208 protein-coding genes, 6 tRNA genes, 2 pseudogenes and 1 riboswitch (2 of these 217 running past the window's edge) are annotated in these 228965 nt (G+C 69.8%); of the genes and pseudogenes, 119 read left to right on the forward strand and 97 right to left on the reverse strand.

Features of this window, described 5'->3' with window-relative positions; translation table 11 throughout:
• On the reverse strand, positions 1-236 hold the 5' end (the start) of the coding sequence (locus ACFYV1_RS15340) for an HD domain-containing protein (RefSeq protein WP_389395956.1). The gene continues 337 nt to the left of window position 1, outside the view; 236 of the gene's 573 nt are visible here — the first part of the coding sequence; it begins with the start codon at positions 234-236; its stop codon lies off the left edge, out of view.
• Positions 233-700, reverse strand: a complete 468-nt coding sequence (locus tag ACFYV1_RS15345) for a GntR family transcriptional regulator (protein ID WP_389395957.1) — start codon at positions 698-700, stop codon at positions 233-235. The genes ACFYV1_RS15340 and ACFYV1_RS15345 overlap by 4 nt, the downstream gene beginning before the upstream one ends.
• Positions 701-1277: 577 nt before the next feature.
• Here ACFYV1_RS15345 and ACFYV1_RS15350 point away from each other — a divergent pair.
• From ACFYV1_RS15350 to ACFYV1_RS15375, 6 genes are all read left to right on the forward strand, one after another.
• Entirely contained in the window at positions 1278-3509 is a 2232-nt protein-coding gene (locus tag ACFYV1_RS15350; protein WP_389395958.1) for an FhaA domain-containing protein, read from the forward strand.
• A gap of 377 nt (positions 3510-3886) precedes the next feature.
• A complete protein-coding gene (locus ACFYV1_RS15355; RefSeq protein WP_389395959.1) occupies positions 3887-4051 on the forward strand; it encodes a hypothetical protein in 165 nt (54 codons plus the stop codon).
• A gap of 28 nt (positions 4052-4079) precedes the next feature.
• Entirely contained in the window at positions 4080-4373 is a 294-nt protein-coding gene (locus tag ACFYV1_RS15360) for a Dabb family protein (protein ID WP_389395960.1), read from the forward strand.
• Between the two features lie 177 nt (positions 4374-4550).
• Positions 4551-5393, forward strand: a complete 843-nt coding sequence (locus ACFYV1_RS15365) for an RNA polymerase sigma factor SigF (RefSeq protein WP_389395961.1) — start codon at positions 4551-4553, stop codon at positions 5391-5393.
• Positions 5394-5627: 234 nt separating this feature from the next.
• Positions 5628-6491 (forward strand): RNA polymerase sigma factor SigF, encoded by an 864-nt coding sequence (locus ACFYV1_RS15370; protein WP_389395962.1) that lies wholly within the window; start codon positions 5628-5630, stop codon positions 6489-6491.
• Positions 6492-6542: 51 nt separating this feature from the next.
• Complete coding sequence (locus tag ACFYV1_RS15375; protein WP_389395963.1) at positions 6543-7322, forward strand: hypothetical protein; 780 nt, start codon at positions 6543-6545, stop codon at positions 7320-7322.
• A gap of 55 nt (positions 7323-7377) precedes the next feature.
• Here the strand turns inward: ACFYV1_RS15375 and ACFYV1_RS15380 are convergent, their stop codons facing one another.
• The gene (locus tag ACFYV1_RS15380; protein ID WP_389395964.1) at positions 7378-7605 is read right to left on the reverse strand and encodes a hypothetical protein; all 228 of its coding nucleotides are present in this window, start codon (positions 7603-7605) and stop codon (positions 7378-7380) included.
• 201 nt (positions 7606-7806) lie between these two features.
• Here ACFYV1_RS15380 and ACFYV1_RS15385 point away from each other — a divergent pair, with 201 nt between their 5' ends.
• From ACFYV1_RS15385 to ACFYV1_RS15400, 4 genes are all read left to right on the forward strand, one after another.
• Positions 7807-8271 (forward strand): MarR family winged helix-turn-helix transcriptional regulator, encoded by a 465-nt coding sequence (locus ACFYV1_RS15385; RefSeq protein WP_389395965.1) that lies wholly within the window; start codon positions 7807-7809, stop codon positions 8269-8271.
• A gap of 8 nt (positions 8272-8279) precedes the next feature.
• The gene (locus ACFYV1_RS15390) at positions 8280-10748 is read left to right on the forward strand and encodes an MFS transporter (RefSeq protein WP_389395966.1); all 2469 of its coding nucleotides are present in this window, start codon (positions 8280-8282) and stop codon (positions 10746-10748) included.
• Positions 10749-11054: 306 nt separating this feature from the next.
• The gene (locus ACFYV1_RS15395) at positions 11055-11867 is read left to right on the forward strand and encodes a YceI family protein (RefSeq protein WP_389396430.1); all 813 of its coding nucleotides are present in this window, start codon (positions 11055-11057) and stop codon (positions 11865-11867) included.
• 10 nt (positions 11868-11877) lie between these two features.
• The gene (locus ACFYV1_RS15400) at positions 11878-12345 is read left to right on the forward strand and encodes a PPOX class F420-dependent oxidoreductase (protein ID WP_389395967.1); all 468 of its coding nucleotides are present in this window, start codon (positions 11878-11880) and stop codon (positions 12343-12345) included.
• Between the two features lie 101 nt (positions 12346-12446).
• Here the strand turns inward: ACFYV1_RS15400 and ACFYV1_RS15405 are convergent, their stop codons facing one another.
• The 4 genes from ACFYV1_RS15405 to ACFYV1_RS15420 all read right to left on the reverse strand — a co-directional run bounded on the left by ACFYV1_RS15405 (position 12447) and on the right by ACFYV1_RS15420 (position 15792).
• A complete protein-coding gene (locus ACFYV1_RS15405) occupies positions 12447-13217 on the reverse strand; it encodes a TetR/AcrR family transcriptional regulator (protein WP_389395968.1) in 771 nt (256 codons plus the stop codon).
• A gap of 126 nt (positions 13218-13343) precedes the next feature.
• Positions 13344-14843: an MFS transporter gene (locus ACFYV1_RS15410; RefSeq protein WP_389395969.1), complete on the reverse strand. Its 1500-nt coding sequence runs from the start codon at positions 14841-14843 to the stop codon at positions 13344-13346.
• Between the two features lie 57 nt (positions 14844-14900).
• Positions 14901-15062 carry a hypothetical protein gene (locus ACFYV1_RS15415; RefSeq protein ID WP_389395970.1) on the reverse strand — a complete coding sequence of 54 codons (162 nt, stop codon included), beginning with the start codon at positions 15060-15062 and terminating at the stop codon, positions 14901-14903.
• The gene (locus tag ACFYV1_RS15420; RefSeq protein ID WP_389395971.1) at positions 15055-15792 is read right to left on the reverse strand and encodes a response regulator transcription factor; all 738 of its coding nucleotides are present in this window, start codon (positions 15790-15792) and stop codon (positions 15055-15057) included. The genes ACFYV1_RS15415 and ACFYV1_RS15420 overlap by 8 nt, the downstream gene beginning before the upstream one ends.
• 80 nt (positions 15793-15872) lie before the next feature.
• Between ACFYV1_RS15420 and ACFYV1_RS15425 the strand changes: the two genes are divergently transcribed.
• Entirely contained in the window at positions 15873-18629 is a 2757-nt protein-coding gene (locus ACFYV1_RS15425) for a LuxR C-terminal-related transcriptional regulator (RefSeq protein ID WP_389395972.1), read from the forward strand.
• Positions 18630-19045: 416 nt separating this feature from the next.
• Entirely contained in the window at positions 19046-20836 is a 1791-nt protein-coding gene (locus tag ACFYV1_RS15430) for a S8 family serine peptidase (protein ID WP_389395973.1), read from the forward strand.
• A gap of 76 nt (positions 20837-20912) precedes the next feature.
• Here the strand turns inward: ACFYV1_RS15430 and ACFYV1_RS15435 are convergent, their stop codons facing one another.
• The 3 genes from ACFYV1_RS15435 to ACFYV1_RS15445 form a co-directional block, all read right to left on the reverse strand.
• Complete coding sequence (locus ACFYV1_RS15435; RefSeq protein WP_389396431.1) at positions 20913-21794, reverse strand: amidohydrolase family protein; 882 nt, start codon at positions 21792-21794, stop codon at positions 20913-20915.
• A gap of 139 nt (positions 21795-21933) precedes the next feature.
• On the reverse strand, positions 21934-22269 hold the full coding sequence (locus tag ACFYV1_RS15440; protein ID WP_389395974.1) for an antibiotic biosynthesis monooxygenase family protein: 336 nt from the start codon (positions 22267-22269) through the stop codon (positions 21934-21936).
• Between the two features lie 100 nt (positions 22270-22369).
• The gene (locus ACFYV1_RS15445; protein WP_389396432.1) at positions 22370-23239 is read right to left on the reverse strand and encodes a DUF2797 domain-containing protein; all 870 of its coding nucleotides are present in this window, start codon (positions 23237-23239) and stop codon (positions 22370-22372) included.
• A gap of 174 nt (positions 23240-23413) precedes the next feature.
• Between ACFYV1_RS15445 and ACFYV1_RS15450 the strand changes: the two genes are divergently transcribed.
• Positions 23414-23785, forward strand: a complete 372-nt coding sequence (locus ACFYV1_RS15450) for a VOC family protein (protein WP_389395975.1) — start codon at positions 23414-23416, stop codon at positions 23783-23785.
• A 295-nt stretch (positions 23786-24080) separates the two neighbouring features.
• Here ACFYV1_RS15450 and ACFYV1_RS15455 read toward each other — a convergent pair whose 3' ends face one another.
• From ACFYV1_RS15455 to ACFYV1_RS15470, 4 genes are all read right to left on the reverse strand, one after another.
• Positions 24081-24500, reverse strand: coding sequence for a hypothetical protein (locus tag ACFYV1_RS15455; RefSeq protein ID WP_389395976.1), 420 nt, complete (start codon positions 24498-24500; stop codon positions 24081-24083).
• A gap of 500 nt (positions 24501-25000) precedes the next feature.
• Positions 25001-25264 (reverse strand): hypothetical protein, encoded by a 264-nt coding sequence (locus tag ACFYV1_RS15460; protein WP_389395977.1) that lies wholly within the window; start codon positions 25262-25264, stop codon positions 25001-25003.
• Positions 25265-25846: 582 nt separating this feature from the next.
• Positions 25847-25919: transfer RNA gene (locus tag ACFYV1_RS15465), tRNA-Arg, on the reverse strand.
• 184 nt (positions 25920-26103) lie between these two features.
• Positions 26104-26197: transfer RNA gene (locus ACFYV1_RS15470), tRNA-Ser, on the reverse strand.
• Positions 26198-26400: 203 nt separating this feature from the next.
• On the opposite strand from ACFYV1_RS15470, the gene ACFYV1_RS15475 reads away from it, so the two are divergent.
• Together ACFYV1_RS15475 and ACFYV1_RS15480 are read left to right on the forward strand one after the other, a co-directional pair.
• Positions 26401-26847 (forward strand): SSI family serine proteinase inhibitor, encoded by a 447-nt coding sequence (locus tag ACFYV1_RS15475; RefSeq protein WP_389395978.1) that lies wholly within the window; start codon positions 26401-26403, stop codon positions 26845-26847.
• Between the two features lie 169 nt (positions 26848-27016).
• Positions 27017-31168: a PAS domain-containing protein gene (locus ACFYV1_RS15480; protein WP_389395979.1), complete on the forward strand. Its 4152-nt coding sequence runs from the start codon at positions 27017-27019 to the stop codon at positions 31166-31168.
• Between the two features lie 60 nt (positions 31169-31228).
• Here the strand turns inward: ACFYV1_RS15480 and ACFYV1_RS15485 are convergent, their stop codons facing one another.
• The 6 genes from ACFYV1_RS15485 to ACFYV1_RS15510 form a co-directional block, all read right to left on the reverse strand.
• The gene (locus ACFYV1_RS15485; protein WP_389395980.1) at positions 31229-32875 is read right to left on the reverse strand and encodes a long-chain fatty acid--CoA ligase; all 1647 of its coding nucleotides are present in this window, start codon (positions 32873-32875) and stop codon (positions 31229-31231) included.
• A gap of 356 nt (positions 32876-33231) precedes the next feature.
• Positions 33232-33786, reverse strand: a complete 555-nt coding sequence (locus ACFYV1_RS15490) for a SigE family RNA polymerase sigma factor (RefSeq protein ID WP_389395981.1) — start codon at positions 33784-33786, stop codon at positions 33232-33234.
• Between the two features lie 123 nt (positions 33787-33909).
• A complete protein-coding gene (locus tag ACFYV1_RS15495) occupies positions 33910-35079 on the reverse strand; it encodes a lipid-transfer protein (RefSeq protein WP_389395982.1) in 1170 nt (389 codons plus the stop codon).
• The gene (locus ACFYV1_RS15500; protein ID WP_389395983.1) at positions 35076-35486 is read right to left on the reverse strand and encodes a MaoC family dehydratase; all 411 of its coding nucleotides are present in this window, start codon (positions 35484-35486) and stop codon (positions 35076-35078) included. The genes ACFYV1_RS15495 and ACFYV1_RS15500 overlap by 4 nt, the downstream gene beginning before the upstream one ends.
• The gene (locus ACFYV1_RS15505) at positions 35483-36394 is read right to left on the reverse strand and encodes a bifunctional MaoC family dehydratase N-terminal/OB-fold nucleic acid binding domain-containing protein (RefSeq protein ID WP_389395984.1); all 912 of its coding nucleotides are present in this window, start codon (positions 36392-36394) and stop codon (positions 35483-35485) included. Before ACFYV1_RS15505 ends, ACFYV1_RS15500 begins: the two co-directional genes overlap by 4 nt.
• 174 nt (positions 36395-36568) lie before the next feature.
• Positions 36569-36874 carry a hypothetical protein gene (locus ACFYV1_RS15510; RefSeq protein ID WP_389395985.1) on the reverse strand — a complete coding sequence of 102 codons (306 nt, stop codon included), beginning with the start codon at positions 36872-36874 and terminating at the stop codon, positions 36569-36571.
• 220 nt (positions 36875-37094) lie between these two features.
• Between ACFYV1_RS15510 and ACFYV1_RS15515 the strand changes: the two genes are divergently transcribed.
• Together ACFYV1_RS15515 and ACFYV1_RS15520 are read left to right on the forward strand one after the other, a co-directional pair.
• Positions 37095-37970, forward strand: a complete 876-nt coding sequence (locus ACFYV1_RS15515; protein ID WP_389395986.1) for a bifunctional DNA primase/polymerase — start codon at positions 37095-37097, stop codon at positions 37968-37970.
• Positions 37971-38309: 339 nt separating this feature from the next.
• Positions 38310-38498 carry a hypothetical protein gene (locus tag ACFYV1_RS15520; RefSeq protein ID WP_389395987.1) on the forward strand — a complete coding sequence of 63 codons (189 nt, stop codon included), beginning with the start codon at positions 38310-38312 and terminating at the stop codon, positions 38496-38498.
• Positions 38499-38617: 119 nt separating this feature from the next.
• Here ACFYV1_RS15520 and ACFYV1_RS15525 read toward each other — a convergent pair.
• Both ACFYV1_RS15525 and ACFYV1_RS15530 read right to left on the reverse strand, forming a co-directional pair.
• Positions 38618-38702, reverse strand: a tRNA-Ser gene (locus ACFYV1_RS15525).
• Between the two features lie 95 nt (positions 38703-38797).
• The gene (locus tag ACFYV1_RS15530) at positions 38798-40288 is read right to left on the reverse strand and encodes a S1C family serine protease (RefSeq protein WP_389395988.1); all 1491 of its coding nucleotides are present in this window, start codon (positions 40286-40288) and stop codon (positions 38798-38800) included.
• 242 nt (positions 40289-40530) lie between these two features.
• Here ACFYV1_RS15530 and ACFYV1_RS15535 point away from each other — a divergent pair, with 242 nt between their 5' ends.
• The 3 genes from ACFYV1_RS15535 (at position 40531) to ACFYV1_RS15545 (ending at position 43168) form a co-directional block, all read left to right on the forward strand.
• Entirely contained in the window at positions 40531-41331 is an 801-nt protein-coding gene (locus ACFYV1_RS15535) for a glycerophosphodiester phosphodiesterase (RefSeq protein ID WP_389395989.1), read from the forward strand.
• An 8-nt stretch (positions 41332-41339) separates the two neighbouring features.
• Positions 41340-41984 carry an ATP-binding protein gene (locus tag ACFYV1_RS15540; protein WP_389395990.1) on the forward strand — a complete coding sequence of 215 codons (645 nt, stop codon included), beginning with the start codon at positions 41340-41342 and terminating at the stop codon, positions 41982-41984.
• A gap of 191 nt (positions 41985-42175) precedes the next feature.
• A complete protein-coding gene (locus ACFYV1_RS15545) occupies positions 42176-43168 on the forward strand; it encodes a DUF5926 family protein (protein WP_389395991.1) in 993 nt (330 codons plus the stop codon).
• Positions 43169-43363: 195 nt separating this feature from the next.
• Here the strand turns inward: ACFYV1_RS15545 and ACFYV1_RS15550 are convergent, their stop codons facing one another.
• Together ACFYV1_RS15550 and ACFYV1_RS15555 are read right to left on the reverse strand one after the other, a co-directional pair.
• The gene (locus ACFYV1_RS15550; RefSeq protein WP_389395992.1) at positions 43364-43966 is read right to left on the reverse strand and encodes a hypothetical protein; all 603 of its coding nucleotides are present in this window, start codon (positions 43964-43966) and stop codon (positions 43364-43366) included.
• A 156-nt stretch (positions 43967-44122) separates the two neighbouring features.
• Entirely contained in the window at positions 44123-44911 is a 789-nt protein-coding gene (locus ACFYV1_RS15555) for a bifunctional DNA primase/polymerase (protein WP_389395993.1), read from the reverse strand.
• Between ACFYV1_RS15555 and ACFYV1_RS15560 the strand changes: the two genes are divergently transcribed.
• The 3 genes from ACFYV1_RS15560 (at position 44910) to ACFYV1_RS15570 (ending at position 48565) form a co-directional block, all read left to right on the forward strand.
• Positions 44910-45170, forward strand: coding sequence for a hypothetical protein (locus tag ACFYV1_RS15560; protein ID WP_389395994.1), 261 nt, complete (start codon positions 44910-44912; stop codon positions 45168-45170). The genes ACFYV1_RS15555 and ACFYV1_RS15560 overlap by 2 nt on opposite strands.
• A 248-nt stretch (positions 45171-45418) precedes the next feature.
• Positions 45419-46957 (forward strand): PP2C family protein-serine/threonine phosphatase, encoded by a 1539-nt coding sequence (locus tag ACFYV1_RS15565; RefSeq protein WP_389395995.1) that lies wholly within the window; start codon positions 45419-45421, stop codon positions 46955-46957.
• 120 nt (positions 46958-47077) lie between these two features.
• On the forward strand, positions 47078-48565 hold the full coding sequence (locus ACFYV1_RS15570; RefSeq protein WP_389395996.1) for an aminopeptidase P family protein: 1488 nt from the start codon (positions 47078-47080) through the stop codon (positions 48563-48565).
• Positions 48566-48594: 29 nt separating this feature from the next.
• On the opposite strand, the gene ACFYV1_RS15575 is transcribed toward ACFYV1_RS15570, so the two are convergent.
• Complete coding sequence (locus ACFYV1_RS15575) at positions 48595-49056, reverse strand: ATP-binding protein (protein WP_389395997.1); 462 nt, start codon at positions 49054-49056, stop codon at positions 48595-48597.
• 192 nt (positions 49057-49248) lie between these two features.
• Between ACFYV1_RS15575 and ACFYV1_RS15580 the strand changes: the two genes are divergently transcribed.
• The 9 genes from ACFYV1_RS15580 (at position 49249) to ACFYV1_RS15620 (ending at position 59024) form a co-directional block, all read left to right on the forward strand.
• Positions 49249-50031 carry a hypothetical protein gene (locus ACFYV1_RS15580; RefSeq protein WP_389395998.1) on the forward strand — a complete coding sequence of 261 codons (783 nt, stop codon included), beginning with the start codon at positions 49249-49251 and terminating at the stop codon, positions 50029-50031.
• Between the two features lie 94 nt (positions 50032-50125).
• Positions 50126-50863 (forward strand): YcnI family protein, encoded by a 738-nt coding sequence (locus tag ACFYV1_RS15585; protein WP_389395999.1) that lies wholly within the window; start codon positions 50126-50128, stop codon positions 50861-50863.
• Between the two features lie 36 nt (positions 50864-50899).
• The gene (locus ACFYV1_RS15590; protein WP_389396000.1) at positions 50900-51598 is read left to right on the forward strand and encodes an SCO family protein; all 699 of its coding nucleotides are present in this window, start codon (positions 50900-50902) and stop codon (positions 51596-51598) included.
• Positions 51595-52041 (forward strand): copper chaperone PCu(A)C, encoded by a 447-nt coding sequence (locus tag ACFYV1_RS15595; RefSeq protein ID WP_389396001.1) that lies wholly within the window; start codon positions 51595-51597, stop codon positions 52039-52041. The genes ACFYV1_RS15590 and ACFYV1_RS15595 overlap by 4 nt, the downstream gene beginning before the upstream one ends.
• Positions 52042-52058: 17 nt before the next feature.
• Positions 52059-54041 carry a copper resistance CopC/CopD family protein gene (locus tag ACFYV1_RS15600; protein ID WP_389396002.1) on the forward strand — a complete coding sequence of 661 codons (1983 nt, stop codon included), beginning with the start codon at positions 52059-52061 and terminating at the stop codon, positions 54039-54041.
• A 24-nt stretch (positions 54042-54065) separates the two neighbouring features.
• A complete protein-coding gene (gene efeB, locus ACFYV1_RS15605) occupies positions 54066-55340 on the forward strand; it encodes an iron uptake transporter deferrochelatase/peroxidase subunit (RefSeq protein WP_389396003.1) in 1275 nt (424 codons plus the stop codon).
• A gap of 32 nt (positions 55341-55372) precedes the next feature.
• On the forward strand, positions 55373-56308 hold the full coding sequence (pheA, locus tag ACFYV1_RS15610) for a prephenate dehydratase (RefSeq protein ID WP_389396004.1): 936 nt from the start codon (positions 55373-55375) through the stop codon (positions 56306-56308).
• 629 nt (positions 56309-56937) lie between these two features.
• Positions 56938-58215: a serine--tRNA ligase gene (serS, locus tag ACFYV1_RS15615; RefSeq protein WP_389396005.1), complete on the forward strand. Its 1278-nt coding sequence runs from the start codon at positions 56938-56940 to the stop codon at positions 58213-58215.
• Positions 58212-59024, forward strand: coding sequence for an HAD family hydrolase (locus tag ACFYV1_RS15620; RefSeq protein ID WP_389396006.1), 813 nt, complete (start codon positions 58212-58214; stop codon positions 59022-59024). Before serS ends, ACFYV1_RS15620 begins: the two co-directional genes overlap by 4 nt.
• Before the next feature lie 339 nt (positions 59025-59363).
• On the opposite strand, the gene ACFYV1_RS15625 is transcribed toward ACFYV1_RS15620, so the two are convergent.
• The 5 genes from ACFYV1_RS15625 to ACFYV1_RS15645 form a co-directional block, all read right to left on the reverse strand.
• Positions 59364-60053 (reverse strand): hypothetical protein, encoded by a 690-nt coding sequence (locus ACFYV1_RS15625; RefSeq protein ID WP_389396007.1) that lies wholly within the window; start codon positions 60051-60053, stop codon positions 59364-59366.
• A gap of 270 nt (positions 60054-60323) precedes the next feature.
• Entirely contained in the window at positions 60324-61043 is a 720-nt protein-coding gene (locus ACFYV1_RS15630; protein ID WP_389396008.1) for an ABC transporter permease, read from the reverse strand.
• A gap of 17 nt (positions 61044-61060) precedes the next feature.
• Positions 61061-61972 carry an ABC transporter ATP-binding protein gene (locus ACFYV1_RS15635; protein ID WP_389396009.1) on the reverse strand — a complete coding sequence of 304 codons (912 nt, stop codon included), beginning with the start codon at positions 61970-61972 and terminating at the stop codon, positions 61061-61063.
• Positions 61969-62877, reverse strand: coding sequence for an ABC transporter permease (locus ACFYV1_RS15640; RefSeq protein WP_389396010.1), 909 nt, complete (start codon positions 62875-62877; stop codon positions 61969-61971). The genes ACFYV1_RS15635 and ACFYV1_RS15640 overlap by 4 nt, the downstream gene beginning before the upstream one ends.
• Entirely contained in the window at positions 62874-63836 is a 963-nt protein-coding gene (locus ACFYV1_RS15645; RefSeq protein WP_389396433.1) for an ABC transporter ATP-binding protein, read from the reverse strand. The genes ACFYV1_RS15640 and ACFYV1_RS15645 overlap by 4 nt, the downstream gene beginning before the upstream one ends.
• A gap of 305 nt (positions 63837-64141) precedes the next feature.
• On the opposite strand from ACFYV1_RS15645, the gene ACFYV1_RS15650 reads away from it, so the two are divergent.
• The 4 genes from ACFYV1_RS15650 (at position 64142) to ACFYV1_RS15665 (ending at position 68907) form a co-directional block, all read left to right on the forward strand.
• Entirely contained in the window at positions 64142-65941 is a 1800-nt protein-coding gene (locus tag ACFYV1_RS15650) for an SDR family oxidoreductase (protein ID WP_389396434.1), read from the forward strand.
• Between the two features lie 34 nt (positions 65942-65975).
• The gene (locus tag ACFYV1_RS15655; protein WP_389396011.1) at positions 65976-66899 is read left to right on the forward strand and encodes a MerR family transcriptional regulator; all 924 of its coding nucleotides are present in this window, start codon (positions 65976-65978) and stop codon (positions 66897-66899) included.
• Between the two features lie 146 nt (positions 66900-67045).
• Positions 67046-67624 carry an RNA 2'-phosphotransferase gene (locus ACFYV1_RS15660; RefSeq protein WP_389396012.1) on the forward strand — a complete coding sequence of 193 codons (579 nt, stop codon included), beginning with the start codon at positions 67046-67048 and terminating at the stop codon, positions 67622-67624.
• 380 nt (positions 67625-68004) lie between these two features.
• The gene (locus ACFYV1_RS15665) at positions 68005-68907 is read left to right on the forward strand and encodes an LLM class flavin-dependent oxidoreductase (protein ID WP_389396013.1); all 903 of its coding nucleotides are present in this window, start codon (positions 68005-68007) and stop codon (positions 68905-68907) included.
• 62 nt (positions 68908-68969) lie between these two features.
• Here the strand turns inward: ACFYV1_RS15665 and ACFYV1_RS15670 are convergent, their stop codons facing one another.
• Positions 68970-69212, reverse strand: a complete 243-nt coding sequence (locus tag ACFYV1_RS15670; protein ID WP_389396435.1) for a nuclear transport factor 2 family protein — start codon at positions 69210-69212, stop codon at positions 68970-68972.
• A 167-nt stretch (positions 69213-69379) separates the two neighbouring features.
• Between ACFYV1_RS15670 and ACFYV1_RS15675 the strand changes: the two genes are divergently transcribed.
• Positions 69380-70249, forward strand: a complete 870-nt coding sequence (locus ACFYV1_RS15675; protein ID WP_389396014.1) for a Cof-type HAD-IIB family hydrolase — start codon at positions 69380-69382, stop codon at positions 70247-70249.
• A gap of 45 nt (positions 70250-70294) precedes the next feature.
• On the opposite strand, the gene ACFYV1_RS15680 is transcribed toward ACFYV1_RS15675, so the two are convergent.
• The 6 genes from ACFYV1_RS15680 to hisC all read right to left on the reverse strand — a co-directional run bounded on the left by ACFYV1_RS15680 (position 70295) and on the right by hisC (position 80957).
• Positions 70295-71341 carry a M23 family metallopeptidase gene (locus tag ACFYV1_RS15680; protein ID WP_389396015.1) on the reverse strand — a complete coding sequence of 349 codons (1047 nt, stop codon included), beginning with the start codon at positions 71339-71341 and terminating at the stop codon, positions 70295-70297.
• 382 nt (positions 71342-71723) lie between these two features.
• A complete protein-coding gene (locus ACFYV1_RS15685; protein ID WP_389396016.1) occupies positions 71724-73451 on the reverse strand; it encodes a GAF domain-containing protein in 1728 nt (575 codons plus the stop codon).
• 9 nt (positions 73452-73460) lie between these two features.
• Positions 73461-77033, reverse strand: coding sequence for a thiol reductant ABC exporter subunit CydD (gene cydD, locus ACFYV1_RS15690; RefSeq protein ID WP_389396017.1), 3573 nt, complete (start codon positions 77031-77033; stop codon positions 73461-73463).
• Positions 77034-77039: 6 nt separating this feature from the next.
• Positions 77040-78041: a cytochrome d ubiquinol oxidase subunit II gene (cydB, locus tag ACFYV1_RS15695; RefSeq protein ID WP_389396018.1), complete on the reverse strand. Its 1002-nt coding sequence runs from the start codon at positions 78039-78041 to the stop codon at positions 77040-77042.
• Positions 78042-78062: 21 nt separating this feature from the next.
• Positions 78063-79571, reverse strand: coding sequence for a cytochrome ubiquinol oxidase subunit I (locus tag ACFYV1_RS15700; RefSeq protein ID WP_389396019.1), 1509 nt, complete (start codon positions 79569-79571; stop codon positions 78063-78065).
• Positions 79572-79877: 306 nt separating this feature from the next.
• A complete protein-coding gene (hisC, locus tag ACFYV1_RS15705) occupies positions 79878-80957 on the reverse strand; it encodes a histidinol-phosphate transaminase (RefSeq protein WP_389396020.1) in 1080 nt (359 codons plus the stop codon).
• A 430-nt stretch (positions 80958-81387) separates the two neighbouring features.
• Between hisC and ACFYV1_RS15710 the strand changes: the two genes are divergently transcribed.
• From ACFYV1_RS15710 to ACFYV1_RS15720, 3 genes are all read left to right on the forward strand, one after another.
• Positions 81388-82500 (forward strand): LacI family DNA-binding transcriptional regulator, encoded by a 1113-nt coding sequence (locus ACFYV1_RS15710; protein WP_389396021.1) that lies wholly within the window; start codon positions 81388-81390, stop codon positions 82498-82500.
• A gap of 237 nt (positions 82501-82737) precedes the next feature.
• On the forward strand, positions 82738-83832 hold the full coding sequence (locus ACFYV1_RS15715; RefSeq protein ID WP_389396436.1) for a metallophosphoesterase: 1095 nt from the start codon (positions 82738-82740) through the stop codon (positions 83830-83832).
• Between the two features lie 155 nt (positions 83833-83987).
• Positions 83988-84806, forward strand: coding sequence for a hypothetical protein (locus tag ACFYV1_RS15720; protein ID WP_389396022.1), 819 nt, complete (start codon positions 83988-83990; stop codon positions 84804-84806).
• A 61-nt stretch (positions 84807-84867) separates the two neighbouring features.
• Here the strand turns inward: ACFYV1_RS15720 and thiC are convergent, their stop codons facing one another.
• Positions 84868-86667: a phosphomethylpyrimidine synthase ThiC gene (thiC, locus tag ACFYV1_RS15725; RefSeq protein WP_389396023.1), complete on the reverse strand. Its 1800-nt coding sequence runs from the start codon at positions 86665-86667 to the stop codon at positions 84868-84870.
• Positions 86660-86793: riboswitch (TPP riboswitch) on the reverse strand. Its footprint overlaps the gene before it by 8 nt.
• A 71-nt stretch (positions 86794-86864) precedes the next feature.
• On the opposite strand from thiC, the gene ACFYV1_RS15730 reads away from it, so the two are divergent.
• Entirely contained in the window at positions 86865-88196 is a 1332-nt protein-coding gene (locus tag ACFYV1_RS15730; protein ID WP_389396024.1) for a YibE/F family protein, read from the forward strand.
• A gap of 105 nt (positions 88197-88301) precedes the next feature.
• On the opposite strand, the gene ACFYV1_RS15735 is transcribed toward ACFYV1_RS15730, so the two are convergent.
• From ACFYV1_RS15735 to ACFYV1_RS15750, 4 genes are all read right to left on the reverse strand, one after another.
• On the reverse strand, positions 88302-88736 hold the full coding sequence (locus tag ACFYV1_RS15735) for an SsgA family sporulation/cell division regulator (protein WP_389396025.1): 435 nt from the start codon (positions 88734-88736) through the stop codon (positions 88302-88304).
• A 144-nt stretch (positions 88737-88880) separates the two neighbouring features.
• Complete coding sequence (locus ACFYV1_RS15740) at positions 88881-89651, reverse strand: IclR family transcriptional regulator (RefSeq protein ID WP_389396026.1); 771 nt, start codon at positions 89649-89651, stop codon at positions 88881-88883.
• 266 nt (positions 89652-89917) lie between these two features.
• A complete protein-coding gene (locus ACFYV1_RS15745; protein WP_389396437.1) occupies positions 89918-90124 on the reverse strand; it encodes a DUF5326 family protein in 207 nt (68 codons plus the stop codon).
• Between the two features lie 127 nt (positions 90125-90251).
• On the reverse strand, positions 90252-90569 hold the full coding sequence (locus tag ACFYV1_RS15750; RefSeq protein ID WP_389396027.1) for a cupin domain-containing protein: 318 nt from the start codon (positions 90567-90569) through the stop codon (positions 90252-90254).
• Positions 90570-90620: 51 nt separating this feature from the next.
• Here ACFYV1_RS15750 and ACFYV1_RS15755 point away from each other — a divergent pair, with 51 nt between their 5' ends.
• From ACFYV1_RS15755 to ACFYV1_RS15770, 4 genes are all read left to right on the forward strand, one after another.
• Positions 90621-90998 (forward strand): phage holin family protein, encoded by a 378-nt coding sequence (locus tag ACFYV1_RS15755; protein ID WP_389396028.1) that lies wholly within the window; start codon positions 90621-90623, stop codon positions 90996-90998.
• A 17-nt stretch (positions 90999-91015) separates the two neighbouring features.
• On the forward strand, positions 91016-92182 hold the full coding sequence (locus ACFYV1_RS15760) for a cystathionine gamma-lyase (protein WP_389396029.1): 1167 nt from the start codon (positions 91016-91018) through the stop codon (positions 92180-92182).
• Positions 92183-92378: 196 nt separating this feature from the next.
• Positions 92379-93269 carry a LysR family transcriptional regulator gene (locus ACFYV1_RS15765; RefSeq protein ID WP_389396030.1) on the forward strand — a complete coding sequence of 297 codons (891 nt, stop codon included), beginning with the start codon at positions 92379-92381 and terminating at the stop codon, positions 93267-93269.
• A gap of 62 nt (positions 93270-93331) precedes the next feature.
• Positions 93332-93811 carry an NUDIX domain-containing protein gene (locus tag ACFYV1_RS15770; RefSeq protein WP_389396031.1) on the forward strand — a complete coding sequence of 160 codons (480 nt, stop codon included), beginning with the start codon at positions 93332-93334 and terminating at the stop codon, positions 93809-93811.
• A 24-nt stretch (positions 93812-93835) separates the two neighbouring features.
• Here ACFYV1_RS15770 and ACFYV1_RS15775 read toward each other — a convergent pair whose 3' ends face one another.
• On the reverse strand, positions 93836-94477 hold the full coding sequence (locus ACFYV1_RS15775; protein WP_389396032.1) for an HAD family hydrolase: 642 nt from the start codon (positions 94475-94477) through the stop codon (positions 93836-93838).
• 77 nt (positions 94478-94554) lie between these two features.
• Here ACFYV1_RS15775 and ACFYV1_RS15780 point away from each other — a divergent pair, with 77 nt between their 5' ends.
• From ACFYV1_RS15780 to ACFYV1_RS15790, 3 genes are all read left to right on the forward strand, one after another.
• On the forward strand, positions 94555-95100 hold the full coding sequence (locus ACFYV1_RS15780) for a DUF2269 domain-containing protein (protein WP_389396033.1): 546 nt from the start codon (positions 94555-94557) through the stop codon (positions 95098-95100).
• 4 nt (positions 95101-95104) lie between these two features.
• Positions 95105-95959: a GNAT family N-acetyltransferase gene (locus tag ACFYV1_RS15785; protein WP_389396034.1), complete on the forward strand. Its 855-nt coding sequence runs from the start codon at positions 95105-95107 to the stop codon at positions 95957-95959.
• 119 nt (positions 95960-96078) lie between these two features.
• A complete protein-coding gene (locus ACFYV1_RS15790; RefSeq protein ID WP_389396035.1) occupies positions 96079-96567 on the forward strand; it encodes a MarR family winged helix-turn-helix transcriptional regulator in 489 nt (162 codons plus the stop codon).
• 72 nt (positions 96568-96639) lie between these two features.
• On the opposite strand, the gene ACFYV1_RS15795 is transcribed toward ACFYV1_RS15790, so the two are convergent.
• The gene (locus ACFYV1_RS15795) at positions 96640-98022 is read right to left on the reverse strand and encodes a serine hydrolase domain-containing protein (protein ID WP_389396036.1); all 1383 of its coding nucleotides are present in this window, start codon (positions 98020-98022) and stop codon (positions 96640-96642) included.
• Positions 98019-98474 carry a helix-turn-helix transcriptional regulator gene (locus ACFYV1_RS15800; protein WP_389396037.1) on the reverse strand — a complete coding sequence of 152 codons (456 nt, stop codon included), beginning with the start codon at positions 98472-98474 and terminating at the stop codon, positions 98019-98021. Before ACFYV1_RS15800 ends, ACFYV1_RS15795 begins: the two co-directional genes overlap by 4 nt.
• 20 nt (positions 98475-98494) lie before the next feature.
• On the opposite strand from ACFYV1_RS15800, the gene ACFYV1_RS15805 reads away from it, so the two are divergent.
• Positions 98495-98623 (forward strand): hypothetical protein, encoded by a 129-nt coding sequence (locus ACFYV1_RS15805; RefSeq protein WP_389396038.1) that lies wholly within the window; start codon positions 98495-98497, stop codon positions 98621-98623.
• Between the two features lie 164 nt (positions 98624-98787).
• Here the strand turns inward: ACFYV1_RS15805 and ACFYV1_RS15810 are convergent, their stop codons facing one another.
• A complete protein-coding gene (locus ACFYV1_RS15810) occupies positions 98788-99201 on the reverse strand; it encodes a VOC family protein (protein ID WP_389396039.1) in 414 nt (137 codons plus the stop codon).
• A gap of 213 nt (positions 99202-99414) precedes the next feature.
• Between ACFYV1_RS15810 and ACFYV1_RS15815 the strand changes: the two genes are divergently transcribed.
• Positions 99415-99993: a dihydrofolate reductase family protein gene (locus tag ACFYV1_RS15815; RefSeq protein ID WP_389396438.1), complete on the forward strand. Its 579-nt coding sequence runs from the start codon at positions 99415-99417 to the stop codon at positions 99991-99993.
• A gap of 7 nt (positions 99994-100000) precedes the next feature.
• Here ACFYV1_RS15815 and dnaB read toward each other — a convergent pair whose 3' ends face one another.
• Positions 100001-101461, reverse strand: coding sequence for a replicative DNA helicase (gene dnaB / locus ACFYV1_RS15820; RefSeq protein WP_389396439.1), 1461 nt, complete (start codon positions 101459-101461; stop codon positions 100001-100003).
• Between the two features lie 456 nt (positions 101462-101917).
• Between dnaB and ACFYV1_RS15825 the strand changes: the two genes are divergently transcribed.
• A complete protein-coding gene (locus ACFYV1_RS15825; RefSeq protein ID WP_389396040.1) occupies positions 101918-103255 on the forward strand; it encodes an MATE family efflux transporter in 1338 nt (445 codons plus the stop codon).
• Positions 103256-103351: 96 nt separating this feature from the next.
• Here the strand turns inward: ACFYV1_RS15825 and rplI are convergent, their stop codons facing one another.
• The 4 genes from rplI to rpsF all read right to left on the reverse strand — a co-directional run bounded on the left by rplI (position 103352) and on the right by rpsF (position 105047).
• Entirely contained in the window at positions 103352-103798 is a 447-nt protein-coding gene (gene rplI / locus ACFYV1_RS15830; RefSeq protein ID WP_159689879.1) for a 50S ribosomal protein L9, read from the reverse strand.
• 18 nt (positions 103799-103816) lie between these two features.
• Positions 103817-104053, reverse strand: coding sequence for a 30S ribosomal protein S18 (gene rpsR, locus ACFYV1_RS15835; protein WP_005315025.1), 237 nt, complete (start codon positions 104051-104053; stop codon positions 103817-103819).
• A 44-nt stretch (positions 104054-104097) separates the two neighbouring features.
• Positions 104098-104682: a single-stranded DNA-binding protein gene (locus ACFYV1_RS15840; protein WP_389396041.1), complete on the reverse strand. Its 585-nt coding sequence runs from the start codon at positions 104680-104682 to the stop codon at positions 104098-104100.
• A 74-nt stretch (positions 104683-104756) separates the two neighbouring features.
• On the reverse strand, positions 104757-105047 hold the full coding sequence (rpsF, locus tag ACFYV1_RS15845) for a 30S ribosomal protein S6 (RefSeq protein ID WP_093655579.1): 291 nt from the start codon (positions 105045-105047) through the stop codon (positions 104757-104759).
• A 271-nt stretch (positions 105048-105318) separates the two neighbouring features.
• Between rpsF and ACFYV1_RS15850 the strand changes: the two genes are divergently transcribed.
• The 3 genes from ACFYV1_RS15850 (at position 105319) to ACFYV1_RS15860 (ending at position 108007) form a co-directional block, all read left to right on the forward strand.
• Positions 105319-105633 carry a hypothetical protein gene (locus ACFYV1_RS15850; protein WP_389396042.1) on the forward strand — a complete coding sequence of 105 codons (315 nt, stop codon included), beginning with the start codon at positions 105319-105321 and terminating at the stop codon, positions 105631-105633.
• A gap of 147 nt (positions 105634-105780) precedes the next feature.
• Positions 105781-106899, forward strand: a complete 1119-nt coding sequence (locus ACFYV1_RS15855) for a lipid II:glycine glycyltransferase FemX (protein WP_389396043.1) — start codon at positions 105781-105783, stop codon at positions 106897-106899.
• Between the two features lie 76 nt (positions 106900-106975).
• Entirely contained in the window at positions 106976-108007 is a 1032-nt protein-coding gene (locus ACFYV1_RS15860; protein ID WP_389396044.1) for an alanine racemase, read from the forward strand.
• 93 nt (positions 108008-108100) lie between these two features.
• Here ACFYV1_RS15860 and ACFYV1_RS15865 read toward each other — a convergent pair whose 3' ends face one another.
• Both ACFYV1_RS15865 and ACFYV1_RS15870 read right to left on the reverse strand, forming a co-directional pair.
• On the reverse strand, positions 108101-109642 hold the full coding sequence (locus ACFYV1_RS15865; protein WP_389396045.1) for a glycosyltransferase family 87 protein: 1542 nt from the start codon (positions 109640-109642) through the stop codon (positions 108101-108103).
• Between the two features lie 115 nt (positions 109643-109757).
• The gene (locus ACFYV1_RS15870) at positions 109758-112400 is read right to left on the reverse strand and encodes a transglycosylase domain-containing protein (RefSeq protein ID WP_389396046.1); all 2643 of its coding nucleotides are present in this window, start codon (positions 112398-112400) and stop codon (positions 109758-109760) included.
• A gap of 359 nt (positions 112401-112759) precedes the next feature.
• Here ACFYV1_RS15870 and ACFYV1_RS15875 point away from each other — a divergent pair, with 359 nt between their 5' ends.
• The 4 genes from ACFYV1_RS15875 (at position 112760) to ACFYV1_RS15890 (ending at position 116661) form a co-directional block, all read left to right on the forward strand.
• Positions 112760-113476, forward strand: a complete 717-nt coding sequence (locus ACFYV1_RS15875; RefSeq protein ID WP_389396047.1) for a helix-turn-helix transcriptional regulator — start codon at positions 112760-112762, stop codon at positions 113474-113476.
• 60 nt (positions 113477-113536) lie between these two features.
• Complete coding sequence (locus ACFYV1_RS15880; protein WP_389396048.1) at positions 113537-114619, forward strand: inositol-3-phosphate synthase; 1083 nt, start codon at positions 113537-113539, stop codon at positions 114617-114619.
• Between the two features lie 174 nt (positions 114620-114793).
• On the forward strand, positions 114794-116062 hold the full coding sequence (locus ACFYV1_RS15885; protein WP_389396049.1) for an MFS transporter: 1269 nt from the start codon (positions 114794-114796) through the stop codon (positions 116060-116062).
• 47 nt (positions 116063-116109) lie between these two features.
• Positions 116110-116661: a hypothetical protein gene (locus tag ACFYV1_RS15890; RefSeq protein ID WP_389396050.1), complete on the forward strand. Its 552-nt coding sequence runs from the start codon at positions 116110-116112 to the stop codon at positions 116659-116661.
• Between the two features lie 100 nt (positions 116662-116761).
• On the opposite strand, the gene ACFYV1_RS15895 is transcribed toward ACFYV1_RS15890, so the two are convergent.
• The gene (locus ACFYV1_RS15895; RefSeq protein WP_389396051.1) at positions 116762-118228 is read right to left on the reverse strand and encodes a CCA tRNA nucleotidyltransferase; all 1467 of its coding nucleotides are present in this window, start codon (positions 118226-118228) and stop codon (positions 116762-116764) included.
• A 178-nt stretch (positions 118229-118406) separates the two neighbouring features.
• On the opposite strand from ACFYV1_RS15895, the gene ACFYV1_RS15900 reads away from it, so the two are divergent.
• The 7 genes from ACFYV1_RS15900 (at position 118407) to trxA (ACFYV1_RS15930) (ending at position 128154) form a co-directional block, all read left to right on the forward strand.
• On the forward strand, positions 118407-120731 hold the full coding sequence (locus tag ACFYV1_RS15900; protein WP_389396052.1) for a DUF6049 family protein: 2325 nt from the start codon (positions 118407-118409) through the stop codon (positions 120729-120731).
• A 45-nt stretch (positions 120732-120776) separates the two neighbouring features.
• A complete protein-coding gene (gene murJ, locus ACFYV1_RS15905) occupies positions 120777-122930 on the forward strand; it encodes a murein biosynthesis integral membrane protein MurJ (protein WP_389396053.1) in 2154 nt (717 codons plus the stop codon).
• 331 nt (positions 122931-123261) lie between these two features.
• On the forward strand, positions 123262-125016 hold the full coding sequence (locus ACFYV1_RS15910) for a protein kinase family protein (RefSeq protein ID WP_389396054.1): 1755 nt from the start codon (positions 123262-123264) through the stop codon (positions 125014-125016).
• A gap of 36 nt (positions 125017-125052) precedes the next feature.
• Positions 125053-125757, forward strand: coding sequence for an RNA polymerase sigma factor SigM (gene sigM, locus ACFYV1_RS15915; RefSeq protein WP_389396055.1), 705 nt, complete (start codon positions 125053-125055; stop codon positions 125755-125757).
• Positions 125758-126281: 524 nt separating this feature from the next.
• Positions 126282-126671 (forward strand): hypothetical protein, encoded by a 390-nt coding sequence (locus ACFYV1_RS15920; protein WP_389396056.1) that lies wholly within the window; start codon positions 126282-126284, stop codon positions 126669-126671.
• Positions 126672-126795: 124 nt separating this feature from the next.
• Entirely contained in the window at positions 126796-127770 is a 975-nt protein-coding gene (gene trxB / locus ACFYV1_RS15925) for a thioredoxin-disulfide reductase (protein WP_389396057.1), read from the forward strand.
• Positions 127771-127821: 51 nt separating this feature from the next.
• A complete protein-coding gene (gene trxA / locus ACFYV1_RS15930; protein WP_100108089.1) occupies positions 127822-128154 on the forward strand; it encodes a thioredoxin in 333 nt (110 codons plus the stop codon).
• Positions 128155-128230: 76 nt separating this feature from the next.
• On the opposite strand, the gene ACFYV1_RS15935 is transcribed toward trxA (ACFYV1_RS15930), so the two are convergent.
• The 9 genes from ACFYV1_RS15935 to rpmH form a co-directional block, all read right to left on the reverse strand.
• Positions 128231-128848 (reverse strand): GNAT family N-acetyltransferase, encoded by a 618-nt coding sequence (locus ACFYV1_RS15935; RefSeq protein WP_389396058.1) that lies wholly within the window; start codon positions 128846-128848, stop codon positions 128231-128233.
• Positions 128849-129153: 305 nt separating this feature from the next.
• The gene (locus tag ACFYV1_RS15940; protein ID WP_389396059.1) at positions 129154-130254 is read right to left on the reverse strand and encodes a ParB/RepB/Spo0J family partition protein; all 1101 of its coding nucleotides are present in this window, start codon (positions 130252-130254) and stop codon (positions 129154-129156) included.
• Positions 130251-131324, reverse strand: coding sequence for a ParA family protein (locus tag ACFYV1_RS15945; protein ID WP_389396440.1), 1074 nt, complete (start codon positions 131322-131324; stop codon positions 130251-130253). Before ACFYV1_RS15945 ends, ACFYV1_RS15940 begins: the two co-directional genes overlap by 4 nt.
• Positions 131325-131557: 233 nt before the next feature.
• Positions 131558-132274, reverse strand: a complete 717-nt coding sequence (gene rsmG / locus ACFYV1_RS15950) for a 16S rRNA (guanine(527)-N(7))-methyltransferase RsmG (RefSeq protein WP_389396060.1) — start codon at positions 132272-132274, stop codon at positions 131558-131560.
• Between the two features lie 112 nt (positions 132275-132386).
• Positions 132387-132899: a protein jag gene (locus ACFYV1_RS15955; RefSeq protein WP_389396061.1), complete on the reverse strand. Its 513-nt coding sequence runs from the start codon at positions 132897-132899 to the stop codon at positions 132387-132389.
• A gap of 15 nt (positions 132900-132914) precedes the next feature.
• A complete protein-coding gene (yidC, locus tag ACFYV1_RS15960) occupies positions 132915-134216 on the reverse strand; it encodes a membrane protein insertase YidC (RefSeq protein WP_389396062.1) in 1302 nt (433 codons plus the stop codon).
• A gap of 3 nt (positions 134217-134219) precedes the next feature.
• The gene (yidD, locus tag ACFYV1_RS15965; protein ID WP_389396063.1) at positions 134220-134582 is read right to left on the reverse strand and encodes a membrane protein insertion efficiency factor YidD; all 363 of its coding nucleotides are present in this window, start codon (positions 134580-134582) and stop codon (positions 134220-134222) included.
• Positions 134579-134950 carry a ribonuclease P protein component gene (gene rnpA, locus ACFYV1_RS15970; protein WP_389396064.1) on the reverse strand — a complete coding sequence of 124 codons (372 nt, stop codon included), beginning with the start codon at positions 134948-134950 and terminating at the stop codon, positions 134579-134581. The genes yidD and rnpA overlap by 4 nt, the downstream gene beginning before the upstream one ends.
• Positions 134951-134968: 18 nt before the next feature.
• Complete coding sequence (gene rpmH / locus ACFYV1_RS15975; RefSeq protein ID WP_389396065.1) at positions 134969-135106, reverse strand: 50S ribosomal protein L34; 138 nt, start codon at positions 135104-135106, stop codon at positions 134969-134971.
• A 360-nt stretch (positions 135107-135466) separates the two neighbouring features.
• On the opposite strand from rpmH, the gene dnaA reads away from it, so the two are divergent.
• The 11 genes from dnaA to ACFYV1_RS16030 all read left to right on the forward strand — a co-directional run bounded on the left by dnaA (position 135467) and on the right by ACFYV1_RS16030 (position 149750).
• Complete coding sequence (gene dnaA, locus ACFYV1_RS15980; RefSeq protein ID WP_389396066.1) at positions 135467-137224, forward strand: chromosomal replication initiator protein DnaA; 1758 nt, start codon at positions 135467-135469, stop codon at positions 137222-137224.
• Positions 137225-138039: 815 nt separating this feature from the next.
• The gene (gene dnaN, locus ACFYV1_RS15985; RefSeq protein ID WP_389396067.1) at positions 138040-139170 is read left to right on the forward strand and encodes a DNA polymerase III subunit beta; all 1131 of its coding nucleotides are present in this window, start codon (positions 138040-138042) and stop codon (positions 139168-139170) included.
• A gap of 101 nt (positions 139171-139271) precedes the next feature.
• The gene (gene gnd / locus ACFYV1_RS15990; protein WP_389396068.1) at positions 139272-140150 is read left to right on the forward strand and encodes a phosphogluconate dehydrogenase (NAD(+)-dependent, decarboxylating); all 879 of its coding nucleotides are present in this window, start codon (positions 139272-139274) and stop codon (positions 140148-140150) included.
• Between the two features lie 56 nt (positions 140151-140206).
• A complete protein-coding gene (recF, locus tag ACFYV1_RS15995; protein WP_389396069.1) occupies positions 140207-141334 on the forward strand; it encodes a DNA replication/repair protein RecF in 1128 nt (375 codons plus the stop codon).
• Positions 141331-141891, forward strand: coding sequence for a DUF721 domain-containing protein (locus tag ACFYV1_RS16000; RefSeq protein ID WP_389396070.1), 561 nt, complete (start codon positions 141331-141333; stop codon positions 141889-141891). The genes recF and ACFYV1_RS16000 overlap by 4 nt, the downstream gene beginning before the upstream one ends.
• 308 nt (positions 141892-142199) lie before the next feature.
• On the forward strand, positions 142200-144269 hold the full coding sequence (gyrB, locus tag ACFYV1_RS16005; protein ID WP_389396071.1) for a DNA topoisomerase (ATP-hydrolyzing) subunit B: 2070 nt from the start codon (positions 142200-142202) through the stop codon (positions 144267-144269).
• Between the two features lie 41 nt (positions 144270-144310).
• Positions 144311-146935, forward strand: coding sequence for a DNA gyrase subunit A (gene gyrA, locus ACFYV1_RS16010; protein ID WP_389396072.1), 2625 nt, complete (start codon positions 144311-144313; stop codon positions 146933-146935).
• A gap of 99 nt (positions 146936-147034) precedes the next feature.
• Positions 147035-147604 carry a DUF3566 domain-containing protein gene (locus tag ACFYV1_RS16015; protein ID WP_389396073.1) on the forward strand — a complete coding sequence of 190 codons (570 nt, stop codon included), beginning with the start codon at positions 147035-147037 and terminating at the stop codon, positions 147602-147604.
• 83 nt (positions 147605-147687) lie between these two features.
• Positions 147688-147761, forward strand: a tRNA-Ile gene (locus ACFYV1_RS16020).
• A 180-nt stretch (positions 147762-147941) separates the two neighbouring features.
• A complete protein-coding gene (locus ACFYV1_RS16025) occupies positions 147942-148076 on the forward strand; it encodes a DLW-39 family protein (RefSeq protein WP_003958712.1) in 135 nt (44 codons plus the stop codon).
• A 240-nt stretch (positions 148077-148316) separates the two neighbouring features.
• Positions 148317-149750, forward strand: a complete 1434-nt coding sequence (locus ACFYV1_RS16030) for a hypothetical protein (protein ID WP_389396074.1) — start codon at positions 148317-148319, stop codon at positions 149748-149750.
• Positions 149751-149779: 29 nt separating this feature from the next.
• On the opposite strand, the gene ACFYV1_RS16035 is transcribed toward ACFYV1_RS16030, so the two are convergent.
• Together ACFYV1_RS16035 and ACFYV1_RS16040 are read right to left on the reverse strand one after the other, a co-directional pair.
• Positions 149780-151114 (reverse strand): protein kinase, encoded by a 1335-nt coding sequence (locus ACFYV1_RS16035; RefSeq protein WP_389396075.1) that lies wholly within the window; start codon positions 151112-151114, stop codon positions 149780-149782.
• A 46-nt stretch (positions 151115-151160) separates the two neighbouring features.
• Positions 151161-151709, reverse strand: a complete 549-nt coding sequence (locus tag ACFYV1_RS16040) for a helix-turn-helix domain-containing protein (protein ID WP_389396076.1) — start codon at positions 151707-151709, stop codon at positions 151161-151163.
• Positions 151710-151899: 190 nt separating this feature from the next.
• Between ACFYV1_RS16040 and ACFYV1_RS16045 the strand changes: the two genes are divergently transcribed.
• A tRNA-Ala gene (locus ACFYV1_RS16045) sits at positions 151900-151972 on the forward strand.
• A gap of 444 nt (positions 151973-152416) precedes the next feature.
• Positions 152417-152803 (forward strand): annotated as a pseudogene (locus ACFYV1_RS16050) (DUF6344 domain-containing protein); the annotation flags it as partial.
• Between the two features lie 505 nt (positions 152804-153308).
• Here the strand turns inward: ACFYV1_RS16050 and ACFYV1_RS16055 are convergent.
• A complete protein-coding gene (locus ACFYV1_RS16055) occupies positions 153309-153989 on the reverse strand; it encodes a DUF5324 family protein (protein ID WP_389396077.1) in 681 nt (226 codons plus the stop codon).
• A 277-nt stretch (positions 153990-154266) separates the two neighbouring features.
• Here ACFYV1_RS16055 and ACFYV1_RS16060 point away from each other — a divergent pair, with 277 nt between their 5' ends.
• Positions 154267-154794: a peptidylprolyl isomerase gene (locus ACFYV1_RS16060; RefSeq protein WP_389396078.1), complete on the forward strand. Its 528-nt coding sequence runs from the start codon at positions 154267-154269 to the stop codon at positions 154792-154794.
• A gap of 103 nt (positions 154795-154897) precedes the next feature.
• Positions 154898-155797, forward strand: a complete 900-nt coding sequence (locus ACFYV1_RS16065) for a rhomboid family intramembrane serine protease (protein WP_389396079.1) — start codon at positions 154898-154900, stop codon at positions 155795-155797.
• Between the two features lie 275 nt (positions 155798-156072).
• On the opposite strand, the gene crgA is transcribed toward ACFYV1_RS16065, so the two are convergent.
• Positions 156073-156330 carry a cell division protein CrgA gene (gene crgA, locus ACFYV1_RS16070; protein ID WP_389396080.1) on the reverse strand — a complete coding sequence of 86 codons (258 nt, stop codon included), beginning with the start codon at positions 156328-156330 and terminating at the stop codon, positions 156073-156075.
• Between the two features lie 140 nt (positions 156331-156470).
• Between crgA and ACFYV1_RS16075 the strand changes: the two genes are divergently transcribed.
• The 6 genes from ACFYV1_RS16075 to ACFYV1_RS16100 are packed head-to-tail and all read left to right on the forward strand — an operon-like array spanning position 156471 to position 160806.
• Positions 156471-157238 carry a DUF881 domain-containing protein gene (locus ACFYV1_RS16075; RefSeq protein ID WP_389396081.1) on the forward strand — a complete coding sequence of 256 codons (768 nt, stop codon included), beginning with the start codon at positions 156471-156473 and terminating at the stop codon, positions 157236-157238.
• Positions 157239-157276: 38 nt separating this feature from the next.
• Positions 157277-157978, forward strand: a complete 702-nt coding sequence (locus ACFYV1_RS16080; protein ID WP_389396082.1) for a class E sortase — start codon at positions 157277-157279, stop codon at positions 157976-157978.
• A 56-nt stretch (positions 157979-158034) separates the two neighbouring features.
• On the forward strand, positions 158035-158211 hold the full coding sequence (locus ACFYV1_RS16085; RefSeq protein WP_389396083.1) for a hypothetical protein: 177 nt from the start codon (positions 158035-158037) through the stop codon (positions 158209-158211).
• Positions 158208-158846, forward strand: a complete 639-nt coding sequence (locus ACFYV1_RS16090) for an aminodeoxychorismate/anthranilate synthase component II (protein WP_389396084.1) — start codon at positions 158208-158210, stop codon at positions 158844-158846. The genes ACFYV1_RS16085 and ACFYV1_RS16090 overlap by 4 nt, the downstream gene beginning before the upstream one ends.
• A complete protein-coding gene (locus ACFYV1_RS16095; RefSeq protein WP_389396085.1) occupies positions 158843-160054 on the forward strand; it encodes a class E sortase in 1212 nt (403 codons plus the stop codon). The genes ACFYV1_RS16090 and ACFYV1_RS16095 overlap by 4 nt, the downstream gene beginning before the upstream one ends.
• 59 nt (positions 160055-160113) lie before the next feature.
• Positions 160114-160806 carry a class E sortase gene (locus ACFYV1_RS16100; RefSeq protein WP_389396086.1) on the forward strand — a complete coding sequence of 231 codons (693 nt, stop codon included), beginning with the start codon at positions 160114-160116 and terminating at the stop codon, positions 160804-160806.
• A gap of 81 nt (positions 160807-160887) precedes the next feature.
• Here the strand turns inward: ACFYV1_RS16100 and pknB are convergent, their stop codons facing one another.
• The 6 genes from pknB to ACFYV1_RS16130 all read right to left on the reverse strand — a co-directional run bounded on the left by pknB (position 160888) and on the right by ACFYV1_RS16130 (position 168989).
• Entirely contained in the window at positions 160888-162903 is a 2016-nt protein-coding gene (gene pknB / locus ACFYV1_RS16105; RefSeq protein WP_389396087.1) for a Stk1 family PASTA domain-containing Ser/Thr kinase, read from the reverse strand.
• A 169-nt stretch (positions 162904-163072) separates the two neighbouring features.
• A complete protein-coding gene (locus tag ACFYV1_RS16110) occupies positions 163073-164533 on the reverse strand; it encodes a peptidoglycan D,D-transpeptidase FtsI family protein (protein ID WP_389396088.1) in 1461 nt (486 codons plus the stop codon).
• Positions 164530-165957 carry an FtsW/RodA/SpoVE family cell cycle protein gene (locus ACFYV1_RS16115; RefSeq protein WP_389396089.1) on the reverse strand — a complete coding sequence of 476 codons (1428 nt, stop codon included), beginning with the start codon at positions 165955-165957 and terminating at the stop codon, positions 164530-164532. The genes ACFYV1_RS16110 and ACFYV1_RS16115 overlap by 4 nt, the downstream gene beginning before the upstream one ends.
• Positions 165958-165982: 25 nt before the next feature.
• The gene (locus ACFYV1_RS16120) at positions 165983-167482 is read right to left on the reverse strand and encodes a Stp1/IreP family PP2C-type Ser/Thr phosphatase (protein WP_389396090.1); all 1500 of its coding nucleotides are present in this window, start codon (positions 167480-167482) and stop codon (positions 165983-165985) included.
• Positions 167483-167626: 144 nt separating this feature from the next.
• The gene (locus tag ACFYV1_RS16125) at positions 167627-168139 is read right to left on the reverse strand and encodes an FHA domain-containing protein (RefSeq protein ID WP_389396091.1); all 513 of its coding nucleotides are present in this window, start codon (positions 168137-168139) and stop codon (positions 167627-167629) included.
• 10 nt (positions 168140-168149) lie between these two features.
• Positions 168150-168989: an FhaA domain-containing protein gene (locus ACFYV1_RS16130; RefSeq protein ID WP_389396092.1), complete on the reverse strand. Its 840-nt coding sequence runs from the start codon at positions 168987-168989 to the stop codon at positions 168150-168152.
• Between the two features lie 337 nt (positions 168990-169326).
• Here ACFYV1_RS16130 and ACFYV1_RS16135 point away from each other — a divergent pair.
• Positions 169327-169410, forward strand: a tRNA-Leu gene (locus tag ACFYV1_RS16135).
• An 82-nt stretch (positions 169411-169492) separates the two neighbouring features.
• Here ACFYV1_RS16135 and ACFYV1_RS16140 read toward each other — a convergent pair.
• Positions 169493-170767: an MFS transporter gene (locus tag ACFYV1_RS16140; RefSeq protein ID WP_389396093.1), complete on the reverse strand. Its 1275-nt coding sequence runs from the start codon at positions 170765-170767 to the stop codon at positions 169493-169495.
• A gap of 5 nt (positions 170768-170772) precedes the next feature.
• Positions 170773-172134, reverse strand: coding sequence for an NAD(P)-binding domain-containing protein (locus ACFYV1_RS16145; RefSeq protein WP_389396094.1), 1362 nt, complete (start codon positions 172132-172134; stop codon positions 170773-170775).
• 102 nt (positions 172135-172236) lie between these two features.
• Here ACFYV1_RS16145 and ACFYV1_RS16150 point away from each other — a divergent pair, with 102 nt between their 5' ends.
• Both ACFYV1_RS16150 and ACFYV1_RS16155 read left to right on the forward strand, forming a co-directional pair.
• On the forward strand, positions 172237-173292 hold the full coding sequence (locus ACFYV1_RS16150; protein WP_389396095.1) for a flavin-containing monooxygenase: 1056 nt from the start codon (positions 172237-172239) through the stop codon (positions 173290-173292).
• A gap of 24 nt (positions 173293-173316) precedes the next feature.
• A complete protein-coding gene (locus tag ACFYV1_RS16155) occupies positions 173317-173673 on the forward strand; it encodes an ArsR/SmtB family transcription factor (protein WP_389396096.1) in 357 nt (118 codons plus the stop codon).
• Positions 173674-173834: 161 nt separating this feature from the next.
• Here the strand turns inward: ACFYV1_RS16155 and ACFYV1_RS16160 are convergent, their stop codons facing one another.
• From ACFYV1_RS16160 to ACFYV1_RS16170, 3 genes are read right to left on the reverse strand one after another with little or no spacing between them, the layout of a single operon-like run.
• Complete coding sequence (locus ACFYV1_RS16160; RefSeq protein WP_389396097.1) at positions 173835-174896, reverse strand: ArsO family NAD(P)H-dependent flavin-containing monooxygenase; 1062 nt, start codon at positions 174894-174896, stop codon at positions 173835-173837.
• Complete coding sequence (gene arsB / locus ACFYV1_RS16165) at positions 174893-175978, reverse strand: ACR3 family arsenite efflux transporter (protein ID WP_389396098.1); 1086 nt, start codon at positions 175976-175978, stop codon at positions 174893-174895. The genes ACFYV1_RS16160 and arsB overlap by 4 nt, the downstream gene beginning before the upstream one ends.
• Positions 175975-176283 carry a helix-turn-helix transcriptional regulator gene (locus ACFYV1_RS16170; protein WP_264245630.1) on the reverse strand — a complete coding sequence of 103 codons (309 nt, stop codon included), beginning with the start codon at positions 176281-176283 and terminating at the stop codon, positions 175975-175977. Before ACFYV1_RS16170 ends, arsB begins: the two co-directional genes overlap by 4 nt.
• A gap of 90 nt (positions 176284-176373) precedes the next feature.
• On the opposite strand from ACFYV1_RS16170, the gene ACFYV1_RS16175 reads away from it, so the two are divergent.
• From ACFYV1_RS16175 to ACFYV1_RS16200, 6 genes are all read left to right on the forward strand, one after another.
• Positions 176374-176787, forward strand: a complete 414-nt coding sequence (locus ACFYV1_RS16175; protein ID WP_389396099.1) for an arsenate reductase ArsC — start codon at positions 176374-176376, stop codon at positions 176785-176787.
• Positions 176784-177743: a thioredoxin-disulfide reductase gene (gene trxB / locus ACFYV1_RS16180; protein WP_389396100.1), complete on the forward strand. Its 960-nt coding sequence runs from the start codon at positions 176784-176786 to the stop codon at positions 177741-177743. The genes ACFYV1_RS16175 and trxB (ACFYV1_RS16180) overlap by 4 nt, the downstream gene beginning before the upstream one ends.
• Before the next feature lie 12 nt (positions 177744-177755).
• On the forward strand, positions 177756-178082 hold the full coding sequence (gene trxA / locus ACFYV1_RS16185; RefSeq protein WP_389396101.1) for a thioredoxin: 327 nt from the start codon (positions 177756-177758) through the stop codon (positions 178080-178082).
• A gap of 519 nt (positions 178083-178601) precedes the next feature.
• Positions 178602-180134, forward strand: a complete 1533-nt coding sequence (locus ACFYV1_RS16190) for a DUF2252 domain-containing protein (RefSeq protein ID WP_389396102.1) — start codon at positions 178602-178604, stop codon at positions 180132-180134.
• Between the two features lie 33 nt (positions 180135-180167).
• Positions 180168-181025, forward strand: a complete 858-nt coding sequence (locus ACFYV1_RS16195; protein WP_389396103.1) for a J domain-containing protein — start codon at positions 180168-180170, stop codon at positions 181023-181025.
• Positions 181026-181112: 87 nt separating this feature from the next.
• Positions 181113-181457 carry a rhodanese-like domain-containing protein gene (locus ACFYV1_RS16200; RefSeq protein ID WP_389396104.1) on the forward strand — a complete coding sequence of 115 codons (345 nt, stop codon included), beginning with the start codon at positions 181113-181115 and terminating at the stop codon, positions 181455-181457.
• Positions 181458-181569: 112 nt separating this feature from the next.
• Here ACFYV1_RS16200 and ACFYV1_RS16205 read toward each other — a convergent pair whose 3' ends face one another.
• The 6 genes from ACFYV1_RS16205 to paaA all read right to left on the reverse strand — a co-directional run bounded on the left by ACFYV1_RS16205 (position 181570) and on the right by paaA (position 186351).
• Complete coding sequence (locus ACFYV1_RS16205; protein ID WP_389396105.1) at positions 181570-182712, reverse strand: acyl-CoA dehydrogenase family protein; 1143 nt, start codon at positions 182710-182712, stop codon at positions 181570-181572.
• An 87-nt stretch (positions 182713-182799) separates the two neighbouring features.
• Positions 182800-183855 (reverse strand): 2Fe-2S iron-sulfur cluster-binding protein, encoded by a 1056-nt coding sequence (locus ACFYV1_RS16210; protein ID WP_389396106.1) that lies wholly within the window; start codon positions 183853-183855, stop codon positions 182800-182802.
• Complete coding sequence (gene paaD / locus ACFYV1_RS16215) at positions 183856-184368, reverse strand: 1,2-phenylacetyl-CoA epoxidase subunit PaaD (RefSeq protein ID WP_389396107.1); 513 nt, start codon at positions 184366-184368, stop codon at positions 183856-183858.
• Complete coding sequence (gene paaC / locus ACFYV1_RS16220; RefSeq protein ID WP_389396108.1) at positions 184362-185099, reverse strand: 1,2-phenylacetyl-CoA epoxidase subunit PaaC; 738 nt, start codon at positions 185097-185099, stop codon at positions 184362-184364. The genes paaD and paaC overlap by 7 nt, the downstream gene beginning before the upstream one ends.
• Positions 185096-185386: a 1,2-phenylacetyl-CoA epoxidase subunit PaaB gene (paaB, locus tag ACFYV1_RS16225; RefSeq protein ID WP_389396109.1), complete on the reverse strand. Its 291-nt coding sequence runs from the start codon at positions 185384-185386 to the stop codon at positions 185096-185098. The genes paaC and paaB overlap by 4 nt, the downstream gene beginning before the upstream one ends.
• Positions 185383-186351, reverse strand: a complete 969-nt coding sequence (gene paaA / locus ACFYV1_RS16230) for a 1,2-phenylacetyl-CoA epoxidase subunit PaaA (protein WP_389396110.1) — start codon at positions 186349-186351, stop codon at positions 185383-185385. Before paaA ends, paaB begins: the two co-directional genes overlap by 4 nt.
• A gap of 114 nt (positions 186352-186465) precedes the next feature.
• Here paaA and ACFYV1_RS16235 point away from each other — a divergent pair, with 114 nt between their 5' ends.
• From ACFYV1_RS16235 to ACFYV1_RS16245, 3 genes are read left to right on the forward strand one after another with little or no spacing between them, the layout of a single operon-like run.
• Entirely contained in the window at positions 186466-187491 is a 1026-nt protein-coding gene (locus tag ACFYV1_RS16235; protein WP_389396111.1) for a DUF5819 family protein, read from the forward strand.
• Positions 187488-188672, forward strand: coding sequence for an HTTM domain-containing protein (locus ACFYV1_RS16240; protein WP_389396112.1), 1185 nt, complete (start codon positions 187488-187490; stop codon positions 188670-188672). The genes ACFYV1_RS16235 and ACFYV1_RS16240 overlap by 4 nt, the downstream gene beginning before the upstream one ends.
• A complete protein-coding gene (locus ACFYV1_RS16245; protein WP_389396113.1) occupies positions 188669-189328 on the forward strand; it encodes a TrmH family RNA methyltransferase in 660 nt (219 codons plus the stop codon). Before ACFYV1_RS16240 ends, ACFYV1_RS16245 begins: the two co-directional genes overlap by 4 nt.
• A gap of 140 nt (positions 189329-189468) precedes the next feature.
• On the opposite strand, the gene paaN is transcribed toward ACFYV1_RS16245, so the two are convergent.
• Positions 189469-191145 (reverse strand): phenylacetic acid degradation protein PaaN, encoded by a 1677-nt coding sequence (paaN, locus tag ACFYV1_RS16250; RefSeq protein ID WP_389396114.1) that lies wholly within the window; start codon positions 191143-191145, stop codon positions 189469-189471.
• Positions 191146-191267: 122 nt separating this feature from the next.
• Between paaN and ACFYV1_RS16255 the strand changes: the two genes are divergently transcribed.
• Together ACFYV1_RS16255 and ACFYV1_RS16260 are read left to right on the forward strand one after the other, a co-directional pair.
• Complete coding sequence (locus ACFYV1_RS16255; RefSeq protein WP_389396115.1) at positions 191268-192782, forward strand: 3-hydroxyacyl-CoA dehydrogenase; 1515 nt, start codon at positions 191268-191270, stop codon at positions 192780-192782.
• A complete protein-coding gene (locus ACFYV1_RS16260; RefSeq protein ID WP_389396116.1) occupies positions 192779-193372 on the forward strand; it encodes a TetR/AcrR family transcriptional regulator in 594 nt (197 codons plus the stop codon). The genes ACFYV1_RS16255 and ACFYV1_RS16260 overlap by 4 nt, the downstream gene beginning before the upstream one ends.
• Positions 193373-193462: 90 nt before the next feature.
• On the opposite strand, the gene ACFYV1_RS16265 is transcribed toward ACFYV1_RS16260, so the two are convergent.
• Positions 193463-193993 (reverse strand): Lrp/AsnC family transcriptional regulator, encoded by a 531-nt coding sequence (locus ACFYV1_RS16265; protein WP_389396117.1) that lies wholly within the window; start codon positions 193991-193993, stop codon positions 193463-193465.
• Positions 193994-194218: 225 nt separating this feature from the next.
• On the opposite strand from ACFYV1_RS16265, the gene pdhA (ACFYV1_RS16270) reads away from it, so the two are divergent.
• The 7 genes from pdhA (ACFYV1_RS16270) to ACFYV1_RS16300 all read left to right on the forward strand — a co-directional run bounded on the left by pdhA (ACFYV1_RS16270) (position 194219) and on the right by ACFYV1_RS16300 (position 202354).
• Entirely contained in the window at positions 194219-195361 is a 1143-nt protein-coding gene (gene pdhA / locus ACFYV1_RS16270) for a pyruvate dehydrogenase (acetyl-transferring) E1 component subunit alpha (protein ID WP_389396441.1), read from the forward strand.
• A complete protein-coding gene (locus tag ACFYV1_RS16275) occupies positions 195358-196362 on the forward strand; it encodes an alpha-ketoacid dehydrogenase subunit beta (protein ID WP_389396118.1) in 1005 nt (334 codons plus the stop codon). Before pdhA (ACFYV1_RS16270) ends, ACFYV1_RS16275 begins: the two co-directional genes overlap by 4 nt.
• The gene (locus ACFYV1_RS16280) at positions 196362-197792 is read left to right on the forward strand and encodes a dihydrolipoamide acetyltransferase family protein (protein WP_389396119.1); all 1431 of its coding nucleotides are present in this window, start codon (positions 196362-196364) and stop codon (positions 197790-197792) included. The genes ACFYV1_RS16275 and ACFYV1_RS16280 overlap by 1 nt, the downstream gene beginning before the upstream one ends.
• 75 nt (positions 197793-197867) lie before the next feature.
• Complete coding sequence (locus ACFYV1_RS16285; RefSeq protein WP_389396120.1) at positions 197868-198788, forward strand: NTP transferase domain-containing protein; 921 nt, start codon at positions 197868-197870, stop codon at positions 198786-198788.
• Positions 198785-200278: a molybdopterin molybdotransferase MoeA gene (locus ACFYV1_RS16290; protein WP_389396121.1), complete on the forward strand. Its 1494-nt coding sequence runs from the start codon at positions 198785-198787 to the stop codon at positions 200276-200278. The genes ACFYV1_RS16285 and ACFYV1_RS16290 overlap by 4 nt, the downstream gene beginning before the upstream one ends.
• Before the next feature lie 20 nt (positions 200279-200298).
• Positions 200299-201354 (forward strand): potassium channel family protein, encoded by a 1056-nt coding sequence (locus ACFYV1_RS16295; protein WP_389396442.1) that lies wholly within the window; start codon positions 200299-200301, stop codon positions 201352-201354.
• A 10-nt stretch (positions 201355-201364) separates the two neighbouring features.
• A complete protein-coding gene (locus ACFYV1_RS16300; protein ID WP_389396122.1) occupies positions 201365-202354 on the forward strand; it encodes an NAD(P)H-quinone oxidoreductase in 990 nt (329 codons plus the stop codon).
• A gap of 116 nt (positions 202355-202470) precedes the next feature.
• Here the strand turns inward: ACFYV1_RS16300 and ACFYV1_RS16305 are convergent, their stop codons facing one another.
• From ACFYV1_RS16305 to ACFYV1_RS16330, 6 genes are all read right to left on the reverse strand, one after another.
• On the reverse strand, positions 202471-203013 hold the full coding sequence (locus ACFYV1_RS16305) for a bacterial proteasome activator family protein (RefSeq protein ID WP_389396443.1): 543 nt from the start codon (positions 203011-203013) through the stop codon (positions 202471-202473).
• A gap of 131 nt (positions 203014-203144) precedes the next feature.
• Positions 203145-206006 carry an FtsX-like permease family protein gene (locus ACFYV1_RS16310; protein ID WP_389396123.1) on the reverse strand — a complete coding sequence of 954 codons (2862 nt, stop codon included), beginning with the start codon at positions 206004-206006 and terminating at the stop codon, positions 203145-203147.
• Positions 206003-206764, reverse strand: a complete 762-nt coding sequence (locus ACFYV1_RS16315) for an ABC transporter ATP-binding protein (RefSeq protein WP_389396124.1) — start codon at positions 206762-206764, stop codon at positions 206003-206005. Before ACFYV1_RS16315 ends, ACFYV1_RS16310 begins: the two co-directional genes overlap by 4 nt.
• A 366-nt stretch (positions 206765-207130) precedes the next feature.
• A complete protein-coding gene (locus ACFYV1_RS16320) occupies positions 207131-207814 on the reverse strand; it encodes a PadR family transcriptional regulator (RefSeq protein ID WP_389396125.1) in 684 nt (227 codons plus the stop codon).
• Positions 207815-207899: 85 nt separating this feature from the next.
• Positions 207900-208442: a hypothetical protein gene (locus ACFYV1_RS16325; RefSeq protein ID WP_389396126.1), complete on the reverse strand. Its 543-nt coding sequence runs from the start codon at positions 208440-208442 to the stop codon at positions 207900-207902.
• A 210-nt stretch (positions 208443-208652) separates the two neighbouring features.
• Positions 208653-210281: a protein kinase gene (locus ACFYV1_RS16330; protein WP_389396127.1), complete on the reverse strand. Its 1629-nt coding sequence runs from the start codon at positions 210279-210281 to the stop codon at positions 208653-208655.
• 368 nt (positions 210282-210649) lie between these two features.
• On the opposite strand from ACFYV1_RS16330, the gene ACFYV1_RS16335 reads away from it, so the two are divergent.
• On the forward strand, positions 210650-212200 hold the full coding sequence (locus ACFYV1_RS16335; RefSeq protein WP_389396128.1) for a protein kinase: 1551 nt from the start codon (positions 210650-210652) through the stop codon (positions 212198-212200).
• Positions 212201-212307: 107 nt separating this feature from the next.
• Here the strand turns inward: ACFYV1_RS16335 and ACFYV1_RS16340 are convergent, their stop codons facing one another.
• Both ACFYV1_RS16340 and ACFYV1_RS16345 read right to left on the reverse strand, forming a co-directional pair.
• Complete coding sequence (locus ACFYV1_RS16340; protein ID WP_389396129.1) at positions 212308-212724, reverse strand: pyridoxamine 5'-phosphate oxidase family protein; 417 nt, start codon at positions 212722-212724, stop codon at positions 212308-212310.
• A 124-nt stretch (positions 212725-212848) separates the two neighbouring features.
• Positions 212849-213514 carry a response regulator gene (locus ACFYV1_RS16345; RefSeq protein WP_389396130.1) on the reverse strand — a complete coding sequence of 222 codons (666 nt, stop codon included), beginning with the start codon at positions 213512-213514 and terminating at the stop codon, positions 212849-212851.
• 327 nt (positions 213515-213841) lie between these two features.
• Between ACFYV1_RS16345 and pdhA (ACFYV1_RS16350) the strand changes: the two genes are divergently transcribed.
• The 5 genes from pdhA (ACFYV1_RS16350) (at position 213842) to ACFYV1_RS16370 (ending at position 219589) form a co-directional block, all read left to right on the forward strand.
• Complete coding sequence (gene pdhA / locus ACFYV1_RS16350; protein ID WP_389396131.1) at positions 213842-214993, forward strand: pyruvate dehydrogenase (acetyl-transferring) E1 component subunit alpha; 1152 nt, start codon at positions 213842-213844, stop codon at positions 214991-214993.
• Between the two features lie 2 nt (positions 214994-214995).
• A complete protein-coding gene (locus ACFYV1_RS16355; protein ID WP_389396132.1) occupies positions 214996-215976 on the forward strand; it encodes an alpha-ketoacid dehydrogenase subunit beta in 981 nt (326 codons plus the stop codon).
• A gap of 14 nt (positions 215977-215990) precedes the next feature.
• A complete protein-coding gene (locus tag ACFYV1_RS16360) occupies positions 215991-217424 on the forward strand; it encodes a dihydrolipoamide acetyltransferase family protein (protein ID WP_389396133.1) in 1434 nt (477 codons plus the stop codon).
• A 189-nt stretch (positions 217425-217613) separates the two neighbouring features.
• The gene (locus tag ACFYV1_RS16365) at positions 217614-218285 is read left to right on the forward strand and encodes a GntR family transcriptional regulator (RefSeq protein ID WP_389396134.1); all 672 of its coding nucleotides are present in this window, start codon (positions 217614-217616) and stop codon (positions 218283-218285) included.
• Positions 218282-219589: a nitrate/nitrite transporter gene (locus ACFYV1_RS16370; protein ID WP_389396135.1), complete on the forward strand. Its 1308-nt coding sequence runs from the start codon at positions 218282-218284 to the stop codon at positions 219587-219589. The genes ACFYV1_RS16365 and ACFYV1_RS16370 overlap by 4 nt, the downstream gene beginning before the upstream one ends.
• Positions 219590-219998: 409 nt before the next feature.
• On the opposite strand, the gene ACFYV1_RS16375 is transcribed toward ACFYV1_RS16370, so the two are convergent.
• A complete protein-coding gene (locus tag ACFYV1_RS16375; protein WP_389396136.1) occupies positions 219999-220823 on the reverse strand; it encodes a maleylpyruvate isomerase family mycothiol-dependent enzyme in 825 nt (274 codons plus the stop codon).
• 167 nt (positions 220824-220990) lie between these two features.
• On the opposite strand from ACFYV1_RS16375, the gene ACFYV1_RS16380 reads away from it, so the two are divergent.
• Positions 220991-221797, forward strand: a complete 807-nt coding sequence (locus tag ACFYV1_RS16380; RefSeq protein ID WP_389396137.1) for a carbon-nitrogen family hydrolase — start codon at positions 220991-220993, stop codon at positions 221795-221797.
• A gap of 18 nt (positions 221798-221815) precedes the next feature.
• On the opposite strand, the gene ACFYV1_RS16385 is transcribed toward ACFYV1_RS16380, so the two are convergent.
• Positions 221816-222310, reverse strand: a complete 495-nt coding sequence (locus tag ACFYV1_RS16385) for an LURP-one-related/scramblase family protein (protein ID WP_389396139.1) — start codon at positions 222308-222310, stop codon at positions 221816-221818.
• Between the two features lie 294 nt (positions 222311-222604).
• On the opposite strand from ACFYV1_RS16385, the gene ACFYV1_RS16390 reads away from it, so the two are divergent.
• The 5 genes and pseudogenes from ACFYV1_RS16390 to ACFYV1_RS16410 all read left to right on the forward strand — a co-directional run bounded on the left by ACFYV1_RS16390 (position 222605) and on the right by ACFYV1_RS16410 (position 228582).
• Entirely contained in the window at positions 222605-223081 is a 477-nt protein-coding gene (locus ACFYV1_RS16390; protein ID WP_389396141.1) for a hypothetical protein, read from the forward strand.
• A gap of 68 nt (positions 223082-223149) precedes the next feature.
• The gene (locus ACFYV1_RS16395; RefSeq protein WP_389396142.1) at positions 223150-224814 is read left to right on the forward strand and encodes a hypothetical protein; all 1665 of its coding nucleotides are present in this window, start codon (positions 223150-223152) and stop codon (positions 224812-224814) included.
• A gap of 8 nt (positions 224815-224822) precedes the next feature.
• Positions 224823-225341, forward strand: a pseudogene (locus ACFYV1_RS16400) (ABC transporter ATP-binding protein); the annotation flags it as partial.
• Positions 225342-225523: 182 nt separating this feature from the next.
• On the forward strand, positions 225524-226744 hold the full coding sequence (locus ACFYV1_RS16405; RefSeq protein WP_389396143.1) for an ABC transporter permease: 1221 nt from the start codon (positions 225524-225526) through the stop codon (positions 226742-226744).
• 26 nt (positions 226745-226770) lie between these two features.
• The gene (locus ACFYV1_RS16410; RefSeq protein ID WP_389396144.1) at positions 226771-228582 is read left to right on the forward strand and encodes an NHL domain-containing thioredoxin family protein; all 1812 of its coding nucleotides are present in this window, start codon (positions 226771-226773) and stop codon (positions 228580-228582) included.
• A 117-nt stretch (positions 228583-228699) separates the two neighbouring features.
• On the opposite strand, the gene ACFYV1_RS16415 is transcribed toward ACFYV1_RS16410, so the two are convergent.
• Positions 228700-228965, reverse strand: the 3' portion of a protein-coding gene (locus tag ACFYV1_RS16415; protein WP_389396145.1) for a hypothetical protein. It continues 10 nt past the right edge of the window; the window shows 266 of its 276 coding nt (coding positions 11-276); its start codon lies off the right edge, out of view; it ends in the stop codon at positions 228700-228702.

Genomic DNA, 228965 nt, shown 5'->3' on the forward strand with positions numbered 1-228965 from the left:
AGGTACCGGGCCCCGTCCATGGGGTGAAAGCCGGTCTTGGCCAGGTCCGGCGCGTACCCGATGTCATGGAGGATCGCCGCAGCCTCCAAGAGATCAGCGTCCGCCCCGAGAATCCGGGCGATGGTCCGCGCTCGCTCTGCCACTCCGAGCGAGTGCCGCCATCGACGCGGCAGGGGGTCGGCTAGTAGCGACTCAGCAAGGGGGTACGCCCATTCGGTCAGTCCCGATGCGCTCATAGCTTGGGACCCTCCTCATTGTTCGGCACTGCCAGTACAGTGCGCTGCTTTCCTTGCCGCGACTCCGAGAGAAGCCCCGCGGCTTCGAGCTTGCTCAGCGCCTTGGCCACGGTCGGCCGCGAGACACCGAATCGGGTGGCGAGTGCCGAGGTGCTGGGGAATGGCTGCCCAATGGCGATGCCGTCCGCCACAATCACGTCGGCGAGCTGCTCGGCCAATGGCCGGCGCTCGATGCTCTGCCCCTTTTTGATCACGCGCCACCGGCCGCCGGGGACAGGCTCTGCCAATCCCTCTTCCTTGAGCACGTTGAAGGCCCGGAGCGCCACACCACGCGAGACCCCGAACCGCTTCATGAGCGTCGCCAGAGTCGGCAGCTCTGACATCTCAGGCTCTGCCTCGATCTCAGCCTTTACGGCATCCGCGATCTTCACAAAGGTCCCCCGAGGGCTGGTCTGCTGCGACACTCGCTCTCCCTCTCCCTCTCCGTCTGCCGGCGTCTTCGGTCAAGACTCCCACGGCCCTCCATGCAGGCGACAGCACGAGCAGGGGGCCGCGAGCGGCCCGTCCCCTCCGTCTCAGTTTCCGTCTCAGTTCACCTCCGTACGTCGGCGTTCATCGCCGTTCACGCGTCACGAGCGCCCCGGTCGGGGGAACCGTGGTGAACGGTGGCGAACGCCGGAAATCAGCCTCTGACCAGCAGGAACAGACCTCGAAAGCGAGTGTGGGGAAACTCACCGAGGGTTCAAATCCCTCCGCTACCGCTCGTAGAGGAAGGGGCGGTCCCGATCGGGACCGCCCCTTCCTCGTCTTCCGCCACGGTTTCCGTCCGGCCTCCTCCAGGTGGTCCGTCGACCGGCCGGGCGATGTCCGCCGCCGCCGTCACCGGCCCGGAGACCTGCGGCGGACGGCCGCTACGACCGATCCGGTGAAATGCCGCGACACACCACAGTCAATCACTCCGTGTGGCTATATACGTACTATCCGTAAATACGCTCACCCGTCCGCCTGCTTCGCTGCGGATGGGCACCCCGGAGGCTGTCAGTGGGAACGCTGAGCAAGCTCGAACAGCGCTTCGAGGCTCTGGTCAACGGCGCCTTCGCCAAAGTATTCAAGTCAGCGGTGCAGCCCCTGGAGTTCGCGGGGGCGCTCCGGCGCGAGTGCGACATCAACGCCAGGATCTGGAACCGGGACTGCACGATCGTGCCCAACGGCTTCGTCGTCGAGCTCAGTCCGTGCGATCACGAACTGAACAGCGCCTGCCTGGTCATGCTCGGCGAGGACCTGGTGCAGAAGGTGCGCGAGTACGCCGAGGAGCAGCACTACTCGTTCGTGGGTCCACTGAAGGTCCAGTTGCAGCGGGCCGAGAACCTGAGAGCCGGGCAGTACCGGGTGCGCAGCCGGCTCGAGGTCCCTCCCGAGATCCAGCAGGCCCTCGAAGCCGCCCAGCGCCACCGCGACACCCGCTCGGCACCGACCGGACGCGTCCGTGGTGGTGCCCGGGCGTCGCGGCGGAACCCGTATGGCGCGCGCCAGGAGAAGCAGGTCCTGACCGTGGATCAGTTCCTCTCCATCGGTCTGGCGTTCGACGACCAGGGCATGCTGGTCCGCGCCGAGCCGTGCGACGCTCCCGGCGCGCCCGTGCCGCTGCGCACCGTCGCCCCCGTGGCGGACCGCACGGGGACTGCCGCCCCCCGCCTGTCCGGGCGCGAGACGCGAGCCCTGCCCGCCGGATCCGGCATGCGCCCCGCCCTCGGCCCCGCCGGGGACCGACCGTTCACCACCCTCGTTCCGTCCGGCGGCTTCTCCCACTCGGGAGCCTCGGGTCATCGGTCCGGCAGGCGGACCGGACAACGGCTGACGGACGACCACCACCGTCACCACGACGACTCCGTGCCCGACGGACCCTCCAGGTCATCGAAAGGATTGAAAGACGTGACGAACGATCGTGACATCCGTGGCGGCGATGCCGCCCCCGAAGTGGACAGGGAGTACGCCGACGGACGCGGCCACGCACCGCCCGAGGGGCAGACGGAGAGCGGGCCTCGCGCCACCGCGACGCCGGAGCCCCCGGCCGGCGCACGAACGGCCCCTGAAACCGTGCGCCACGACCGCAGGACGGAGAACCCCGCCCCGATGCACGCGGGGAACGGCCCGGGCCCGGCGCCGTCGGCTCCGTACGCCGGGGCGGCGCAGATGTCACCGATCGCCGGGGGCCCGCCGATGCCCTCCCGTCTTCCGGTACCGCACACCCCGGCGGCCTGGCCCCCGCCGGACCGGATGGGCCACCACGGGGCCCTGGGGCACAGCTCGGCCGTCGAACTGTCCTCCGACCGTCTGCTGCGCAACCCGCAGGGCCGCCGCGGTCTCAGCCGGCTGCGCATCGGCGGCAAGGCCGCCGAACGCGAGCGTCAGCAGAAGCTCGCCATCCTCCGGACGCCGGTGATGGAGTGCTACAAGATCGCGGTCATCAGCCTCAAGGGCGGGGTCGGCAAGACGACCACCACGACCGCCCTGGGCGCGACTCTCGCCGCCCAGCGTCAGGACCGGGTCGTCGCGATCGACGCCAACCCCGACGCGGGCACGCTGAGCCGCCGCGTGCGCCGGGAGACCGGCGCGACCATCCGCGACCTGGTGGCAGAGATCCCGAACATCAACAACTACATGGCCGTGCGCCGCTTCACGTCGCAGTCCCCGAGCGGTCTCGAGATCCTCGCCAACGAGGTGGATCCCGCGCTGTCCACCGCGTTCAACGACGAGGACTACCGGCAGGTCGTTGGCTGCCTGGGACAGCACTATCCGATCATCCTGACCGATTCCGGCACCGGCCTGCTGCACAGCGCGATGCGCGGCGTCCTGGACGTCGCCGACCAGCTGATCGTCGTAGCCACGCCCAGCGTCGACGGCGCGACCAGCGCGAGCACCACACTGGACTGGCTCAACGCGCACCATTACGAGGACCTGGTCAACCGCAGCATCACCGTGGTCTCGGAGGCACGCCGGAAGAGCAAGGCCGTGAAGGTGAACGACCTCGTGGACCACTTCCGCGCGCGCTGCCGGGGCGTGGTCGTGGTTCCGTTCGACGAGCACCTCGCCGCGGGGGCGGAGGTCGACCTGGCACAGATGAAGGCACGCACCCGCAGCGCCTACTTCGACCTGGCCACGATGGTGGCCGCCGACTTCCCGCGCGCCCAGCCGGAGGCCGTCGGCTGGGCCGCCTACCCGCACTCCGGATACAACGCGGCCAGCTTGTTCTCCGCCCCCGCGTGGGGATGACCCGGCGCCGGATACGGGCGCGCGGCGAGCCGCCCACCGCGGACATGCCGAGCCGCCGCCCTGGACCTGTCGGTGGTGAACGGACGGCGATACGGAAAAGCCCCGGCCTCGAGGACGAGGCCGGGGCTTCTGCGTCCCCGGGGAGCCGGCCACCGGGGACACCACCACCCGGAGCGAGGGCGGGTTCCCGGGCCCCTCCGGCTCCTGCTCCGCCGATGGGCCCGCCCCCGCCCGCACCTCTGTCGGCGCCGCGGAAAGGTTCGCAAGGGACGGGATTCCCGGCCGCTGGTCCATGCTGATCCTGTCCGCACACCCTCGGCTAGACTCACGCGACGCTTGGCAGGGCAGCAAAGGGACAGCAGGGGAGACAGGGGCCGATGGCGCAAGCCAAGAAGATAGCCGTGTACATCGTCGTCGTCTTCATCCTGTGGACGATCATCGCGTCCCCCAAGCGGGCGGCCGATCTCGTGGGGGTAGGGTTCGAGGGCATTTCGAGCGCCGCGATGAGCGTCGGAGAGTTCATGACCGAGCTCGTCAACTAGGCCCTTCGGGCCGAGCAGGGAGGGCCCCTTGATCCGCCATCTTGTCCTTTTCAAGCTCAACGAGGGCGTCCGGCGCGACGAGCCGCGTGTCGTCGCCGGGGCGAAGGCGTTCCAGGAACTGGACGGGACCGTTCCCGAACTGGAGTTCTGGGAGTGCGCGTGGAACATCACGGACCGGCCCATCGCCTACGACTTCGCCATCAACTCGGCCGTCGCCGACAAGGACGCGCTGAAGCGCTACATCGAGCACCCCGCGCACCAGGCGGCCGCCGGGCAGTGGCGTGAGTTCGCCACCTGGGTGATCGCCGACTACGAGTTCTGACGGTCCGCGCCCGCTGCCCCCCACCCTTCAGGGCGGGGGGCTTTTCGGTTTTCCATCCCAACGCGACGTCAACACGGTGTCACCAGGTGCTTGCACACAGTGGGCATGTCTTGTGATGCTATGACCGCTTTTGACGGATGAGTTGACCGCAAATGACCGCAAAGGGGTGGCTTGACCGTGTCGGCCAGTACTGCGCCTCAGGTGCCACCTCAGAACGAGAGGCAGGACGACACCGCCCCCGCCGGGAAGCCCGCGCGGCGCGGCGCCGACACCCGGGCACTGACCCAGGTGCTGTTCGGCCGCCTCAAAGGGCTGGAGACCGGCACCATCGAGCACTCCCGGGTGCGGGCCGCGCTCATCGAGGCCAACCTCCCGCTGGTGCGGTACGCCGCCGCACGCTTCCGCAGTCGCAACGAGCCGATGGAGGACGTCGTCCAGGTCGGCACGATCGGTCTGATCAACGCCATCGACCGGTTCGATCCCGACCGCGGCGTACAGTTCCCGACCTTCGCGATGCCCACCGTGGTCGGCGAGATCAAGCGGTACTTCCGCGACAACGTGCGGACCGTGCACGTGCCGCGCCGCCTCCACGAGCTCTGGGTCCAGGTGAACGGCGCGACCGAGGACCTGACCACGGCCCACGGCCGGTCCCCCACGACGGCCGAGATCGCCCAGCGGCTGAAGATCGGCGAGGACGAGGTGCTCGCCTGCATCGAGGCGGGCCGCTCGTACCACGCGACCTCGCTCGAGGCCGCACAGGAGGGCGACGGCATGCCGGGACTGCTGGACCGGCTCGGTTACGAGGACCCGGCGCTGGCCGGCGTCGAACACCGGGACCTGGTGCGCCATCTCCTCGTACAGCTGCCCGAGCGCGAGCAGCGGATCCTGATGCTCCGTTACTACAGCAACCTGACACAGTCCCAGATCAGTCAGGAGCTCGGGGTCTCCCAGATGCATGTGTCGCGACTGCTGGCGAGAAGTTTCGCTCGACTCAGGTCCGCAAACAGGATCGAAGCGTAGCTCGAACGGGTAGACCACTCCCGAGCCACTGACGCAGGATCAAAAGCCTTACACTCCCTGTTTCCTGGGCATTTTTGCGCGATACTTGTCGACATGTCACTACAGCGCGTTGCCGACATGTGACATTCTGCTGGAACCGCGTTTGCCGCAGCCTCGCCGCCGGTATTCAGGTGGAGGCTGCGTTCCTCAGACGGTCGCGGCCACCGCGACCGTCCGCGACCTCAAGGGGGTGGCATGTCCGTAGAACAGGGCAGCTCGAAGGTGCTCACTCGCGCGCCGAGCGCACCCGCACCTGTCGAGTCCGAGTCCGGCAGCTCGGAAGCCATCGACACCCGCACTCTCTCCCGCTCCCTGTTCCTGCGGCTGCGCGCCCTGGACTGCGAGGGCGCGGCCGACGACAGCCCGGAGCGCACCTACGTGCGCGACACCCTCATCGAGCTCAACCTCCCCCTCGTGCGGTACGCCGCGGCGCGGTTCCGCAGCCGCAACGAACCGATGGAGGACATCGTCCAGGTCGGCACGATCGGTCTGATCAAGGCGATCGACCGCTTCGACTGCGAACGCGGCGTGGAGTTCCCGACGTTCGCGATGCCGACCGTCGTGGGGGAGATCAAGCGCTTCTTCCGCGACACCTCCTGGTCGGTGCGGGTTCCGCGCCGGCTCCAGGAGCTGCGCCTGGCCCTCACCAGGGCCAGCGACGAGCTTGCGCAGAAGCTCGACCGTTCCCCCACCGTCCCCGAACTGGCGGCGGTGCTCGGGGTGTCGGAGGAGGACGTGGTCGACGGCCTCGCCGTGGGCAACGCCTACACCGCCTCTTCGCTCGACTCGCCCTCGCCCGAGGACGACGGTGGCGAGGGTTCCCTCGCGGACCGGCTCGGCTACGAGGACTCGGCGCTGGAGGGCGTCGAGTACCGCGAGTCCCTCAAGCCCCTGCTCGCCAAACTCCCGCCCCGTGAGCGGCAGATCATCATGCTCCGGTTCTTCGCCAACATGACCCAGTCGCAGATCGGCGAGGAGGTCGGCATCTCCCAGATGCACGTCTCGCGTCTGCTGACCCGCACGCTCGCACAGCTGCGGGAAGGGCTGATCGCGGACTGAGGGTACGCGACGAGGGTTCCAACCTGACGGGCCGTCAGTCACACTGGCGCGATGCGACGACGGACCGGTCCAGGGATCGTGGTGTCAGCGCTCTGCCTCTGCGGGGCGCTGATCTCGTGCGGCGGCAGCGGCGAAGGCGACGTGGCACTCGGCGCCGCCGGATCCGGCCCCGACAGCGCGCCCACGGCCGCCGTACCCCCCAAGGGCAGGGTCTCGCTCACTCCACTGGACGGTTACGAGGACGGGCGCGCGGGCGAGGAGCCCGCCGACTCGGGCAGCGGGGCGCCTCACAGAGGCACGGAGGGCTCCGGCCGCACCCCCGGACCCGAGGACGGCAGCAGGCCGCCTCTCGGCGGTACGAGTGGCACCGGCGGCGGTACGAGCGGCACGAAGCCGCCCACGAACGGCGGGCCACAGGGAACTCCGGGCCCCGACGGAGCACCGGCCACACCCGGCGCGCCACAGCCGTCCCCCACCCCAACTCCGCCCGCGCCGACGCGCGGCCCGTCACCGGGGCCGACAGGCCCCGCGGTGCTCCGGCTCGCCGAGCCGGTCCGCGAGGCCCTGGAAAAGCGGTGGTGCGAGCGGGTGACCGTGGAGTTCCGCAACATCGGCGGCACAGCCGCCACCTCCGGCACGGTCACCTTCGCGACGCACGTCATCGGCGCGCTGGGCATCGACTGGGCCACCGTCGAGTCACGGCAGCCGCTGCCGGCCCCGATCGAGCCCGGGGCGGCGAGGAAACAGGCGTACACGGTCTGTGTCGACGCCTGGCGGGTGCCGCTGGGCATGCACATCGAGACCCAGGACGTCACCGCGACCTGGAGGTGACCGCTGGCGGACGGGGTCAGCCGAGCGCGAGCCAGGCGACCGCTGGCGGACGGGGTCAGCCGAGCGCGAGCCAGGCGACCGCGCCCAGCACGACCACCGCTGCGATCACGCCGAGGATCAGGCCGACGCGCGACGAGGAAGAGGAGGAGGCCGCGGGTGTCGCGGCAGCGCGGCCCTGCGGCGCGCCTTCGTCGACGAAGGCCCGGAACATCTGGGTGCTGCCCGCCGGGTCGTAGTTGCCCTCGGGGCCCTGGCCTTGGGGAGCATGGGGGTTGTGTGCCATGGCCCAGGACCCTAGCGAACGGCCGTGCCCGGCCCAACCCCGGGCGGGCCGCCGAAGGCCCTCGGAGAGCAGCTGACCGGCCCATGACTCCGCACATGCAAAGCCTTTTGGGTTCCTTTACCCATTCAGGGCCGTTTTCGTTTGCCTGCAGCAACCAACGGCTTCTATCGTTGCCCTAAGCAACAAATTCTGGGAGGGGCCTTGGCCGAGCGGAGTCAGTACGAGGAGCTGGCCCGGCAGATCAGCGCCGTAGCCGCCGTCAAGCGCAGTCTCGCGCGCGTGCTGCCCGCCGAGTGCCCCTCGGGCTCCGCCGCCGTTCTGGCTCTCGTCGACCGGCACGGGGAGATGCGGATGGGACGCCTCGCCGAGCTGCTCGCCGTCGACATGTCGGTGACCAGCCGGCATGTGGCCCATGCCGTGGAGCGTGGCTGGATCGAACGGTCGCCCGACCCGGACGACCGGCGCTCCCGCATCCTGCGGCTCACTCCTGCGGGCGGGGACCTGCTCGAAGATCTCGGCCGCCGGACCACGGACATGTTCGCCCACCACCTCGAGGACTGGTCCGACGACGAAGTCGGACAGCTGAACGCGATGCTGGCCCGCCTCCGAAATTCCATCGGGGACTGCCGGGCCCACGCCACCCGTACACCCGCACAAGACACGTAAGGAAGTTCATGGCTACGACCACACCAAGCGGTGTGCGGGGCGGCCACGCCAGGCACGGAGGCGGATCCGCCTCCGACAGTGGTGCGCCGATGACCCACCGGCAGATCATGGAGGCGTTGTCCGGGCTGCTGCTCGGCATGTTCGTCGCGATCCTGTCGTCGACGATCGTCTCCAACGCCCTGCCGGAAATCATCAGCGACCTCGGTGGCGGCCAGAGCGCCTACACCTGGGTCGTGACCGCTTCGCTGCTGGCGATGACGGCGACCACCCCGCTCTGGGGCAAACTCTCGGACCTCTTCTCCAAGAAGCTGCTGGTCCAGATATCGCTGCTCATCTACGTACTGGGTTCGGTGGTCGCCGGGCTCTCGCAGAACTCGGGCATGCTGATCGCCTGCCGGGTGATCCAGGGCATCGGCGTCGGCGGCCTGTCCGCCCTCGCGCAGATCGTGATGGCCGCGATGATCGCCCCGCGCGAGCGCGGCCGCTACAGCGGCTACCTCGGTGCCGTCTTCGCTGTCGCAACCGTCGGCGGCCCGCTGCTCGGCGGCGTCATCACCGACACCGACTGGCTGGGCTGGCGCTGGTGCTTCTACGTCGGCGTGCCGTTCGCGCTCGTCGCCCTGTTCGTGCTCCAGAAGACCCTCAAGCTGCCGGTGGTCAAGCGTGAGGTCAAGGTCGACTGGTCCGGCGCGTTCTTCATCAGCGCCGCCGTCTCGCTGCTGCTGGTCTGGGTGACCTTCGCCGGCGACAAGTACGACTGGATGTCGTGGCAGACCGGCGCCATGGTCGGCGGTTCCGTCGTCCTCGGCCTGCTCTTCCTCCTGGTGGAGTCGAAGGCGAGCGAACCGATCATCCCGCTGCGGCTGTTCCGCAACCGCACGATCACGCTGGCGTCGCTGGCGTCGCTCTTCGTCGGTGTCGCCATGTTCGCGGGCACCGTGTTCTTCAGCCAGTACTTCCAGCTGGCACGGGACGAGTCGCCGACCATGTCCGGTGTGCTGACCATCCCGATGATCGGCGGCCTGTTCGTCTCTTCGACCGTCTCCGGTCAGATCATCACCAAGACGGGCCGCTGGAAGGCCTGGCTGGTGGCCGGCGGCGCCCTGGTGACGGCCGGCCTCGGTCTGCTGGGCACCATCCGCTACGACACCGAGTACTGGCACATCGCCGTCTTCATGGCCGTCATGGGCCTCGGACTCGGCATGATGATGCAGAACCTGGTGCTCTGCACCCAGAACCAGGTCGCCCCCGCCGACCTCGGCGCGGCCAGTTCCGTCGTCACCTTCTTCCGGTCCCTCGGCGGCGCGATCGGCGTCTCGGCGCTCGGGGCGGTCATGGCCAACCGGGTCACCGGCTACGTCAAGGACGGACTCACCGAGCTCGGCCCGCAGGGCGCGGCGCTCGGACACGGCGGTACGGGCGGTGGCAGCATCCCCGACCTCGACACCCTGCCCGGCCCGATCCGCACGGTGATGGAGACGGCCTACGGCCACGGAGTCGCCGACATCTTCCTGTACTCGGCTCCTTTCGCGCTGGTCGCGCTGCTCGTGACGCTCTTCATCAAGGAGGTCGCGCTGAAGGGAAGTTCACCCGACGACAAGGCCGCCGCGGTGACCGACGCGCCCGAGGCCGTCGCCGCCGCCGGGGCCCCCGCCCCGGCACAGGCCGTCGACACCGAGCCGGTCACCACGGCCGCCCCGGCCGCCTCCGCCGGTGTCGCGGTGCACGGTGTGGTGCGCGGAGCCGAGGGCGCCGCGGTGCCCGGGGCAGCGGTCACGCTGATCTCGCCGGCCGGCCGGCAGCTCGGGCGCTCCGTCGCCCGGGGCGACGGCGGCTACACGCTGGACGCACCGGGCGCCGGGTCGTACGTGCTGATCGCCTCGGCCGACGGCTGCCAGCCGCAGGCCTCCACAGTGGTCGTGCAGGACGAGCCGCTCACGTACGACCTCCTGCTCGCCGGTACGAGCGGACTGACGGGAGTCGTGAGGGCCGCCGACGGGGGCGACCCGGTCGAGGGCGCGATGGTCGTCGTCGCGGACGTGCGCGGCGACGTACTGGCCACCGGGACGAGCACGGAGCAAGGTGTGTTCGCCTTCACCGAGCTCGTGCCCGGCGCGGTGACCGTCGCCGTCAACGCCGTCGGCTACCGGCCGCTCGCACTGCCAGTCGACATCGGCGGCCAGGGCGAGACGCGGATCGAGGCGGTGCTGCGGTCCGGTGCCGTGGTCCGGGGTGCCGTCCACGGTGGCGCCGACGGACGGCCGCTGGCCGACGCCCGGGTGACCCTCGTGGACGCCGCCGGGAACGTGGTGGCCACCGCGACCACCGGAGACGACGGGGCGTACGCCTTCGCCGACCTCGACGCCGGCGAGTACACGGTCATCGCGACCGGCTACCCGCCGGTGGCGGGCCGGTTGACCGTGGCCGGCCACGGCGTCGAAGGCCACGACATCGAACTCGCCCACCCGGGCGAGTAGCGGACCCCGGAGCCGGGCGGCTCGTTCTCGGCGGAGACGAGCCGCCCGCCCGGCGGAGACGGGCCCCGGTGACGGGGCGGCAGGCAGGGGACGGCCGGTCGCCCTGCCCCGGGGCCCGAACACTTGCTGCACCGGCACCTCTCGCACTCGCACTGCTCGCACTTCTTGCGCTTCTTGCGCTTCTTGCGCTTCTTGCGCTTCTGGCACTTCTTGCGCTTCTTGCGCTTCTTGCGCTTCTGGCACTTCTGGCGGCGACCACTTCCCGCGGCCCGTCACGGGCGGGGAAGGGAAACGGGATCGATGGACATGGGACTTCGCGCACAGGTACGGACCCGCGACGGCTGGGCGGTCCAGCACGCGGTCGTGACCGTGACGGACATGACCGGCACTCAGGTGCTGCGGGCACAGGCCGACTCCGACGGCGCCGTGAACGACCCGGCCGCCCTGCCCGCCGGGCCGTACACGGTGATCGTGACGGCGCTCGGCTACGCGCCGGTCGCCTCGACCGCGCTGGTCACGGCGAGCGGACGCGCCGACGTGGGCACGGTGGTCCTTGCCCGGCAGGGCGGGGTGGAGCTGCCGCCGCCGGGCGCCTGGTCGCTGGACCCGGCGCACTCGTCGGTGGGCGCCACCGCCCAGCACCTCGGCATCTCCAGCGTGCGCGGACGGTTCACGGAATTCGGCGGACGGATCGAGATCGCCGAGGACGTGGAACGCTCGCGGGTCGACGCGGTGATCTCGGCCGCCTCCATCGACACCGCCAACGGGCTGCGGGACAAGCACCTGAGGTCACCGGACTTCCTGGACACCGAGCGGTTCCCGGAGATCACGTACGCCTCGACCGCACTGATTCCGGCCGGCCCCGACCGCTGGACCGTACGCGGTGAGCTGTCGCTGCACGGTGTCGTGCGCGAGGCCGACCTGGATCTGCGCTACCTGGGCACCGGACACGACCCGTGGGGCGGGGTGCGGGCCGCGTTCCGTGCCACGACGGAACTGCACCGCGAGGACTTCGCGATGAACTACAACCAGGTGGTGCAGGCCGGCATCTCCGCCATCGGGACGACGCTGAAGGTGGAGCTGGAGATCCAGGCCGTGCAGGGCACAGAGCTGCCGTAGGGTGCCCGGCATGGCACGCCACATCGCCACCAACACCACGGTGGAACTCGCTCAGTTGCTCGACTTCGTACGGCCCCGGCACCGCGCGGTCCTGCTGACCCGCCGCGCCGACGGCTCGCCGCAGGGTTCGCCGCTGACCTGCGGGGTGGACGACGCCGGCCGGATCGTCGTCTCGACCTATCCGGAACGGGCGAAGACGCGCAACGCCAAGCGGGACGAGCGGGTCAGCGTGATCGTCCTGTCGGACGACTGGAACGGCCCGTGGGTTCAGGTCGACGGTACGGCGGAGGTGATCGACTCGCCTCAGTCGGTGGAGCCGCTCGTCGAGTACTTCCGCAACATCTCCGGCGAGCACCCCGACTGGGACGAGTACCGCGACGCGATGGTGAAGCAGGGCAAGTCGATCATCCGCATCACCCCGGAGCGATGGGGGCCGATCGCCACGGGCGGCTTCCCGGCACGCCTCGCGGAGGACTGAGAGCCCGTACGGACGAGGGCCCCGCCCCGTACGAACGAGGCCCCGTACGAACGAGGGCGCGTACGAACGAGGGCGCGTACGAACGAGGGCCCCGTACGGGCTCACGGCCCGGACCGCTCGACCATCGCCTCGATACCGGCGACGAGAAGATCGAGCGCGAACCCGAAGTCCCGCTCGCGCATCTCCTCCACCGTGTCGCCGCCGCGCGCCTCCATCAGCTCGTCGGCCCGCGCGAAACTCTCCCGGTACTCGGGCCGTTCACGGATCGAACCCATGGCCTGGTGGTAGTACTCGTCCTGGCTCAGTCCGGCAGTCGCACAGCGCTCCACGAAGTGACCCTCGATGGTGCCGAACCCGTAGACGAACTGGAAGACGGCGCTGAGCCCGCCCGTCTGTCCGTGGGGCGGCAGGCCGGTGTTCCTGACGATCTGCTGGGCCGCCTGTGCGAAGGCCATCGAGTGCGGTCCGATGTTCAGATACGTGCCGATCAGCGGCGACACCCACGGGTGCCGGACCAGCAGCGCCCGGTATCCGGCGGCCAGCGCGCGCAGCTGATCGCGCCAGTCGCCCGCCGTCTCCGTGCCGGGCAGTACGACCGTGCCGAAGACCGCGTCGAGCGCCAGTTCCAGCAGGTCGTCCTTGGTGTCCACGTACCAGTAGACCGACATCGCGGTGACGTTCAGCTCGGCGGCCAGTTTCCGCATGGAGAACTTGGCCGCCCCGTCCGCGTCGAGGAGCCGGACCGTGGCGTCGACGATCCTGGCGCGGTCCAGGCCGGCCGGCTGTGCCGCCCTGCGCCCCCGTTCCGTCTTGCCCTCCAGCCACACGCTGGTTCGCATGGGGCTCTTCGTGCGGTCGGCCGCACTCACCATCGCGCACCCTCCTCGGTTCTTCCGGCCGGGCGGACGGCGCCGGAACCCGACGGTCCGCCCGGTCCGCCCGGTCCCGATGCTATGCCGCGGTGTCGTGCCGCGGTGCCGCACCGCTGCCCGGAAGCCCTACCCCTGCGGAGCATCCGCCCGCTCCGCCCGCCGCAGCAGCAGCGCGGCCAGCAGGCCGCCCGCCAGCACCGCCGCAGCGCCGACCAGCTGGCTGGTCCCGAGTCCCGAGGCGAACGCCTCGGAGACGCGCGCCCTCTCCTCCGCGCTGCCGGCTGCCGCGAGGGCGGCGGGCAGCGACGCGGCACCGACCGCGGAGGGCACCAGCGCGGCGAAGCGGGAGCCCAGCACGGCGCCCAGGACAGCGACGCCCAGGCCGTTGCCGAACTCGGCAAGAGTGCCGTTGATGCCCGCGCCCACACCCGCCTTCTCCGGCGGGATGGCGCTCATGATCGCGTTGGCCATGGCGGGCATGGACAGGGCCACACCCGCACCCATCACGACGAGGCCGAGCAGCATCCCGCTGTAGCCGTCCGCGCCCAGGACCGCGATGGCGGCGAGACCACTGGAGACCAGGGTCATGCCGACCGCGATGACCACGGGCGTCCCGAGCCTGAGCAGCAACCGCGCGCCGACGCCCGTGAGGTTGAGCGCGACGACGGTGAGAGCCAGCGGGGCCGTGCGCAGACCGGCGTCCAACGCCCCGTACCCGAGCACGAACTGCAGGTGCTGGGTCAGCAGGAACAGCGAGCCGGTCATCCCGAACGCGACCAGGATGGCGCCGGCGACGGCACCGACGAAGCGCTGGTTGCGGAAGAAGTGCATGTCCAGCATCGGGTACGGGATCCGCAGCTCCCAGAACACGAACGCGCCGAGGACGAGCACGCCGAGGGACGCGGACGCCAGTACCTCGGTGGAGGTCCAGCCGTGCTCGGGACCGGAGATGATCGCGTACACGGTGGCCGTCATGCCGATCGTCGAGAGCACCGCGCCGAGCAGGTCGGGGCGTTCGCCGCGGGGGTCCTTGGACTCCGGGACGAGCACGACGACGGCGAAGAGGCCGATGACGGCGACCGGGATGTTGATCAGGAAGATCGCACCCCACCAGAAGTGGTCGAGCATCACACCGCCGAGCAGCGGTCCGGCCGCGAAGCCGAGCGAGCTGACCGTCGACCAGAGGGCGATCGCCTTCACCCGCTCGGTGTCGTCGAAGACCTGCACGACGACGGCGAGGGTCGTGGTCATCAGCAGTGCCCCGCCGACACCCATGCCGGCGCGCGCGGCGATCAACTGGCCGGAGGTCTGGGCGAGTCCGGCGGCGAGCGAGCCGATGCCGAACAGGACCAGCCCCGCGGCGAGCATCTTCTTGCGGCCGTAGCGGTCGGCCGCGTTGCCCGCGGTGAGCAGCAGGCCCGACTGGACGAGGGAGTAGGCGTTGATCATCCACTGGATGTCCGCCGTCGAGGCGTCGAGCTCCCTGGTGAGGGAGGGGATCGCGACGGACAGGACGGTGTTGTCGAGCAGCACGGTGAGCTGGGCGAGGCAGATGACGCCGAGGATCAGCCAGCGCTGCGGGTGGCCCGATCGGACCGTTTCCTGCTCGGCAGTCGTTGCCGTCATACAAGCTCCTTGTACGGTGTAAGGGGATGTTTCCCTTACACCGTACAAGGATCTCTCTTACGCTGTACAGCGCCATTTCCCCGCGGTCAGGTCGTAGCAGGTGGCGTCCCCCGTGCGACCGTCCCCGATCACCGCGCCCACGACGGCGATCAGCGCCACCGCCGGGGCCACCAGCCGCGTCCGCGGCGACCACGGCCGCCGGGTCGCCGTGTCACTCACCCGGCCTGATCAGATACCCCGCACCGCGTCGTGTGTGGATCATCGGCGGGCGCCCCGCGTCGATCTTCCTTCGCAGATACGAGATGTAGAGCTCGACGACATTGGCCTGGCCGCCGAAGTCGTAGCTCCACACCCGGTCGAGGATCTGCGCCTTGCTCAGCACCCGGCGCGGGTTGCGCATCAGATAACGCAGCAGTTCGAACTCGGTCGCCGTCAGGTGGATCGACTGCCCGCCCCGTGTCACCTCGTGGCTGTCCTCGTCGAGGGTCAGGTCACCGACGGCGAGCAGGGACTCGCTGCGCACCGCGGCCGTCCCGGACCGCCTGATCAGACCGCGCAGCCGTGCCACGACCTCCTCCAGCGAGAACGGCTTGGTGACGTAGTCGTCGCCCCCCGCCGTGAGGCCGGCGATCCGGTCCTCCACGGCGTCCCGCGCCGTGAGGAAGAGCACCGGCACATCGGGCGCCTCCCGCCGCAGCCGCCCCAGGACGGCGAGCCCGTCCATGTCGGGAAGCATCATGTCCAGCACCACGGCGTCCGGCCGGAACGCACGCACCGCGCGCACCGCCCCGGCACCGTCCCCGGCGCTGCGCACCTGCCAGCCCTCGTACCGGAGGGCCATCGACAGGAGCTCGCTCAGCGGCGCCTCGTCGTCCACGACGAGTACGCGCACGGGGCTGCCGTCCGGCCTGAGCATTTCGGTACGCCCCTGGGGCGAGGTCGTGGTCATGTGGCCAGCCTGTGACCTTGCCCTGAGAGGCTTCTTTCCTGAACCTGTGAATTCCCTGAGAAGGCCGGAGGACGGGTGGCGTGACAGCACACGAATCCTTCTGGGCGCTGCGGCTGCGGCGGACGCTCGCCGCGGACGGCTCGGCACCCGTGCTCGTTCTGGTGGAGGGCTTTGCCGGTACGGGCAAGAGCCGCCTCGCCGATGAGCTGACCACGCTCCCGGAGGCGGTCAGGGCGACCTGTCTGCGGTGGACGTGCGGCGACGACGCCGGGCTGCCGGAGCCGCCGCAGGGCGGTCCGGTCCTGCTGATCGTGGACGACGTCCACCGCGCGGACGGCGACGACCTGACCGGACTTCGCCGTCTGCTGGAACATCCGCGACGGGGCCTCGCCGTCGTGCTCACCTACCGGCCCGAGGAACTGACCGTCCCCGGCCTGCCCCTGGGCGGCCCGCCACCGCGCTACCCGGCCGGGCTGACCGTCCTGCGCCACCGGATCGGACCGTGGAGCGCGGACGAGGTGCGCCGGGTCGCCGCGGCGGCTCTCGGGGACCGCTGCACGGCGGAGGCGGTGGCACGGCTGCACGAGCGTTCGGGCGGCGTGGCCCAGATCGTGGTCGATCTGCTGGCCGTGCTGCGGGACATCACCGGACAGCGATGCACGGCCGCCGGTGTCGACGCCGCCGGCGTGCCCGTGCGCCTGGCGGAGCTGAGCATCGGCCGGACCGCCGCGCTCCCGCCGGAGCACCGGCCGATCGTCTGGGCCGCCGCCGTACTCGGCGAGCCGGTGAGCCGCGACGAACTCGTCACCGTCTCCGGACTCGGCCGCAGCCCCGGCAGGCAGGCGCTGCTCGCCGCGCTCGCCGGCGCGGCCCTGGTCGAGTCGCAGGAGGGCTACGGACTGCCCGTACCGCTGGCGGCGCTGGCCGTGCGGGAGACCGTTCCCGGACCCGTACGGCAGGAACTGCACGGGCGGGCGGCGGACGTGCTGGCGTACCGGCAACCGGTTCCCTGGGCTTCGCTGGCCGGCCACCACAAGGCCGGCGGGCGCGTACGGGGCTGGCTGCGCGCCGTCGAGCAGGCCGCCCGGGAGGCGGCGGAGTCGGACCGGCACCAGGAGGCCATCGGCCTGCTCGAACAGACGCTGGCCTCGTCCTCGGTGCCGCCGCAGACACGCGCCCGGCTGGCGCCGATGCTGGCCCGCAGCGCCGTCGTCGGGCTGCGCTCCGACCAGACCGTCCAGGTGCTGACGCAGATCGTCGACGACGCGGCCCTCCCCGCGGCCGTACGGGGCGAACTCCGGCTCGACCTGGGGCTGCTCCTGTGCAACCAGGTCGGCATGACCGACAAGGGCTGGCAGGAGCTCGAGCGGGCCGCCGCCGAACTGCGCGCCCCAAGGCCCGACCTGTCCGCGCGTGCCATGTCCGCCCTGGTGATGCCCCACTGGCCCCGCTCCTCGATCGACGTCCACCAGGCGTGGCTCGAGGAGGCGACCAGGACCGCCGAGGACAGCGGCGACGACACCGCCCGCTCCGCGGTCACCGCCAACCGTGTCGGCCTCGCCATGAGTTGCGGAGACCCGCGGGCCTGGGACCTCGTCAAGGAACTGCCCACGGACAGCCCCGACCCCCGGTCCCGGCTGCACGCGGCTCGCGGGCTGTGCAACGCGGCGGACGCCGCACTGTGGCTCGGCCACCACGGGCGCGCGCAGGAACTGCTCGCCGAAGGGTTCGAGCTGTCCGGCAGGAGCGGCGCCCCCTACACCGAGCACACGGCGCTCGGGACCCGGCTGCGCCTGGAGTGGGTCACCGGGCGCTGGGCCGGACTGGCGGACCGGTGCGACAGCTTCGTCGCCTCCACGGCGGACATGCCGGTGATCAGCGCGGACGCCCGTCTGGTGCGCGGGCTGCTCGCACTGGCGCAGGGAGAGTGGGACTCGGCGCTGTCATGGCTGTCCGGTGCCGACGCGTCGCCGCGCGACGAGGCGGCGCCACCACTCGCCGCGGCGACCTCGGGCGCCCTGGTCAGGCTGGCCCTGGCCCGTCAGGAACTGCCCGGCGCGGCCCGGGAGGCGCGTGAGGCGTGGGCCAGAGCGCGGCGGAAGGGGATCTGGGTGTGGACGGCGGACCTGGTGCCCTGGGCCATCGAGGCGCTGGCCCGCTCGGGCGACCACGAGGCCGCGCGGGAGCTGATCGCCGAGTTCACGGCGGGGCTGGAGGGCCGCGACGGTCCGGGGGCCGCAGCCGCGTTGAGCCGTAGCCGTGCCGCGCTGGCCGAGGCGGAGGACCGGTTCTCCGACGCCGTCCCTCTGTACCGGGAGGCGGCCGCCGCGTACGCGGCACTGCCGTACCCCTACGCCCAGGCGCTCACCACCGAAGCCGCGGGCCGCTGCGCCCTGAAGGCCTCGGCCGCGGGCGGGGCGGGCGGGGCGGGCGGGGCGGGCCACACCGCGGACGTCGAGAGGGCGAGGGCCGTCGCGGACCTGACGGCGTGCACACAGCAGTTCACCGACCTCGGCGCCGTTTGGGACGCCGCCCGCGCCCGTGCCCTGCTTCGCTCGCACCAGCCGGCCAAGGAGACGCGCCCGCCGGGCCGGCCCTCGTACGGGGACCGTCTCTCGCCGCGCGAGCGCGAGGTCGCCGAACTGGCCGGGACCGGACTGACGAACCGGGACATCGCGACGACCCTGCATCTCTCCCCCCGTACGGTCGAGCAGCATGTCGCCCGCGCCATGCGCAAACTGGGCACGACATCGCGGCAACACCTGGCGGAAAAGATCGGTACAGCTGTCCTGCCGGACACGGCGGGCGGCGGCACAAACAGTGACCAATCAGACTGAATGCCGTACGGCCCAGGGTTAATCGGGTATCCGTAGCGACACCCATCCGGATAGGCACGTGCGCATTTCCGGCCGTAGGTTCCCTGCCAACCGGCCGGTCGAACGCGCATCCACAGCGGGGGAGCTGTCAGCGCGTACGGCCGACCGGTGACCCGCGCGGCTGAAGGGAGCCGTGTGCGGGAACCTCGGCCCATCAGGCCGGCGGAACCCGCACCGTGCATCCCCGGCATCCGGGCACGAGTGCCGCACACCCCAAAACGACTGGCACTCGCGGCCCGGGGCTCCCTTCGCCGCCGCTCGGACGGCCGCACCCCCTGCATTCCTGCCCGCGGCCACAGGAACACCCCGGATTGTCATGCACTGATCCATGTGCCGAGGTTCGGTGCTGCCGGGTCAAACCCTCGAAAGGCAACGCCTTGAACGGTTCCAGACGTATCCGCATATCCGTCCTCGCGGCAACCGCCACCGCGCTTCTCTGTGCGGGCACCGCCACCTCGGTCGCCGCACCCGCCCAGGCCGCCCCCGGCGCCGCCCCCGCCGCCAAGGCCGACACGGCCCCCGTCGAGCGCCTCATCGTCGGCTACAAGTCGACGACCACCGAGGCGAAGTCCGACACCGCGGCGGACCAGGACGCCAAGGCCAAGGGCAAGAAGGCCGGCGAGACCCTCGAGTTCGACCGGCGCCTCGGCACCGGAGCGGCTCTGATCGACCTCGGCGGCGAGCTCGGCAAGGCCGACACCGCCGACGTCATGTCCGCCTTCAGCGCCGACCCCGACGTCTCCTACGTCGTCCCGGACCGCCGGGTCTACGCCGCGGCCGTGACCCCCAACGACACCGAGTACAGCCGCCAGTGGGACCTCTTCGAGGCCACGGCCGGCATGAGGGTTCCCGGTGCCTGGGACAAGGCGACCGGCTCCGGCGTCAAGGTCGCCGTCATCGACACGGGTTACGTGGCCCACTCCGACCTCTCCGCCAACGTGATCGCCGGATACGACTTCATCTCCGACCCGTTCATGGCGAACGACGGAGGCGGCCGCGACAGCAACGCCTCCGACCCGGGCGACTGGATGCTGGCGGGCGAGTGCGGCAACAACTACCCCGCGCGTGACACCACCAGCTCCTGGCACGGCACCCACGTCGCGGGCACCATCGCCGCCACCACGCACAACAGCAAGGGCATCGCCGGCATCGCGTACAACGCGACCGTCCAGCCGGTCCGCGTGCTCGGCAAGTGCGGCGGCACGACGGCCGACATCATGGACTCCATCACCTGGGCCTCCGGCGGCACCGTCTCGGGCGTGCCGTCCAACCCGAACCCCGCGGACGTCATCAACATGAGCCTCGGCGGCAGCGGAGCCTGCGACGCCGGCACCCAGAGCGCCATCAACGGCGCCGTGAACCGCGGCACCACCGTCGTCGTGGCGGCCGGCAACAGCAACGCCAACGCGGCCAACTTCAACCCGGCCAACTGCAACAACGTCATCACCGTCGCCGCCTCCGACCGTGAGGGCAACCGCGCCTCGTACTCCAACTACGGCACCATCGTCGACATCACCGCCCCCGGCGGCGAGACCGCGGTGAGCTCCGCGAACGGCATCTGGTCCACGCTGAACAGCGGCACCCGCAGCCCGAGCACCGAGAACTACAAGGCGTACCAGGGCACCAGCATGGCCGCCCCGCACATCGCCGGCCTCGCCGCGCTGATGTACCAGGCGAACCCGTCCATCACCCCCGCCCAGGTCGAGTCCTCGATCAAGAGCAACGCCCGTACGCTCCCGGGTACCTGCTCCGGCGGCTGCGGCGCCGGCCTCGCCGACGCGGCTGCCACCCTCGGTGCGGGCAGCGAGGAGCCGCCGCCCACCGGCAACGTGTTCACCAACTCCGCGAACGTGAACATCTACGACAACACGACGGTCAACTCGTCGATCGCGGTCAGCGGCATCGGCGGCAACGCCCCCTCCGCCCTCAAGATCGACGTCGACATCAAGCACACGTACCGCGGTGACCTGAAGATCGAGATCGTCGCCCCGAGCGGCGCCTCGGCCGTCCTCAAGGAGAGCAGCACCAGCGACAGCGCGGACAACGTCATCACCACCTACACGGTCGACGCCTCCGGCGTGGCCGCGGACGGTACCTGGAAGCTGCGCGTCACCGACACCTACAGCGGTGACACCGGCTACATCGACTCCTGGAGCCTGACCTTCTGACAGGTCCACACCTCCAGGTCGAACTCAGGGGCCTGCCGATGCCGAGGAGGGCATCGGCAGGCCCCTGCATCGTCGGCTACTCGGGCACCGACAGCAGGCGTGCGCCGTTGTCGTGACAGACGGCCCGCAGCCAGTCGTCCCCGAGGCCCAGCCCTTCCAGCGCCCGCAACTGGTGCGCATACGGGTAGGGGATGTTCGGGAAGTCCGTGCCCAGCACGATCCGGTCCCCCAGATCCGCCAGCCGGCCCCGCTCGCTCTGGGGGAACGGCGCGAACGACTCGCTGAAGTCCGTGAACGCCATCGTCGTGTCCAGCCGGACCTCCTCGTAGCGCTCCGCCAGGGTGAGGAAGTCGCCGTACTCCGGCATCCCCATGTGCGCCACCACCAGCCGCAGGCGCGGATGGCGGGCCAGCACCCGGCCAACCGGCTCAGGGCCGGTGTGCTTCCCGGGAGCCGGGCCGGAACCGCAGTGCATCACCACCGGCACCCGCGCCTCCGCCAGCAGTCCCCAGACCGGGTCCAGCAGCGGGTCGCCCGGGTCGTACGCCCCGACCTGCAGATGCGACTTGAAGATCCGCGCCCCGGCGTCCACGGCCTGACGTACGCAGCCGGCCACGCCGTCCTCGGGGAACAGCGTCGCGGTGTGCACACAGTCCGGGGTCCGTGCCGCGAAGTCCGCCGCCCAGCCGTTGAGCCAGGCCGCCATACCCGCCTTGTGCGGATAGAGCATCGAGGTGAAGGCGCGCACCCCGAACTCGCGGAGCAGCGCGACCCGCTCCTCCTCCTCGTGCCGGTAGGTGATCGGCCACTCCCTGCCGGTCATGGGGCCGGCGGCGTCGAAATAGGCCCAGACCTTCTTCAGCACCCGCTCCGGCATGAAATGCGTGTGCACGTCCACGAGACCCGGCAGCCCGAGCCGCTGCCAGAACTCCCGTACCTCCTGCGCCTCCCCCGACATCGACTCCGACTCCGACACCGACACCGGAACATCGCCCGCCTCGCCGGTTTCCGTGTCGGTCGCGTCAGTCGTGTCGTTCCGGTCGTTCGTGTCGTTCCTGGTCCCCCGGCCCTGCCCGACCATGTGCCCGTCCGCCGCGTCACGCCCGCTCAAAGCTGTAACTCCGCTCCACCTTGGCCACATGCACGCTGTAGTTCTCGTACCACTCCGCGCGCCCCTGCCGCTGCGCCGCCTGGTGCTCCCTGTTCCGCTGCCAGGCGGCGATCGCCTCCTCGTCCCGGAAGTACCCCACGGTGATCCCGAGGCCGCCCGGGGTCCTGGCCGACTCGTACCCGAGGAATCCGGGCACCTCCCGCACCAGCTCCGCCATCCGCGCGGCGGTCTCCGCGTACCCGTCGACACTGGGCCGCTGAACGGAGGTGAAGACCACTGCGTAATAGGGCGGTTCGAGGCCCGCCACAGGTTCGATGCTCATGACGACCACCCTCCGGCCAGGGCGAATGCGGCGTCCAGAGGGATCCGCGAAAGGGATCCAAGGCTTTGCCATCCGGCCGCCGGGCATCACGGCCAGGGTGTCAGAAGAGGCCGCTCTGCGTGCCCCCGTCCCGTACATCGGCCGTCGGCACGCTCACCCCCGCCTTCGCGTCCGCCCCCACCAGGCCCCAGCCGGTCATCAGCCGGGTGTCGACCACGACGATCCCGTTCCCCGCCGTCCTCAGATGGAGATCGGGCCCGGCCGCGGCCAGAAGCCGGCCCGCGACCACTCCGCCGTCCACCAGCTCACGCACCACGGCGGTCGCCGCGGGCAGACCGTCGAGCCCGAACACACCGGCGTGGTCGACCGCCTCGAAGTCCAGCCGCTCCAACGACTCCGCCCACCCGGGCAGTGCGACCGCCCGCGCGTGAAGCACCTCGACCTCGGCGGCGCGCTCCTCCGCACCGGTCGGCAGGGCGGCCCGCACCGCGCGCTTGTGGGCGTACGGAATCCGGTCCGGGACGCCCAGGGCGGCCCTCAGAAGCTCCTCCGTGCGCCGAGCGGCCATCAGCGGCCCGCGTCCCAGCCAGGTGAACACCACGGCACCCTGCTCCAGCAGCCGCGCCGGCCCGCGCGCCTCCGCCGTGATCCCTACCTTCGACATGCCCGGCCCGAACCACGCCAGATACACCCGGTACGTGCGGGGATCGTCGGGTACGGCGTCCGCGGCCACCGAATGCGCCCGGTCGAGCCGCGCACACTCGGGACACCGCGCCTGCGTCGCCCGCGCGGGAACCTCCGCACGCAACGGGCACGCGTTGCCCCGCGCCCCGGTGCACCGGCGCGGCCCCTCGGCCCGGAAGCCGAGCTCCTTGCCGCGGACGAGGGGGCTGATGCGCCCTCCTTCCCACTCGAGGACCGCCACCCGTGCGCCCGCCGGCCATCTGATCCCGGCGCACCGCCAGATCACCGCGACTGCCACTCCCCCTCCACCGAGATCCGCATCCCCGTCCCCGTCCCCGTCCCCGTCCGCATCCGCATCCGCCCATCCTGTCGGAACCGGCGGCCGTGCGTCGTCCCCGCCGCCGTGGGCGACGCCGTCGGCCTGGGTCCTTCAGGGCGGTCACTGGGCACACTGACCGGCATGCCTCTCTCGCTGCATCACATCGTCATCGACGCGCACGACCTGCCCGCCCTGGCCCGGTTCTGGGCCGAGGTCCTGGGCTGGCGAATCCTCTCCGAGCGGGAGCGGGAGGTCGTGATCGGGCCGGAAGAGACCGCGCCGGTGGGCATCTGCTTCATGCCCGTGACGGACCGCAAGGCCGTCAAGAACCGCCTCCACCTCGACCTGACGTCCGCCGCGGAGGACCGGGAGGCCGAGATCGAGCGCGTACTCGCCCTCGGCGCCCGCCGGGTGGACGTCGGACAGCTCGGCAACGAGTCATGGACCGTGCTGGCCGATCCCGAGGGGAACGAGTTCTGCGTGGTCCGCCCGAAAGAGACCCTCATCGGCTAGCAGCGGGTTGCCACGGTCAGCTCGAGTTGACTTCCATGATCGTCTCGAAGATCCGGGCCACCCATTTCCTCACCTGGTGCCACCGGTTGCAGTACCGCCTCGACCGCCACCACGACCGATACGGGATCGGTCGGTGGCACCACTTGCACGGCTTCACGCGCGCCTGTCGTCCCCCCATGACCGCGACTCTAGCGGCCACTCCGACGGCAGGCCGTCGGCTGCCTTCGGCTCAAGCCCGCCCGCTGACGGGAGCTGACGCGGCAGGCTTTTGGCCTGCGACCTTCTGCTCCCGTCCTCATTCGGCCGCTGCCGCCGGACGAGCACGCCGCTGCCGCGCCAGGAAGATCGCCGCCACGACCGACGTCACCAGGAAGATCAGGGCCCCGACGCCCGACACCACCGCCAGCGCGGCAGCACCGCCTCCCCCGACGTCCTCTTCACGGGCGACTACCTGCGGATCGTCCGCCTGGTACCGAACGGTCAGTCGCGTGCCGGCTGCGTCCTTGCCTCCGCCGCTGCCCACCGGCAGTTCCGCCACCACGGTTCGGCCATCCGCCTCGAACCTGACCTGGCAACCACCCACCATGCACGACCCGCTCGTGTGCAACGTCGCATCAGCCCGCTCGCCGTCGTGGAGCGAACGCAGGTGCTGGGCCGCCGGCAACATCACCAGCCCCGACAGCACGCCCAGTAGCAGCACGAGCACCAGCGACATGATCAGGGACCCACGCGGCCCCAAGCCACCTTCGACCGTGCTCTGCCGACGGGCATCGGTGCCGCCTGCGTGTGATGTGCCCTTCAGGCCCCTCACCGTCCGTCCGTGTCGCGTCCAAGTGGTGTGCTCGTCCCACACGGACCGCTGCCTCTCCGCGTTGCCGAGCAGCGTAAGCAGCGTCACCAGTCGGCATCATGTGCCGATGTCGGCACGCCGAACACGGCCCCGGCTGCCCGGTTACGGCAACCAAGGCCCGTGGCGCCGCGCATCCCGCCCTCGACTACGAACACAGTCTGGCCGCGCAGGTCGACCACCCGCCGGACGTGACCGCCGTCGTCAGGCTCAAGGGATGGTGGAAGAAGAGACCCAGCCGTCGTTCTTCCGGTGATGGTCCAATCCCACCGCCTCGTTCTCCTCTCCGAAGCGGATCAGCCAAGTCAGGCGCCCACCCGGCCTGCAGGCGATCCCGGCACTCCTGGGGCCGCCTGCGTGTCGGGCCCCTAGTCCGATGCCGGCTCGACGGTGAGCGAGTAATCCACGCCTACGGAGAAGTCACCGGACTGGCCGCGGATCTTCAGCGAATGCGTGCCGGGCTCCAGCGGGGGCAACTGGACCCACAGACCGCACCCCGAGGTCAGCACGGTCCCATCACTACGGGTGACAGGGTTGTCCGCGACGCCCTCCACCGCGATGGGCTCTGCTGGATAGGCGTCCGGTTCGACCCGTTCACCGTCCAGGACCGCCGACCCCCGGGCAGTCCTCATGAATGCTGCGCAGTCCTCGGAGCTCCCCATCTGGTTCATGAGAGGGAAAGCGATCGGAAGGTCAGCGGGAACACTGCATGTGCGGCTCTCCTGCGTACCCAAAGTGCCGGCCAGGAACCATACGTCCCACGACTGATTGCGCGCACATGCGCTTCCGTCCCGGTCGGCAACAGGGTTGGTCTCCTCGGGCTCCCGTGCCACCCACGACCACCACCGCTCCTGCAGGTCCCCGGAAGACAGGCGAGTGTCCGCCTCGGCGGCCGAGATCTCGGGAGACGGCACGGCCGACGCTCGCTCCGCCGTCTTCTCCGGTCCTGCGGTTGCCGCAGAACCGCACCCCGTCAGCCCGGCAAGCACTATGGCCGTAAGCGCCGCTGTTCCAGCCTTGAGATTCATGGAAGCCCCTCCCCGCGCCGCCCAGGTGTTTCGTGTTCACGAATGGCGCGACGAGCGGTCACCCTAGCCACGAGCCGGTCAACGCCTTGAGGTGGGCCCGTTGCTGCACTTCGCTGCTGTACCGCGACTGCTGTACCGCCCAACGCGAGAGGCCCCGGACTCGTCGTCCGGGGCCTCTCAGCTGTGTGCACTCGGCAGGATTCGAACCTGCAACCTTCTGATCCGTAGTCAGATGCTCTATCCGTTAAGCTACGAGTGCTCTGCGTCCCGGGCTTTTCTGCCTGGTCGGCGTTGCGAGAACAACATTACATGACCTGCGCCGCGACGCGAAATCCATTAGCCGCACCCCTCCTGACCTGCACAAACGCCCGAATCGCGGCACCTGTGCGGGGTCCTGGGACGACCGAAGCCCCGGCCGTGTGGCCGGGGCTTCGGTGATCAGCTGGCGGAGGCGGAGGGATTTGAACCCTCGATGGGCTTTAAAACCCAAACCGCATTAGCAGTGCGGCGCCATAGACCGGACTAGGCGACGCCTCCAGCACACCCGCGCAGGCGCGAGTGGTGCGTGCAGATGATGACACAGCCCAGTGGCGTGTCACCAATCGCCGTCCACGGTACTAGGCACCGGGCCCGCAGAGCAAAGCATCTGCGGTTGCGCAACGCCGCGGCGTGAGCAGCGTTAGACATGCCGGGGCCGGTCGCGGCCCCGGCATGACCCCGCGACTCCCGAGGAGCCCCTCATGCTGCGCCGCCTTGTTCTCACCGCAACCGCGTCCGTCGCCGCGCTGGTCGCTGCCGTACCCGCCTCGGGTGCCGCCGCCTCTCCGCTGCCTCTCCCCGTGCCGCTGCTGGAGAAACCCGACCGCCTGACGGTGATCGTCTCCGAGAGCGGGAACACCCGGACGGACGGCAGATACGAGCTGGAGTGCGGTCCGGCCGGCGGGACACACCCGTCGGCGGAGTCGGCCTGCAGCCGTCTCGAGGAGCTGACCCGAGAGCAGCAGGACCCCTTCGCCCCGGTGCCACAGGACCGGATGTGCACCCAGCAGTTCGGTGGGCCGGCCACCGCGCGGATCACCGGTACGTGGCAGGGACGGCAGGTCGACGCCGCCTTCAACCGGAGCAACGGCTGCGAGATCTCGCGCTGGCAGACCCTCGAGCCGGTGCTGCCGAACACCAGGTCATAGGCCGATGGCGTACGCCGTGTGCACACAACCTTGGTGAGAGCTCCCCCTCATCCGCCGTCCCGGCACCGTCGGCTGCCCTTAGACTCCCTTCAGTGACAGGCCGGGGCCCGAGGGGCAGGATGGGACGGGCCGTCCGCAATACGCAGTAGGTCAGGGAGGAACCGTCGTCGTGAGCAGCAGGCCATCCCGAGGCGCTGCTCGCCTCGCAGCCATACTCGACGCCCTTCCCGACGGGCTCGTTCTCGTCAACGCCAACGGCACGGTCGTCAACGCCAACACCATCGCCCTCGAGCTTTTCGAGACGCCCGGCACCGCCCTCGTGGGGCGGGGCCTGCTCGATCTGCTGCCCGAGTTCGACTCGCGGCTGATCCCCGGCTCGATGCGCCGGCCCGACGCCGCCGACCACCGGGGCCGTACGAAGCCGACCCGCATGATCGCGCGGCGCACGGACGGCGGCGAGTTCCCGGCCGAGGTGACCAGCGCGAGCCTGGAGGACGGGCGAGAGGCGTACGACTCGCACAACGCGTACACCGGTGACGAGCTGCTGATGCTCGTCGTCCGGGACCTGTCGGGCACCGTGGACACCGAGGCGGAGCTGGCGCGTTCGCAGCGGCAGACCGAGATGATCCTGCGGGCGGCCTCCGAGGGCGTCGTGGGCACGGACACCGACGGCCGGGTCGTGCTCGTCAACCCCGCCGCCGCTCAGATCCTCGGATTCCGCGCCAGCGACCTCGGCGGGCAGGAGCTGCATCCGCTGATCCTGCATTCACGCGCGGACGGTGATCCGTTCCCGTACGAGGAGTCGCCGCTCGCGGACACGCTCAAGTCCGGGCGCAAGCACCGGGTGCGCGGACAGGTGCTGTGGTCCAAGAGCGGCGACAAGGTGGCCGTCGACCTGACGACGGCGCCGGTACGTGACGGGGACCAGCTGGTCGGCGCGGTGATGACGTTCACCGACCGGCGCCCGTACGAGGAGCAGGCACAGGCGCATGCCGAGGAGCTCGCGGAGACGACCGAGCGGCTCACGTCCGAGCTGACGGAGACCACGGAGCGGCTCACGTCGGAACTCGCGGAGACGACCGAGCGGCTCACGTCCGAGCTGACGGAGACCAGGGAACGGCTGGCCGCGGAGCTCGCCGCCACTTCGGAACGGTACGAGGCCGAACTCGCCGACAAGGCCGACCGTTACACGGCCGAGCTCGAGAGCGGCGCGGAGCGGTACACGGAACTGGCCGCCCGGCACGCACAGCTGGCCGCGGTGCTCGGGGAGTCGCTGCGCGGGCCGCTGCAGGAGCTGCGCACGGAACTGGCGACGCTGGCGGCCGATCCGGCCGGGCAGCTGTGGCCGGAGGCGAACCAGATCCTGCACCATCTCGCCGCCGGTCACGCCCGGATGACCACACTTGTCGACAATGTTCTCGGCTATCAGCAGCTCGACAGCGGCGTGCAGCGGCTGGCGAAGGCCAATGTGCTCCTCGACGCGGTCGTCGCGGCCGGTGTCGACGGTGCGATCGAGCTCATCGGGCCCGGGCGGGCCCAGTTCGCCGTGCACGCTCCGCCGATAGAGGCCGAGGTCGACGGGGTCCGGCTGGCCACCGCGCTCGCGCATCTGGTGGCGGACGTGGCGGGCGTCGACTCCACCGGCAGGGCCAAGCTCCCGCCCAGCGGCGGTTACGTGGACTCCACGGTCGTGGTCGCGGCCGCCCAGCGCGGCGACGTCGTGCGGATCGAGGTGCGCGGGCCGTTCGCCGGCGGCGACCCGGTGCACGAGCCGATCGTGCGCGGGATCGTACGGGCGCACGGCGGCGTGCTGCAGACGCACGACGTGCCGGGCATGAGCGGCAGCGCGTATGTGCTCGAGGTACCGCTGGGGGAGGGCGCGGGAACGGTCACGCCCCCCGCTCCGGTCGTCCACCAGCTGCCCGCGCTGCCCGCCCTCCCCAGCCAGCAGACCGCAGAGCCCGCGCAGACCGCCGCGGCCCCCTCGGGCACGACCACCGGTGGCGGTGGCCGCCGACGGGCCCGGCGCGCCTCCACGGACGCGTTCCTGGAGAGCCCGGTCGCCATGGAGGATCCGGTGGCCGCGCCGCCGACCGGGCGTCGCCGCGCGGCACAGCCGGACGCCGAGTTCATTCCCGCGCAGGACACGGGTGGCGCCGCGGGCGGTTCCACGGACAGTGACGCCCCGGAGGGTGGCACCGGCGAGCGCACGGGCAGGAGCGGTGGCACCGGGCGCCGTCGTGGCCGTCCCAGCCCGGCGGAGGACTCCGCCGGAGCCCTGCAGCCCTCGGCGGGCTCCGTGGTCACGGCAGCCGAAGGGGCGAGCGGACGGGCCGCGCTGGGGGAGACCGTGCCGCCGCAGGGCGTACCGGTCGACGCCCACGGTGTCCAGTCTTCGTCTTCGGGACGGCGCGCACGGCGAGCCGTCGAGAGCGGTCTGCCGAGGACGTCGGCGGAGCCGTCGCCGGAAGAACCCTCGTCGCAGGAGCGGCAGGAACAGCCGACCCCGCCCCAGCAGTCTCAGCACACACCGCAGCCGACCGGTCGGCGCGCCAGGCGAGCGCTGGCAGCGGCGCCGAGCCAGGCCGAGAGCGGGGCGCCGCGTACGGCCTTCGCACTGCCGCCGGCCGAGGCCGACAGGGTGCCCGCCCCCGTACCTGCTCCTGCTCCTGCCCCCGCCCCGGCGGTCCAGCCGGACAGCACCGTGGCGGAGCGGCACGACGCCGTGTCCGGGGACCCGGACTCCCGGCACCACACGCCGCCTCAGCAGCACCCGTCCCCGACGGGACGCAGGCGGGCGCGCAGGGAGGAGCAGCCGCAGTCACCCGCCGGAACTCCGGCCGCCGCGGCAGCGCCTGCCGCCCCGGCGACCCCGGTGGGACCGACGGCGACCGGACACGCGGCGTGGGGACAGGAGGGCACGGGCGACACCGGCCCGGCCGACCCCACCGGCCCGGCCGACCCGACCGGCCCGGCCGATTCCGCTGGTCAGGGCCTCGCCGTTCCGGAGCCGGTTTCGGATCCGGTTTCGGCGACCGGCTCCGTGTCGCTGCCCCTGCCGCCCGCGGCACCCGCGCCCGCGCAGCCCAGGACGCAGGAGGAAGGCGTCCGGCAGCCGCTCGCCCTGCCTGCCGCCGAGCCTGCCGCCGAGTCGCCCCGCCCCGCGGCCGCACGAGCCGCGCAGCCCCTGCCCGAGGAGCAGCCGGCCCCCGCGGACTCCACTCAGGGACGTGCCTTCAGCGTGCGCACCCTGGGCCAGGGCGTGCCCTTCGCCCAGCACCTGACGCAGCAGCAGAACCAGACACTCGGCTCCGGCCGCCGCAGGAAGCTCGGCACACGTCCGGACAGTGAGCGTCCCGAGCCGGCCGCCCGCGCCCATCCGCAGCCGGCGGCGGCCCCTGTGCCCGCCACCACGCCCGCCGCGCAGCAGAACGGCCCCCGCCTGCCGGCCGACCGGGCGGAAGCCCGCTCCGAGGGCCGGGCGTACGCCATAGGGGCCCCGGACGAGGGCGCCGAGGGGCCTGAGCCGCTGGACGGTCCCGGTGGCGCCGTCGAGGTCACCAACCGGCCGCAGCCGCAGCCCGTCGACGACGAACTGCCTCCGGAGCCGCTGGACAATCCGCGCCGGCTGCTGGTGTGGCCCGCCCCCGACGTGTCCACGCAGCAGGCACTGAGCGACCGCGGCTACCGGCCCGTCGTCGTGCACTCGCGCGAGGAGGTCGACGCCCAGATCGCGGCGTTCCCCGCCGCACTGTTCGTGGACCCGCTGACCGGGCCGATCACACGCACCGCGCTGCAGTCCCTGCGCCAGGCGGCCGTGGCCGCCGAGGTGCCGGTGCTGGTGACCGCGGGTCTCGGCCAGGCCACGCGGGAGGCGGCGTACGGTGCCGATCCGGCCGTACTGCTCAAGGCGCTGGCGCCGCGGGACAGCGAACAGCATCCGTCGCGGGTGCTGCTGATCGAGGAGCACGAGGAGATCGCCCTCGCGCTGACGGCCACGCTGGAGCGGCGCGGCATGCAGGTGGCGCGGGCCGGTGCCGACGCGGACGCGGTCACTCTCGCCACGCAGATGCGGCCGAACCTGGTGGTGATGGACCTGATGCAGGTACGCCGCCGGCGTGCCGGAATCATCGACTGGCTGCGCGCGAACGGCCAGTTGAACCGCACTCCGCTGGTCGTCTACACCTCGGCCGGTCTCGATCCCGCCGAACTGCCGCGGCTTTCCTCGGGGGAGACGGTGCTCTTCCTCGCGGAGCGCTCCACCAGCAACGAGGTGCAGGCACGCATCGTCGACCTGCTGGCGAAGATCGGCACCAACTGACGCGGGAGGGGCCGGTGGTCGTGACCACCGGCCCCTCTTTCCGTGTCCGCGGCGCGACGGCTACAGCTCCGTCACGTCGAGCTCACCGTCCGCGTACTGCCTGCGGATGACCTTCTTGTCGAACTTGCCCACGCTCGTCTTCGGCACGGCCGGGATCACCGCCCAGCGCTCGGGCAGCTGCCACTTGGCGATCTTCCCGGCGAGGAACGTCTTCAGCGTCTCGTAGTCCGCGGTCGAACCCTCCTTCAGCACCACGGTCGCCAGCGGGCGCTCGCCCCACTTCTCGTCCGGTACGGCGACGACCGCGGCCTCCGCGACCTCGGGGTGCGCCATCAGGGCGTTCTCCAGCTCGACGCTGGAGATCCACTCGCCGCCGGACTTGATGACGTCCTTGGCCCGGTCGGTGAGGGTGAGGAAGCCGTCGGGGCTGATCACGCCGACGTCGCCCGTCTTCAGCCAGCCGTCCTCGCTGAACTTGTCCTCGGGCCGGAAGTCCTCGCCGCCCGCGCCGCCGTAGTAGGCGCCCGCGATCCAGGTGCCGCGGACCTCCAGCTCACCGGCGGACTCGCCGTCCCAGTCGAGGAACTCGCCGCCGGGGCCGACAAGCCGCGCCTCCACACCCGCGGGGAAACGGCCCTGGGTGATGCGGTACGGCCACTCCTGCTCCGCTGTCAGCCCGGCGGGCGGGTGGGCCATCGTGCCGAGCGGCGAGGTCTCCGTCATGCCCCACGCGTGGCAGAGCCGCACACCGAGCTTGTCGTACGCCTCCATGAGCGCGGGCGGACAGGCGGCACCGCCGATCGTGACCTGCCGCATGGAGCTCAGATCGCGGGGGTTGGCCGTCACCTCCGCGAGGAGGCCCTGCCAGATGGTGGGGACCGCCGCGGCGTGGTCGGGCTTCTCGCGCTCGATCATCTCGGCGAGCGGCGCGGGCTGCAGGAAACGGTCGGGCATCAGCATGTTGACGCCGGTCATGAACGTGGCGTGCGGCAGGCCCCAGGCGTTCACATGGAACTGGGGGACGACCACGAGAGTGGTGTCCCGGTCGGTCAGCCCCATCGACTCGGCCATGTTGACCTGCATCGAGTGCAGGTAGATGGAGCGGTGGGAGTAGACGACGCCCTTGGGATCGCCGGTGGTGCCGGAGGTGTAGCACATGGCCGCGGCGGCGCGCTCGTCCAGCTCCGGCCAGTCGAAGGTGGTCGGGCGGCCCGCGATCAGCTCCTCGTACTCGTGGACCTGTGCGTCGGTGTCGGCGAGGAGGGCACGGTCGCCCGGGCCGGACACGATGATGTGCTCGATCGTCGGAAGGTGCGGCAGCAGCGGGGCCAGCAGCGGCAGCAACGAGCCGTTGACGATCACGGCCCGGTCGGCGGCGTGGTTGACGATCCAGACCAGCTGCTCTGCGGGCAGGCGGAGGTTGAGGGTGTGGAGCACCGCGCCCATGGAAGGGATCGCGAAGTACGCCTCGACGTGCTCGGCGTTGTTCCACATCAGGGTGGCGACTCTCTGGTCACCGTCGATGCCGAGCTCGTCGCGCAGGGCGTTGGCCAGCTGGGTGGCGCGCCGCCCGGCCTCCGCGAAGCTGCGGCGCTGCGGCTCGGCCTCACCGGTCCAGGTGGTGATCTGTGACTTGCCGTGGATCGTCATCCCATGCCGAAGGATGCGGGTCACAGTCAGCGGTACGTCCTGCATGGTGCTCAGCACGGCGTCCTCCCGGTGGGCGCTAGCGCTACGTGGCAGAAAGGGTGGGTAGATTCTGCGCACATACCACGCGGTATGTCACTACCCGAGGGTAATCAATCGCCACCCATCCCCGCACAACACTGCACAGCAGTGCACACGCCGCGGGGGCCGGGGCGCGTACCGAAGCCTGCGTCCCGCAGGCCGGGGTCCGATTACGGGCCGCATCCCGCAGGCCGGGTCCCCTCACCGGGCGGCATCCCGCAGGCCGGGTCCCCTCACCGGGCGGCATCCCGCAGGCCGGTTCCGCTCACGGGGCCACAACCCGCAGGCCCGGCGCCGTACCGAGCCCGCGCCCTGGAGTCCGGTCACTCGACCAGTCAGCGGACCGGTGACAGCTCCGGGTCCTCGCGAAGCTTGCCGAGCGCCCGGGACACCGCACTCTTGACCGTACCGATCGACACCCCGAGCACCTCCGCCGTCTGGGCCTCGCTCAAATCCTCGTAGTACCGGAGCACGACCATCGCACGCTGGCGGTCCGGCAGCTTCATCACCGCGCGCCACATCGCGTCGTGCAGCACCTGCTGCTCAGCGGGGTCCGCGGCGGGAACGGTCTCCGGCTCCGGCAGCTCGTCGCAGACGAACTCGTCCACCTTGCGCTTGCGCCACTGCGACGTGCGCGTGTTCAGCAGCGCGCGGCGGACGTACCCGTCGAGCGCCCGGTGGTCCTCGATCCGCTCCCAGGCGACGTACGTCTTGGTCAGCGCCGTCTGCAGCAGGTCCTCCGCGTCGCTCGGGTTCGAGGTCAGCGACCGGGCGGTCCGCAGCAGCACGGGCCCCCGCGCCCGGACGTACGACGAGAACGAGGTGTAGGGCGTGTACGACGGCACCGGCGCGGCGGCCTTGGAAGCGCTCGTACAGACAGGCGTGGTCATGGCTTCCACGCTAGGAGCGCGCCCTGCCGCGCGGATCGGCCCCAGGTCCCGAAGCGTTGTCCCCCTCAGGTTGTAGGGCCGGCCGGGGCTGCACCTCCTGAAGGTGGAGGACACCCGCAGGGGCTACCCGCCGTGGGCCCCGAGGAGCAGTCCCGAGGTGGGCACGCCGGTGCCCGCCGTGACCAGCGCCGTGGCCGCCCCGGGTATCTGGTTCACGGAGGTGCCGCGAAGCTGTCTGACCGCTTCCGCGATGCCGTTCATGCCGTGCAGATACGCCTCCCCGAGTTGTCCTCCATGAGTGTTGAGCGGCAGCGAGTCCGCGGCCACGAAGTCCGCACCTTCGCCCGGCCCGCAGAAACCGAACTCCTCCAGCTGCATCAGCACGAACGGCGTGAAGTGGTCGTAGACGATCCCCACGTCGATGTCGCCGGGAGCGAGACCCGAGGTCCGCCACAACTGCCCGGCGACGACCCCCATCTCGGGCAGGCCGGTGAGGTCGTCACGGTAGAAGCTGGTCATCTGCTCCTGGGACCTGCCCGCCCCCTGCGCCGCGGCCAGGATCACCGCCGCGGGGCGGGGCAGGTCGCGGGCCCGCTCGACGCCGGTGACGACGATCGCCTGGCCGCCGTCGGTCTCCTGGCAGCAGTCGAGCAGCCGCAGCGGCTCGACGATCCACCGGGAGGCGGCGTGGTCGTCCAGGGTGATCGGACGGCCGTGGAAGTACGCGGCGGGGTTGGTGGCCGCGTGACGCCGGCCGTTGACGGCCACATGACCGAACACCTCCGGGGTCAGCCCGTACGCGTGCAGGTAGCGCTGGGCGGCCATAGCCACCCAGGAGGCAGGGGTGAGCAGCCCGAACGGCAGGTTCCAGCCGAGGGCCGCGCCTTCCGCGGAGGGCTCACGGTGCTGCACGCCGGAACCGAAACGCCGCCCGGAACGCTCGTTGAACGCCCGGTAGCAGACGACGACTTCCGCTATGCCCGCCGAGATCGCCAGCGCCGCCTGCTGCACGGTCGCGCAGGCCGCGCCGCCGCCGTAGTGGACACGGGAGAAGAACGACAGCTCACCGATACCCGCCGCCTGTGCGACGGTGATCTCCGGGCTGGTGTCCATGGTGAACGTGACCATGCCGTCCACGTCCGCGGGGGAGAGACCGGCGTCGTCGAGCGCTGCCCGTACTGCTTCGGCGGCCAGGGTCAGCTCGCTGCGTCCGGAGTCCTTGGAGAACTCGGTCGCCCCGATACCGACGACGGCCGCCCTGCCGCCGAGCGAGTCCCTCTCACGGATGGTCATTCTTCGGCCTCCGGGAGGGTCACCGTCACCGTGCCGGTGACGTGGTCACCGAGCGCGTTGGAGCCGACGACCCGCACTTCGGCCGTCGTGCCGTCGACCGCCGTGATCGTGCCGCTCAGCACCATCGTGTCTCCCGGATAGTTGGGGACGCCGAGGCGTATGGCGACCTTGCGGAGAACGGCGCCTTCGCCGAAGGAGTCGGTGACGTACCGGCCGACCAGGCCGTTCGTCGTCAGGATGTTCATGAAGATGTCCAGCGACCCCTTCTCCTTGGCGATCTCCGCGTCGTGGTGCACGTCCTGGAAGTCCCGCGAGGCGAGGGCTCCCGCCACGACGAGGGTGCGCGTGACGGGAACGGTCAGGGTGGGCAGCGTCGCGCCGACGCCGCGGCCCGGCTCACGGCTCATCGAGTCGCCCCCTCGCACACGCCCCGGAAGACGGGCAGCTCGAACTCCCCGTCCACGCTGAGGAACTCCAGCTCGACCGGCATTCCGATGTGCACCTTGTCGTGCGGGACACCCACGACGTTGCTGACGATCCGCACACCCTCGGCCAGCTCGATCAGCCCCACCGTGAACGGCGGGTCGAAGGCCGGGAACGGAGGGTGGTGCACGACCACATGGGAGAAGACGCTTCCCGAGCCGCTCGCCTCGAGCGTGTCCCAGTCCGGTGAGCCGCAGGAACCGCATCCCGGCAGCCACGGCAGACGCAGCGTCCCGCAACCGCCACAGCGCTGGATGAGCAGCCGGTGCCCGGCCACGCCCTCCCAGAAGCCCGCGTTGTCCCTGTTGACCACCGGGCGCGGGCGGCCGGCCTTCGGCTTCGAGGCCGGCTTCGGGCTTGCGGGGGCGTACTTGATGATCCGGAACCGGTGCGTGCCCGCGAGCTCGCCGCCTGCCCGCACCTCCATCCTCGTGGTGATGAAGTACCCGGTACCGAGCCTGGTCGTCTTGCGCTGCGACACGGATTCGATCACCGCGTCGAAGGTGATCCGGTCGCCCGGGCGCAGCGGTCGCAGGTACTCCTGCTCGCAGTCGGTCGCCACCACGGAGGTGTATCCCTCGCCGTCGAGCAGTCCGAAGAGTTCGTCCTGCGCCGCCGCCCGGCCGGTGTGACCCGAGAGGCCACCCATCGTCCATGCCTGGAGCATCGTGGGAGGTGCGACGGCGTCCGGCCCTGTGTAGGCCGGGTTGCCGTCCCCCATCGCCTCGCACCAGTGCCTGATCATCGGCTCGTTGACGAGATCCTTACCCACGCCCGAGGCGGCGGCCCGCCCCTCGTACGTCTTCAGCCGTGCGTACAGCTCGTCGGTCACCGATGCCCCCTCTCCACTATCTGACTGTCCGTCAGTTTCCTGACGCCTGTCAAGGCTCAGGCGCTGCAGCCCACCGCGCACACACCCCCTCACACGACTGCGCGACGGCGCCCCCAAGCACCGTCGCGCAGACGATCACGTCTCCCCCGGATCACGCTCCCCTCGGGCCGGCCGTCACCACAGTGGTGAGAAATTCACTGTGACGTCGCCTTGGTCGACCACCGCGAAACCGGCCCCGTCGAACCGGGCGGTATGGCTCTGATTGCTCGCGCCCCAGCCGGTAGCCACCTGCTGAGCGGTGGACGGGTCGCCGAAGCCGGCGCCGCCCACGCCACTGCCGGGGACCGTCGCCACCGACACGTTCGACCCGTCGTCCGCGAAGCCGCCGTTGTCCGCCTGGGCCACCCCGCCGAGAAGCACGGCCGCGAGGGGCAGTGCCGCGGAAACGGTGAGAACGCGGGCGGAGCGGATGCTTGCCATGTCTTTCCTCCATGAAGCGGGACTGCTCAAGTGCGTTGAGTGCAGGGGTGGTTGGCCTGTCCACCCCGTACTGATCACGACGTCGCAGGATCAGAGTTGCCCACGTGATCACGCATGAACCACCCCAGAAGGGGCGATTCGCTCGCAAGTGTGAGGACATGTCGATAAACCCCTTTCCCTACCTCTTCCTTTGCTCGAACATTTGTACGAGCATGGAGTCATGGCCATCACCGACCGGCAGACCGCCACCCTGGCCCTCGCCCACGCTCTCTCCGCCGCGGAGCGCGGGCTCCCCGTCATCCCCCTTTCGCCCACCAAGCTCCCCGCCCTGCGCTCACCCCACCGGGGCGACCCCGACCCGGTCCGGTGCCGGGGCGAGTGCGGTCTCCCCGGCCACGGTGTCCACGACGCGACCACCGACCCGGCGGGGGTACGCGCGCTCTTCGCCGCCGCGCCCTGGGCCACGGGATACGGCATCGCGTGCGGGCGGCCGCCGCACCATCTGATCGGCATCGACCTCGACACCAAGTCGTCGACCGACTCCATGGCCGAGCTCCAGCACCTGGCGCTGCGCCACCTGTTCACCCTCCCGGAGACCGTCACCGTCCTCACACCGAGCGGCGGCCGCCACCTGTGGCTGACCGGCCCGGGCGACACGGTCGTCCCCAACTCGGCGAGCCGGCTGGCTCCAGGCATCGACGTCCGCGGCACCGGCGGCTACCTCGTAGGACCGGGCTCGGTCACGGTCCACGGCGCGTACCGCCTCGCGCCCGGCACGGCGGACCTTCCCGCCGCACCCTGCCCCCAGGCCCTCCTCCGCCTGATCACACCCCCCGAACGCCCCCGCTCCACCCGCGGCCCGGTGCCCGGCCACGGGCAGGGACACGGCCTGGTCCAGTTCGTCCGTGCGGCACAAGAAGGCCAGCGCAACACCCGGCTGTTCTGGGCGGCATGCCGCGCCTACGAGAACGGCCTGGGCGACACCCTCACGGCGGGCCTCGTCGACGCGGCGGTCCGCGCGGGCCTCACCGAACGCGAAGCCCGCGCCACCATCGCCTCCGCCGACCGCCTCACCTCGACCCGCGACGTCCACTGACCACCCCGCGCCCCGCCCTCACGAGGACGCGCCGGCGCCCAAGTTCCGTGAGCACGCCCGGTTCGCTGAGGTGGGGGGTGGGGCCATGGATCCCGGTTCCAGTCCCGAGTCGGCTGCCGGGGACCTTCAATACCCACCCCCCCATGGCCGCGAGTCCCTCACGATCTCCGTCCGGCCGAACACCCCGCACGGTAGCCGGATCCACTGACAATGCCCGCCCGCCGCCTGCCGCCCGCCGTCCCTGCCCCTGCCCCTGGCCAATGACAGCTCCCGCCCACAACCGCTCCACCGACGTCCCGGTACCGTCGACAGGCCGCGTCGACCCAGGGGGAGGACTGCGTGAGCAGAAGGCGATACGTGGCCAGAGGCGTTCCGGGTGGCTACCGCATCTGGGACAACAAGGGTCGACGCTGGTGGGGCGACCACTACGAGCTCTGCCCCGATGACCTGCTGACGGAGCTGAACGGCGCAGGCGACCACGAGAAGATCACCGCGCTGCTCAAGCGGTACCGCGCGCAGACGCGCTAGCGGCGTGCCCCTCCATGCTCGATCGCGCGGGAAGTACCGAGGAACGACGGGCAGCCACGGACAGCGCACAGCACGAAGGCCCCTGACCGATTTACCTGGTCAGGGGCCCTCGACATGCGCGGTGGGTGTGGGATTTGAACCCACGGTGACTCGCGCCACGACGGTTTTCAAGACCGTTCCCTTAGGCCGCTCGGGCAACCCACCCACGCCCCGCCTCACCTGCTGCGGAACGGGCTACAGACTACCGGGCCCGCGTCGCGCGGCGCAGCAGCGTTCGGGGAAGGTGGGGGCGGGGCGGGTCAGCTGTCGCCCTTGCGTTCGCCGAGGACGACCTCGACCGTCTGGGACCTGCCGTCACGCTCGAAGGTCAACTGGACCTTGTCGCCGGGCTTCTTGGTCCAGATCTCGCTGATCAGGGTCGGTCCGCTGTCGATCGGCTTGCCGTTGAACTTGGTGATGACGTCGCCCGGCTCGAGGCCGGCCTTGGCCGCCGGTCCGTCCGGGGTCACCGCCGCAGAACCGCCGGAACCCTCCTCCGTGATCTGCGCGCCCGAGCCCTGCTCCGACATGTCGACCGTGGCGCCGATCACCGGGTAGACCGGCTGGCCCGTCTTGATGAGCTGTTCGGCGACCGTCTTCGCCTGGTTGATCGGAATGGCGAACCCGAGGCCGATGGAGCCCGCCTGCGTCTGCCCGAAGCCGCCACTGCCCGCCGACTGGATGGCCGAGTTGATGCCGATGACCGCGCCGCGCGAATCGAGCAGAGGGCCGCCGGAGTTGCCGGGGTTGATGGAGGCGTCGGTCTGCAGCGCGCTCATGTAGGAGTTCTTGCCGCTGGAACCGTCGCCGGAGGCGACCGGGCGGTTCTTGGCGCTGATGATGCCCGTGGTGACGGTGTTGGACAGCCCGAAGGGTGCGCCGATCGCGATGGTCGAGTCGCCGACCGCGACCTTCTCCGAGTTGCCGAGGGCCAGCGGTTCGAGGCCCGAGGGCGCATCCTTCAGTTTCAGGACGGCCACGTCGTAGCCCTGCGCGCGGCCGACCACTTCGGCGTCGTACTTCTTGCCGTTGGAGAAGATCGCCGACACGGTGCCGCTCTCCGCCGCGGAGGCCACCACGTGGTTGTTGGTGAGGATGTGGCCTTCCTTGTCGTAGACGAAGCCGGTGCCCGTGCCGCCCTCGCCCTCCGAGCCCTCGATGCCACCGCCGCCCGACTTGGCCTCGATCGTCACCACGCTGGGCAGCGCGTTCGACGCGACGGCCGCGACCGTGCCCGGGTCGCGCTTGAGGTCCCGCGGGTCGGCCGCGGAGACCGTGGTCGAGCTGGAGCTGTCGTCGTTCCGTTCGGCCGCCCAGTAGCCGACGCCGCCCCCGACACCGCCGGCGACGAGCGCCGCGGCCAGGACCGCGGCCGCCAGTCCGCCGGCTCGCTTGGGCCGGGGCTGCTGCGCCGGGGCCGGCTCCCCCCAGGCGGGGCCGCCGCCCCCGTAGGGACCGCCGCCTCCGTAGGAGGGGAGTGCGGGCGGCGGCGGGGGCCAACCCGTGCCGGGGTGGTGCGCCGCAGCATGGGCGGGGGCCGGCGGTGCGGACGGCGGCGGCGTTTCGGCCGCGTGTACGGGAAGCGGTGCCGTGGCGGGGTCGGGAGGAGTGGCGGGCTCCATGGGCTCGTGCGCCATCTCGTGCGACCCGGCTCCCGGCGTCGGTGACGTCGGTCCCTCGGGAGCGGCGCCCGGCACAGGAGGTACGGACGGGGCGGCCGGGACCGCGTTGCCCTCGTTCTCAGTGCTCACAGGTCTTTCTCCTCAGGTTCCACGTCGGATTCCGTGTCGAGTTTCCGGGGCCAGCTTTTCCCACCGCACGTCAGGCCACTGTAAGCAGGACCTGTGCGTATTCCGGCAATCCTTTACTTCCGACAATACGGGCGCACCTTCATGACGCCCTTCGGGTCACCCACGGGGCGTCCGCCCGCTCGCTTTCGCCGTTCTCGGGGACCGTGCACACGCCTACCCCGTCACGGTGACACCATGACGCGGTGACCCAAGCACGGCAGCACAGCATCCAGGTCGTCGCCCACCGCGGCGCATCGGAAGACGCCCCCGAGCACACCCTGGCCGCCTACCGGAAGGCGATCGAGGACGGCGCGGACGCTCTCGAGTGCGACGTACGGCTCACCGCCGACGGTCATCTGGTCTGCGTCCACGACCGTCGGGTGAACCGCACGTCCAACGGACGGGGTGCGGTCTCCGCCCTGGAGCTCGCGGATCTCGCCGCCCTCGACTTCGGTTCCTGGAAGGACGCGACGGAGAGCCCGGACTGGAGGGACCCGTCCCTCACCTCCGTCCTCACCCTGGAGCGGCTGCTGGAGCTGGTGGCCGATTCCGGCCGCCGCGTCGAGCTGGCCATCGAGACGAAGCACCCCACCCGCTGGGCGGGACAGGTCGAGGAGCGGCTGCTGCAGCTGCTGGGGCGGTTCGGGCTGTCGGCACCGGCCTCGCCCGACGAGTCCGCGGTGCGCGTCATGAGTTTCTCCGCCCGCTCCCTGCACCGGATCGCGGCGGCCGCGCCAAGGGTCCCCACCGTCTGTCTGATGCAGTTCATGACGCCTCGGATGCGCGAGGGCCGGCTGCCGGCCGGCGCCCGGATCGCCGGTCCGGGCATCCGGATCGTGCGCAACCACCCCGGCTACGTCGACCGGCTGCACCGCGCGGGCCACCGGGTCCACGTCTGGACCGTGAACGAGCCGGAGGACGTCGAGCTCTGCGTGCGGCTGGGCGTGGAGGCCATCATCACCAACCGCCCCAAGCAGGTGCTGTCCCAGCTGGGCCGCCTCTGATCCGCTTCATGGCGAGTGCCCCGGCGCGTTCGGTACGTACTCGATCGTGTCGACTACGTCACTGCTGCGCCCTTGGCCGGTTTCCGGTCCAGTCCATTGGGGCATTCACACCGTGGCGTGGGGCAAAGGAGGTCTCGGGGGTGGCGTTTGTGGTGGCACAGGAGGTGCCCACGTCGTCGAGCATGGCCGTACCCCATGGCCCTGCGGGCGTGGGCAAGGCGCGACACAGGATGCGCGAGCAGCTGAGCCGCAGCGGTGTGTCGGAAGCGGTCGTCGACGATGCGGTGCTGATCCTTTCCGAGTTGCTCAGCAACGCATGCCGGCACGGCAGACCGCTGGGGCACGGCGATGCGGGCGACGGGGACGTACTGGCAGCGTGGGGCGTCGACAACGTCGGGCGGCTCACGGTCGAGGTGACGGACGGAGGCGGGCCGACCCGTCCTGTTCCGGCCACGCCCTCGGTCACCGCGCGAGGCGGCCGGGGGTTGAACATCATTTCGGCGCTGGCGCAGGAATGGGGCGTACGCGACACCGCGACCGGTGAGGTCACGGTGTGGGTGATCGTCACGGAAGGGCATCGCCGCGAGGATTTCGCCACGCGCGTCGCCGGTCCCTCGTTCGACTTCGCCGACGCTTTCGACGATCTCGACTGACGACGACCTCCACTGACGACGCCGCGGCAGACGGAGGACCAGGCCGACGCGGCCGACGCGCACTCGGCCCCTCTCCACGGCGGTCGTCGGCGACTTTCGAGGTGGCAGCGCCCGCTGTTCCCCCGCAGAGGCGGCGTACGACTAGGCTCGCGCCCGACACAGCACCGCCGCAATCGGGAGAAAGCCACACCATGGCCAAGAAGCGCCCCCAGACGAAGGCGACCAAGCCCCAGCACAGGAACGGGGCCCGCGCCGCAGGCGTCAATGAGCCGGTTCCGGTCGTGGGAGCCCGCGAGCCCTGCCCCTGCGGCTCGGGCCGCCGCTACAAGGCCTGTCACGGCCGTGCCGCGTCGCACGCCGTGACCGAGCTGGTCCAGCGGCCCTTCGAGGGGCTGCCGGGCGAGTGCGACTGGGTGGCCCTGCGCGAGCTGGTTCCCGCCGCGACCGTCGAACTCACCCTCAAGGACGGCCTTCCCGACGGCGTGCCGTCCGTGACGCTCGCGACGGTGCTCCCCATGGCGTGGCCGGCACTGCGCCGCGATGACGGCTCGGTGCTGCTCGGGCTGCAGAACGACACCCCTTCCGGTGACCTCAGCCGCGACCTCGCGAGCACCCTGCAGCGGGCTCTCACGGCCGAGCCCGGCACTCCCGTCACCCCCGGCACGGCCGCGGCCGACGGAGTTCGGCTGCAGGATCTGCTCGACGCGGACGCCTCTTTCGAGCCGACCGTCCACTCCGGCTTCGAGTTCTGGGTCCCTGCCTCGGCCGAGCAGGCGTCGCCCGAGGTGGCCGCCTCTCTCGAGCGCGCCAACGCGGCAGCGATTCCGACGGTGAAGCTCGCGGGCGTCGACGCCGCCTACTGGTGCGAGACCCCGGAGAAGAACCATCTCCGCTGGGTCATGCCGCACCCGGAGGAGCAGCTGCTCGACGCCCTGGCCAGGCTGCACGCCGCCGGCAGTTCGTCGCTCGGCGAGGGGACCCGGCTGGTCGGTTCCTTCCGTGCGCACGGGCTGATGGTCCCGGTGTGGGACCTGCCGACCACGATGGGCGCCGAGGAGTGCGAGAAGCCCGCCGCCGAGTTCGCCGAGCGGCTGACCGCCGCGCTGGAGAGCGACGCTCCGCTGACCGCGGAGGAGCGCCGGTCACGCGGCGGTCTCACCAACCGCCAGGTGACACTCAGCTGAGAGTGACGATTACCGCCGGGCGCCGGGTGACGCCAGTCACAACTCGCTCAATCGGAAGGTAAATCCCTGTCCGAATACGAGAGATCGAATTTGCGAACCGCAGATCTCTTGTTACCGTTCTAGAAGCCCGGTCGCTGGTGCATCCCCCGTCGCCAGCGATCGGGCGTTTCCATTTCCGAGGCCGCCTCGGTCGCCTCAACCGCCCCTGGGATCCGGGGAGTTGCTCCCCGACCGCAGCAACAGCCGCCCGTCGCCCGTTGCGTCGTGAGCGGCGAACTCGGCCACCGCGGAGTAGGCCGAAGCAGGGCCGCGAGAAGGTTCACGGGGCGTTTCACAAGTGCGCGGATCATCGCCCGTCCGAGCCCTGCAGTTGGTCTGCACAGTACGTCCGCCCGGTGCCATCAGAGTGAGCACGGACGTCAATTTCTCGCCGGTCGCATTGCGGAAATAGGTACGGGCCCAGGTTCTGCCGTCACTGGTGAGCACACAGGTCTGCGCATCGATCCCGCCGGGTGAGGCGAGTTCCGGCCCACATCTGGAAGTCGTCCGCGGGACCGCCTCCCCAAAGGCTCCGACCTCATCTTCATCGGCAGCGGCAGCGCCCGCGTCGCCACCCTGATTCGAAGATGCGCCGCCGTCGGCGCCGTCCGGCACGCCGAGCGCCGGCAGCAGACCGGGCCCCACGACCCGGCTCCCGTTCTTCGTGTCGTCGACGGGCGCCGGACCCGCCGACGCGACGAGCGGCAGCAGCGTGGCGGTCAACACGAGGGCGGCGAGCCCGGTCTTGCGGAGGTTCATGGGCATCCTGCCGGCTGCGGGAGTTTCGTCACGATGGCCCGAAGATATCGGCGGAGTACGGGCGCACGGCCGACCGCGCGCCCGGTTCCGTGACAACTCGGCCCAGTCGCTACCCGTACGAGTGACGGCTCGGACCGCTCGGGGCCTGCCGGACGGTCAGTACGTGAGCCGGCTGCCGTCTCCGGCCTCCGGCGGGTGCAGTCCGCTGCCGGGCGAAGCGCTCGCGCTCGCCTCGACCAGAGCGTCGACGACCGCTTCCACGTCCGGCAGCCACGGCGCGGCCGAACCGGGCATCGGGGCCCGCTCCCACCGCACCTGTCCCGTGCCCGTCTCCGACGGCGGCAGCACCAGATAGCCGCCGCTGCCGTGGAAGCGCAGAGAACTCGGTACGCAGTCCTTGGCGTAAAGCAGTTCGCCGAGTTGTTCCAGGGTGTACGGGGCCACCAGCAGCGACCACCGGGTGGGGGTCGCGACGACCGGCCCCAGGCGCATTTCCATCCGGTCGAGCACGGACAGCGCACGGGCGGCGGCGACCGCGGGCAGGCTCACCGCGCACGGCGCTCGGCCCTCCCCGGACGATCCGGCCCGCGAAGGGCCCCCTGTGGCCAGCATGATCGGGGCCGAGGGCCGATTGGTCCACCACCAGCGGATCATCCGCTCGTCGGTGGTCGCGGCGAGGATTCCGGGATCGAAGGGGTGCGCGCCGGGGACGACGCACTCGGGATCGGGGCAGGCGCATCCGCGGTCCTCGCGGCTTCTGCCCCTGCCCTTGCCGTTGCCGTTGCCGTTGCCGTCCGGCCCGTCGCCACCGGCCGTTTTCATTCCCACACCGGGAAGCACGGGCCACTGCCACGCCACGGCACACGTCAGCGCCGCTTCGAGCTGAACAGGGCCCTTCTTGCGCCGGTTCCGTAGCCTGCGTCGCCTTCCGAGGATCTCGCGCATGAGCGCTCGTTCCTTTCCGTTGAACGCCGGGGTCCACATCACATCGGTGTGCAGCTCATTACTGTGCGTACAAGTGCGCGTGCTGATCGACGCTTCATCGGCCCTTGCCAGTGGCATGGGCGCCCCCTGGTTCGCCGGCGACAGGATCGTCGCCACGGGGGCCGAACGTGGGCTGTGGTCCATTAAACGGGTGGCGAGGGGTGGCGTGCGCCTGGCGCTTGCTGTCCCGCTGTACTTCTTCCCCGCCACTCGGGGATGAGGCGCGGCCTCCGGCTGTTAGGACGCCCGGGCCCGCCGCCAGGTTCCGGGGCGCTTCCAACTGCGCCCGGTCATCACCGTTTACGTACCCAGCACGCTTGCAATGACGCTTCTCCCTGGGCTTTCGCCCCGGGACACCCCCTGCCGAACGCCATCAGTCGACCCCAATCGCACGCCATCAGGTGCATTTTCAAGCCAAGTTACCAGCTGCCCCAGCACCCCCCAGACACCATCAATCCCACCGGGACAGTGCTGGACATCACCTTACGTGTGCGTGTAGATGTGGATGCATTGATAGCGGCGCAGAATGACATGGGGGTTTGCGATGCTATTGAGCGAAACCCACCTGCCGAAAGGCCGGCTGACATGAGCGCCCCTCACCTGCCGAAAGTGGCTGGAATCGACTCAACGGTTCCCGCTCCCGCGCACACTCCCGCCACCCTGCCCCCCGTCCCCGCCGCGCCCCCTGCGGCCGGAGCGGTGCTCCAGGACCGGCTCGCCGCCTGGGTCTCCGACCTCACCACGCTCCACGAACTCACCGAGCGGCTGATCAGAACCGGCACGCTCGACGACGCTCTCGACGAACTGCTCGCCGCGGGTGCCGCACTCGTGGGCGCCCCTCGCGGTCTGGTCGTCCTCGAACCGCCGCACAACCGCGCGCGGGACAGCCCTCTCGACGACGACCCGGGCCCGGCCCTGGCCAGAGGCCTCGGCCTGACCCGCTCCGACCTCGGGCACATCGAGACGGTGCCGCGCGGGGCCACGGCGTACGGCCGCATCCTCGACGGACGGTTCAACGGCCCGGCGGGCGTCCCCGCCCCCGTGGCCCAACCCGACCTGCTCGCCGACGACTCGCTCGACCCCCTCCACCGCGAGGTCGCCCTCCGGCTCGGTTACGCGGCCGGATACACGGTGCCGCTCGCCACTGAGGAGACCGGCACCCTCGGCGCGGCCGTCTGGCTCTACGACGAACCGGCCGCGCCCGTCGAGCGCCAGTGCCACCTCGTCGGCCTCTACATGCGCACTGCCACCGCGCATCTCGCCCGCCTGCTCGAGCTGGAGCACGCCCGTTCCACCGTCGCGACCGTGGCGGAGGAGCTGCTCCCCAGCCGTCTTCCGCGGGTGTCCGGCGTCCAGCTGGCCGCCCGGCACCACAGCGGCCCGCACGGCGGCGGCGACTGGTACGACGCGCTGCCGCTGCCGGAGGGCGCCCTGGGCCTCGCGGTGGGATCGGTCAGCGGCTGCGGCCCCAGCGCTCTCGCCGCCATGGGCAGGCTGCGGGCGTCGCTTCGGGCGTACGCGGTCATGGAGGGCGAGGACCCGGTCGCGGTCCTGTCCGATCTCGAACTGCTGCTGCGTCTCACCGAGCCGGCCCGCACGGCCACCGCGCTCTTCGCCTATGCCGAACCCGCCGACAGGAAGATCGTGTTCGCCGGGGCCGGTCACACACCGCCACTGGTGATCGGGGAGCAGCGCACCGAGTTCGTGGAGACCTCCCTGTCCGCCCCTCTCGGGATGCTCGCCTGCTGGGAGGCGCCGAGTGTGGAGCTGCGCCCCCAGCGTGGAGAAACGGTGCTGCTGTACACGGACGGCCTGTTGCGGCGCACCGGCGCCCCCATGGACCGCGCCTTCGCGAGTCTGCACGCGGCGGCCGCGAGCGTGCCCCGGGCACTGCGCGGCGACCCCGCGGCGATCGCGGACCACGTTCTGCGGGCCGTCCTCCCCGATGGGGCGGACGCCGACGAGGACGGGGAGGACATCATCCTGCTTGCCGCCCGTTTCGACTGATTCCTCACACCTCCTTCGGGTCCTCTTCCGGTCGCACATACGATGGAGGGGTCCCCTTGCCGAACCCGGCCGAGGGGCCAGGTGTCGTAACGGCAAGGCCGACAAGCCCAGGAGGCAGACGTGGCTGAGGAGCTCACCCCGGCGGAATCCGGTCCTGTTGCTGAAGCAGCGGGTCCGGAGGGCGAGGAGCAGCCGATCAAGCAGCGCAAGAACGGCCTCTACCCGGGGGTTTCCGACGAGCTGGCCGAGAACATGACCACCGGCTGGGCCGACACGGAGCTGCACGGCCTCGAGCCCATCGCACAGGCCGAGCGGACCGCCGCCCGCCGTGCCGCGCTCTCCGCGCGCTTCCCGGGCGAGCGTCTGGTCGTCCCCGCGGGAAACCTGAAGACGCGCTCGAACGACACCGAGTACAGCTTCCGCGCGGCCACCGAGTACGCCTACCTGACCGGCGACCAGACCGAGGACGGCGTCCTGGTGCTGGAGCCCAGGCGTGAGGGGCACGTGGCCACCATCCACCTGCTGCCCCGCTCCAACCGGGAGAACGGCGAGTTCTGGCTGTCCGGCCAGGGCGAGCTGTGGGTCGGCCGCCGCCACTCCCTCGCGGAGGCGGAGCAGCTGCTGGGCCTCCCTGCCGAGGACGTGCGCGAGCTGGCCGGCAAGCTGACCGAGGCCACCGGCCCGGTGCGGGTGGTGCGCGGCCACGACGCCGGGATCGAGGCCGCGCTGACGGACAAGGTCACCGCCGAGCGCGACGAGGAGCTGCGCGTCTTCCTCTCCGAGGCCCGCGCCGTGAAGGACGAGTTCGAGATCGGCGAGCTGCAGAAGGCGTGCGACTCCACCGCTCGCGGCTTCGAGGACGTCGTCAAGGTCCTCGACAAGGCCGAGGCCACCAGCGAGCGCTACATCGAGGGCACGTTCTTCCTGCGTGCACGCGTCGAGGGCAACGACATCGGCTACGGCTCGATCTGCGCCGCCGGACCGCACGCCACGACCCTGCACTGGGTCCGCAACGACGGCCCGGTCCGCTCCGGCGACCTGCTGCTGCTGGACGCCGGCGTGGAGACCCACACCCTCTACACGGCGGACATCACCCGCACCCTGCCCATCAACGGGCGCTACACCGAGATCCAGCGCAAGATCTACGACGCCGTGTACGAGGCCCAGGAGGCAGGCATCGCGGCCGTCAGGCCGGGCGCCAAGTACCGCGACTTCCACGACGCCTCACAGCGTGTGCTCGCCGAGAGGCTCGTCGAGTGGGGCCTGCTGGAAGGACCTGTGGAGCGTGTGCTCGAACTGGGCCTCCAGCGCCGCTGGACGCTGCACGGCACCGGCCACATGCTCGGCATGGACGTGCACGACTGCGCCGCCGCGCGCACCGAGGCGTACGTCGACGGCACCCTGGAGCCCGGCGTGTGCCTGACGGTCGAACCCGGTCTGTACTTCCAGACCGACGACCTGACCGTGCCGGAGGAGTACCGCGGCATCGGCGTCCGTATCGAGGACGACATCCTCGTCACCGAGGACGGCAACAGGAACCTCTCGGCGGCGCTGCCGCGTCAGGCCGACGAGGTCGAGGCCTGGATGGCTTCTCTCAGGCAGGGCTGAAACAGCGGATGCCCGGGAGGGCGCGCGGCTCACGACACGTCGAGCAGCGCGCCCTCCCGCCATTTGAGGACCTTGTCGAAGCTGACGACCGCACCGCGTCCCGGCCTGTTGCCGACATGGACGTGGTCGGCGAGCTGCTCGATCAGGCACAGGCCCCGTCCGCTCTCGGCGGTCGCGGGCGCGGCGCCGACGGCGCGGCCGCGCACGGAGACGCGGCCGGTGGGGAAACCCGGCCCTGAATCTGCCACTTCGATACGGCACTTCTCGCCGTCCAGATAGGCGGTCACGCGGTACGCCCTGGACGCCTCGTCGGTGTCGCGGTCGCCGCCGTGCTCGACGGCGTTGGCGCACGCCTCCGTCAAAGCGACCGACAGGTCGTAGGAGATGTCCGGATCGACGCCCGCGGTCTCCATCGCGCCGAGCAGCAGACGCCGCGCGAGCGGCACGCTCGCAGCCTCGCGCCGCAAATGGAGTGACCACCAGATGCTCATGCTCCAGCCTCCCGGCCGCGGCTCGACATACCGATACGTATTGCCCCAAGCCACGCTCCGTAAGCGCACCGTCACCGCTGCGGCCCTCGTTCGGCGGATGCGCGTTCCGCGCCCGCCGTTGTATGTCGGCAAAGGGGATCTTCCGGACCTGCCGTACGGGCGCCGACACCGCAGTGCGATGATGACCCGGCCATGTGGTCCATACGCACAGCTCGCGCAGGAGCCGGTCTGCGGCTGTTGAGGGCCGCGGTGTTCACCGCGGTCTGCGTCGTGCTGTCCGGGACGGGACATGTGCTGGCCGCCTGCCGGGCGGTCCCCGTGTGGACCCTGGTCCTCGGCTTCGTCGGGGTGTTCGTCGTGGTCACGCCCTTCGCGGGCAGGCAGCGTTCACTGCCTGCCATCGCCGGAGTGCTCACCGCGGGACAACTGGGGCTGCACACGCTCTTCGCCTCCGGTCAGGCGCATCTGAAACTCGCGCCGACGGCCGACGAGACCCTGATCAGGATGGCCGCCGAGCTGGTGTGCGGAGCGGGCGCATCCTCGATGAGCGCCGCCGACGCCCGGCGCATCGTCACCCTGTCGGGCATCGACCCGGCCGCGCACACCGCGCACGCGCACACGGCGGAGGTCGTGGCCGCTCCGGAGCTGCTGCCGACCCTGCCCATGCTGCTCGGGCACATGCTTGCCGCGGTCGCGACCGGTCTGCTGCTGCGCCGCGGCGACGCGGCTCTGCTGCGTCTGATCCGGCTGTCCGCCGAGTCGGCCCACGAGGCCGTGCAGACCGCGTGGCTGCGTCCGCTGCGCGCCGCGCTCTTCCTCGTGCGGACACTGCTCACCGGACTTCGGGGAACCCCCGGTGCCCGGCCGTCTCCCGCGCCGGTCGCGGACTCGTCGTCCCCGCTCCGCGCGGCACAGGAGCTTCAGCACACGGTGATCAGGCGCGGGCCGCCGCCCGTATTCGTTCTCAGCGCCTGACGCGGCCCACTCGACAGGAGTGGTGCCGTGGTGCCCGCGCACATCCGTGCGCCGACGGCACACCACACCACTCCTCACCGTGGAGCTTTCTGTCATGAACGTTTCCCGTATCGCTGCCGCGTCCGCCGTCGCCGCCGCCTCCGTGCTGATGTTCTCCGGCGCCGCATCCGCTCACGTCGGCGTCGAGCCGCAGGGCGAGGCGGCCAAGGGCGGTTACGCGGTCGTCTACGTCAAGGTGCCCAACGAGCGCGACAACGCCTCGACGGTCAAGGTCGAGATCAACCTGCCGGCCGAGCACCCGCTGTCGTCCGTGATGCCGCAGCCCGTGCCCGGCTGGAAGGTCGAGGTCACCAAGGCCAAGCTGGACAAGCCCCTCGAGGTGCACGGCAAGCAGATCACCGAGGCGGTCACCAAGGTCACCTGGACCGCCGACGGCACCAAGATCGGACCGGGCCAGTTCCAGCAGTTCCCGGTCTCGCTCGGCCGACTTCCCGAGAACACCGACCAGATGGTGTTCAAGGCCATCCAGACGTACGACAACAAGGAGATCGTGCGCTGGATCGAGGAGCCGACGGCGGGCGGCGAGGAGCCCGAGTCCCCGGCTCCCGTCCTCGAACTGTCGGCCGCTGCCGACGACCACCACGGCGCCGGCGCGACCGGCGCCGCCGCCAAGGGCGACGCCGAGGCCACGGGCCACGACGAGGCGAAGACCGAGACGGCCTCCGCGGACAGCAGCGACTCCACCGCCCGCATCCTTGGTGTCGTCGGCATCCTCGTCGGTGCCGCGGGTGTCGCCTTCGGCGTCCTCGCCGGACGCCGCCGTTCCGCCTGACCGGCCCCCGTACGCATCTCTGAAAGAGAAAAACCCATGCACAACCCCAAGAGCGACGGGGAGCCCCGCCGCAGCCGTCGAGCGCCGCTGATCGCGGCTCTCGCCGTCACGGCCGCTTTCGCGGTCGTGGCGGGCGTCGCCGTCACCCAGAACGCCGACAGTTCCGGCAGCCCGGTCGCCAACGTCTCCACCGAGGCGAAGACCGGGGCCGCGACCGTGCTGACCCAGCCGTACGCCAAGCCGGACCTGGTACTGACCGACACCAAGGGCAAGAAGTTCGACCTGCGGGAGGCGACCAAGGGCAGGCCCACGCTGATCTACTTCGGCTACACGCACTGCCCCGACGTCTGCCCGCTGACGATGAGCAACCTCGCCATCGCCAAGAAGCAGCTGCCCAAGGCGGACCAGGACAAGCTCCAGGTCGTCTTCGTCACCACCGACCCCGAGCGCGACACTCCCGCCGAACTCGGCAAGTGGCTGCCCAGCGCGGGTGACCCGTCCTTCATCGGGCTGACCGGCGACTTCCCGACCATCCAGGCGGGTGCCGGCCAGATCGGCATCGGCATCGACGCTCCCAAGAAGGAGAAGGACGGCACGGTGGTGTCCATGCACGGCGCCCAGGTCATCGCCTTCTCCCCGAAGACGGACCAGGGTTACGTGCTGTACGGCGAGGACACCACGGCCGAGGAATGGGCCGAGGACCTGCCGAAGCTGGTCAAGGGGGAGAAGCCGTGAGGCGCCGCTCCCCTCTCGCCGCAGCCGTCGCGCTGAGCGCGGCCGCGGCGCTGGCGGGCTGCTCGGCCGACAGCGGACCCGAGCTGAAGGTCACCGGCGCGTTCATGCCGCAGCCCGTCGGCGACATGGCCGCCGGCTTCCTGACCGTCGAGAACGACGGCGGCAGTGCGGACAGGCTCACCTCGATCACCAGCACGATCTCCGACGACGTCACGATCCACGAGACGAAGAACCAGAAGATGCGGGAGGTGGAGGCCTTCGACATCCCGGCCGGCAGCGGGCTCGACCTCGAACGTGGTGGCAGCCACATCATGTTCATGGAGCTCAAGCAGCAGCCGAAGCAGGGCGACACGGTCTCCATCGAGCTGCACTTCGAGAAGTCGGACCCGATCAAGGTCGAGCTTCCCGTGAAGGAGACCACCCACAATCCGCGGAAGCACTGAGAGGTACTGATCACGTGATGACAGCCACCGCCCCGCGCTTCGGCACGTCCCCGGTCCGGGTGCTTCTCACCCTGACCGTGCTGGTCGGCACGCTCCTCGGCGCACTGCTGGCCGGCGCGAGCCCGGCGTCGGCACACGCCGCGCTGACCGGCAGCAACCCGAGGGACGGGGCGGTGGTGGCCACCGCGCCCAAGGAGGTCACCCTCACCTTCTCCGAGCAGATCGCCATGGGCGACGACTCGATCCGCGTCCTGGAGCCGAGCGGCAAACGGGCCGACACCGCCGAGATCCGCGACCTCGGCACCGGAGGCACCGTCGTCTACGGCGTCGACCTGCGTCCCGGTCTGCCGGACGGCACGTACACGGTCGCCTGGCAGGCCGTCTCCGCGGACAGCCACCCCGTCTCCGGGGCCTTCACCTTCTCCATCGGCGCGCCCTCACAGACCACGGTCGCGCTGCCCGACGAGGAGGCGGGCGGCGGAGTCGTCGGCCTCCTGTACGACGTGGCGCGGTACGTGGCGTACGGCGGGTTCATCCTGCTCGTCGGCGGCGCGGCGTTCGTTCTTCTGTGCTGGCAGCGCGGCGCTTCGGTGCGGCCCGTGCAGCGTCTCGTCGTCCAGGGGTGGGTGGCCATGACGGCGTCCACGCTCGCGATGCTGCTGCTGCGCGGCTCGTACACGAGTTCCGGCAGGCTCGCGGACGTCCTCGACCTCGGGACGCTGCCGGCCGTTCTGGAGAGCAAGACCGGGGCGGCGCTCGTCTCACGGCTGCTCCTGCTCGGCGCGGCGGCGCTGTTCGTGGCCGTCCTGTTCGGCGCTTACGCGAAGCGGGAGGAGGGTGCCGAGAAGAAGGACCTGACCTTCGGGCTCTCCATAGGGGGCACGGTTGTCGCGGCCGGGATCGCCGGAACCTGGGCACTGTCCGAGCACGCTTCGACGGGTCTCCAGACGGCCGTCGCGATGCCCGTCGACGTACTGCACCTGCTGGCTGTCGCGGTCTGGCTCGGTGGGCTCGCCACCCTGCTGACCGTCCTGTACCGGGCACCGGAGATCGAGCGGGGGGCGGTCCGGCGCTTCTCCACCGCCGCCTTCGTCAGCGTGGTCGTGCTCGCGGGGACCGGGCTCTACCAGTCGTGGCGGCAGGTCGGCTCCTGGTCGGCGCTGACCGGGACCTGGTACGGGCAGCTGCTGCTGATCAAGATCGCTCTGGTCGGCGTGATGGTCGCCGTGGCATGGAGCTCGCGGCGCTGGACCGGGCAGTTGTCCGAGGCCGTGGACGTCCCCACGGGGAGGGGGGCCAAGAAGGAGACGCCCGGTGCGACCGCCGAGGTGTCCGGTGCGACCGCCGGCACGACCGGTCCGACCGCCGAGGTGTCCGGTGCGACCGCCGGCACGACCGACGGGACCGCTGCCGCCCCTGGCGACTCGAAGCGTGCGGCCCAACTCGCGCGGCAGCAGGCCGCCGTCGCGACGGCCGAGCGGAAGCGCAAGCGCGAGGCGGACGACGAGCGTTCCGGACTGCGCCGCTCCGTCCTGGTGGAGGCAGGCGTCGCCGTGATCCTCCTTGCCGTGACGACCCTGCTCACCTCCACCGAACCCGGCCGCACGGAGGAGCAGGCCGCCAAGGCGGGCAGCTCCCGGACCGCCCCCGCGCCGGCCGGGCCCAAGGAGATCGAGCTCCCCTTCGACACGGGCGGCCGGAACGGCAAGGGAACGGTCCGGCTCAGCCTGGACCCGGCACTTCCGGGCGCCAACGACATGCACGTGTGGATCGAGTCACCGGACGGCAAGGCCCTCGACGCCCCCGAGGTGAAGGTCTCCTTCACCCTGGAGGCGAAGGAGATCGGCCCGCTGCCGATCACTCCGGACCGCGTAACCGCGGGACACTGGGCCGCGAGCGCGGTCCAGATCCCCATGCCGGGCGACTGGCAGATCAAGGTCACCGTGCGGACCTCGGACATCGACCAGACCACCATCGACAAGAACATCGAGATCGGCTGACCCACCGTGACACCCGAAACACCCGTGACACCCGTGACGACCTCCGGCGGCGCATCCGGCGACGCCAGCGCCGGCGACGGCATCTCGAGGCGGCGCCTGCTCGGCACCGCGGGCGCCGTCGGCGCCACCGGGCTGGTGCTCGGTGCGGGAGGCGGCGCCGCCGTGTACACGGCGGCGGCGGACGACCCGGTCGAGTTGGCCACGGTCGGGTCCACCGGCATCGCCTTCCACGACCGGCCGCACCAGGCCGGCATCACAGAACCGCAGCAGGCGCACGGGCACCTGGTCGCGTTCGACCTCGCCCCCGGTGCGGGGCGCAAGGAGGCCGCGGCTCTGATGAGGCGCTGGTCGGCACTGGCGGCCGAGCTGATGGCGGGCAGGCCCTCCGGCGACGAGGACACGGGAATCGCGCTGGACGCCGGACCCTCCTCGCTGACCGTCACCTTCGGCTTCGGCCACTCCTTCTTCGACCGCACTTCCCTGGTCGCCCAGCGGCCGCCGGGCCTCGACCCGTTGCCGCCCTTCTCCTCCGACCGGCTGGACGCAAAGCGCTCCGACGGCGATCTCTGGGTGCAGATCGGTGCCAACGACTCGCTGGTCGCCTTCCACGCGCTGCGGGCCGTGCAGAAGGCCGCGGGCACGGCTGCCCGGGTGCGCTGGCAGATGAACGGTTTCAACCGTTCGCCCGGCGCCACCGCGCAGCCCATGACCGCGCGCAATCTGATGGGGCAGGTCGACGGCACCGGTAACCCGAAGCCGTCGGAGCCCGATTTCGACAAGCGCGTCTTCGTGCCCTCCGGCACCGGCCACCCGTGGCTCGAGGGCGGCTCCTACGCCGTCGTGCGCCGCATCCGCATGCTGCTCGACGACTGGGAACGGCTCCCCCTGCGCAAGCAGGAACAGGTCATCGGCCGGCGCAAGTCCGACGGCGCCCCCCTGACGGGCGGCACGGAGACCACGGAGCTCGCCCTCGACGCGACCGGGCCGGACGGGAAACTCGTCATCCCGGACAACGCGCACGCCCGTATCTCCGCGCCGGAACAGAACGGCGGCGCCGCGATGCTTCGCCGGCCCTTCTCCTTCCACGACGGAATCGGCACGGACGGAACACCGGACGCCGGCCTGCTCTTCATCTGCTGGCAGGCCGACCCGCTGCGCGGTTTCGTGCCGGTGCAGCGAAAGCTGGACCGGGGGGACGCCCTGTCGGTGTTCATCCGGCACGAGGCGAGCGGGCTGTTCGCGGTACCGGCCGCGCCGGTCAAGGGCGAATACGTGGGACAGCGGTTGCTGGAGGCATGATGGCGGCGTCCGCAGCCCATTAGGGTGACGGTATGTCGGCCACGCGCTTCACCTATCTCGGTCCCGAGGGCACCTTCACCGAAGCCGCCCTGCGCACACTCCCGGAAGCCGCGACCCGGGAACTCGTCCCGATGGTCTCCGTGCCCGCGGCCCTCGACGCCGTACGGGCCGGGGAGGCCGCGGCCGCCCTCGTACCGATCGAGAACTCGGTGGAGGGCGGCGTCACCGCCACACTCGACGAACTGGCGTCGGGCAAGCCCCTGATGATCTACCGGGAGGTGCTGCTCCCCATCGCCTTCGCGCTGCTGGTGCGCCCGGGGACCACGCTGTCCGAGGTGAAGACGGTCACCGGCCACCCGGTCGCCCAGCCGCAGGTGCGCAACTGGCTGCGCAACAACCTGCCGGACGCGCTGTGGGAGTCCGCCGCCTCGAACGCCGACGGTGCGCGGCTGGTGCAGGAAGGGCGCTACGACGCGGCCTTCGCGGGCGAGTTCGCGGCGGCCACCTACGGGCTGCAGCCCCTGGTCACGGAGATCCACGACGCGGAGAACGCGGAGACCCGGTTCGTTCTGGTGGGGCGGCCCGCCCGGCCCTCGGCGCCGACCGGTGCGGACAAGACCTCCGTCGTGATCTGGCTGGGCGAGGACCATCCGGGCGCGCTGCTGGAGCTGCTGCAGGAGTTCGCTGTGCGCGGGGTCAACCTGATGCTGATCCAGTCCCGTCCGACGGGCGCCGGCATCGGCAACTACTGCTTCGCCGTCGACGCGGAGGGCCATATCGCCGAGCGGCGGGTGGGTGAGGCCTTGATGGGGCTGAAGCGAATCTGCCCCAAGGTGCGCTTCCTCGGTTCGTACCCGCGGGCCGGTGTGACGGCGGCGGAGGTCCGGCCGCTGCGGGCGGGGACCTCTGACGTGGAGTTCACGGAGGCGTCGGACTGGCTGGCGCGCTGCCAGGACGGCCGCGCCTGAGGCACCACCGGCGCCCGCCGGGGGCCTGTCCGGCCGGGCCGGTCCTACCTGCAGATTTTCGTTGTCCACAGGGTTGTCCACAGGCTCGCTTCTCGACCTGGGGACAAGTCGACAACAGAACGGCACAGGGTCGACAAATCAGCTCACCGCCCCCACTTCCATCCACAGAACGACAGGTCGGCCCCTGTCACCCTAATTCCATTGATCAACTCTTTGGAGCGAGGAATTCCCACCCGAATGAGTGGGCGAAGGCGGTTTGGGACGGGAATTCCGTGGCCGCCGAACGACTCTCGGAATGATCACTTCCGCAATCCACAGATCAGCCACACAGGCTGTGGATAACTTTCCGGCAGGGCGCATCCCTGTGGACAAGCACCCAGGACCACAGCCCCGTCCGGCCCGGACGAGGCCCGGACGAGGCCCGTCCGGGCCGACGCGGCCTCCGTAAACCGCACCCTTTCGACGAATAGGGCCTGATTCCTTTGCCGCTGCTTGCCACTGTTTCGCCACTGCTGGATTTACCGTGGCGTCGGGTTCATCATTCCCGGCAAGTCTCTCAATTCGGGCAAAGCGACACGCGTGCAGATATCGGGTGGGGTGGCGCGAGTCGGCACCGGTAGCCTGGTGGGGTGATTGACCTTCGCCTGCTCCGTGAGGACCCCGACCGTGTTCGCGCCTCCCAGCGCGCCCGTGGAGAGGATGTCGAACTCGTCGACACCCTGCTCTCCGCCGACGAGCGGCGAAGGTCCTCGGGCCTCCGCTTCGACGAGCTGCGCTCCGAGCAGAAGTCGCTCGGCAAGCTGATTCCCAAGGCCACACCGGAGGAGCGCGCCGAGCTGCTCAAGAAGGCCGAGCAGCTCAAGGCCGACGTCAAGGCCGCGGAGGCCGAGCAGAACGACGCCGACGACGAGGCAAGGCGGCTGCTGCTCCAGCTCGGCAACATCGTCCATGAGGACGTCCCGGTCGGCGGCGAGGAGGACTTCGTCGTCCTCGAGACGCACGGCACGATCCGTGACTTCGGCGCGGAGGGCTTCACGCCCAAGGACCACCTCGAGCTGGGCGAGGCGCTGGGCGCCATCGACGTCGAGCGCGGGGCGAAGGTCTCGGGTTCGCGCTTCTACTACCTCACCGGCGTCGGCGCGCTCCTCGAGCTCGCCCTCGTCAACGCGGCGATCGCACAGGCCACAGAGGCCGGCTTCATCCCGATGCTGACCCCCGCGCTGGTCCGCCCGCGCGCCATGGAGGGCACCGGATTCCTCGGCCAGGCCGCGGAGAACGTCTACCACCTGGAGAAGGACGACTACTACCTGGTCGGCACCTCCGAGGTACCGCTCGCCGCGTACCACATGGACGAGATCATCGACGCCGACAAGCTGCCGCTGCGGTACGCGGGCTTCTCCCCCTGCTTCCGCCGTGAGGCCGGCACGTACGGCAAGGACACCCGCGGCATCTTCCGCGTCCACCAGTTCGACAAGGTCGAGATGTTCTCGTACGTCGCCCCGGAGGACGCGGAGGCCGAGCACAAGCGGCTCCTGGACTGGGAGAAGCAGTGGCTGACCGGTCTGGAGCTGCCGTTCCAGGTGATCGACGTGGCGACGGGTGACCTCGGCTCCTCGGCGTCGCGCAAGTTCGACTGCGAGGCATGGATCCCGACGCAGGGCAAGTACCGCGAGCTGACCTCCGCCTCGAACTGCGACGGCTTCCAGGCACGCCGCCTGTCCGTGCGGATGCGCGAGGGCAAGAAGGTGCAGCCGCTGGCCACGCTGAACGGCACCCTGTGCGCCGTACCGCGCACCATCGTCGCGATCCTCGAGAACCACCAGCTGGCCGACGGTTCGGTGCGCGTCCCCGAGATGCTGCGTCCGTACCTCGGCGGCCGTGAACTGCTGGAGCCGATCTCCAAGTGAGTACCGCCCCCTTCCCGTACAAGCTCGTCGCCACCGATCTCGACGGAACGCTGCTGCGCCACGACGACACCGTCTCGCAGCGCACGCGCGACGCGCTCGCCGCGGTCACCGAGGCGGGCGCCGCGCACATCGTCGTCACCGGACGGGCGGTGCCGTGGACCCGGCACATCCTCGACGACCTGGGGTACGACGGACTCGCGGTCTGCGGGCAGGGGGCGCAGGTCTACCACGCCGGTGAACACCGGCTGCTGACCTCCGTCACACTCGACCGGCAGCTGGCCGGGCTCGCGCTGTCCAAGCTCGAGGCCGAGGTCGGTCCGCTGCTGCTCGCCGCGAGCCGGGACGGGCTCGAGGGCGACGTGCTGGTCGGCGCCGGTTACCGGGTGCAGGAAGGTCCGCTTCCGTACGTGCCCATGCAGGACCCGGCCGACCTGTGGGCCGCACCGCTGAACAAGGTCTACATCCAGCACCCGACGCTGGACGACGACGAGCTGGCGAAGGCGGCCAGGGCGACGGTCGGCAGTCTGGTGGACGTGGTCATGGCGGGCGCCGGCGTCGTGGAGATCCTGCCGCTGGGCCTGAGCAAGGCCACCGGCCTGTCACTGGCCGCACGGCGGCTGGGGCTGCGGGCGTCGGACACGATCGCCTTCGGCGACATGCCCAATGACATCCCGATGTTCGGCTGGGCCGCGCACGGCGTGGCGATGGCGAACGCGCACGACGAACTGAAGGCCGTGGCCCACGAGATCACCGCGTCGAACGACGACGACGGCATCGCGGTGGTGCTGGAGCACCTGCTCGCGGGGTGATCTCTCCTGCGGTGACTCCTGGGGTCTACCAGGGACCTTCGGAAACCTTCCGGAACCTTGCGAGACCTTGCGGGACCTTCCGAGGACTTCCCGGGAGGGGGCGGCCCGCGCGGATGCGCGCTCGAAGCGGCCGCCCCCGAGCGGCCGGCCGGCGGCCGTGCGGAGTGCGATGACTACTCCGCTGCCTGCCGGGTGCCGCCACGAAGGGAGCTCGACGGACCGGGACTCGAACTCCTGGTCATCGCCGCGCTCCTCCCGGTCGGTGGCGCCGGTCGCACTGATGTGCTGTTCCGGCTCCACAACTGTGCCGGTCCGGCCGGTCCGGCCGCCACCGATTAATCAGCCGCGCCGACGCCGGCGAAGATCCCTCAGCTGACGGGCGAAGTCGTCCATCCTGGCGTCCATGCGGACCATGTCGTCGGACAGCTCGCACAGCCGGTTGCTCATCGCGGCGACGACCCGGTTGGTGGCATCGAGCCGGTGGTCGAGGCGGTCGAGCCGCTGAGACATCCTGTTGAGCACCGGGCCGAGCTCCTGCAGCGCCGTGCCGACGCCGGCGAGGCACTGTTCGAGGTTCGTGACCCGCCCGTCGAGTGACGCATAGCCCTCGCGCCAACCCTGCTCGGCGTCCAGGAGGTACGTGCGCACCCGGCGGGCGATGTCGCTGTCACGCAGGAGCATGGCCACATTGAGCACCGTCCGGCGGCTGAAGAGGGTGAGACTGGAGCGACGCTGTGGATAACTTCCACCGGCTTCGGATGAGAGGGACATGTTGTCCCTCTGATATTCACCCAGGTCAGAGCCACGTAGAATCCGCATCCCACTCTGCGTGAGCTCCTCGCGATGCCTCTGGGTCAACTTTTTGATGACCTCTGTGGATACTTCGAAGTACCGCGCGACGCCCTCTGTGGAGACGTGAATGCTGTCCGGGAGCAGGGTCAGCGCCTTCACCTTGTCGAGCGCCTCGACCTGGCCCGCATGAGCGACGCGCATCGCGCGCGACTCGACCAGTGCGACTTCTGATGGCATGGGCTTGCCTTCCGTTCGTGAGTCTTCAGGGACGGCCCTCTCCCCGGGCACAGGGGTGGAGGTCGGCTCACGGTGCGATCCACTCAAATGACCGGCCCGTGCGAGAACCTCGCCACGGCACCGGCAATCCCCTACTTCACGAACCCTCGACGTCACGAACTCCAGTTGCCTCCACGCACGATGGACAACGAGCCGATAACCGTACAGTTACCCGATATGCCTCGGCCCCCACCCATAGGGGCAGGGGCCGGGGCCGTCGACGATCGGGGCTCACTCCTCGCCGGCGAGCTTGAGGACCCGCAGCTTCTGGCCCGCGTACCAGGTGGCGGCCACCGTGACACCGGCCAGCAGCGCCGTCGCCGTCGGCAGGCCGACGTCGGAGCCGATCAGCCCTTCCCCGCCGATCTTCTCGGCGAGCGACAGCGCCCACTGCTGGACACTGAGCGTGCGGGCGCCGGGCACCAGGCTGCCGAACAGCGTCTCCCACACCAGGGCGTAGACCAGCCCGATGACCACGGCGTGACGGCTGACCGTACCGAGGAGCAGGAAGAGCGCGCTGTACGCGATCGACGCGACGAGCGCCGCGACGGTGTACGCGACGGCAACCTGCTGGCCGTTGCCGTTGAGGATGAATCCTGCGATGAGCGTGGGGATCGCGGAGAAGGCCATCGTCACGGCGACGGCGACGATGAGCTTGGTGAAGATGATCGTCGGCCGCTTCACCGGCTTGGCGAGGAGATAGACGATGGAGCCGTCGTCGATCTCGGGACCGATCGAGCCCGTGCCCGCAATGACTCCGATCAACGGCACCATCGTGGCGATGGCGAACCCGCCGAGGACATCCGCCGCGACCTGGTCGTCGGCACCGTTGAAACCGCGTACGGCGGCCGCGATCAGCAGCAGCAGGCCGGGAAGCACGAAGAGGATCGCGGCCCGGCGCCTGCCGAGGACGGCCCGATAGGTGAGCCGGGCGACTGTGGGGTCGTACATGTTCGTCACAGCTCCTTTCAGGCCGCTACGAGGTAGGAGAAGACCGACTCGAGGGACTCGTCGGAGGGCGAGACCGTCAGCAGCCGGATGGAGTGCTCACGGGCGACCTTCGGCAGCAGTTCGGTGAACCGGCCGAAGTCCACGGCCTGGATGCGCAGTGCGCCCTCGGCCAGGTCGACCTCGATGCCTGCGGTCGACGGGTCGGCGATCAGGGCCGCGGCGAGCGCCCGGTCGTCGCTGGACCGTACGAGATAGCGGTGCGGCCGGTCGGTCATCAGCCGGCGGATGCGGCGGAAGTCGCCGCTGGCGGCGTGGCGCCCGGCGACGATCACCTCGATGTGGGAGGCGAGTTGCTCCACCTCCTCGAGGATGTGGGAGGAGAAGAGGACCGTGCGTCCCTCCGCGCCCATGCGCCGCAGCAGGTCCATCAGCTGCATGCGCTGCCGCGGGTCCATTCCGTTGAACGGCTCGTCGAGCAGCAGCACGGACGGCTGGTGCACCAGCGCGGAGGCCATCTTGACCCGCTGGCGCATGCCCTTGCTGTACGTGGAGATCTTGCGGTCCTGCGCGTACTCCATCTCGACGGTCGCGAGAGCCTTCTGGGCCTCCTTGGCGCCGAGGCCGTGGAGTTCGGCGTTGGCGACGACGAACTCACGGCCGGTGAGGAAGTCGTACATGGCCTCCCGCTCCGGGACGACACCGATCTGCCGGTACACCGACTCGTTGCGCCAGATCGGCACGCCGTCGAGGGTGACGGTGCCGCCCGAGGGGGCGAGGAAGCCGCCCATCATGTTGATGAGGGTGGACTTTCCCGCGCCGTTGGGGCCGAGGAGTCCGGTGACCCCGGGACCGATGGTCATCGTCACGTCGTTGACGGCGACGACGTTGCCGAACCACCGTGAGGTTTTGTCAATGCTGATCGTGGTCACAGCCCGACCTTTCGGTAGCGGCGCATGAGGACGCCGTACGAACCGGCGACGAGCGCGAGGACGACGAGCAGATAGACCACGCCGGCACCGGCACCGGGGCCTTCGCCGCCGGGGAAGGTGGAGTCGGCACCGAGGAACGCGGTCTGCACGCCGTCGATGAGCGTGACCGGTGAGAAGAGGCCCAGCCACTGGATGGCACCGGGCGAGTCGGTCCCCCAGGCGATCGCCTGGACGGTGGAGACGGCGCCGTAGGTGATGGTCATGGTCGCGATGACCGCGGCGACACCGAAGCCGCGGCGCGGCGTGAACGCGGCGAGCACCAGCCCGATCCCGCCGAAGAAGACGGACAGCAGCGCCACCGACACCATGCCCTGTGCGAAGCCCTTCGTCTGGTCGGCGAAGTCGAACTTCGCGAGAAGCGAGCCGAGATAGAGGATCACCAGCGGTGTCGACGTGAGGAGGAAGACGGCGGACGCCATCGCGCCGAACTTGGCGAGCACGTAGTCGACGCGTTCGACGGGCCGCGAGAAGTACAACGGCACGGTTTTGAAGCGAAGATCACGGGACACCGACTGCGGTGCCTGCGCGGCCAGGAAGAGGGCGATCAGCGCCTGCATGATGATCGCGTACTGCGTGTACTCGATCGGCAGGTCGGTCATGTTCGGGGTGGCGACCGCCACCGCCACGATGATCGCCGCGACCAGGCACATGATCCCGAACAGGATCATCGGCAGCACCTTGGACTTGGCCGAGCGGCCGAGACCGTAGGCGCCGCGCAGCGACTGCGAGTAGAGGGAGCGCCGTGCGTAGGCGCGGCCGAGCCGGGGGCCGTCGTAGTGGCGGTATCCGATGTTGTGGATCCGCGTCGTCTCGGGGACCTGGCCGCCGTGCGTGTGGGTGCTCATCGGGACTGCGCCTCCATGGTCCGGGCGGCCTCGGGGCGGAAGACCTCCGCGATGTGGTGCCGGCGCTGTTCCATCCGTACGAGGCCGATGCCGAGATCGGCGACGGTGTCACGCACGATGTCGTACGTCTCCTCGCCGGCCGCCTCGAGCAGCAGGATGTGGCCCGCGCCGGGCAGACCGTCCTCCGTGTGCTCGTGCAGATGCAGCCCGGCGGCGACCAGGGCGGCGCGCAGCGCGGCCGTGCCGTCGGGATGCGTGTCGGAGTCGGTGACCTCGACCGCGAGCGTGGCGGTGGCCTGTGTGAAGTCCTTGGTGGAACTGGAGCGCAGCAGCGCGCCGCCGTCGATGACGACGACGTGGTCGCAGGTGCGCTCGAGCTCGCCGAGCAGGTGCGAGGTGACCAGGACCGAGATGCCGAAGTCGGTGTGGACCCGCCGGATGAGGCCCAGCATCTCGTCGCGGCCGACCGGGTCGAGGCCGTTGGTCGGCTCGTCGAGGAGGACCAGCTGCGGGTCGTGGACGAGTGCCTGCGCGAGTTTCACTCGCTGCTTCATGCCGGTCGAGTAGCCGCCGATGGGGCGGTAGCGCTCCTCGTACAGGCCGACATGGCGCAGGGTGTCCGCGGTGCGTTCCCGCGCCGCGGTCGGCGGGAGACCCGACATGCGTGCCATGTGGACGACGAACTCGGTGGCCGAGACGTCGGGCGGCAGGCAGTCGTGCTCCGGCATGTAGCCGACCCGCTCCCGGATCTCGGCGCCCTTGGTGGCGACGTCGAGACCGAGCACGGCGGCGTGGCCCTCCGTGGCAGGGGACAGACCAAGAAGGATCTTGATCAACGTGGACTTGCCGGCTCCGTTGGCGCCCACCAGGCCGGTCACACCCGGGCCGATGTCCAAGGAGAGCCGGTCAAGCGCGGTCACCCGGGGGAACCGCTTGCTCAGGCTTTCGGTCGCGATCACAGTCACGTTTCGAAGGTAGTGGCGTGTGACACGGCTTACGTCAGCCTCGTGGCTCGTTCCGTCTCCGACTCCAGAGGTACACGCCCGTAGGGGCCGTGCGACCGGAGTCGGCCGTTCTCCCTTACCGGGTCGTGCCCGTTTGCCGGGTCGTGCCCGTTTGCCGGGTCGTGCCCGTTTGCCGGGTCGTGCCCGTTCGCCGGGTCGTGCCCGCCCTCTTGACGTCGCCGTCGGTCATTGTCACATTCGTCGGTGTCAGGTTACGGATCGTGTCGCCCTGCGGACGGACGGTGGAAGAACCGGTGGACATGCGAGGACTGGCGGGGGCGCGCGAGCGCCGGATCCGCTCGGGTGGGATCGAGCTGTGCGTCGCCGAACTGGGCGAGGAGGCCCGGCCGACGGTCATGCTGGTCCACGGCTATCCGGACAGCAAGGAGGTCTGGTCCGAGGTCGCGGCCCGCCTGGCCGACCGCTTCCATGTGGTGCTGTACGACGTCCGGGGCCACGGCCGCTCGACGGCACCCGTCCCACTGCGCGGGGGCTTCACGCTGGAGAAGCTGACGGACGACTTCCTGGCCGTCGCCGACGCCGTGAGCCCGGACCGTCCCGTCCACCTGGTGGGGCACGACTGGGGGTCCGTCCAGTCGTGGGAGTTCGTGACGGTCGAGCGGACCAAGGGCCGTATCGCCTCGTTCACTTCCATGTCGGGGCCGTCGCTGGACCACTTCGGGCACTGGATCAAGCGGCGGACGAGCCGTCCTTCACCGCGCGGGGTGGGGCAACTGCTCGACCAAGGGGCCAAGTCCTGGTACGTGTACATGCTGCACACCCCGGTGCTCCCCGAACTGGCCTGGCGCGGACCGCTCGGCAAGCGCTGGCCGGGAATCCTTCAGCGAGTCGAGAAGGTTCCGGCAGGTGACTATCCGACGCGGTCGCTGCCGCAGGATGCCGCACACGGCGCCTGGCTCTACAGGGACAACGTCCGGGCGCGGCTGCGGCAACCACGTGCCGACGCCTTCGCCCACGTGCCGGTCCAGCTGATCACCCCGACCGGGGACGCGTTCCTCTCCGAGCGGCTCTACGACGATCTAAGCGCATGGGTGCCGCGGCTGACGCGTCGCACACTGGCCGCCAAGCACTGGATACCTCGCACCCGTCCGGACCAACTCGCCGCGTGGGTGGCCGGTTTCGTGGACGCCAACGAGGCCGGCGCAGGCGACGGCGCCGGTCCTGCCGCCGTGGCCGGCGCGGACGCGGCGGCGAAGCCGGCCGCGAGAGCGTACGAGGAGCGGTTCGGCGGCCGGCTCGTGCTGGTGACTGGCGCGGCGAGCGGCATCGGACGTGCCACGGCGCTCGCCTTCGCCGCGGCCGGGGCACGCGTCGTGGCGGTGGACCTGGACGCGGAGGGCGCGGCCAGGACGGCCGCGGCGGCCCGTCGCGAGGGCGCCGCGAACGCCTGGGGTGAAACGGTGGACGTCAGTGACGAGCAGGCCATGGAGAAGCTGGCCGAGAAGGTCGCCGCCGAGTACGGGATCGTCGACGTCCTGGTCAACAACGCCGGGATAGGGCTCGCCGGCCCGTTCATGGACACGAGTTCCGACGACTGGAAGAGGGTTCTGGACGTCAACCTGTGGGGTGTGATCCACGGTTGCCGGATCTTCGGCGGCCGGATGGCCGAGCGCGGCCAGGGCGGCCACATCGTCAACACCGCTTCCGCGGCCGCCTTCATGCCGTCCAGAACCCTGCCCGCGTACAGCACTTCGAAGGCCGCCGTGCTGATGCTGAGCGAGTGCCTGCGCGCCGAACTGGCCGGCCGGGACATCGGGGTCACCGCGATCTGCCCCGGCATCGTCAACACCAACATCACCGCCACCGCCCGCTTCGCGGGAGTCGACGAGATGGAGGAGAGGCGGAGGCAGAAGAAGACGGCACGGCTGTACGGGCTGCGCAACTACCCTCCGGAGAAAGTCGCGGAGGCGATCCTGCGGGCGGTGGTGCACAACCAGGCGGTCGTGCCGGTCACGCCTGAGGCGCGAGGCGCCCGCATACTCTCGCGCATCGCCCCGAAGGCGCTGCGCGCGTTCGCCAGGATCGACCCGAGGCTGTGAGACGCACAGCCGAACTGCCTTGAGGGAGCGGGGTTTGCCGGAACAGTCTGCAGCCGAGTACCGGATCGAGGATCTGGCGCACCACAGCGGTGCCACGGTCCGGACGATCCGCGCCTACCAGGACCGGGGCCTGCTGCCCAGGCCGGAGCGGCGCGGGCGCTCCAACGTGTACGGCTCCGCGCACCTCACCCGTCTGCACCAGATCGCGGACCTCATCGACCGCGGGTACACGCTCGCCTCCGTCAAGGAGCTCCTGGAAGCCTGGGACACGGGACGCGGCCTGGGCGGAGTGCTCGGTCTCGTGGCGGAGGTGCAGGGTCCGTGGACCGACGAGGAGGGTGCCAGGATCTCCCGGCAGGAACTGGATCGCAGGTTCGGTGGCGCACCCGACGAGGACGGCCTCGCAGAGGCGATCGAGCTGGGTGTACTGGAGCCCGTCGCCGGGAGCGACGACGAGTTCCTGGTTCCCAGCCCTCAAGAACTGGCGGTGGCGGTCGAGTTGCACTCGTCGGGCGTGCCGCTCACGGCGATCGCCGCACATCTGCGGGAGGTTCGCGTCCAGATCGAGCACATCGCCCGTGGATTCCTCGAGTTCACCACGGAGCACGTCTTCGGGCGGTTCCTGGAGCAGGGAGTGCCGGACGAGACGCACGCGGCCGAGGCCGCGGCTCTGGTACGGCGACTGCGCCCCCTGGCCAGGCAGACGATGGAAGCCGAACTGGCCCGAGCCATGCGGACGTTCGCCACGCTCCATCTTCAGCGGCATCTCACTGCCGGTGCACCGCTCCCGGTGCCACAGCAAGGCGTCTCGGTGGACCTTCCGACCGAGACAATGGACGCTGTTCGCCGCCTGGTTGGCTCTGACAACGCAGCCGCCTTTGTGCACGCCGCGACCGAACGCGAGCTGCACGCCCGTTCCTTGGACGCCATGGCAACAAGTCACGGCAACCCCGGCTGACTTGGCCAAACCCGTGTTCGACAGAGGAAGTTGTCCACAGAATCGCGAACAAGCCTGTGGATAACTGGAGTTGGCTGTGGATCAAACCTCGGTGCCGAAATTTTTTTCAGTGGAATTGCCGACATCCGACCGGGCACCCTGACCGCATGAACGCAGAACCCGCCGAGCCGGCTCCGGACGAGAGACGCACCATCAGAGTGTCCAAGTACCTTTCGAGGCACCTGCGCCACCAGCCGGACCGGATCGGCATCACCCTCGACGCGCACGGCTGGGTGGAGATCGACGAGCTGATGAGCGCGGCCGTCGAGCACGGCTTCCGTTTCACCCGTGCCGAGCTCGATCATGTCGTCGCGGTCAACGACAAACGGCGGTTCACCATCGACGGCACACGTGTGCGCGCCAACCAGGGCCACACCGTGGACGTCGACCTCGGTCTGCCCGCCGCGGAGCCTCCCGAGTACCTGTACCACGGGACCGTGGCCCGCAGCCTCGACGCGATCCGCGCCGAAGGCCTGCGGCCCATGAGCCGCCACGACGTCCACCTGTCACCCGACCGTGAGACGGCGACACGCGTCGGCGCACGTCGCGGCCGCCCTGTCGTCCTCTCCGTGCACGCCGGAGCACTGCACCGGGCCGGTCACGTCTTCCGGGTGAGCGCCAACGGCGTCTGGCTCACCGCGTCCGTGCCGCCACGGTTCATCCGGTTCCCCCAGGCCGGGCCCTGAACCGGGCCCCTGCCCTTGCGGTCGAAACGGGCCTCTGGCCTCACAACTGAGCCAGGCCCTCGGTCGCGATCCGCTCGAAGACCGCCGGATCGGCGGCGAAGTCCGAGTCGGGGATCGGCGCATGGATGAGCCCGCGCTCCCGACCTCCACGCAAGCCCTGGCGGCGTACCGGGACGGAGGCCCGTCCTTCTCCCGCCATGGATGGTCGGTCACCACCGCACAATGAGCCGGCCCCGGGGTGCGACGGGCTTGGTCGCCCCACTGAAACGGCTCCGTCGGGTGCCGCCCACCTGGCACCGGACCAGGTCGCCGGAGCGTGAGGACGGCACACTCCGGAGTCTCACGGAAACACCTCCTGAGTCCGACGTAGGCTCGGTGGCATGAGTCTGCGCCTGAGCACCGTGATCCTTCCCGTCGACCGCTGGCACGAGGGAGGCCGCGCGAAGTGGCAGCGCGCCGAGGAGCTCGGCTTCCACGCCGCGTACACCTACGACCACCTCTCCTGGCGCAGCTTCCGCGACGGCCCCTGGTTCGGCGCCCTGCCCACCCTCACCGCCGCGGCGACCGCGACGGACCGGCTGCGCCTGGGCACGCTCGTTACGTCGCCTAATTTCAGGCATCCAGTGACGCTCGCCAAGGAGCTGATCTCGCTCGACGACATCTCCGGCGGGCGGATCACGCTCGGCATCGGGGCCGGCGGCAACGGCTTCGACGCCACCACGCTGGGCCAAGAGGCGTGGACGCCGAAGGAGCGGGCGGACCGGTTCGGCGAGTTCGTGCCGTTGCTCGATCGTCTGCTCACCGAGGGTGCCGTCTCGCAGAAGGGCGACTTCTACACGGCGGAGGAGGCCCGGAACATCCCCGGCTGCGTGCAGCGACCCCGACTGCCGTTCGCGGTCGCAGCGACTGGGCCGCGCGGGCTGAAGCTTGCCGCACGCCACGGGCAGGCGTGGGTGACGACCGGCGACCCGAAGCTGTACGAGGAGGGGACCCCGGAGCAGTCGGTGGCGGCCCTGCGTGCCCAGGTCGAGAAGCTCGGCAAGGCGTGCGCCGAGTCCGGGCGGGATGTGGCCGAACTGGACAAGATCCTGCTGCACGGCTTCACCCCCGACCGGAACGCGCCCCTGGCGTCTGTGGACGCCTTCGTCGACTTCGCCGGCCGCCACCGCGAGCTCGGCTTCACCGAGATCGTGGTCCACTGGCCGATCCCCGACTCGGACTTCGCCGCCGACCAGACCGTCTTCGAGGCCATTGCCACCGAAGCAATCGCTCAGCTCCGCTGACCTGGCGCGGCGCTGGATGAGGCCGTCCGCCAGGACGAAGGTGTCGGCAAAGCGGGCCTCGATCACGGAGCCGCCGGGGTCTCCCCGCGGAACGTGCCCCAGCAGGCCGCCGTCTCCTCGTCGGCGACCACCCGGTCCACCACGTGTTTCCCGTGCCGTACCCGGCGTTCGTTGCGGTAGAAGTGCTCGATCCGGTCGAGACCCGCCACGGGCTGCGAGCCGGGGCGCTCGATCACGCAGTCCCGGGCGGGAACGGACTTCAGGTCGTCCCAGCGCTGCCCGTCGACGATGTCGATCAGGGCGATGCTCGCTGCCGCGGCTCACGTAGAGCACGGCGACGTCGCTGTCATCGCGAGCGACACGGTGCCCAGACGCATGCCGTCGAGCGTACGTGCCCGGACGGCCGAGCGGGCGGCCACTCAGATGTGCGCCCTCCCGCACGCCCGTGCAACCGGTACGGGAGAATGGATCCGTGACCTCAGCTACCGATCCCCGCTGCCTGCCCACGACCACACCCCGGCTGATCGCCACCGACCTCGACGGCACTCTGCTGCGCGACGACAAGTCGGTCTCCGACCGCACGATCGCCGCGCTCGCCGCCGCCGAGGCGGCCGGGATCGAGGTCTTCTTCGTCACCGGCAGGCCGGCTCGCTGGATGGACGTGGTCAGCGACCACGTCCACGGTCACGGTCTCGCGATCTGCGCGAACGGCGCGGCGGTCGTCGATCTGCATGCCGGCGGAAAGCTCCTCGAGGTCCGTGACCTGCCACGGGCGACCGCCATGGACGTCGTACGGACACTGCGTGCCACCGCCCCCGGAACGTCCTTCGCCGTCGAGCTGTCCACGGGCATCCACTACGAGCCCGACTATCCGCCTTTCCACCTCGACCCCGGCGCCACCGTCGCCCCCGTCGAGAAGCTTCTCCACGAAGAGGAGCTGGGCAAGGGCGCCCCACTGATCAAACTGCTCGCCCACCACGCCGAACTGTCGCCCGACGCCTTCCTCACCCTGGCCCGTACGGCCGCGGGCGAGCTGGCGTCGATCACCCGCTCCAGTCCGACGGCCCTGCTGGAGGTCAGCGGCCTGGGCGTGAGCAAGGCGAGCACTCTCGCCCTGTGCTGCGCACAGCGCGGCATCTCCTCCGACGAGGTGGTCGCGTTCGGTGACATGCCCAACGACGTGGAGATGCTGACCTGGGCAGGGACCTCCTACGCGATGGGCAACGCGCATCCCGACGTGATCGCCGCCGCGTCCGGGCGCACGGTCGCCAACAACGAGGACGGTGTCGCGGTGATAATCGAGCAGATCCTCGCGCGGCAAGCCGAGGATCAACAGGTCTGAGGGACGACCGCATCTGGCCGGCGCCCTGCCCGGCGCCTGTGGGACTCAGAGACGCACTCCCCGGTCGCGCAGCCATGACGCCGGGTCCACCCCGGATCCCAGATGGGGCGTGAGCCGCACCTCGAAGTGCAGGTGCGGCCCCGTCGAGTTGCCCGTCGTACCGGCCTGACCGATCCACTGGCCGGTGCGCACCCGTTCCCCCTGGTCGACGCTCACCCCTGCCAGATGCGCGTACTGCGAGTAGTAGCCGTCGGGGTGCTGCACCAGCACCTCCATGCCGAAGCCCCCGCCGCACGACACCGACGCGACCCGCCCCGCGCCCACGGAGCGCACGGGCTCACCGATGTCGACGGCGAAGTCCTGACCGGTGTGCCTGCGCGACCATCGCTCGCCCGCGCTGTTGAACCCCGCGGAGAGCGTGTAGTGCTCCACCGGCGCCACCCAGTCGGGTCCTTTCCGCGGCCCCGCGGGCTGCGCCAGACGTACGGCGCCCGCGCATTTGCCCGACGCCGCGCTGCGGTCCGCCTCCGACTGCAGCTTCCACTGCGCCGTCTCCAACTTGGCCTCGATGCCCCGCTTGACGACGGCCAGCCGAGCGTTGCGCACGGCAAGGTCCCGCCACGCCGCACGGGCGTTCGTCCCGGCGGCCGTGAGGTGCCGCTCCGCCGTACGCTCCTGGTCCAGCAGACGGCTCACGGCCGTCTCCGCCCGGGCCGCGAGACGGTAGCCGCGCAGCAGGGAGTCCGGGTCGTCGGCGAGCAGAAGGCGGCCGGTGAGGACGAGCGAGCCCCCGGTGCGGTACTGCTCCCGCGCGACGCCGCCGATGGCGTCGCGGATGACCTCGAGGCGCTCCTTCTGCTGCGCCAACCGGCCCTGCAGGCGCTGTGCCCTGATCCTCTGGCGGTCGGCGGCACGCCGGCCCCGTTCGTACTGCTCCGTCGCCCTGCCCGCCTCCGTGTAGAGCCGTGCCACCTCTACGCCGGTCGGCGGCGCGGGGCCGTCGGACGCCAGGGCGGAGGGTGCCGGCGGGCCGAGGAGCGTGCACAGCACCACCGGGACGATCAGCAGCCGCTCGCGGTGTCTCAAGCACATCCACGGATCGTCGCCCGGAGCGAGCGGGATCTCGGGGACCGATGCGGTGTCGTACGGCCGACCGGCCCATTCACAGCCGCACCTCGGGCGACAAGCAGCCGTGGGCGGGTCCGTCCGGGTCAGGCCGGACGAGGGTGCACAGGAAGCCCCTCCGGTCGCGGGCGGTGCGCGAGGTCGGCGGGAGCCGTCGGCAAGGCGCTGGACGCGGCCGGTGCGCGACATCGGCAGGGGGCACGTCGGCACGGGCCGGTGCGCGGCCGGCAGGGGGCACGTCGGCAAGGCGCTGGACGCGGTCGGCACCGCGGGCGGCGCGATCGGCGGCACGGCAGGTGCGGTGAGCAGCGGGGCCGGGGTGGCGTGCAGCGTGCCCGGTGCCGCCGGGTCACTTCGTACGGCGATCGGGCGCGACCCGCAGCGGGGCCTCCCACACCACCGTCGTTCCGGCGCCGCCCTGGCCGATGCCGGGGCCGCACCCGCTCGATCCGCCGAGCGCTTCCGCCCGCCGCGCGAGGTTCCGCACCCCACTGCGCCGGCCCCCGGCCGGCATGCCCACACCGTCGTCCCCGACCGTCAGCCGTACCGCGTCGGTGCCGTCGGGGAGCTTCGCGGTCGCGTCCACGACGACCTCGATGCGTGAGGCGTTCGCATGCCGGAAGGCATTGGACAGCGCCTCCCGCAACGCCGCGATCAGGTTCTTGCCGGTGAGTTCGCCGACCTCCGAGTCGACGGGTCCGACGAACCAGTGGCCGGGCCGGAAACCCAGGGGCACGGCCGCCAGGCCGATCTCCCGCATCACCCGGCTGCGCAGGCCGGACGGCGTCCCCGCCGCGCTCCGCTGGAGGGCGAAGATGGCGGTGCGGATCTCCTGGATGGTCACATCGAGTTCGTCGACGGCGCGGCCGACTCCGTCGCGTACCGCCGGCACGGCCGACCCGCGCTGTGCGCTCTCGAGCAGCATCCCGGCGGCGAACAGCCGCTGGACGACCAGGTCGTGCAGGTCCCGGGCGATGCGGTCCCGGTCCTCCAGGACCGCCAGGCGCTCCCGGTCCCGCTGGGCCTCCGCCATCATCAGCGCCAGCGCGGCCTGCGAGGCGAACTGCGCGGCCAGCGTGCGTTCCGCCTCCGTGAACCGGGGTGCCCCCGCGTCCCGCGGCGTCGCGAGCGCGCCCAGGACCCGTCCGCCGCTCTGCAGCGGCAGCATCATCGTCGGCCCGTACCGGCTCGCCACTCTCGTGAGCATGCGCGGGTCGGTGGCCGCGTCCGTCACGTACACCGCCTCGCCCGCCAGCAGACGGGCGACGACAGGGCTGTCCGCGGGGATGACCACGCCGAGGGAGGCGGCCGGCCGGTCCGCGGAGACGGCGACGACCTCGAGACCGCGGTCCTGGGTGGTCAGCAGCACGATGCCGGCGGCCGACTCGGCGAGGCGGCGGGCCTGTTCGGCGACGACGGTGAGCGCGTCGTCGGCGTCACCGCCGGAGAGCAGGGCCGTCGTGACCGCCACCGAACCGTCGATCCAGCGCTCGCGCCGCCGGGCCGCCTCGTACAGCCGGGCGTTGCCGACGGCGATTCCGGCCTCGGCCGCGAGCAGCCTGACCATGTGGAGGTCGTCGACGTCGAACACGCCGCCGCCCGCCTTCTCCGTGAGGTAGAGATTGCCGAAGACCTCGCCCTGGACTCGGATGGGGACGCCGAGGAAGGACCGCATCGGCGGGTGGCCGGGAGGGAATCCGGCGGAGCGCGGATCAGTCGTCAGGTCGGCCAGCCGCACGGGAACCGGTTCGTGGATCAGCGCGCCCAGCAGCCCTCGGCGTCCGTCGGGCCGACGGCCTATGCGCCGGGCGGCCTCCTCGTCGACACCGCATGTCACGAAGTCGGACAGCCCCTGTCCCTCCGCATCCACGACGCCGATCGCCGCATACCGCGCGTCCGCGAGCTCGGCGGCGGTCCGGCAGATCCGGTCGAGGGTCGCGTGCAGTTCGAGTCCGGTGCCGACGGTGCGCATCGCCTCCAGAAGCCGCGGCACCCGCGCGGTGACCTCCGCGGACAGATCCGGAAGGCTGCGGCCCGCTCGTACCGCGGCATCGAGCGGGCCCCTCGGTTCGGTCATGCCCCGAGACTAGTTAGTCCCATTTGCCGTGGAAAGTCGGGCACTCAGTTCGTCCGTGACCCGCTCACGTTCCAGCATCGCCCGCAGCGGGCCCTCGATCTCGGCGAGGTCCCCGTACGGTCCGCGCTGCACGACCCGCCCCGCCTCGAGGACGACGACCTCGTCGACCGCGTCCAGGCCACGCAGGCGATGCGTGATCAGGACGGTCGCGGGCGCCGACGCCCCGGCGGTCGCGGTCAGCAGATCGGCCGTGAGGGCGTCCGCCGTCGCCAGGTCGAGATGCTCGGCCGGTTCGTCCAGAACGAGCACCGGGAACCCCGCGAGAAGTGCTCGTGCCAGGGCCAGCCGCTGACGCTGGCCGCCGGAGAGCCGGGCACCGTGCTCACCGACGAGCGTGTCGAGGCCGTCGGGCAGGGCATCGACCCATTCCAGCAGCCGGGCATCCTCCAGAGCGCGCCTGAGATCGTCGTCCGTCGCATCCGTGCGCGCCGGCCTGAGGTTCTCCCGCACCGTGCTGTCGAAGATGTGGGCGTCCTGCGCGCACAGCCCGACGAATCGCCGCACCGCGTCCCCCTCCATCGACTCCGCGGATACGCCACCGATGGTGTACGTGCCCGCGCCGGCGTCCAGGAACCGGAGCAGGACCTGGGCGAGCGTCGTCTTGCCCGAGCCCGAGACCCCGACGACGGCAACCCGCTTGCCCGGTGTCAGCGTCAGGTCGAAGCCGCTCAGCGCGTCCCGGTCCTGATCCGCGTAGCGGGCGTCGATCCCCCGCAGTGCCAGCGGGAAGGCCGTGGCGGGAGGAGCGGCCGGCCGTTCCGGCTCCCGTACGGGAACGGGCGCGTCGAGCACCTCGAGCACCCGCTCCGCACCGCGTGCGACCCGGCGCCGGTACTGCACCGCCAGGGGCAGAGCGGAGACGGCTTCGAACGCGGCGAGCGGCGTGAGGACGACGACCGCCAGGCTGAGCCCGTCGAGACGGCCCTGAGCCACCCCGTGCACGCCGACCCACGCGGCGCACACCACGGTCAGACCGCAGGCGAGCGCCGAGAGTCCGCCGCCGAGCGCCGTGGCGGCTGCCTGCCGCGCGGCGATGCGGGTCAGGGTCCGGTCGGCGTCACGGGTCGAGTCGAGGCGCCGTCGGAGCGCGCCCGCGACAGTCAGCTCGGCCGTACCGCGGAGCAGGTCGACGACCCGGGTGGCCAGAGCACCGCGGGCAGGAGCGAGCTGCCGCTCCGCGCGGCGGGCGAACGCTCCGCCGACCAGCGGCACACCGACTCCGGCGACGAGCAGGCCCACGGCGAGGACCGCGCCCGCCTCCGGCAGCAGCCATGCGGTGAAACCGACGGCTCCGCCGCCCACGACGACGGCCGTGGCGGCGGGCAGCAACCAGCGCAGCCAGTAGTCCTGGAGTGCGTCGACGTCGGTGACCAGCCGGGAGAGCAGGTCACCGCGCCGGGTCCGGCCCAGTCCGGCGGGCGCGATGCGTTCGAGCCTGGAGTACACCGCGACACGCGTCTCGGCGAGCATCCGCAGGACGGCGTCGTGCGACACGAGGCGCTCCGCGTACCGGAACACGGCCCGTCCGATGCCGAAGGCCCTGGTCGCCGTCACAGCGACCATCAGATGCAGCACCGGGGGCTGTTCGGACGCACGGGAGATGAGCCAGCCGGAGACGGCCATGAGCCCCACGGCGGAGCCGAGGGCGAGGCTGCCCAGCAGAAGGGCGAGTGCGAGCCGTCCGCGCAGGTGCTGCGCGGACGCCCGTACCCGCACCAGCGCAGCCGCACCCTTGCGGGCCGTGGCCCGCGGCGGAGCGTCCGCGGGCACCGGGACGACAGCCAGCGGGGCGCCCGCCGGTGCCGAAGCGGCCACCTGCGCCGGGATGCCCGCAGGACCCGTCGGGGTGGTCGGCGTGCCGTCGTCCGAGTCCTTCGCACCAGCTCTGGACAAGGTGACCACCCGATCCGCCACCGCCAGGAGCGCCGGCCGGTGTACGACGAGCAGCACCGTGCGGCCCTTGGCCAGCCGGCCCACGGCTTCGACGATGCCGGCCTCCGTGGCGCCGTCCAGTGCGGCCGTCGGCTCGTCCAGCAGGAGCAGCGGCCGGTCCGCGAGGAACGCCCGCGCCAGCGCGAGCCGTTGACGCTGACCGGCCGAGAGCCCGGTGCCGTCCTCACCGATCTGCGTGTCCGGGCCGTGGGGGAGGGCTGAGACGAATTCGTACGCCCCCGCCTGGCGCAGCGCCGAGCGGACCGTCGCGTCATCCGCGTCCGGCCGCGCGAGCCGCACGTTCTCGGCGATCGTCCCGGCGAAGAGGTAGGGAGTCTGGGGCACCCAGGCGATGCGCTCCCGCCACCGCTCCATCTCCAGGTCGGCCAGGTCCGTGCCTCCGACACGCACCCGCCCCTCCGCCGGGTCCGAGAAGCCCAGCAGTACATCGAGCAGGGTGGACTTCCCGACTCCGCTCCCGCCGACGAGCGCGACCGTCTCGCCGGGCTCCACCACCAGCGAGGCGGAGTCCAACGACGCCTCGCTGCGGCCCTTGTGGCGGACCGTCACCGCCTCGACCTCCAGCCGCAGCGCGCCCGGAACGGCGGACCCGCCCGTCCGCCGGGGCTGGGTCTCGAGTACGTCGAAGATCTCCTCCGCGGCGGAGAGCCCTTCCGCGGCGGCGTGGAACTGTGCCCCCACCTGCCGGATCGGAAGGTATGCCTCGGGAGCGAGGATCAGGATGACGAGTCCCGTGTACAGATCCAGATCGCCGTGGACCAGGCGCATACCGACACCGACGGCGACCAGGGCCACCGACAGCGTCGAGAGCAGTTCCAGCGCGAAGGACGAGAGGAACGCAATCCTCAGGGTGCGCAGGGTCGCCTGCCGGTACTGGGTGGTGATCGTCCGGATCGACTCGGCCTGTGCCTTCGCCCGTCCGAAGACCTTCAGCGTCGGCAGTCCCGCCACGACGTCCAGAAAGTGACCGGAGAGCCTGGACAGCAGCTGCCACTGCCGGTCCATGCTGCTCCGGGTGGCCCAGCCGATGAGCACCATGAAGAGCGGAATCAGCGGCAGGGTCACCACGATGACCGCTGCCGAGACCCAGTCCTCCGTCACGATCCGGGCCAGCACCGCGACCGGGACCACGACCGCGAGCCCGAGCTGTGGCAGGTAGCGCGAGAAGTAGTCGTCGAGCGCATCGACGCCCCTCGTCGCGAGCGCGACGAGCGACCCGGTGCTCTGTCCGTTCAGCCGGCCGGCCCCCAGGTCGGCGGCGCGGGCGAGCAGTCGGCGCCGGAGCTCGGACTTCACAGCGGCACTCGCCCGGTGCGCGGCCAGTTCCGTCAGCCAGGCGACGGCCGCCCGGCCGACCGCCACCGCGGCCAGCATCGCCAGGGGCGCGGTCAGTGCGGTCACCGGAAGCCCGCCCTGGAACGCCCCCACCACCACCTCGGCGATGAGCATCGCCTGGGCGATGACCAATGCCGCACCGGCGATCCCCAGCACCACGACAGAGGCCAGGAAGAAGCGGGTCGCCTGTGCGTACCGGATCAGCCGCGGGTCGATCGGTTTCACGTGAAACATCCCCCGCTAGTGGGCATCGGCGATGTGCTGGGTGCCTATCCGCTTACGGAACACCCAGTACGTCCACCCCTGGTAGAGCATCACCAGCGGTGCGGCGATGACCGCGCACCAGGTCATGATCTTCAGGGTGTACGGGCTCGAGGACGCGTTGGTCACCGTCAGGCTCCACGCGGCGTCGAGCGAGGACGGCATGACGTCCGGGAAGAGCGCGAGGAACAGCATCGTCACCGAGGTGGCGATGCTTACGCCCGAGAGGCCGAACGACCAGCCCTCCCTGCCCGCCTTGACCGCCACGACCGCTCCGGCGAGCGCCACCACCGCCACGACCAGCGCCACCAGGCTCTTGCCGTCACCGCGCGACACCTGCGTCCACAGCAGGAAGCCGAGCGCCGGGACCAGGGTGAACAACCCGAGCTTCAGCGCCAGCGCCCTGGCCCGGACTCTGATGTCGCCCACCGTCTTGAGTGCTGCGAAGACCGCGCCGTGGAAGGTGAACAGCGCGAGCGTCACCAGACCGCCGAGCAGCGCGTACGGATTGAGGAGATCGACCAGACCGCCGACGTGCTCCTTGTTCTCGTCGATCTTCACGCCTCGCACGATGTTGCCGAAGGCGACGCCCCAGAGGAATGCCGGCAGAAGCGAGCACCAGAAGATCGCGTGCTCCCAGTTGGTCTGCCAGCGCTCCTCCTCCCGCTTGTGCCGGTACTCGAACGCGACACCGCGCACGATCAGACAGACCAGGATCAGCAGCAGCGGGAGGTAGAAGCCGGAGAACAGCGTGGCGTACCACTCGGGGAAGGCGGCGAACGTCGCGCCGCCCGCGGAGAGCAACCACACCTCGTTGCCGTCCCAGACCGGCCCGATGGTGTTGATCAGCACACGCCGCTCGGTGCGGTCCCTGGCGAGCAGTTTGGTGAGGACCCCGATGCCGAAGTCGAAGCCCTCCAGGAAGAAGTAGCCGATCCACATGACGGCGATGAGTACGAACCAGACGTTGTGCAGTTCCATGCCTCAGCAGCTCCTCGGCGGTCAGTAGGAGAAGGCCATCGGCCGGTCGGCGTCACGGTGATCGCCGCCGATCCTGGTGGGCGGGGTGAGGTCGGCCTCGGTGAGCTCGGGCGGCCCGGCCTTCACGTACTTCACGAGCAGCCTGACCTCGATCACGGCGAGCACCGCGTACAGCAGGGTGAAGACGGTCATCGACGTGAGGACCTCGGCCTGGGAGACGCCGGGGGAGACCGCGTCACGGGTGCGCAGCACGCCGTAGACGACCCATGGCTGCCGGCCCATCTCGGTGAAGATCCAGCCCCACGAGTTGGCGATGAGAGGGAACGCCATCGTCCACAGGGCGACCAGCCAGTACCACTTGCCGAGCCGGGGGCTCAGTGCCTTGTTCCTGAAGAGCACCAGGTTCGGCACTTCGTCATCGCCGGTGCGCAGCGCGGGTGGCAGCAGGAACTTCCTGCGGGTCAGCCAGAGCCCGATCATCCCGATGGTGAGCGACGCCATACCGAAGCCGATCATCCAGCGGAAGCCCCAGTAGGCGACGGGGATGTTGGGCCGGTAGTCGCCGGGGCCGTATGTCTCCTGCAGTTGCTCGTTGATGTCGTTGATGCCGGGAACATGGGAGTCGAAGTCGCTGTGAGCGAGGAAGGACAGCAGGCCCGGGATCTCGATGGCGACCTTGTTGTGACCCTTGTCGACGTCCCCGTAGGCGAAGACGGAGAACGGCGCGGGCGCCTCGCCGTCCCAGAGAGCTTCGGCGGCCGCCATCTTCATGGGCTGCTGCTCGTACATCACCTTGCCGAGCAGGTCGCCGCTGACCGCGGTCATCAGACCGGCGATCGTGACCGTGACCAGGCCGACCCGCAGCGAGGTCCGCATCACCGGGATGTGCTTCCTGCGGGCCAGGTGGAAGGCCGAGATGCCCGCCATGAACGCGCCGCCGACCAGGAATGCGGCCGTCATGGTGTGGAAGAACTGGGTGAGAGCGGTGTTCTGGGTCAGGACCAGCCAGAAGTCGGTGAGTTCGGCCCGTCCCCGCTCCTCGTTGATCCGATAGCCGACCGGGTGCTGCATCCAGGAGTTGGCCGCCAGGATGAAGTAGGCGGAGAGCACGGTGCCGATCGAGACCATCCAGATGCAGGCGAGGTGGATCTTCTGCGGCAGCTTGTCCCAGCCGAAGATCCACAGCCCGATGAACGTGGACTCGAAGAAGAAGGCGATCAGCGCCTCGAAGGCGAGCGGCGCACCGAAGACGTCACCGACGAAGCGTGAGTAGTCGGACCAGTTCATCCCGAACTGGAACTCCTGGACGATGCCGGTGACCACGCCCATGGCGATGTTGATCAGGAAGAGCTTGCCCCAGAACTTGGTGGCCCTGAGGTACTTCTCGTTCCCCGTACGCACCCAGGCGGTCTGCAGGCCTGCGGTGAGTGCGGCGAGCGAGATCGTGAGGGGAACGAAGAGGAAGTGGTAGACGGTGGTGATGCCGAACTGCCATCGCGCCAAGGTCTCGGGCGCCAGAGCGAGGTCCACGTCGTCTCTCCTTACGTCGCCGTGATCGATACGGCTTCCGATCTCCTCCCTATGGGCTGATTACGGGAGGAACCGGGATGCGCTTGTGAACGCGTTCACATTCACAAGCATTATGGCGCACACACATTCGGGAGCTTTGACCGGGGGTACCCCTTTGCATGCAAGAACCCCCACGAGCACATTGCTCGTGGGGGTCGAAGACCGTTGGCGGGCCGGGCAGGGCCCCGGCTGCGGCGGGCGCCGCGGGCGGCCACCGGCCGAGGACCCCCGGACCGGGGGTCCTCGGCCGGGCTTTTCGCCGGCGGGTCAGGACTCCTTGCGGAACGTCTCGGCGGTGTGCAGGAACAAGTCGTTCGCCTCGCACTCGCCGATGGTCACCCGCACACCCTCCCCCGCGAACGGCCGGACGACGACGCCGGCCTTCTCGCACGCCGCGGCGAAGTCGAGCGTGCGCTCCCCGAGACGCAGCCAGACGAAGTTCGCCTGGGTCTCGGGCACCGTCCAGCCCTGCTGGAGCAGGGCGTGGTGCACACGGGCGCGCTCGGAGACCAGGGAGCCGACCCGGCCGAGCAGCTCGTCCTCGGCACGGAGCGAGGCCACCGCCGCGTCCTGCGCGAGCTGCGAGACCCCGAAGGGAACGGCCGTCTTGCGCAGCGCCGCGGCCACCGGCTCGTGCGCGACGGCGAAGCCGACCCTCAGACCGGCGAGCCCGTACGCCTTGGAGAAGGTGCGCAGCACCGCGACGTTCGGCCGGTCACGGTAGATCTCGAGACCGTCGGGAACATCGGCGTCACGGATGAACTCCCGGTACGCCTCGTCCAGCACCACCAGGATGTCCGAGGGCACCCGGTCGAGGAACCTCTCCAGCTCGGCGCGGCGCACCACGGTGCCGGTCGGGTTGTTGGGGTTGCAGACGAAGATCAGCCGGGTCCGGTCGGTGATCGCGTCGGCCATGGCGTCGAGGTCGTGCACCTCGCCCTCGGTCAGCGGAACCTGCACCGGCGTCGCCCCGCTGATCCGCGTGATGATCGGGTACGCCTCGAAGGAACGCCAGGCGTAGATCACCTCGTCGCCGGGGCCCGAGGTGGACTGCAGCAGCGACTGCGCCACGCCCACGGAGCCGGTGCCGGTCGCCAGGTGGTTCACCGGCACGCCGAACCGGTCCGCGAGTTCGTTCATCAGCCCGGTGCAGGCCATGTCCGGATAGCGGTTGAAGTTCTGCGCCGCGGCGATCGCGCTCTCCATGACGCCGGGCAGCGGCGGGTACGGGTTCTCGTTGGAGGAGAGCTTGTAGGCGACCGGGCCGCCTGCCGCCGCCGGCTTGCCCGGCTTGTATGTGGGGATGCCGTCCAGCTCGGCGCGCAGCTTGGGGCTCGTCTCGCTCACCGCAGGTCCTCCTCGACCGTCCATGCACTTCGGTACCGCTCAATCAATACTGCTCACCTTATGAGGATTCGCCGCTGCTGCGAATGGGCGGCGGCAAGGAACGCTCACGGAGCCTTCCGGGAAGGCTTCCGGGAAGGCTTCCCGGAAGGCTTCCCGGGGGTGCAGCCCGGGGGAGCGCTCGTGATCCCGGCGCGCGCCGGTGGCTCACTCCGTGGCGCGCATCCCTCGTAGTGATGAGTTGAGACCTCTTCGAGACATGGGCCGTTCTCCAGGCCTGAGCGCCCTGACACCCTCCACTCCACAGCGCTGAGCCTCAACTACCTTTATTTCCAAGGGAGTTCACGCTCGATGATCTTGCAGAAACGTGCCTGTCAACGTGCGCATATGCGGCCGGTCGGACCCCCTCCACGAGCCCTACTATCGGCTCGCCATGACAGCAGCAGGGAAGCACCAGGTGAGCCGGACGGACACATCCCGCCGGGGCGGTAGGCAGGGTCGGGCAGGCATCAGAGACGTGGCCGCCGCGGCCGGCGTCTCCATCACAACCGTCTCCGACGCCCTCAACGGCAAGGGCCGGCTCCCGGACGCCACCCGCCGACACGTCCGCGAGGTCGCCGACCGACTGGGTTACCGCCCGTCGGCCGCGGCCCGCACCCTCCGTACCGGGAAGTCGGGCTTAATCGGCCTGACGGTGACGACATACGGGGATGAACCTTTCACCTTCACGGAGTTCGCGTACTTCGCGGAGATGGCCAGAGCCGCGACCTCGGCCGCGCTCGCCCGCGGTTACGCACTGGTCATCCTGCCCGCCACCTCACGACACGACGTCTGGTCGAACGTCGCCCTCGACGGCACCGTCGTCATCGACCCCTCCGACCACGACCCGGTCGTCACCGAGCTGGTGCGACAGGGACTCCCCGTCGTATCCGACGGCCGTCCCGCCGGCACCCTCCCGGTCACCGCCTGGGTGGACAACGACCACGAAGCCGCCGTACTCGACCTGCTCGACCATCTCGCCGCCGCCGGCGCCCGCCGTATCGGCCTGCTCACCGGCACCACCACCGACACGTACACCCGGCTGTCGACCACCGCGTACCTCAACTGGTGCGAACGCGTCGGCCAGGACCCCGTGTACGAGTCCTACCCCGCCCACGACCCGTGCGCCGGCGCCGTCGCGGCCGACCGGCTGCTCGCCAGGCCCGACCGGCCGGACGCCGTGTACGGGCTCTTCGACCCCAACGGCACCGACCTGCTCGCCGCCGCTCGCCGCTACGGCCTGCGCGTTCCCGAGGACCTGCTGCTCGTGTGCTGCAGCGAGTCGACCGTGTACGCCACGACGGAACCGCCCATCACGACCCTCTCGCTCAAGCCGAGAAGGATCGGAACCGCGGTCGTCCAGTTGCTGATCGACGCGATCGAGGGAATCAACACGGACCGGCCGGTCGAGCAGGTGATACCCACCGAACTGATCGTCAGGACGTCGTCGCAGCGCCGCCCGCCGCGGACGACGGTGAGTGCGCCACGGTCCCCTTCCAAGAACTGAGGCGTGTGCGGCAGCTCGGGGCCGGGCAGGTGGTTTCTCGCCGAACATGCCCGGCCCGTGGCCGCGTGCAGGACCAGACCATTCGCAATTGGGGCGAAACCCCCGGCCAACCAGGGGTCCGCGAGGATTCACCACCCCTGGTGCGTCACACACCGCCTGGCTCATTCCTATGATGGGCGAACGACACCGCGGACCACCCCGACCAGGCTGGGCCGAGAGGTGAACGGCGGCGCGACGGTGGTGGAGGGGTCGATGACTCAGGGGGCCGGTCAAGGACCCGTGGTCCGGACGGCGACGTTGCGCGATTTCCGCGTACCGCCGTACGCGCAGGTTCCCGTGCAGTCACACGCGGCGGAACCGATCCATTCGGGCCATCCGGGGAACGCCTTCCCGGAGGGCGAGCCGCCGGAGGGTTACACACCCACCGCGCGCGACCTTCCGGTGATCAGCCGCGGCGGGCCCGGCGACACCGTCCAGATCCACGTCGAACCCGACGACACACCCGCTGCCGACGGCCGCGGCCCCCTGTACGTCGTGGGCGACGTCCACGGTTACCTCGACGAACTCGTCGCGGCGCTGGCCGCGCAGGGCCTCATCGACGCCGAGGGACGCTGGGCCGCCGGCAACGCCAGGCTGTGGTTCCTCGGGGACTTCACCGACCGCGGCCCCGACGGCATCGGCGTGATCGACCTCGTCATGCGGCTCTCGGCCGAGGCGGCCGCCGCCGGCGGCTACTGCAAGGCCCTGATGGGCAACCACGAACTGCTGCTGCTCGGCGCCAAACGCTTCGGTGACACACCGGTCAACTCCGGCGCGGGAACCGCGACCTTCCAGGCCGCCTGGCTCCTCAACGGCGGCCAGAAGGCCGACATGGACCGGCTGCAGGAAGTCCACCTGCAGTGGATGGCGAGGCTCGACGCGGTGGTCGAGGAGGACAGCCACCTGCTGCTGCACTCCGACACGACCGCCTATCTCGAGTACGGATCCACCATCGCGGACGTCAACGACACCGTGCACGCGATCCTCACCCGCAACGACGCCGACGAGTGCTGGGACCTGTTCCGCAAGTTCACCAAGCGCTTCGCCTTCCGCGACGACGGCCCGCAGGCCGTGCGCGAACTGCTCTCGGCCTACGGCGGCCGGCGCATCGTGCACGGTCACAGCCCCATTCCCTACCTGCTGGGCGAGGTCGGCACAGAGGACGGCGAGGACGGCGAGCGCCCCGAGGTCGAAGGTCCGCACGTCTACGCGGACGGGCTCGCCATCGCCATGGACGGCGGCGTGACCATGGCCGGAAAGCTCCTTGTCCAGCAACTCCCCCTGAAGGACTGAGCCGACTCGCGACACGCGATTTACGGAAACCCCCTGTCGAGCTGTGCCGTAACCGCTCTACCATCGGCCTATCCGTAGCAGACTCTCCTCCGTTTCCGCCCAACTGCCCGGCACACAACGGCTGTCCGGCCCTACGGAGCATCGGGGGATGCACCATGAACAGCGCTCCGCACCTGCTGAACGAGGACCGTGCCGAGTACGGGCGGGTCCTGGACGAGGCACTGCGCAACGCCCATGAACGCCCTGACCTCACCGCCGTCGGGCTGCGTCTCAACGCCGAGCAGCTGCGCACCATGGCACTGAACGCGACGGCCCTGATAGCCGCCTCGGCCGCCGCCGAGTACGAGCACTACGTGAAGGTGCGCCAGGAGCTGCGCACACCCACGACGGCCGCCTCGGTGCGCGACTCCGTACTGGCGCCCGCGACCGGCGAGGACTCGGACGGCGCCGGCCTGGGCGCGGTCGTCGCCGTGCTCGCTCCCGTCCTGGCGGGGACGGCGGCGGCGATCTTCCTCCTCGTCGGCTACATCCTCAAGATGCTGAGTCCCACCCCGGCCTTCGCCGACACACTTCTGACGGCCGGCTGGTTCTTCGGCGCGCTCACGGCGGCCGCCATCCTGGTCGCCGCGGTGGGGCTGCTGCTGACGGCCCTGCGCAACGGCGCCACACAGGTCGCGGACGGCGCGGCCGCCGGAGAACTGCCGGAAGAGGTGTCACGGGCGAAGGAGGCGTGGCGTCACGCCTTGCTGGAGCGCGGCATCCTGCCCTTCCTGAGAGCAGCGCTCGCCGACCCCGGCACAGACCCGTCGCCCACGGGACCGCCCCGGCCGGTGAGCCGTATCCCGAAGATCGGGTACAGCGGGCCGGACTTCTCCAGCCCTGCTGACGGCTCGACCGCGGGGCAGCGGCCGACGTTCACCAGCCCGGACTTCTCCAGCCCCGACTTCGGCGGGCCCGAGCACCGGCCGGAGTGACCGGCACCGGCTGGTCGCGGTGCCGCCCCACAGGGGGCGGCACCGGCGACCACGCGTCATGTCATTCCGCGATCGGCAGGTAGACCCGGTTGCCCGAGGCGGCGAACTCCCTGGACTTCTCCGCCATGCCCGCCTCGGCCTCTTCCAGAGATCCACCGTCGCCCTCGCCCAGGTCACCGCCGTGCTTGCGCCGGATGTCCTGGGAGATCTTCATCGAGCAGAACTTGGGACCGCACATCGAGCAGAAGTGCGCGGTCTTCGCCGGCTCGGCGGGCAGCGTCTCGTCGTGGAACGCCCTTGCCGTGTCGGGGTCGAGGGCCAGATTGAACTGGTCCTCCCACCGGAACTCGAAGCGCGCGTCGGACAGCGCGTCGTCCCACTCCTGGGCTCCCGGGTGTCCCTTGGCGAGGTCCGCCGCATGGGCCGCGATCTTGTACGTGATGACGCCGGTCTTCACGTCGTCACGGTCCGGCAGGCCCAGGTGCTCCTTGGGCGTCACGTAGCAGAGCATGGCCGTGCCCCACCAGGCGATCATGGCCGCTCCGATGCCGGAGGTGATGTGGTCGTACGCGGGGGCCACATCGGTGGTGAGCGGGCCGAGCGTGTAGAACGGGGCCTCCTCGCAGATCTCCTGCTGGAGGTCGATGTTCTCCTTGATCTTGTGCATCGGGACGTGACCGGGGCCCTCGATCATCGTCTGCACATTGAACCGCTTGGCGATCGAGTTGAGCTCACCCAGCGTCTTCAACTCGGCGAACTGCGCCTCGTCGTTGGCGTCCGCGATCGAACCGGGCCGCAGACCGTCGCCGAGCGAGTAGGTCACGTCGTAGGCGGCGAGGATCTCGCAGAGCTCCTCGAAGTTCTCGTAGAGGAACGACTCCTTGTGGTGCGCCAGGCACCACGCCGCCATGATCGAGCCGCCGCGCGAGACGATGCCGGTCTTGCGGCGCGCCGTCAGCGGCACGTAGCGCAGCAGCACCCCCGCGTGGACCGTCATGTAGTCCACACCCTGCTCGGCCTGCTCGATGACCGTGTCCTTGTAGACGTCCCAGGTCAGTTCCTCGGCCTTGCCGTCGACCTTCTCCAGCGCCTGGTACAGCGGCACGGTGCCGATCGGTACGGGGGAGTTGCGCAGCACCCACTCGCGGGTGGTGTGGATGTTGCGACCGGTGGACAGGTCCATGACCGTGTCGGCGCCCCAACGCGTCGCCCACGTCATCTTCTCGACCTCCTCCTCGATCGAGGAGGTGACCGCGGAGTTGCCGATGTTGGCGTTGACCTTCACCAGGAACCGCTTGCCGATGATCATCGGTTCGATCTCGGGGTGGTTCACGTTCGCCGGCAGCACGGCCCGGCCTGCCGCGATCTCCTCGCGCACCACCTCGGGGGAGACGTTCTCGCGGATGGCGACGTACTCCATCTCGGGGGTGACCTCACCCCGGCGGGCGTACGCCAGCTGGGTCACGGCCCGGCCTTCGCGGCCGCGGCGCGGCTGGCGCGGGCGGCCCGGGAAGACCGCGTCGAGGTTCCGCAGCCCACCGCGGGGGGACGTGTGCTTGATCCCGTCGTCCTCGGGACGGACGGGCCGCCCCGTGTACTCCTCGGTGTCGCCGCGGCCGATGATCCAGTTCTCCCTGAGCGCCGGCAGACCGCGGCGTACATCGGTCTCGAGGTTCGGGTCGGTGTAAGGGCCGGACGTGTCGTACAGCGTCACGTCCTTGCCGTTCGTGAGGTGCACCTTGCGCACCGGCACGCGGAGGTCGGGGCGCGAGCCCTCGACGTATCCCTTGTGCCAGCCGATGGACTTCCCGGCCTCGTCGCTCTGGTTCGAGGCAGGCGTGCGTGCGTCCGATACGGTCATGAGACCTACTCCCTACGCCGGCATTACCCGGTAACAGGTTCGGCGGTCGGCGCAGCTCGTCCCGTACGGATGTACGAAGGTCAGCGCCCTCTCAGCCCGGTGCTCCGAGCTCCCGCGTGTGCAAAGGTGCCACCACGCTAGCGTCATGTCTGGCGCGCTGAACAGAGGGCCCCTCGCGTTCTTGCGATGATCGGTCCGTGACCTCATCGCCGCAGCCCCCAGAACCGCACGGCCAGGCCCACAGTCATGCGCACAGCCATGGGCCCGCCGCGCCAGTCTCCCAGCACCTCCGCAAGGTCATCGCCGCCGTGCTCATCCCGTTCGCGACGGCCGTCCTCGTCGGGCTCGCCGTGCTGTGGCCGGGCGGAGCGCCCGGCCACGAGCGCACCGGGGTCGGCTTCGACCGGCAGACCGAGCAGGGCAAGGTGGTCGCTCTCGTGAAGGTCGACTGCCAGGACGTCAACGCGGCACAGGTCCCGCCGACCGGGGACACCTCCACACCCGAGGGACGCGAGGCCGTCAACTCGCAGCAGGGCCGGTGCGGCAGGGCGACCGTCGAGGTGACCACGGGCAAGGACAAGGGCCGCGAATTCGTCGAGATCGTCCAGCCCGACGCACCAAGGCAGTTGAAGGAGGGCCAGGGCGTGGTCGTGGCCTACGCGCCCGACGCCCCGCGCGATCTCCAGTACTCGGTGACCGATGTGGACCGGGGCTTCCCGATGGCACTGCTGGCGGGCATCTTCGCCCTCGTCGTGGTGCTGGTGGGACGGATGCGCGGTGTGATGGCCCTGATCTCGCTGGCGATCTCGTTCGCCGTACTGACACTGTTCATCCTGCCCGCGATCCTGCAGGGGTCGAACCCCCTGGTGGTCGCGGTGGTCGGGGCGAGCGCCATCATGCTGATCGCGCTCTACATGTGCCACGGAGTGACCGCGCGGACCTCCGTCGCCGTACTGGGGACCTTGATCTCCCTGCTGCTGATCGGGCTGCTCGGCTCACTCTTCATCGGCTGGGCGAGCCTGAGCGGCAACACCGACGACAACACCGGTCTGATCCACGGTCTCTACCCGGAGATCGACATGAGCGGACTGCTGCTCGCGGGAGTGATCATCGGTTCGCTCGGCGTCCTCGACGACGTGACGGTCACCCAGACCTCCGCCGTGTGGGAACTGCACCAGGCCGACCCGGACATGGGCCCGCGCGCCCTCTACCGCTCCGCCATCCGCATCGGCCGCGACCACATCGCGTCGGTCGTCAACACGCTCGTGCTCGCCTACGCGGGCGCGGCGTTGCCGCTTCTGCTGCTCTTCTCCATCGCCCAGTCCAGTGTGGGCACCGTGGCCAACAGCGAACTGGTGGCGGAGGAGATCGTACGGACGCTGGTGGGATCGATCGGCCTGGTCGCCTCGGTGCCGGTCACGACCGCGCTCGCCGCCCTGGTGGTCTCCGCCGACCGCTCGGGGACGCCGGCACCGTCCGGCGCCGCACCCGCCCGCACCGGTGGCAGGGGACGCCGGCGCAAGCGGTGAGGCGAGCGGGGCCGCGGAAGCGGGGCCGGTGAACCGGGGCCGGGGATGCGGGGCCGGGGATGCGGGGCCGGGGATGCGGGGCCGGGGATGCGGGGCCGGGGAACGTCAGCCCGCGTTCTCCTCGGCGAGGATACGTCCGAGCGCCTCCTCCAGACTCATCTCGAAGTCACCGAGAGTGAGCTCCTGGCCCATGGGCAGCAGCTTGTCCGTACGGTCGAGGAAGGCGACCAGCGGCGGTGCTCCTACCCGGAACAGCGCCGAATCGCCGCCGACCCGGAGCCGGATGCTGACGTCCGACAGGCTCTCGGGTCCGATGGGGGCGATGTGCACATCACCCTCCCCGCTGGGCCCGTTGATCCCGTCGAGCAGCAGCTCGCGCCCGAACGCCCAGGTCACGGGCGCATCGCCTGGCAGGTGGAAGGTCATCCGCACCGCGTACGGATCTCCTGTCTCATAACCCAGTTCCACCGGGATCCGGAAGGAGAGTTCCTCGGAGACGAGGAAGCTCATCAGAACCTCGGCCTGGACCGACTCGCGCATCACATACCCCGCAGCAGATGAAGCATTGGTTGAACCCGTCTGAACCCGTACTGGCAAAGCAGAAGAAAACGGCCAGGAACGATCCCCCTAGACCCTCTTGCGTAATCGTGGTCCAAGGTCTAGCAGATCACAAGGAGTGATATTTCAGATACTGATAGAGAAGGCAAGTGACCCCAACAGCCCACCGATTGCCGCACTCAACTGCTCGACGGCCGGGAGCAGTCGGGCTTCCTGATGCAGGGGCAGAGAAATCGCCATAGTTGCGATACCGGAACCGACAGTGATCGGAATAGCAGCGCAGACCGTGCCGATTGCATATTCCTGACGTTCGACAACAGGTTCCGTACGGCCATGACCGGCGAGTTTCTCGAGCAGACCGCGCCGGTCCCGCACCGTGTACGGCGTCACGGCCTGCACGGGATGACGGTCGAGATGATCGTGGCGTGACGATTCGTCGAGCTGGCCCAGCAGACACTGACCGATCGCGTGCGCGTGCCCGGTCTCACGGAAGTCAGCCCACTCGGTGACGGCCGGCGCGTAGGGCGTGTCGGAGACCGCGACGATCTCGATCTCACCCTCGCGGTAGACGGCGAAGTAGACAGGCACCCCGATCGCGTCACGCCAGTGCGCGAGGGACTCCTCGAGGGTGCTGCGGCGGTTCGGCGGCGCACCGCCGGACACCAGCCGCTCGACCGCGCTCCCGAGCGCGTACACGCCGTTCCTGCGCCTCAGATAGTTCTCGTGGGTCAGAGTGCGCAGCAGATGGTAGGCGGTCGGCAACGGGATCCCCGCCTCCCGTGCGAGCAGCTTCGCGGGAGCTCCGTCCGGATGTGCGCCGGCGGCGTCCAGCAATCTCAACGCCCGCTGCACCGAGCCGATCAGAGTAGGAGCAGCGGCTTTCGTCGCCCCGGCCACAGGTCACCCCCAGGCGTGGTGACGGGCAGCACGCCCGCCCGCGGGGGCCGCCCCCGCGCGACCGCCGCAGCCCCGGGCCCTGAACGGCCTTTCGGCCCCCGGACGGGCGAAACCGCTGGTGAGAGCGATCTTGCTCCGGGACAATCCCGAGGGGCGGCAGCGAAGAACCACTCTAATGGCAGCATCCGGCACGGCATGCGGTCAGTTCGGCGGTTTCCCCCGGCCGGGCTAATGGCCGCCCGGCGGCGCCCCGGAAACCCCCGGGCCTAAGGGCGTGAGCCGGAAGCCGCCATGAACTTCCGGACGACGAAGACCAGTCCGCCTACGAGAGCCACGAAGATCAGCAGCTTGAAGAGCAGGTTGATCACGAACCCGACGACGCTCGCGATGACCCCTCCGAAAACGGCGAGCACGATCACGGGAACCGCGACCCACTTCACCCACCACGGCATCCCCGCGAATATCTCCCGCACAGCCATCGCCCCTTCCTCGTCTCTCCGTGTTGCCTGCCTTCGATGCTAGGCGGGCAAAGGCACGGAAACGGATCCGCGAGCCCTGGAGCTCCCCTGACCGTCCCCCTAGGGACAACCGGGGGTGCCGTCAGCTCTCGGGCGGAGAGAAGACCACCATGACCCGCAGGTCTTCGCTGATGTGGTGGAACTTGTGCGGCACCCCCGCCGGCACGTAGACGACACTGCCCCGCGCGACCTGCGTGGTCTCCATGCCGACGGTGATCGCCGCCCGGCCGCTCACCACGAAGTACACCTCGTCCTGCTTGTGGGGGAGCTGGGGGTCGATCTCACCGGCGTCCAGTGCGTACAGGCCGACCGACATGTTCCGTTCGCGCAGGAACTGCAGATACGCGCCGTCGTTGGCGGCGCGTTCCGCCTCCAGCTCGTCCAGTCGGAATGCCTTCATCGCGGTCCCGCCCCTGCACTTGGTCCGATCACGTCTGCCACGATCAGACACATGATGAATTTCCTAGTCAAGACGATCGCCAACGCCGGTGCCCTGTGGGTGGCCGTGTGGTTGCTGCAGGACATCACACTGACCGGCGACAGCACCGGCAAGAAGGCATGGACGCTGATCCTGGTCGCACTGCTCTTCGGCCTGGTGAACTTCGTCGTCAAGCCCGTGGTGAAGCTGCTGACCCTGCCCCTGTTCATCCTCACCCTCGGCCTGATCACCCTGGTGATCAACGCCCTGATGCTGCTGCTCACCTCGTGGCTCGCCGACAACTTCGACCTGAGCTTCCACGTCGAGGGATTCTGGACAGCGGTTCTCGGCGGTCTGATCATCTCCGTCGTCTCCTGGGCGCTGAACCTCGTCCTGCCCGACAAGGACTGAGCTGAGGAGCGACAGACATGCCCGACACGACCCAAGGGGACGGCACCACGGCGGTACGGGCCGGCCTGCCGGAGCCGGTGAAGTACGAGCCGACCCTGCCCGGCCCTGTCTTCGCCGCCCATTTCCACCTGCCTGGTGAACCGACCGGCCCCTACACCTACGGCCGCGACGAGAACCCGACGTGGACCCACCTCGAGCGCGCCATCGGTGAGCTCGAGGCGCCCGGGGAGAGAGTCGAGACCGTCGCCTTCGCCTCCGGTATGGCGGCGATCTCCGCCGTACTGATGTCCCAGCTGAAGGCGGGCGATGTCGTCGTCATGCCCGACGACGGCTATCAGGCCCTGCCTCTGGTGCACGAGCAGTTGCGGGCGTTCGGCATCGAGGTCCGTACGGCCCCGACCGGCGGCGACGCGCAGGCGGACCTGCTCGACGGAGCCCGACTGCTGTGGATGGAGACCCCCTCCAACCCCGGCCTCGACGTGTGCGACGTCCGGCGGCTGGCGGACGCCGCCCATGAGGCCGGGGCGCTCGTCGCGGTCGACAACACCCTGGCCACCCCGCTGGGGCAGCGGCCGCTCGAGCTGGGCGCGGACTTCTCCGTGGCCAGCGACACCAAGGGCATGACCGGCCACGGCGACATCCTGCTCGGACATGTGACCTGTCGTGACCCGCAGCTCGCGGCCGGGGTACGGCGCTGGCGCAAGATCGTCGGGGCGATCCCCGGCCCGATGGAGGCTTGGCTCGCGCACCGGTCGCTGTCGACGTTGCAACTGCGTGCCGACCGGCAGAGCGCCAACGCCCTTGCCGTGGCACGGGCGCTGAACGGCCGCCCCGAGGTCAGCGGTCTGCGCCATCCGGGTCTGCCGGGCGATCCCTCGCACAGCATCGCCGCACGCCAGATGCGGCGTTTCGGCTGTGTGGTCTCCTTCAGCCTGCCGGACCGGGCCCACGCCGAGCGGTTCCTCGACGGGCTGCGACTGGTCGACGACGCGACCAGCTTCGGCGGCGTGCGCTCCACCGCGGAGCGGCGCGGCCGTTGGGGCGGTGACGCCGTCGCGGAGGGCTTCATCCGATTCTCGGCGGGCGCGGAGGACGAGGCGGATCTGGTGTCCGACGTGCTGCGGGCGCTGGACGAGGCCGCCTCTCCCGCAGGGGACGTGCCACTGCCCACACCGGACCGCTGATCGCGGCGACCTGCGGCGGACGGTCCGAGCCTCCCCCCTCGTGGCTCGGACCGTCCCGGCTCTCGCGCGCCAAGAACCGTTCCGACAAGGCTAGTTGACTCTGCGTCAGTGTCCAATCACGGTAGCGACAGAGACCTATCGACTTATTTATAGTTGACCGGGTTCGGGGGCAACGTCGGATCGGGAAGGGCATGGCATGGATCTGGCCCTGCTGCGCACATTCGTCACGGTGCACCGGGCCGGGTCCTTCACGCGTGCCGCCGCGCTGCTCGGACTCTCCCAGCCCGCGGTCACCGGCCAGATCCGCACGCTCGAACGGCAACTCGGCAAACCCCTCTTCCTGCGCCAGGCGCGCGGCGTCACCCCCACCACCATCGGCGACGAACTCGCCCACCGGGCGGCTCCCCACCTCGACGCCCTCCTCGAGATAGCCGAAGCCGGTCTGGCCGGCGAGACGGGCGTCCGCACACTCCACCTCGCCGGCCCGCCGGAGTTCACCTCCGTGCGCGCCCTCCCCGCTCTCACCCCTCTGATCAGCCAGGGACTCGCCCTGCGAGCCTCGTTCGGAAACGCCGAGGAGACCCTCGCCGGGCTCGCCGCAGGACACCACGACCTCGCCATCGCAACCGCCCGGCCCCGAGGGCGGCTGCTCACCGCCATGGCCCTCTGCGACGAGGAGCATGTCCTGGTCGCAGCTCCCCGATGGGCGGGGCACCTGCGTCCCGCCGTGCTGCGCCAAGGTCATGTCGTCCTCGAGCAGCTGCCGGTGGTCGAGGTCCACGAATCCTTACCGTTCGTCTCGCGCTACTGGCACGCCGTCTTCGATTCCCCGCCGGCCGCGGCAGGCGCCGTCATCGCACCCGACCTGCGAGCGGTCCTGGAGACCACGGTCTCCGGAGCGGGACTCGCCGTCCTGCCGCGCTACCTCTGCGAGGACGCCCTCGAAGGCGGTCGCGTGGTCGCGCTCCTCGACCCTCCGGTGCCGCCTCTGCGCACCTATTTCCTCGCCGTACGCACCGGAACGCTCGCCCATCCCCATATCGCCCGGGCCCACGAAGAGCTGCTGCGCGCCGCCGTGGACTGGTGACCGGCACGGCTCAGTAGGGCCGCGGGAGTTTCAGAAGCGGAGACATGGGCCACTCTCTTGCCATGACCGAACGACCAGTGGTCAAGCGCACCGCACGCGCCATCCTGCTCGACGGCGACGACCTCGTCCTGATCAAGCGGACCAAGCCCGGCGTGGACCCCTACTGGCTCACGCCCGGCGGCGGCGTCGAGCCCGAGGACGCCACCGTCGTCGACGCTCTGCACCGGGAGGTCGACGAGGAACTCGGCGCCAAGATCACGGACGTGGTCCCGTGCTTCGTCGACACCGTGGAACACATCGCGGACGGCGGTGTGACGGGTGTGAAGGTGCAGCACTTCTTCGTCTGCCGCCTGGAGTCCATGGATCCCTCGCTGCGGCACGGCCCCGAGGTCGAGGAACCGTGCGGGGAGTACGAGATCGTACGTGTGCCGTTCAGCCGCGTCGGAATCGCAGCCGTCCACCTGGTCCCGCTGTCTCTTCGGCACTACCTGGACGGCAACATCGAGGGCGTCAGAGCCATGCACGCCCCTGATCTGGGCTGATGATCCGGGCTGAGCCGGGCGGTGCTACCGATCGGCACAGACCAGTTCGTATGCCTCGCGCAGATCGTTTCCCGTGTACGTGTGCGTGGCCAGTCCGGAGACATGGTGATCGGCGTTCACAGCCACGGCTGTGGGTACCGCCGCGAAGATCGCGGCGTCCGACATGGAATCGCCGTAGGCGATGCAGGCGTCCGGTCCCACGCCGAACTCTGCGCACAGCCGCCCGGCGATCTCCACCTTCGCGGCCGCACTGAGAATGCCTGCCGGCTCCACGGGCCGGGTGAAGGGAACATCCGGAAAGCGGGATCCATGAGCCGCATGGGCGCCCCAGCCGAGCAACCGCTCCACGAAGAAGGACGGCGAGAGGGAGATGACGGCGCAGAAGTCGCCTGCCGCCCGGATCTCGCTCCACACCTCCTGAATGCCCAGAAGCCACGGGGCGGAGTCGAACGCCGCCGACACATGAGCATCGGTGAGGTCCGTCCACAGAGCATGCACCCGCACCGCGTACTCCGGTGGGCCGATCCGGCCCGCGATGATGTCCCGCTCAACCTCACCGATCTCCTCCAGCAGCCCGAGCTGGCGAGATATCTCTACGGGTGCCGCCGAACCGCGGATCAGGGTGCCGTCCAGATCGAAGATGTGAAGCCTCGGCTGTCTGCTCATGTACGCCGAGGTTAGTAGCCGCGATTACTCCCGTCGTCAGACGCATCAGCACCGCACCGCCCGGCACTGTGTTTCACGTGAAACCACTGAAGCGCCCCGTTCGCCGGGCAACCCTCGTCGTCCATGTCGCCGCGTCGGCCGGCTGGCTCGGGCTCACCCTTGGCCTGCTGGCGCTGGCGCTCACCGCGTACACCACGGAATCCGCTTCCGTGATCGAAGCCTCGTACCGCTCGATGAGGGTCTTCACGGACTGGCTGGTGCTGCCCGTGGCGTTCCTCACCCTGGTCAGCGGCCTCGTACTGTCGCTGGGCACCAAGTGGGGCCTGGCCCGGCACCGTTGGGTCTTCATCAAGTTCTGGCTGACCCTGGCCACCACCACGGGGTCCGCCCTCGCCCTGCGCCCCGGAGTGAGCAGCGCTGCCGACACGGTCGCCGCCGGCGGGACCGTCACCGAACCGCGCGACCTGCTGATGGGGCCGGTGGTCTCGTTGACCGCCTATCTCTTCATGACCGTCATCTCGGTCCTCAAGCCGTGGGGACTCACTCGCCGCGGCCGCCGTCTGCGCGTCTCGGCCAGTTCGCCAAAACTGGTGGACGAACGATCAACGCGTCAGACAGTCTGACCTCATGCAGACACCGTTGTCCGAACTCCCCATCAGGCGCCTGACCAGGGACGACCTCACTGCCTGCGCCGATCTCTCCCAGGACCGCGGCTGGCCGCGCGAGGAGCACAAGTGGGGCCTGCTGCTCGCGGCCGGCACCGGCTACGGGATCGACGACCCCGAGGGCAAGGGCCTTGTGACCGCCTGCGTCGTCACCCACTACGGCACCGGCCTGGCCGCCATCGGCATGGTGCTGGTGGCCGAACGCTCTTCCCGCCAAGGCGTCGGACGCCGATTGATGAAGCACGTCCTGAAGGAAACCGGCAGTATCCCTGTCACCCTTCATGCCACACCTAACGGAAAGCCCCTCTACGAAACGCTGGGCTTCGCCTCCACCGGTCGCGCCGAGATGGTCCGCGGTCACTTCACCGCTTCCGGGCCTCAGCCACAGGTGCCGACCCGCCCGGCGACCGCGGAGGACCTCCCGGCGATACTCCGCCTTGATCACGAGGTCTTCGGCGCCGACCGCACTCACATGATCACCCGGCTGCCCTCCTTCGCCGACCAGCTCCTCGTCACGGAGATCGACGGAGCGCTGACGGGCTACGCGGCAGCCTGGCCGAACATGGACACACATGTCGTGGGACCGCTGATCGCCCAGGACACCGAAACGGCCAAGGCCCTCATCGCCTCGCTGGCCGCCGGCACCGATCGGCCGCTGCGCACCGACATCGACGTCCGCCACGAAGAACTGCTGGCCTGGGTGAAGGACCAGGGGTTGGCACCGATCGCCTTCAACGCCGTGATGACTCTCGGCATGCCGGAGCTGCCCGGCGACTGGACCCGCCGTTTCGCACCGCTCACGGTGGCCGCGGGCTGAACTGCGTCGGCGGCACACCGAGCCGGGCACAGAAGGCCGGGATAGTTGCAAGCGCGGTCTATTGCAGTCATGCCCTACCCTGGATGACAAGCAAGCTTCGGCAGTCGAGGAGGAGAAACATGACAGCGACCGACCCTGCACTCACCGCCCTCGCCCAGGGCTGGTGCGCCCTCTCGCTGCTCCACGGCCGGATCGAGACCCACATCGAGCGAGCTCTCGAGGCAAAGCACAACCTCAGCGCCCGCGAGTACTCGCTCCTGGACGTCCTCAGCCGCCAGCACGACGGTGTAGGCGGTCACCTCCAGATGAAACAGGTCGCCGACGCCGTCGTGCTCAGCCAGAGCGCCACCACCCGCCTGGTCACACGCCTTGAGGACCGCGGACTGCTGGCCCGCTACCTCTGCCCCACCGACCGCCGCGGCATCTACACCGATGTCAGCGACACCGGCCTCCAACTGCTCGCCGAAGCTCGGCCCACGAACGACGCTGCGCTCCGTGAAGCTCTCGACGACGCCGCGAAGAATCCTGAGCTCGCTCCGTTGGTCAGGGCTGTCGAAGAGCTCAAGGTGCCGGCCCGTACCGCTCAGGCCCCGGTCGAGGCGGCCTGAGCACTCTCTGTTGGTTTCACGTGAAACCAACAGAGAGTGCTTCTGATTTCACGTGAAACCGGCACTCATGCTTCAGAAGCGAAACCCCTGCCAGCCGGACGGGTCCACCCCACCGGGAACGGCATCGCCAGGCCCATACGGCTCACGGGTGAAGACGAACGAGCCCAGATCCAGGTGGCTCACCGATCCGTCGTCCCGACGCACCACCCGCAGCGTCTCCCCTGCGTAGTACCCGTCGAGACCGATCCAGGACTCCTTCCCTCGGGCACGGAAGCGAGAACGACGGCCTCCGCCCCGCAGCGGCTCCAGCTCCACACCTCCTTCGGCGACCAGACGCAGGCCGTAGGTGTAGGTCCCCCAGTACCAGGGGCCCGTCAGCGCCAACAGTTCCTGATCCACCTCGGGCAGAGGGCGCCACGGCTCAGGGATCCGCGGCTCCGCGTCGGCGACGATGCGCACCAGGTCCGCGGCGACCGTAGCCGTCGGCGGCCCCGAGGTGGCATTGGCCAGCGCCACTGCGGCCACGCCGTCCTCCACGCTCACCCACAGCCCGGCGAGGAATCCCGGCAGCGAGCCCGAATGCCCGATGAGGGTGCGGTCCGCGTCACGGACGATCTGCAGCCCCAACCCGTAGTTGCCGTTCCACTCCCCCGCTTCCGGCGGTGCCGACGGCGTACGCATCTCCCGTACGGACTCCGCTCCGAGTACCCGGTCATCTCCTGCGGCAAGGAAGACGGCGAAGCGGCACAGGTCACCGGCAGTGGACCAGAGCTGCCCGGCAGGGGCCATGAGCCCCAGATCCTCGATGGGCTCGGGAAGCATGACATCCGCCCACGGATGGACCGCCCAGCCCCCGGCATGAGGCGCCTGCGGCTGCGTACCCGTCCGCTTCAGGCCGAGGGGCTCGAGGATCTCCTGCCGCAGCACCTCTTCCCAGGGCTCTCCCCGCAGCGCCTCGACCAGGGAACCGAGCAGCGTGTAACCGGGATTGGAGTAATGGTGCCGTCGGCCGGCAGGGTGCATCGCCGTCTCGTCGCCGAGCACGTCCGACAACTCGGGGCGCAGGGAACCGGGGGTCCGTTCCCACCAGGGCGCCGGCGCCTCCGCGCTCAGGCCCGCGCTGTGCCCGAGCAACTGGGCGATGGTCACTTCACCGGCTCCGGTGCCGGGCAGATGCTTCTCCAGGGCGTCATCGAGATCGAGCAGTCCCTCGTCCCGCAACCGCATCACGAGAACCGCGGTGAACGTCTTGGTGATGGAACCGATGCGGTACTGGGTGTCGGCGTCCGGCGCATGCCCGTCCACAGAGGTACGGGAACCCGTCCACACCAGATGCCCGTCGCGCTGGACAGCGGCGGCGAAGGACGGCGCACGACCTTCGCTCTGAGCGACGGCGATGCGGTGCAGCAGCGCCCGGCGCGTGCTGGGGAGAAGTTCTTCCAACGATGAGGTCATGAAGCAGGTCTATCGGTGCCGGTCCGCCGCGTCGACCGCATTACCGGGACACGCGGGTCCAGGAGTCCCACAGCCTCAGTGCCCGTTGCGCGGCGCCGATAGACGCCGGGCGGCATGCCGATCAACTCCGTGAAGCGGGCTCCGAATGTGCGCGACGACGTACAGCCGACCGCGAAGCAGACCTCGGTGATGGTGAGGTCGCCTCGTCGCAGCAGCACCGTCGCCCGCTCGATGCGACGCCTCATCAGATACGCGTTGGGCGACTCCCCATAGGCCAACCCGAACTGGCGGCTCAGGTACCCCGCGGACATGTCCGCGGCGCGGGCGAGAGCTTCGACGGTCAACGGCTGTGCGTACTCCCGGTCGATCCGGTCACGGACGCGGCGCATTCGCGCGAGGTCGCTCAGGCGCTGCGCCGCGATGCGTGCGCGTCTCCACGAGGCGTGGCACATAGGAGAACTCCCTTTCGTCGATGTCCGCGAGCACCTGGGTCGGCACGCCGGAGTCGAACCCGCGGAACGAGTCGGCCGAGCAGTCGCTCGGCGGCGCCGGGCCTGAACCCGATGGTCCGCCAGGCGAGGAGGCGAGCGCCGCCCTGTGAACGGTGGCACGCACCTCGGACTCGGTGGCCGTCATGGCAAGCGCCTCCGCGAAGGCGCGGCCACCGAGGCTGGTCCATGAGCACGGCCCGGCGGCGCCGGCTGCCTCACTCTCCGCCAGGGGCCGCGACGTTCACCGTCACGGCGGACGCGATGACCCGACCGCTCAGCGAAGTTCCTGGATGCGGACCATGTTGCCCGCGGGATCACGGAAGGCACAGTCGCGGATGCCGTAGGGCTGCTCGGTCGGCTCCTGGACGACCTCGACGTCGCCGGCCCGCACGACCGTCTCGAAAGTGCCGTCGAGGTCACGGGTGGCCAGCAGGATCCAGCCGTAGGTTCCCTTGGCCATCATCTCGGCGATGGTGCGGCGCTCGTCCTCGGTGACACCGGGGTCGGCGGCAGGAGGTGCCAGGAGGATCGACGTACCGGGCTGGCCGGCGGGGCCGACCGTGATCCACCGCATCTTGCCCTGCCCGACGTCGCTGCGGACCTCGAAGCCGAGAACGTCGCGGTAGAAGACCAGGGACGCGTCCGGGTCGTCGTGCGGGAGGAAGCTCGTGTGAATGGTGATGTCCATGCCGATCAGGCTAGGCGCGGCCACGTGACCCCGCTTCTCGATTCCTGATCGATCCGGTCGGCCGTTCCTGGGCGTACTCCGGGCTGCCGGAACCGCGGAGGCCTTGGACGATGAGTTTCGCCGCCATTGTCAGTCTTTATCTGCAACGCACGATCCATCGCACTCACCGCGCTGACCGCGTTCACCGCGTTCACCACGCTCGAGGAGATCCTCATGCCCGCTACATACACCTTCGATGTCTTTTCCAGCCTCGACGGCTTCGGCGCCGCCGGCGGCGACTGGACCGGCTACTGGGGCAAGCAGGGACCCGAGCTCCTCGATCACCGCCTCTCTCTGTACCGCGAGGAACAGCGGATGGTCCTCGGTGCCAACACGTACCGGGCGTTCGCTCAGATGCTGGCCTCGAGCACGGCGGAGTCGGAGGTGCGGGACCCATGGGTCACCCGCATGAGGAGCCTGCCGGCAACGGTGGTGTCGACGACATTGACAGGCCCTCTCGACTGGCCGGACGCGAGCATCGTGAGCGGCGACGCCGTCGACGTCGTCGCGCGGCTCAAGCAGGAGTCCGAGGTGCCTTTGCGCTCGCACGGGAGCCTGTCGATGAACCGGGCGCTGATGGCCGCCGGCCTCGTCGACCGCGTCCAGGTGACGCTCTTCCCGGTGATCACCGGTGAGACCGGGCTGGACCCCATCTTCCGGGGCGCGGCCGACTTCGACCTCGAACTGATCGAGTGCCGGACCCTCGACGGCCACATCCAGGAGCTCGTCTACCGGCCCACCCTGCACGTCTGAGTCCGGATCAGGTCTGTGCCATGTCCACGAAGCGTGAGTAGTGGCCCTGGAACGCCACGGTGATCGTCGCGGTGGGACCGTTACGGTGCTTGGCCACGATCAGGTCCGCCTCGCCCGCGCGCGGCGACTCCTTCTCGTAGGCGTCCTCACGGTGCAGCAGAATCACCATGTCCGCGTCCTGCTCGATCGAGCCGGACTCACGCAGGTCCGAGACCATCGGCTTCTTGTCCGTGCGCTGTTCGGGTCCACGGTTCAGCTGGGACAGCGCGATCACCGGTACCTCGAGCTCCTTGGCCAGCAGCTTGAGGTTACGGGACATGTCGGAGACCTCTTGCTGACGGCTCTCCGCCCTCTTGGAACCACCCGACTGCATGAGCTGCAGGTAGTCGATGACCACGAGCTTCAGATCGTTGCGCTGCTTCAGCCGTCGGCACTTGGCCCGGATCTCCATCATGGAGAGGTTCGGCGAGTCGTCGATGTAGAGCGGCGCCTGCGACACGTCCGGCATCCGGCGCGCCAGCCGCGTCCAGTCCTCGTCCGTCATCGTGCCCGACCGCATGTGGTGCAGGGCCACTCGGGCCTCGGCGGACAGCAGTCGCATCGCGATCTCGTTGCGGCCCATCTCCAGCGAGAAGATCACGCTCGGCAGATTGTTCTTGATCGAGGCGGCACGTGCGAAGTCCAGCGCCAGAGTCGACTTACCCATGGCGGGACGGGCGGCGATCACGATCATCTGGCCCGGGTGCAGGCCGTTCGTCAGGGAGTCGAAGTCCGTGAAGCCCGTCGGCACACCGGTCATCTCGCCACTGCGGGAGCCGATCGCCTCGATCTCGTCGAGAGCGCCCTCCATGATGTCGCCCAGCGGCAGGTAGTCCTCGCTCGTGCGCTGCTCGGTCACGGCGTAGATCTCGGCCTGCGCCGAGTTCACGATCTCGTCGACGTCGCCGTCGGCGGCGTAGCCCATCTGCGTGATCTTGGTGCCGGCCTCCACGAGCCTGCGCAGCACGGCGCGCTCATGGACGATCTCCGCGTAGTACGAGGCGTTGGCCGCCGTCGGCACCGACTGGACGAGCGTGTGGAGGTACGGAGCGCCTCCGACCCGGGTGATCTCGCCCCGTTTGACCAACTCGGCGGCAACGGTGATCGGGTCGGCCGGCTCGCCCTTGGCATAGAGATCGAGAATGGCCTGGTAGACCGTTTCATGGGCCGGCCGGTAGAAGTCGTGGCCCTTGATGATCTCCACGACGTCGGCGATGGCGTCCTTGGACAGCAGCATGCCGCCGAGTACGGACTGCTCAGCGTCGAGGTCCTGGGGCGGAACGCGCTCGAATCCGGGAGATCCGCCGTCCCAGCCGCCGCCTTCCCTGCCGCGGTCGTGCTGGTCGTCACGGCCACGTCCTTCACCCCGGCGTTGACGGGAGGCGGGGAGTCGGTCCCCCGGACTGTCGGCCGCCCACGGGTCGTCCAAGGGCTCGGAAATGCTCACCCGGGCCACCTCCTCCCGTCCGCTCCACGGACGTACGCCATGGCACTCTTTCTATGCCACGGCACTGACAGAACGAGCCGCCCGACTCCGCTTCCAGCGGGTGCTTTCGCACGTCGGGCGACGGTCCACGGTAGGCCCGGCGGCACCTTCAGCCAATCTGGTTATCCACAGGCCGTGTGGACGAAGGACCGGATGCTGTGGAGAACCCTCCGCAACCTGTGCACGGACCAGGGGACAGCACTGTGGAAAAGTTCACGGCCTACACATGGAAGGCCCTCTGACCTGGCGATTTCGCATCCACCGCCTGTGGGGGAGAAAAACTTTCCGAGCCGGAGCAAGATCACGACAAACGGCACACGGACGGGCGGGTGACCCACTCCGCTGTAAGGACTGCCTGGGCATTGCATCTCTTACCTGTGGAAGATTAGATTGGGCGGCATGACACAGGCACCGGCAGGGGCGAAAGAACGACGGCGACGGCAGGACCGGGAGATCATCGCACTCGCCGTTCCGGCCTTCGGCGCGCTGGTCGCCGAGCCCCTGTTCGTGATGGTCGACAGCGCGATCGTCGGCCATCTCGGCACGCCGCAACTCGCGGGTCTCGGCGTCGCCGCCGCCCTGCTGATGACCGCGGTGAGCGTATTCGTTTTCCTGGCCTACGCCACCACGGCAGCTGTCGCGCGGCGGGTGGGCGCGGGAGATCTCCAGGCGGCCATCCGCCAGGGGATGGACGGGATCTGGCTGGCCCTGGTCCTCGGCGTCGCCGTCATCGCCGTCACATTGCCCACAGCCCCCTGGCTGGTGGAGGTGTTCGGCGCCTCCGACACCGCCGCGCCGCACGCGATCACCTATCTGCGAATCTCCAGTTTCGGCATTCCCGCCATGCTGATCGTGCTCGCGGCCACCGGCGTACTGCGTGGACTTCAGGACACACGCACCCCGCTGTACGTGGCGATCGGCGGATTCACCGCCAACGCGGGCCTCAGCGCCGGCCTGGTCTACGGAGCCGGGCTCGGCATCGCCGGCTCCGCCTGGGGCACCGTGATCGCTCAGTGCGGCATGGCCGTCGCATACCTCGTCGTCGTGGTCCGCGGGGCACGGCAGCACGGGTCCTCACTGCGACCCGACGCAGCAGGTATTCGCGCCAGCGCCCAGGCGGGCGTCCCTCTGCTGGTGCGTACCCTCTCGCTGCGAGCAGTGCTCATGATCGCCACCGCTGTGGCCGCTCGCCTCGGCGACACGCACATCGCCGCTCACCAGATCGTGCTCTCCCTGTGGAGCCTGCTGGCTTTCGCGCTGGACGCCATCGCCATCGCCGGACAGGCCATCATCGGGCGCTGTCTCGGTGCCGGCGACGCGAACGGTGCACGAGAGGCATGCCGGCGGATGGTCCAGTGGGGCGTGGCGGCGGGGGTGGTGCTCGGGATCCTCGTGGTCGTCTCCCGCCCGCTGTTCATCCCCTTGTTCACGGGCGATCAGGCGGTGCAGAACACCCTGCTTCCGGCACTTCTGGTCGTCGCGGTGTCACAGCCGATCGCGGGTGTCGTCTTCGTGCTGGACGGCGTCCTGATGGGCGCGGGCGACGGGCCGTATCTGGCGGCCGCCATGCTCCTCACGCTGGTGGTCTTCGCACCGGTCGCGCTGCTGGTCCCCGCCCTCGGGGGCGGCCTGACCGCACTGTGGTGGGCGATGACCTTGATGATGGGGGTCCGGTTGCTGACCCTCTGGTGGCGTGCGCGTTCCGGGCGATGGATCGTGACCGGGGCGACCCGCTGAGCGTCGTTTCACGTGAAACAACGCTCAGCCACAGCATGCGGAAGGGCCGCACCCCGGAGGATGCGGCCCTTCGTGCTGCTCTGGTGAGCTCAGCGCTTACGCGGCGACGACCTCGACGCCGAGCTGCGCGGCGACCTCGGGGTGCAGACGCACGGACACCTGGTGCGAGCCCAGGGTCTTGATCGGCGAACCGAGCTCGACGCGACGCTTGTCGACCTCCGGGCCACCGGCGGCCTTGATCGCCGAGGCGATGTCGGCCGGGGTGACGGAGCCGAAGAGGCGGCCGGCGTCGCCGGAGCGAACGGCGAGGCGCACCTTGACGGCCTCGAGCTGGCCCCTGATGGAGTTGGCCTGCTCGATGGTCGCGATCTCGTGGATCTTGCGGGCGCGGCGGATCTGCGCCACGTCCTTCTCGCCACCCTTGGTCCAGCGGATCGCGAAACCACGCGGGACCAGGTAGTTGCGAGCGTAACCGTCCTTGACGTCGACGACATCGCCGGCGGCACCGAGGCCAGAGACCTCGTGGGTGAGGATGATCTTCATGTTCTGGTCACCCTTCCCTTATCGCGCGGTGGACGTGTAGGGCAGCAGCGCCATCTCACGGCTGTTCTTGACGGCCGTGGCGACGTCACGCTGGTGCTGCGTGCAGTTGCCGGTCACGCGGCGGGCACGGATCTTGCCGCGGTCGGAAATGAACTTCCGCAGCATGTTCGTGTCCTTGTAGTCCACGTACGCGGTCTTGTCCTTGCAGAATGCGCAGACCTTCTTCTTAGGCTTGCGCACAGGCGGCTTCGCCATGTGTGTTTCTCCTGTGTGATCAAGAAGTGGGGGTACGGGCTGCCCTAGAAGGGCGGCTCGTCCGAGTAGCCGCCGCCGGAACCGCCGGAGCTTCCGCCCCAGCCGCCCCCGCCCTGCTGGCCGCCGCCGGCCGGAGCGCCGGTGGCCCAGGGGTCGCCGGCGGGTGCCCCGCCGCCCTGCTGCTGGCCGCCGCCGGGGCCGCCGCCCCAGCCGCTGCCCTGCTGGCCGCCGCCACCGCCGCCGTAACCGCCCTGGCCGCCGCGACCGGTGGTCTTGGTGACCTTGGCCGTGGCGTTCTTGAGGCTGGGGCCGACTTCCTCGACGTCCAGCTCGAAGACCGTGCGCTTGACGCCCTCGCGGTCGTCGTAGGACCGCTGCTTCAAACGGCCCTGCACGACAACGCGCATGCCCTTCTGGAGCGACTCGGCGACGTTCTCCGCCGCCTGACGCCAGACCGAGCAGGTGAGAAACAGGCTCTCGCCGTCCTTCCACTCATTGGTCTGACGGTCGAAGGTGCGGGGAGTGGACGCGACGCGGAACTTCGCGACCGCCGCACCGGACGGGGTGAAGCGCAGCTCGGGGTCGTCGACGAGATTGCCGACGACCGTGATGACGGTCTCGCCTGCCATGGGTGAACCTCTCGGCGGGGATTGCTTCTGGCTGCTTGCTGCTACTCGAACCCGATGACCTCTGAGCTAGAAGCTCAGTGGGTCTCGGGACGGAGGACCTTGGTCCGGAGGACCGACTCGTTCAGGTTCATCTGGCGGTCGAGCTCCTTGACGACCGCAGGCTCGGCCTGCAGGTCGATGACCGAGTAGATGCCCTCGGGCTTCTTCTTGATCTCGTAAGCGAGACGACGACGGCCCCAGGTGTCGACCTTCTCAACCTTTCCGTTGCCCTCACGGACGACGGAGAGGAAGTTCTCGATCAGCGGGGAGACAGAACGCTCCTCGAGATCGGGGTCGAGGATGACCATCACCTCGTAGTGACGCATGTGGAACCCACCTCCTTTGGACTCAGCGGCCACGGTCGTTCCGTGGCAGGAGGGTCGTGATGCGTGAGCAACGGTATCGGCCGCCACTGACAATCCCCCTCCGAGGAGTGGAGATCGCGTCGTGGGCAGGGCAGACACCGGTGCAGACCGTACAGAGTACCTGCATCCCGGCTTCCGGTTGAAATCCGCTGGCCGATGGCCGCAATCTGTACACATCGGGTGCGCGCGGCGCTACCATGCGCCGCCTTCCGGCACAGCCAGGAGGTGCCTCATGGCACATGCAGTGCGACGTCAGTCCCCCGCTTCCCTCCTCAACACGGACGGAAAGCCTCATCCGCTCCAGGACACTCTGATGGCGGTGACGCTGGTACTCGGCGCTCTCGCGTTCATCACGGCGATGTTCCACCACCTGCATCTGCTGAGCTCGTGGGCGGGACTCATCGGGATCGCCACGGGCGCGTACGGGCAGTTCATCTCGGTCACGACCCGCGAGCGGTTCCTGCTGATCATCGGCCTGGGCGCGTCCGCGGTGGGGTTCTTCCTGGGGATGGCCCACGGCGGTCTCTTCGGCGGCGTCCTCGGCTGAGCCCGGGGGCCCGGCGGCGCAGGAGCGGCCGGTCGACGCCCCGCTCCTGCGCACAGCCATTCGGGGCCCCACCACAGACCAGTAGGCTTCGGCGCGAGAGCCGGAGCCCCTGACCCATGGGGACACACCTGCCGAGGAGCGCCCCGCATGAGCCTGACCCTGAGGACCATCAGCCGTGAGCAGCATCTGGCTTACATCCAGAGCCTGCCCTCGGCAAGTCACTGCCAGGTCCCGGCGTGGGCGGACGTGAAGACGGAATGGCGCTCGGAGAACCTGGGCTGGTTCGACAAGAGCGACGCCCTCGTCGGCGTGGGTCTGGTGCTCTACCGCCAGCTCCCCAAGATCAAGCGCTATCTGGCGTACATGCCCGAGGGGCCGGTGATCAACTGGTACGCCCCGAACCTGGACGACTGGCTGCAGCCGATGCTGGCGCACCTCAAGAACCAGGGCGCCTTCTCCGTGAAGATGGGCCCCCCTGTGGTCATTCGCCGCTGGGATGCTCCGGCGATCAAGGCCGGGATCCAGGACCCGGACGTGAAGCGCCTGCGCGACGTGGAGGCGACGCACATCGAGCCGCGTGCGTTCGAGGTGGCGGACAGGCTGCGCAAGATGGGCTGGCAGCAGGGCGAGGACGGCGGCGCCGGCTTCGGCGATGTGCAGCCGCGCTACGTCTACCAGGTGCCCCTGGCCAACCGGTCCCTCGACGACGTCCTCAAGGGCTTCAACCAGCTGTGGCGGCGCAACATCAAGAAGGCCGAGAAGGCCGGTGTCGAGGTCGTCCAGGGCCGGTACGAGGACCTCGAGGAATGGCAGCGGCTGTACGAGATCACCGCTGTGCGGGACCGCTTCCGGCCGCGGCCGCTGTCGTACTTCCAGCGCATGTGGACGGTGCTGAACAACGAGGACCCGAACCGGATGCGCCTGTACTTCGCGCGCCACAACGGGGTCAACCTCTCCGCGGCGACGATGCTGGTCGTCGGCGGTCACGTCTGGTACTCGTACGGCGCCTCGGACAACATCGGACGTGAGGTCCGGCCCTCCAACGCGATGCAGTGGCGGATGCTCCGCGACGCGTACGCGATGGGCGCGACGGTCTACGACCTGCGTGGCATCAGCGACTCGCTCGACGAGACGGACCACCTCTTCGGCCTCATCCAGTTCAAGGTGGGCACCGGTGGCGAGGCCGTCGAGTACGTCGGCGAGTGGGACTTCCCGCTCAACAAGCTGCTCCACAAGGCGCTGGACATGTACATGTCCCGTCGCTGACGACGCCGCGAGCGAATCCGTACTCTCGTACACACCTTTGACACACCGCAGCCACCAGAAAGGTTCCGGGCCGGCCATGGCGCTCTCCCTCTACGTCGACACCGCGCGCTGGCGGGCGCATCAGAAGTCGGTGATCGACCAGTTCCCCGGTCTCGTCCCGGTCTGCAAGGGCAACGGCTACGGCTTCGGACACGAGCGGCTGTCGGAGGAGGCGGCCCGCTTCGGTGCCGACATGCTGGCCGTGGGCACGACCTACGAGGCCGCACGGATCAAGGACTGGTTCGGTGGCGACCTGCTGGTGCTCACCCCCTTCCGGCGAGGCGAGGAGCCGGTCCCGTTGCCCGACCGGGTGGTCCGCTCCGTCTCGTCGGTCGACGGCGTGCACGCGCTGGTGGGGGCCCGCGTCGTCATCGAGTGCATGAGCTCGATGAAGCGGCACGGCGTCTCCGAGCAGGACCTCGGTCAACTGCACGCGGCCATAGAGGACGTGCGGCTGGAGGGCTTCGCCCTGCACCTTCCACTGGACCGCCCGGACGGCTCCGACGCCGTCGAGGAGGTCATCACCTGGATGGACCGGCTGCGTGCGGCCAGGCTGCCGCTGCACACGATGTTCGTGAGCCATCTGCGCGCCCAGGAACAGGCGCGGCTGCAGCAGCAGTTCCCGCAGACCCGCTTCCGCGCACGCATCGGCACCCGGCTGTGGCTCGGTGACCACGAGTCGACGGAGTACCGCGGCGCCGTGCTGGACGTCACCCGCGTGGCCAAGGGGGATCGTTTCGGCTACCGCCAGCAGAAGACCGCCTCCGACGGCTGGCTCGTCGTGGTGGCCGGCGGCACGTCGCACGGGGTCGGCCTGGAGGCACCGAAGGCACTGCACGGCGTGATGCCTCGTGCCAAGGGCGTGGCGCGGGCGGGCCTCGCGACGGTCAACCGCAATCTGTCGCCGTTCGTGTGGTCGGGCAAGCAGCGCTGGTTCGCCGAACCGCCCCACATGCAGGTCTCGATCCTCTTCGTACCCTCCGACGCGCAGGAGCCGAAGGTCGGGGACGAGCTGGTCGCCCACCTCCGTCACACGACCACCCAGTTCGACCGCCTGGTGGACCGTTAGGGCCTCTCGTTCGGATCGGGCCGGAAACGACGCCGGCCCCGCCCGGAGGGGGCGAGGCCGACGGGAACCCGGTCAGGACGGACGTGCCACGGCTCAGCCCGACGGCTGGGGTTCCGTCTCCCGTCCGCCCGTGTCTGAGACACCCCACTCGACGCGCGGCGCCTCCTCCGACTGTGCCGCGTGCCGGGGCGGGTGCGCGGCCGGGCCGAGGACGAACGCGTCCGGGGCGCCGTCGAGCACGCCCCCGCCGGGGTCGTCCGACCCGTCCTGGCGTACGCCGTCGCGTTCCGGCATGAGGATGTCGCGCACGATCACGGCGCAGAGGTACAGCGTCCCGAGCAGGTGCAGCACGATGGCCACCTGGTAGCCCTCGGGCGGCAGACCCTGGTGCTTGGAACTGGTCGTGTACGCGAGGTACATCCAGATGCCCAGGTAGTACATGACCTCGCACGCCTGCCAGACGAGGAAGTCCCGCCAGCGCGGCCGGGCGAGCGCGGCGAGCGGAATCAGCCACAGCACGTACTGCGGCGAGTAGACCTTGTTGGTGAGGATGAACGCGGCCACGACCAGGAAGGCGACCTGGGCGAAACGGGGGCGGCGCGGTGCTCTCAGGGTGAGGAGGCCGATGCCCGCACAGGCCACGATCATCAGCAGGGTGGCGTAGGTGTTGACCTTCTCGACGTCGATCGACTCGCCGGTGCGCTGTGTGATGACCAGCCAGAACGATCCGAAGTCGATGCCCCGCTCCTGGCTGAAGGTGTAGAACTTCTTCCACCCCTGCGGCGCGAGCAGCATCACGGGCAGATTGACGGCGAGCCAGGCCGCTCCCGCGCCGAGCGTCGCCGTGCCGAATTCCCGCCACTTGCCGGCCCGCCAGCACAGAACCAGCAGGGGCCCCAGCAACAGCACGGGATAGAGCTTCGCAGCGGTCGCCAGACCGATGAGGACACCGAAGGCGAGAACCCTGCCGCGTGACCACATCAGCATCGCCGCCGCGGTCAGCGCCACCGCGAGCAGGTCCCAGTTGATCGTGGCGGTGAGTGCGAACGCGGGGGCCAGGGCGACGAGCAGCGCGTCCCAGGGGCGCCTGCGGTGTGTACGGGTCACGCAGACGGCGATGACCGCCGCACAGACCATCAGCATCCCGGCGTTGATCATCCAGTACAGCTGCTGCTGAGCCTGTCCCGAGCTGCCGCCGACATGGCCGATCCAGGAGGCGACCTGCATGAACACACCGGTCAGCACGGGGTACTCGAGGTACTCCATGTCGCCGGGGAGCCGGTCGAAGTAGGGGATCAGACTCTCGGAGAAGCCACGACCGACGAACAGGTGCGGGATGTCCGAGTAACAGGCGTGGGTGTACTGCGAGCTCGTGCCTCTGAACCAGGCCCAGTTGTAGCAGGGCAGCTTCTGCACCATGCCGAGCGCGAACATGCCGATGGCGACGAGCGCCACCACGCGCACGGGTGTGAGCGGACCGCTGGCGCCACGCAGCGCCCAGCGCCCGGCCGGACCGCCGATCAGCTCACTGCCGGCGGCGGCGATCCGGTCGCGCCGGGTGGGGCGTACGTCCAAGGCCGCGGGGCGTACGGCGGGGCGTTCCTCGTACACGCTCGTCTCTTCTGCGCTGGGCATGGTGCACATCCTGCCGTACGGGTGCGGGAACACGGCGAGGGCCGCCGCCCCCGGGCCGGCACAGGTGCTGTGCCTTCCCGGACGCGGCGGCCCTCGTCAAAGGTGCCGGGCGCGGTCAGCTCTCGCCGTCCGAGCCTCCGAAGATGCCACCACCGTTGCCGCCGCCGTTGCCGTTGCCGCCGGTATCGGTACCGCCGTCGGTGCCCGGTGAAGTCGACGGACTCGTCGTCACACCGCCGTCGTTGCCGCCGGGACCGCCACCGCCATTGGCGCCACCGTTGACCTCACACGTCCAGTCCTCCCACGGGTTGCAGGACTCGGAAGGGCTGGGGCTGGTGGACGGGCTCGGGGAAGGGCTCTCTGAAGGGCTCTTTGACGGCGACGGGGACGGGGACGCGCTGGGCGTCGGCTTCGGGCTGGGAGCACCGCCGCCGTAGACCGCTTCGCCGTCGATGGGTTCCGGCTCGGGGAACCTCATGACCTTCTCGCCCTTGAGTGCCTCGGACATGTAGTCCTGCCAGATCTCGGACGGGAACGACGCTCCGTGGATCTTGTTCTGACCACCGGTGCCGTACATCTCGAGGAACTCGCGCTTCGTGTTCTTCTCGTCGTCGTCCAGGCGGTACATGTCGATGGCCGTCGACAGCTGCGGCGTGTAGCCGACGAACCACGCCGACTTGTTGCCGTCTGTCGTACCGGTCTTGCCGGCCACGTCCCGCCCGGGGATCCGGGCGTTCCTGCCCGTGCCCTCGGGCTTCTCGACGACATCCTTCAGCACATCGGTCACGTTGTTGGCGACGTCCTTGTCGAAGGGCTGCTTCGCCTCCCCTGCGTGCTCGTAGACCTTCACGCCGCCCTGCTCGACGAACTTCACCGAGTACGGCTCACGCTGCTTGCCCTCGGCGGCGAACGTCGCGTAGGCACCGGCCATCCGGATCGCGCTGGGTTCGGAGATGCCGAGCGAGAAGGACGGCACGTTCGACTTGGTCAGGCTGGACTCCAGCAGGCCCGATGCGATGGCCGCCTCCCTGACCTTCGGGATGCCGATGTCCATGCCGAGCTGCACGTAGGGGGAGTTGGCGGAGTGGATCATGGCTTCGCGCAGACTGATGTTGCCGTAGTCCTCCTGACCGTCGTTGGTCTGGAGCCACTCCTTCCCCTCCTCGTTGCGCCAGATCGAGCCGTCATAATTCTTGATCTTGAGCTTGTTCTTGCCGCTGTACCGGCTCTTGTCGGGGTCGACGATCCTGCGTGACTCGGCGCCCTGCTCCACGCCGAGCTCCGGATCGCGGACGCCCTCGCTCATGGCGGCTGCGAGGACGAACGGCTTGAACGTCGACCCGACCTGCGCGCCGGTCGCGTCGGAGTTGTTGGTGAAGTGCTTCGTCGCGTCCTGACCACCGTAAATCGCGACGATCTCGCCCGTCCGCGGGTCGACCGACGCCCCGCCGAACTGGACGTGGGTGTCCGTCTCGGGACGCTTCTTCGGGTCGATGTTCTCGTCGATGACCTTCTTGACGGCCTTCTCGAGCTCGCCGACCTTCTTCTTGTTGAAGGTGGTGTGGATCTCGAAGCCGCCCTTCGAGAGGTCGACTTCCTCGTCGTGATTGTTGACGAAGTTGGCGTTGGCCAGGTCCACCAGGTAGCCGATCTGGCCACCGAGCTGGGCGTTCTTGCGGGGCGGCTGGACGGTGGGGAGCTCGGTGTACTTCTGGCGCTCCGCGGACTCCAGGTGCTTGTCCTTGACCATCTCGTCGAGGATCCAGAGCCAGCGCTTCCGCAGCCGCTCGGTGTTGGCCGCCTTCGTCGCCGCAGGGTCGATCGCGGTGGCACCGGCCGGATCGTAGTACGTGGCGCCCTTGAGCAGTGACGCCAGAACCGCGCACTCGCTCGCGTTCAGTTCCTTGGCGTCCTTGTTGAAGTACGTGCGGGCGGCCGCCTGAATGCCGTACGCGCCCCGTCCGTAGTAGGAGGTGTTGAGGTACCCCTCCATGATCTCGGACTTCTTCATCTCACCATCGATCTTCATGGAGATGAAGAGCTCCTGGAACTTGCGGCTCAGGGTCTGGTCCTGGTCGTTCAGCCGCGCGTTCTTCACGTACTGCTGGGTGATGGTGGAGCCACCCTGGGTCTGCTCGCCCCGGGCCATGTTGAACAGCGCCCGGCCGATGCCCATCGGGTCGATGCCGGAGTCGTTCCAGAAGGTCTTGTTCTCCGCTGACACCACCGCGTTCTGCATGTCTCGCGGGATCTGTGAAATCGGGATGATCTGCCGGTTGACCTCACCACCGGAGGCGACCATCTGGGTGCCGTCGTCCCAGTAGTAGACGTTGTTCTGCGCCCCGGCGATCAACGCCTGGTTCGGCACGCCCACCATGGCGTAGGCGACCGCTCCGGCGGTCATGAGGCTCGCGAAGAACGCCAGGAACAGGCCGGTCGTGAGCTTCCACGACGGGACCCAGCGGCGCCATCCGTACTTGTCACGACGCGGGTAGTCGATCAATCGCTTCTTGCCCGGCGGGCCGCCGCGGCCGGAGGCTCCACGGCCGCTCTGCCCGCCGGCACCGCGTTGCGCGGCGCGCCGGGCCTCGGCACGACCACCGTAAGGACGGTCCTCGCCGTGGGAAGTGGAGGCCGAGGCCTGCGTGGTGCCCCTGGGCGGGGCGCCTCGCCGACCAGAAGGCTGCTGGGCGGCGCGTCTGGCCGCGGCACGCCCGCCACCCTGTGGCTGCGGCGGTTTGCGACGGTGCTCGCTCATCGAACGACTACTCCTCGGGCAGGCGAGACGCCTGGAAGCGGCAGTTGAGTTCCGGTCCCCCCGAAATGGATACGGACGGGCCCGTGAAAGGGCTCATCCGCTGTGCATCCACGGCGATGACGCATGGGGGCGTCACATGGTTCCCGGTGGTCTGCATCCGCACAGACTACGCACGGCCAAAACCCCCTGAGGAGCGAAGTTCACCCTATTTCAGGCAACTCGAGTCCCCCGAATTGACGATGTGACGCCGCTCACGATGCCCCCTCTTGTCGCAGCAGTCACACCGTTCTATCGTGCTGATGTATCGAGTCGATACATCAGCACGACATACAGGACCGGGACGTACGAGGGAGGCGACTGTGAGCAGGCGCTCCGGCATCCTCGAGTTCGCCGTCCTGGGTCTGCTCCGCGAAGCCCCGATGCACGGCTACGAGCTGCGCAAGCGGCTCAACACGTCTCTGGGAATCTTCCGGGCCTTCAGTTACGGGACCCTCTACCCCTGCCTCAAGACGCTGGTCGCCAGCGGCTGGTTGATCGAGGAACCGGGAAGCGCTCCCGAGGACGCACTCGCCGCCTCGCTGGCCGGCCGACGCGCCAAGATCGTCTACCGGTTGACGGCCGAAGGTAAGGAGCACTTCGAAGAACTGCTCTCCCACACCGGCCCGGACGCCTGGGAGGACGAGCACTTCGCGGCACGTTTCGCCTTCTTCGGCCAGACCGAGCGCGACGTGCGGATGCGGGTGCTGGAGGGGCGTCGCAGCCGGCTGGAGGAGCGGCTGGAGAAGATGCGCGCCTCGCTTGCCCGCACCCGCGAGCGCCTCGACGACTACACCCTTGAGCTCCAGCGGCACGGCATGGAGTCCGTGGAGCGCGAAGTGCGCTGGCTGAACGAGCTCATCGAGAGCGAGCGGGCCGGGCGGGATCAGCGACGAACCTCGCCCGAAGACACCGCTCAGCAGGACAACACATCTGGATCGACGGGCGGCCTGCCCCGGACCCGGGGTGACGAGTCGTCCGGAGGAACGTCTCCTGACGACCCCACCCCGCCGGATCCGTCCGACGACACCGCCAAGTGAGGCTCTGCGCTCCGCAGGGTTTCATCCGAAGTACCGAGATCACACAGGGAGCAACCGCCAATGGGTTCGGTTCGCGTAGCCATCGTCGGCGTGGGCAACTGCGCCGCCTCGCTGGTGCAGGGCGTCGAGTACTACAAGGACGCCGACCCGGCCGGCAAGGTGCCGGGTCTGATGCACGTCCAGTTCGGCGACTACCACGTTCGTGACGTGGAGTTCGTGGCCGCCTTCGACGTGGACGCCAAGAAGGTCGGCCTCGACCTCTCGGACGCAATCGGCGCCAGCGAGAACAACACCATCAAGATCTGCGACGTGCCGAACACCGGCATCACCGTGCAGCGTGGCCACACGCTCGACGGCCTGGGCAAGTACTACCGCCAGACCATCGAGGAGTCCGCCGAGGCGCCGGTCGACATCGTCCAGACCCTCAAGGACAAGCAGGTCGACGTCCTGGTCTGCTACCTGCCCGTCGGTTCCGAGGACGCTGCGAAGTACTACGCGCAGTGCGCCATCGACGCCAAGGTCGCGTTCGTCAACGCTCTTCCGGTCTTCATCGCCGGCACCAAGGAATGGGCGGACAAGTTCACCGAGGCCGGCGTCCCGATCGTCGGTGACGACATCAAGTCCCAGGTCGGCGCCACCATCACGCACCGCGTCATGGCGAAGCTCTTCGAGGACCGCGGTGTGATCCTGGACCGCACGATGCAGCTGAACGTCGGCGGCAACATGGACTTCAAGAACATGCTCGAGCGTGAGCGCCTTGAGTCCAAGAAGATCTCGAAGACGCAGGCCGTCACCTCGCAGATCCCCGACCGTGAGATGGGCGAGAAGAACGTCCACATCGGCCCGTCGGACTACGTGGCCTGGCTGGACGACCGCAAGTGGGCGTACGTGCGTCTCGAGGGCCGCGCCTTCGGTGACGTCCCGCTGAACCTGGAGTACAAGCTCGAGGTCTGGGACTCCCCGAACTCGGCGGGTGTCATCATCGACGCGGTGCGCGCCGCGAAGATCGCCAAGGACCGCGGCATCGGCGGCCCCATCCTCTCCGCGTCCTCGTACTTCATGAAGTCCCCGCCGGTGCAGTACTTCGACGACGAGGCCCGCGAGAGCGTCGAGAAGTTCATCAACGGCGAGGTCGAGCGCTGACCTGTCGAGTGGCTCCCGCAGAGCAGTGAGCAGTCCGCTGCCGCAGGTACCACCGCGAACACCCCCCGGCCGAAGGCTGGGGGGTGTCGCGTTTCCGCGCCCCTCCGGCGTCGCCGCCCGGCATGCCTCGGGTCGCCGCCCCACGGGCCGCCCCCGTGTGTGACCCTTGCTCGCATGCCTGTCGTACGTGATCTGCGCGTACTCCTGCGCCTGACCGGCTTCCGCCGGCTGCTGACGGTGCGCTTGCTCTCCCAGTCGGCCGACGGTGTCTACCAGGTCGCCCTGGCCACCTACGTGGTCTTCTCCCCCGAGAAGCAGACCTCTGCCGCCGCGATCGCATCCGCCATGGCCGTCCTGCTGCTCCCTTACTCCTTGGTCGGCCCCTTCGCCGGGGTCCTTCTGGACCGCTGGCAACGCCGCCAGGTCTTCCTGTACGGCAATCTGCTGCGCGCGCTGCTCGCCGGATGCACGGCCGTACTGATGCTCGCCTCTGTGCCCGACTGGCTCTTCTACGCCTCCGCCCTGTCCGTCACCGCCGTCAACCGCTTCGTCCTGGCAGGTCTGTCGGCGGCCCTGCCGCGCGTCGTCGACCCTGGTCGCCTGGTCATGGCCAATGCGCTGTCGCCAACGGCGGGAACCCTCGCCGCCACCGCCGGCGGCGGTCTGGCCTTCCTCGTCCAGCTGGCCGCGTCGGGCTCGGACGCCGCCGTGGTGCTTCTGGGTGCCGTGCTCTATCTCTGCTCGGCGTTGGCGTCACTGCGCCTGGCCCGCGAACTGCTCGGACCGGACCCGGACGAGATCCAGCCCCGCCTGGCCGCCGCGATCGCCTCCACTGCACAGGGGCTGCTGGACGGGCTGCGCCACCTCGGCCAACGGCGTACAGCGGCCCATGCGCTCGCCGCCATGACCCTGCTGCGCTTCTGCTACGGCGCGTTGACCGTCATGGTGCTGATGCTGTGCCGCTATTCATGGTCGACCGACGAGGGGGAGGGACTGGCGTTGCTGGGCCTGGCTCTCGCCGTCTCGGGTGCAGGCTTCTTCGCGGCGGCCGTGGCGTCCCCGTGGGCGGTCGGAAAGCTCGGCCGTTACGGGTGGATGATCACTTGCGCGGCTGCGGCAGCGGTACTGGAGCCGGCGCTGGCATTGCTTTTCGAACCGGCACCGATGCTCGTCGCCGCCTTCGTGCTCGGTCTCGTCACCCAGGGCTCGAAGATCGCCACGGACACCGTGGTGCAGACCTCCGTGGACGACGCCTTCCGGGGCAGGGTCTTCTCCCTCTACGACGTCCTGTTCAACGTCGCCTTTGTCGGAGCCGCGGCAATCGCGGCGCTGATACTGCCACCTGACGGTCGCTCGGTTCAGCTGGTCCTCATGGTGGGGGCGGTCTACGCGCTTGTGGCCCTCACCCTGGCCCGTTGGAGCCACACACATCGAGTGCTATAGCGTGCGCGCGTCAAGCAATCGAGCGTACGTTCACAGGGGGACCTCACATGACCTACCCACCACAGCAGGGGCAGGGCCCGTACGGACAACCGGCCCCTTACGGGCAGCAGCCGCAGCAGCCTCAGCCCGGCTATGGCTATCCGCAGCAGCAGCCGAGCCAGCCTGCTTACGGCTATCCGCAGCAGCAGCCCCAGCCGGGTAACGGCTACCAGCAGCCCCAGCAGCAGTGGGGTGCGCCTCCGCCGCCCCCGGCGCCTTCGCGTGGCGGTCTCAGCCTCAAGAAGAAGTTCCAGATCGTCGTGGCCGTCCTGGCCGTGATCGCTTTCGGCGTGTTCTGGTTCCTGGGCCGAGACGACGCCGACACCGCAAAGGCCGGCGACTGCCTCAAGAACAGCGGCACCCAGACCAACCCGGATCTCCAGGTGGTCGAGTGCGGCGGCGCGGAAGCGGCCTACAAGGTGGTCTCCGTGCACAGCGACACGACGGACCAGACGATCTGCGAAGGCAAGGCCGACATCGGCTACTACGAGCAGACCAGCGGCGGGCGACGCAGTTCGGGCAAGTCGTTCGTACTCTGCCTCAACGAGATCAAGAAGTAGCTCACCCTCACCCAGGCGATGTTTCACGTGAAACGACGCCTGGCTCGCGCTGAAGACGGTGGCGATGTTTCACGTGAAACATCGCCACCGTCTTCACGCTTCAGGACTGCTCCGACCACCACTCCGTGAGCGCCGAAACAGCAGCCTCGCGCTCCATCGGCCCGTTCTCCAGACGCAGCTCGAGGAGAAAGGCGTACGCCTTACCAATCACCGGGCCGGGTCCGACTCCCAAGATTTCCTGAATCTCGTTGCCGTTGAGATCCGGCCTGATCGAGTCCAGCTCCTCCTGCTCCTGAAGCTGCGCGATGCGCCCCTCCAGGCCGTCATAGGCACGGGAGAGGGCCCCGGCCTTCCTCTTGTTCCGGGTGGTGCAGTCGGACCGGGTCAGCTTGTGCAGTCGGTCCAGCAGCGGACCCGCGTCTCGCACGTACCGCCGCACGGCGGAGTCCGTCCACTCGCCGGTGCCGTATCCGTGGAATCGCAGATGCAGCTCCACGAGGCGGGACACGTCCTTGACCATCTCGTTCGAGTACTTGAGCGCCGCCATCCGCTTCTTGGTCATCTTCGCGCCCACGACCTCGTGGTGATGGAACGAGACGCGGCCGTCGTCCTCGAAGCGTCGCGTCCGGGGCTTTCCGATGTCATGGAGCAGGGCAGCCAGCCGCAGCACCAGATCGGGCCCTTCCTCCTCCAAGGCGATGGCCTGATCCAGCACCGTCAGCGAGTGCTCGTAGACATCCTTGTGCCGGTGGTGCTCGTCACTCTCCAGCCGCAGTGCCGGCAGTTCGGGCAGCACATAGGAGGCGAGGCCCGTGTCGACGAGCAGCGCCAGCCCCTTACGCGGGTAGGTGGACAGGAGCAGCTTGTTCAGCTCGTCACGGACACGTTCCGCGGAGACGATCTCGATGCGCTCCGCCATGCCCTTCATGGCGGAGACAACCTCGGGCGCCGGCTCGAAATCCAGCTGTGCGGCGAAGCGCGCGGCCCTCATCATGCGCAGCGGGTCGTCGGAGAACGACTCCTCGGGCGTGCCAGGGGTACGCAGCACCTTCTCGGCGAGGTCCCCCAGACCGCCGTGCGGGTCGATGAACTCCTTCTCGGGCAGCGCCACCGCCATCGCGTTCACCGTGAAGTCGCGGCGAACGAGGTCCTCCTCGATCGAGTCGCCGTAGGACACCTCCGGCTTGCGCGAATCCCGGTCGTACGCCTCCGAGCGGTACGTGGTCACCTCGATCTGGAAGCGCTGCACCGCGTCGCCGACTCGGCCGTCCTTGTGAGCACCGACCGTGCCGAAGGCGATTCCGACATCCCATACGGAGTCCGCCCACGGGCGGACGATCTTCAGTACGTCCTCGGGGCGGGCGTCCGTCGTGAAGTCGAGGTCATTGCCGAGCCGGCCGAGCAACGCATCGCGGACCGAGCCGCCGACGAGGGCCAGACTGAATCCGGCATCCTGGAATCGGCGCGCCAGGTCGTCGGCGACGGGCGACACCCGCAGCAATTCACTCACCGCGCGGTGTTGCGCCTGGCTCAGGGCAGTGGGGTTGTCTTCATTGGCGTTCGGCACAACAGAAAAGGGTACGTGCCCGGGCCGACCGGGTCGTCCTCCTTTTCCGGGACCTCGCGGCTCCCTACCGATCTTGTGAGGCACACCCCGGCACTTGGACACAGCAGGCATCGTTACCATGCGTGGACGCAAGAAGTAGAGAACCACCAACGGCAGCAGACGAGGGACGGGCGAGCGCGTGGCCGAGGCGGCAGACTTCCAGGGGATGCGTACTTCTCCTGCGCGCCGGTGGCTGAGCCGCGCAGCCTCCCTGATCACCGGCGTTCCACTCGTGGCCGGGCTCTGGTGCGGCCCCGCCGCACCGACGGCGCACGCCGCTGAGGAGGCCACCGGGTCCCGCACCGTGGATGTGTCTCTGAACACGCTGACGCCGGAAGCCCCCGGCAAGAAGGACACGATCACCGTGTCCGGGACAGTGCTCAACGAGGGCAGGCAAGCCGTCACCGACGCGCACGTCGACCTCCGATTGGGCCCGAAGCTGGTCGGAAGGACCGCCATCGACCGGGCTGCGGAGAGGACCGGGTACACCTACGGAGTGGACGCCCCGACCGTCGACGACAAGTTCAGCGTCAAGCTGCCGACGCTCTCCCCGGGCGTCAGCTACGACTTCAAGGTCTCCGTCCCCGCCGACGAGCTCGACCTGGACGACGACGGTGGCGTCTACCAGCTCGGGGTGTCCCTGGCCGGACAGACCGCGAGCCAGTCCTTCGAGCGTGTGCTGGGCATCGAGCGGACGTTCCTGCCGTGGCAGCCGGAGGCCGTGGACAAGAAGACGCACCTCACCTATCTCTGGCCGCTGATCTCGTCGACCCACCTCACCTCCGAGACCGGATCCGACGAGCAGCAGACCCCCGTCTTCGAGGACGAGGCGCTCGCCGCCGAGCTCGCTCCGGGCGGACGGCTCGACCAGCTCGTGTCACTCGGCAAGGAACTGCCGGTCACCTGGGTCATCGACCCGGACCTCCTGGCCACCGTCGACGCCATGACGCGCAGCTACAGCGTCAAGAGCGGCGACTCCACCGTCGCCGGCAAGAACCAGGCAGTCGCCAAGCAGTGGCTGAGCTCTCTGGAGGCGGCGGTACAGGACAGGAAGGTGGTCGCCCTTCCCTTCGCCGACCCCGATCTGGCCTCGCTGGCGCACCGGGGGAAGTCGGTGTCCGGCTCGCTCAGCCATCTGCAGCCCGCCACGGAAGTGGCGGAGATCACAGTGGAGACCATCCTCCATGTGAAGCCGTCCGTCGACTTCGCCTGGCCGGTGCACGGCGCGATCGACTCCTCGATCGTCGACGTGGCCACCTCGGCCGGCGCGCACAAGGTGATCGCCCGTAGCGACAGCCTGCAGGACAATCTCGCCTACACACCCACTGCCGCCCGTCCGATCGGCGGCGGCACCACGGCTGTGGTCGCAGACACCCGCTTGTCGACCGCCTTCCAGGGCGACATGACTCGCGCAGGCGACTCCACGTCGGCGGTTCAGCAGTTCCTCGCCCAGTCGCTGGCGCTGACCCTCCAGGATCCGGAAAAGCAGCGGAGCATCGTCGTCGCCCCTCAGCGGGTACCCACGATCACCCAGGCACAGGCCATGGCGCGCGCCCTGCGGGCCCTCGACGCCGAGCGCTGGACACAGCCACTGGATCTCGTTGCCGCAGCGTCCGCCAAGCCGGACGCCAACGCCAACACCAAGGTGCCCAGCACTTCCCAGTACCCGGCCGCGCTGCGCAAGCAGGAACTGCCGGTGCGCGCCTTCGAGGACATCAGGGAGACACAGGGCACCCTCGACAAGTTCAAGGTCATCCTCACTCTGGCGGACCGGGTGGAGGCGCCGTTCGGGCGCGCGATCGACCGTGAGCTGTCGACCTCCTGGCGGGGCAAGCCGGTGCCGGCGCAGGAGTACCGTGCCGGGGTCCAGGCCTATCTCCGGAACCTCACAGAAGAGGTCCAACTGATCGAGAAGTCCGACGTGACCCTGTCCGGTCGCAGCGCGACCATCCCGGTCACGGTGCAGAACCAGCTCGTCCAGGGCATCGACGACCTCGTTCTGCGGCTGAAGTCCAACAATCCCAACCGTCTCCACCTCGACGGCGACAAGGGAACAGCCGAGCAGCCGATCAAGGTCGAGGGCGGCCACAGCCAGACGGTGAAGTTCCCCGCGGCCGCCAACGCCAACGGTCAGGTCCAGATGACGGCGCAGCTGTACACCCAGGACGGGACGCCCTACGGCCGGCCGATGTCGTTCACGGTGAAGGTCTCGGAGATCACTCCGACCGTCATGCTCGTCCTCGCCGGGGGCGTGCTCCTGCTCGTCCTCGCCGGCATCAGGATGTACACGCAGCGCAAGCGTGCCGCCGCCGCGCAAGCCACTGATGCTCCCGCCGAGCAGGATGCCGCGGATACAGAGGGTGACAGCGGTGCCTCGGATCCGGGGCAGGCGAGTGACCTCGCACCTGACACCGGACCGGAAAGCGGCGACCCGTCGGGCGCTGGTGAGAAAGTGGACCGTTGAGCGATGTCGTGGCCGGTCGGCCGGGGACGATGAGGTGGGGTAGTCATGAACGCGCCGTACGACGGTGACCGCGGCCAGGGCGCGGGCGGTGACCCGGCGGGCTCCTACCCGCCGCAGCAGCCTCCGGCGGACCCGTACTCGCAGGATCCCTACGTCCAGGACGCCTACGCCCGAGACCCCTTCCAGGCGCAGGACCTCTCCGCCCAGGACCCGGTGAACGAAGCGCTCTACGACCGCTCCGCGCACCCTCCGCCTCCTCCGGGCACATACCAGGACCCGCAGCCGCTCTATCAGCAGCCGGCGGCCCCACAGCATGCCCCTGACCCCCGCATCTGGGCGCAGACACCGCCGCCCGAGCCCGACGGCCCTTCCCGTCACCTCCCGTACGGCGACGACGCCAGAACCACTCAGTTCACCGGCGTGGACGACCTGGTCACCCACGCCGGCGAGGAGAAGCCGGAGCCGGACGCCTTCGCCCACCTTTACCGGGACCAGCAGTCCTCTGTGCCCTCTCCCGCCTCTCCCGCCCCTGAGCCGATGCCCGCGACACCTGCCCCCAAGAAGCCGGCGGGCCGGGCCACCAGTCTGCTGAAGTCCAGTGCCGTGATGGCGGCCGGAACCCTGGTCTCCCGCCTCACCGGTTTCGTCCGCAGCCTGGTGATCACCGCTGCCCTCGGTGCCGCGCTTCTCGGCGACACCTTCACCGTCGCCTACACCCTGCCGACGATGATCTACATCCTCACGGTCGGCGGCGGCCTCAACTCCGTCTTCGTCCCGCAGCTGGTCCGCGCGATGAAGAACGACGACGACGGCGGCGAGGCGTTCGCCAACCGTCTTCTCACACTCGTGATGGTGGCGCTCGGCGCGATCGTCGCCGTCGCGGTCTTCGCGGCACCACTGCTGATCCGGCTGATGTCGGACACGATCGCCTCCGACCAGGCGGCCAACAGCGCCGCGGTCACATTCGCCCGCTACTGCCTGCCCACGATCTTCTTCATGGGCATCCACGTGGTCATGGGGCAGATCCTCAACGCCCGTGGCAGGTTCGGCGCGATGATGTGGACCCCGGTCCTGAACAACATCGTCATGATCACCACTTTCGGGCTGTTCATCTGGGTGTACGGCACCTCGGCCGAATCCCGCATGGGCGTCCAGACGATCCCCGAGGAGGGCATCCGGCTGCTGGGCATCGGGACGCTGCTCGGACTGGTGGTCCAGGCGCTGGCGATGATCCCGTACCTGCGGGAGACCGGCTTCCGCTTCCGTCCCCGGTTCGACTGGAAGGGACACGGGCTCGGCAAGACCGTGAAGCTGGCGAAGTGGACCGTTCTCTTCGTTCTCGCGAACCAGGCCGGCGTACTCGTCGTCACCCAGCTCGCCACCGCGGCCGGTGCGGCTTCCGGTAAGCAGGGAGCGGGCTTCATCGCCTACACCAACGCCCAGCTGATCTGGGGCATGCCGCAGGCGATCATCACCGTGTCGGTCATGGCCGCCCTGCTGCCACGCATCTCCCGCGCGGCCCACGACAACGATCCCGGTGCCGTACGCGACGACATCTCCCAGGGCCTTCGCAACTCGGCGGTCGCCATCGTGCCCGTCTCGTTCGCCTTCCTGGCGCTCGGTGTCCCGATGTCGACACTGTTGTTCGCCTCCACCGGTCTCGAAGCGGCTCGGGGCATGGGCTTCATCCTGATGGCCTTCGGTCTCGGCCTGATCCCGTACTCCGTGCAGTACGTGGTGCTGCGTGGCTTCTACGCCTACGAGGACACCCGGACCCCCTTCTACAACACCGTCATCGTCGCGATCGTCAACGCCGGTGCCTCAGCCCTGTGTTACCTGCTGCTGCCCGCCCAATGGGCCGTGGTCGGCATGGCCGCGTCCTACGGCCTCGCCTACGCCGTCGGTGTGGGTGTCGCCTGGCGGAGGCTCAAGAACCGCCTGGGCGGCGATCTGGACGGCGCCCACGTCATGCGAAGCTACGCCCGGCTCTCCATGGCTTCCGTTCCCGCGGCGGTCGCCGGCGGCGCCGTCGCCTACGGCGTCCTCAAGGGACTTGGCAGCGGCGCAGGAGGTTCAGTGGTCGCGCTGGTGGCCGGAGGAATCGTGCTGCTGGGCGTCTTCTTCGTCGCGGCGAAGCGGATGCGCATCGCGGAACTCAACGCCATGGTCGGCATGATCCGCGGGCGTCTCGGCCGCTAGTGCCGTGACCGGCAATGTTTGCCCGTGAAGGAGCGTCGTCCAGTGCGTGCGATCGCAAGGCGGCCGGAAGTCCTTGTAGCGGAGCTACCAGGGCTTTTGGCCAACGGTGGGGGCACCTCCCATGCCCGAAGGGCTATGGGGGAGAGGGTGCGTGCTGGGCGGCGCGACACGGCAAAGCTTGCCGGGAGGGGCACTGGAGGCCGGCGAGCGACGGAGGGCGGGTCCCGCACAACCATCGGCGGACGCTGCGTGTCGTGCATAGCGTCGGACTGTGGGCACAATTGGCATGGCTGTTGGACATGGCGCAACGGATGGGGAGGCAGGAACGACGGTGGCGGAACGTAGCACGGCTGCCGTCGACGTGGCCGACAACGGCGGGGAAGAACCGCTGACCGCGAAGGCGGGCAAGGCCACGACCGACGGGGCGGCGGAATCCCAGAGAGCCGAATCAGGAGCAACGGACTCTCCAAGCACAACGGACAAGGCGGCACCCGACACCGACGGTCAGCCGCAGGACGGCGAGCCGTCCTACTCCACACCCGAACTCCACAGCGGCCACAAGCTCGCCAGGCGCTATCGGCTCGAGGAGTGCGTCACCCGTCTGGACGGTTTCAGCAGTTGGCGGGCAGTCGACGAGAAGCTGCGGCGAGCGGTCGGCGTGCACATCCTGCCCGCCGATCACCCGCGCGCACGCTCCGTTCTTGCCGCCGCCCGTTCCTCGGCACTGCTCGGCGACCCCCGGTTCGTCCAGGTCCTGGATGCTGTCGAGGAGAACGACCTCGTCTACGTCGTGCACGAGTGGCTCCCGGACGCCGTGGAGCTGACCGCCCTGCTGGCCGCCGGGCCCTTCGAGCCGCACGACGCCTATCAGCTCGTGGACCAGGTGTCCCAGGCCATGGCCGCCGCCCACCGGGAGGGCCTTGCCCATCTGAAGCTCACTCCCGGCGCCGTGCTGCGGACCTCCACGGGGCAGTACCGGATCCGCGGACTGGCAGTGAACGCCGCTCTGCGCGGGATCGCCTCCGACGGTCCCCAGCGCACCGACACCGAGGCGATCGGCGCCCTCCTGTACGCCGCCCTGACCCAGCGCTGGCCGTACGAGAACGATGCGTACGGTCTGTCCGGGCTGCCCAAGGGCGTCGGGCTGGTCGCTCCCGACCAGGTGCGGGCCGGTGTGCACCGAGGCCTCTCGGAGCTGGCCATGCGGGCCCTGGTCAACGACGGCGCCACGGCTTCGCGTCAGGAGCCTCCGTGCACGACGCCGGACGAACTGGCCAAGGCCGTTGCGGCGATGCCGCGTGTCCGTCCCCCTGAGCCGGCGTTCACGGCTCCCCCCGAGTACCAGCGCACCACCTACCAGCAGGGGAACTACGGCCGGCCCCAGGCGATGCCGGGGACGGCGCCCACCACGCCGTTGCCGACCCCGCCTCCGCCGCTGCAGACCCGTACCGGCAAGGCCCTCAAGTGGGCCGTGTCGGCGCTGCTCATCGCAGCGCTGGGCATCGGCAGCTGGCAGGTCGCCGACAAGCTGCTGGACGACCGCAAGGCCAAGGACGAGCCCAAGACGTCGGAGACCGCCGGCCCGGAGGAGGCCGACGACAAGCCCAAGGCACCCGTGCCGCTGGAGGTCCATGACGCACAGGAGTACGCACCGGACGGCAGGCCCCAGAACGCCGCCAAGGTCGACGCCACCTATGACGACGACGCCACGAGCGACTGGCGCACCGGATACTTCACGGACGGGCCGGACCTCGTGCCTTCGATCAAGGAGGGCGTGGGCATCGTCTACGACCTCGGGTCCGACAAGGAGATCTCGGGTGCTTCCATAGCGTTGCGCTACGGCGGCAACCACACCACGATGACTCTTTACGCGGTCGAGTCCCTGTCGCCGTCCGGCTCCGTCGACTCGATGGACAAGATCGCCACCGGGCAGACCAATGGCTCGGAACTCACACTGACGGCCCAGAAGGCCGCGAAGAGCCGGTATGTACTGCTCTGGATGACCGCGATGCCCTACTCACCTCGCGACGGCTACAACGGCGCGGGACACAAGCAGGGCATCGAGGACGTGAAGTTCACCAGCTGACAGGCATGGTCAGAGAAGCGGGGAGGGGGCTCACCGTTGGACAAGCCGACACTCGGCGACGCAAGCGACCAGGACCTTCTGGCTCGCCACGTCGACGGTGACCCCGACGCCTTCGGTGAGCTCGTGCGGCGTCACCGCGACCGGCTGTGGGCCGTCGCGCTGCGCACGTTGAGAGACCGCGAGGAAGCAGCCGACGCGGTCCAGGACGCCCTGGTGTCGGCCTTCCGGGCGGCCCATACCTTCCGCGGCCAATCCGCCGTCACGACGTGGCTGCACCGCATCACGGTCAACGCCTGTCTGGACCGGGCCAGGAAGGCCGCCTCCCGTAAGACCTCTCCCGTCGACGACACGGAGCGTCTGGAGCAGCTCCTGGAGCCGCACGAGTCGGCGGAGGCACCCGCCGAGCGTCACGATCTCCACCGCGAACTTCTGGCCGCGCTGGCGAAACTTCCGGTGGACCAGCGTGCCGCGCTCGTGCTGGTCGACATGCAGGGCTATCCGGTCGCCGAAGCCGCACGTGTGCTGGATGTTCCGACCGGGACGGTGAAGAGCCGCTGTGCCCGGGGCCGCGCCCGGCTGCTACCCATGCTCACCCATCTGCGTGCTCAGGCAGGGGATAGCACCGAGGCCGGCTTGGGAAGGAACCGGACGCCGGGGACATCCGTCCCACCGGCGTCGGGACCAAGCGAGACAGGGCCGAGTGACCCTGCGGCATTGAAGGGTGGAGGTGGACGCGCGTGACATCCTCGACCAACAGGGCCGACTCGACGCAGCACCCGGACGTCTCGGAAATCTCCGACCTCGCCGAAGGTCTTCTCCCGCAGTCACGCACAGCCGAAATCCGAAGTCACCTCGACGTCTGTCCACTCTGCTCGGACGTTCATGCGTCCCTCGAAGAGATCCGTGGCCTGCTGGGCACTCTGCCCGGCCCTCCGCGCATGCCCGCCGATGTCGCAGGTCGCATCGACGCCGCACTGGCCGCCGAAGCGCTTCTCGACGCCACCGGTCCTGCAGAGACGGACCATGTTTCACGTGAAACAGTGCCTCGGACCGAGTCAGCGGAAGCAGGATCGACTCCGGCTCGCCCTCCGGGGCACTCCCGTGCTGCCACCGGCCCGGGCCGCGCCGGCCGATCGCGGCGGCGACGCACCGCTGTCCTGGGTGCCGTCCTCAGTGCCGCTGCCGTGAGCGTGAGCGTGCTGCTTTTCCAGTCCACTCAGACGAACTCCAGCAACGACTCCTCCACGGCTCAGAAGGAAGCGACAGTGAGCTCGGAGGCACACGACGGTGTGCAGTTCTCCGGTGCCGCACTCGGCAGCCGCGTCCAGTCGCTGTTGGCGGCCGGACCGGCACAGGACGCCGAACCCAGGATCGAGAAGGCGCCGACCCTCGACAGCGGGCCCTCCACTCTTTCTCCCAAGAACACACCGGGCGCGACGGTGCCCTCCTGCGTCCAGGAGGGCACCGGTCGGACCGATGAGCCGATCGCTGTAGAGCGCGGCACATACGAAGGTGTCGAGGCGTATCTCGTCCTCATGACACACGACAAGGACAGCACCCAGGTCCAGGCATACGTCATCGACGCAGCCTGCGTGGACCGCAGGATCGGGTCCCCCGGGGAGTTGCTCCTCACTCGGCCCTTTCCCCGTCCCTGAGATATCGACTGCGCCGCTGCGGCTGTACGGGAATGCCCGCCCCGTAGGATCCGTTGGGTGGGGTGAGAGTCCATAAACCCGCCCCGTAGGCAGTAGGCAGTCTGCAGAGACGAGGAACAAACCCGTGAGCGACGTCCGTAATGTGATCATCATCGGCTCCGGGCCCGCGGGGTACACAGCCGCGCTGTACACCGCGCGGGCATCGCTCCAGCCGCTGGTGTTCGAGGGAGCTGTCACCGCAGGCGGTGCGCTGATGAACACCACCGATGTGGAGAACTTCCCGGGCTTCCGCGACGGCATCATGGGGCCCGACCTCATGGACAACATGCGCGCCCAGGCCGAGCGCTTCGGCGCCGAGCTCGTCCCCGACGACACCGTCGCCGTCGACCTCACCGGCGACATCAAGACCGTGACCGACACGGCCGGCACGATCCACCGCGCCAGGGCCGTGATCGTCACCACCGGCTCCCAGCACCGCAAGCTCGGTCTGCCCAACGAGGACGCGCTCTCCGGTCGTGGCGTCTCCTGGTGTGCCACCTGCGACGGGTTCTTCTTCAAGGACCGGGACATCGCCGTGGTGGGCGGTGGAGACACCGCCATGGAGGAGGCCACCTTCCTCTCCCGCTTCGCCAAGTCCGTCACGATCGTCCACCGCCGCGACACCCTGCGTGCCTCCAAGGCGATGCAGGAGCGTGCCTTCGCCGACCCGAAGATCTCCTTCGCCTGGGACAGCGAGGTCGCCGAGATCCACGGTGAGCAGAAGCTCTCGAGCCTGACGCTGAACAACACGAAGACGGGCGAGAAGTCTCCGCTGGCGGTGACCGGCCTGTTCATCGCGGTTGGGCACGACCCCCGGACCGAGCTGTTCAAGGGCCAGCTCGAGCTGGACGGTGAGGGTTACCTCAAGGTCGACGCACCTTCGACCCGCACCAACGTCACGGGCGTGTTCGCCGCCGGTGACGTCGTCGACCACACCTACCGCCAGGCGATCACGGCCGCCGGCACCGGCTGCGCCGCGGCCCTGGACGCCGAGCGCCATCTCGCCGCCCTCTCGGACAGCGAGAAGACGGCCGAGCCCGAGAAGACGCCCGTCGTCTGACCCCCTTGAGCCCACTCCCTCCACACCCCGCAGAGAAGTAAGGAGGCCGCCGTGGCCGGCGCCCTGAAGAACGTGACCGATGATTCCTTCGAGGAAGACGTCCTCAAGAGCGACAAGCCCGTCCTGGTGGACTTCTGGGCCGCCTGGTGCGGACCCTGCCGCCAGATCGCGCCGTCCCTCGAGGCCATCGCGGCCGAGCACGGCGACAAGATCCAGGTCGTGAAGCTCAACATCGACGAGAACCCGGCCACCGCGGCCAAGTACGGCGTCATGTCGATCCCGACACTGAACGTCTACCAGAACGGCGAGGTCGCCAAGACGATCGTCGGCGCCAAGCCGAAGGCCGCCATCGTCCGCGACCTCGAGAGCTTCATCGGAGAGTAAGCGCCGCTCCGCTGTTTCACGTGAAACATGAAAGGGGCCCGTCCTTGATGGACGGGCCCCTTTCATATGTCCCGAGTCAGAGCGGTCGCAGCGCCGGTTCCTTCTGCACAGCTCCCAGGAGGCGGTCCAGCGCCAGCTCCACGTCCTCCTTCCACGACAGGGTTGTCCGCAGTTCCAACCGCAGCCGTGGATAAGTGGGATGGGGCCGCACTGTCTTGAAGCCGACCGCAAGGAGGTGTTCAGCGGGCAGCACGCAGGCCGGCTCCTTCCAGCGCGCGTCGCCGAACGCCTCAATCGCTCGGAACCCCCGGCGCAGAAGATCTTTGGCGACCGTCTGCACGATGACTCTGCCCAGCCCTTGTCCCTGATAGCCGGGCATGACCCACGCGGTCATCAACTGCACCGCATCCGCGGCCACAGGACTCGTGGGAAAGGCGCTGGAGCGCGGCACATACGCGGGCGGGGCATAGAGCACAAAGCCGACGGGCACCTCGTCGACGTAGACCACGCGACCGCACGAGCCCCACTCGAGCAGCACTGCTGAAATCCATGCCTCTTTCTCGAGTCCAGGGGTCCCGGCCTTTACCGCGGCTTCGCCGCTGACCGGGTCAAGTTCCCAGAAGACACACGAACGACAGCGCTTGGGAAGGTCCGAAAGGTTGTCCAGCGTGAGCGGTACGAGCCGACGCCCCATGGCAGCTGTTCCTCTCCCTCGTGTGCCGAGCTGCGTGCGGCCGCCAGAGCGCTCCTCTCCAGGAGCAGGCTGCTGACGAAACCGCCCACCGCCCCGATGCCCAGGCCTGCTGTCACCAGTTGGCCGCAGTTCACCGATCGCATGGCCTTCGCCCTCTTTCCGAAGTGGCTCAAGGTGGATGCGTCGTACCAGAACGCATCGTATCCACCCAGCCCCGGCACGGATACCGCACCAAGGCAAAGGGCGGGTGGTGTTCCGGTACACGGAACACCACCCGCCTCTTGAGTCGGCGCCAAGCAGAGAACTCAGGCGTCCTCGTCCTCGACCTGCTCTGCCCCGAGACCCTTCTCCAGCACGTTCCCTTCGCCGGGAGCCAAAGTGCCGAGGATTCGCTCAAGATCGTCCATCGAGGCGAACTCGACAACGATCTTCCCCTTCTTCTGACCGAGGTCGACCTTCACTCGCGTCTCGAAGCGATCGGAAAGCCGGGAGGCAAGATCGGACAGCGCAGGGGAGAGTCGGGCACCGGCCCGCGGCCCCTTGGGCTTGGGTGCGCTCTGAGGGTTCGAGTTCAACAACGTCACGATCTCTTCGACCGCCCTGACCGAGAGACCCTCCGCGACGATCCGGTGCGCAAGCCGGTCCTGCTCCTCGGAGTCGTCCACGGAGAGCAGAGCCCGGGCATGCCCGGCAGAGAGCACTCCCGCCGCCACCCGCCGCTGCACCGGCGGGGAGAGCCGCAGCAGCCTGAGTGTGTTGGACACCTGCGGACGAGAACGACCGATCCTGTCGGCCAGTTGATCGTGGGTGCAGTTGAAGTCCTTCAACAGCTGGTCGTAGGCAGCTGCTTCTTCCAGCGGATTCAGCTGAGCCCGGTGCAGGTTCTCCAGAAGGGCGTCCAGCAGCAGCTTCTCGTCGTCGGTGTCCCGAACGATCGCAGGGATCCGGTCAAGTCCGGCCTCCCTGCAAGCACGCCAGCGGCGCTCGCCCATGATCAGCTCGTATTGGTCCGTCCCCAGCTGCCGCACGACGACCGGCTGAAGAAGTCCCACCTCCTTGATGGAGGTCACAAGCTCCGCGAGAGCGTCCTCGTCGAACACCTCGCGTGGCTGGCGTGGGTTGGGGGAGATCGCGTCGAGCTCCAGCTCGGCGAAGTGCGCACCCGCCGGAGGACCGGGTTGCGCGACAGCCGGCTCCCTGTCATCGATGCCGCCGACGGCGTCGGGCGCCGCCGCAGCTGCCGGCAGTGTGGCGACCTTGGCCGCGGCCACACCCCTTTCCGCGGTGAGCAAGGGAGACGCCCCCTGCACGGGGGAGGCTCCCGAGGAAGCGGGCTGCTTCTCCTGCGGAGCGGCAGGAATCAGCGCACCGAGCCCACGCCCCAATCCTCTACGTCGCTCGCTCACTGGATCCCCTCCGACAAGTTCTGCTGGCTGTTCTGCCCCACATGGGCATGCTGCGGGTCGTAGTGGAGACCGACTCCCCGCAGGGCGATCTCCCGGGCAGCTTCGAGATACGACAGCGAGCCACTGGAGCCCGGATCGTAGGTCAGCACGGTCTGGCCATAGCTCGGGGCCTCCGAGATGCGCACCGAGCGCGGAATGCTGGTGCGCAGGACCTCCTCGCCGAAGTGACTGCGCACTTCGTCCGCGACCTGCGAGGCGAGCCTGGTCCGGCCGTCGTACATGGTGAGCAGGATGGTCGAGACATGCAGGGTGGGGTTGAGGTGCCCACGCACAAGGTCCACGTTGCGGAGCAACTGACCCAGCCCCTCCAGCGCGTAGTACTCGCACTGAATGGGAATGAGCACTTCGGCGCCGGCGACAAGAGCATTGACTGTCAGCAGCCCCAGTGAGGGGGGACAGTCGATCAGGATGTAGTCCAGCGGCTGCTCGTACGCCTGGATGGCCCGCTGCAGTCTGCTCTCCCGCGCCACCAGCGACACCAACTCGATCTCCGCACCGGCGAGATCGATGGTGGCGGGGGCGCAGAAGAGTCCTTCGACGTCCGGGACCGGCTGAACCACTTCGGCCAGCGGCCTGCTCTCCACCAGAACGTCATAGATCGAGGGAACTTCCGCGTGGTGGTCGATCCCCAGAGCCGTCGATGCGTTGCCCTGCGGATCCAGGTCGATCACCAGAACGCGTGCACCGTGCAACGCGAGAGAAGCAGCAAGGTTGACCGTCGTGGTGGTCTTCCCTACGCCGCCCTTCTGATTGGCAACGACCATGACGCGCGTCTGCTCAGGCCGGGGCAGCCCCTCACCGGCACGCCCCAGTGCCTCCACGGCCAGCTGAGCAGCACGACCAATGGGAGTGTCGTCCATGGGGGGCGGTGTTTCACGTGAAACATCCTCCCCCGCGGACTCGGTACGGGGACCGGGGACCGGATCGGTCATCGGTCCCGCGATGTTGGCGTCGGACCGCAAGGATTCACTCTCCTCGACATCAGGCTCGCAATGAGCAGAGCCTGCCATGCTTTCGGGGTCGTGAACCAGCGAGGCCCGTGGTTCTGTGGAGGAATCCACCTCTGTGGACAATTCCGTAGCCCGCACGAGGGGCTTGCGGCCCTTGATCGGGGCGGCCGCACGGCCGCGGCTGATGATTCCCTGCAGCAGTGAGCGACGTTTCACGTGAAACACGATGCCCAAGCCGCACGAACATACCGGGACGACACTCCGAAATCAGTACGTATGGCTACGTGTATGGCTCAGCGACGACGTCGCGTGCGACTCGTACGCGCAGCCTTGGCCCGCTTTGCGGCGAACCTCACACCGCCAGGGCTCTCCCCGACCTCGACGCGGACGACCGTGGAGAGCGGATCGACCAGACCTTCGCCGACGTGGAGCACCGAGGTCTCCACAACACCCATCTTGCTCAGCGCGGCGCGAGCTCCCTGGATCTCATCCTCCGCGGTATCGCCCTTGAGTAGGAGCATTTCGCCATAGGGCCGCAGAAGGGGAACACCCCAGCCGGCAAGCCGATCCAGAGGAGCCACCGCTCGTGCAGTCACCACATGCACCGGAGGCAGCTTCCCGAGAACCTCCTCGGCTCGCCCACGCACCACGGTCACATGATCGAGGCCGAGCAGCTCCACCACTTCCTGCAGGAAGTTCGTCCGCCGAAGCAGCGGCTCAAGCAGGGTGATCTTCAGGTCGGGCCGGACCAGCGCCAGGGGGATACCGGGAAGCCCCGCGCCCGAGCCGACATCGCAGACCGTGACGCCCTCCGGCACGACCTCGGAGAGAACGGCGCAGTTCAGCAGATGCCGCTCCCACAACCGCGGCACCTCCCGTGGGCCGATCAATCCACGCTTCACCCCGGCGTCCGCGAGCAGCTCCGCATACCGCACGGCTTCCGGGAAGTACTCTCCGAATACCTTCCGTGCCGCCTCGGGCGCCTGGGGAAGCTCTTCTGCCTCCGTCACGGGGACCGTCCTTCCGTACCGCACTGCCGCAAAGTGGACTTTGGTGGCTGACTATCAGGCTGACAAAGATCGGCCCCGCCTGCGAACAGACGGGGCCGACGGAACAAAGCGGTCAGGCAGGGAGTACGACGACGAAGCGCTGGGGCTCCTCGCCCTCGGACTCGCTCCGCAGACCTGCCGCCGCGACGGCGTCATGGACGACCTTGCGCTCGAACGGCGTCATCGGGTCGAGCTTCACCGGCTCACCGGAGCTCTTGACCTCAGCAGAGGCCTTGGCGCCCAGTTCGGCGAGTTCGGTGCGCTTCTTCGCCCGGAACCCCGCGATGTCGAGCATCAGCCGGCTACGGTCGCCCGTCTCCCGGAGTACAGCCAGCCGCGTCAGCTCCTGCAGTGCCTCCAGAACCTCGCCCTCCCGACCGACGAGCTTCTGCAGATCCCGGCTGGCCGAATCGCTGATGATCGAGACCGCAGCGCGATCGGCCTCGACATCCATGTCGATGTCGCCGTCGAGGTCCGCGATGTCCAGCAGACCCTCGAGGTAATCGGCCGCGATCTCACCTTCCTGCTCGAGGCGGGTCAGCGTGTCGCCGGCCTCGGCGGCGGCGGAGATGGTGCCTTCCGTCACGGATGGACTCCTTTTTTACTTCTTGGACGACGGGTGCTTGGGCCGCTGCGGACCCTTGCGCTGTCCGGACTTGGGCTGGCGTGCGGAACCGGTGGACTTGCCACCGCCCGTGTTCGGCTTGGCGTCACCCTGCGTGGAACCGGCCCGAGAGCGTCCCTGCGCAGGCTTGTCCTTCTCCAGAGACGTCTTCGCGGCAGCGCCGGCGGCAGCCTCGGGAGTCTTGGCCGTACCCGTCTGCGTCGTGGCCGCCTGGCGCTTCGCCTTGGTCTGGCGCTTGGGCTGCTGACGCTTCTGTCCGGCACCGCCCTCCGCGTCGGCCACGGCCGTCTCGCTCTTGGTGACCGTGCCGTCCGCCTGGGCGGCCAGACCGACCTTGGCGAGACCGCTGACGAATCGGCGCTCGTTCTCGTTGCGGTCCGTGCCCTTGGCCACGATGGCCTGGACGACAGTGCGCTTGCGCCGCGACCGCACCTCACCGTGAGAGGTGACGCTCTTCAGCAGACGCTGCAGGTACTGGTCCTGCGCCTTGCTGCCCGGGGTCGGGTTCTGGTTGATCACGTACATCTGCTGACCCAGGGTCCACACGTTGGTGGTCAGCCAGTAGACGAGGACACCGACGGGGAAGTTGATACCCATGACCGCGAAGATCACCGGGAAGATGTACATCAGCATCTTCTGCTGCTGCATGTACGGCGTCTTGACGGTGAGGTCGACGTTCTTCTGCATCAGCTGGCGCTGCGTGTAGAACTGCGACGCCGACATCATGACGATCATGATGGCCGTGACGATGCGGACGTCCGTGAGGGAGGCGCTGAGCGCCTCGACCTTGCCCGGGTCGTCCATGAACTTCGCGGCGATCGGAGCGCCGAAGATGTGCGCCTCACGCGCGCTGTTCACGAGGTCCTTGTTGAGCACCCCGATCTCGTCACCCGAGGCGATCTTGCTCAGCACGTGGTACAGCGCGAAGAAGAACGGCGACTGGGCCAGGATGGGCAGGCACGAGGAGAGGGGGTTGGTCCCCGTCTCCTTGTACAGCTTCATCATCTCTTCGGACTGACGCTGTCGGTCGTTCTTGTAGCGCTCCTGGATCGCCTTCATCTTCGGCTGGAGTGCCTGCATGTTCCGGGTCGACTTGATCTGCTTCACGAAGAGCGGGATCAGACAGATCCGGATCAGGATCACGAGAGACACGATGGACAGTCCCCAGGCCCATCCCGTGTCCGGGCCGAAGATCGCCCCGTAGAGCTTGTGGAACTGGACGATGATCCACGAGACAGGTGTGGTGATAAAACTGAAGAGACTGGCAATCGTGTCCACTAATCAGGCTCCTTGAGCATTGGGCGAGGTCTCTGCGGCCGGACCCTGGGTTGCGGAGGCCGACCCCGGGGCAGTCACATCAGCGGCGGAGTGCCCGCCCTTGCTGCTGCCGCGCAAGGCATCACGCAGCATCTCGTGCCACCGCGGGCGTTTGCGCGGGGGTACATGGTCCACGCCGCCCGGCGACCACGGATTGCACCGCAGAATGCGCCAGGCGGTCAGAGCAGTGCCCTTCACCGCGCCGTGCCGGTCAATGGCCGTATACCCGTAGTGGGAACACGACGGGTAGTACCTGCAGACAGGCCCCAGCAGTGGGCTGATCGTCCACTGGTAGATCTTGATCAGAGCCAGCAGCGGGTACTTCATCGCGCGCCCCCTCCCAGCAGCCGCTGAAGAGCGGCGTCCAGGTCTCGGGCCAGCTGAGTGTGTTCGGCGTCGCCCGCTCCGGGCAGCGCCCGTACGACCACCAGGCTACCGGGGGGCAGCTCTGACAGCCGATCGCGCATGAGGTGGCGCAGTCTCCGCTTGACCTTGTTGCGGACGACAGCGCCGCCCACCGCCTTGCTCACGACGAAACCCGCACACGTCGGGGAGGCGCTCTCCCCAGGCGCGTGCGGGTCCATTTCACCGCTGCGAAGGTGGACGACGAGTAGCGGGCGACCGGCCCTGCGTCCTCGACGTACCGCAGTCGCGAAGTCCTCGCGCCGCCTCAGCCGATTCTCGGTAGGCAGCACGTCATGACCTGTACGCGATCAGGCGGACAGGTTGGTGCGACCCTTGGCGCGGCGGTTCGCCAGGATGGCGCGGCCGGCACGGGTACGCATGCGCAGGCGGAAACCGTGGGTCTTCGCGCGACGACGGTTGTTCGGCTGGAAGGTGCGCTTGCTCACTCGGGGGCTCCAGAAATGATTCGTAGATGGCGGGACGTCGCCTGGCTGTCACCGTGCGCCCACGAGTAGCTCGCGTTTACGCCCGAGTGCACCGCTTCACGATCACAGATCGTGATCTTTGCCCATCGGAGGCAGGCGGCAGCAGCCATCGACAACTCGACCTGGTCACGGTACGCGCGGCTACGCCATCCGGTCAAACCAGCCCCACGCCGTGGTCCACTGTGCACAGGCTGTGGACAACAACTTGAACCACGCGGGTCGCCCTGACTACCGTGGCTGAACTCGGATTCTTTTCCTGCCTGTCTTCCCATCCCGTCCCGAGAACCACACATTCGTGGGACCTGCGAGAGAGCGTGCCCTGTGGCTGACGTACCTGCCGATCTTGCCGCAGTGTGGCCACGAGTGCTGGAGCAGCTCCTCGACGAGGGCCAGCAAGGCGTAGAGCCCAAGGACAAACAGTGGATCGAGCGCTGCCAGCCGCTCGCCCTGGTCGCGGACACCGCTCTGCTCGCCGTGCCCAACGAATGGGGCAAGCGCGTGCTCGAGGGCCGGCTGGCCCCTCTCATCAGCGAGACGCTGAGCCGCGAGTGCGGCCGCCCCATCCGTATTGCGATCACCGTCGACGATTCCGTCGGTGAGGGACCCGTCCCCCCGGCGCCCCCCGCTCAGCAGCAGGCCCCCCGGTACCCAGGACCGCAGCACGACGAGCCACGCCAGAGCGACCCCTATGACACGTACGGGCACCGGCCTGCCCCGGACGACGGTCTGCCCACGGCCCGGCCGGCCTATCCGGAGTACCAGCAGCGCCCGGAGCCCGGCGCCTGGCCCCGGTCCCAGGAAGACCTGTCCTGGCAGCAGCCGCGGCTCGGCGGCTTCCAGGACCGCGACCCCTACGGCTCCCCTCCGCAGCGGCAGCCGCAGCACGACTACCGGTCCCCGCAGCCGTCGGAGCACCGGCGGTACGAGTCGCGCCCCGAGCGGCACTCCCTGCCCGAGACGCAGCCTCCGCACCGCGGCGGCGGCCCCACGGGCGCTCCCGGCCCGCTGGGCGCTCAGCCGGCGCCCGCACCCGGCCCCGGCGAGCCTCATGCCCGGCTCAACCCCAAGTACCTCTTCGACACCTTCGTGATCGGCGCCTCCAACCGCTTCGCACACGCCGCGGCCGTCGCCGTCGCCGAGGCGCCGGCCAAGGCTTACAACCCGCTTTTCATCTACGGGGAGTCGGGGCTCGGCAAGACCCACCTTCTGCATGCCATCGGGCACTACGCGCGCAGCCTCTACCCGGGCACCCGGGTGCGGTACGTGAGCTCGGAGGAGTTCACCAACGAGTTCATCAACTCGATCCGCGACGGCAAGGGCGACACCTTCCGCAAGCGCTACCGGGACGTGGACATCCTCCTCGTCGACGACATCCAGTTCCTGGCGAGCAAGGAGTCGACGCAGGAGGAGTTCTTCCACACCTTCAACACGCTCCACAACGCCAACAAGCAGATCGTGCTGTCCTCCGACCGGCCGCCCAAGCAGCTCGTGACGCTGGAGGACCGGCTCCGCAACCGGTTCGAGTGGGGTCTGACGACCGATGTGCAGCCGCCGGAACTGGAGACGCGTATCGCGATCCTCCGGAAGAAGGCGGTACAGGAGCAGCTGAACGCCCCGCCGGAGGTGCTGGAGTTCATCGCGTCCCGGATCTCCCGCAACATCCGGGAGCTCGAGGGCGCGCTGATCCGTGTGACGGCGTTCGCGTCGCTCAACCGGCAGCCCGTGGACCTGGGGCTCACCGAGATCGTGCTCAAGGATCTGATCCCCGGCGGCGAGGACGCGGCTCCCGAGATCACCGCGAGCGCCATCATGGCGGCCACCGCGGACTACTTCGGTCTCACGGTGGAGGATCTCTGCGGCTCGTCGCGCAGCCGCGTACTGGTGACCGCTCGCCAGATCGCCATGTACCTGTGCCGGGAGCTGACCGATCTCTCGCTGCCGAAGATCGGCGCGCAGTTCGGCGGTCGCGACCATACGACGGTGATGCACGCGGACCGGAAGATCCGTGCGCTGATGGCGGAGCGACGCTCCATCTACAACCAGGTCACCGAGCTCACCAACCGCATCAAGAACGGCTGACAGACCGACCGCACGGCTCCTGAGGGCGCTCCCGGACACGTTCCCGGGGTGCCCTCCGTCGTTCTCCGGCGTTGGCCGTGTTCGAATTCAAGTCCTCGTCGAGCGGTTCTCCACAGATGTGGGAGGAAATCTCCGTCCACAGCCTGGGGACCGTGAAGTTGTCCAGAGGCGGTCCACAGGCAGCCCACTGGGCCGGCTGTCAGCCCAGGTCAGTCGCTTGGGGATTTGTGGTCAACCGTGCTCCACAGACTGTGGACACCGAGATCGTCCACAGGCCGTGATCGTCGTTGTCCACCGGCGACCCACAGGCAACGGCGCGTTGCCCACAGCTTCTCCACACCCCTGTCCACTGTTCGGCAATGAAACACGCCCTCTCACCGCGTCGAGTGAAAGCCGTCACACCAACGAGGTCGGTTGGCCTGTGGGGAACGTGGGTAAAGCTGGGGACAGCGCTGGGGAGAAGTCCCCCCTGCCTGTGCACCGGGTGTGCAGAACTTTCGCGTGTCCACAGAACCGCCGGGTTGTCCACGGGTCCCACCCACAGGCGCGGTGGACAAAAAAGTGACCCTGACCTGCGCAGACGACGTTATCCACGGTTTCCACAGGACCTACTACTACTCCCACTCATAGTTAGCCCGGAATTCGTTTGGAAGAGGGCCCTGTGCACAACTCGAGCCCGGACCGCCTGGTGCCGATCTCGACGACTTGACCCCGACCCGCACCGACTGTCGGCGCCGTACGTCAGACTGGTCCCCGGCATCAAGCCGACGAAGAAGGCCAGCAGGGCGAGCGAGCAACAGCAGGAGGCGGTTCCGGTGAAGATCCGGGTGGAGCGCGATGTACTCGCGGAGGCGGTGGCCTGGGTGGCCCGCAGCCTCCCGGCCCGTCCGCCGGCGCCCGTGCTCGCGGGCCTTCTCCTGAAGGCCGAGGACGGCGCCGTCAGCTTCTCGAGCTTCGACTACGAGGTCTCGGCGCGCGTCTCGGTGGAGGCCGAGGTCGACGAGGACGGCACCGTCCTGGTCTCCGGCCGCCTTCTCGCCGACATCTGCCGCGCCCTGCCCAACCGCCCCGTGGAGATTTCCACAGACGGTGTACGAGCGACCGTGGTCTGCGGCTCTTCCCGGTTCACCCTGCACACCCTCCCTGTGGAGGAGTACCCGGCGCTCCCGCAGATGCCGACCGCGACCGGCACCGTGCCCGGTGAGGTCTTCGCCTCCGCCGCCGCCCAGGTCGCCATCGCCGCCGGCCGCGACGACACGCTTCCCGTGCTGACCGGTGTGCGCATCGAGATCGAGGGCGACACGGTCACCCTGGCCTCCACCGACCGCTACCGTTTCGCGGTCCGCGAGTTCCTGTGGAAGCCGGAGAGCCCGGACGCCTCGGCTGTCGCCCTGGTGCCCGCCAAGACGCTCCTGGACACGGCCAAGGCGCTGACCAGCGGGGACACCGTCACCCTGGCGCTCTCCGGCTCCGGTGCCGGTGAGGGCCTGATCGGTTTCGAGGGCGCGGGCCGGCGGACCACGACCCGTCTGCTCGAAGGCGACCTGCCCAAGTACCGGACCCTGTTCCCGACCGAGTTCAACTCGGTGGCCGTCATCGAGACCGCCCCGTTCGTGGAGGCCGTCAAGCGTGTCGCCCTCGTCGCCGAGCGGAACACCCCGGTGCGGCTCAGCTTCGAGCAGGGCGTGCTGATCCTCGAGGCCGGTTCCAGTGACGACGCACAGGCTGTGGAGCGTGTCGACGCACAGCTGGACGGCGACGACATCTCGATCGCGTTCAACCCGACCTTCCTGCTGGACGGCCTGAGCGCCATCGACTCGCCCGTCGCACAGCTGTCGTTCACGACCTCCACCAAGCCGGCTCTGCTGAGCGGCCGTCCGGCCGTGGACGCCGAGGCGGACGAGGCGTACAAGTACCTGATCATGCCGGTGCGCCTGAGCGGCTGATCAGCGGCTTTTGAGCGCGTGACCCCACAGGTGTGCACCCGTGTCCGGGCGTAGGCTCGGACACGGGTAGGTACGGCACACAACGATTGAGGAATCATCTGATGGAGCTCGGTCTCGTCGGTCTCGGCAAGATGGGCGGCAACATGCGCGAGCGCATCCGCCGCGCCGGCCACACCGTCATCGGGTACGACCGCAACCCCGATCTCGCTGACGTCCACAGCCTCGAGGAGCTTGTGGGCAAGCTCAAGGGCCCGCGGGTCGTCTGGGTCATGGTCCCTGCAGGCGCCGCGACGCAGTCCACGATCGACGAGCTGGCCGAGCTGCTCTCGCCGGGCGACGTGGTCGTCGACGGTGGCAACTCCCGCTGGACGGACGACGAGAAGCACGCCGTCGAACTGGGGCTCAAGGACATCGGCTTCGTCGACTGCGGTGTCTCCGGCGGTGTGTGGGGCCTGGAGAACGGCTACGCGCTGATGTACGGCGGCACCGAGGAGAACGTCGCGAAGGTCCAGCCGATCTTCGACGCGCTCAAGCCGGAGGGCGAGTTCGGATCCGTCCACGCGGGCAAGGTGGGTGCCGGCCACTTCGCGAAGATGGTCCACAACGGCATCGAGTACGCCATGATGCAGGCCTACGCCGAGGGCTGGGAGCTCCTGGAGAAGGTCGACTCGGTCACCGATGTGCGTGAGGTCTTCCGCTCGTGGCAGGAGGGCACGGTCATCCGTTCCTGGCTGCTGGACCTCGCCGTCAACGCGCTTGACGAGGACGAGCACCTGGAGCAGCTGCGGGGCTACGCACAGGACTCCGGCGAGGGCCGGTGGACGGTGGAGGCCGCCATCGACAACGCCGTCCCGCTGCCCGCGATCACCGCGTCGCTGTTCGCCCGCTTCGCGTCCCGGCAGGACGACTCCCCGCAGATGAAGATGATCGCCGCGCTGCGCAACCAGTTCGGTGGTCACGCGGTGGAGAGCAAGAAGTAGTCCACAGGCTGTGCACACGGTGCGCAGCCACGCCGGGGGAAGGTCGGCGCCACACCATGCACGTCACGCATCTGTCGCTGGCCGACTTCCGCTCGTACGCCCGGGTCGAGGTCCCTCTCGATCCGGGCGTCACCGCTTTCGTGGGGGCGAACGGACAGGGGAAGACGAATCTCGTCGAGGCCGTGGGCTATCTCGCCACCCTCTCGAGCCACCGGGTCTCGTCCGACGCACCCCTGGTGCGGATGGGCGCCGAGCGTGCGGTGATCCGTGCCGCCGTCACCCAGGGAGAGCGCTCGCAGCTGGTCGAGCTCGAGCTGAACCCCGGCCGGGCGAATCGTGCCCGTATCAACAGGTCCTCGCAGGTCAGGCCGCGAGATGTGCTGGGCATCGTGCGCACGGTGCTCTTCGCCCCGGAGGACCTGTCGCTGGTGAAGGGCGATCCGGGCGAGCGCAGGCGTTTTCTCGACGAGCTGGTCACGGCGCGCTCGCCGCGCATGGCCGGTGTGCGATCCGACTACGAGCGGGTGCTGAAGCAGCGCAACACGCTGCTCAAGTCGGCGGCGATGGCACGGCGGCACGGCGGCCGGGGCATGGATCTGTCGACGCTCGATGTGTGGGACCAGCATCTGGCCCGTGCGGGTGCGGAGGTGACGGCCCAGCGCCTGGACCTGATCGCCGCACTGCGGCCGCTGGCCGACAAGGCGTACGAGGCGCTCGCGCCCGGCGGCGGGCCGGTTTCGCTGGAGTACCGTTCCTCCGCCGGTCCCACGGGCGATCTGCACGGCCGCGAGGCGCTGTGCGAACAGCTGACGGCGGCGCTGGCGGAGACGCGCAAGCAGGAGATCGAGCGGGGTGTGACCCTGGTCGGCCCGCACCGTGACGAACTGTCCCTGAAGCTGGGACAGCTGCCCGCGAAGGGCTACGCCAGCCATGGCGAGTCGTGGTCGTACGCGCTGGCACTGCGACTCGCCTCTTACGACCTGCTGCGGGCCGAGGGCAATGAGCCCGTGCTCGTGCTCGACGACGTGTTCGCCGAACTCGACGCCCGGCGACGGGAGCGGCTGGCCGAGCTGGTGGCTCCCGGAGAGCAGGTGCTGGTGACCGCGGCCGTCGACGACGACGTCCCCGCGGTGCTGGCCGGGGCGCGCTACCAGGTCTTCGGCGGGGCGGTGGAGCGCGCATGACCGGTGAGGGCACGGAGCGGCCCGCCGGGCCACAGGCGCCCGGCGCGCCCGAGGCGTCGGGTGTCGACCTGGCCCGTGTGGCACTGCGCGCCGCGAAGGAGCAGGCCAAGGCCCGCGGTGCGGCGGCGCAGCAGAAGAAGCAGGCCAGACGGGGTGGGGGGCTGCGCTCCGGTGCCCGGGCCGACGGGCGGGACCCGCTGCCGCTGGGCGCCGCGATCAACCGGTTGATCACTGAGCGGGGCTGGGAGACGCCGGCCGCCGTGGGCGGGGTGATGGGCCGCTGGCCCCAGATCGTCGGCGAGGACCTGGCCAAGCACTGCGTCCCCCTGCGGTACGACGAGGCTCCGGACGAGCGGGTGCTCACCGTGCAGTGCGACTCGACTGTGTGGGCGACGCAGCTGCGTCTGCTCGCCCCGCGTCTGGTGGCACGGCTCAACGAGGACCTCGGCCACGGAACAGTCCGCGCGATCAAGGTGCTGGGCCCGGGCGGCCCGCAGCGCAGGTTCGGCCCGTTGCGGGCACCCGGCAGCACCGGCCCGGGCGACACGTACGGCTGAGTTTCGACCGCTTTCGGCACTGCCGGGGACGGGAGAAACCGAACGGTGCGGGTGAGGTGTCCCTCACGGTAGCGAGAGGTTGACAGGTCGAAGCGCTCAAAGCCCGCGTGAGCCTCTTGGAGCCCCTTCCCGGATATGGGGAGTCGGACGGTGATGGTTCAGGGCGCCACAGGCGGACTCAGCTACCGGCAAACCCCCATGAGTGTCAGCGATACCGGTAGACTGGTGGGCAGTCCCGCATCTGTCGCGGGACACGTCGATTAGATGCCGAACGACGCAGCCGCTCCCGCTTGTCCGGAGAACGGCTCGTGCTGTGCCAGAAAGGGCGCTTCGTGGCCGATTCCGGCAACCCCAACGAGAACACCCCGTCCACCCCTGCCGGTGGGAACGGCGAGGTCACCGCCTCGTACGACGCCAGCGCGATCACCGTCCTCGAGGGTCTGGACGCGGTCCGCAAGCGCCCCGGCATGTACATCGGCTCGACCGGTGAGCGCGGACTCCACCACCTCGTCCAAGAGGTCGTCGACAACTCGGTCGACGAGGCCATGGCCGGCCACGCGGACACCATCGACGTCACGATCCTCGCCGACGGCGGCGTACGGGTCGTCGACAACGGCCGCGGTATTCCGGTGGGCATTCACCCCGTCGAGAAGAAGCCGGCCGTCGAGGTCGTGCTCACCGTGCTGCACGCGGGCGGCAAGTTCGGCGGCGGGGGCTACGCCGTCTCCGGCGGTCTGCACGGCGTCGGTGTCTCGGTGGTGAACGCACTGTCCTACAAGCTCGCCGTCGAGATCAGGACGGATGGCTACCGCTGGACGCAGGAGTACAAGTCGGGCGTCCCCACCGCGCCGCTGGAGCGCCACGAGGCCACCACCGAGACCGGCACCACGGTCACGTTCTGGGCGGACCCCGACGTCTTCGAGACCACGGAGTACTCCTTCGAGACGCTCTCGCGTCGCTTCCAGGAGATGGCCTTCCTCAACAAGGGCCTGACCCTGACGCTGACCGACGAGCGCGAGTCGGCCAAGGCCACGGCCGGTGCGGAGACGGGCGAGGAGCCCGAGGACATCGCGGAGCCGGCGCGGACGGTCAAGTACCACTACGAGGGCGGCATCGTCGACTTCGTGAAGTACCTGAACTCCCGCAAGGGCGAGCTCATCCACCCCACGGTCATCGACGTCGAGTCCGAGGACAAGGAACGGCTGCTCGCCGTCGAGATCGCGATGCAGTGGAACTCGCAGTACACCGAGGGCGTGTACTCCTTCGCGAACACCATCCACACGCACGAGGGCGGCGCGCACGAGGAGGGCTTCCGGGCCGCTCTGACGGGCCTGGTGAACCGCTACGCGCGTGACAAGAAGCTGCTGCGGGAGAAGGACGACAACCTCTCCGGCGAGGACATCCGCGAGGGCCTGACCGCGATCATCTCGATCAAGCTGGGCGAGCCGCAGTTCGAGGGGCAGACGAAGACCAAGCTCGGCAACACGGAGGCGAAGACCTTCGTGCAGAAGGTCGTCCACGAGACCCTCACCGACTGGTTCGACCGCAACCCGAACGAGGCCGCGGACATCATCCGCAAGGGCATCCAGGCGCAGACGGCACGCGTCGCCGCCCGCAAGGCGAGGGACCTCACCCGCCGCAAGGGGCTGCTGGAGTCGGCCTCGCTGCCGGGCAAGCTGAGCGACTGCCAGTCCAACGACCCGACGAAGTGCGAGATCTTCATCGTCGAGGGTGACTCGGCCGGTGGCTCGGCCAAGTCCGGCCGCAACCCGATGTACCAGGCGATCCTGCCGATCCGAGGCAAGATCCTCAACGTCGAGAAGGCGCGGATCGACAAGATCCTCCAGAACACCGAGGTGCAGGCGCTGATCTCGGCCTTCGGCACCGGTGTCCACGAGGACTTCGACATCGAGAAGCTCCGCTATCACAAGATCATTCTGATGGCGGACGCCGACGTCGACGGCCAGCACATCAACACCCTGCTGCTGACGTTCCTGTTCCGCTTCATGCGGCCGCTCGTCGAAGCCGGTCACGTCTTCCTCTCGCGCCCGCCGCTCTACAAGATCAAGTGGGGCCGGGACGACTTCGAGTACGCCTACTCGGACCGCGAGCGCGACGCCCTGGTCGAGCTGGGCAAGGGGTCCGGCAAGCGCATCAGGGAGGACTCCATCCAGCGCTTCAAGGGCCTCGGCGAGATGAACGCCGAGGAACTGCGCGTCACCACGATGGACCAGGACCACCGGGTGCTCGGCCAGGTCACGCTCGACGACGCGGCACAGGCCGACGACCTCTTCTCCGTGCTGATGGGCGAAGACGTGGAGGCAAGGCGCTCGTTCATCCAGCGCAATGCCAAGGACGTCCGCTTCCTCGACATCTGAGTCGGTCTCAGCTGACCGCACGAAAGGACTGAAGACCAGCAATGGCCGACGAGAACACCCCTGCCCCCGGCGGGGACACCCCCACCCCTGTCACCACGGCAGAAGAAGTCCCCGCGATGCGCATCGAGCCCGTCGGGCTCGAGACCGAGATGCAGCGTTCGTATCTCGACTACGCGATGTCCGTCATCGTCTCGCGAGCACTGCCGGACGTACGGGACGGCCTCAAGCCCGTCCACCGCCGTGTGCTCTACGCGATGTACGACGGCGGCTACCGGCCCGAGAAGGGCTTCTACAAGTGCGCCCGCGTCGTCGGCGACGTCATGGGCACCTATCACCCGCACGGCGACTCCTCCATCTACGACGCCCTGGTCCGCCTGGCCCAGCCGTGGTCGATGCGGATGCCGCTCGTCGACTCCAACGGCAACTTCGGCTCTCCGGGCAACGACCCGGCCGCTGCCATGCGGTACACCGAGTGCAAGATGATGCCGCTGGCCATGGAGATGCTCCGGGACATCGACGAGGAGACCGTCGACTTCCAGGACAACTACGACGGCCGCAACCAGGAGCCGACGGTCCTGCCGGCCCGCTTCCCGAACCTGCTGATCAACGGCAGCGCCGGCATCGCGGTCGGCATGGCCACCAACATCCCGCCGCACAACCTCCGTGAGGTCGCCTCCGGCGCCCAGTGGGCGCTCGAGCACCCCGAGGCCTCCCACGAGGAGCTGCTCGAGGCCCTGATCGAGCGGATCAAGGGTCCCGACTTCCCGACCGGCGCGCTGGTCGTGGGCCGCAAGGGCATCGAGGAGGCGTACCGCACCGGCCGTGGCTCCATCACGATGCGTGCGGTCGTCGAGGTCGAGGAGATCCAGAACCGCCAGTGCCTGGTGGTCACGGAGCTTCCCTACCAGACGAACCCGGACAACCTGGCGCAGAAGATCGCCGACCTGGTGAAGGACGGGAAGGTCGGCGGCATCGCCGACGTCCGCGACGAGACGTCCTCGCGCACCGGCCAGCGCCTCGTGATCGTGCTGAAGCGCGACGCCGTCGCCAAGGTCGTGCTGAACAACCTGTACAAGCACACCGACCTGCAGACGAACTTCGGCGCCAACATGCTGGCGCTCGTCGACGGGGTGCCGCGCACCCTGTCGCTGGACGCGTTCATCCGCCACTGGGTGACGCACCAGATCGAGGTCATCGTCCGGCGTACCAAGTTCCGTCTGCGCAAGGCGGAGGAGCGCGCGCACATCCTGCGCGGTCTGCTGAAGGCACTCGACGCGATCGACGAGGTCATCGCGCTGATCCGGCGCAGTGACACGGTCGAGGTCGCTCGAGAGGGCCTGATGGGCCTGCTCGAGATCGACGAGATCCAGGCCAACGCCATCCTCGAGATGCAGCTGCGCCGGCTGGCCGCCCTGGAGCGCCAGAAGATCGTGCAGGAGCACGACGAGCTGCAGGCGAAGATCAACGAGTACAACGCGATCCTCGCATCGCCGGAGAAGCAGCGCGGCATCGTCAGCGACGAGCTGGCCGCGCTCGTCGAGAAGTACGGCGACGACCGCCGCTCCAAGCTGGTGCCCTTCGACGGTGACATGTCCATCGAGGACCTGATCGCCGAGGAGGACATCGTCGTCACGATCACGCGTGGCGGCTATGTGAAGCGCACGAAGACCGACGACTACCGCTCCCAGAAGCGCGGTGGCAAGGGTGTGCGGGGCACGAAGCTGAAGGAGGACGACATCGTCGACCACTTCTTCGTCTCCACCACCCACCACTGGCTGCTGTTCTTCACCAACAAGGGCCGTGTCTACCGGGCCAAGGCGTACGAACTCCCGGACGCCGGCCGCGACGCCCGTGGCCAGCACGTCGCCAACCTGCTGGCCTTCCAGCCGGACGAGCAGATCGCCGAGATCCTCGCGATCCGCGACTACGAGGCAGCGCCGTACCTGGTGCTCGCCACCAAGGCCGGTCTGGTGAAGAAGACAGTCCTGAAGGACTACGACTCGCCCCGCTCCGGCGGTGTCATCGCTATCAACCTCCGGGAGACCGAGAGCGGCGACGACGACGAACTGATCGGTGCGGAGCTGGTGTCCGCGGAGGACGATCTGCTGCTCATCAGCAGGAAGGCGCAGTCGATCCGGTTCACCGCGACGGACGAGGCACTGCGCCCGATGGGACGCGCGACCTCCGGCGTCAAGGGCATGAGTTTCCGAGAGGGCGACGAACTGCTCTCGATGAATGTCGTCCGGCCCGGTACGTTCGTCTTCACTGCCACCGACGGCGGGTACGCGAAGCGGACCGCGGTCGACGAGTACCGCGTCCAGGGTCGCGGTGGTCTGGGTATCAAGGCCGCCAAGATCGTGGAGGACCGTGGATCCCTCGTGGGCGCGCTGGTGGTCGAGGAGACCGACGAGATCCTCGCCATCACCCTCGGTGGCGGTGTGATTCGCACGCGAGTCAATGAAGTCAGGGAGACGGGCCGTGACACCATGGGCGTCCAACTGATCAACCTGGGCAAGCGCGATGCCGTCGTCGGTATCGCTCGTAATGCCGAGGCCGGTCGCGAGGCCGAAGAGGTCGAAGCGGCCGTGGAGGCCGAAGGGACCGAGGAGGCCGGCGCAGAGGCGGCCGAGGCGGCAGCCGAGGGCACACAGTCCTCGGCCGGGTAGCACGAGGAGTAGAGCGTGAGTGGAGCCACGGGCGCCGGACCGGCCGCATCAGGAGCGAACGGTGCCCGTGGCCCTGCCGCGGACTCCCAGGGGGCCACAGTGACGGACACCCGGGGGCAGCAGCCTCCGTATCAGACGTACGGCGGCGAGCAGCCTGCCCCGCAGCAGGCCGGACAGCCGTACCACCCTCCGCAGGCGTATCCGTCCCCGGGCGGGACGCTGGGGGCTCAGCAGCGCGTGGGGCAGGACTCGGCCACGGCGGTGCGCCGGCCCCGCACAGGCGCCCGTACGACGCCGCGTACGCGCAAGGCACGGCTGCGGGTGGCCAAGGCCGACCCGTGGTCGGTGATGAAGGTCAGCTTCCTGCTGTCCATCGCGCTGGGCATCTGCACGGTCGTCGCGGCGGCGGTGCTGTGGATGGTCATGGACGCCATGGGCGTCTTCTCGACCGTCGGCGGAACGATCAGTGAGGCCACCGGCTCGAACGAGAGCAACGGCTTCGACCTCCAGTCGTTCCTGTCGCTGCCGCGCGTGCTCATCTTCACCTCGGTCATCGCGGTGATCGATGTGGTGCTGGCCACAGCGCTGGCGACGCTCGGAGCCTTCATCTACAACCTCTCCGCCGGGTTCGTGGGCGGTGTCGAGCTCACGCTCGCCGAGGACGAGTAGCGCCGCGGAGGGGCCCGACGGATTCCGATTTTGGCGCTGCACCGCGTGTGCGCTAATCTTCAGAGGTCAGCGCGCAGCGCGGCGGGGCTATAGCTCAGTTGGTTAGAGCGCATCCCTGATAAGGATGAGGCCACAGGTTCAAATCCTGTTAGCCCCACAGTGACGACAGGCCCGGCCGGAGATTCTCCGGCCGGGCCTGTCTCTTTGTGTACGGCCCGAGTTGAGGGTCCGGACATGCGGCGTTCGTCGCCGGGCGCAGGTCACCGATCGGTATCGGTCGGTGTGTATAGTCGGGCGCCAGAAGTCCTCATACGTCAAGGAAAGACGAGGTCGCGCGGTGAAGAAGCTTCTCCTGGTCGCACTGGCCGCCATCGGCGGGCTCCTCGTGTACCGCCAGATCCAGGCGGATCGCGCCGAGCAGGATCTGTGGACGGAGGCGACCGACTCCGTGCCCGCAGGTTCGGGTGTGTGAGACGCAGCGTTTCTTGGACATGAGCCCCGGTCGCTTCAGCGGCCGGGGCTCTGTGCTGTCCCGGCGGCGGGGCAGCCGGATTCACCAGAGCGAACATTTTGATTGCTGATGCAAGTTCCGGGGGGTGTCGAGCGGGCGGGTGGGCCGCTCGGGCGCGCAGACAGCGGAAGGGCGGCCGGGGCAGGATGGCTCAGGCCCGTCCGCCGCACCGGCGGACTCGTCGACCACAAGGAGAGGCGCGTGAAGAGGCAGCGCGGCAGGGGGAGGACGGCGTCGGCCGTATTGGCGGCGCTGTGCGCGGTGGCGTCGCTGCCCGGGCAGTCGTGGGCGGCGGGCGAACCCGCCCCGTACGTCTTCGACAGCGAGGCGACGCCGGTCAAGGGCACCCCCGTCAACATCAACGGCCCCGAGCTGACGGCCGGATCGACGTACAAGGACTCGATCAAGAAGGGTGAGAAGCGTTATTACCGCGTCACCCTTGACGACAAGTCCAACGCCTACGTGTCGGCCGTGGCGGTCCCCCGGCTGGGTACCGAGGTCACGTACACGGACAAGCTCGAGGTGAGCATCGAGGACACGTCGGGAAGCGCGTGCAGCGACGGCAGCGCCGAGTTCGGCTCCGTGTCCTACCCCCGTCCGGTTGCCGACTACGCCAGCCGGCGGATCGAGAAGGACGGCACCAGGTGCCAGGAGGGCGGCGCCTACTACGTCCTGCTGGAGCGGGCCGGCGGCGACGCGTCCGCGCCGGAGCCCTGGGACGTGGAACTCCGCTTCGTCTCGGAGCCGGCCCTGGACACCGCCGCACCCACGAAGGCTCCCGAGAACTGGCCCTCCGCCTCGCCGGCCGCGCCGGCCGGCGGGCCGCAGAAGCGTCACGGCGGCACGAGCTTCCACGACTCCACCAGCCTCGGCAAGGGCGAGTGGCAGGACACGATCAAGCCGGGCGAGAGCCTCTTCTACCGGGTGCCGGTCGACTGGGGACAGCAGCTCTTCGCCGGCGCCGACCTCGCCAACAGCCCGAACGGTGACGGGATGAAGAGCGTCAGCAACGCTCTGGTGCTCGCCCTGTACAACCCGGCCAGAGGCTTCGTCGACAACGACTCGAGCATGTATTACGACGGCAAGCAGAAGACGGTCTCGCTCGACCCGCTGCCTCCGGTGGCCTACGAGAACCGCTACGACTCCGCGGACGCCTCCGCCGCCATGAGGTTCGCGGGCTGGTACTACCTCTCGGTCACACTCAGCCCCGAGATCGCGGAGGCATACGGCGAGAGCCCGGTCGGGCTGACTCTGCGGGTGAACGTCGAGGGCGAGCCGGAGCAGGCGCCTGCTTACGCGGGTCCGGCCGGTGACTTCCGGGTCACCGAGGACGATCAGGAAGCGGCGGAGAACGGCAAGAAGGCCGAGGAGGCGGCGGAGAGCGACACGATGACGCTGGTCGCCGCCGGAGGCATCGGGACGGGGACCGTGCTGGTGCTCGGACTCGGCGTGTGGACGCTGCTGGCCCGGCGACAGGCACCGGCGGACGACACCCCGGCGGCCTTCACCGTGCCGGGCCAGGCGGGGCCGCAGGGGCCCGCTCAGGGCATCAACCAGGGCTACGGACACGCGCCCGGACACGCGCCCGGACAGGGCCACGGTTACGGGCAGTACGGACCACCGCCGGGTCATTAGCGGCGGGTGCCGAGTGGGGTGGCGCGGGCTCAGCTCTGAGTGAGGGCCCAGATCCCCACGGCGAAGCACAGCAGCGCGACGAGCAGTACCGGGACCGCCACCTTCGGGGGCGGTCCCGGCCGCTTCCGAACGCCCGGCAGGGGGGCCTCGGGGCCGTGAGCGGTGTAAGTACGAGTAGAGGGCCCGCCGTACGGAGGTTGCGGCTGGGGTTGGGGTTGGGCCGCCTGCTGGTTCTGTCGGGCCTGCTGGGGGGCTACGGCATGCGGCACGAAAGGCGCGGCCGCGGGAGCCGAGGCATGGACCTGCGTGGGGCTCGGCGTGGAGTCGGCCACGGCCGGAGTGGAGGACGGTGGCTGCGGCTGGGCCGTGCGCGGTGGCCTGCCGGGCAGTTGCTGTGGCGGCGGGGCCAGGTGGAAACTGCCCGTCGCCGAAGGCGGAGTGGGCTGCGCAGGTGTGCCCTGGCCGGACGCCTGGTGCGGCGCCGCCTCAGGGCCGTTCGGGCCGAAACCGGCGGGCAACGGCCCGATTTGGTCGAAGATCTCGACATGCTGCTCGCCCGGCACGGGCTCGGGAAGCATCTCCACGGCCGCCGTGAGGGCCTTGCGCGCCCCTGTGGCACTGCGGAAGCGCGCCTGGGGATCCGGCTGCAGCAGGCCGGCCAGAACCTGCCAGAGCGGCTCCGGGATGCCCTGTGGGGCGCCCGGCGTCCCGTGGTCGGCGAAGTGCTCGACCAGGGCCTGGGAGTCCGGCTTCCTGCCCTGGAGCAGATAGAGGGCGACCAGGCCCACGGCGAAGAGATCGGCCGTGAAGTCCGGCTCCGCACCGAGCATCTGCTCCGGAGCGAAGTAACCGGGCGTACCCACCACGTAGTTGGTCTCGGTCAGCCGGGGCTCGCCCTTGCGCATGGAGATCCCGAAGTCGGAGACCCGCAGATGAGGACGTCCCTTGCCCGTCGCCTCCATGAGGATGTTGGCCGGCTTGATGTCCCGGTGCACGACCCCCTCCGCGTGCACCGCGGCCAGACCGGACAGCAGCTGATCGAGCAGGTTGCACACGAACCGCGCCGGCAACGGGCCGTAGTCACCGATGACATGCGCCAGGGAACCGCCGCTCACCAGATCCATGGTGAACAGCACCTTGTCGTCGTCGGCGGCCCAGCTGGCCGGAGCGAGGACATGGGGATGATCGATGCGCAGCGCCTGCTCGCGCACGAAGCGGAGCAGAGTGTGCGCGTCGCTCTGCTGGAGAACCTTCGCCGCGACGTACCGCCGTCGGCGGTGGTCCCAGGCGCGCCACACAGCACCGACCCCACCACGTCCGATGGGGTCGATCAGTTCGTACCGACCAGCGAAGACCTCACCCATTGTGCTGCGCCAGCTCCCCGTTCTCCGGAGGCGAATGCCCGCCTCGTCAGCTCTGGTGCGACTCGAAGTGGGAGACCGCGTCCGCCGTGCGCCCCGCGCCGTACACCCGGAGGAACTCTGCCAGCTCCGGGTGGGTCGGTGCGAGGGAGTCCGCCGCTTCGATGATGTCCCCGGCCGCCGACACCGAACGCAGCAGGGACTGGATCTCGCGCACCACGCGCCGGACCGTCGGCGCCCCCGAGCCGCTGGTCGACTGGCTGGTGGCGGTGAGGACGGAACCGCCCTGCGACTTCTTGATCTCGTCCATACGGGCGGTCGCCTCCACGGCGCTCATACTGCCGTCCGCCACCTGACCGGCCAACTCCTGCAGTGCCTGCACGCGTTGGACCACCGCCGGGTTGCCGATCTTGGCGCGCTGGCCGCTCATCAGCTGGGACAGCATGGGAGCGGAAAGCCCGAGGACACCCGCGAGCCGGGCCTGGTTGAGTCCCAGGTCGTCGATGAGACGCCGGAAGAGAGCACCGAGGGGCTCTCCGTACCAGCTGCGCTGCAGTTCTCTGGCTCTTGCGGTTGTCTCCTGCTGCGCGGTGTCCATCGCGTCTCCCCATCGCTTCCCCAAGCGGCTTCGCTGCTGCGAACCTAGTGGTGCATCTTACGGAGAGTGGTCGGTGACGGGGAGTCCCTGCCGGTACCCCGATTTTTTTGCAGGATCATGGGGGTGACCCGGTACTCTGGTGCACGGCGGTTGCCGGGGCGTAGCGGTTTCCCGGCCGTTCCGCTGTTCCGGGGCCTTAGCTCAGTTGGTAGAGCGCTGTCTTTGCATGGCAGATGTCAGGGGTTCGACTCCCCTAGGCTCCACAGTGCGAGAGGTCCCCCCGATCACCACAGGTGGTCGGGGGGACCTCTTCTCCGTTTCCGGCCTCGCCCCTGGCACTAACCGGGCACGCCGGGTCTGTCGAATCGTCCGCCGCTGTCTCTCAGGCCCCCGGTGTTGCTCCATGCCGGGATCCGGACCGGCGTGCCGACGACGGCGCGGCCGGGTCGTGGGACCCGCTCCGGGAGCCGTTCGGAGCCGCGAAAATCGCGCTGACCTGTGCAAACAACCCGACGGTGAGACGTACGGAGAGGTCTGCCCCGGGCTGCGGGCCAGGCGCAACTCGGGGCTCCTGGGCCGTCGGCTGGACCATCCGGGTGGTGTTCATCAGAAGAACTGCGCAGCGGCGGCGTCGCTCCCCCACTTCTCCGAATGCGTCCACATCATGAGGAAGGTATGTAAAACGCTCAACCCGAAAGCGAGGGGTCATGGCCGCCTTCAAGGTCAGGAATCTGTGGAACGCGTTCATCACCGCGTTCTTTGCTCTGCTTGCCTCGGTGGGGCTCTCCACCGCCGCGACGACCGCCGCCGCTCAGCCGGTCGCGCAGACGCCGGACGAGGCGGCCAACGCCGACCGTCCGCAGGCCCGGCGCGCGACCGTGCCGGCGCAGAGCAGGCGATCGGTCACACGGCCGACGCCGCCGGCCGCACGAGACCGGTCGCTGCCACCGACGATGAAGCAGCGCATCGGCGCCGAGGCGCACGGGTCGTCACCGGCGGTGCGTCATCTGCCCGCGCTGGACACCAGCGGTCAGGATCCGGCCGGGCGCTTCGCTCTCGCCGCCGGCAGGACAGCTTCCACCGGTGCGGCACCGGCCTACGTCTCCGCTCCGGGGACATCTGACGCGGTGAAGTCCGCGGAGACCGTTGACGTCGCGTCCGTCGCGTCCGTCGCCTCCGCTGCGCCCGACTCCGCCGCCGCGGACTCCTCCAGGGGTTCGACGGCCGGTACCCGGGTCGGCACCGCCCCGACGTCTTCGACCGCCGCCGCGGACCTCCCTGCCGCAGTCGGGGAGAGCGCTTCTGCGGACGCCGCCACTGGCCGGCCGTACCTCGCCTCGGTCGGTCTCCCGGCTTCGTCGGGGGCCGGCGCGGCCGCCGACGCCCTGGCCGCCGACCCGTACGCCGGCTCGCCGACCGCTGTCTCCCCGATCGCCGTCTCCCCGGCCGCCGACGCGTGCGCCGACTCCGGGACCGTGGTTGCCGCCGACTTCGGTGCGCGAGGCGGAGAGCAGAGCACCGGCTCCGCGCTCCTCGCAGCATGAGGCGCCGGGAGCGTTCTCCACTCCCGGCGCCCGAAGACCGAAGGACGGAAAGCCGTCAACGAAGGTCGTCGCGCTCCCCGGCCTCCGCCTCGTCCTGCTTCATCTGCACCTCGGGGTCGAGACCTGCCTCGGTACTGCCGTCGACCGACGACAGCGGGACACGGTCGGAAACCTCCGTCGCGGCGGGCGGTTCCACCAGCCAGTCGGGGTTGGCCTGCTTGTCCCACCACTTCCAGGCGGCGAAAGCACCGCCGGCGAGCACGCCGAGGACCGCGAGGCCCTTGGTGAGGCGCCCGGCCCTGGACCGCCGCTCGTGCTTCCTCACAAGCTTCTGAATCTCCTTGGCCGTCACCTGACCGCGCAACGCGGCCAGCGCGGCAGCTGAACGGGCCGCAGCCTCCTCCCGAACGGGCTGAGCGGCGGCCATCGCGTGCTCGACGCGCGGGACGGTGTAGTCGGTCGCCTGACGGGCGGCCCTCCTGGCCCGCACCGCCGTACGGCGCGCGGCCACATCGACTTTCGGCGGTACGTGCGGTGCGACACGACTGCCGTACTGAACACGGGCCGCCGTAGCGGCCTGCGAGACCTTCGGCGCGAGCCGTACGCGGGCCTCGTGCGCATAATGCGCGGCCTGGTCCTTGGCCGTGCCGGCGTAAGGCGCCACCACGTCCGCGGCGTGCAGCACGCTGTCCTTCGCCGTACCTGTCGCGGCGCGCACGCTGTCCATGCGGGTCACGGGATCCTCCTCCTCGGTGGCGTACTGAGGGTGATTGGAGTTTGTCCCCGGTTGGGGCACTGTTTCGCCTGTCCACCCGGTTCGAAATCATGCCCGTAGAAAGCCGCCTCGGCATGTGGGGCGGGCATCCGGGTCATGTCGGGACCTTTGTGGACGACGATGCCACTGTTCGGCCCGAAGCGCGCCGGTGCGACGACGACCCGTCCGCCTTTCTCTCCGCGTGCCTCTTCCGTGCAAGGATCGTGAGCCGTCAGAGACGACTTACGGAAGGCAGACCGTGGCCGAGCAGCTTTACGCCACCCTGAAGACCAACCAAGGCGACATCGAGATCCGGCTTCTGCCGAACCACGCGCCCAAAACGGTCAAGAACTTCATCGAGCTCGCTCAGGGCGAGCGGGAGTGGACTCACCCGGCGACCGGCAAGAAGTCCACGGACAGGCTCTACGACGGCACGGTCTTCCACCGGGTGATCAGCGGCTTCATGATCCAGGGCGGCGACCCGCTGGGCAACGGGACGGGCGGCCCGGGCTACGAGTTCGAGGACGAGTTCCACCCGGACCTGGCCTTCGACAAGCCGTATCTGCTGGCCATGGCCAACGCCGGCCCCGGCACCAACGGTTCGCAGTTCTTCATCACCGTGGCGCCGACCGCCTGGCTCACGCGCAAGCACACCATCTTCGGCGAGGTCAGCACCGAGTCCGGCAAGAAGGTCGTGGACGCGATCGTGAGCACGGGGACCAACCCGCGCACCGACCGACCGCTGAACGACGTCGTGATCGAGTCGGTCGTCGTCGAGACGCGCTGAGCGCCGCTCGCAGTGGGTTCTCCACAGGGGGAACCTTTTCGCCCCGTCCGTCCGTAAGGATGGTCGGGGCGACGTCGCGAGCCCAGATTGATGAGGTGACCTCATGGACCAGGCGCCAGGCAGTCCGCAGGGGCCGAAGGACACGCACGGCCTGCCGAGCTGCTACCGGCACCCCGGCCGTGAGACGGGCATCAGCTGCACGCGGTGCGAGCGGCCGATCTGCACGGACTGCATGGTCGACGCGTCGGTCGGGTTCCAGTGCCCGGACTGTGTCCGCACCGGGTCCGGTACGGGGCACGCGCCCGGCGCGAACAGGCCGCGCACGATCGCGGGAGGGGCCGTCACCTCCGACCCGGTGCTGATCACCAAGATCCTCATGGGGTTGAACCTCGCGGTCTTCGCCGTGGGAGCGGGACTCGGCGACCGGTTCGTCGACCAGCTGGAGCTGATCGGCTACGCGTACAACCCGACACTGGGGGAGGTCGTCGGGGTCGCGGACGGCGGCTGGTACCGACTGCTGACCGCGACGTTCCTGCACCAGGAAGTGACCCACTTCCTCTTCAACATGCTCGCGCTGTGGTTTCTGGGCCGTGCGGTGGAGCCGGAGCTGGGGCGTTCGCGGTATCTGGCGCTGTACCTGCTCTCCGGGCTCGGTGGCAGCACCCTGGCCTATGTGATCGCCGCTCCCAACCAGCCGTCCCTCGGTGCCTCCGGTGCGATCTTCGGCCTGCTGGGGGCGGTCGCCGTGCTCGCACGGCGCTCGAATCTCGACATGCGGCCGATCTCCGTGATGGTCGTGCTGATGCTCGTCGTCACCTTCACCAGGGAAGGCATCTCCTGGGAGGGACACGTCGGTGGTCTGGTGACCGGCGTGCTGGTGGCCATCGGCATGCTCTACGCCCCGAGGGGGCCGCGCCGCAGCGTCGTACAGCTCGCCGTCAGTGCGGTCGCCCTGCTGGTGGTCGTCCTCGCCGTCGTGGCGCGGACCGCCTCCATCGCGTGACCTGAAGGCAACGGACGAGGAGCTTTCCCCAGAGTTGTCCACAGCGTGTGGCGGATCTTGCGCATCCTGTGTGGAACAAGCGTGCCCCTTGTCGCTGAGCTGGGCTTTCCCAGCAGCGACAAGGGGCGGTTCACTTCACCGATGTGGCCGACGCAGTCACATCGGCGTCAACAGCCTGAGAGTTATCCACAGATCGTCTGACCTTTTCCCCGGCCTGTGGAAAACGATGTGGACAACTGGCGCGCCGGGGGCTCGGCGGCAGGCCTGTCGAGCAGCTACTTCCACTGGGTGGAGACACCGAAGCCGGCGGCGATGAAGCCGAAGCCGGCGACGATGTTCCAGTTGCCGAAGCTCTTGATCGGCAGACTGCCCTCGGTCACATAGAAGAGGACGATCCAGGCGAGTCCGATGAGGAACAGCGCGAGCATCACCGGAGCGACCCAGCTGCGGTTGGTGAGCTTTATGTTCGCCGCCTGCTTCGTGGTCGGCGGCGGCGTGAAGTCTGCCTTCTTGCGGATACGTGACTTCGGCACGAGGGACTCTCCTGTCGATGCGCTGCGTTACCGCGCAGGGAACTGTGGCTGGCGCCGGGGCTGGAGCCAGGGGGGCCACTGCCGCCCCCGGGCGTCCGTTAGCGTAGTGCTTCCGCGGCGCCGAAGGAGATAAGGGTACGTTGAGCATTTCTGCCGACTCCCCGCAAGGCCCCGTTCGCCCCTCCGTGTGGCGACCGGTCCGGCTGCTGACGGCTGCCGTGTTCGCCCTCGCAGGGCTGATCTTCGTGACCAGTTTCAATACTGCCAAGGGTACGGACCTGCGCACGGACGACTCCCTCCTGAAGCTCTCCGACCTGATCAAGCAGCGCAGCGAGAAGAACGGCGAGCTCGAGGAGTCCACCTCCGCCGTGCGGGGTGACGTGGACGCCCTGGCCCAGCGCGACGACGGCTCCACACAGGCGGAGGACGCGAAGCTGAAGGCCTTGCAGAAGGCCGCCGGCACGGAACCGCTCAAGGGCGGCGCCCTGACCGTCACCCTCGACGACGCCCCGCCGGACGCCCGAGCGGCGCCCGGCTACCCCGAGCCCCAGGCCAACGACCTGGTCATCCACCAGCAGGACCTGCAGGCCGTGGTCAACGCGCTGTGGCAGGGCGGCGCCCAAGGCATCCGCGTGATGGACCAGCGGCTGATCTCCACCAGCGCCGTACGGTGCGTCGGCAACACGCTGATCCTCCAGGGACGCGTCTACTCACCGCCCTACAAGATCACCGCTGTCGGTGATCAGGACGTGCTCAGGAAGGCACTCGCCGACTCTCCCGCGATCCAGAACTACCAGCTGTACGTGAAGGCGTACGGGTTGGGCTGGAAGGTTGACGAGAACAAGGCAGTGACTCTTCCCGGCTACTCGGGCACAGTGGATCTCCACTACGCGAAGCCCGCGGGCTAGGACCGCCGGGCAGGCCCGAAGGAGCTTGGGGGAGCCGGGTGTCGAGGTCGGTGCGGGTGCTCGTCCGGACCTTCAGCGAACTGTGCATCACCCTCGGCACCCTGATCGTGCTGTTCGTCGTGCACCTGCTCTTCTGGACCGGCATCCGGGCCGAAAGCGCCACCGACCGCGAGATCGACCGGCTGGAGGCCGGGTGGGCGGCCGCCCCCGTGACGCCGGCGCCACCCGCCGCCGAGCCGGCGCCGGTGGCATACGAACCGGGAAAGCCCTTCGCGGTCATGTACGTCCCCCGGTTCGGCAAGGGCTGGGACTGGCCCGTCCTCCAGGGCACGGGCACGGACGTTCTCAAGAAGGGCCTCGGTCACTACGCCTCCACCGGCACGCTCGGCGCCAGGGGGAATTTCGCCGTCGCGGGGCACCGCCGCACGCACGGGGACCCTTTCAAGGACTTCCCTCGACTGCGCCCCGGCGACCCGGTGGTGCTCACGGACGGCACGACCTGGTTCACGTACCGCGTCGCGAACCGGCCGTACCGCACCGTCCCCGGCGATGTCGGCGTCATCGATCCGGTGCCCCGGCCGCTGAGGAAGGAAGCCGCGGTCTTCGACGAGCCGGGGCGCTATCTGACACTGACCACCTGCGAGCCGGAGTGGGGCAGCAGCCACCGTCTGATCGTCTGGGCGTACCTCGACGCGACGCACTCTGTGACCGACGGCGAACCACCGGCTTTGCGCACCTGACCCACGCGCCCCCTCGGCCCTTTAGTCTGGTGCCGTACCGAACGGAAAGGGACGGCATGTACGGCTGGATCTGGCGGCATCTGCCGGGCAACGTGTGGGTGCGGGCGGCCCTCTCGCTCGTGCTCGTCCTGGCGGTCGTCTACGTGCTGTTCCAGTACGTCTTCCCGTGGGCGGAGCCGCTGCTCCCGTTCGGCGAGGTGACGGTGGACGGAGAAGGAGGAGCGGCCCGGTGAGCGCGCGCATTCTCGTCGTCGACAACTACGACAGCTTCGTCTTCAACCTCGTCCAGTACCTGTACCAGCTCGGCGCCGAGTGCGAGGTCGTGCGCAACGACGAGGTCGCCCTGGAGCACGCACAGGACGGCTTCGACGGCGTGCTGCTGTCCCCCGGCCCCGGGGCCCCCGAAGAGGCCGGAGTCTGCGTCGACATGGTGCGGCACTGCGCGGCCACCGGCGTACCCGTGTTCGGAGTCTGCCTCGGCATGCAGTCCATGGCCGTCGCGTACGGCGGGGTGGTCGACAGGGCACCCGAGCTGCTGCACGGCAAGACATCGCCGGTGACCCACGAGGGAACAGGCGTCTTCGCCGGCCTGCCGTCGCCCTTCATCGCGACGCGCTACCACTCGCTGGCGGCCGAGCCCGCACGGTTCCCGGCGGAGCTCGAGGTGACGGCGCGTACCGCGGACGGCATCATCATGGGGCTGCGGCACCGTGAACTGCCCGTCGAGGGAGTGCAGTTCCACCCCGAGTCGGTTCTCACCGAGCACGGCCACCGGATGCTCGCCAACTGGCTTGTGCAGTGCGGCGACACCGGGGCGGTCGGACGTTCGGCGGGACTCGCACCGGTGGTGGGCAAGGCTCTGGCGTGAGTGCCGTGCGCCCGGGGCACGAGCACGAGCACCCGTACGGGTACGGGGCAGAGACGGGGAGTGAGCCCCCGTACGACCCGTTGACGGATCCGTTGACGGATCCCCTGACGGATCCGTTGCCGTCCCGCGAGCACGGCTCACCGTGGTTCCGCGCGCCGAACATCCCGCAGGGCGGCGAGGCACAGCCGCAGGAGCCGCCGCACGGTCAGTACTCGGCGCACGACCTCCAGGAGCACCGCCGCGACTGGTACGCCGCTGATCCGGCTCCGGTGCCCGCCCAGGCACCGCCGCCGGAGCCGGAGCAGGTGCGCACCCCGATGTCCGAGCCGATCCAGGTGCCCGACGACGAGACGGTGGCCCTGCTCACGTCGGACACCCGCCGCGCCGCCCAGACGCCCCCGGGGCCCGGCCGTGCGGAGCGGCGCAGGGCGGCCAAGGGCCGGGGCCGCCGGCGCCCCGCCGCGTCGGCCGTGGAGCCGTCCGAGTCGGGAAAACCCCTCAGCCGCGTCGAGGCACGGCGTGCCGCGCGAGCGGCCAAGGACAGCCCGGCGGTCATCGCCAGCAGGGCCATCGGTGAACTGTTCATCACCTTCGGCGTCCTGATGCTGCTGTTCGTCACCTATCAGCTGTGGTGGACCAACGTCCTCGCCGGCCAGCAGGCCGACAAGGCGGCGAATCAGATCCAGGACGACTGGGCCAAGGGCCGCAAGCCCGACGCCTTCGAGCCCGGACAGGGCTTCGCCATCATGTACATCCCCAAGCTGGATGTCGTCGTGCCGATCGCAGAGGGCATCGACAAGCACAAGGTGCTCGACCGGGGCATGGTCGGCCACTACGGCGAGGGGAAGCTCAAGACGGCGATGCCCGAGGACAAGCAGGGCAACTTCGCGGTGGCGGGCCACCGCAACACCCACGGCGAGCCGTTCCGTTACATCAACCGCCTCGAGCCGGGGGATCCGATCGTCGTCGAGACACAGGACACGTACTACACGTACGAGATGGCGAGCATTCTTCCGCAGACCATGCCGTCGAACGTGAGCGTGATCAGTCCGGTGCCGCAGCAGTCCGGATTCAAACAGCCGGGCCGCTACATCACGTTGACGACGTGCACGCCCGAATTCACGAGTACATACCGAATGATCGTGTGGGGCAAGATGGTCGAAGAGCGGCCGCGCAGCAAGGGCAAGCCCGACGCACTCGTCGGCTGACACGCTGAGGCGTCGAGACGCTGAGACACCGGGACACTTCAAGACAGGGAACAGGTGCAGTGGCACGTGCACGAGGCCGGATCGCCGGCGCCATCAGTGTCTTCGGAGAGCTGCTGATCACCGCGGGCGTGGTGCTGGGACTCTTCGTCGTCTACTCGCTGTGGTGGACCAATGTCCTCGCCGACCGTGAATCCTCCAGACAGAGCGACCGGATCCGCGACGACTGGGCGAACGGCGGCCCCGAGAGCGCGGAGAAGAAGGACCTGGACCTGCGGGACGGCATCGGTTTCCTCCACGTACCCGCGATGGGCGACGACGAGGTCCTGGTGAAGAAGGGCACCGACACCAAGGCACTCAACAACGGCATCGCCGGCTACTACACCGACCCGATCAAGTCGGCCCTCCCCTGGGACGACAAGGGCAACTTCACCCTGGCCGCGCACCGCGACGGTCACGGGGCCAAGTTCCACAACATCCACAAGATCCGAAACGGTGATCCGGTCGTCTTCGAGACGAAGGACACCTGGTACGTCTACAAGGTCTACAAGACGCTGCCGCAGACCTCGAAGTACAACGTGGACGTTCTGCAGCCCGTCCCGAAGGAGTCGGGGAAGACGAAGCCCGGACGCTACATCACCCTGACGACCTGCACGCCGGTGCTGACGTCCAACTACCGGTACATCGTGTGGGGCGAGCTGGAGCGCACGGAGAAGGTCGACGACCAGCGCACGCCCCCGGCGGAACTGCGCTAGGTTCCCGCGGTCCGTACACGGGACGAGCCCCGGCACCCATCCAGGTGCCGGGGCTCGTCCCATGCTGCGGGAGGCGCGAGGTCAGTCGTCGCCGTTCCGGCCGCCGAAGATGCCGCCGTTGCCGTTACCGCCGTCGCCGCCGCCGTCGCCACCGAAGGTGTCGAGGACGATCGGCTGGGTCGCCGGGTCGACAGGCGTGCCCGGAGCGGGATTGGAGCCGACGACGATGGCGTTCTCGTCCTGAGGTTTGCCCGGTGCGATCTGGATGTTGGTGAATCCGGCCTGCTGCAGGATCTGCCGGGCTTCGGAAACCCGCTTGCCGAGGATGTCACCCGGCACGGGAACCTGGGCCTGCGCCGGGCCCTTGGAGACCTGGAGGGTGACCTTGGTCCCCTTGGCGACCTTTCCGGGCGGCGGGTCCTGGGCGATGACCTCGCCCAGCGGCTTGTCCGAGTCGACATCCACCCTGTTCACCTCGAACCCGAGCGTCTCCAGCTGGCTCTTGGCGTTGTTGAACTGCTGGGTGACGACGTTCGGCAGGTCCTGCTTGGCCTGCTTGGCGACGGTGAGGGTGACGGTGGTGCCCACCTCGGCCATGGAACGGCCCGCGGGATCCTGCTCGAGGACCGTGCCGGGGTCCTCGTCGGCGGACTCGACCTCCTTGGTCTCGACGACGAACTTCTCGCCCTCGAGAATCTCCGTCGCGTCCTCCACGTCCTTGTCGACGACGTCCGGGACCTTGACCTTGGGTGCGCCCTCGGAGACGACGACCTGGATCGTCTCGCCCTCGTTCATCTTCTCCGGGGGCGCGGGGTCCTGGGAGCAGATGCTGCCCTTGGGCTGGTCGCAGCGAGCGGTGCTGGACTGGGCGACCTTCACCTTGGAGTTGTCGGCCGCGTCCTGCGCATCCTTCATCGTGAGACCCACCAGCCGCGGCACGGCCACTTCGCCGCCGTTGGTGGAGCCGAAGATGGACTTGCCGATCAGCACCGCGCCGATCAGCACCAGAATGCCCGCGAGCACCAGCAGGATGGTCGAGGTGTTGGACTTCTTCTGGCGCCGGCGGCCCTGGCGGTCGTCGTAGCTGCCGAAGCCGCCGTCGTCCGGGTTCATGGGCGGCAGCATCGACGTCTGGCCAGCCGGGTCGGCCTGGCGGAGCGCCGTGGTCGGCTGGTCGTCATGGCCGTAGCCGCCGTAGCCGACCGCGCCCATCGCCGCCGTGGCGGCGACCGGCTGGCCGTCGAGGCACGCCTCGATGTCCGCGCGCATCTCGTCGGCGGACTGGTAGCGGTAGTCCGGGTCCTTGACCAGTGCCTTCAACACGATCGCGTCCATCTCGGGCGTGATCTCGGGGTCGAAGTTGCTGGGGGGCTGCGGCTCTTCCCGTACGTGCTGGTAGGCCACAGCCACCGGAGAGTCGCCCAGGAACGGGGGGCGGACGGTGAGGAGCTCGTAGAGCAGGCAGCCCGTCGAGTAGAGGTCCGAGCGGGCGTCGACCTGCTCGCCCTTCGCCTGCTCCGGGGAGAGGTACTGGGCGGTGCCGATGACGGCCGCGGTCTGGGTCATGGTCATGCCGGAGTCGCCCATGGCACGGGCGATGCCGAAGTCCATGACCTTGACCTGACCGGTGCGCGTCAGCATGACGTTCGCCGGCTTGATGTCGCGGTGGACGATGCCCGCGCGGTGCGAGTACTCGAGCGCCTGGAGGATGCCCACGGTCATCTCGAGCGTGCGTTCCGGCAGCAGCTTGCGGCCGGAGTGAAGCAGCTCACGAAGCGTGGAGCCGTCGACGTACTCCATGACGATGTACGGGATCGAGACCCCGGGGCCCGTGCCGGCCCCGTTGTCGTACACCATGTCCTCGCCGGTGTCGTAGACAGCGACGATCGCAGGGTGGTTGAGCGAGGCGGCAGACTGGGCCTCACGGCGGAACCGGGCCTGGAAGGACGGGTCGCGGGCGAGGTCGGCCCGCAGCGTCTTCACGGCGACAGTGCGGCCGAGCCGGGTGTCGTGGGCGAGGTAGACCTCGGCCATGCCACCACGGCCGAGCACCGAGCCCAGTTCATACCGGCCGCCGAGGCGACGCGGCTCTTCCATAACTGTTCCAGCCCTCTCCGTCAGTCCCGACCGCACCCGTGTGTGGTCCTACGGTGTGCTGTTTCGCGCAAAGGCTACCGGGCACGCCGTACTTGATCCGCCCGCAATCGGCAGCTGATACCCGACCGGTATCGCAATGTGCAGGTATGAAGGCCGGGAGTGATCCTCGTCACTGCCTGCCGTCCAGTACCGCCTTCATCACGTCCCTGGCGATCGGGGCGGCGAGGCCGCCACCGGAGATGTCGTCCCGGCGGGCGTTGCTGTCCTCGACCACCACGGCGACGGCCACCGGCGACCCGTTGGCGTCCTTGGCGTACGAGATGAACCAGGCGTAGGGGTTCTTGCTGTTGTTCTCGCCGTGCTGGGCGGTACCGGTCTTTCCGCCGACCTTGACGCCGTCGATCGCCGCGTTGCCGCCGGTGCCGTTCTCGACGACGTTCTCCATCATCTGCTGGAGGAGCTGGGCGTTCTCGGCGGACACGGGCCGGCTCATCTCCTCCGGCTCGTTCTGCTGGATGACGTCGAGGCCCGGGGACACCAGCTTGTCGACCATGTACGGCTTCATCAGCTTGCCGTCGTTGGCGATCGCCGCGGTGACCATCGCCATCTGGAGCGGAGTGGCCGCGGTGTTGAACTGGCCGATGGAGGACTGAGCGTTGCCGTCCCGGCTCATCGTCTTGTCGTAGACGGAGGCGGCGGCACGGACGGGGACGTCGATCTCCGGGTTGTTGAAGCCGAACTTCTCAGCCGTCTCGACCATCTTGTCGCGCGTCACGTCGTCGCCGAGCTTGGCGAAGACGGAGTTGCAGGAGACCTCCATGGCCCTGTTCAGGGTGGCGTTCTCGCAGCCGCTGGCGTGGTTCACCATCGGCGTACGGGTGCCGGGGAGGATGTACGGCTCCGGCGTGTCCGTGGGGGCGTTGATGTCGTCGACCTTGCCGTTCTCGAGCGCGGCGGCGGCGGTGACCACCTTGAACGTCGAGCCGGGCGGGTACGTCTCACGCAGTGCCCGGTTGAGCATCGGCTTGTCGGGGTCGCTGGTCAGCGCCGTCCACGCCTTCCCGTCCTTGTCCAGACGACCGGCGAAAGAGGACGGGTCGTACGACGGAGTGGAGGCGAGGGCGAGGATCCTGCCGGTCTTCGGGTCGATCGCCGCGACGGCACCCTTCTTGTCGCCGAGTCCCTCGAAGGCGGCCTCCTGGGCCTTCTCGTTGAGGGTGGTGACGACGTTGCCGCCCTTCTTCTCGTCGCCGGTGAACATCGCCATCGTGCGGTCGAAGAAGAGCTGGTCCGAGTTGCCGCTGAGGATGCCGTCCTCGAGCTTCTCGAGCTGGTTGGCGCCGAAGACCTGCGAGGCGTAACCGGTGACCGGAGCCCACATCGGCCCGTTGGTGTAGGTCCGCTTGTACTTGTAGTACGTGTCGTCCGTCTCGGCGGAGCCGGTGATCGCCTTGCCGTCGACGACGATGTTGCCGCGCTCGTGCGCGTAACGCTCGATCTCCACGCGCTTGTTCTTCTTGTGCGTGTTCAACTCGTCGGCCCGGACGTACTGGAGCCAGTTGTCCCGGATCATCAGGGCGAGGACCAGCAGTCCGCAGAAGATCGCGATTCGGCGCAGGGGCTTGTTCACGGTCGGACCACCTGGGTCATCTCGGCGTCGGGGGACGGGGCGGGTGCCGGCGCGGGTCGGCGCGCCGTGTCGCTGATACGGATCAGGATGCCGATCAGGGCCCAGTTGGCGATGACGGACGAACCACCGGCCGCGAGGAACGGCATCGTCATACCGGTCAGCGGGATGAGGCCCATCACGCCGCCGGCGACCACGAACACCTGCAGCGCGAAGGCGCCGGAGAGCCCGATGGCGAAGAGCTTTCCGAACGGGTCGCGCGCGGCGAGTGCGGTGCGGACACCGCGCTCGATGATCAGCCCGTAGATCAGCAGGAAAGCCATCACTCCGGCCAGCCCGAGTTCCTCGCCGACGGTGGCGAAGATGAAGTCGGAGTTGGCGGCGAAGGAGATCAGGTCGGAGTTGCCCTGGCCCCAGCCCGTGCCCAGGGTGCCGCCGGCGCCGAACGACATCAGCACCTGGGTCATCTGGTCGCAGGCGTTGAGCATGTTGGGGTTGTCCTTGACGGTCTCCAGGCACCCGAACGGGTCGAGCCACGCGGCCACGCGGGACTGGACGTGGGTGGCGAAGGTGGAGACGACGACCGCGCCGCCGGCGGACATCAGCAGACCCATGACGATCCAGCTGGTCCGCTCGGTGGCCACGTACAGCATGATCACGAACATGCCGAAGAACAGCAGCGACGTACCGAGGTCGTTCTCGAAGACCAGGATGAGCAGGCTCATCGCCCAGATCGTGAGGATCGGGCCGAGGTCCCGCCCGCGCGGCAGGTAGAGCCCCATGAACCGGCGGCTGGCCAGGGCGAGGGCGTCCCGCTTGACCATCAGATAGCCGGAGAAGAAGACCGCGATGACGATTTTCGCGAACTCGCCGGGCTGGATGGAGAAGCCGCCCACCCGGATCCAGATCTTGGCGCCGAAGACGTCGGCGCCGAGGCCCGGTACCAGCGGCAGCAGCAGCAGGACGATGGAGGCCGCCATGGAGATGTACGTGAAGCGCTGCAGGACCCGGTGGTCCTTCATGACGAGCAGCACGCCGACGAACAGCGCGATGCCCAGAGCCGAGTACATCAGCTGGTTCGTGGCCTGCGCCGCGAAGTCGTTGCGCGCTTGCAGCCGGGGCGACTGGTCCAGGCGCCAGATCAGCACCAGACCGAGGCCGTTCAGCAGCGTGGCCAGCGGCAGCAGCAGCGGGTCGGCGTACTTGGCGAACCTGCGCACCACGAGGTGGGCCACGCCCGCGAGCAGGCCGAGGCCGAGGCCGTATCCGAGGACGCCCGCGGGCAGCTCGCCGTCGAGGGCGAGGCCCACGTTGATGTAGGCGAACACCGGGATGGCCACGGCGAAGCCGAGGAGCATCAGCTCCGTGTTCCGCCGGCTCGGCGCGTCGATCGCGCCGATCGTGGTCGTGTTGGTGACAACGCTCATGGTGGAGAAGGCCCCCTACGGACGATTACTGCTTGCCGCAGTTCGAGGCCAGCTTCTGCTCCTCCTCCGAGAGGGTGGGACCCGGGGAGGGAGAGGCTGCGGTCGGCTTGGTCTTCGCGTCCTGCGTGGTGGGCGTGCCGGCGGTGCCGCCGGCCTCGCCCTCGCCCGGAGGCGGGCTGCTCGCACGGTCGGCCGCCTCGCGGCGCTGCTCGTCCTTCTTGCAGGCGGTGGCCTGCTTGGCGAGCTCGTCGACCTTCTTGCGGGCGGTGGTGAGGCTGTCCTCCGTGATGGTCGCCTCGACCCGCTTGCGCACGTAGGGCGGCAGGTACTTGAGTTCGATCTCGGGGTGGTCCTTCTCGACCTCCGAGAGCGAGACCCAGGCGAGGTCCTGGCTGATGCCGCGGTACAGGGCGACGTGCTCGCCCTTGGTGCCGACGTAGTACTGGCCCTGGGTCCAGCGGTACCCGCCGTACAGACCGCCGCCGACGACCGCCAGGGCGAGAGCGATGAACAGCGAGCGCTTCAGCCACTTGCGGCCGCCGCCCCGCTTGACGAAGTCGTCGTCGGTGTAGGCACCGAAGCCGCCCTCGGGCGGCATGCCGCCGAATCCGGCGGCGTCGCCGGATCCGGGCGGGCCGAAGCTGCCGCCGGGCGCCTGCGGCGCGGAGGGACGTCCCAGCCCGGCGGCGCGGCCGGCCGGCGTCTGCATGGCGCCGCCGTCGTTCAGCTGGTGCTGGTTCTCCGCGACCGCTCCGACGACGACGGGAGTGTCGCTGAGCGAGGCGGCCAGGGTGTCGCCGGAGTCGGTGTCGAGGACGTCCGCGACGATGCAGGTGATGTTGTCCGGCCCGCCGCCGCGCAGCGCGAGCTGGATCAGGTCCTGCACGGTCTCCTGCGGGCCCTGGTAGCTGGCGAGCGTCTCCTCCATGGTCTGGTGGGAGACGACGCCGGACAGGCCGTCGGAGCAGATCAGATAGCGGTCACCGGCGCGGACCTCACGGATCGAGAGGTCGGGCTCCACATGGTCGCCGCTGCCCAGCGCGCGCATCAGAAGGGAGCGCTGCGGGTGGGTGGTGGCTTCCTCCTCGGTGATCCGGCCCTCGTCGACGAGCCGCTGCACCCAGGTGTGGTCCTGTGTGATCTGGGTCAGCACCCCGTCGCGGAGCAGATACGCGCGTGAGTCGCCGACGTGTACGAGGCCGAGTCGCTGCCCGGTCCACAGCAGGGCGGTGAGTGTGGTGCCCATGCCCTCGAGCTGGGGATCCTCCTCGACCATCATCCGGAGCTGGTCGTTGGCCCGCTGAACGGCGGTGCCGAGCGACGTCAGGATGTCGGAGCCGGGTACGTCGTCGTCGAGCGTGACGAGCGTCGAGATGACCTCGGAGGAGGCGACCTCACCGGCCGCCTGACCGCCCATGCCGTCGGCGATGGCGAGCAGGCGGGGCCCGGCATAGCCGGAGTCCTCGTTGCCCTCGCGGATCATGCCCTTGTGCGAGCCGGCGGCGAAACGCAGAGAAAGACTCATGCGTACCTCACCCGTCGGCTCGCCGGGCGACTGTCGCGCCAGCCGGTCTCGAGCCACACTGCCCACCCTCCGGTCGGGAGCAGCCCGTGCAGGTCACCTGTGGGGACCGCTGCGGCTCGCTCGCTCCGCTCGCTCATTGTCGTACTACTTCCGCAGCTCGATGACGGTCTTGCCGATGCGGATCGGCGCGCCCAGCGGAATCGGTGTCGGCGTGGTGAGCCGGGTCCGGTCGAGATATGTGCCGTTGGTGGACCCGAGATCCTCGACGATCCACTGGCCGTCACGGTCCGGGTAGATCCTGGCATGCCTGCTGGACGCGTAGTCGTCGTCCAGCACGATCGTTGAGTCGTGTGCCCGGCCCAGGGTGATGGTCTGGCCCTGGAGGGCGACGGTGGTGCCGGTGAGCGTGCCCTCGGACACGACCAGCTTCGTCGGCGCCCCCCGCCGCTGGCGGCCGCCGGCCTGCTGGCGCTGCTGCGGCGGCGCGGAGTTCTGGCGCTGCTGCTGTGGACGCTGTTCGGCGCCACGGCGCGAACCGCGCTGGGTCACCCGCGTCCCGAACAGATCGCTGCGGATGACCTGGACGGCCACGATGACGAACAGCCACAGAACAGCCAGGAAACCTAGCCGCATGACCGTCAGGGTCAGCTCTGACATTGCCCCCGCTTCACCCTTCGGCTTGCCGGTAAACGATGGTGGTGCTGCCCACGACGATTCGCGAGCCGTCGCGGAGCGTAGCGCGGGTGGTGTGCTGCCCGTCCACCACGATGCCGTTGGTGGACCCGAGATCCTGGATCGTCGAGGGCGTTCCGGTCCGGATCTCACAGTGCCGGCGCGAGACGCCGGGGTCGTCGATCCGCACATCGGCGTCGGTGCTGCGACCCAGCACCAGCGTCGGGCGGGAGATCTGATGGCGTGTGCCGTTGATCTCGATCCAACGTCGTACCTGGGCGTTCGGCATGGCGCCCGCGCCTGCCGGACGCCGGTCCGCCGCGGGACCGGGACGCGGACCCGCGGCCATGCCGGGAGGCGGCGCGGCCGGCATCGGCGGTGCGCTCGCCGGGGGGTAGCCGTAGCCGCCGCCCGCGCCTGCGCCCGCCGCCTGGGCGCCGCCGCCGGGCGACTGTGACGTACTCGACGCCAGGGTGCGGCTGCGCACCCGGTACAGGCCGGTGTCGAGGTCGTCCGCCTTCTCCAGATGGACCTTGATCGGGCCCATGAAGGTGTAGCGCTGCTGCTTGGCGTAGTCGCGGACCAGGCCCGACAGCTCGTCGCCGAGCTGGCCCGAGTACGGGCTCAGACGCTCGAAGTCGGGCGTGCTGAGCTCCACGATGAAGTCGTTGGGGACGACCGTCCGCTCGCGGTTCCAGATCGTCGCGTTGTTGTCGCACTCCCGCTGGAGGGCGCCCGCGATCTCGACAGGCTGGACCTCGGACTTGAAAACCTTGGCGAAGGTGCCGTTGACCAGGCCTTCGAGACGCTGCTCGAAACGTTTCAGGACTCCCATGGGGCACCTCCTCCGTCGTTGTCGCCCTGGTACTGCTTACTGATCGTATCCACGCGTCGGGAAATCGGCTGGTTCCCCTTGTCTGCCCCGTCGATGAGTGTCACCCCTCACACCGGATCGTAGAGGCGGCCTCCGGACAGTGTCCCGCACCCGGGGGGCATACAGGAGGAGTGGGGGCCGCCGCCCTTCGTTCCGCGCTCGCTCGATTCGTTCCCTGTTCGCTCGGCGGGGCACCCAAACAAACGGATGTGAATCCACCCTGTGCAGCGTGCTAATCTTCTGCATGTCGCCAGGGGGTCGCACCGAACAGGTGAACCACCGGACGACAACACCCAATGCGCGGGTGGCGGAATAGGCAGACGCGCTGGATTCAGGTTCCAGTGCCCGAAAGGGCGTGGGGGTTCAACTCCCCCCTCGCGCACAGAGAGAAACCGACGAAACGGGTTCTCGCCGGAGACGAAAGTCCGGGCGAGGGCCCGTTTCTCGTTGCCGGGGGCGTGTCCTCAACCGTTGCCGGGGGCGTGTCCGCAACCGTGGCAGGGGCCCGCCTCGTGCTGTTGCCCCCGGCGGTCGTGGACGCCCGAGAACAGAGCGAGAAGGGCCGCCGCCGCGGATGCCGCGGCGAGCCCGAGGAAGAGTCCCGAGTAGCCGCCCGTCGGCCCGGCCAGCGCAGCGCCGGCCCAGGGTGCCAGGGCTCCCGCCACCGTCGCCGGGGCGGCCAGCAGTCCCGAGAGCCGGCCGTAGGCGGCCGTGCCCCAGCGGTCCGCGACGGCCGTGGCCTGCAGCAGCGTGAGGTTCCCGCGGACCACCCCCGCGAGGACGGAGAGCAGGAGCAGTACGGGGATCGGGCCGGACACCAGGGCGAGGGCGAGCGTCGTCGCCCCGCCCGCCGCCACGAGGGTCGCGGTACGGGCGGTGACGCCGCTGCGCCGGGCGAGCATGGCGTAGAGGGTGCGGCCCAGGGTCTGACCCGCGCCGCCCAGGCCCAGGACCCAGGCGGCCGTTGTCGGGTCGGCACCGCGTTCGGTCATCAGGGGAACCAAACCGAAGACGACCGCGTGCATCGCGAACCCGGAGAGGGCGAAGGCGCCGGCCAGGAACAGGAACGGCCGGCCGCGAGCGACGGACGTCGACTGCCCGGGTCTTCGGGCGGGTGCCTCCGGGGCGGGTGGCCAGGGTGCGCGCAGTGCCAGGGCGTGGGCGGGGATCGTGACGGCGGCGAGAACCCCTGCCAGCAGCATGTACGTGGCCCGCCATGTGAGGTGCTCGGCCAGCGCGGCCGTGAGGGGGGCGAAGACGGTGCTCGCGAGCCCGCCGGCGAGGGTGACGACGGTCAGCGCGCGGACGCGTCCGGGGCCCCACCAGCGGGTGAGCGCGGCGAACGCGGGCTGGTAGAACGTGGCCGCCATGGCGAGACCGGCGAGAAGCCAGCCGGCGGTGAAGACGGGGAGATTCGGAGCGGCCGCGACGGTGAGGAGTGCGAGGACCGCGAGTACGGAACCGGCGGTCATCACCGCACGGGGCCCTCGGCGGTCGAGAACGCGGCCGACGGGGACACCGGCGACGGCGGAGACAAGGAGGGCCGCGGAGAAGGCGGCGCTGCTCGCTCCCACGGACCAGCCGGTGTCCTCGGTCAGGCGGGGCAGCAGGACCGGGAAGGCGTAGTAGACGATTCCCCAGCCGGTGATCTGCGTGGCGCACAGCGCGGGCAGTACGGCAGGGGGCCGCGACCGGTCCCCTGTTCCGGTCGCGGCCCCGTCGGCGTCGACGTGTGTCACGCGGTTCAGCAGCCGCCGGAGGAGACAGGGGCGCCGATGCCGATCTGGAGGGTGCTCGGGGCGGCGCAGCACCCGCCGTCGGACTCGGGGGCGGCGCCCGGCTCGTCGAACAGGCCGGCGCCGCCGCAGACCCCGGTCTCCGGGAGGGTGAGTTCGACCCGTGCGGCGGCCTCGTGATCTCCCGCGAGGGCGGCCGCGACGGAGCGGACCTGCTCGTATCCGGTCATGGCGAGGAACGTGGGGGCGCGGCCGTAGGACTTCATTCCGACGAGGTAGACGTTCTTCTCCGGGTGCGACAGCTCGTTCACGCCGTGGGGGTAGACGGTGCCGCAGGAATGGACGTTGGGGTCGATGAGGGGGGCGAGTCCGACGGGAGCCTGGAGGCGGTCGTCGAGGCCGAGACGGAGCTCGTCGAGGAAGGACAGGTCGGGGCGCAGACCGGTCAGGACGACGACCTCGTCGACGGGGTCGAGGCGGCGGCCGTCCTCGGCGACGAGCACCAGTTGCTCGCCCGTCCTCTCGACGGCGGCTGTGCGGAAGCCGGTGACGGCGTCGGCGTGCCCGTTGTCGACGGCGGCCTTCGCGGCGAGGCCGAGCGCGCCACGAGCGGGAAGCTGGTCGGCCTCGCCGCCCCCGAACGTGCTGCCGCTGATGCCGCGGCGCAGGATCCACACCGCGTGGGTGCCGGGCACCTCCTCGGCCAGGCCGGCGAGTTGGGTGAGGGCGGTGAAGGCGGAGGCGCCGGAGCCGATGACGGCGGTGCGCCTGCCCGCGTAACGGGCCCGTACGGCAGGGGACCTGAGGTCGGGCACGCGGTAGGAGACGCGGTCGGCCGCGGCGCGCTCGCCCAGGGCGGGCAGCCCGTCACCACCGATCGGAGCGGGGGTGTGCCAGGTGCCGGAGGCGTCGATGACGGCGCGGGCGGTGAGTCGCTCCTCGCGGCCGTCGGCGTACGTCACATGAACGCTGAAGGGCTGCTGGTCGCGGTCGGCGTCCACGACGCGGTCGCGGCCGGCGCGGGAGACGCCGGTGACACGGGCACCCGTGCGGACCCTGTCGCCGAGGGCGTCGGCCAGCGGCTGGAGGTACTGCTCGGCCCAGTCGCCGCCGGTGGGGTACGTGGCACCGTCCGGTGCGGTCCAGCCGGTGGGGGCGAGCAGCTTCTCGGCCGCCGGGTCGACGAGCTCGGCCCACGTCGAGAAGAGACGGACGTGGGACCACGAACGGACGGCGTGGGCGGCGGCCGGGCCGGATTCCAGGACCAGCGGCTCGATGTCGCGCTCGATCAGGTGGGCCGCGGCGGCGAGCCCGATGGGACCGGCCCCGATCACCACGACGGGCGGCTCTGGGGTTGCAGACGCGTTCACTGTGGCTCCTTGGTTCGACGCATGTCGATGCTTGCCTCATCAGCATCGCATCTGATTCGATGGACGTCAACATAGACATTGGTCGAATCATTGGGGTGCGGAATGAGTGCTGAGTACGTGGACGCGGTCGTCGTCGGAGGCGGTCAGTCCGGACTCGCGGCCGCGCACGCCTTCATGCGCGAGGGTCGCAGCCCGGTCGTACTGGAGGCGTCGGACGAGCCGGTCGGCTCATGGCCGCGCTACTACGACAGCCTGACCCTGTTCTCGCCCGCCCGGCACAGCGGCCTGCCCGGGATGCCGTTCGACGGCGACGGCGACCGGTACCCCCGCCGTGACGAGGTCGTAGAGCATCTGCGTCGCTTCGCGAACCGGCTGGACGCCGACATCCGCACCGGCCACCGGGTCGAGGCGGTGACCCGTACGGGCGACGGGGCGTTCTCGGTCCGGCTCGGCGGCGGGCGTTCGCTCACGACAGCGACGGTGATCGCGGCGACGGGCGGCTTCGGCAATCCCCATCGGCCCGGCCTCCCCGGGCTCGCCTCGTTCACGGGCCGTCTGCTGCACGCCGGCGAATACCGGAACCCTGAGCCTTTCGAAGGGCAGCGGGTCGTCGTCGTCGGAGCAGGCAACTCGGCCGTCCAGATCGGTGCCGAGCTGGCGGAGCACGCCGACGTCACACTGGCCACCAGGCGGCCGGTGAAGCTGACCCGCCAGAGGCCCCTCGGGCGCGACCTCCACTGGTGGTTGAAGGTGACGGGGCTCGACACCGCCCCCGTCGGGCGTCATCTGCGCACGCCGCCGACGCAGTTGGTGATCGACGACGGCCGCTACCGTTCGGCGCTGGCCGCCGGAGCGCCCGATCGCAGGCCGCTCTTCACCGGCATCAGCGGTGATCACGTCACCTGGGCCGACGGGACGTCCGAGCGGGTCGACGCGATCGTGCTGGCCACCGGCTACCGCCCGGACCTCGGCTACCTCGGCCCATTGGGGGTGATGTCCGGCGACGGGCACCCCCGGCACCGCGAGGGAGTGGCCACGAACGTGCCGGGACTCGGCTTCGTGGGCCTGGAATGGCAGCGCAGCCTCTCCTCGGCCTCCGTCCGCGGAGTCGGGCGGGATGCCGCGCGAGTGGCCCGCCTCCTCAGCCGTCCGCAGTGATTCGACATGTGTCAACATAGAAGTATGTCGAACGCCGAAGTGTTGCCGTTGCTGGAGCCCGAGGTCGTTCCGTGCTGCCCGCCGCTGACCGAGCGGCCCCTGACCGCTGAAGAGGCGGAGCGGACGGCGGCCATGTTCAAGGCGCTCGGCGACCCCGTGCGGCTGCGCCTGTTCTCCGCCGTCGCCTCGCACGAGGGCGGAGAGGCGTGCGTCTGCGACATCTCCGACGTCGGCGTCTCGCAGCCGACGGTCTCCCATCACCTGAAGAAGCTGAAGGACGCGGGACTGCTCACCTCTGAGCGCCGCGGGACGTGGGTGTTCTACCGGGTCGAGCCGTCCGTGCTGGCCGCGATGGGGCAGATGCTCACCACGCGCCGGTGAGATCGTCGGGGTCGCCTGCCCGCGGCGTGGGGCCGGACGCCTTCGGTACGAAGACCGTGTCGTCATGGGTGCGTCGCCGGCGGTGACGCCGCCTGAGTCCGGCCGACGCGCTGGGACGCGGCGGAGGCGGGGTCAGAGTGCGGCACGGCACTTCTGAGGGGTCAGCTCCCCTGGAGCAGGGCGGCGATCTCGCGGGCCGCGTCGCGGGCGGGACGCCCGACACCGATGAGGGTCGCGGACGCGGGACCGGTCCAGTCGCCGTATCCGAGCAGGTGGAGACGGGGCTCGTCGGTGGCACGGGTCCCCGTGGTCGGGATGTGTCCGCGGACGCCGCGGAGCCCGAGCGGCGCCAAGTGGGACAGGGCGGGACGGAAGCCCGTGCACCAGATCACCGCGTCCGCCTCGGCCGTCGTGCCGTCGGCCCACGCGACACCGGTCGCGGTGAGGCGCGTGAACATCGGGGACGCCTTCAGCAGCCCCGCGTCCCGTGCCTCCCGCACGGGCGGTACGGCGACGATGTCGCCGAGCGAGGCCACTCCTCCGGTGTCGGTGCCGCCCGCGTCCAGAGCACGGCGGCGGGCGGTGGCCACGTCGAACAGGGCGCGTCCGTCGATGTCGTCCGCCAGGAAGCGCGGTTCGCGCTGCGTGGCCCATGTGAGCTCGGTGTCGTACGCGAGGTCCGCGGCGATCTGCGCACCGGAGTTCCCTCCGCCGACGACGATCACACGCTGCCCGGCGAACTCCGCCGGCCCGCGGTAGTCCACGGTGTGCAGCTGGCGGCCCTCGAACGCGCCCCGGCCCGGGACGGCCGGGAGGAAGGGGCGGGACCAGCTGCCACAGGCGCTGACGACCGCCCGTGCCCGCCGGACCCCCGAGTCGGTCTCGACGCGGAGGAACGGTCCGTCCTCGCGTACGGCCAGGGCCGGCTCACCGCGCAGCACCGGAAGCTCGTACCGCTTCTCGTAGTCGGTGAGGTACTCGACGACGTGCCGCGCGTCCGGGTAGGTCTCCCCGGGCTGTGGCGGCATCAGACGGCCGGGCAGCGAGGAGTACGCGGCCGGCGAGAACAGGTGCAGCGAGTCCCATGCGTGCTGCCAGGCGCCGCCCGGCGTGGACTGCGCGTCGAGGACGACGAAGTCCAGGCCGAGACGGCGCAGGTGGTAGCCGGCGGCGAGCCCGGACTGGCCGCCGCCGATCACCACCACATCGGTGTCGGCTCTCACGACGTGGAGAACTTCCGCCGCCAGGCGAGCGAGACGTACACGAGAGCGACCAGGACCGGGACCTCGATCAGCGGGCCGACGACTCCCGAGAGGGCCTGGCCGCTGGTCACGCCGAAGGTGGCGATGGCGACGGCGATCGCCAGCTCGAAGTTGTTGCCGGCGGCGGTGAACGCCAGTGTGGTCGTGCGCTCGTAGTTCAGGCCGATCATCCTGCCGAGCAGGAAGGTGCCGAACCACATGACCGCGAAGTAGACGAGCAGGGGGACGGCGATGCGGGCGACGTCCAGCGGCTGCGAGGTGATCGTCTTCCCCTGCAGCGCGAAGAGGATGACGATCGTGAAGAGCAGTCCGTAGAGAGCCCAGGGGCCGATCTTCGGCAGGAACTTCTGCTCGTAGGACTCGCGGCCGAGCTTCTTCTCTCCGATGCGGCGGGTGAGGAAGCCGGCCAGCAGCGGGACGCCGAGGAAGATGACGACGTTGAGGGCGATCTTCCACATGGAGATGTCCAGCGACTCTCCCTCGCCGAGGCCGAGCCAGCCGGGCAGCAGGTCGAGGTAGAACCAGCCCAGCAGGCCGAACATGATCACCTGGAAGACGCTGTTGAGCGCCACCAGGACGGCGGCGGCTTCGCGGTCGCCGCAGGCCAGGTCGTTCCAGATGATGACCATGGCGATGCAGCGGGCGAGGCCGACGATGATGAGGCCCGTGCGGTACTCGGGCAGGTCGGGCAGGAAGATCCACGCCAGCGCGAACATCACGGCCGGACCCAGGAGCCAGTTGACGACCAGTGAGGAGACCATCAGCCTGCGGTCACCGGTGACGGCGTCGAGCCTGTCGTAGCGGACCTTGGCCAGTACCGGGTACATCATGATCAGCAGGCCGACGGCGATCGGCAGGGAGATGCCGCCGATCTCCACCTTGGCCAGGGCGTCGTTCAGGCCCGGGATCAGCCGCCCCAGCCCGAGCCCGAGGCCCATGGCGATCAGGATCCAGACGGCGAGGAAGCGGTCGAGCGTCGAAAGCTTCGCGACCACCGACGGCTGTTCTTCTGCGGTGGTCGCGGGTGATGTGGTGCGGGTCACGGACAGGCCCTCTTGTTCTCTGCGGCGGTGCGCGCGGTGGCGGCCAGCGCGGCGAACTGGTCGGCGAGCTGCGCGATGACGTCGGGGCGCAGCTTGTAGTAGGTGAAGCGGCCGCACGGCTCGGTCTCCACGATCCCGGCCTCGCGCAGCACCCTCAGGTGGTTGGAGAGGTTGGTCTGCCGTGCGCCCGTCTCCTCCACGAGGTGGCTGGTGCAGAGCGTCTCGCGGGCGAGCAGGGTCACGATCCGGAGCCGCAGGGGGTCGCCCAGAACTCGGATCAGTTCAGTGTCGACTGACGTCATCATGCACTGATACTCTCACATCAGTGGTGGCTGACACCACCGGATGCTGATGCCAATCGGGTCCGACCTCGAACCGAAGCAAGAGAGACCCCGATGTCCGACAAGCCCTCTGTGCTGTTCGTCTGTGTCCACAACGCCGGCCGCTCCCAGATGGCCGCGGCGTGGCTGAGTCACCTGGCCGGGGACCGCGTCGAGGTCCGCTCGGCCGGATCCGCCCCCGCCGGGTCCGTGAACCCTGCGGCTGTCGAGGCGATGCGCGAGGTCGGCATCGACATGTCCGCCGAGACCCCGAAGATCCTGACCGTCGACGCCGTGAAGGCCTCGGACGTCTGCATCACCATGGGCTGCGGCGACACCTGCCCCGTCTTTCCCGGCAAGCGCTACCTGGACTGGAAGCTGGACGATCCGGCCGGCCAGGGTGTCGCGGCCGTGCGCCCCATCCGCGACGAGATCAGGAAGCTCGTCGAAGGACTCATCGAAGAGATCGCCCCGGAGGCCGCGAAGTGAGCGCCGAGAACGAGATCCGCAACGTCATAGTCATCGGTTCGGGCCCGGCCGGTTACACGGCCGCGCTGTACACAGCGCGTGCCTCGCTGAAGCCGCTTGTCTTCGAGGGGTCGGTGACCGCCGGAGGCGCGCTCATCCAGACCACCGAGGTCGAGAACTTCCCGGGATTCCGTGAGGGGATCATGGGCCCGGACCTGATGGACAACATGCGGGCCCAGGCGGAGCGCTTCGGCGCCGAGCTGATCCCGGACGACATCGTCGCCGTCGACTTCAGCGAGGACATCAAGACGGTCACCGACACGGCCGGCACGGTCCACCGCGCCAAGGCCGTGATCGTGGCGACCGGTTCGCAGCACCGCAAGCTCGGTCTGCCCAACGAGGACGCGCTCTCCGGCCGTGGCGTCTCGTACTGCGCGACCTGCGACGGGTTCTTCTTCAAGGACCAGGACATCGTCGTGGTGGGCGGTGGCGACACCGCCATGGAGGAGGCCACCTTCCTCTCCCGCTTCGCCAAGTCCGTCACGATCGTCCACCGCCGCGACACCCTGCGCGCCTCGAAGGCGATGCAGGAGCGTGCCTTCGCCGACCCGAAGATCTCCTTCGCCTGGAACAGCGAGGTCGCCGGCATCCGCGAACAGGACGGCAGGCTGGGCGGCCTGAACCTCCGTGACACCGTCACCGGAGCCGTCTCCGAACTGCCCGCCACCGGCCTGTTCGTCGCCATCGGCCACGACCCGCGTACCGACCTGGTGAAGGGCCAGCTCGACCTGGACGACGACGGCTACCTGTTGGTCGACGCCCCCTCCACCCGTACGAACGTCGCCGGCGTCTTCGCCGCCGGTGACGTCGTCGACCACACCTACCGCCAGGCGATCACGGCCGCCGGCACCGGTTGCGCCGCGGCCCTGGACGCCGAGCGTCACCTTGCCGCGCTCGCCGACGCCGCAACCGAGTAGCAGGAGACAGCCATGGCACTGAAGAACGTGACAGACGACTCCTTCGAAGAGGACGTCCTCAGGAGCGACAAGCCCGTCCTGGTGGACTTCTGGGCCGCCTGGTGCGGACCCTGCCGCCAGATCGCGCCGTCCCTCAAGGCCATCGCGGCCGAGCACGGCGACAAGATCCAGGTCGTGAAGCTCAACATCGACGAGAACCCGGCCACCGCGGCCAAGTACGGCGTCATGTCGATCCCGACGCTGAACGTCTACCAGAACGGCGAGGTCGCCAAGACGATCGTCGGCGCCAAGCCGAAGGCCGCCATCGTCCGCGACCTCGAGGCGTTCGTGGCCGGATGAGTCTGCTGGGGTGCCCGACCCGCTGACCGGAACGCGTGCAGAAGGCAGCGTGGGTCGTGGATGCCTGCCCCGGGAGCCTGCGGAGTCGATGGCCGGGGTGTGCAAGGCCGTCGCGGACCCGGCACGTTTCAGATCCTCAGCGTGACGGGCGTGGCGCTCGAGGGCACAGGTCCCGGGTCTGCCGTGGTGGTGCCACGGCGGGGCCGGGACCGTGTTGTTCGGGGCGCGCACCGGGTCACTGAGTGTGGGTCGCCGCCGGCAGAGGGAGGAAGCCGTGGCTGCTGGCAGGATCCGTTCCTGGCACCGTCCTGCCGGTACGAGGCGGCGGCGAACCGCCCGGTGGGGGATGCCCGGTCACACCGGCCACCGTTGCGCGGCGCGAGCTGTCGGGTGCGTGTCCAGGCGGGCGTCCAGAGGCTGTCCACAGGTGGTTGTCCACAGGGGGAGACGGCTGTCGCGACCCGGCGGTACGGTCGTGCCCACTGGATGTTGATGGCGTACGCGCCGGGGGAGGCTGGCATGAGCGAGATCAGGGCGCTGCTGCCGGAGCAGCGGCCGGAGCGCCGGGACACGGGGACGGCCGGTGCGGCCGGTGCGGCCACCGGTTCCGCAGTCGGCGGTCCGCGCATTCCCGCCGTGCGGGGTTTCGCACCGCTCACGCAGGCCGCGAAGGGCGCGCAGTCTCCCAAGGACGCCGGCAAGGCGCTGCGGGAGCGGGTCCCGCGTTCCTCGCACGACTCGCTGCTGCCGACAGCCGGGCGCCCCGACGCCGTACGGGCGGTGGAGGAGTCCAGCCGCGGCCGGGTGCCTGAGCTCACCCCGATACGCGTGGGGCGGATGGCGGCCTCCCCGTTCGCCTTCCTGCGGGGCGCGGCCGCCCTGATGGCCCACGACCTGGTCGGCACGCCCGTCACCGGTATCGGCGCGCAGATCTGCGGCGACGCGCACGCTGCCAACTTCGGTCTCTACGGGGACGCCCGTGGCCGCCTCGTCATGGACCTCAACGACTTCGACGAGACCGTCGTGGGGCCGTGGGAGTGGGATCTCAAGCGGCTCGCGGCGTCGCTGGTGCTGGCGGGACGCGTGGCCGGCGCAGGTGAGGACGTCTGCCGCGCGGCGGCCTTCGACGCCGTGGGCGCCTACCGGCGCACCATGCGGCTGCTGGCCAAGCTGCCGGCTCTCGACGCGTGGAACGCGATAGCCGACGAGGAACTCGTCTCGCACACGGACGCCAGGGACCTGCTCGGGACACTGGAGCGGGTCGCGGCGAAGGCCCGCAACAACACGAGTGCGCGTTTCGCGGCGAGGTCGACGGAGGCCGTGAACGACGGCGACGGAGACGGCGACGAGGCGACAGCCGGCGGCGGCGGGCGCCGGTTCGTGGACGCTCCGCCGGTCCTGCGCCGGGTCGCGGACGCCGAGGCGGCGGCCGTGGCCGCCTCCCTCGGGGAGTACCTGACCACCGTCGCGGAGGACCGTCTTCCGCTGCTCGCGCGCTACGCGATCCACGATGTCGCCTTCCGGGTGGTGGGCACCGGAAGCGTGGGGACGCGGTCCTACGTGGTGCTGCTGCTCGATCACCGCGGTGATCCGCTGGTGCTGCAGGTCAAGGAGGCACGCGCGTCCGCGCTGCTCCCGTACCTCCCCTCCGTCGGCTTCCCCGTGCCGGAGACGGAGCACGAGGGCCGGCGGGTGGTGCACGGCCAGAAGCGGATGCAGGTCGTCAGCGACAGTCTGCTGGGCTGGACCACGGTGGAGGGCCGTCCCTTCCAGGTGCGGCAGTTCAGGAACCGCAAGGGCAGCGTGGATCCCGCGGTGCTCACCCCCGACCAGCTCGACGACTACGGCCGGATGACGGGGGCCCTGCTCGCCCGTGCCCACGCGCACAGCGCCGACCCGCGGCTGCTCGCCGGATACTGCGGCAAGAACGAGGAGCTGGACGAGGCGGTCGCGGCGTTCGCCGTGATCTACGCGGACCGCACGGAGGCCGACCACCAGGACCTGCTGACGGCCGTCAAGAGCGGCCGGACAGCCGCTGAACTGGGTGTGTGACAGGGCGCCCGGCAGCGCCCGTAGGCTGGTGCGGTGACTGAGGATGCCGCCGGGGGACCGACGACCCCGAACGACGAAGAGCGCGCCGCACAGCAGGCCGCGGAGCCCGACGGGCAGGACCGGCCGGAGGCCCGGCTGGCGAAGGCGGTGGGGGCGGCCGAGCACGCGCTGATCGAGTTCGAGATCGCGGTGGAGACGTTTCGGGTGGAAGTGGAGAACTTCTCCCGGCTGCACCACCAGAAGCTCGGCCCGATGTACGCGCGGCTGGACGAGCTCGACGCGCAGATCGCGGAGGCGCGGGCGGCACGAAGTGGCGATCCGGAGGATCTGCGCAAGGCGCAGGAGGCGCGGGCCATGGTCCTGCCGATGCCGGGTGTCGACGAGCTGTTCCACGACTGGATGGACTCCGACGGCCTCTCCCCCGAGGCAGCGTCGATGCTCACCGACCAGACCGTGCAGGCGCCCAAGCGGGTACGGCCGAGCGAAGAAGCACGCAAGCTGTACCGCGAGCTGGCCCGTAGGTCTCACCCGGACCTGGCTCAGGACGAGACGGAGCGGGCCCGGCGCGAGGAGTTCATCGCGCGGGTGAACGCCGCCTACGCCCTCGGCGACGAGGGAAAGCTGAAGGACCTGGCCGGGGAGTGGGCGGCCGGCCCGGTGCCCGCCGCGGCACCGCCCAGCGAGCGCGAGGAGCTCTACGCCCGGCTGGAGTGGCTGGCGCAGCGCAAGGAGCTGCTGACCGCGGTCGCCCGGGAGCTCGAGGAGAGCGCCATCGGGGCGATGCTGCGGATGGCGCCCGACGATCCCGACCGTCTCCTGGAGGAGATCGCCGAACAGCTGCTGGCGCAGGTGTCCGAGCGGGAGACGGAACTGGCCGCACTGGTGAAGTAGGTTTCCTGGGTCCTCGCACAGGCGGGACCGGGAGCGGGCCGCCGGGCAAACGGGGTCCGACCGCACGTACGAGAGAAGGCATCACCCATGAACTTCGCCCCGCTGCCCACCGTCGACGTCGCGGCGGTACCGGCCGACGGCCTTGTGCTGGACGTGCGGGAGGCCGACGAGTGGGCGGCAGGCCATGTCGACGGCGCACTGCACGTCCCGATGAGCGACTTCGTGGCCCGCTTCGGTGAGGTGACCGAGGCACTGGCCGACGGTCGGCGCGCGTACGTGATGTGCCGGGTCGGCGGGCGCTCCGCGCAGGTCACCCAGTACCTCGTGCAGCAGGGCATCGACGCCGTGAACATCGACGGCGGCATGCTCGCCTGGGACGGGGCGGGACGGCCCATGGTCACCGAGAGCGGCGACCAGGCCTTCGTGCTCTGACGATCCCGTCCCCGCCCTGTGCCGGTTCGCCGGGCAGGTCGCGCAAGCCATGGCCGTCCGCCGGCGAGCCACGGAGCCGTGGTCGCTGCCGGGCCAGGCCGCACAACCGTCGTCAGCCGAGTGGGTGGGCGGCGAGCAGGTCGCCCAGCACCTCCTCGTGGGCTGCCGCCGGCCCGAGCGAGAGCTCGAGCTGTTTGGCCCAGGCGTGGTAGCGATGGAGCGGGTAGTCGGTGTCCGCACCGAAACCGCCGTGCAGATGCTGAGCGGTCTGCACCACGCGCCGCACCCCCTCCGACGCCCAGATCTTGGCCACCGCGATGTCTCCCACGGTTGGCAGCGCCCCGCCGGAGCCGGTGCTGATACGCCAGGCGGCCTGCCAGAGGGTGGCCTCCATCGCGCGCAGATCGATGTAACGGTCCGCGGCCTGCACGGCCACTGCCTGGAAGGTGGCCACGGGGAAACCGAACTGCTCCCGCTTGCCCGTGTAGTCGCCGGTCATGGCGAGTACCTGTTCACCGAGGCCGAGAGCCAGGGCGCAGGTACCCGTGGCGAGCAGATGCCGGAGCCACTCGCACGCCTTCTCGTCGTCGATCAGGTGCCGGTCCTCGACAGGGACCGCGTCGAGCCGGACCTCTGCCAGAAGCTCGCCGTTGGTGGAGACCTGCTCGGCGAGGGTGAGGCCGCCCCGGCCCCTCGGCAGCAGCGCGACGACCGCCCTGCCGTCGTCCGTGTGGGCGGGAACGGCGAGAAGGTCGGCGCACTGCGCCCACGGGACCGCCGTCTGGATCCCGTCCAGGGACCAGCCGCCCGCCGGTCCTGTCGTGCGGCGCGCGGTGACGGCAAGCTCGGCGGAGTCGTGTCCTGTGCGGCCGTTGGCCCCTGCCGTGAGCACAAGATCGCCGCGGCAGACCCGGGGGAGAAGTTCTTCCTGAAGCTCGGCGCTGCCGCAACGCGCCACCGTCATCGCGACGGCACTCGTCTCCAGCAGAGGTACGCGCGCCAGCACCTTCGCCGACTCGCGCAGCACCAGGCAGAGCGCGATGGGGTCGAGGCCGGCCCCGCCGTGTTCCACCGGCAGGACCAGTCCCAGCAGGTCCGAGTCGGCGAGCCGGCTCCACAGCGGGCGGTCGAACTCCTCGTCGACCGCCCCTGGCGTCAGCGCGGGGCTCGGCACCGCATCGGGCGCCACTGCGGAGAAGACCGCTGTGGCGGCCTCCACGGCTGCCAGATGCTCTTCGGTGAAGGTGAAGTCCACTGCACATTCCCTCCGCGACACGACCGATCTGACGGGTCGTCAAGATAGGTCAGGGAGGGTCGGAAGGGAATGGCCGTGGAGCACGTCTCAGCGGTCGAAGTCCAACTCCACGCCCGCCGTGGCCGGGTGGGACTGACAGGCCAGGACGTAGCCCGCTTCGGTCTCCTCCGGCTCCAGCGCGAAGTTGCGGTCCATGCGGACCTCACCCGACACCAGGAATGCCCTGCATGTGCCGCACACACCGCCCTTGCAGGCGTAGGGCGCGTCCGCCCGGCTGCGCAGCACCGTCTCCAGGAGCGACTCGCCTTCCTGTACCGGCCATGTGCCCGACCGGCCGTCGAGCGTCGCGGTGAGGGAGGCGTGGGCCGGTGCGGGCGCGGTGACGGGGGCCGCCGCGGAGCCGTCGTCGACGTGGAAGATCTCCTGATGGATGCGACCCCGGTCCACCCCGAGCCCGCGCAGGGCGCGCTCCGCGGAGAGGACCAGTCCGAACGGCCCGCAGAGGAACCAGCCGTCCACGTCCGCCACCGGCAGCAGCGCCGGAAGGAGACCGGTCAGGCGCTCCTGGTCCAGCCGCCCCGACGGGAGGCCCGCCTGCTGCTCCTCACGGGAGAGGACGGTGACCAGCTGGAAGCGGTCCGGGAACCTGTCCTTGAGGTCGGCCACCTCCTCCAGGAACATCGTGGAGGCCGCGGTGCGGTCGCTGCGGACCAGGCAGAAACGGGCTTCCGGCTCCTGCGCCAGCAGCGTCGACGCCATCGACAGCACCGGCGTGATGCCGCTGCCGCCGACGACGGCCGCGAAGCGACCCGGCCGTGGCGGGAACAGGAACCGTCCGGCGGGGGACATCACCTCGACCGTGTGGCCGACGGACAGTTCCTTCAGGGCGTACGTCGAGAACTCGCCGCCGTCGACCAGCCGGATGCCGACACGCAGCACTGGGGCGTCGTCGGCCGCGGCGGCGGGGGTGCAGATCGAGTACGTACGGCGGATTTCCACACCGTCCACGAGCCGGCGCAGCGCGATGTGCTGGCCGGGAGTGTGGCGGAAGGTCTCGCGCAGCTCTGGCGGCACCTCGAAGGTGACGGCCACCGAGTCGTCCGTGAGCCGTTCGACCGCGCTGACCCGGAGCGGATGGAACATCTACAACTCCTTGAAATGGTCGAAGGGTTCGCGACAGGTGACACACCTGCGCAGGGCCTTGCAGGCCGTGGAGGAGAACCTGCTCAGCAGCTCCGTGTCGGTCGAGCCGCAGTTCGGGCAGCGCACCGAGAGAGTGAGCGGCACCGGTTCGTCCGACGCGTGGGGGCGGGGCGGAGCTATGCCGAACTCGGCCAGCTTCCGGCGCCCTTCCGCACTGATGTCGTCCGTCGACCAGGCCGGTGCGAGCACCCTGACCACCGAGACGTCGGCCATTCCGCGGTCGTGCAGCACCTGCTCGATGTCCGAGGTCATGGCCTCGATGGCCGGGCAGCCCGTGTACGTCGGCGTCAGCTCGACCTCGACGCTCCCGGGACCGAGCAGTCGCACACCACGGACGACTCCGAGCTCTCCGAGCGTCAGCACCGGCAGCTCCGGGTCGGGGACCGAGCCCGCCAGTGCGCGCAGCTCCGCCTCCAGCCTCGTATCCGTTCCGGTGCGGGTTTCTGTCACCATGACGCCCCCGGGTGGCTGCGGTGCAGGTGCTGCATCTCGGCGATCATCCGTCCGAACGACTCCGTGTGCAGACCCTGGCGTCCCGCTCCCGCCGACCAGGCGCCGGTGCGCGGCCCGGCGGGGACGGTCAGCGTCGCCCGCTCAAGAATCCCGGTGACGCGCTCGAGCCAGAGGGCCTCCAGCGCATGGACGTCCACCTCGAGTCCGTCGACCGGCTGGAACATCTCACCCGTGAACTTCCACAGCGCGTCGCACGCCCGCTGCATCCGCTCGCGGCTCTCCTCGGTGCCGTCACCGAGCCGGACGATCCAGTGTTCGGCGTGGTCCTGGTGGTAGGCGACCTCCTTGACCGCTTTGCCGGCCAGTCCGGCGAACGGGCCGTCCCCAGCGGCCAACTGCTTGTAGAGCAGCCGCTGGTGGACGGAGAAGTAGAACTGCCTGGCGATGGTGTGCGCGAAGTCGCCGTTCGGCTGCTCGACCAGCTGGAGGTTCCGGAAGGAGCGCTCCTCGCGGAGGAAGGCCAGTTCGTCCTCGTCGCCCACGAGCGAGAGCAGCACGCGTGCCTGTCCCAGCAGGTCGAGGGCGATGTTGGCGAGCGCGACCTCCTCCTCGAGGACCGGCGCGTGTCCGGCCCACTCCCCCAGCCGGTGGGAGAGCACCAGGGCGTCGTCGCCGAGTGCCAGCGCCGCCGTGGCGGTCACTGTCCCGGTGGGGTCGGTCGTGGGGATCACAGGTGCTTCACCCCTTCCGGGATGTCGTAGAAGGTCGGGTGGCGGTACGGCTTGTCCGCGGCCGGCTCGAAGAACGGGTCCTTCTCGTCCGGTGAGGACGCGGTGACGGCGGTGGACGGCACCACCCAGATGGAGACACCCTCGCTGCGGCGCGTGTACAGGTCCCTCGCGTTGCGCAGGGCCATCTCCGCGTCCGGCGCGTGCAGGCTGCCCGCGTGGGTGTGCGACAGGCCGCGGCGCGAACGCACGAAGACCTCCCACAGCGGCCATTCGGTCGAACTGCTCATGCCGTCGCCTCCACGGATTCGGTGTGCTGTGCTGCCTGGTGCTTCTCCGCGTACGCGGCGGCGGCGGCCCTGACCCAGGCTCCCTCTTCGTGGGCCCGCCTGCGCTGGCTGATCCGCTGTTCGTTGCAGGGGCCGTTGCCCTTGAGGACGTCCTGGAACTCCGACCAGTCGATCGCGCCGAAGTCGTGCTGACCGCGCTCCTCGTTCCACCGCAGGTCCGGGTCAGGGAGGGTGAGACCCAGGGATTCGGCCTGCGGCACGCAGATGTCCACGAAGCGCTGCCGCAGCTCGTCGTTCGAGTGCCGCTTGATCTTCCAGGCCATGGACTGCGCCGAGTGGGCGGAGGCGTCGTCCGGCGGTCCGAACATCATCAGCGACGGCCACCACCAGCGGTCCACGGCGTCCTGGGCCATCGCGTGCTGCTCGGGCGTCCCATTGGACAGGGCGAGCAGCAGTTCGTAGCCCTGGCGCTGGTGGAACGACTCCTCCTTGCAGACCCGCACCATCGCACGGGCGTAGGGCCCGTACGAGCAGCGGCAGAGAGGCACCTGGTTGGTGATCGCCGCGCCGTCGACCAGCCAGCCGATGGCGCCGACGTCGGCCCAGGTGAGCGTCGGGTAGTTGAAGATCGAGGAGTACTTCTGGCGGCCGCTGTGGAGCTTGTCCAGCAGCTCGTCGCGCGTGGTGCCGAGCGTCTCCGCGGCGCTGTACAGGTAGAGGCCGTGGCCGGCCTCGTCCTGCACCTTGGCCATCAGGATGGCCTTGCGGCGCAGCGACGGGGCGCGCGTGATCCAGTTCGCCTCCGGCTGCATGCCGATGATCTCCGAGTGCGCGTGCTGTGCCATCTGGCGAACCAGCGAGGCGCGGTACGCCTCCGGCATCCAGTCGCGCGGCTCGATCCGCTCGTCGGCGGCCACGGCGGCGTCGAACGCCGCCTCGTACGCATCCGCAGTCACTGCCGTCATCCGGACTCCCCTACCGACCGATCGTTCGGTTCATCGGCTTCAATGGTCGGTCGACGGCCCGTAGGGTGTCAACCCTGTGGATGACCGAGGTGGCCGACGGGGATCGGGGCGGGGATGGACTCCTACGAGGACGAGGAAGGCAAAGGCGCCGGAAGCCTGAGCTCCGGAGTGCCCCGGCCTCGCCCTGCCGGGCAGCCGGAAGCCGGTGTGCCGGGCAGTCGTCGCGAGGCATGGCCAACGGCCCGGACCGGCCATCTTCCGGGTGACGAATCGGACGCCGAGCAGGTCTCCGTCCCGCCACACATACCGAGCCCCGACCCCGCCCCGGGCTCCGACCCCGCCCAGGACCCCGGCCCCGACCTCGCCCAGGGCTGCGACTCCGCCCCGGGCCCCTCCTCGGCCCTCGCCGCCGAGACTGCCGCACCCGTCCCGCACGAGGATTCCGGCCCTCCCGAGTCCTCGGCAGCCCCCACCGGCGGTATGGCCGGGCTGTCCCTCCCCTACCAGGTGGCGGCCGCCGTGGCGCTCGCCCTGACAGCCGCCGTGGCCTGTGTCCACCTGGCGATGGTCTTCCTCCATGTGGCCCCCTCGAACACCGTGACCAAGCAGCACGGTGAGGTCGTCGACGGCTGGGTCTACCCCGAGTTCGAGCAGAACTGGAAGCTCTTCGCCCCGAATCCGCTCCAGCAGAACATCGCCGTCGAGGTGCGTGCCGAGTACACGACCACCGGAGGCGGCCGCACCACCAGCGACTGGATCGACCTCTCCGCCGAGGACGGCGCAAAGATCCGCGGCAATCTGCTCCCCAGCCATCGTGATCACAACCAGCTCCGCCGGGCCTGGGACTTCTACGTGGGCTCGCACGACACCGGGAGCCGGTCCGGCGGACTGCGTGGCCGGCTCTCGGAGAGCTACATCCGCAGGATCGCGATGAGCCGCCTCGACCACCACGACCTCGGCGGCCCCGTCGAGCGCATCCAGCTCCGTGCGACCACCACGTCGATCGAAGCCCCGCCGTGGAGCGACGAGAAGATCGGCACGCGGCCGGTCCACCGGGAGCTGCCCTGGTGGACCGTGACCGCCGCGGACCTGCCCGGTGGCGTCGACAACGCGGCGACCGGAACGGAGGCGACCCGGTGAAGCCGGACAGGACCAGGGACCGCAGGATCGCCCGTGCCGTCCAGCGCGTCACCGCGACCGCCCTCGGGCCTTACCAGAGCGCCGTCGTCCGGATCGGTTTCGGGGCGACCTGGCTGCTGTTCCTTCTGCGCGAGCTGCCGGGCCGCCACCACCTCTACGGACCCGACGGTCCCTGGAGCTGGGAGATGGGCCGCGAACTGATCGCCGAGAACAACGCGTTCAGCGTGCTCCTGTGGTCCGACAGCGCCCTGTGGTTCGAGTTCGTGTACGGCGTCTGCGTGCTGTCCAGCCTGCTGATGATGCTCGGCTGGCGCACCCGCGCAATGTCCGTGGTGTTCATGGTCGGCGTCCTGTCCGTGCAGAACCGCTCTATCTTCGTGGGCGACGGTGGTGACAACGTCGTCCACCTCATGGCCATCTACCTCGTGCTGACGCGCTGTGCGCAGGTCTGGTCACTGGACGCCCGGCGGACCGCCCGCGGCCCCGCTCCCGACCGGACAGGGCCGATTCTGTGGGCGGTGCTCGGTGCGGCCCTCTTCGTGGGCACGTTCGTGGGTGGGATGGGCGGGGACACGTGGATCCTCGTCCTCTTCTGGGGGCTGTGGGCGGCTCACGGCGTGTGGTGGGCGGTGAACCGCCGGGCTCCCGAAAGCGAGCCACGCACCCTGCTGGACGTCATGGCGAACGTCGTCCACAACGCCGCTCTCGTCGTGATCATGGCCGAGGTCTGCACGATCTACGCGACCGCCGGCTGGTACAAGATCCAGGGGTCGCGCTGGCAGGACGGCACGGCGCTGTACTACCCGCTCAAATTGGACTACTTCGCTCCGTGGCCGGCGCTTTCCGGGCTCCTGGCCTCGAGCGGTGTGATCGTCATGTTGCTGACGTACGGCACGGTCATCGTGCAGGTCGCCTTCCCGTTCACGCTCTTCAACCGGCGCGTCAAGAACGTCCTGCTGGTGATCATGATCCTCGAGCACGCGGCGATCGCCGTGCTGCTCGGGCTGCCGTTCTTCTCGCTCGCGATGATCGCGGCGGACGCGGTCTTCCTGCCGACCGCGTTCCTGGTCGGCCTGGGCGCTCTGGCGGGGCGCGGACGGGACCGGCTGACGGCGGGGAGGAGCCTTCCGGGGCGGCAGCCGCAGGGGAGCGAGGAGCGGCCCCGTACGCTCGTCGGGTGAGCACCACCGAAGAACCGCTTCAGTACGACGAGGGCTTCGCCCCGGAAGTCGGCGTCGGCCCGCACCCGCTGCCCTGGCCGCAGGACGAGCGCTACGACCCCGAGCTGTTGGCCGGCGGTGACCGGCGGAACGTCGTGGACCCCTACCGCTACTGGACGCGTGAGGCCATCGTCGCCGACCTGGACACGCGCAGGCACGACTTCCATGTGGCTGTGGAGAACTGGGGCCACGACTTCAACATCGGTTCGGTGGTGCGCACCGCCAACGCGTTTCTGGCGAAGGAGATCCACATCGTCGGACGCCGTCGCTGGAACCGTCGCGGCGCCATGGTCACCGACCGCTACCAGCATGTACGGCATCACCCGGACACGGCCTCACTGACCGGGTGGGCGGCCGCCGAGGGGCTGCCGATCATCGGGATCGACAACCTTCCGGGAGCCGTACCGCTGGAGCGGACAGAACTGCCGCGCCGGTGTGTGCTTCTCTTCGGCCAGGAAGGGCCCGGCCTCACCGACGATGCCCGCGAGCACGCGTCCATGGTGTGCTCGATCGCGCAGTTCGGGTCGACGCGCTCGATCAACGCGGGAGCGGCTGCGGCCATCGCGATGCACGCCTGGGTGCAGCGGTACGCCGACGTGCCGCTTCCGGGAGCCTGACCGGCGCGGCCTCGAAGCGCGCTCGCGCCGGGCTGTGAGCGCGCTCGCGCCGGGCCCACGCCGGGTCAGGCGGCCCACGCCGGACGCGGACCGCACCGCAGGGGCCGGGCCCCTGCGGCCCGGCCTCAGGGTCCGACGCGTCAGGCCTGGCGGCGGACCTCGACCACGCGGAAGCGGTTGGAGACGAAGGCGCCGTCGCACAGTGCCGCGTTCGCCGCCGGGTTGCCGCCCGAACCGTGGAAGTCGGAGAAGGCCGCGGTCTGGTTGACGTACACCCCGCCGGTGAGGTTCAGCGAGAGCTGCGCGGACTCGTCGAGACAGACGTCCTCAAGCGCTCGCTCGGTCTCCTCCGAGGTGGTGTAGGCGCCGACCGTCATCGCGCCCTTGTCGCGGATCGTCCGGCGCAGGAGCTCCAGGGCGTCCTCGGTCGAGTCCACGGCCACCACGAAGGAGACCGGGCCGAAGCACTCGGAGAGGTAGGCGGGCTCCGTGTCCGCGGAATCCCAGTACTTGCGGGCGCCGTCGAGCTTCACGATCACCGGGGTCCGCACCGTCGCGCCGGGGAACTCCGGGTTGGGGACCTCCCGCGACTCGAGCGCCACCTCGCCCAGACCGGCCGCGGCCTCGAGCCGGGCCTTCACATCAGGATTGACCAGTGCTCCCAGCAGGGCGTTGGCCCGGGCGTCGTCGCCGAGCAGGCCGCCCACGGAGGCGGCGAGGTCCGCGGCCACCTCGTCGAAGCTCTTGGGCCCGGACTCCGTGGTGATGCCGTCCCTGGGGATCAGTACGTTCTGCGGGGTGGTGCACATCTGGCCGCTGTAGAGGGACAGCGAGAAGGCCAGGTTGGAGAGCATCCCCTTGTAGTCGCCGGTGGAGTCGACGACGACCGTGTTGACGCCGGCCTTCTCCGTGTACACCTGCGCCTGGCGGGCGTTGGCCTCCAGCCAGTCGCCGAAGGCGGTCGACCCCGTGTAGTCGATGATCTTGATCTCGGGTCGTGTCGCCAGCGTCTTGGCGATGCCCTCGCCCGGGCGCTCTGCGGCCAGGCAGACAAGGTTCGGATCGAAGCCGGCCTCCGTGAGCACCTCGCGGGCCACCTTCACGGTCAGGGCCAGCGGGAGCACCGCGCGAGGGTGCGGCTTCACCAGGACCGGGTTGCCCGTGGCGAGGGAGGCGAACAGACCCGGGTAGCCGTTCCACGTCGGGAAGGTGTTGCAGCCGATCACCATCGCGATGCCGCGGCCGGCGGTGGTGAACGTCTTCTTCAGCTCCAGGGGGTCACGCTTGCCCTGCGGCTTCGACCAGTCCGCGGCGGCGGGAGTGCGGGTCTGCTCCTCGTAGGCGTAGGCCACGGCCTCCATGCCGCGGTCCTGTGCGTGCGGGCCGCCGGCCTGGAACGCCATCATGAAGGCCTGCCCGCTGGTGTGCATCACCGCGTGCGCGAACTCATGGGTGCGGGCACTGATCCGGGACAGGATCTCCAGGCAGACGAGGGCACGCGTCTCGGGGCCGGCCTCGCGCCACGCCGCCATGCCGGCACGCATCGCCGGCAGCAGGACGTCGAGGTCCGGGTGCGGGTACTCGATGCCCAGCTCCGGTCCGTACGGCGAGACCTCGCCGCCGGTCCAGCCGTCCGTACCGGGCTGGTCCAGGTCGAAGCGGGAGCCGCGCAGCGCCTCGAAGGCCGCCAGGCCGTCGGCGGGCGCGCTTTCGCCGTATGCCTTGGGATGCTCGGGATGCGGAGACCAGTACGCGCGCGTGCGGATCGCCTCGAGGGCCTGGTCGAGCGTGGGCCGGTGGGTCTCGGTCAGCTGCATGCGGACCAACTCCTCGTCGAGCTGGGCAGGGGAGGAAGGACAGAGTTAGAGTAACCGAACGATCGGTCGGTACAAGGGGGCCTGTCGAACCTGTGGACAACTCATCGGGGAGGATCGCGTCCATGACCGCCATCGATACGAGTCGTGCCGTCGCCGTCGTCGGCAGCGGAACCATGGGCCAGGGGATCGCGCAGGTCGCCCTTGCCGCAGGCCATCCAGTACGTCTCCACGACGCCGTTCCCGGGCGGGCGGAGGAAGCGGCGGGGGCCATCGGCGCCCGCCTGGACCGGCTCGTCGAGAAGGGCCGGATGACGCCCGCGGAGCGCGACGCCGCCCGGACGAGGCTTCTGCCGGCCGAGAACCTCGCCGATCTCGCCGATGCCGCACTCGTCGTCGAAGCGGTTCTGGAACAGCTCTCCGTCAAGCAGGAGCTCTTCACCGCGCTGGAGGCGGTCGTCGCCGAAGACTGCCTGCTCGCGACCAACACATCGTCCCTCTCGGTCACGGCTGTCGCGGGCGCTCTCGCGCATCCCGGCCGATTCGTCGGCATGCACTTCTTCAACCCCGCCCCGCTGCTGCCCCTGGTGGAGATCGTCAGCGGTCACGCCACCGAGGAGGAGGCGGCAGAGCGGGCCTCTGCGACGGCCCTGGCGTGGGGAAAGACCCCGGTGCGCTGCGCCGACACCCCCGGCTTCGTCGTCAACCGCATAGCCCGGCCCTTCTACGCGGAGGCATTCGCGGTCCACGAGGAGCACGGCATCGACCCGGCCACCGTCGACGCGGTCCTGCGCGAGTCCGGCGGCTTCCGGATGGGTCCCTTCGAACTGACCGACCTCATCGGCCAGGACGTCAACGAGGCGGTGACCCGGTCGGTGTGGGAGTCCTTCTTCTTCAGTCCCAAGTTCGTGCCCTCCCTCCCACAGCGCCGTCTGGTCGAGTCGCGCCGCCTCGGCCGCAAGTCCGGGCACGGCTGGTTCTCGTACGCGGAGGGGGCCGAGAAGCCCGCGCCCCACACCGCGGAGCCCCAGAAGGCTCCCGAGTACGTCGTGGTCGAGGGCGATCTCAAGCCCGCGGGCGCACTGATCGACATGATCCGGGAGGCCGGAGTCGAGGTGCGGCAGCAGGACGAGGACCAGGGGGCGCGCCTGCTGCTGCCCAGCGGTGGACAGCTGGTGCTCGCGGACGGTCAGACCTCCCAGGAGTTCCGGGACGTCGTCTACTTCGATCTCGCCCTCGACTACCGGACGGCGACGCGGATCGCCCTGTCCGCGGCGGACGACGTCCGGCCGGAGACCCTCGCCCAGGCGACGGGCCTCTTCCAGGCGCTCGGCAAGCAGGTCAGCGTCATCCCCGACGTACCCGGCATGATCGTGGCGCGCACCGTGGCGATGCTGATCGACATCGCCGCCGACGCGGCGGCGAAGCGCGTCGTCACCGAGGCGGACATCGACACGGCGATGCGGCTCGGCGTCAACTACCCGCGGGGTCCGGTGGAGTGGAGGCGCAGCCTGCCGGCGGCCTGGGCCCACGACCTGCTGGAGAACCTGGACGAGCGCTGCCCGACCGGGCGGTACGCCCCGTCGCTGGCACTGTTCCAGCGGTCGCTGGCCGACGGCGAAGCGGAAGACGCCTCATGACCACCGCCAGACGCGACACCTATACGCCGGAGACCCTGCTGACCGTCGCCGTGCGGATCTTCAACGAGCGCGGCTACGACGGCACTTCCATGGAGCACCTGTCGAAGGCGGCCGGGATCTCCAAGTCCTCGATCTACCACCACGTCACGGGCAAGGAGGAGTTGCTGCGCCGGGCCGTCAGCCGGGCGCTGGACTCCTTGTTCGCGATCCTGGAGGAGAGCGGCGCACAGCGCGGACGGGCCATCGAGCGGGTGGAGTACGTCACCCGCCGCACCGTCGAGGTGCTGATGGCCGAACTTCCCTACGTGACGCTGCTGCTGCGCGTGAGGGGCAACACCAAGACCGAGCGGTGGGCCCTGGAGCGGCGCCGTGAGTTCGACCAGCGGGTCGCGGACCTGCTGAAGGCGGCTGCCGCCGACGGCGACCTGCGGGCCGATGTCGACATCCGGCTGGCGACACGGCTGCTCTTCGGCATGGTGAACTCGCTGGTCGAGTGGTACCGACCGCACTCCGGCGGCGGGCACGACGGTGACCAGGTCGCGGAGACCGTCGTGCGGATCGCCTTCGACGGGCTGCGCACCGACTCCTGACGCCCGCCGGACGCCCGCCGCGCCGGACGGCCCGGCATCGCCCCCGGAGGGCCCGTGTACTGGGAGCGGGCCCGAGTCCGGCCCGTGCGGTCAGAGCGGGTCCGTGTCCGGGGGCGCTCCGGGTGTGGCGGCCTGCCCCGGCGAAGGGTCGAGGTCGGTCTCCTCGAAGACGAGCAGCGTCCGGGTCGACAGCACCTCCGGGATGGACTGGAGCTTCGTCAGGACGAGTTCCCGCAGTGTGCGGTTGTCCGGTGTGTGCACCAGCAGCAGGACGTCGAAGTCTCCGCTGACGAGCGCGATGTGGGCCGCGCCGGGCAGCGCCTGCAACTGCTCCCGCACGGTCCGCCACGAGTTCTGCACGATCTTGAGGGTGATGTAGGCGGAGGCGCCGTGGCCGGCCCTCTCGTGGTTGACCCGTGCGCTGAAGCCCCGGATCACGCCGTCGTCGATGAGCCGGTTGATCCGGGCGTACGCGTTGGCGCGGGACACATGGACGCGTTCGGCGACGGAGCGTATCGACGCACGGCCGTCCGTCTGGAGCATCCGCAGGATGTCGCGGTCGATCGCGTCCAGGGGGCGTGCCGGAGGCGTCTGTCCCATGTGATCCCCACCCTCGGCCATTTGTTCATCTCCCGTGTCCCCCCGCGTTGCAAGCATGGACGACCTGTCTCCATCTCATGCTGTGGAGAACCGTTTGTCCACAGGCTGCCCGTGCCTGTAGCCAAAATGCGTCCACGACCGAACAATCGGTAGGTGAGGCGGCCACACTCGCGCGCCTCCCATCCGATGCTTCATCGCTTTCGTCGTAGCTCCCACGAGGAGGTGCTCGCGTTGAGAAAGAGCAGCATGACGGTCCAGGAGCTGCCCGGGTCCGCAGCCGCGGCCTACCGGCCCACACCGCCCCCCGCATGGCAGCCCCGTACCGATCCCGCACCGCTGCTCCCCGATCCGGAGCCGTACCGCGTGCTCGGGACGGAGGCGGCCGCCGCTGCCGACCCGGAGCTGCTGCTCCGGCTCTACGCGGAGCTGGTCCGCGGCCGGCGGTACAACGTGCAGGCCACCGCCCTCACCAAGCAGGGCCGGCTCGCCGTCTACCCGTCGAGCACCGGCCAGGAGGCGTGCGAGGTGGGCGCGGCGCTGGCGCTCGAGGAGCGGGACTGGCTCTTCCCGAGCTACCGGGACACCCTCGCGGCCGTGACGCGCGGCCTGGACCCCGTCCAGGCCCTGACGCTGCTCCGCGGCGACTGGCACACCGGCTACGACCCGCACGAGCACCGTGTCGCGCCGCTGTGCACCCCGCTGGCCACGCAGCTGCCCCACGCCGTGGGCCTGGCGCACGCCGCCCGCCTCAAGGGCGACGACGTCGTGGCACTCGCCATGATCGGCGACGGCGGCACCAGCGAGGGCGACTTCCACGAGGCGCTGAACTTCGCCGCCGTGTGGAACGCGCCGGTGGTCTTCCTCGTGCAGAACAACGGTTTCGCGATCTCCGTCCCGCTGGCCAAGCAGACCGCCGCGCCGTCCCTGGCCCACAAGGCCGTCGGCTACGGCATGCCCGGCCGGCTCGTCGACGGCAACGACGCGGTCGCGGTGCACGAGGTGCTCGGCGAGGCCGTGGCCCGCGCCCGGCGCGGCGGCGGCCCCACTCTGATCGAGGCCGTCACCTACCGCATGGACGCCCACACCAACGCCGACGACGCCACCCGGTACCGCGCTGACAGCGAGGTCGAGACCTGGCGCGCCCACGACCCGATCCAGCTGCTGGAGCGGGAGCTGACGGAGCGCGGGCTGCTCGACGACGAGGGCAGGGAGGCGGCCGCCCGGGCGGCCGAGACGATGGCGGCGGACCTGCGTGAGCGGATGAACGCCGACCCGGTACTGAACCCGATGGACCTGTTCGAGCACGTCTACGCGCAGCAGACCACGCAGCTGCGCGAGCAGGCGGCGCTGCTCCGGGCGGAGCTGGACGCTGAGGAAGAGGCACGATGACCACGGCCGCGGTGAAGCCCGCAACCATGGCCCAGGCCCTGCAGCGCGCGATGCGCGACGCCATGGCCGAGGATCCGGCGGTCCATGTGATGGGAGAGGACGTCGGCACGCTCGGCGGCGTCTTCAGGGTCACGGACGGGCTCGCGAAGGAGTTCGGCGAGGACCGCTGCACCGACACACCGCTGGCCGAGGCGGGCATTCTCGGAACTGCCGTAGGCATGGCCATGTACGGGCTGCGGCCGGTCGTGGAGATGCAGTTCGACGCCTTCGCGTACCCGGCGTTCGAGCAGCTCATCAGCCATGTCGCCCGGATGCGCAACCGTACGCGGGGCGGCATGCCGATGCCGATCACGGTGCGGGTGCCGTACGGCGGCGGGATCGGCGGGGTCGAGCACCACAGCGACTCCTCAGAGGCGTACTACATGGCCACTCCCGGCCTGCACGTCGTCACGCCCGCCACGGTCGAGGACGCGTACGGCCTGCTGCGTGCCTCCATCGCCTCCGACGACCCGGTGGTCTTCCTCGAGCCCAAGCGGCTGTACTGGTCCAAGGCGGAGTGGTCGCCTCAGGCGCCGGCCGCGGTGGAACCGATCGGCCGGGCGGTGGTGCGCCGCTCCGGCCGCAGCGCCACCCTCATCACGTACGGCCCTTCCGTGCCGGTGTGCATGGAGGCGGCGGAGGCCGCGGCCGCCGAGGGCTGGGACCTGGAGGTCGTGGACCTGCGCTCGCTGGTGCCGTTCGACGACGAGACGGTCTGTGCGTCGGTCCGGCGCACCGGACGGGCGGTCGTCGTCCACGAGGCCACCGGCTTCGGGGGCCCCGGGGGCGAGATCGCCGCGCGGGTGACCGAGCGCTGCTTCCACCACCTGGAAGCGCCGGTGCTGCGGGTGGCCGGCTTCGACATCCCGTATCCGCCGCCGATGCTCGAGCGGCATCACCTGCCAGGCGTCGACCGAGTGCTGGACGCCGTGGCGCGACTGCAGTGGGAGGCGGGGAGCTGATGGCTCAGGTGCTCGAATTCAAGCTCCCCGACCTGGGGGAAGGCCTGACAGAGGCCGAGATCGTCCGCTGGCTGGTGTCCGTGGGCGATGTCGTGGCGATCGACCAGCCCGTCGTCGAGGTCGAGACGGCCAAGGCCATGGTCGAGGTGCCCTGCCCGTACGGCGGTGTGGTGACCGCCCGGTTCGGCGAGGAGGGCACCGAACTTCCGGTCGGCGCCCCGCTGATCACGGTCGCGGTCGGTGCGGCCGAGGAGGACGGGGCGGACGCGTCCGCCTCCGGAAACGGCTCGGCGCCCGCGGGTTCCGGCGCCTCGAAGTCCTCCCCCGGCACCGCGGAGTCGTCCGGCAACGTCCTGGTCGGTTACGGGACCGGCGCGCCCGCGGCACGGCGACGCCGTATCCGCCCCGCGGTCCCCGGAGCCCCCGCGACCCCCGCTGCCCCGGCGTCACCTGCCGCTCCCGCGGCTCCTGCGCCTCCCGTGGCCGCGGCCGCCGCCCCGGCCCCCGCGCCCGTCTCCGCCCGTGCCAACGGCACCGCGCCGTCGGCGCAGAGCGGTCCCGTGGCCGTCATCTCCCCGCTCGTCCGCAAGCTCGCACGCGAGCACGATGTCGATCTGCGGTCGCTGACCGGTTCCGGGCCGGACGGTCTGATCATGCGTGCCGATGTGGAGCGCGCCCTGCGTGTTCCCGAGGTGCCTGCCGCCGCCGCGGCCGTCGCCCCGGTCGTCGCCACCCCGGCGCACGCCGAGCGGGTCCCGCTTCGCGGGGTGCGCGGCGCGGTGGCGGACAAGCTGTCCCGCAGCCGGCGTGAAATCCCGGACGCCACCTGCTGGGTCGACGCCGACGCGACCGAACTGATGGCCGCGAGGACCGCGATGAACGCGGCGGGCGGACCGAAGATCTCGCTGCTCGCGCTCCTCGCCCGCATCTGCACGGCCGCGCTCGCCCGCCACCCGGAGCTCAACTCCACGGTGGACATGGACGCCCGAGAGATCGTGCGGCTGCCCGCTGTGCACCTCGGTTTCGCTGCCCAGACCGACCGCGGACTGGTCGTCCCCGTCGTGAAGGACGCGCACAGCCGATCGGCTGAGTCACTGACGGCCGAGTTCGCCAGGCTCACCGAGGTGGCCCGTCAAGGGACGCTCACTCCGTCGGACCTGACCGGCGGCACCTTCACGCTGAACAACTACGGCGTCTTCGGGGTCGACGGTTCCACACCGATCATCAACCACCCCGAGGCCGCGATGCTCGGAGTGGGCCGGATCATGCCGAAGCCCTGGGTCCACCAGGGTGAGCTGGCCGTCCGCCAGGTCGTCCAGCTCTCGCTCACCTTCGACCACCGGGTCTGCGACGGCGGTACGGCGGGAGGCTTCCTGCGATACGTGGCCGATTGCGTGGAAAACCCGGCGGTGTTGCTCCGCACCCTGTAGGGGCCCGGCAGGCCCGCGCGGAACGGAGATCGCCCCGGGCTCCCCGCCCGCGCGGTCGCGGACCATACTTCAGGAATGACCGCGACTACCGCGACTACCGCGTACGACGCCATCGTTCTCGCCGGAGGTGCCGCGAAGCGCCTGGGCGGGGCCGACAAGCCGGCGGTGAGTGTGGGCGGGCGGGCCCTGCTCGACCGCGTCCTGGCAGCCTGCCGGGACGCGGACCGCACCGTTGTCGTCGGCGGGCGCAGGCCCACCTCGCGCCGTGTCGTGTGGGCGCGTGAGGAGCCCCCCGGCGGCGGGCCTCTCGCCGCGCTGGACGCGGGCGTCCGGCACACGGCCGCCGAGTCGCTCCTGGTGCTCTCGGCCGATCTGCCGTTCCTCGGCGAGGGAACGGTGCGGCAACTGATCGACGCCCTCGCCTCACGGGACAGCGAGGGCGTTGTCCTCACCGATGCCGACGGCCGTGACCAGCCCCTGGTGGCCGCCTACCGCGCCGAGCCACTTCAACGTGAACTCGCTCTCCTCGCGGTCGAACACGGGAGCCTTTCCGGGCTGCCGCTGCGTCTACTGACCGGGGAACTGGACCTGGCCCGGATCGAGACCGACCCCCTCGCCTCCTTCGACTGCGACACCTGGGAGGACATCTCCACAGCCCGGGCCCGCATCAGGGAGCATGGGACCGTGCTGGACGAATGGATCACCGCAGTCAAGGACGAACTCGGCATCGAGCTGGACGTCGACACACACGTCCTTCTCGATCTCGCCCGCGACGCCGCGCACGGCGTCGCGCGCCCCGCCGCGCCACTGACCACCTTCCTGGTGGGTTACGCGGCGGCCAAGGCCGAAGGCGGCGGCCCCGACGCCGTCGCGGCGGCCGCCCGTAAGGCGGCGGCTCTGGCCGCGCGCTGGGCGGCAGAGGCCGAAGAGGCGGAGCGGAGCGGGCGGCCCGCAGGCGCGGCGCCTGATACGAGTGGCGGGGACGCAACGGTATGACCGGTCGCGATCGTGAGGCCGCAGCGGCGGCCGAAAGCGGGCGGACACCGGCGGATCCCGCAGGATCGCCCCCGACCGCCGGGGGCGAGCTGGACGGAGTCGACGAAGCGCTCGCCCTGATCGGCCCGCGAGCGGGCCACGAACCCGGCACCGGTGCGCCTGTCGAGGGCTCCGCGCCGGTCGACGGCCCCACCGCGCGCGCCGCGAGTCCCACCGCCTCCGACGCCCCAGCTGCTGCGGCCGACGGCCCCGTCACGAGGCGGAACCGCGCCACCGCATGGCCGCAGGCCCGCGCCCTGGCCGCGCGGATCGGCCGTACCGCCACGCCGCGTACCCACCGCGTGCCGCTGGGCGAGGCGCTCGGGCAGGTGCTCGCCGAACCGCTGACCGCCCTGTGCGACCTCCCCTCCTTCGACACCTCCGCCATGGACGGCTGGGCCGTCGCCGGTCCCGGGCCGTGGACGGCGGAAGGAGACGGTTCGATCCTGGCCGGCCACGGCGCAGCGGAACCGCTCCCCGACGGAACGGCGGTACGGATCGCCACCGGCGCCCGTATCCCGCCGGAGACCACCGCTGTGATCCGCAGTGAGCACGCCCGTATCGACACGGCGGCTCGCCAACTCCATGCCGACCGTGAGGTCGTCCCCGGTCAGGACATCCGCCCCAGGGGTCAGGAATGCCGCTCCGGCGACCGACTCCTGCCGGCGGGAGCCGTGGTGACGCCGCCGGTGCTGGGTCTCGCCGCCGCCGCCGGATACGACGAGCTGGTCATCTTCCCTCGTCCGCGTGTGGAGGTCCTCGTGCTCGGCGACGAGCTGCTCACCTCCTCACTCCCTCACGACGGCCTGATCCGTGACGCCCTCGGCCCGATGATCGGCCCCTGGCTGAGGGCCCTCGGGGCGGAGGTGCTGGCCACCCGCCGTCTCGGGGACGACGCGGATGCCCTCCACAGCGCAGTGACCACGTCGCAGGCCGACCTCGTGGTCACCACCGGCGGTACGGCCGCCGGCCCCGTCGACCATGTTCATCCGGTGCTGCGGAAGGCGGGCGCCGAGCTGTTGGTCGACCAGGTGGCCGTACGACCGGGCCATCCGATGCTGCTGGCGCGGCTTGCTCCCGGCCGTCACCTGGTGGGACTGCCGGGCAACCCGCTCGCCGCCGTGTCCGGGCTTCTGACGCTGGCCGAGCCCCTGCTCCGCGGCCTCGCGGGCCGGCCGGCCGCCGATCCGTACCGGGCTCCCGTACGCGACGAGGTGCACGGGCACCCGCACGACACGCGGCTCGTTCCCTTTGTGCACCGCGACGGCCGGCTGATCCCGCTGCACTACAACGGACCGGCGATGCTCCGCGGAACAGCGGCGGCCGACGGTCTCGCCGTGGTTCCGCCCGGCGGAGCACGGCCCGGAGACGAGCTCGAGGTCCTCGATCTTCCCTGGGCCACCTGGACGTCCTGGACACCCGGGACCGGCGCAGGAGGGTGTTTCACGTGAAACTTCCCGGCCACGACGCCATGGCCCGCAACGCCGACGAGCATCTCGTCAAAGGCCGGGTGAAGCTCCCCCGCCGTATCGTCGAACGTCCGCTGCGCCAGGTGAGCAAGCGCCTGCTGATGGCCCTGATGGTGCTGGCCATAACGGTGTTGATCGTCTGGACCGACCGGGCGGGCTATCACGACAACTCCGACGACACGGTCGACTTCCTCGACGCCGTCTACTACGCGACCGTCACGCTTTCCACCACCGGCTACGGCGACATCGTCCCGTACAGCGACGGCGCGCGGCTCATGAACGTGCTGCTGATCACGCCGTTGCGCGTGCTCTTCCTCATCATCCTGGTCGGCACCACTCTCGAGGTCCTCACGGAGCGCACCCGGGAGGAGTGGCGGCTGAACCGCTGGAGGTCCAACTTGCGCGAGCACACCGTCATCGTCGGCTTCGGTACGAAGGGACGATCGGCGATGCAGACGCTCTGTGCCACAGGGCTGAGGAAGGACCAGATCGTCATCGTCGACCCGAGCGCCAAGGTGATCGACGCCGCCAACGCGGAGGGATTCGTCGGAGTCGTCGGGGATGCGACGCGCAGCGACGTGCTGATCCGCGCCGAGCTGCAGAAGGCGCGGCAGATCGTCATCGCACCCCAGCGGGACGACACCGCCGTGCTGGTCACGCTCACCGCCCGCCAGCTCAACCGCGGCGCCAAGATCGTTGCCGCGGTCCGCGAGGAGGAGAACGCCCCCCTGCTGCGCCAGTCCGGCGCGGACGCGGTGATCACGAGCTCCGGTGCGGCGGGTCGGCTGCTCGGCCTGTCCGTGCTCAGCCCCAGCGCCGGAACGGTGATGGAGGATCTGATCCAGCAGGGCAGCGGCCTCGACCTGATCGAGCGTCCGGTGATAAAGGCAGAGGTCGGCCGCAATGTGCGCGAGACGGAGGACCTGGTGGTCTCCGTACTGCGCGGCCACCGGTTGCTGGGGTACGACGACCCCGCCGCCAGCCCGTTGCAGCTCACCGACAGGCTGATCACCATCGTGCGGGCGGAGAACAGTTCCTCCCCCAATTCCTCGGAGTAGCCTCGCGGCCATGCATGCGATCACGATTCCCGAGCCCGGTGGCCCGGAGGCGCTGGTCTGGGCCGAGGTGCCCGACCCCGTACCCGGCGAAGGCGAAGTCCTCGTCGATGTCGTGGCGAGCGCGGTGAACCGCGCCGACCTCCTGCAGCGGCAGGGCTTCTACGATCCTCCGCCCGGTTCTTCCCCGTACCCCGGTCTCGAGTGTTCGGGCCGGATCTCGGCGCTGGGGCCGGGCGTGTCCGGCTGGGCCGTGGGCGACGAGGTGTGCGCGTTGCTGGCGGGTGGCGGGTACGCGGAGAAGGTGGCGGTGCCGGCCGGACAGCTGCTGCCCGTCCCGGACGGCATGGATCTGGCGACGGCCGCCGCGCTTCCCGAGGTGACGGCGACGGTGTGGTCGAACGTCTTCATGATCGCCCATCTGCGCCCCGGCGAGACCCTGCTGATCCACGGGGGTGCGAGCGGTATCGGCACCATGGCCGTCCAGCTGGCGAAGGCGGTGGGCGCACGCGTCGCCGTCACCGCGGGCAGCCCCGAAAAGCTCGCGCGCTGCGCCGAACTGGGAGCCGACATCCTGATCGACTACCGCGAGCAGGACTTCGTGGAGGAGATCGGAAAGGCCACCGGCGGGGCAGGCGCGGACGTCATTCTCGACATCGTGGGCGCGAAGTACCTGGACCGGAACGTCAAGGCACTCGCCGTCAACGGCCGCCTCGCCGTCATCGGCCTCCAGGGCGGCGTGAAGGGCGAGTTGAACCTCGGCGCCCTGCTGCGCAAGCGCGCTGCCGTGACCGCCACATCGCTCCGGGGCAGGCCGCTGGGCGAGAAGGCGGCGATCGTGGCCGCCGTCCGGGAGCATGTCTGGCCGCTGATCAGCGGCGGGCGGGTGCGCGCGGTCGTCGACCGTACGGTTTCGCTGACGGACGCGGCGGAAGGCCACCGGGCGCTGGAGTCCGGCGCACATGTGGGCAAGGTCGTGCTGATCGCGCCCGACAAGGCCTGAAGCCCGCTTTTCGCACGCGGGGACGTGTGTGGGGCCCGGCCCGCCGAACGGCGGACCGGGCCCCACACACGTCCAGGGCCTTCAGCGGTCAGGTCCCGCACCTTCCGGCCGGCCGGTCACAGATAAGGGCCGGAGCGGATCGCGCCGTGCTGGCCGCCCTCTTCCTCGTCGTGCGGAGCACCTGGCGGCAGAGCGCGCCGCATCTGCTCCAACTGAGCCCGCGCGGCCATCTGCTGGGCGAACAGCGCCGTCTGGATCCCGTGGAAAAGGCCCTCGAGCCAGCCGACCAACTGTGCCTGTGCGATGCGCAGTTCGGCCTCGGAGGGGATCGCCTCGTCGGTGAAGGGAAGCGAAAGACGCTCCAGTTCCTCGACGAGTTCGGGAGCCAGTCCGTCCTCCAGCTCCTTGACCGAACCGGCGTGGATCTCCTTGAGCCGTACCCTGCTCGCCTCGTCCAGAGGAGCCGCCCTGACCTCCTCCAGCAGCTGCTTGATCATGCTGCCGATGCGCATGACCTTCGCGGGCTGTTCGACCATCTCCGTCACCGGGACCTCACGCGACTCGTCGCCAGTGTCACCGCCGCTGAGGGCCATTCCGTCCTGTCCCACGACGAGGACGTGGGGGCTCTCCTGCGACCGTTCATTCCTCGGCATCTCCATGCCGTCCATTCTCTCGTACATGTGCGTCACAACACGGTGTGCCCCCGTGGGAGGTTGATCCACCCTCCCACGGGGGCACAAAACTGCTGTATACGGACCCGCCGGGCGATGTTCACCCGCCGGATCTCGGGTCAGGTCGCCTCGCGCCTGGCCAGCGCCCCACGAGAGCGCGTGACCAGGGCCGCCAGCAGTGCGGCACCCACCGGTACGGCGACGAGCAGGGCCGCCAGCGTCGCCCAGGGCACGACGATCGGGACGTACACCGACTCCACTCCGCCCCAGCCCTCGTCGAGGGCCTTCTGGTACCAGGCCAACTGCTCACGCTTCTCGGTGAGCCGCAGCCCGACCGCCGGCAGCAACCCGGCGGCCGACCCGAGGACCACACCCATCGCGGCCACCACCCCGCACTGGAAGCCGCTGAGCGTCCGGCGGACCCTCGGCGGGGCGCCGACCGCGGCGAGCGTCTTCAGGTCTGCCTCCGCGTCCGCCTGGGCGAGTCCGGTGGCGATGCCCGCCGCGCCGATGGTGATCAGGCCGGCGAACACGGTGAGTGACAGCAGGATGATGCTGTTCTCGCTGGTGTAGCCCTCCTCGATGTGCAGCTCGACCGCGGCACCCGTTTTGTCCAGCTCGCCGTCGAGCCGCTGCCGCTGCTCGCTGCTGGGCATCTTGTCGGTCGAGTAGTACGCACCGAGCGGCACCGTGGCGAGACCTGCCGCCTTCGCCGCGGACGGCGAGAGCAGGGCGGGCATGCCGTACGACTTCACGGTGTCGGGCATTTGGTGGGCGGCGAAGCTCTTGACCGCGCCGGGGATCTTCTCCCCCTTCTCGGCAGCGCGGTCGGCGGCGTCCGGGTCGGTAACCAGACGGATGTCGATCTTGCCCTCGGCGTTGATGTTGCGCTTGTCGAAGGAGACGATCTGACCCGCGGTCAGTGCCTTCGCCGCGGCGGGGTCGTCGATTCCGAGGACCTTCAGAAGCTTCGCGTCACCGATCACCAGGCCGCCGTCGCCATAGACGGCACCGCCGTCGTTGTGCCGGCACCGCCAGTCGTCGGCGAGTTTGCGCCGCTCCGCCTTGGAGAACTTCTGTGCGGGGTCCTGATCCGGGTGCGCCGGGTCCCACGCCCACAGAGGACATTCGTTCGCCTTGGGCACGATGAAGTCATAGCGGCCGCAGCCGGCCCCGCTCTCATAGCGCGTGCAACTCGCCTTGCCGACGACCACCCGAGACACGTCCGCCCGTACGTCCACGGGCAGCAGCTTCTGCACGGTGTCGCGCACGGCCGGCACATCCCGGCCGCCGCCCTCGTGGATCGTCATCGCGACGGCGCCGTGGGGCAGTTGCGCCTCGTATCCGGCCTCGCTCTGGGCGTCGCTGCTCGCGGCGTAGGTGGCGACGGCCACAGTGCCCGCCACGGCGGCCAGCACCGCGGCCACCGCGGGCGCCGTGCGCCCCCGGTTGCGTACGGCGTCGCGCAGCGCGAGGCGGGGGGAGAGGGGCAGGATCCCCCCGATGCGGCCGAAGAGGCCCACAAGGGCGGGAGTCAGCGCGACCACGCCCAGCTCGGCCAGGGCGCTGCCGCCCGCGACGACCACGAACTGCTCCGTCATCGTCGAGCCGTACAGTGCGATCGCGGCACCGAGGATCACCGCGATCAGGCCGATGACCGGCAGGACCCGGCTGCTGCGGCGAACACCGCGACGGCCGGTGAGCGACGCCAGGACCGTCTGCCGTGACGAGGTGATGGCGGGCACGATCGCGGCCAGCAGGCCGGTGAGAACCGCGAGCATCGCGATGCCGAACAGCTCCAGCGGCCGTACGTCGAAGTGGCCGAAGCGCTTGCCCATGGCCTCCTCGAGCACCGGCTGGAGCACAAAGGTGAGGGCCAGGCCGAGGACCGTGCCCACGACCGCTGCGGCGACACCGATCACCAGACCGCCGCCGAGGACGATGGCCCGGATGTGCCGCCGGTCGCCGCCGTTGGCGCCCACCAGGCCGAGTTGACGTCGCGAGCGACGGGCGCCGACCGCGAAGGCGGGTCCGGCGAGCAGGCAGATCTCCAGCATCGCGAGGCCGACGACGGTGCCGACCGCGGCGAGCGCGGCGGCCTTGGCGGCAGTGCTCTCCTCGTAGTTGCCCCACCCCTCCTGCTGGAAGAGCGGCACCTCCGAGTCGGCCGGCGGGTCAAGGGCCACGGCTCGCGAAGTGACCTTCACACCTTTGGTGTTGATGTCCTTCACGATGTTCCACGTGAAACCACCGGGAACGGTGGCCAGGATGGTCCCCGACGCCGAGGTGCCGGAGAAGCCTGCCGTCTGCAGCGCCTTGTCGAGCGGCGCGAGCATCGCGCCCGGCAGGGCGTTGATCTGGTCGGTGTCCAGCGAGCCCGGGAGTTCGTAGGAACCGACGATGCGGTACTCACGGTCGAAGCCGCGAGCGGTGAGCTCGGAGCCCACCTTCAGGCCGCTGCTCTCGAGGAAGTGCGTGGTCGCGGCCACCTCCTCCGCCTTCTGCGGCAGCCGGCCGTCGACGATGTCGAAGAGACCCGCTGCCATCGGGTCGGAGGCCTTGAGCTCACGGATCTCCGTGTGCAGCAGACCGTGTGTGGTGCGGAGTTTGGCGGACCCGGTGGTGTCGGTCAGGGTCTTGGCGCCCGCGGGAAGGGCCTTTCGGAGATCCGCTTTCCCTTCCGGCAGCGGCCCGTCCTCGAGCTCGTCGACCGGGTTGTAGTTGTAGCCGTCCGGCGACTGCAGGATCGGCACACCGCCCATGCCGGGGTCGGAGAGTCTGCCGTCGGCGGCGCCGAGGGAACGCGCGAGACTCTGCTCGGTGGAGAGCTCGGCGCTGCGCAGGGTGAGGTCCGCCGCGCTCACGCCCAGGATGGGCAGGGCGATCATGGCCAGGACGAGGAAGCTGCGTCCCTTGGAGCGCCAGGCGTCACGGCGCGCGATCCGAATCGCGGCACGCCAGGAGTGGTACCAGGTCATCACAGTTCGGCCGCCTGGCCGGAGAGCAGCGAGTCCGCCTGGCTGCGTACGGTCTGGTCGACGACCGCGCCGTCCCGCAGGAAGACCACGCGGTCGGCCCAGGCGGCGAAGCGCGGCTCGTGGGTGACGAGAATGCCGGCTGCCCCGGCGTCGCATCGCGAACGCAGCAGGGCGAGAACGGACTCCCCGGTCTCGGAGTCCAGGGCGCCGGTCGGCTCGTCGGCGAGGACGAGGCGGCGGTCGCCCACGAGGGCCCGTGCGATGGCGACACGCTGCTGCTGGCCACCGGACATCTCGTCCGGGAACCGGTCGGCGAGGTGGCCGAGTTCCATCTCCTCGAGAGCGGCGACCGCTTCGACACGTGCCTTGCGGGCGGAGATGCCGTCGAGCTCGCGGGGCAGGGAGACGTTCTCGGCAGCGGTGAGTGCCGGGATGAGGTTGTAGTCCTGGAAGACGTAGCCGATGCTGCGCCGGCGCAGCGCGGCGAGTGTCTTGCGGTCGGCGGTCGTGATGTCGGTGTTCTCGACGATCACCTGCCCGGAGGTCGGGGCGTCGAGGCCGCCGGCGATGGTGAGCAGCGTGGACTTGCCGGAGCCGGACGGGCCCATGACGGCGACGAGTTCGCCGGGGAAGACATCGAGGTTGATGCCGCGCAGGGCGTGCACCTCGGTGGCGCCGCTGCCGTGCACGCGGGTCAGTTGCTGGAGTTGCAGAACAGGGTGCTGTGACGACTGGGACTGGTGAGGCAACTGTTCGGACATGGGTGGGGTCCCCCCTTGGACGGACGCGCACACACGAGCGGTGTACGGAGAGGTGAGCGGTCGGCCGGATGACCGAATCGGGTCGGTCGCCCTGCGGCCTGGCGGCCGTTACCGGTGGCCGGTGCCGGTGGGTGGCTCCTGCGCGGCCTGGTGGCCGGTTCGGGTGAAGCGGTTCCTGCGCGGCCTGGTGGCCGGTTCGGGTGAAGCGTTCGTGCCCGGCCTGACGGCCGGGTCGGGCGAAGCGGTTCTGTGCGGCCTCGCGGCCGGATCCGGTGGTCCTGTACGGCACCGACAGCCGCTACGGGGGCCGGGTGTTCGCCCCTGCCCCGGTCGGATGCAGCGGCGTCGGGCGTCGGTGCCCGGGACTCAGGTCATGGCGGGCCCGGGGCCGCCGCCCCGGTCGGGTCGCGAGAGACGCCTGCCGGCCACGGAGGCGTCGGCCCGCGGCGCCCCCGACTGCTCCGGAGGCGGCGCCGGTGGTGTCGCCCCGGTCTCCCGTCCCGCGGCCGCGGCGAGCCTGATGAGCCGGACCTCGCAGTGATCGAGCCAGCGCGCCTCTGCCTCGGTCTGGAAGATCAGCTGCTCCAGTACGAGCAGCCAGGCCACGTCGTCCCGCTCCCGCGCCCCTCCGTTCTCCACCGCGGCGAGCGCCTGGGCCTTGAGGCGGGTGTAGTCCTGCATGGCGTTCACCGTGTGGTGGCGCTGGGACTGGATGACGGCGCGGATGTCCACGCCGGGCGCGCCGACCGCCATCGCCAGCTTGATGGCCAGCTCGTCACGGGGCGGACTGCTGCGGTCCACCGGAGTGGTGAACCAGCTCCGCAGTTCGGAGCGGCCTGCGTCCGTGATGACGTAGAGCGCGTGCCCGGCCTCGTCCTCGCCGTGCTGCGCGACCATGCCGTCGCGTTCCAGACGGTTGAGGGTCGTGTAGACCTGGCCCACGTTCAGCGGCCAGGTGGCGCCGGTGCGCGACTCGAACTCCGATCGGAGCTGGGAGCCGTACCGGGGGCCGTGCTCGAGCAGGGCGAGGAGCCCGTGACGGATGGACATACTCAGTATGTATACCGAGTATGTCGGCGCGTGCCAACCGTCGCTGGACGGAGCCTCGGCATCCGTCCTGAGACGGACACGCGGCTCAGCGGCGGCGCAGCCGGACGCCGAGGAAGCCGATTCCGAGGCCCATCAGGGCCATGCCGACCCCCAGCGACAGCGGCGAGATCTGCCTGGCGACAGGGCTGGGCGCGGCCTGAGGTGCCTGGTGGCGGGCGGCGGCGGGCTCGGTCCGGCGGGGTGAGGGGGACGGTGCGTCCCATGCCTCGACGGGTGAATCCGTCTCGGGTACCTCGTCATTCTCCGGAGGGGCGTCCTCGGGAGGCTCGCCGGTTCGCGGGGGCTCGTCCCGGACGGGCCGGCGCGGTGACGCGGGTGCAGAGGGCTTCGAAGGGGTGGTCGTCGCCGCCGGGGACGTGGCCGCCACCGGTGTGCGCGAGGGGGTCGCCGACACGCTCGCGCTCGGCGAGGGCGTCACCTGGCGGCCCGGCCGCTGGCGTCCCTCGCCGGCCTGCCGCCCCGCGAGCGAGGCCGAGGCCGACGGCTTCGAAGACGCCTCCCGGGCCCCGGGTTCCTCCGCGTGGGCGACGGGCGCGGCCAGCGCGAGAAGGGAGGCGACGGTGATCACGCATCGAGTGTGCAGCCCTGGAGTCACCGGATGACCCCTCCCGTGCCGAGTCGTCGTCACCGACATGTCGGACTCAGAGTCACATGCCGGGATATCCCCGGCATCTCGGGCGCGCGGTCGCCTTCCGGGTGGCAGCAGGACGGCCCGGTGCGCAGCGCGCGGACCGGGCCGTCTGTGCGGAGGAGCGCCCTGTACGGCGCTCAGCCGCGGCTACTCCGGATAGCCGGTGGACACCTCGAGCGTGAAGCTCGCGCTGTCCGGGGAGACCTCCGAGTCGGCCAGCGGGAACTGCGAGATCACTACGCCCTCGCCCCACTGGGCGTTGGGCTTCTCCTTCACGTCGACCTTCCAGCCCGCGGCCTGCACGCACTCCTTGACGGAGAGGATGTCCTTGAAGACGAAGTCGGGAGCGTCGACCTTCGACGGGTCGTCGTAGCTCTCCCTCGCGTCGGAGCACTCGGTGGTCTTGATGGTCCGGTTGCGCTCCGGCCCCTTGTAGCCCGCCTTCTGCGACTCGCCCGTCGTCGGGTCGCCGCCGGCCTCCTTGCCGGGGTCGTCGCCGCCGTTCATCGCGATCGCCGTGACCAGACCGCCGATGGCCAGCACCGCCACCGCGATCGCCCCCACGATCACCGGCATGTTCCGCCTGCCGCCAGAGCCGCCCGGTGACTGCTGCGGCGAGACCGTGTACGCGGGAGCCGGGGTCGGAGCCGGTGCCTGCTGGTACGTCGGAGCCGGTGTCGGGTAGCCGTAGTGCGGCGTGGGGGCAGGCGTCGGGGCAGGGGTGGGCGGGCCGTAGGGGCCGGGCTGATAGGGCGTCTGGACGCCGCTCTGCGGGGCCGGGGTGGACTGGCCCAGCGGCGGGAAGACGGCCGAGCCGACTCCGGCGCCACTGGTCGCCGGCGCGCCGCCGATGATCACCGGAGCGCCCGTCTGCCCGGTGCCGGCGACCCGCGCGCACTCGTCACGCATGGTCGCCGCGCTCGGGAAACGCTCGTTCGGGTTCTTCTTGAGGGCCCGCGCCACCAGCGCGTCCATCGCAGGAGTGACGGAGCGGTTGATGGTGGACGGCGCGACCGGCTCCTCCTGCACATGCGCGTACGCGATGGCCAGCGGCGAGTCGGCGTCGAACGGGAGCCGCCCGGTGAGCAGCTGGAAGAGCATGATGCCGACCGAGTAGAGGTCGGAGCGGGCGTCCACGCCGCGCCCCAGCGCCTGCTCGGGCGACAGGTACTGCGGGGTTCCGACGACCATGCCCGTCTGCGTCATCGACGTGACGCCCGACTGCATCGCACGGGCGATACCGAAGTCCATCACCTTGACGACGCCGCGCTTGGTCATCATCACGTTGCCGGGCTTGATGTCGCGGTGGACCAGGCCCATCTCGTGGCTGGTCTCCAGCGCCGCGAGCACATCGGCGGTGACCTTGAGCGCCTTGTCGGCGGGCATCGCGCCGTACTGCTGGATGTCGGCGGCCAGTACGGAGCCGAGCGGCTGGCCCTCCACGTACTCCATGACGATGTACGGCATCACGCCGCCGTCACCAGCGGCGGAGCCGCTGTACGTCACAGCGTCCTCGCCGGTGTCGAAGACCGACACGATGTTGGTGTGGGAGAGCTTGGCGACCGCCTGCGCCTCACGCCGGAAGCGTTCGCGGAAGGACGCCTCGCGCCCCAGCTCCGTGTGGAGCGTCTTGATGGCCACCTGGCGGTCGAGCGCCGAGTCGTAGGCCAGATAGACGGAGGCCATACCGCCTTCGCCGAGAAGATCGCGAAGCTGATACCGGCCGCCCGCCACGGAACCACCCGCATAGCGGCCCTGCGCGCCGTCCTGGCTCATGACTGTGCATCCCCCTCGGCGCGGTGGCCTCGACAGCCGGGCCCGCGTGTTTCACGTTGCTTGACGATCCGCTTCCCGGGAACCGAGAAACCTGGACCGTGATCCCGTATTACGGGGCAAGTCTGCCGCAGGGGTCCGACACGTCAAGCCAGGTGCCCGTTCCGTGACCGTACGCACAACAAGCGTCTCGGAAGCGTTACAGGAACAGCATCCAATTTGCGCGGCGCGGCGCCGGGCAGGTTTGATGGCCGGTCTCTCTCGAATCCGGCCTGCCGCGCCAAGGCTGTAGCGTGACGTGGCACAGCACCCTGAGAAATGGCACCCCGCACGCACCCTACGCAGGCGGACAGATACGACGGCGAGGACTGATGGCACCCGAACCCGGAGCAGACGGCAGCGGAGTGCCGGATCCTGCGGAAGCCTGGGGTGTCGGCGGGCTGGTCGGCGACGGCCGCTACCGCCTGACGCACCGTCTCGGCCGCGGTGGAATGGCGGAGGTGTTCGCTGCGGAGGACGTGCGGCTCGGCCGCACCGTCGCCGTCAAGCTGCTGCGGGCCGACCTCGCGGAGGACCCGGTCTCGAAGGCCCGTTTCACTCGCGAGGCCCAGTCGGTCGCGGGGCTCAACCACCACTCCGTGGTGGCGGTGTACGACTCCGGCGAGGACGTCGTCGGCAGCCAGACCGTCCCCTACATCGTGATGGAGCTCGTCGAGGGCCGCACCATCCGCGATCTGCTCGTCAACGCGGAGGCGCCGCCGCCGGAGCAGGCCCTGATCATCGTCTCGGGTGTCCTCGAAGCCCTCGCGTACTCGCACCAGCACGGCATCGTGCACCGCGACATCAAGCCCGCCAACGTCATCATCACCAACTCCGGTGCCGTCAAGGTGATGGACTTCGGCATCGCGCGCGCACTGCACGGCGCGCAGTCGACGATGACCCAGACCGGCATGGTCATGGGCACCCCCCAGTACCTCTCCCCGGAGCAGGCCCTGGGCAAGGCCGTCGACCACCGCTCCGACCTGTACGCGACGGGCTGCCTGCTCTACGAACTGCTGGCGCTGCGCCCGCCGTTCACCGGGGAGACCCCGCTCTCGGTCGTCTACCAGCACGTACAGGACATCCCGACGCCGCCGTCGGACGTCTCCGACGCCGTGCCGCCGGAGCTGGACGGGCTGGTGATGCGCTCGCTGGCGAAGGACCCGGACGACCGGTTCCAGAGCGCCGAGGAGATGCGCGGACTGGTCCAGTACGCCCTGCAGATGCTCCAGCAGCAGGGCAGCCACAACGGCGCCTGGAACACGGGCCCGGTCGGCCTGTACGACGGCGGCGCCGGCGCGACCGGCGGCATGATGGGCGCGACCGCCGTGCACCCTGTGCACGGCGAGACCTCGCAGGGCCCGATCCTTCCTCCGATGAACCCGAACGACGGTGCCTACGACGGCGGTTACGGAAACCACCCCGGTGGGGGCCGCCGGGGCGGCCGGGGCAAGGTGTGGCTGCTCGCCGCTCTCGCCGTGGTCGCGGTCGTCGCGGGCATCGCCTTCGCGCTCAACGCGGCGAACGACACCGGCAACAACACCGGTCCGGGGGACGGCAAGACCGTTTCCCAGTCGCCGAGCGCGACGCCGGAGGAGACCCCGACACCGACCGATGAGGAGACCGAGGGGTCACAGGACCCGGACACGTCGACCGGGGGCAACTCCTGGCCGAGTTACACCCCCTCCGACCGCCCGTCGTTCACGCCGAGCACGCCGCAGACGCCTTCCGAGAGCCCGACCGAGAGCGACCCGACGGGCGAGCCCAGCGACACGGCGAGCGAACCCGAGGAGACGCCGAGTGAACCGGCGGAGTCTCCCTCTGGGACCGGCGGGGCCACCGAGGGCGGGAACGGGAACCCCGGGGACCCCGAGGGAGAGTGACACAGGCGCGCCGCCCGCCGTCTGAGTACGGCACGCGGCGCGCACGCCGGCGTAACACGGCACGCGCGCACGCCGGAGTCACACGGCGCGCGGCGCGGACGCCGGAGTCACACCGCGCGCGGCGCGGACGGCTCGTCGAAGCGGTCCATGGTGTGCACGGTGGCGAACCGTGGCTCCAGGCGCAGATAGGCAGGCCGGAACTCCTCGCCGTCGATGCGGTGCGGCCGCGGCCCGAAGCGCTCCAGTTCCCCACCCGTCGGCCGGACGGCCTCCGCGGTGCCGGTGAACTGCACGGACCACAGGGCCGCCGAGCCCGAGTCGAGGTTGTCCGCGGCGTAGGCCACCACACTCCCGCAGCAGGCCCGTTCGTAGTCGAAGACCGCGTGCAGGCGCAGCAGCACCCCGCCGTCGGCGACGATGTGGCGGGCCGGGACCAGGAACGGCATGGCCCGGATGCTGGTGGCCAGGTGACCGTACGGGACACGGTCCAGCAGTTCGACGGCGCGGAGCTCCTCTGACGACATGGCGTCCACTCTCCGTGACCGCCGACTGCGCTGTGTAGAGTCACCGGCCCCGAAAGAGTGGGCCGAAGGTCCCGAAACCGTGAGTGGCCGCGATGGCCCGGACCGGTGACGACGCCGGGCCGGCTCAGCCGTGCCGGCGCTCCGCCTGCATCCTCGCCACGTAGGCCGCCGCCTGTGCACGGCGCTCCATCCCCAGCTTGGAGAGCAGGCTGGAGACATAGTTCTTGATCGTCTTCTCGGCGAGGTGGAGCCGCTCGCCGATGACGCGGTTGGTGAGCCCCTCCCCGATCAGGTCCAGGATCCGGCGCTCCTGCTCGGTGAGCCGGGCCAGCCGTTCGTCACCGGCGGGCCTGCTGCCCTCGCGCAGCCGCTCCAGGACCCGCGCCGTCGCCACGGGGTCGAGCAGCGACTTGCCCGCGGCGACGTCCCGCACCGCGGCGAGCAGCTCGTTGCCGCGGATCGCCTTCAGTACGTATCCGGAGGCCCCCGCCATGATCGCGTCGAAGAGTGCCTCGTCATCGGCGAAGGACGTCAGCATCAGGCACTTGATGTTCTCGTTGCGCGAACGGACCTCGCGGCAGACCTCGACGCCGCTTCCGTCCGGCAGCCGCACATCGAGCACGGCGACATCGGGATCGGTTGCAGGGATCCTGACCAGGGCGTCTTCCGCGGTGCCGGCCTCGCCGACCACCTCGATATCGGATTCGGCGGAGAGCAGTTCATGAACGCCACGCCGCACGACTTCGTGGTCGTCGAGCAGGAATACCGTGATTTTTCCCGTTTCGTGCACGGGGGCAGTCTCACATATTGAGTCTTCCCGTGTCGGGGGTGGCCGGGATAACGTGCCCGTGTTCCGGCGGCCTGCAAGGCTGTGACCAGTGGTTGTTCCCCTATTTCTCGATTTACTTGGAAATCCAAGCAAAATCGCAGGTCAAATGGGGTTTCGCAGTAATGCTGCCCACTGGGTAACGTGCTTGTGACAGGACGTTCGCCGGGGCACCTGTCACGCCCGACACCCGGCCCCGCCGCACACACCCCGTGCGCGGGCCGGGACGCGGGCGAGCCGCACTGGCTTTCCGGCGGACCCCGGGGGCCGGACCGACGGAGGAGCACGCACGTGACCGTGGAGAGCACTGCTGCCGCGCGCAAACCGCGACGCGCCAGTAAGCGCGCCAGCGCCGCCAAGAAGCCGCAGGCTTCCGAGCCCCAGCTCGTACAACTGCTGACGCCGGAGGGCGAGCGCGTACAGCATCCCGAGTACGACATCGACCTGAGCGCCGACGAGCTGCGCGGGCTGTACCGGGACATGGTTCTGACCCGCCGCTTCGACGCCGAGGCGACCGCCCTGCAGCGCCAGGGTGAGCTCGGCCTGTGGGCGTCGCTGCTCGGCCAGGAGGCCGCCCAGATCGGCTCGGGACGCGCCCTGCGCGACGACGACTACGTCTTCCCGACCTACCGTGAGCACGGCGTCGCCTGGTGCCGGGGAGTCGACCCGACGAACCTGCTGGGCATGTTCCGCGGTGTGAACCACGGTGGCTGGGACCCGACCACCAACAACTTCCACCTGTACACGATCGTCATCGGTTCGCAGACGCTGCACGCCACCGGCTACGCGATGGGCGTCGCCAAGGACGGTGCCGACTCGGCCGTGATCGCGTACTTCGGAGACGGCGCCTCGAGCCAGGGCGACGTCGCGGAGTCCTTCACCTTCTCCGCCGTCTACAACGCTCCGGTCGTCTTCTTCTGCCAGAACAACCAGTGGGCGATCTCGGAGCCGACCGAGAAGCAGACCCGCGTCCCGCTGTACCAGCGCGCGCAGGGCTTCGGCTTCCCCGGTGTCCGCGTCGACGGCAACGACGTCCTCGCCTGCCTGGCCGTGACCCGTTCCGCCTTGGAGCGGGCCCGCCGCGGCGAGGGCCCGACGCTCGTCGAGGCCTTCACGTACCGGATGGGTGCGCACACCACCTCCGACGACCCCACCAAGTACCGGCACGACGACGAGCGGGCGGCCTGGGAGGCCAAGGACCCGATTCTTCGGCTGCGTACGTACCTCGAGGCCGAGGGCCACGCCGACGAGGCGTTCTTCACCGCCCTCGACGAGGAGAGCGACGTGCTCGCCAAGCGCGTGCGCGAGGCCGTCCGTGCCATGCCCGACCCGGACGACATGGCGATGTTCGACCACACCTACGCCGACGGTCACTCCCTCGTCGACGAGGAGCGGGCCCAGTTCGCCGCCTACCAGGCGTCGTTCGCCGAGGAGGGCAACTAATCATGGCAGTGCAGAAGCTTCCTCTCGCGAAGGCGCTCAACGAGTCCCTGCGCAAGGCGCTCGAGACCGACCCCAAGGTCCTGATCATGGGTGAGGACGTCGGCAAGCTCGGCGGCGTCTTCCGCATCACCGACGGCCTGCAGAAGGACTTCGGCGAGGACCGTGTCATCGACACCCCGCTCGCCGAGTCGGGCATCGTCGGCACCGCGATCGGCCTGGCCCTGCGCGGCTACCGCCCCGTGGTGGAGATCCAGTTCGACGGCTTCGTCTTCCCCGCGTACGACCAGATCGTCACTCAGCTCGCGAAGATGCACGCCCGTGCGCTGGGCAAGATCAAGCTGCCGGTCGTCATCCGTATCCCCTACGGCGGCGGCATCGGCGCGGTCGAGCACCACTCCGAGTCCCCGGAGGCGCTCTTCGCGCACGTCGCCGGTCTCAAGGTGGTCTCCCCGTCGAACTCCTCCGACGCCTACTGGATGCTCCAGCAGGCGATCCAGAGCGACGACCCGGTGATCTTCTTCGAGCCGAAGCGCCGCTACTGGGACAAGGGCGAGCTGGACACCGAGGCCATCCCCGGCCCGCTGCACGCGGCCCGCGTCGCCCAGGCCGGTACCGACATCACCCTCGCCGCCTACGGCCCGATGGTGAAGGTCTGCCTCGAGGCGGCCGCCGCCGCTGCCGAGGAGGGCAAGTCGGTGGAGGTCCTCGACCTGCGCTCGATGTCCCCGATCGACTTCGACGCCATCCAGACGTCCGTGGAGAAGACCCGCAGGCTGGTCGTCGTCCACGAGGCCCCCGTCTTCTACGGCTCCGGCGCGGAGATCGCCGCTCGCATCACCGAGCGGTGCTTCTTCCACCTGGAGGCACCGGTGCTCAGGGTCGGCGGTTTCCACGCCCCGTACCCGCCGGCCCGGCTCGAGGAGGAGTACCTTCCGGGTCTGGACCGTGTACTGGACGCCGTCGACCGCTCGCTCGCGTACTGAGGAGTGCCGTGACCATGACGCAAGACACTTCGCTCCGTTTCCGCGAGTTCAAGATGCCCGACGTGGGCGAGGGACTCACCGAGGCCGAGATTCTCAAGTGGTACGTCCAGCCGGGCGACACCGTCACCGACGGCCAGGTCGTGTGCGAGGTGGAGACCGCCAAGGCGGCCGTCGAGCTCCCGATCCCGTACGACGGTGTGGTGCACGAGCTCCGCTTCGCGGAGGGCACCACCGTCGACGTCGGCACGTCGATCATCACGGTCGACGTCGCTCCGGGCAGCGGTGAGGCGGCTCCGGCAGAGGCGGCCGCCGTGCCGGTCGCGCAGACCGAGGCATCGCCGGTGGCGGAAGCCGCCGAGGTCGCGGAGGACGCCAAGCCGAAGGGCCGGCAGCCGGTTCTCGTCGGCTACGGCGTGGCCGAGTCGTCCACCAAGCGCCGGCCGCGCAAGCAGACCGGCGTTCCCGAGCAGGCCAAGGCGGCCGCCGCCATCCAGGCGGAGATGAACGGCCACGGCGCGCCGACGGCGCCGCGCCCGCTCGCCAAGCCGCCGGTGCGCAAGCTCGCCAAGGACCTGGGCATCGACCTGGCGACGGTCACACCGACCGGTCCCGACGGTGTCATCACCCGCGAGGACGTCCACGCGGCGGCCGCGCCGACGCAGGGCACGGCGGTGGCTCCTGTCGCGCCCGAGCCCGTCTCGGCACCGCAGGCTTCCGAGCCGACCGCCGCCCCGGTCGCGGCGGGCGCCCGGGAGACCCGTGTCCCGATCAAGGGCGTACGGAAGGCGACCGCGGCGGCGATGGTGGGCAGCGCGTTCACCGCGCCGCACGTCACGGAGTTCGTGACGCTCGACGTGACGCGAACGATGAAGCTCGTCGAGGAGCTCAAGTCCGACAAGGACATGGCCGGCCTGCGGGTCAACCCGCTGCTGCTGATCGCCAAGGCCCTGCTCGTCGCGATCAAGCGGAACCCCGGGATCAACGCGAGCTGGGACGAGGCCAACCAGGAGATCGTGCAGAAGCACTACGTCAACCTGGGTATCGCGGCGGCCACTCCGCGGGGTCTGATCGTTCCGAACATCAAGGACGCGCACGACAAGACCCTCCCGCAGCTGGCCGAGTCGCTCGGAGAGCTGGTGGCGACGGCCCGCGAGGGGAAGACCACCCCGGCGGCGATGCAGGGCGGCACGGTGACCATCACCAACGTCGGCGTCTTCGGCGTCGACACCGGCACGCCGATCCTGAATCCGGGCGAGTCGGCGATCCTCGCGGTGGGCGCGATCAAGCTCCAGCCGTGGGTGCACAAGGGCAAGGTGAAGCCGCGTCAGGTGACCACGCTGGCGCTCTCCTTCGATCACCGTCTGGTCGACGGCGAGCTCGGCTCCAAGGTCCTCGCGGATCTCGCGGCGATCCTCGAGAACCCCAAGCGGCTCATTACCTGGGCCTGACGGCCCTGGTCCCTGAAAGTCCTGTTTCACGTGAAACGCCCGGCCGGGTTCTGCCCGGCCGGGCGTTTTCATGTCTGCGCCGCCAGGTATTCACGGACTCCTGACGCGGTGCAGCCCTTCATCCGGGTGCGTGTTCCGCGATGCGGACACCGATGCCTGATGCACCTGTCTTGTATCTAAGCTGTGCGCATGCCCGCCGCCACCGCCACCTCCACCACTTCCCTGAAGCAGCCCCCTGCCGCAGAGCGCGTCTACACCCACATCAAGCAGGCCGTCCTCGACCGCCGCTACGAAGGCGGGACCCTCCTCACGGAAGGCGAACTCGCCGAGGCCGTGGGCGTGTCCCGGACACCGGTGCGGGAGGCGCTGCTCAAGCTCGAGGTGGAAGGGCTGATCAAGCTCTATCCGAAGAAGGGCGCGCTCGTCCTCGCAGTCTCCGCGCAGGAGATCCGGGACGTGGTCGAGACCCGGCTGCTGGTCGAGGAGTTCGCGGTGCGCAAGGCCGTGCCCGCGCCCGCCGCACTCGTCGCCCGCCTGGAGGAGCTCCTGGCGCAGCAGCAGCGGCACGCCGACGCCGGTGACCTCGCGGCTTTCGCCGTCAGCGACCGCTGCTTCCACGCCGAGATCGTCAAGCACGCCGGCAACGACATCCTCTCCAAGCTCTACGACCAGCTCCGTGACCGCCAGCTCCGGATGGGCGTCGCCATGATGCAGGCGCTCCCTGACCGCGTCTCACGCAACTACGAGGAGCACGCCGAGATCCTGGAGCGGATCAAGGCGGGCGACGCGGACGGCGCGGCGCGCTGTGTGCACCGGCATCTGGGCAGGGTCGAAGTGCTCGTACGGGGTGAGGACCGGTGAGCGGATCGTCCCCGGCCGGCCTCCTGCCCGGTGATCCACCCGGCGGCCGTCGCGCCGCCGCGGTGTGGGGCATCGGAGTCGCCGTCTACTTCGTCGCCGTCATCTTCCGCACCAGCCTGGGTGTCGCCGGACTCGACGCGGCCGACCGCTTCGGCGTCAACGCCTCCGCGCTGTCCACGTTCTCCATACTCCAGCTGCTGGTCTACGCGGGCATGCAGATACCGGTCGGCCTGATGGTCGACCGGCTGGGCACCAAGAAGGTCCTCACCATCGGCGTGGTGCTGTTCACCGTCGGCCAGTTGGGGTTCGCGCTCTCCCCGTCGTACGGAACGGCGCTCGCCTCCCGCGTACTCCTCGGCTGCGGCGACGCCATGACCTTCATCAGCGTGCTGCGGCTCGGCTCCCGCTGGTTCCCCGCACGGCGCGGACCGCTCATCGGGCAGGTCGCCGCGCTCTGCGGCATGGCCGGCAATCTCGTGTCGACCCTCGTCATCGCCCGCATGCTGCACGGTATGGGCTGGACAGCCACCTTCGCGGGCAGCGCCCTGGCCGGAGTGCTGGTGCTCGTGCTGCTCTCGCTCTTCCTCTCCGACCACCCCGAGGGCCACGCACCGCCACCGGCCCGGCACGCCGGGCCCGCCTTCGTACGGAAGCAGATCGCCGAGTCGTGGCGTGAGCCAGGCACCCGGCTCGGTATGTGGGTCCACTTCACCACCCAGTTCCCGGGCATGGTCTTCCTGCTTCTGTGGGGCATGCCGTTCCTGGTCGAGGCGCAGGGCCGGTCCAGGGAGACCGCCGGTGGTCTGCTGACGCTGGTGGTGCTCTCCAACATGATGGTGGGGCTGGTCTTCGGTCAGATCATCGCGCGCCACCATGCGGCGCGGGTGCCCCTGGCGCTGGGCACCGTGGGCGCCACCGCCGCCCTGTGGGCGGCCACCATCGCCTACCCGGGCGACCATGCCCCGACGTGGTTGCTGATCACACTGTGCGCCGTGCTCGGCGCGTGCGGGCCCGCGTCAATGATCGGGTTCGACTTCGCCAGGCCGGCCAACCCGCCGGAGCGGCAGGGGACGGCGTCCGGCATCGTCAACATGGGCGGGTTCGTCGCCTCGATGACAACGTTGCTGGCCGTGGGGGTCCTGCTGGACGCCACCGGTGACGACTACCGGATCGCCTTCTCGTCGGTCTTCGTCCTGGAAGCCCTCGGGGTCGCCCAGATCCTGCGGCTGCGCGGCCGAGCGGCCCGGCGCGAGCGGGAACGACTGGTGGCGAGCCGGGTGGAGGCGGTGCACGTCCCCGCGTGACAGCAGCCGTGGGGGCCTCTCAGGCCGCCCGCTGTCCGCCGCCCGTTGATTCAGGCCGCTGGACCACCGACGGACGGGCAGCGGCCCCGGGAAGGAGCTCCCGGGGCCGCCGAGGGCCCTGGTGCGCGGGCGCCGTGCCGCTCAGCGCCAGGGCGGCAGGCGGTGCGGCGGCTTTCACCGGCTGGGGCCTCTCGTTCGGATCTTGCCGGGCTCGCGTGCCCTGGCACCGCACCTCGCTGCGTTGCCGTCAGCCGCCGACTCCCCCGTAGCCCTCCTGGCACGGGAGGTGCCCCCTCCGCGTGGGCTCCTTCCTCCGCCTTGCGATGCACGGCACCAGACCCTCCCCCTGCGCCCTGCGGGCGTGGGGGGACCCCCACTCGCTGATCCGGCCTGATCCAAACGAAAGACCCTAGGGGGTGACCGCGAACGAGCGCAGGATGGCCTCCGCCAGTTCCGCGTCCCCGTCCACCTTGATCCGGTCCGGCAGCGCGGTGGCCCGGACACGGCCGCAGGCCAGCCGGTAGTAGGTCTCCCAGTCCATGCCGATGGTCACGAGGGGGCCGAGCGAGGGGGAGCCGTCGATCGAACCGCGGCCGTCGGAGTCCACCCGCACGGTCCGCAGGAACTCGACCGGGCCGTGGATGTCGAAGACCACGGCCGAATTGGCGGGCGCGCCCGCCTCCTTGGCCACGACCTTGGGCAGCCCGTGCAGCAGGATGTCCCGAGTGACGTATGCGCCGGGGGAGTCCAGGTTGCCCGGCTTGTTCAGCGCCCACCGCAGGTCCTGCTCGTGCACCCAGGTGTCGAACGCGCGCATCCGGTAGGCCAGTTCCAGCGTCTGTTCCTTGCCGAGCGGCGCACGGACCAGGGTGTCGGGGCTGCGGTTCTCGTTGCGCAGCTGACGAGCCCGGCGAATCATCGTGTACTCGAGCTCGGAGGTCATCTCGGGAGCCGTGTGGTGCCGACGCACATCGACCTGCATCTCCATGTAGCGCGCGAACTCGTGCTGCACATGGTAGAGATCTCGCGGCAGGGAGTGGATGGGCCGGGGGTCGCCGAGCATCTCGCACTCCAGGCCGATGACGTGCGAGACGATGTCCCGCACCGACCAGGCCGGGCACGGCGTGGCGCGGTTCCACTCTCCCTCGACGAGTGGTTGCACCAGCTCGGCTATCGCTTCGACGGAGTGGGTCCAGGCATCTGCGTAGTTCTGGAGGCTGGGATGGACGGTCACGGGACCCCTCGGCGGTCGTACGCGGACAAATTGGACTGGTAGCGCTGCGGGGGTCCGGGGGTGGCCCCCGGGTGAGCACAGTACGCTGCCCGAAGGCACCCGGGCAGTGCTTTCGTGTGACGATCGTAGGCCCGCGTTGACGGCTCGAATGCCAGGACGGTGGTACTGTGCGCGCCTCCCTCATCCAGATCGCAGTAGACCCGGATGAATCGGTTGATTCCCGCAGGCGGCGTGCGGCCGCGCTCGTGCGGGAACAGGCAGCCGCCGAACTGGTGGTCCTGCCCGAGCTGTGGCCCGTCGGAGCCTTCGCCTACCAGCAGTTCGAGCAGGAGGCCGAGTCGCCCACCGGACCCACCTTCGACATCATGGCCGGGGCCGCGAGCGACGCGGGCGTCTGGCTGCACGCCGGCTCCGTCGTGGAGAAGGCCGCCGACGGCACCCTCTACAACACCGCCCTCGTCATCTCCCCCGCCGGTGAACTCGTCGCGGCCTACCGCAAGATCCACCGCTTCGGCTTCGACAAGGGTGAGGCCGTGATGATGGGCGCGGGCGAGGACCTTGTGACGGTGCCCGTCCCCGGCGCGCTCACCCTCGGTCTCGCCACCTGCTACGACCTCCGCTTCCCCGAGCTGTTCCGCGGCCTGGTGGACGACGGCGCCCAGGCGCTCGTGGTCCCCGCGGGCTGGCCGGCCCGCCGCCGCGAGCACTGGACCCTGCTGGCCCGCGCACGCGCGGTCGAGAACCAGGCGTACGTCCTGGCCTGCGGGACGGCGGGTACCCACGCCGGCGTCGAGCAGGCCGGGCACAGCATCGTCGTCGACCCCTGGGGCGAGGTGCTCGCGGAGGCGGGACCCGGTGAGGAGGTCCTCACCGTGGACCTCGACCCGGCGAAGGTCGCGACCACCCGCGAGGTCTTCCCCGCGCTCAAGGACCGCCGCCTGGGCCTGGCGGCCCCGACCGTACCGGCTGGCTGAGCCGGAAGGGGCACCGGTTCAGTCCTCCTCGCGTTCCTTCTCCGCCAGCCGGATCACGCACACCGCCACCGCGATCAGCAGCGCCGAGTCCGCGTCCTCACGTACGACGTCCACGCCGTACGTGTCCCGCAGGGTCAGCCACCGCCGTGAGATGTGCGCCAGCAGTTCGCCGTCGTACTCGACGGCGAACTCCCGGTCCAGGATCCGCCCGCTGACGTCCAGCACGGTGCCCTCGGCGAGCGTGACCCGGTAGTGGTTGCGCAGCAGCGACAGCCGCTTCCTGCGGATCGTCGCGAGCGCCTCGCCGTCCCGCTCGATCGTCATCGCGTCCCGCAGGCTGAGCAGCTTCTGGCGCAGGGTGACCAGTACGCGTCCGTCCCGGTCCTCGAGCTCCAGCGTGTCGCGCAGCCGCAGCGCCTTTCCGTCCACGAGGAAGGCGTGGCGGCCGTGCTCGTCGTCGATCCAGTAGTCGTCACCGATCGCGAAAATCTTGTCCCGCACCAGGTATTTCATGATGGACCCGTACCCCCGTGGGCCTTTGACGCACGCGTCGGCCGGGCAACAGGACGCGTACGGCTACCCGAAATGGTGAAGATCGCGTCCCTTGGTCCATCGAAAGACCGGAGAAGTATTCCTGTCCCCACAACTGATTTCCCGCCAAGGCATGTTCGAAGGAACGTTGCGCTCGGTCCGTGGGCGTTTTGGCGGGCGGTGATCCCTGCTCCCGACCTCCGCTAGCGTCATGCGCCGAACCGCCGGGCAGACGAAAGGCCCGGCCCAAGCGGACTGTTTCTACGGGGGATACGAATGAAGAAGTCGTCTCTTGTCGTCGGCGTTGCGGCCATGGTGGCGATGTCGACGGGAGCCGGGTCGGCGGCTGCCGTCAGCGACACGTCGAAGCGTGGGATCGGTGGTGGCGTGAGCATCCAGGCGAATGCCTGGGAATGCAACCTGTGGGCCAAAGCCTGTGATTGGAAGACCTCCGCCAAGGCATACAGGGGGTCGCGAACGCAGTCGATGACCTGGATCAAGAACCAGGCGCAGATCACCGGAAAGGGCGGGTCCATCTCGATCGGCGCCGGCGGCACGGGAGTCTCCGCCAGCGGTAGTGCCTCGTCTCACTCTTTCGAGTGGACCAACTTCGACGCGTGGACCTCCGACCTTGCCGGCCAGGCGCGATCCGGCTACCTGTCTCTGGTCTGGGGCATCGAAACCTGTTCCCACGCTTCGGCCTACCACGACGGGCTCGGCGTCAAGGGAACGACATCTGCCTGTGCGGGCTGACGACAAGGCGGGTGGAGTTCAAGATGACCGGAAGCAGGCCGCCGAGGTCCCGGCGAACGGTCGCGGCGATGGCGGCAGGCAGTCTGCTGCTCGTCCTGGCAGGGTGGCAAACCCTTGGCAATCTGATCGACTTCCCCGTTGAGGACGACGAGGGGGTGTCGCTCTCTGCTGAACAGCGCCATCTCGCTTCCGACATCGAGCGTCTGAGGGCGGACGACGGCCTCTTCATGGCATCCGAAGGGTCAGCCGCCCGGCCTGGTCTCTACGAGTCCGCTCATGGGTTGACCGTTCTGCGTTCAGCCACAGGTCGGAGTGTGAACATCGATGTCGGGGCGGCTGAATTGCGTCGGCAGTTCTCCGATGAACTACAGGCGGATCCCTTCACATCCAGGATCCTGTTGTCGCAGATCGAGCAGGCGAGCGGAAAGTTGTTCCACACCTCGACCGATGTGACGACGCTGGTCAAATACCTGAACCCGGAAGGCTACTTCCAGGACCCCGTGTTCAAGGCCGCTGACGTGTCCTCATTGCTGACCGACACCTCCAGCGCTCTTGCTGCTCTCGACCAGTTCGGCACGGAACTGTCCGGCCGGGACCGGGCCAGAGTGCGGTCATGGTTGGCCACGGCCGCTGCCGATGCGCCAGGACGACCCGTGCAGCTCTACCACCTTGCACACATCGCGGACGCGGTGGATGCGCCGCTGCCCGACGGACTGGCCCACCGGGCCGAGACCTGGTGGCGGGAGAAGGCAACCTCCACCCCGAGAGGGGAGGAGTCCGTCATCGAGGCGGCGTACTACGTCCTTCTGGCCGAGCGACTGGGCACCGATTTGACTGCCGACGGTCAGCGCCTTCGGAACCTCCTCTCACCCGGGCAGCCGGTCTCCACCGACCCCCAGGTCGGTTCGCTGACCGTCCGAGCGTGGACCGTCATCGACGGCCCTCGGAAGGGACTCGACGCCATCACCGAAAGATTGCGCTCCAGACAACTGGCCAGCGGTCTCTTCTCCTCGGTGCAAAGGCGACAGGGAACACTGACCTCTACCTTCGAGGTCAGCAGGCTGCGTATGGCAGCAGGGCTGCCAGGGTCGGATCCGCCGCTGCGTGAAGCGCTCGACGCCATGCGCACCACCGTCCTCGCGAAGTACGACCCACTACTTCGTGGTGCCTGGCTCGTGCTCATGGATGCGGCCGGTGGCGAGGTCGCGGACCGGGACCGCCAGACCGTGGTCTCAGCGCTGGAGGCGTCCGCTCCGCGGGACATCGATGTGCGCAACGTGGCCCTCTGGAACCGCTACACCGAGGTTCTGACACTTCTTGACGCGGAGGTACCGGAAGTCTCGGTCGCCCCCTGGAAACCGGACACTCCGGAGCACCGTTATGCGAGATCCCTGCTGATCAACGGCCTCAACCGGGCAGACCGCCTGGAGACACTCTCCGGCCGGCCCCGCCCCCAGGAACTCGCCGCAGAGGCGGAGGAACGGCTGAAGACCGGGACAGTCCGGGAAAGCGCGGAGGCAATCGAGGCCGCGGCATCTCTCGGCTGGGCGCCGGAGCCGGAAGCGGTCGCCCGTCTCACCGCGCTCCTTGAGGAACGTCGCACCTGCCCCGGTGCCCCCACCTTCTACCGCGACAGTGCCAAGGACTCCGAGTGCGGCGTCCCCGGTACCCGAGCCGGATACCGCATCAGCGCGCTCCTGGAAGGCGCCCCGACCGCCGGTCGCACCCCCTGAGGACCCCCATGACACCAGTCCTGCAAGCTCAACGCCTCAGCCTCTCCCATCGCGGCCCCCACGGCGTCGTCACCGCCGTGCGGGACGTCACGCTCGAGGTCGGGCGGGGAGAGACCGTCGCCCTCGTCGGGCGGTCCGGCAGCGGAAAGACCAGTCTGCTCATGGCGCTCGGACTGCTGGCCACCCCGGACGAGGGCGTTGTTCTCGTCGACGGGCACGACACCTCGGGCATGACCGATCCCGTCCTGTCCGCCCTGCGCCGGGACCGCGTCGGGTTCGTGTTCCAGGCGTTCAACCTGCTGCCCCAGTTCACCGCGGAGGAGAACGTCGCCATGGCCCATCGGGACGGTCTGCGCGGCGGCGCGGCGACCGCACAGAGCCTGCTCGGTGACGTCGGGCTCGGCCACCGGCTCCGTCACCGGCCGAACGAGCTGTCGGCAGGGGAGCAGCAGCGGGTGGCCATCGCCCGCGCGCTCGTCAACTCGCCGGCCCTTCTGCTCGCCGACGAGCCCACCGGCAACCTCGACGCCCGGACCGAGACCGAGGTCCTCGACATCCTCACCGGGCGGGCGGCTGCGAACGGCACCGCCGTCCTTCTTGTGACGCACAGCAGGGACGTGGCGGCACGCGCGGACAGGGTGCTGCACCTGGCCGACGGTGTGCTCGGCCAGGGCGACGTGCTTCCCGCCGACAGCGGGAGGGCCTCCGCGTGAACCACCTCCGTCACGGCCTTCTGAACGCCCGCCGCCTCGCGCGCCGTTCGCTCGCCGCAGCGCTCACGCTCGTGGTCTGCGGGACGATCGCGCTGACGGCGGCCACCGTCGTCCACGGCGCGGACCGGGCTGCCGAGGCCACCCTCGCTTCCGGATCGAGCCTTCAGCAGATCGACATCGAGGCCCGCGGGGACGACTCGGCGACCAAGAGGCTCACTCCGGGCAATCTGACGGCCGTGTCGGAGCTCGAGGGCGTGCGCGCGGTCGAACCCGTACTCCAGGCGTCCTTCGACAGCGGCCCGGACGGCAGCCTGCCGCCGTTCCTGCTCCACGCCACCTCTGTACGCGCCTCGCTGCTCCCGCCTCTCGTGGACGGGGCCCGGACGCAGGTGTTCCCTCTCCGGGGCGACGAGGTCGTCCTGCCGGCCGTCGGTGACGGTCAGGACCTCACCGGCCTGCTCGGCCGGACCGTGTCCGTCGGCTACACGCAGCGCACCGGCGAGAACCGCGGCACCGGCGTCGAGGACCGCGTCACCGTCGTCGGGATCTACGACCCCTCCTGGCAGATCGACGGGCCCAACGCCGCCTACGCGGCCACCCCGCTCGTGACGAAGTGGGCCGCGGCCAGGGAAGGCGTGACCCCCCGGCGTTTTCTCGACACCCGCGGCTTCTCGAAGGCGACCGTGGTCACGTCGGACCCCGCGACGGTCCAGCCCGTTCTCGAACAGCTGCAGCGGCAGCGCTACTTCGCCTACGCGGTGGCCGACCGGGTCCGTGAGCTGCCGGCCCTGCTGGAGCTCTTCCGGTGGGGGGCGGTGCTCATGCTCCTGATGCTGGTCGTCACGGCCGCCGTCACCGGCGTCGGGATGGGCAGCGGTCTGCTGCGCGAACGTGTCCATGAGATCGGCCTGCTCAGAGCCGTGGGCCGCAGCCGACGCGAGGTCTTCACGACGTTCGCCGCCGAGATCGGTACGACAGGCCTCGCCGCCGGAGTCGCCGGGGCGTTGCTCGGCGCCGGGACGGGAGCCGTGACCGTGTGGGCCCTGGGACGTCTCGAGATCTTCGCCGACCGGCTGCCCGCAGGGCTCGTCCTGCCCGGTCCCTGGCTCTTCCTGACCACGCTCCTGCTGCCGGTCGCCGCCGTCCTGCTCGGCGCCCTCCGCCCGCTGCGCAGGGCCACCCGCGTCGACCCGACCCACGCCCTTCGCGACTGGTGATCCCGTGGGGATGGCACTCTTGAAACATGAACGATGCAGCCTCGGCGCCCACCCCCGCGCCCCAGCCACGCCGTGCCCGTGTCCGTGCCCCCGAGCTGATCGGCAAAGGCGGCTGGCTGAACACCGGTGACAGGCAGTACACCCTCGCCGACCTGCGAGGACGCATCGTCATTCTGGATTTCTGGACCTTCTGCTGCATCAACTGCCTGCACGTCCTCGACGAGCTGCGCGAGCTAGAGGAGAAGCACCGCGACACCGTCGTGATCATCGGGGTCCACTCGCCGAAGTTCGTGCACGAGGCCGAGCACCAGGCCGTCGTCGATGCCGTCGAGCGCTACCAGGTGCACCACCCCGTTCTCGACGACCCCGATCTCGCGACCTGGAAGCAGTACGCCGTGCGGGCGTGGCCGACGCTGGTCGTGATCGATCCCGAGGGGTACGTCGTCGCCCAGCACGCGGGCGAGGGCCACGCGCACGCCATCGAGAAGCTGGTGGAGGAGCTCGAGGTGGAGCACGCCGCCAAGGGGACCCTGCGCCGCGGTGACGGGCCGTACGTCGCGCCGGAGCCGGTCGCCACGGATCTGCGCTTCCCCGGCAAGGCGCTCAGGCTGCCCTCCGGGAACTTCCTCGTCTCCGACTCCACCAGGCATCAGCTGGTCGAGCTGGAGGCGGACGGCGAGAGCGTCGTGCGCCGGATCGGCGACGGCCAGTTCAACGAGCCGCAGGGCCTCGCCCTGCTGCCCGACGGGCGCGTGGCCGTCGCCGACACCGTCAACCACGCCATCCGCGCCTACGACCCGAGGAGCGGCACGATCGAGCTGCTCGCCGGCACGGGCAAGCAGTGGTGGCAGGGCTCGCCCACGGCCGGCCCGGCGCTCGAGGTGGCGCTGTCGTCGCCGTGGGACGTGGCCTGGTGGGGCGGGAAGCTGTGGATCGCCATGGCCGGTGTGCACCAGCTGTGGACGTACGACCCCGAGGAGGGCACGGTCCAGGTCGCGGCGGGCACCACCAACGAGGGGCTCGTCGACGGTCCGGCCGCCGAGGCGTGGTTCGCGCAGCCCTCCGGGCTCGCGGCGACAGAGGACCGGCTCTGGATCGCCGACTCCGAGACGTCGTCACTGCGCTGGATCGACCGCGATCTCGTGGTCCGCACCGCCGTCGGTACCGGACTCTTCGACTTCGGGCACCGCGACGGCGAGGCGGGGCAGGCGCTGTTCCAGCACCCGTTGGGTGTCACGGCGCTCCCGGACGGTTCGGTGGCCGTGAGCGACACGTACAACCACGCCCTGCGTCGCTTCGACCCGGAGAGCGGTGAGGTGACCACGCTGGCCACGGACCTTCGAGAGCCGAGCGGTGCGGTGCTCGACGGCGAGGAGATCGTCGTGGTCGAGTCCGCCGGGCACCGGCTGACCCGGCTGCGGCTGCCGGAGGAGGCGGTGCGTGTGGAGTCCGTCGCCCACCGCACCCGGCGTGCCGCCACCGACGTCGCGCCGGGAACGCTCCGGCTGGACGTCGTGTTCGAGGCGCCGACGGGGCAGAAGCTCGACACCCGCTACGGCCCGTCGACACGGCTTCTGGTGTCGTCGACGCCGCCGGAGCTGCTGCGCTCCGGCGACGGCGCCGGTACGGATCTGAGCCGTGACCTGGAGATCGACGCGACGGTCGGGGAGGGCGTGCTGCACGTCTCCGCGATGGCGGCGTCCTGCGACGACGACCCGGACAACGAATATCCGGCCTGCCATGTGCACCAGCAGGACTGGGGAGTGCCGGTGCGGGTCACCGGGGAGGGCGTGTCCAGGCTGCCGCTGGTGCTGGCGGGTATGGACCGGGAGCAGTAGACCCGGCCGCCCCCGGACCCGGCCGCCCCCAAGGCTCGGTCGTCCGGCCAGGCCCTGGCCTGGTCCCCCGTCCCGGGCCCGGTTGTCAACCGCCGGGCCCGGTCGTCTCCGGGGCGGTCAGCGTGACGCGGCCGCCTCGGCGAGGCCCTTCATCAGGTCTTCCTTGTTCAAGCACGGCTGGATCTCGATGTGCGCGCCGAACTCGTGGAAGAGCGGCTCGAGGAGGGACGGCAGCCGGGAGCTCTCCTGCAGATCGAAGACGATGACGCAGGACCGGCAGCCGTGGTGGGGGCTGAAGTAGGCCGCCTCCGGGTTCAGTTGCCCGAGGATGCGGTCCCAGAGCTGTACCACCTTCTCAGGGTCGGTCAGCTTATTGGTTTTTT

It is taken from the genome of Streptomyces sp. NPDC003023, assembly GCF_042888225.1.
In the GTDB taxonomy this organism is placed as follows: domain Bacteria; phylum Actinomycetota; class Actinomycetes; order Streptomycetales; family Streptomycetaceae; genus Streptomyces.

What these genes read in the sequence shown, in the direction of transcription:
- ACFYV1_RS16340 (WP_389396129.1), bottom strand. Translation starts at nt 212,724, where the DNA reads ATGTCGTCAGAGGAGCTCCGCGCCGTCGAACTGCTGGACCGTGTCCCG.
- ACFYV1_RS15380 (WP_389395964.1), bottom strand. Translation starts at nt 7,605, where the DNA reads ATGGCACACAACCCCCATGCTCCCCAAGGCCAGGGCCCCGAGGGCAAC.
- ACFYV1_RS15935 (WP_389396058.1), bottom strand. Translation starts at nt 128,848, where the DNA reads ATGGGGCGTCGGCTCGTACCGCTCACGCTGGACAACCTTTCGGACCTT.
- ACFYV1_RS16130 (WP_389396092.1), bottom strand. Translation starts at nt 168,989, where the DNA reads ATGGGAGTCCTGAAACGTTTCGAGCAGCGTCTCGAAGGCCTGGTCAAC.
- ACFYV1_RS15815 (WP_389396438.1), top strand. Translation starts at nt 99,415, where the DNA reads ATGCCCGCTACATACACCTTCGATGTCTTTTCCAGCCTCGACGGCTTC.
- ACFYV1_RS15865 (WP_389396045.1), bottom strand. Translation starts at nt 109,642, where the DNA reads ATGCCCAGCGCAGAAGAGACGAGCGTGTACGAGGAACGCCCCGCCGTA.
- recF (WP_389396069.1), top strand. Translation starts at nt 140,207, where the DNA reads ATGCACGTCACGCATCTGTCGCTGGCCGACTTCCGCTCGTACGCCCGG.
- ACFYV1_RS16315 (WP_389396124.1), bottom strand. Translation starts at nt 206,764, where the DNA reads ATGTCCGAACAGTTGCCTCACCAGTCCCAGTCGTCACAGCACCCTGTT.
- yidD (WP_389396063.1), bottom strand. Translation starts at nt 134,582, where the DNA reads ATGAAGTACCCGCTGCTGGCTCTGATCAAGATCTACCAGTGGACGATC.
- cydD (WP_389396017.1), bottom strand. Translation starts at nt 77,033, where the DNA reads ATGTTTCACGTGAAACCGATCGACCCGCGGCTGATCCGGTACGCACAG.
- ACFYV1_RS15490 (WP_389395981.1), bottom strand. Translation starts at nt 33,786, where the DNA reads ATGACCACGCCTGTCTGTACGAGCGCTTCCAAGGCCGCCGCGCCGGTG.
- murJ (WP_389396053.1), top strand. Translation starts at nt 120,777, where the DNA reads ATGAACGCGCCGTACGACGGTGACCGCGGCCAGGGCGCGGGCGGTGAC.
- ACFYV1_RS15755 (WP_389396028.1), top strand. Translation starts at nt 90,621, where the DNA reads ATGATGAATTTCCTAGTCAAGACGATCGCCAACGCCGGTGCCCTGTGG.
- ACFYV1_RS15945 (WP_389396440.1), bottom strand. Translation starts at nt 131,324, where the DNA reads ATGGCAGGCTCTGCTCATTGCGAGCCTGATGTCGAGGAGAGTGAATCC.
- ACFYV1_RS16125 (WP_389396091.1), bottom strand. Translation starts at nt 168,139, where the DNA reads ATGTCAGAGCTGACCCTGACGGTCATGCGGCTAGGTTTCCTGGCTGTT.
- ACFYV1_RS15630 (WP_389396008.1), bottom strand. Translation starts at nt 61,043, where the DNA reads ATGTACGACCCCACAGTCGCCCGGCTCACCTATCGGGCCGTCCTCGGC.
- ACFYV1_RS15710 (WP_389396021.1), top strand. Translation starts at nt 81,388, where the DNA reads ATGACAGCAGCAGGGAAGCACCAGGTGAGCCGGACGGACACATCCCGC.
- ACFYV1_RS16390 (WP_389396141.1), top strand. Translation starts at nt 222,605, where the DNA reads ATGAAGAAGTCGTCTCTTGTCGTCGGCGTTGCGGCCATGGTGGCGATG.
- ACFYV1_RS15370 (WP_389395962.1), top strand. Translation starts at nt 5,628, where the DNA reads ATGTCCGTAGAACAGGGCAGCTCGAAGGTGCTCACTCGCGCGCCGAGC.
- ACFYV1_RS15450 (WP_389395975.1), top strand. Translation starts at nt 23,414, where the DNA reads ATGCCTCTCTCGCTGCATCACATCGTCATCGACGCGCACGACCTGCCC.
- thiC (WP_389396023.1), bottom strand. Translation starts at nt 86,667, where the DNA reads ATGACCGTATCGGACGCACGCACGCCTGCCTCGAACCAGAGCGACGAG.
- ACFYV1_RS15590 (WP_389396000.1), top strand. Translation starts at nt 50,900, where the DNA reads ATGCACAACCCCAAGAGCGACGGGGAGCCCCGCCGCAGCCGTCGAGCG.
- ACFYV1_RS15795 (WP_389396036.1), bottom strand. Translation starts at nt 98,022, where the DNA reads ATGACCTCATCGTTGGAAGAACTTCTCCCCAGCACGCGCCGGGCGCTG.
- ACFYV1_RS15395 (WP_389396430.1), top strand. Translation starts at nt 11,055, where the DNA reads ATGGGACTTCGCGCACAGGTACGGACCCGCGACGGCTGGGCGGTCCAG.
- ACFYV1_RS15735 (WP_389396025.1), bottom strand. Translation starts at nt 88,736, where the DNA reads ATGCGCGAGTCGGTCCAGGCCGAGGTTCTGATGAGCTTCCTCGTCTCC.
- ACFYV1_RS15790 (WP_389396035.1), top strand. Translation starts at nt 96,079, where the DNA reads ATGACAGCGACCGACCCTGCACTCACCGCCCTCGCCCAGGGCTGGTGC.
- ACFYV1_RS16155 (WP_389396096.1), top strand. Translation starts at nt 173,317, where the DNA reads ATGTCGAACGCCGAAGTGTTGCCGTTGCTGGAGCCCGAGGTCGTTCCG.
- ACFYV1_RS15560 (WP_389395994.1), top strand. Translation starts at nt 44,910, where the DNA reads ATGAGCGCTCGTTCCTTTCCGTTGAACGCCGGGGTCCACATCACATCG.
- ACFYV1_RS16170 (WP_264245630.1), bottom strand. Translation starts at nt 176,283, where the DNA reads ATGATGACGTCAGTCGACACTGAACTGATCCGAGTTCTGGGCGACCCC.
- ACFYV1_RS15390 (WP_389395966.1), top strand. Translation starts at nt 8,280, where the DNA reads ATGGCTACGACCACACCAAGCGGTGTGCGGGGCGGCCACGCCAGGCAC.
- pknB (WP_389396087.1), bottom strand. Translation starts at nt 162,903, where the DNA reads ATGGAAGAGCCGCGTCGCCTCGGCGGCCGGTATGAACTGGGCTCGGTG.
- ACFYV1_RS16285 (WP_389396120.1), top strand. Translation starts at nt 197,868, where the DNA reads ATGACCGCGACTACCGCGACTACCGCGTACGACGCCATCGTTCTCGCC.
- paaN (WP_389396114.1), bottom strand. Translation starts at nt 191,145, where the DNA reads ATGCAGCTGACCGAGACCCACCGGCCCACGCTCGACCAGGCCCTCGAG.
- rpsF (WP_093655579.1), bottom strand. Translation starts at nt 105,047, where the DNA reads ATGCGTCACTACGAGGTGATGGTCATCCTCGACCCCGATCTCGAGGAG.
- ACFYV1_RS16385 (WP_389396139.1), bottom strand. Translation starts at nt 222,310, where the DNA reads ATGAAATACCTGGTGCGGGACAAGATTTTCGCGATCGGTGACGACTAC.
- ACFYV1_RS16395 (WP_389396142.1), top strand. Translation starts at nt 223,150, where the DNA reads ATGGCGGCAGGCAGTCTGCTGCTCGTCCTGGCAGGGTGGCAAACCCTT.
- paaA (WP_389396110.1), bottom strand. Translation starts at nt 186,351, where the DNA reads ATGACGGCAGTGACTGCGGATGCGTACGAGGCGGCGTTCGACGCCGCC.
- ACFYV1_RS16210 (WP_389396106.1), bottom strand. Translation starts at nt 183,855, where the DNA reads ATGTTCCATCCGCTCCGGGTCAGCGCGGTCGAACGGCTCACGGACGAC.
- ACFYV1_RS15355 (WP_389395959.1), top strand. Translation starts at nt 3,887, where the DNA reads ATGGCGCAAGCCAAGAAGATAGCCGTGTACATCGTCGTCGTCTTCATC.
- ACFYV1_RS15405 (WP_389395968.1), bottom strand. Translation starts at nt 13,217, where the DNA reads ATGGTGAGTGCGGCCGACCGCACGAAGAGCCCCATGCGAACCAGCGTG.
- ACFYV1_RS16295 (WP_389396442.1), top strand. Translation starts at nt 200,299, where the DNA reads ATGGCCCGCAACGCCGACGAGCATCTCGTCAAAGGCCGGGTGAAGCTC.
- ACFYV1_RS16300 (WP_389396122.1), top strand. Translation starts at nt 201,365, where the DNA reads ATGCATGCGATCACGATTCCCGAGCCCGGTGGCCCGGAGGCGCTGGTC.
- ACFYV1_RS15760 (WP_389396029.1), top strand. Translation starts at nt 91,016, where the DNA reads ATGCCCGACACGACCCAAGGGGACGGCACCACGGCGGTACGGGCCGGC.
- trxA (WP_389396101.1), top strand. Translation starts at nt 177,756, where the DNA reads ATGGCACTGAAGAACGTGACAGACGACTCCTTCGAAGAGGACGTCCTC.
- ACFYV1_RS15460 (WP_389395977.1), bottom strand. Translation starts at nt 25,264, where the DNA reads ATGAGGACTGCCCGGGGGTCGGCGGTCCTGGACGGTGAACGGGTCGAA.
- rpsR (WP_005315025.1), bottom strand. Translation starts at nt 104,053, where the DNA reads ATGGCGAAGCCGCCTGTGCGCAAGCCTAAGAAGAAGGTCTGCGCATTC.
- ACFYV1_RS15685 (WP_389396016.1), bottom strand. Translation starts at nt 73,451, where the DNA reads ATGACCGAACCGAGGGGCCCGCTCGATGCCGCGGTACGAGCGGGCCGC.
- ACFYV1_RS15680 (WP_389396015.1), bottom strand. Translation starts at nt 71,341, where the DNA reads ATGTGCTTGAGACACCGCGAGCGGCTGCTGATCGTCCCGGTGGTGCTG.
- ACFYV1_RS15575 (WP_389395997.1), bottom strand. Translation starts at nt 49,056, where the DNA reads ATGAGCATCTGGTGGTCACTCCATTTGCGGCGCGAGGCTGCGAGCGTG.
- ACFYV1_RS15890 (WP_389396050.1), top strand. Translation starts at nt 116,110, where the DNA reads ATGACCTACCCACCACAGCAGGGGCAGGGCCCGTACGGACAACCGGCC.
- ACFYV1_RS15720 (WP_389396022.1), top strand. Translation starts at nt 83,988, where the DNA reads ATGAACAGCGCTCCGCACCTGCTGAACGAGGACCGTGCCGAGTACGGG.
- ACFYV1_RS15840 (WP_389396041.1), bottom strand. Translation starts at nt 104,682, where the DNA reads ATGGCAGGCGAGACCGTCATCACGGTCGTCGGCAATCTCGTCGACGAC.
- ACFYV1_RS16355 (WP_389396132.1), top strand. Translation starts at nt 214,996, where the DNA reads ATGGCAGTGCAGAAGCTTCCTCTCGCGAAGGCGCTCAACGAGTCCCTG.
- ACFYV1_RS16200 (WP_389396104.1), top strand. Translation starts at nt 181,113, where the DNA reads ATGAACTTCGCCCCGCTGCCCACCGTCGACGTCGCGGCGGTACCGGCC.
- ACFYV1_RS16120 (WP_389396090.1), bottom strand. Translation starts at nt 167,482, where the DNA reads ATGAGTCTTTCTCTGCGTTTCGCCGCCGGCTCGCACAAGGGCATGATC.
- ACFYV1_RS16360 (WP_389396133.1), top strand. Translation starts at nt 215,991, where the DNA reads ATGACGCAAGACACTTCGCTCCGTTTCCGCGAGTTCAAGATGCCCGAC.
- ACFYV1_RS15880 (WP_389396048.1), top strand. Translation starts at nt 113,537, where the DNA reads ATGGGTTCGGTTCGCGTAGCCATCGTCGGCGTGGGCAACTGCGCCGCC.
- ACFYV1_RS15510 (WP_389395985.1), bottom strand. Translation starts at nt 36,874, where the DNA reads ATGGCAAGCATCCGCTCCGCCCGCGTTCTCACCGTTTCCGCGGCACTG.
- ACFYV1_RS15375 (WP_389395963.1), top strand. Translation starts at nt 6,543, where the DNA reads ATGCGACGACGGACCGGTCCAGGGATCGTGGTGTCAGCGCTCTGCCTC.
- ACFYV1_RS15640 (WP_389396010.1), bottom strand. Translation starts at nt 62,877, where the DNA reads ATGAGCACCCACACGCACGGCGGCCAGGTCCCCGAGACGACGCGGATC.
- ACFYV1_RS15515 (WP_389395986.1), top strand. Translation starts at nt 37,095, where the DNA reads ATGGCCATCACCGACCGGCAGACCGCCACCCTGGCCCTCGCCCACGCT.
- gnd (WP_389396068.1), top strand. Translation starts at nt 139,272, where the DNA reads ATGGAGCTCGGTCTCGTCGGTCTCGGCAAGATGGGCGGCAACATGCGC.
- ACFYV1_RS16275 (WP_389396118.1), top strand. Translation starts at nt 195,358, where the DNA reads ATGACCACGGCCGCGGTGAAGCCCGCAACCATGGCCCAGGCCCTGCAG.
- ACFYV1_RS15455 (WP_389395976.1), bottom strand. Translation starts at nt 24,500, where the DNA reads ATGTCGCTGGTGCTCGTGCTGCTACTGGGCGTGCTGTCGGGGCTGGTG.
- ACFYV1_RS15440 (WP_389395974.1), bottom strand. Translation starts at nt 22,269, where the DNA reads ATGAGCATCGAACCTGTGGCGGGCCTCGAACCGCCCTATTACGCAGTG.
- ACFYV1_RS15435 (WP_389396431.1), bottom strand. Translation starts at nt 21,794, where the DNA reads ATGTCGGGGGAGGCGCAGGAGGTACGGGAGTTCTGGCAGCGGCTCGGG.
- ACFYV1_RS15885 (WP_389396049.1), top strand. Translation starts at nt 114,794, where the DNA reads ATGCCTGTCGTACGTGATCTGCGCGTACTCCTGCGCCTGACCGGCTTC.
- ACFYV1_RS15855 (WP_389396043.1), top strand. Translation starts at nt 105,781, where the DNA reads ATGAGCCTGACCCTGAGGACCATCAGCCGTGAGCAGCATCTGGCTTAC.
- ACFYV1_RS15870 (WP_389396046.1), bottom strand. Translation starts at nt 112,400, where the DNA reads ATGAGCGAGCACCGTCGCAAACCGCCGCAGCCACAGGGTGGCGGGCGT.
- ACFYV1_RS15775 (WP_389396032.1), bottom strand. Translation starts at nt 94,477, where the DNA reads ATGAGCAGACAGCCGAGGCTTCACATCTTCGATCTGGACGGCACCCTG.
- ACFYV1_RS16305 (WP_389396443.1), bottom strand. Translation starts at nt 203,013, where the DNA reads ATGGAGATGCCGAGGAATGAACGGTCGCAGGAGAGCCCCCACGTCCTC.
- ACFYV1_RS15420 (WP_389395971.1), bottom strand. Translation starts at nt 15,792, where the DNA reads ATGACCACGACCTCGCCCCAGGGGCGTACCGAAATGCTCAGGCCGGAC.
- ACFYV1_RS15545 (WP_389395991.1), top strand. Translation starts at nt 42,176, where the DNA reads ATGGCCAAGAAGCGCCCCCAGACGAAGGCGACCAAGCCCCAGCACAGG.
- ACFYV1_RS15580 (WP_389395998.1), top strand. Translation starts at nt 49,249, where the DNA reads ATGTGGTCCATACGCACAGCTCGCGCAGGAGCCGGTCTGCGGCTGTTG.
- rplI (WP_159689879.1), bottom strand. Translation starts at nt 103,798, where the DNA reads ATGAAGATCATCCTCACCCACGAGGTCTCTGGCCTCGGTGCCGCCGGC.
- ACFYV1_RS15585 (WP_389395999.1), top strand. Translation starts at nt 50,126, where the DNA reads ATGAACGTTTCCCGTATCGCTGCCGCGTCCGCCGTCGCCGCCGCCTCC.
- ACFYV1_RS16330 (WP_389396127.1), bottom strand. Translation starts at nt 210,281, where the DNA reads ATGAGCCAGGACGGCGCGCAGGGCCGCTATGCGGGTGGTTCCGTGGCG.
- ACFYV1_RS15850 (WP_389396042.1), top strand. Translation starts at nt 105,319, where the DNA reads ATGGCACATGCAGTGCGACGTCAGTCCCCCGCTTCCCTCCTCAACACG.
- ACFYV1_RS16175 (WP_389396099.1), top strand. Translation starts at nt 176,374, where the DNA reads ATGTCCGACAAGCCCTCTGTGCTGTTCGTCTGTGTCCACAACGCCGGC.
- ACFYV1_RS16280 (WP_389396119.1), top strand. Translation starts at nt 196,362, where the DNA reads ATGGCTCAGGTGCTCGAATTCAAGCTCCCCGACCTGGGGGAAGGCCTG.
- ACFYV1_RS16065 (WP_389396079.1), top strand. Translation starts at nt 154,898, where the DNA reads ATGGACCAGGCGCCAGGCAGTCCGCAGGGGCCGAAGGACACGCACGGC.
- ACFYV1_RS16365 (WP_389396134.1), top strand. Translation starts at nt 217,614, where the DNA reads ATGCCCGCCGCCACCGCCACCTCCACCACTTCCCTGAAGCAGCCCCCT.
- ACFYV1_RS15555 (WP_389395993.1), bottom strand. Translation starts at nt 44,911, where the DNA reads ATGCGCGAGATCCTCGGAAGGCGACGCAGGCTACGGAACCGGCGCAAG.
- ACFYV1_RS15805 (WP_389396038.1), top strand. Translation starts at nt 98,495, where the DNA reads ATGTCCGCGAGCACCTGGGTCGGCACGCCGGAGTCGAACCCGCGGAAC.
- ACFYV1_RS15750 (WP_389396027.1), bottom strand. Translation starts at nt 90,569, where the DNA reads ATGAAGGCATTCCGACTGGACGAGCTGGAGGCGGAACGCGCCGCCAAC.
- ACFYV1_RS15650 (WP_389396434.1), top strand. Translation starts at nt 64,142, where the DNA reads ATGCGAGGACTGGCGGGGGCGCGCGAGCGCCGGATCCGCTCGGGTGGG.
- ACFYV1_RS15825 (WP_389396040.1), top strand. Translation starts at nt 101,918, where the DNA reads ATGACACAGGCACCGGCAGGGGCGAAAGAACGACGGCGACGGCAGGAC.
- ACFYV1_RS15800 (WP_389396037.1), bottom strand. Translation starts at nt 98,474, where the DNA reads ATGTGCCACGCCTCGTGGAGACGCGCACGCATCGCGGCGCAGCGCCTG.
- gyrA (WP_389396072.1), top strand. Translation starts at nt 144,311, where the DNA reads ATGGCCGACGAGAACACCCCTGCCCCCGGCGGGGACACCCCCACCCCT.
- ACFYV1_RS16235 (WP_389396111.1), top strand. Translation starts at nt 186,466, where the DNA reads ATGGACTCCTACGAGGACGAGGAAGGCAAAGGCGCCGGAAGCCTGAGC.
- ACFYV1_RS15770 (WP_389396031.1), top strand. Translation starts at nt 93,332, where the DNA reads ATGACCGAACGACCAGTGGTCAAGCGCACCGCACGCGCCATCCTGCTC.
- ACFYV1_RS15625 (WP_389396007.1), bottom strand. Translation starts at nt 60,053, where the DNA reads ATGCCATCAGAAGTCGCACTGGTCGAGTCGCGCGCGATGCGCGTCGCT.
- cydB (WP_389396018.1), bottom strand. Translation starts at nt 78,041, where the DNA reads ATGGAACTGCACAACGTCTGGTTCGTACTCATCGCCGTCATGTGGATC.
- ACFYV1_RS15500 (WP_389395983.1), bottom strand. Translation starts at nt 35,486, where the DNA reads ATGAGCCGTGAGCCGGGCCGCGGCGTCGGCGCGACGCTGCCCACCCTG.
- ACFYV1_RS15475 (WP_389395978.1), top strand. Translation starts at nt 26,401, where the DNA reads ATGCTGCGCCGCCTTGTTCTCACCGCAACCGCGTCCGTCGCCGCGCTG.
- paaD (WP_389396107.1), bottom strand. Translation starts at nt 184,368, where the DNA reads ATGGTGACAGAAACCCGCACCGGAACGGATACGAGGCTGGAGGCGGAG.
- ACFYV1_RS15785 (WP_389396034.1), top strand. Translation starts at nt 95,105, where the DNA reads ATGCAGACACCGTTGTCCGAACTCCCCATCAGGCGCCTGACCAGGGAC.
- ACFYV1_RS16410 (WP_389396144.1), top strand. Translation starts at nt 226,771, where the DNA reads ATGAACGATGCAGCCTCGGCGCCCACCCCCGCGCCCCAGCCACGCCGT.
- ACFYV1_RS15410 (WP_389395969.1), bottom strand. Translation starts at nt 14,843, where the DNA reads ATGACGGCAACGACTGCCGAGCAGGAAACGGTCCGATCGGGCCACCCG.
- pheA (WP_389396004.1), top strand. Translation starts at nt 55,373, where the DNA reads ATGTCGGCCACGCGCTTCACCTATCTCGGTCCCGAGGGCACCTTCACC.
- ACFYV1_RS15540 (WP_389395990.1), top strand. Translation starts at nt 41,340, where the DNA reads ATGGCGAGTGCCCCGGCGCGTTCGGTACGTACTCGATCGTGTCGACTA.
- ACFYV1_RS16260 (WP_389396116.1), top strand. Translation starts at nt 192,779, where the DNA reads ATGACCACCGCCAGACGCGACACCTATACGCCGGAGACCCTGCTGACC.
- ACFYV1_RS16255 (WP_389396115.1), top strand. Translation starts at nt 191,268, where the DNA reads ATGACCGCCATCGATACGAGTCGTGCCGTCGCCGTCGTCGGCAGCGGA.
- ACFYV1_RS16150 (WP_389396095.1), top strand. Translation starts at nt 172,237, where the DNA reads ATGAGTGCTGAGTACGTGGACGCGGTCGTCGTCGGAGGCGGTCAGTCC.
- paaB (WP_389396109.1), bottom strand. Translation starts at nt 185,386, where the DNA reads ATGAGCAGTTCGACCGAATGGCCGCTGTGGGAGGTCTTCGTGCGTTCG.
- ACFYV1_RS16190 (WP_389396102.1), top strand. Translation starts at nt 178,602, where the DNA reads ATGAGCGAGATCAGGGCGCTGCTGCCGGAGCAGCGGCCGGAGCGCCGG.
- ACFYV1_RS15600 (WP_389396002.1), top strand. Translation starts at nt 52,059, where the DNA reads ATGACAGCCACCGCCCCGCGCTTCGGCACGTCCCCGGTCCGGGTGCTT.
- ACFYV1_RS16320 (WP_389396125.1), bottom strand. Translation starts at nt 207,814, where the DNA reads ATGTCCATCCGTCACGGGCTCCTCGCCCTGCTCGAGCACGGCCCCCGG.
- ACFYV1_RS15495 (WP_389395982.1), bottom strand. Translation starts at nt 35,079, where the DNA reads ATGACCATCCGTGAGAGGGACTCGCTCGGCGGCAGGGCGGCCGTCGTC.
- ACFYV1_RS16290 (WP_389396121.1), top strand. Translation starts at nt 198,785, where the DNA reads ATGACCGGTCGCGATCGTGAGGCCGCAGCGGCGGCCGAAAGCGGGCGG.
- ACFYV1_RS15400 (WP_389395967.1), top strand. Translation starts at nt 11,878, where the DNA reads ATGGCACGCCACATCGCCACCAACACCACGGTGGAACTCGCTCAGTTG.
- ACFYV1_RS16085 (WP_389396083.1), top strand. Translation starts at nt 158,035, where the DNA reads ATGTACGGCTGGATCTGGCGGCATCTGCCGGGCAACGTGTGGGTGCGG.
- ACFYV1_RS15810 (WP_389396039.1), bottom strand. Translation starts at nt 99,201, where the DNA reads ATGGACATCACCATTCACACGAGCTTCCTCCCGCACGACGACCCGGAC.
- ACFYV1_RS16040 (WP_389396076.1), bottom strand. Translation starts at nt 151,709, where the DNA reads ATGGACACCGCGCAGCAGGAGACAACCGCAAGAGCCAGAGAACTGCAG.
- ACFYV1_RS15550 (WP_389395992.1), bottom strand. Translation starts at nt 43,966, where the DNA reads ATGAACCTCCGCAAGACCGGGCTCGCCGCCCTCGTGTTGACCGCCACG.
- ACFYV1_RS16115 (WP_389396089.1), bottom strand. Translation starts at nt 165,957, where the DNA reads ATGAGCGTTGTCACCAACACGACCACGATCGGCGCGATCGACGCGCCG.
- ACFYV1_RS15665 (WP_389396013.1), top strand. Translation starts at nt 68,005, where the DNA reads ATGAGTCTGCGCCTGAGCACCGTGATCCTTCCCGTCGACCGCTGGCAC.
- ACFYV1_RS16000 (WP_389396070.1), top strand. Translation starts at nt 141,331, where the DNA reads ATGACCGGTGAGGGCACGGAGCGGCCCGCCGGGCCACAGGCGCCCGGC.
- ACFYV1_RS15765 (WP_389396030.1), top strand. Translation starts at nt 92,379, where the DNA reads ATGGATCTGGCCCTGCTGCGCACATTCGTCACGGTGCACCGGGCCGGG.
- ACFYV1_RS16335 (WP_389396128.1), top strand. Translation starts at nt 210,650, where the DNA reads ATGGCACCCGAACCCGGAGCAGACGGCAGCGGAGTGCCGGATCCTGCG.
- ACFYV1_RS16035 (WP_389396075.1), bottom strand. Translation starts at nt 151,114, where the DNA reads ATGGGTGAGGTCTTCGCTGGTCGGTACGAACTGATCGACCCCATCGGA.
- ACFYV1_RS15860 (WP_389396044.1), top strand. Translation starts at nt 106,976, where the DNA reads ATGGCGCTCTCCCTCTACGTCGACACCGCGCGCTGGCGGGCGCATCAG.
- ACFYV1_RS16265 (WP_389396117.1), bottom strand. Translation starts at nt 193,993, where the DNA reads ATGGCCGAGGGTGGGGATCACATGGGACAGACGCCTCCGGCACGCCCC.
- pdhA (WP_389396441.1), top strand. Translation starts at nt 194,219, where the DNA reads ATGACGGTCCAGGAGCTGCCCGGGTCCGCAGCCGCGGCCTACCGGCCC.
- ACFYV1_RS15660 (WP_389396012.1), top strand. Translation starts at nt 67,046, where the DNA reads ATGAACGCAGAACCCGCCGAGCCGGCTCCGGACGAGAGACGCACCATC.